This window comes from Actinacidiphila epipremni, from assembly GCF_012034175.1.
In the GTDB taxonomy this organism is placed as follows: Bacteria; Actinomycetota; Actinomycetes; order Streptomycetales; family Streptomycetaceae; genus Actinacidiphila; species Actinacidiphila epipremni.
Genome location: NZ_JAATEJ010000019.1, coordinates 1 through 179610, shown reverse-complemented (window position 1 = coordinate 179610; position 179610 = coordinate 1). Strand labels below are relative to the sequence as shown.

The 179610-nt window shown below is 72.7% G+C and carries 155 protein-coding genes and 3 pseudogenes; 92 read left to right on the top strand and 66 right to left on the bottom strand.

The features are described from left to right. Positions 1–170: 170 nt before the first annotated feature. Positions 171–542 carry an antibiotic biosynthesis monooxygenase gene (locus HCN08_RS22645; RefSeq protein WP_167985024.1) on the bottom strand — a complete coding sequence of 124 codons (372 nt, stop codon included), beginning with the start codon at positions 540–542 and terminating at the stop codon, positions 171–173. A 170-nt stretch (positions 543–712) separates the two neighbouring features. Between HCN08_RS22645 and HCN08_RS22640 the strand changes: the two genes are divergently transcribed. From HCN08_RS22640 to HCN08_RS36265, 3 genes are all read left to right on the top strand, one after another. Further along, positions 713–1327: a TetR/AcrR family transcriptional regulator gene (locus HCN08_RS22640; protein WP_167985023.1), complete on the top strand. Its 615-nt coding sequence runs from the start codon at positions 713–715 to the stop codon at positions 1325–1327. 19 nt (positions 1328–1346) lie between these two features. Continuing rightward, positions 1347–2417: a LacI family DNA-binding transcriptional regulator gene (locus HCN08_RS22635; RefSeq protein ID WP_167985022.1), complete on the top strand. Its 1071-nt coding sequence runs from the start codon at positions 1347–1349 to the stop codon at positions 2415–2417. Between the two features lie 141 nt (positions 2418–2558). Further along, on the top strand, positions 2559–3839 hold the full coding sequence (locus HCN08_RS36265) for an ATP-grasp domain-containing protein (RefSeq protein ID WP_322974617.1): 1281 nt from the start codon (positions 2559–2561) through the stop codon (positions 3837–3839). Positions 3840–3842: 3 nt separating this feature from the next. Here the strand turns inward: HCN08_RS36265 and HCN08_RS22625 are convergent, their stop codons facing one another. Further along, entirely contained in the window at positions 3843–4250 is a 408-nt protein-coding gene (locus HCN08_RS22625) for an ArsR/SmtB family transcription factor (RefSeq protein WP_167985021.1), read from the bottom strand. Between the two features lie 112 nt (positions 4251–4362). Between HCN08_RS22625 and HCN08_RS22620 the strand changes: the two genes are divergently transcribed. Together HCN08_RS22620 and HCN08_RS22615 are read left to right on the top strand one after the other, a co-directional pair. Continuing rightward, positions 4363–5361: a zinc-dependent alcohol dehydrogenase family protein gene (locus tag HCN08_RS22620; protein ID WP_167985020.1), complete on the top strand. Its 999-nt coding sequence runs from the start codon at positions 4363–4365 to the stop codon at positions 5359–5361. 133 nt (positions 5362–5494) lie between these two features. Continuing rightward, a pseudogene (locus HCN08_RS22615) lies at positions 5495–6185 on the top strand (SDR family NAD(P)-dependent oxidoreductase). Positions 6186–6210: 25 nt separating this feature from the next. Here HCN08_RS22615 and HCN08_RS22610 read toward each other — a convergent pair. Further along, positions 6211–6981, bottom strand: a complete 771-nt coding sequence (locus HCN08_RS22610; protein ID WP_206319096.1) for a GntR family transcriptional regulator — start codon at positions 6979–6981, stop codon at positions 6211–6213. 2 nt (positions 6982–6983) lie between these two features. Next, the gene (locus HCN08_RS22605; RefSeq protein WP_167985019.1) at positions 6984–7523 is read right to left on the bottom strand and encodes a UTRA domain-containing protein; all 540 of its coding nucleotides are present in this window, start codon (positions 7521–7523) and stop codon (positions 6984–6986) included. 215 nt (positions 7524–7738) lie between these two features. On the opposite strand from HCN08_RS22605, the gene HCN08_RS22600 reads away from it, so the two are divergent. Beyond that, on the top strand, positions 7739–8188 hold the full coding sequence (locus HCN08_RS22600; protein ID WP_167985018.1) for an ATP-binding protein: 450 nt from the start codon (positions 7739–7741) through the stop codon (positions 8186–8188). A 70-nt stretch (positions 8189–8258) separates the two neighbouring features. On the opposite strand, the gene hemC is transcribed toward HCN08_RS22600, so the two are convergent. The 5 genes from hemC to HCN08_RS22575 form a co-directional block, all read right to left on the bottom strand. Continuing rightward, entirely contained in the window at positions 8259–9203 is a 945-nt protein-coding gene (gene hemC, locus HCN08_RS22595) for a hydroxymethylbilane synthase (protein ID WP_167985017.1), read from the bottom strand. A 75-nt stretch (positions 9204–9278) separates the two neighbouring features. Continuing rightward, on the bottom strand, positions 9279–9503 hold the full coding sequence (locus HCN08_RS22590) for a hypothetical protein (protein ID WP_167985016.1): 225 nt from the start codon (positions 9501–9503) through the stop codon (positions 9279–9281). A 130-nt stretch (positions 9504–9633) separates the two neighbouring features. Continuing rightward, entirely contained in the window at positions 9634–11457 is a 1824-nt protein-coding gene (locus HCN08_RS22585) for an FAD-dependent oxidoreductase (RefSeq protein ID WP_206319095.1), read from the bottom strand. Beyond that, positions 11454–12242: a ferric reductase-like transmembrane domain-containing protein gene (locus HCN08_RS22580; protein WP_167985015.1), complete on the bottom strand. Its 789-nt coding sequence runs from the start codon at positions 12240–12242 to the stop codon at positions 11454–11456. Before HCN08_RS22580 ends, HCN08_RS22585 begins: the two co-directional genes overlap by 4 nt. Positions 12243–12795: 553 nt before the next feature. Further along, on the bottom strand, positions 12796–16296 hold the full coding sequence (locus tag HCN08_RS22575; RefSeq protein ID WP_167985014.1) for a phosphodiester glycosidase family protein: 3501 nt from the start codon (positions 16294–16296) through the stop codon (positions 12796–12798). 550 nt (positions 16297–16846) lie between these two features. Here HCN08_RS22575 and HCN08_RS22570 point away from each other — a divergent pair. Next, positions 16847–17830, top strand: a complete 984-nt coding sequence (locus tag HCN08_RS22570) for an aldo/keto reductase (RefSeq protein ID WP_167985013.1) — start codon at positions 16847–16849, stop codon at positions 17828–17830. An 82-nt stretch (positions 17831–17912) separates the two neighbouring features. Here the strand turns inward: HCN08_RS22570 and HCN08_RS22565 are convergent, their stop codons facing one another. Both HCN08_RS22565 and HCN08_RS22560 read right to left on the bottom strand, forming a co-directional pair. Beyond that, positions 17913–20171 (bottom strand): restriction endonuclease, encoded by a 2259-nt coding sequence (locus tag HCN08_RS22565; RefSeq protein WP_167985012.1) that lies wholly within the window; start codon positions 20169–20171, stop codon positions 17913–17915. A gap of 158 nt (positions 20172–20329) precedes the next feature. Then, positions 20330–21352: an alcohol dehydrogenase gene (locus tag HCN08_RS22560; RefSeq protein WP_167985011.1), complete on the bottom strand. Its 1023-nt coding sequence runs from the start codon at positions 21350–21352 to the stop codon at positions 20330–20332. A gap of 356 nt (positions 21353–21708) precedes the next feature. Between HCN08_RS22560 and HCN08_RS22555 the strand changes: the two genes are divergently transcribed. The 3 genes from HCN08_RS22555 (at position 21709) to HCN08_RS22545 (ending at position 27310) form a co-directional block, all read left to right on the top strand. Continuing rightward, positions 21709–24882, top strand: a complete 3174-nt coding sequence (locus HCN08_RS22555; protein WP_167985010.1) for a glycoside hydrolase family 2 TIM barrel-domain containing protein — start codon at positions 21709–21711, stop codon at positions 24880–24882. A gap of 317 nt (positions 24883–25199) precedes the next feature. Beyond that, positions 25200–26156 (top strand): DUF4232 domain-containing protein, encoded by a 957-nt coding sequence (locus HCN08_RS22550; RefSeq protein WP_167985009.1) that lies wholly within the window; start codon positions 25200–25202, stop codon positions 26154–26156. Positions 26157–26338: 182 nt separating this feature from the next. Next, positions 26339–27310 (top strand): hypothetical protein, encoded by a 972-nt coding sequence (locus HCN08_RS22545; RefSeq protein WP_167985008.1) that lies wholly within the window; start codon positions 26339–26341, stop codon positions 27308–27310. A 24-nt stretch (positions 27311–27334) separates the two neighbouring features. Here HCN08_RS22545 and HCN08_RS22540 read toward each other — a convergent pair whose 3' ends face one another. Further along, on the bottom strand, positions 27335–27841 hold the full coding sequence (locus HCN08_RS22540; RefSeq protein WP_167985007.1) for a DUF4396 domain-containing protein: 507 nt from the start codon (positions 27839–27841) through the stop codon (positions 27335–27337). A gap of 483 nt (positions 27842–28324) precedes the next feature. Between HCN08_RS22540 and HCN08_RS36685 the strand changes: the two genes are divergently transcribed. Beyond that, positions 28325–30124 (top strand): glucuronyl esterase domain-containing protein, encoded by a 1800-nt coding sequence (locus HCN08_RS36685; protein ID WP_322974616.1) that lies wholly within the window; start codon positions 28325–28327, stop codon positions 30122–30124. Between the two features lie 71 nt (positions 30125–30195). On the opposite strand, the gene HCN08_RS22530 is transcribed toward HCN08_RS36685, so the two are convergent. Next, complete coding sequence (locus tag HCN08_RS22530) at positions 30196–30873, bottom strand: TetR/AcrR family transcriptional regulator (RefSeq protein ID WP_167985005.1); 678 nt, start codon at positions 30871–30873, stop codon at positions 30196–30198. Positions 30874–30937: 64 nt separating this feature from the next. Between HCN08_RS22530 and HCN08_RS22525 the strand changes: the two genes are divergently transcribed. The 4 genes and pseudogenes from HCN08_RS22525 to HCN08_RS22510 all read left to right on the top strand — a co-directional run bounded on the left by HCN08_RS22525 (position 30938) and on the right by HCN08_RS22510 (position 34179). Next, positions 30938–31966 (top strand): ATP-binding cassette domain-containing protein, encoded by a 1029-nt coding sequence (locus tag HCN08_RS22525; protein WP_167985004.1) that lies wholly within the window; start codon positions 30938–30940, stop codon positions 31964–31966. Then, positions 31963–32829 (top strand): ABC transporter permease, encoded by an 867-nt coding sequence (locus HCN08_RS22520; protein WP_167985003.1) that lies wholly within the window; start codon positions 31963–31965, stop codon positions 32827–32829. The genes HCN08_RS22525 and HCN08_RS22520 overlap by 4 nt, the downstream gene beginning before the upstream one ends. Before the next feature lie 23 nt (positions 32830–32852). Next, positions 32853–33219: pseudogene (locus HCN08_RS22515) on the top strand (VOC family protein). A gap of 129 nt (positions 33220–33348) precedes the next feature. After that, positions 33349–34179, top strand: a complete 831-nt coding sequence (locus HCN08_RS22510; protein ID WP_167985002.1) for an RNA methyltransferase — start codon at positions 33349–33351, stop codon at positions 34177–34179. Between the two features lie 25 nt (positions 34180–34204). On the opposite strand, the gene HCN08_RS22505 is transcribed toward HCN08_RS22510, so the two are convergent. From HCN08_RS22505 to HCN08_RS22475, 7 genes are all read right to left on the bottom strand, one after another. Beyond that, entirely contained in the window at positions 34205–34597 is a 393-nt protein-coding gene (locus HCN08_RS22505) for a type II toxin-antitoxin system VapC family toxin (protein ID WP_167985001.1), read from the bottom strand. Beyond that, a complete protein-coding gene (locus HCN08_RS22500; protein WP_167985000.1) occupies positions 34594–34872 on the bottom strand; it encodes a hypothetical protein in 279 nt (92 codons plus the stop codon). Before HCN08_RS22500 ends, HCN08_RS22505 begins: the two co-directional genes overlap by 4 nt. A 169-nt stretch (positions 34873–35041) precedes the next feature. Further along, entirely contained in the window at positions 35042–35455 is a 414-nt protein-coding gene (locus HCN08_RS22495; RefSeq protein WP_167984999.1) for a hypothetical protein, read from the bottom strand. Between the two features lie 75 nt (positions 35456–35530). Beyond that, a complete protein-coding gene (locus tag HCN08_RS22490; protein WP_167984998.1) occupies positions 35531–36487 on the bottom strand; it encodes a ribonuclease E domain-containing protein in 957 nt (318 codons plus the stop codon). Between the two features lie 139 nt (positions 36488–36626). Beyond that, positions 36627–37301 (bottom strand): DUF998 domain-containing protein, encoded by a 675-nt coding sequence (locus HCN08_RS22485; protein WP_167984997.1) that lies wholly within the window; start codon positions 37299–37301, stop codon positions 36627–36629. Positions 37302–37360: 59 nt separating this feature from the next. Beyond that, positions 37361–38002, bottom strand: a complete 642-nt coding sequence (locus tag HCN08_RS22480; RefSeq protein ID WP_167984996.1) for an SMI1/KNR4 family protein — start codon at positions 38000–38002, stop codon at positions 37361–37363. 55 nt (positions 38003–38057) lie between these two features. Next, entirely contained in the window at positions 38058–38711 is a 654-nt protein-coding gene (locus HCN08_RS22475) for a hypothetical protein (protein WP_167984995.1), read from the bottom strand. Positions 38712–39129: 418 nt separating this feature from the next. Here HCN08_RS22475 and HCN08_RS36680 point away from each other — a divergent pair, with 418 nt between their 5' ends. From HCN08_RS36680 to HCN08_RS22460, 3 genes are all read left to right on the top strand, one after another. Next, entirely contained in the window at positions 39130–40077 is a 948-nt protein-coding gene (locus tag HCN08_RS36680) for an RICIN domain-containing protein (RefSeq protein WP_167984994.1), read from the top strand. Between the two features lie 385 nt (positions 40078–40462). Beyond that, entirely contained in the window at positions 40463–42628 is a 2166-nt protein-coding gene (locus HCN08_RS22465; protein ID WP_167984993.1) for an MMPL family transporter, read from the top strand. Beyond that, positions 42625–43587: an acyl-ACP desaturase gene (locus HCN08_RS22460; protein ID WP_322974615.1), complete on the top strand. Its 963-nt coding sequence runs from the start codon at positions 42625–42627 to the stop codon at positions 43585–43587. Before HCN08_RS22465 ends, HCN08_RS22460 begins: the two co-directional genes overlap by 4 nt. A 93-nt stretch (positions 43588–43680) precedes the next feature. On the opposite strand, the gene HCN08_RS22455 is transcribed toward HCN08_RS22460, so the two are convergent. Next, a complete protein-coding gene (locus tag HCN08_RS22455) occupies positions 43681–44952 on the bottom strand; it encodes a beta-ketoacyl-[acyl-carrier-protein] synthase family protein (RefSeq protein ID WP_167984992.1) in 1272 nt (423 codons plus the stop codon). A 199-nt stretch (positions 44953–45151) separates the two neighbouring features. Here HCN08_RS22455 and HCN08_RS22450 point away from each other — a divergent pair, with 199 nt between their 5' ends. Then, on the top strand, positions 45152–45850 hold the full coding sequence (locus HCN08_RS22450) for a lysophospholipid acyltransferase family protein (protein WP_167984991.1): 699 nt from the start codon (positions 45152–45154) through the stop codon (positions 45848–45850). Here HCN08_RS22450 and HCN08_RS22445 read toward each other — a convergent pair. Continuing rightward, the gene (locus tag HCN08_RS22445; protein ID WP_206319093.1) at positions 45793–46932 is read right to left on the bottom strand and encodes an esterase/lipase family protein; all 1140 of its coding nucleotides are present in this window, start codon (positions 46930–46932) and stop codon (positions 45793–45795) included. The two genes, HCN08_RS22450 and HCN08_RS22445, sit on opposite strands and share 58 nt — an antisense overlap. A gap of 263 nt (positions 46933–47195) precedes the next feature. On the opposite strand from HCN08_RS22445, the gene HCN08_RS22440 reads away from it, so the two are divergent. The 3 genes from HCN08_RS22440 (at position 47196) to HCN08_RS22430 (ending at position 50576) form a co-directional block, all read left to right on the top strand. Then, entirely contained in the window at positions 47196–48566 is a 1371-nt protein-coding gene (locus tag HCN08_RS22440; RefSeq protein ID WP_167984990.1) for an FAD-binding oxidoreductase, read from the top strand. A 68-nt stretch (positions 48567–48634) separates the two neighbouring features. Continuing rightward, positions 48635–49621 carry an oxygenase MpaB family protein gene (locus tag HCN08_RS22435; protein WP_167984989.1) on the top strand — a complete coding sequence of 329 codons (987 nt, stop codon included), beginning with the start codon at positions 48635–48637 and terminating at the stop codon, positions 49619–49621. Between the two features lie 406 nt (positions 49622–50027). Next, the gene (locus tag HCN08_RS22430) at positions 50028–50576 is read left to right on the top strand and encodes a hypothetical protein (protein ID WP_167984988.1); all 549 of its coding nucleotides are present in this window, start codon (positions 50028–50030) and stop codon (positions 50574–50576) included. 114 nt (positions 50577–50690) lie between these two features. Here HCN08_RS22430 and HCN08_RS22425 read toward each other — a convergent pair whose 3' ends face one another. Next, positions 50691–50930 (bottom strand): hypothetical protein, encoded by a 240-nt coding sequence (locus HCN08_RS22425; RefSeq protein WP_167984987.1) that lies wholly within the window; start codon positions 50928–50930, stop codon positions 50691–50693. A 256-nt stretch (positions 50931–51186) separates the two neighbouring features. Further along, a complete protein-coding gene (locus tag HCN08_RS22420) occupies positions 51187–51876 on the bottom strand; it encodes a TetR/AcrR family transcriptional regulator (protein WP_167984986.1) in 690 nt (229 codons plus the stop codon). 496 nt (positions 51877–52372) lie between these two features. Between HCN08_RS22420 and HCN08_RS22415 the strand changes: the two genes are divergently transcribed. Together HCN08_RS22415 and HCN08_RS22410 are read left to right on the top strand one after the other, a co-directional pair. After that, complete coding sequence (locus tag HCN08_RS22415; RefSeq protein ID WP_167985041.1) at positions 52373–53758, top strand: MFS transporter; 1386 nt, start codon at positions 52373–52375, stop codon at positions 53756–53758. A 219-nt stretch (positions 53759–53977) separates the two neighbouring features. Next, on the top strand, positions 53978–54457 hold the full coding sequence (locus tag HCN08_RS22410; protein WP_167984985.1) for an iron chaperone: 480 nt from the start codon (positions 53978–53980) through the stop codon (positions 54455–54457). Between the two features lie 11 nt (positions 54458–54468). On the opposite strand, the gene HCN08_RS22405 is transcribed toward HCN08_RS22410, so the two are convergent. Then, positions 54469–55044 (bottom strand): DUF4097 family beta strand repeat-containing protein, encoded by a 576-nt coding sequence (locus HCN08_RS22405; protein WP_167984984.1) that lies wholly within the window; start codon positions 55042–55044, stop codon positions 54469–54471. Between the two features lie 1094 nt (positions 55045–56138). Here HCN08_RS22405 and HCN08_RS22400 point away from each other — a divergent pair. From HCN08_RS22400 to HCN08_RS22380, 5 genes are all read left to right on the top strand, one after another. Then, positions 56139–56324: a hypothetical protein gene (locus tag HCN08_RS22400; RefSeq protein WP_167984983.1), complete on the top strand. Its 186-nt coding sequence runs from the start codon at positions 56139–56141 to the stop codon at positions 56322–56324. 17 nt (positions 56325–56341) lie between these two features. Further along, positions 56342–57196 carry a hypothetical protein gene (locus HCN08_RS35615; protein ID WP_240970322.1) on the top strand — a complete coding sequence of 285 codons (855 nt, stop codon included), beginning with the start codon at positions 56342–56344 and terminating at the stop codon, positions 57194–57196. Next, the gene (locus tag HCN08_RS22390) at positions 57193–58230 is read left to right on the top strand and encodes a DUF6895 family protein (RefSeq protein WP_322974614.1); all 1038 of its coding nucleotides are present in this window, start codon (positions 57193–57195) and stop codon (positions 58228–58230) included. Before HCN08_RS35615 ends, HCN08_RS22390 begins: the two co-directional genes overlap by 4 nt. Next, positions 58227–59171 carry a DUF6895 family protein gene (locus tag HCN08_RS22385; RefSeq protein WP_167984982.1) on the top strand — a complete coding sequence of 315 codons (945 nt, stop codon included), beginning with the start codon at positions 58227–58229 and terminating at the stop codon, positions 59169–59171. Before HCN08_RS22390 ends, HCN08_RS22385 begins: the two co-directional genes overlap by 4 nt. A 449-nt stretch (positions 59172–59620) precedes the next feature. Beyond that, positions 59621–60535 carry a serine hydrolase domain-containing protein gene (locus HCN08_RS22380; RefSeq protein ID WP_240970321.1) on the top strand — a complete coding sequence of 305 codons (915 nt, stop codon included), beginning with the start codon at positions 59621–59623 and terminating at the stop codon, positions 60533–60535. A gap of 30 nt (positions 60536–60565) precedes the next feature. Here the strand turns inward: HCN08_RS22380 and HCN08_RS22375 are convergent, their stop codons facing one another. Continuing rightward, complete coding sequence (locus tag HCN08_RS22375) at positions 60566–61783, bottom strand: glutathionylspermidine synthase family protein (protein ID WP_167984981.1); 1218 nt, start codon at positions 61781–61783, stop codon at positions 60566–60568. Positions 61784–61812: 29 nt separating this feature from the next. Further along, complete coding sequence (locus HCN08_RS22370; RefSeq protein ID WP_167984980.1) at positions 61813–62097, bottom strand: hypothetical protein; 285 nt, start codon at positions 62095–62097, stop codon at positions 61813–61815. 402 nt (positions 62098–62499) lie between these two features. On the opposite strand from HCN08_RS22370, the gene HCN08_RS22365 reads away from it, so the two are divergent. The 7 genes and pseudogenes from HCN08_RS22365 to HCN08_RS22335 all read left to right on the top strand — a co-directional run bounded on the left by HCN08_RS22365 (position 62500) and on the right by HCN08_RS22335 (position 67758). Further along, positions 62500–63402, top strand: coding sequence for an isocitrate lyase/PEP mutase family protein (locus HCN08_RS22365; RefSeq protein ID WP_167984979.1), 903 nt, complete (start codon positions 62500–62502; stop codon positions 63400–63402). Positions 63403–63418: 16 nt separating this feature from the next. Beyond that, positions 63419–63856, top strand: coding sequence for a hypothetical protein (locus HCN08_RS34810; RefSeq protein ID WP_206319091.1), 438 nt, complete (start codon positions 63419–63421; stop codon positions 63854–63856). 118 nt (positions 63857–63974) lie between these two features. Continuing rightward, positions 63975–64988 (top strand): bile acid:sodium symporter family protein, encoded by a 1014-nt coding sequence (locus tag HCN08_RS22355; protein ID WP_240970340.1) that lies wholly within the window; start codon positions 63975–63977, stop codon positions 64986–64988. Between the two features lie 99 nt (positions 64989–65087). Next, a pseudogene (locus HCN08_RS35610) lies at positions 65088–65201 on the top strand (PIN domain nuclease); the annotation flags it as partial. Between the two features lie 237 nt (positions 65202–65438). Beyond that, positions 65439–66125 carry a hypothetical protein gene (locus HCN08_RS22345; protein ID WP_167984977.1) on the top strand — a complete coding sequence of 229 codons (687 nt, stop codon included), beginning with the start codon at positions 65439–65441 and terminating at the stop codon, positions 66123–66125. A gap of 38 nt (positions 66126–66163) precedes the next feature. Next, positions 66164–66886, top strand: coding sequence for a SigE family RNA polymerase sigma factor (locus HCN08_RS22340; RefSeq protein ID WP_322974613.1), 723 nt, complete (start codon positions 66164–66166; stop codon positions 66884–66886). Continuing rightward, a complete protein-coding gene (locus HCN08_RS22335; protein ID WP_167984976.1) occupies positions 66883–67758 on the top strand; it encodes a hypothetical protein in 876 nt (291 codons plus the stop codon). The genes HCN08_RS22340 and HCN08_RS22335 overlap by 4 nt, the downstream gene beginning before the upstream one ends. Positions 67759–67773: 15 nt before the next feature. On the opposite strand, the gene HCN08_RS22330 is transcribed toward HCN08_RS22335, so the two are convergent. From HCN08_RS22330 to HCN08_RS22320, 3 genes are all read right to left on the bottom strand, one after another. Further along, entirely contained in the window at positions 67774–69291 is a 1518-nt protein-coding gene (locus HCN08_RS22330) for a PstS family phosphate ABC transporter substrate-binding protein (RefSeq protein ID WP_167984975.1), read from the bottom strand. A gap of 196 nt (positions 69292–69487) precedes the next feature. Beyond that, positions 69488–71161 (bottom strand): esterase-like activity of phytase family protein, encoded by a 1674-nt coding sequence (locus tag HCN08_RS22325; RefSeq protein ID WP_167984974.1) that lies wholly within the window; start codon positions 71159–71161, stop codon positions 69488–69490. A 229-nt stretch (positions 71162–71390) separates the two neighbouring features. Beyond that, positions 71391–72281 (bottom strand): NAD-dependent epimerase/dehydratase family protein, encoded by an 891-nt coding sequence (locus HCN08_RS22320; protein WP_167984973.1) that lies wholly within the window; start codon positions 72279–72281, stop codon positions 71391–71393. A gap of 153 nt (positions 72282–72434) precedes the next feature. On the opposite strand from HCN08_RS22320, the gene HCN08_RS22315 reads away from it, so the two are divergent. Next, positions 72435–73262 carry a helix-turn-helix transcriptional regulator gene (locus HCN08_RS22315; protein WP_167984972.1) on the top strand — a complete coding sequence of 276 codons (828 nt, stop codon included), beginning with the start codon at positions 72435–72437 and terminating at the stop codon, positions 73260–73262. 63 nt (positions 73263–73325) lie between these two features. On the opposite strand, the gene HCN08_RS22310 is transcribed toward HCN08_RS22315, so the two are convergent. After that, positions 73326–73823 (bottom strand): hypothetical protein, encoded by a 498-nt coding sequence (locus HCN08_RS22310; RefSeq protein ID WP_167984893.1) that lies wholly within the window; start codon positions 73821–73823, stop codon positions 73326–73328. Between the two features lie 669 nt (positions 73824–74492). On the opposite strand from HCN08_RS22310, the gene HCN08_RS22305 reads away from it, so the two are divergent. Beyond that, positions 74493–75827 carry a cation:proton antiporter gene (locus tag HCN08_RS22305; RefSeq protein WP_167984971.1) on the top strand — a complete coding sequence of 445 codons (1335 nt, stop codon included), beginning with the start codon at positions 74493–74495 and terminating at the stop codon, positions 75825–75827. 52 nt (positions 75828–75879) lie between these two features. On the opposite strand, the gene HCN08_RS22300 is transcribed toward HCN08_RS22305, so the two are convergent. Next, a complete protein-coding gene (locus HCN08_RS22300; RefSeq protein WP_167984970.1) occupies positions 75880–77010 on the bottom strand; it encodes an aromatic ring-hydroxylating oxygenase subunit alpha in 1131 nt (376 codons plus the stop codon). Between the two features lie 291 nt (positions 77011–77301). Between HCN08_RS22300 and HCN08_RS22295 the strand changes: the two genes are divergently transcribed. From HCN08_RS22295 to HCN08_RS22275, 5 genes are all read left to right on the top strand, one after another. Further along, a complete protein-coding gene (locus tag HCN08_RS22295; RefSeq protein ID WP_167984969.1) occupies positions 77302–78810 on the top strand; it encodes a cryptochrome/photolyase family protein in 1509 nt (502 codons plus the stop codon). Positions 78811–78949: 139 nt separating this feature from the next. Then, positions 78950–79141, top strand: coding sequence for a hypothetical protein (locus HCN08_RS22290; protein ID WP_167984968.1), 192 nt, complete (start codon positions 78950–78952; stop codon positions 79139–79141). Positions 79142–79227: 86 nt separating this feature from the next. Continuing rightward, positions 79228–80346 carry a response regulator gene (locus tag HCN08_RS22285; protein WP_167984967.1) on the top strand — a complete coding sequence of 373 codons (1119 nt, stop codon included), beginning with the start codon at positions 79228–79230 and terminating at the stop codon, positions 80344–80346. A 40-nt stretch (positions 80347–80386) separates the two neighbouring features. Next, complete coding sequence (locus HCN08_RS22280) at positions 80387–80911, top strand: hypothetical protein (protein ID WP_167984966.1); 525 nt, start codon at positions 80387–80389, stop codon at positions 80909–80911. A gap of 62 nt (positions 80912–80973) precedes the next feature. Beyond that, positions 80974–82191, top strand: coding sequence for a TerD family protein (locus HCN08_RS22275; RefSeq protein ID WP_167984965.1), 1218 nt, complete (start codon positions 80974–80976; stop codon positions 82189–82191). A 15-nt stretch (positions 82192–82206) separates the two neighbouring features. Here the strand turns inward: HCN08_RS22275 and HCN08_RS22270 are convergent, their stop codons facing one another. From HCN08_RS22270 to HCN08_RS22260, 3 genes are all read right to left on the bottom strand, one after another. Next, positions 82207–83475, bottom strand: a complete 1269-nt coding sequence (locus HCN08_RS22270) for a phosphatase PAP2 family protein (protein WP_206319106.1) — start codon at positions 83473–83475, stop codon at positions 82207–82209. Between the two features lie 407 nt (positions 83476–83882). Beyond that, positions 83883–85016 carry a glycoside hydrolase family 3 N-terminal domain-containing protein gene (locus HCN08_RS22265; protein WP_167984964.1) on the bottom strand — a complete coding sequence of 378 codons (1134 nt, stop codon included), beginning with the start codon at positions 85014–85016 and terminating at the stop codon, positions 83883–83885. Between the two features lie 125 nt (positions 85017–85141). After that, entirely contained in the window at positions 85142–85990 is an 849-nt protein-coding gene (locus tag HCN08_RS22260) for a lysozyme (protein ID WP_167984963.1), read from the bottom strand. A gap of 709 nt (positions 85991–86699) precedes the next feature. Between HCN08_RS22260 and HCN08_RS36675 the strand changes: the two genes are divergently transcribed. The 4 genes from HCN08_RS36675 (at position 86700) to HCN08_RS22240 (ending at position 92582) form a co-directional block, all read left to right on the top strand. After that, entirely contained in the window at positions 86700–88967 is a 2268-nt protein-coding gene (locus tag HCN08_RS36675; protein ID WP_167984962.1) for a discoidin domain-containing protein, read from the top strand. Positions 88968–89162: 195 nt separating this feature from the next. Next, a complete protein-coding gene (locus HCN08_RS22250; protein WP_167984961.1) occupies positions 89163–90863 on the top strand; it encodes a proline--tRNA ligase in 1701 nt (566 codons plus the stop codon). Between the two features lie 199 nt (positions 90864–91062). Next, positions 91063–91737 (top strand): HAD family hydrolase, encoded by a 675-nt coding sequence (locus HCN08_RS22245; RefSeq protein WP_167984960.1) that lies wholly within the window; start codon positions 91063–91065, stop codon positions 91735–91737. After that, complete coding sequence (locus HCN08_RS22240) at positions 91734–92582, top strand: DUF1932 domain-containing protein (protein WP_322974612.1); 849 nt, start codon at positions 91734–91736, stop codon at positions 92580–92582. The genes HCN08_RS22245 and HCN08_RS22240 overlap by 4 nt, the downstream gene beginning before the upstream one ends. Before the next feature lie 30 nt (positions 92583–92612). Here HCN08_RS22240 and HCN08_RS22235 read toward each other — a convergent pair whose 3' ends face one another. Together HCN08_RS22235 and HCN08_RS22230 are read right to left on the bottom strand one after the other, a co-directional pair. Then, a complete protein-coding gene (locus tag HCN08_RS22235; protein WP_167984959.1) occupies positions 92613–93173 on the bottom strand; it encodes a phosphotransferase-like protein in 561 nt (186 codons plus the stop codon). Beyond that, positions 93170–94210 (bottom strand): AAA family ATPase, encoded by a 1041-nt coding sequence (locus HCN08_RS22230; protein ID WP_167984958.1) that lies wholly within the window; start codon positions 94208–94210, stop codon positions 93170–93172. Before HCN08_RS22230 ends, HCN08_RS22235 begins: the two co-directional genes overlap by 4 nt. Positions 94211–94578: 368 nt before the next feature. Here HCN08_RS22230 and HCN08_RS22225 point away from each other — a divergent pair, with 368 nt between their 5' ends. The 8 genes from HCN08_RS22225 (at position 94579) to tyrS (ending at position 102873) form a co-directional block, all read left to right on the top strand. Further along, on the top strand, positions 94579–95580 hold the full coding sequence (locus tag HCN08_RS22225) for an alcohol dehydrogenase catalytic domain-containing protein (RefSeq protein ID WP_167984957.1): 1002 nt from the start codon (positions 94579–94581) through the stop codon (positions 95578–95580). 18 nt (positions 95581–95598) lie between these two features. After that, positions 95599–96750, top strand: coding sequence for a hypothetical protein (locus HCN08_RS22220; protein WP_167984956.1), 1152 nt, complete (start codon positions 95599–95601; stop codon positions 96748–96750). Further along, the gene (locus tag HCN08_RS22215; protein WP_167984955.1) at positions 96744–97640 is read left to right on the top strand and encodes a radical SAM protein; all 897 of its coding nucleotides are present in this window, start codon (positions 96744–96746) and stop codon (positions 97638–97640) included. Before HCN08_RS22220 ends, HCN08_RS22215 begins: the two co-directional genes overlap by 7 nt. Further along, a complete protein-coding gene (locus HCN08_RS22210) occupies positions 97637–98653 on the top strand; it encodes a nucleotidyl transferase family protein (protein WP_167984954.1) in 1017 nt (338 codons plus the stop codon). Before HCN08_RS22215 ends, HCN08_RS22210 begins: the two co-directional genes overlap by 4 nt. Before the next feature lie 14 nt (positions 98654–98667). Further along, positions 98668–99378: a class I SAM-dependent methyltransferase gene (locus tag HCN08_RS22205; protein WP_167984953.1), complete on the top strand. Its 711-nt coding sequence runs from the start codon at positions 98668–98670 to the stop codon at positions 99376–99378. Further along, the gene (locus HCN08_RS22200; RefSeq protein WP_322974611.1) at positions 99375–100463 is read left to right on the top strand and encodes a glycosyltransferase family protein; all 1089 of its coding nucleotides are present in this window, start codon (positions 99375–99377) and stop codon (positions 100461–100463) included. The genes HCN08_RS22205 and HCN08_RS22200 overlap by 4 nt, the downstream gene beginning before the upstream one ends. Then, positions 100460–101353: a glycosyltransferase family 2 protein gene (locus HCN08_RS22195; protein ID WP_167984952.1), complete on the top strand. Its 894-nt coding sequence runs from the start codon at positions 100460–100462 to the stop codon at positions 101351–101353. The genes HCN08_RS22200 and HCN08_RS22195 overlap by 4 nt, the downstream gene beginning before the upstream one ends. Positions 101354–101469: 116 nt before the next feature. Further along, the gene (gene tyrS / locus HCN08_RS22190) at positions 101470–102873 is read left to right on the top strand and encodes a tyrosine--tRNA ligase (protein ID WP_167984951.1); all 1404 of its coding nucleotides are present in this window, start codon (positions 101470–101472) and stop codon (positions 102871–102873) included. A gap of 430 nt (positions 102874–103303) precedes the next feature. Here tyrS and HCN08_RS22185 read toward each other — a convergent pair whose 3' ends face one another. Beyond that, a complete protein-coding gene (locus HCN08_RS22185; protein WP_167984950.1) occupies positions 103304–103459 on the bottom strand; it encodes a hypothetical protein in 156 nt (51 codons plus the stop codon). 312 nt (positions 103460–103771) lie between these two features. Here HCN08_RS22185 and HCN08_RS22180 point away from each other — a divergent pair, with 312 nt between their 5' ends. Beyond that, positions 103772–104482, top strand: coding sequence for a hypothetical protein (locus tag HCN08_RS22180; RefSeq protein WP_240970319.1), 711 nt, complete (start codon positions 103772–103774; stop codon positions 104480–104482). A gap of 27 nt (positions 104483–104509) precedes the next feature. Here HCN08_RS22180 and HCN08_RS22175 read toward each other — a convergent pair whose 3' ends face one another. From HCN08_RS22175 to HCN08_RS22165, 3 genes are all read right to left on the bottom strand, one after another. Next, entirely contained in the window at positions 104510–104713 is a 204-nt protein-coding gene (locus tag HCN08_RS22175; RefSeq protein ID WP_167984948.1) for a hypothetical protein, read from the bottom strand. A 118-nt stretch (positions 104714–104831) separates the two neighbouring features. Further along, on the bottom strand, positions 104832–105422 hold the full coding sequence (locus HCN08_RS22170) for a DUF6879 family protein (protein ID WP_322974610.1): 591 nt from the start codon (positions 105420–105422) through the stop codon (positions 104832–104834). A gap of 161 nt (positions 105423–105583) precedes the next feature. Then, on the bottom strand, positions 105584–106762 hold the full coding sequence (locus HCN08_RS22165) for a helix-turn-helix domain-containing protein (RefSeq protein ID WP_167984947.1): 1179 nt from the start codon (positions 106760–106762) through the stop codon (positions 105584–105586). Positions 106763–106973: 211 nt separating this feature from the next. Between HCN08_RS22165 and HCN08_RS22160 the strand changes: the two genes are divergently transcribed. The 8 genes from HCN08_RS22160 (at position 106974) to HCN08_RS22125 (ending at position 112102) form a co-directional block, all read left to right on the top strand. Then, positions 106974–107207 carry a hypothetical protein gene (locus HCN08_RS22160; RefSeq protein WP_167984946.1) on the top strand — a complete coding sequence of 78 codons (234 nt, stop codon included), beginning with the start codon at positions 106974–106976 and terminating at the stop codon, positions 107205–107207. Continuing rightward, positions 107188–107712, top strand: a complete 525-nt coding sequence (locus tag HCN08_RS22155) for a DUF6879 family protein (protein ID WP_167984945.1) — start codon at positions 107188–107190, stop codon at positions 107710–107712. Before HCN08_RS22160 ends, HCN08_RS22155 begins: the two co-directional genes overlap by 20 nt. 21 nt (positions 107713–107733) lie before the next feature. After that, positions 107734–108582: a helix-turn-helix domain-containing protein gene (locus HCN08_RS22150; protein ID WP_167984944.1), complete on the top strand. Its 849-nt coding sequence runs from the start codon at positions 107734–107736 to the stop codon at positions 108580–108582. Between the two features lie 95 nt (positions 108583–108677). Then, on the top strand, positions 108678–109703 hold the full coding sequence (locus HCN08_RS22145) for a radical SAM protein (RefSeq protein WP_167984943.1): 1026 nt from the start codon (positions 108678–108680) through the stop codon (positions 109701–109703). Then, on the top strand, positions 109700–110338 hold the full coding sequence (locus tag HCN08_RS22140) for a thymidylate kinase (protein WP_322974609.1): 639 nt from the start codon (positions 109700–109702) through the stop codon (positions 110336–110338). The genes HCN08_RS22145 and HCN08_RS22140 overlap by 4 nt, the downstream gene beginning before the upstream one ends. A 19-nt stretch (positions 110339–110357) precedes the next feature. Next, a complete protein-coding gene (locus HCN08_RS22135; protein WP_167984942.1) occupies positions 110358–110837 on the top strand; it encodes a hypothetical protein in 480 nt (159 codons plus the stop codon). Continuing rightward, positions 110834–111625 (top strand): STM4013/SEN3800 family hydrolase, encoded by a 792-nt coding sequence (locus tag HCN08_RS22130; protein ID WP_167984941.1) that lies wholly within the window; start codon positions 110834–110836, stop codon positions 111623–111625. Before HCN08_RS22135 ends, HCN08_RS22130 begins: the two co-directional genes overlap by 4 nt. A 21-nt stretch (positions 111626–111646) precedes the next feature. Next, the gene (locus HCN08_RS22125) at positions 111647–112102 is read left to right on the top strand and encodes an NUDIX hydrolase (protein ID WP_167984940.1); all 456 of its coding nucleotides are present in this window, start codon (positions 111647–111649) and stop codon (positions 112100–112102) included. Between the two features lie 200 nt (positions 112103–112302). Here the strand turns inward: HCN08_RS22125 and HCN08_RS22120 are convergent, their stop codons facing one another. After that, the gene (locus tag HCN08_RS22120) at positions 112303–113205 is read right to left on the bottom strand and encodes an AfsR/SARP family transcriptional regulator (protein WP_167984939.1); all 903 of its coding nucleotides are present in this window, start codon (positions 113203–113205) and stop codon (positions 112303–112305) included. A gap of 595 nt (positions 113206–113800) precedes the next feature. Here HCN08_RS22120 and HCN08_RS22115 point away from each other — a divergent pair. The 3 genes from HCN08_RS22115 (at position 113801) to HCN08_RS22105 (ending at position 116879) form a co-directional block, all read left to right on the top strand. Further along, positions 113801–115360 carry an MFS transporter gene (locus HCN08_RS22115; RefSeq protein WP_167984938.1) on the top strand — a complete coding sequence of 520 codons (1560 nt, stop codon included), beginning with the start codon at positions 113801–113803 and terminating at the stop codon, positions 115358–115360. A gap of 58 nt (positions 115361–115418) precedes the next feature. Continuing rightward, entirely contained in the window at positions 115419–116072 is a 654-nt protein-coding gene (locus HCN08_RS22110; protein WP_167984937.1) for a hemerythrin domain-containing protein, read from the top strand. 102 nt (positions 116073–116174) lie between these two features. After that, a complete protein-coding gene (locus HCN08_RS22105) occupies positions 116175–116879 on the top strand; it encodes a TetR/AcrR family transcriptional regulator (protein WP_167984936.1) in 705 nt (234 codons plus the stop codon). Between the two features lie 220 nt (positions 116880–117099). Here HCN08_RS22105 and HCN08_RS22100 read toward each other — a convergent pair whose 3' ends face one another. Together HCN08_RS22100 and HCN08_RS22095 are read right to left on the bottom strand one after the other, a co-directional pair. After that, positions 117100–117960, bottom strand: coding sequence for an SDR family oxidoreductase (locus HCN08_RS22100; RefSeq protein WP_167984935.1), 861 nt, complete (start codon positions 117958–117960; stop codon positions 117100–117102). A gap of 64 nt (positions 117961–118024) precedes the next feature. Continuing rightward, positions 118025–119665, bottom strand: coding sequence for an FAD-dependent monooxygenase (locus tag HCN08_RS22095; RefSeq protein ID WP_322974608.1), 1641 nt, complete (start codon positions 119663–119665; stop codon positions 118025–118027). 264 nt (positions 119666–119929) lie between these two features. Here HCN08_RS22095 and HCN08_RS22090 point away from each other — a divergent pair, with 264 nt between their 5' ends. The 6 genes from HCN08_RS22090 (at position 119930) to HCN08_RS22065 (ending at position 123721) form a co-directional block, all read left to right on the top strand. After that, entirely contained in the window at positions 119930–120247 is a 318-nt protein-coding gene (locus tag HCN08_RS22090; RefSeq protein ID WP_167984934.1) for an antibiotic biosynthesis monooxygenase family protein, read from the top strand. Next, on the top strand, positions 120244–120729 hold the full coding sequence (locus HCN08_RS22085; RefSeq protein WP_167984933.1) for a nuclear transport factor 2 family protein: 486 nt from the start codon (positions 120244–120246) through the stop codon (positions 120727–120729). Before HCN08_RS22090 ends, HCN08_RS22085 begins: the two co-directional genes overlap by 4 nt. Beyond that, positions 120722–121324, top strand: coding sequence for a nuclear transport factor 2 family protein (locus tag HCN08_RS22080; protein ID WP_206319089.1), 603 nt, complete (start codon positions 120722–120724; stop codon positions 121322–121324). The genes HCN08_RS22085 and HCN08_RS22080 overlap by 8 nt, the downstream gene beginning before the upstream one ends. Further along, entirely contained in the window at positions 121317–121778 is a 462-nt protein-coding gene (locus tag HCN08_RS22075; RefSeq protein ID WP_167984932.1) for a nuclear transport factor 2 family protein, read from the top strand. The genes HCN08_RS22080 and HCN08_RS22075 overlap by 8 nt, the downstream gene beginning before the upstream one ends. Beyond that, positions 121775–122533, top strand: coding sequence for an SDR family NAD(P)-dependent oxidoreductase (locus HCN08_RS22070; protein WP_167984931.1), 759 nt, complete (start codon positions 121775–121777; stop codon positions 122531–122533). The genes HCN08_RS22075 and HCN08_RS22070 overlap by 4 nt, the downstream gene beginning before the upstream one ends. A 123-nt stretch (positions 122534–122656) precedes the next feature. Then, positions 122657–123721, top strand: a complete 1065-nt coding sequence (locus HCN08_RS22065) for an LLM class flavin-dependent oxidoreductase (RefSeq protein ID WP_167984930.1) — start codon at positions 122657–122659, stop codon at positions 123719–123721. Positions 123722–123807: 86 nt separating this feature from the next. Here the strand turns inward: HCN08_RS22065 and HCN08_RS22060 are convergent, their stop codons facing one another. Both HCN08_RS22060 and HCN08_RS22055 read right to left on the bottom strand, forming a co-directional pair. Beyond that, positions 123808–125277: a GMC oxidoreductase gene (locus HCN08_RS22060; protein WP_167984929.1), complete on the bottom strand. Its 1470-nt coding sequence runs from the start codon at positions 125275–125277 to the stop codon at positions 123808–123810. Between the two features lie 103 nt (positions 125278–125380). Further along, positions 125381–126436, bottom strand: coding sequence for a phosphotransferase family protein (locus HCN08_RS22055; RefSeq protein ID WP_167984928.1), 1056 nt, complete (start codon positions 126434–126436; stop codon positions 125381–125383). A 305-nt stretch (positions 126437–126741) separates the two neighbouring features. Here HCN08_RS22055 and HCN08_RS22050 point away from each other — a divergent pair, with 305 nt between their 5' ends. The 3 genes from HCN08_RS22050 to HCN08_RS22040 all read left to right on the top strand — a co-directional run bounded on the left by HCN08_RS22050 (position 126742) and on the right by HCN08_RS22040 (position 129206). Continuing rightward, on the top strand, positions 126742–127296 hold the full coding sequence (locus HCN08_RS22050; protein WP_206319088.1) for a flavin reductase family protein: 555 nt from the start codon (positions 126742–126744) through the stop codon (positions 127294–127296). Further along, positions 127293–128126, top strand: coding sequence for an SDR family NAD(P)-dependent oxidoreductase (locus HCN08_RS22045; RefSeq protein WP_167984927.1), 834 nt, complete (start codon positions 127293–127295; stop codon positions 128124–128126). Before HCN08_RS22050 ends, HCN08_RS22045 begins: the two co-directional genes overlap by 4 nt. Positions 128127–128249: 123 nt before the next feature. Next, positions 128250–129206 carry an aromatase/cyclase gene (locus HCN08_RS22040; protein WP_167984926.1) on the top strand — a complete coding sequence of 319 codons (957 nt, stop codon included), beginning with the start codon at positions 128250–128252 and terminating at the stop codon, positions 129204–129206. A 72-nt stretch (positions 129207–129278) separates the two neighbouring features. Here the strand turns inward: HCN08_RS22040 and HCN08_RS22035 are convergent, their stop codons facing one another. From HCN08_RS22035 to HCN08_RS22005, 7 genes are all read right to left on the bottom strand, one after another. Further along, positions 129279–130247, bottom strand: coding sequence for an MBL fold metallo-hydrolase (locus HCN08_RS22035; protein ID WP_167984925.1), 969 nt, complete (start codon positions 130245–130247; stop codon positions 129279–129281). Between the two features lie 134 nt (positions 130248–130381). Then, positions 130382–131302 carry a zinc-binding dehydrogenase gene (locus HCN08_RS22030; protein WP_167984924.1) on the bottom strand — a complete coding sequence of 307 codons (921 nt, stop codon included), beginning with the start codon at positions 131300–131302 and terminating at the stop codon, positions 130382–130384. A gap of 16 nt (positions 131303–131318) precedes the next feature. Beyond that, positions 131319–131579, bottom strand: coding sequence for an acyl carrier protein (locus HCN08_RS22025; protein WP_167984923.1), 261 nt, complete (start codon positions 131577–131579; stop codon positions 131319–131321). Positions 131580–131683: 104 nt separating this feature from the next. Beyond that, positions 131684–132949, bottom strand: a complete 1266-nt coding sequence (locus tag HCN08_RS22020; RefSeq protein WP_167984922.1) for a ketosynthase chain-length factor — start codon at positions 132947–132949, stop codon at positions 131684–131686. Further along, positions 132946–134247 carry a beta-ketoacyl-[acyl-carrier-protein] synthase family protein gene (locus tag HCN08_RS22015; RefSeq protein WP_167984921.1) on the bottom strand — a complete coding sequence of 434 codons (1302 nt, stop codon included), beginning with the start codon at positions 134245–134247 and terminating at the stop codon, positions 132946–132948. Before HCN08_RS22015 ends, HCN08_RS22020 begins: the two co-directional genes overlap by 4 nt. Positions 134248–134481: 234 nt before the next feature. Further along, complete coding sequence (locus HCN08_RS22010) at positions 134482–135249, bottom strand: SDR family NAD(P)-dependent oxidoreductase (protein WP_206319087.1); 768 nt, start codon at positions 135247–135249, stop codon at positions 134482–134484. A gap of 284 nt (positions 135250–135533) precedes the next feature. Then, positions 135534–137033 carry an MFS transporter gene (locus tag HCN08_RS22005; RefSeq protein ID WP_240970318.1) on the bottom strand — a complete coding sequence of 500 codons (1500 nt, stop codon included), beginning with the start codon at positions 137031–137033 and terminating at the stop codon, positions 135534–135536. A gap of 1146 nt (positions 137034–138179) precedes the next feature. On the opposite strand from HCN08_RS22005, the gene HCN08_RS22000 reads away from it, so the two are divergent. The 3 genes from HCN08_RS22000 to HCN08_RS21990 are packed head-to-tail and all read left to right on the top strand — an operon-like array spanning position 138180 to position 142357. Further along, on the top strand, positions 138180–139223 hold the full coding sequence (locus HCN08_RS22000; RefSeq protein ID WP_322974607.1) for a DNA cytosine methyltransferase: 1044 nt from the start codon (positions 138180–138182) through the stop codon (positions 139221–139223). Next, the gene (locus HCN08_RS21995; protein WP_167984919.1) at positions 139204–141159 is read left to right on the top strand and encodes an ATP-binding protein; all 1956 of its coding nucleotides are present in this window, start codon (positions 139204–139206) and stop codon (positions 141157–141159) included. Before HCN08_RS22000 ends, HCN08_RS21995 begins: the two co-directional genes overlap by 20 nt. Continuing rightward, positions 141152–142357: a PP_RS20740 family protein gene (locus HCN08_RS21990; protein ID WP_167984918.1), complete on the top strand. Its 1206-nt coding sequence runs from the start codon at positions 141152–141154 to the stop codon at positions 142355–142357. The genes HCN08_RS21995 and HCN08_RS21990 overlap by 8 nt, the downstream gene beginning before the upstream one ends. A gap of 62 nt (positions 142358–142419) precedes the next feature. Here the strand turns inward: HCN08_RS21990 and HCN08_RS21985 are convergent, their stop codons facing one another. Both HCN08_RS21985 and HCN08_RS21980 read right to left on the bottom strand, forming a co-directional pair. Then, the gene (locus HCN08_RS21985; protein ID WP_167984917.1) at positions 142420–142839 is read right to left on the bottom strand and encodes a very short patch repair endonuclease; all 420 of its coding nucleotides are present in this window, start codon (positions 142837–142839) and stop codon (positions 142420–142422) included. Positions 142840–143056: 217 nt separating this feature from the next. Continuing rightward, positions 143057–143797 carry a Zn-binding domain-containing protein gene (locus HCN08_RS21980; RefSeq protein WP_322974606.1) on the bottom strand — a complete coding sequence of 247 codons (741 nt, stop codon included), beginning with the start codon at positions 143795–143797 and terminating at the stop codon, positions 143057–143059. Between the two features lie 87 nt (positions 143798–143884). On the opposite strand from HCN08_RS21980, the gene HCN08_RS21975 reads away from it, so the two are divergent. Then, positions 143885–144696 (top strand): IS5 family transposase gene (locus HCN08_RS21975; RefSeq protein ID WP_407648853.1). Its coding sequence is split into 2 segments (ribosomal slippage): positions 143885–144236 and positions 144236–144696, totalling 813 coding nucleotides; the frame shifts between segments, so codons are not numbered across the junction. A gap of 382 nt (positions 144697–145078) precedes the next feature. Here HCN08_RS21975 and HCN08_RS21970 read toward each other — a convergent pair. Continuing rightward, a complete protein-coding gene (locus tag HCN08_RS21970) occupies positions 145079–145447 on the bottom strand; it encodes an immunity 51 family protein (protein ID WP_167984915.1) in 369 nt (122 codons plus the stop codon). A 118-nt stretch (positions 145448–145565) separates the two neighbouring features. Between HCN08_RS21970 and HCN08_RS21965 the strand changes: the two genes are divergently transcribed. Continuing rightward, positions 145566–146231: a nitroreductase gene (locus tag HCN08_RS21965; protein WP_167984914.1), complete on the top strand. Its 666-nt coding sequence runs from the start codon at positions 145566–145568 to the stop codon at positions 146229–146231. A 31-nt stretch (positions 146232–146262) separates the two neighbouring features. On the opposite strand, the gene fabF is transcribed toward HCN08_RS21965, so the two are convergent. The 6 genes from fabF to HCN08_RS21935 all read right to left on the bottom strand — a co-directional run bounded on the left by fabF (position 146263) and on the right by HCN08_RS21935 (position 156949). Next, positions 146263–147498 carry a beta-ketoacyl-ACP synthase II gene (fabF, locus tag HCN08_RS21960; RefSeq protein WP_167984913.1) on the bottom strand — a complete coding sequence of 412 codons (1236 nt, stop codon included), beginning with the start codon at positions 147496–147498 and terminating at the stop codon, positions 146263–146265. Continuing rightward, positions 147495–147788, bottom strand: coding sequence for an acyl carrier protein (locus HCN08_RS21955; protein ID WP_322974605.1), 294 nt, complete (start codon positions 147786–147788; stop codon positions 147495–147497). Before HCN08_RS21955 ends, fabF begins: the two co-directional genes overlap by 4 nt. Before the next feature lie 11 nt (positions 147789–147799). Next, positions 147800–150331, bottom strand: a complete 2532-nt coding sequence (locus HCN08_RS21950; RefSeq protein ID WP_167984911.1) for an aminotransferase class III-fold pyridoxal phosphate-dependent enzyme — start codon at positions 150329–150331, stop codon at positions 147800–147802. After that, positions 150328–152808: a hypothetical protein gene (locus HCN08_RS21945; protein WP_167984910.1), complete on the bottom strand. Its 2481-nt coding sequence runs from the start codon at positions 152806–152808 to the stop codon at positions 150328–150330. Before HCN08_RS21945 ends, HCN08_RS21950 begins: the two co-directional genes overlap by 4 nt. Positions 152809–153148: 340 nt before the next feature. Next, on the bottom strand, positions 153149–155395 hold the full coding sequence (locus HCN08_RS21940; RefSeq protein ID WP_167984909.1) for an MMPL family transporter: 2247 nt from the start codon (positions 155393–155395) through the stop codon (positions 153149–153151). A 969-nt stretch (positions 155396–156364) separates the two neighbouring features. Then, complete coding sequence (locus HCN08_RS21935) at positions 156365–156949, bottom strand: TetR/AcrR family transcriptional regulator (protein ID WP_167984908.1); 585 nt, start codon at positions 156947–156949, stop codon at positions 156365–156367. A gap of 106 nt (positions 156950–157055) precedes the next feature. On the opposite strand from HCN08_RS21935, the gene HCN08_RS36260 reads away from it, so the two are divergent. From HCN08_RS36260 to HCN08_RS21890, 9 genes are all read left to right on the top strand, one after another. Further along, the gene (locus HCN08_RS36260) at positions 157056–158945 is read left to right on the top strand and encodes a PP2C family protein-serine/threonine phosphatase (RefSeq protein WP_167984907.1); all 1890 of its coding nucleotides are present in this window, start codon (positions 157056–157058) and stop codon (positions 158943–158945) included. 99 nt (positions 158946–159044) lie between these two features. Next, on the top strand, positions 159045–159482 hold the full coding sequence (locus tag HCN08_RS21925) for a hypothetical protein (protein ID WP_167984906.1): 438 nt from the start codon (positions 159045–159047) through the stop codon (positions 159480–159482). Between the two features lie 41 nt (positions 159483–159523). Beyond that, complete coding sequence (locus tag HCN08_RS21920) at positions 159524–161233, top strand: hypothetical protein (RefSeq protein WP_167984905.1); 1710 nt, start codon at positions 159524–159526, stop codon at positions 161231–161233. Beyond that, positions 161233–163884 (top strand): tetratricopeptide repeat protein, encoded by a 2652-nt coding sequence (locus HCN08_RS21915; RefSeq protein WP_167984904.1) that lies wholly within the window; start codon positions 161233–161235, stop codon positions 163882–163884. The genes HCN08_RS21920 and HCN08_RS21915 overlap by 1 nt, the downstream gene beginning before the upstream one ends. A 29-nt stretch (positions 163885–163913) precedes the next feature. Continuing rightward, positions 163914–164873: a 2-hydroxyacid dehydrogenase gene (locus HCN08_RS21910; protein ID WP_167984903.1), complete on the top strand. Its 960-nt coding sequence runs from the start codon at positions 163914–163916 to the stop codon at positions 164871–164873. Positions 164874–164900: 27 nt separating this feature from the next. After that, on the top strand, positions 164901–165917 hold the full coding sequence (locus HCN08_RS21905) for an FAD-dependent oxidoreductase (RefSeq protein WP_167984902.1): 1017 nt from the start codon (positions 164901–164903) through the stop codon (positions 165915–165917). Further along, entirely contained in the window at positions 165896–166843 is a 948-nt protein-coding gene (locus HCN08_RS21900; RefSeq protein WP_167984901.1) for a hypothetical protein, read from the top strand. Before HCN08_RS21905 ends, HCN08_RS21900 begins: the two co-directional genes overlap by 22 nt. Further along, positions 166840–167763 (top strand): hypothetical protein, encoded by a 924-nt coding sequence (locus HCN08_RS21895; RefSeq protein ID WP_167984900.1) that lies wholly within the window; start codon positions 166840–166842, stop codon positions 167761–167763. Before HCN08_RS21900 ends, HCN08_RS21895 begins: the two co-directional genes overlap by 4 nt. Before the next feature lie 367 nt (positions 167764–168130). After that, positions 168131–172156 (top strand): glycoside hydrolase family 3 C-terminal domain-containing protein, encoded by a 4026-nt coding sequence (locus tag HCN08_RS21890; protein ID WP_206319085.1) that lies wholly within the window; start codon positions 168131–168133, stop codon positions 172154–172156. Positions 172157–172243: 87 nt separating this feature from the next. Here the strand turns inward: HCN08_RS21890 and HCN08_RS21885 are convergent, their stop codons facing one another. The 3 genes from HCN08_RS21885 to HCN08_RS21875 form a co-directional block, all read right to left on the bottom strand. Next, positions 172244–172708 (bottom strand): NUDIX domain-containing protein, encoded by a 465-nt coding sequence (locus tag HCN08_RS21885; RefSeq protein ID WP_167984899.1) that lies wholly within the window; start codon positions 172706–172708, stop codon positions 172244–172246. A 79-nt stretch (positions 172709–172787) separates the two neighbouring features. Beyond that, positions 172788–174854, bottom strand: coding sequence for a phosphocholine-specific phospholipase C (locus HCN08_RS21880; protein ID WP_167984898.1), 2067 nt, complete (start codon positions 174852–174854; stop codon positions 172788–172790). A gap of 211 nt (positions 174855–175065) precedes the next feature. Continuing rightward, positions 175066–176139 (bottom strand): alkene reductase, encoded by a 1074-nt coding sequence (locus HCN08_RS21875; protein WP_167984897.1) that lies wholly within the window; start codon positions 176137–176139, stop codon positions 175066–175068. A gap of 132 nt (positions 176140–176271) precedes the next feature. Here HCN08_RS21875 and HCN08_RS21870 point away from each other — a divergent pair, with 132 nt between their 5' ends. Together HCN08_RS21870 and HCN08_RS36670 are read left to right on the top strand one after the other, a co-directional pair. Then, positions 176272–176649: a MerR family transcriptional regulator gene (locus HCN08_RS21870; RefSeq protein ID WP_167984896.1), complete on the top strand. Its 378-nt coding sequence runs from the start codon at positions 176272–176274 to the stop codon at positions 176647–176649. A 234-nt stretch (positions 176650–176883) separates the two neighbouring features. Further along, positions 176884–177702: a helix-turn-helix transcriptional regulator gene (locus HCN08_RS36670; protein ID WP_167984895.1), complete on the top strand. Its 819-nt coding sequence runs from the start codon at positions 176884–176886 to the stop codon at positions 177700–177702. Here the strand turns inward: HCN08_RS36670 and HCN08_RS21860 are convergent. Then, the gene (locus HCN08_RS21860; RefSeq protein ID WP_167984894.1) at positions 177631–178956 is read right to left on the bottom strand and encodes an MFS transporter; all 1326 of its coding nucleotides are present in this window, start codon (positions 178954–178956) and stop codon (positions 177631–177633) included. The genes HCN08_RS36670 and HCN08_RS21860 overlap by 72 nt on opposite strands. Positions 178957–179610 lie beyond the last annotated feature (654 nt).

Genomic DNA, 179610 nt, shown 5'->3' with positions numbered 1-179610 from the left:
CGGCACGCTCGCGGACCTGAGGACGCGCACGACACCGCCGCACCTCCCACAGCGGCGGTGACAGCAAGACCGGCGGCGCGGCAGCCCTCCCTGACTGCCGCGCCGCCCATCCTTTTCCGGCGCGTAGGCGCGTAGGCGCGTACGGGCGCCGGACGCCGTTACGCCGTACGTCAGCGCACGAAAGCGACCGCCGGCACGGTGGCGCGCACCGCCCGTGCGCCGCGCTCGGCGTTGGCCTCCAGGGCCTTGGACATGGCCGGCCCGGGCTCGCCGTAGACCTCCACGCGCAGCGTCTCGGCCAGCGCGACGCCCTGGGCGATGAGCGGGCCCGCCACCTGCATGTGCTGCTCGCCCGAGGCCGCGTCGCGGTGCACCTGGACGAGGGTCAGCTCGGTGCCCTCCTCGTCGTAGTAGGCGTAGTGGGCGAGCAGGCCCTCGTTGGCGGAGATCGTCTCGGTGTACTTGGCCAGGAGCGCGTCGAGCTCGTCGCGGCGGGTGGGGTCGACCCGGTGGGCGGTGAGGTAGATGAAGGGGCTGTTCATCGTCAACTCCCTGTGTTTTTGCGGGCTGTTGCTGCGGGCTGTGCGCGCGGGGCGGACCCGCGGGGGAGCGCGGGCCGCGCCGCCGGACGCGAAGTCATACATGGCTGTTCGACTTGCTTCGACGGTAACATAACTCGAACACGGCTGTTTGAGATCGGAGCCCGCCCGACATGTCCCCGCCCGCCACGACCCCGCCCCGCCGGGCCGACGCCCGCCGCAATGTCGCCGCGATCCTGGACGCCGCGCAGGAGTGCCTGATCCGGGACCCCGAGGCGACCGTGGCGCAGATCGCGCAGGCGGCCGGGGTCGGCCGGGTCACCCTCTACGGGCACTTTGCGACCCGCACCGAGCTGGTCGACGCGGTCTTCGAGCGGGTCACCGCGCAGGCCGACACGATGCTCGCCGCGACCGACGTCTCCGGCGACCCGATGGCGGCGCTGGCCCGGCTGGTCACCGCCAACTGGCAGGTCGTGCACCGCTTCCGGGCGGTCCTGGCCGCGGCGGAACGCGAACTGCCGCCCGCGCGCGTGCGCGGCCACAACGACCGGCACCTGCGCCGGCTCACCGCCCTGCTGGCGCGCGGCCGGGCCGAGGGCGCGTTCCGCACCGACCTGCCCGAGCAGTGGCTCGCCACCACCGCCTACACCCTCATGCACGCCGCGGCCCACGAGTGCGCGGCCGGCCGGCTCGATCCCGTCGGGGCCGGGGTCGCCCTCACCGCGACCCTCACCGCCGCCTTCGCCCCACCGCCGCCGCCGGGGGCGCCCGGTGGGCACGGCACATAGCCGGACTCCGTAGCATGGAATGGTGACAGGCCCGACATCCCGCGCCCGGCAAAAAGAGGGCGCAACCAGCCAGCCGGCATCCCGCGGCACCGCCACGCTCGCGGAGATCGCCCGGCAGGCGGGGGTCTCGGCGCCGACCGTGTCGAAGGTGCTCAACGGGCGCGCCCATGTCGCGCCGGCCACCCGCGACAAGGTCGAGGCGCTGCTGCGCAACCACGGCTACCGGCGCCGGCGCGGTATCGCCCGGCCCCGGCCCTCCGGGCTGCTGGAGCTGGTCTTCCACGAGCTCATCAGCATGTGGGCGACCGAGATCATCCGCGGCGCGGAGAACGTGGCGCGGCAGGAGGGGCTCACGCTCGTGCTGTCCGAGGTCGCCGGGCGCGAGGAGATGGGCCAGCCGTGGGTGGACGGGGTGCTCACCCGCGATCCGGCGGGCGTCATCCTGGTGATGTCCGACCTCACCGCGGCGCAGCGCGACCTGCTGGTCAGCCGGGACGTGCCGTTCGTGGTGATGGACCCGGCCGGCTACCCGGCCGACGACGTGCCGTCCATCGGCACCACCAACTACCAGGGCGGCTACTCCGCGACCCGGCATCTGCTGGAGCTGGGCCACCGCAGGATCGCCGTCATCGGCGGCCCGGAGAGCGTGCTGTGCAGCCGGGCCCGTATCGACGGCTACCGGGCCGCGCTGGAGACCGGCGGGGTCGCGTGCGAGGACCGCTTCGTGCGGCACGGCACGTTCCAGACCGAGGCCGGGCACCGGATCGCCCGGGATCTGCTGGCCGGCCCCGACCGGCCCACCGCGATCTTCGCCGGCAACGACGTGCAGGCGATGGGCGTCTACCAGGCCGCGCGCGAACTCGGCCTGCGCATCCCGGAGGACGTGAGCGTCGTCGGCTTCGACGACCTGTCCGTGTCGTCGTGGATGGGCCCGCCGCTGACGACGGTCCGGCAGCCGCTGGTCGACATGGCGGAGGCGGCGGCCCGGGTGGTGCTGGACCTCGGCCGCGGGGTGGACCCGGGCATGCGGCGGGTGGAGCTCGCGACGAACCTCGTCGTACGGGACAGCACGGCGCCGCCGCCGGCGTAGGGCGGTACGGGCTGCGGCTCGCGCGGGCGGTCGCATACGGGCGTAAAACGGTCAGCTTCCGCGCATTGCGGCGACAGGTGTCCGCTCATGCGAAACCTGGCCGTCATGGAACGGGGCTAAGATCCGCTCACCCCCCTTGGAATGATCGGCCTCCCATGTGAGGAGCCCCCCATAGCACTTCGGATATGGCTCAGCAGCGCAGGTGTGGCGTCCGCTCAGGTGATGCGGATGCTGCGGGACAATCCGGACGCCGTCGGCGTCCGGGTCTACGGAACCAATGTCGACCGGGACGCGCCCGCGCTGGGCGCCTGTGACGTCGCCGAAGTCGAGCCGCGGCATGTCGGCGACGCCGAATACGCCGACTTCGCCCTCGACTTCTGCCGCAGGCACGGCGTGGACGTGCTCATCCCGCCACGGCGGCTGGCCGCACTCGCCGGCCGCGCCGCCGACTTCGCCGAGGCCGGCACGCATCTGATGTGCTCGCCGCCCGCCGCCATATCCGTCCTGACCTCCAAGACCCGTACGTACGAGGCCGCGCGGGCGGCGGGTGTGCCGGTGCCGCCGTGGCGGTCGGTGCGGGACGCCGGCGGATTCCTCGCCGCGGTCGAGGAGTTGACGGCGGACGGCGAGCGGGTGTGCTTCAAGCCCGCGGGCGAGTTCTCGGCGTTCGGCTTCCGGGTGCTGGACGACCGCCCGTTGCGGATCCGGGACCTGCTCGCGCCGCCGGTGCCGGTGGTCTCGGTCGGGGCGGTCGCCGAGGCGCTGGAGCGGGCGGCGGACGCGGGCGAGACCGTACCGGAATTCCTCGTCATGCCGTATCTGGAGGGCCCGGAGATCAGCGTCGACTGCCTGTCGGCGCCCGGTGGTTCGGTGCTGGCCGCGGTCGCGCGGGCCAAACAGGGCCGCTACCGGCTGCTGTTGGACGATCCGGAGCCGGCGGCGATCGCGGCGCGGCTGGTCGGGCACTTCGGGCTGGCGTATCTGTCGAACGTCCAACTGCGGCACCGGGCCGGCCGTCCGGTGCTGCTGGAGGCCAATCCGCGGCCCTCGGCGGGGATTTTCCAGACCGCGTTCACCGGGGTGAACCTGCCCTGGGCGGCGGTACGGCTGCTGGTGCGGGGCGAGCCCGGTGCGCTGCCCGAGCCGCGGCTCGGCGGGCGGGTCGCGGTGACGGAGTCCGCGGCGCTGGTGGGCGCGGCTTCGGCGCCGCCGGGTGCCGCCGCATCGGGGCCGAGCCTGACGCCGGTGGACGGCGGGCGGGCGGCGGCGCGGGTGGGGCAGGTGCCGGCGCACGTGCCGGCGCAGGTCGCGGCGGTGGGGCTGCCGGCGGTGGGGCTGCCCGGGGTGCCGATTCCGGCGGTGGGGCTGCCGGCGGTGCCGCTTCCGGCGGTGCTGCGGGAAGAGGCCGCGGCGACGGGGTGAGGCTCAGCGCGGGGCCGCCGTCGGTGCGTTGCCGCCGGTGGCGGCCTGTTCCGCGCTGATCAGCGCGCCGAGCAGGCCGGGGAAGACCGCCTCGACGTCGGCGCGGCGCAGGGAGTTCATCCGCGACGTGCCCACGTAGTGCTGCCGGATGAGCCCGGCCTCGCGCAGCACGTTGAAGTGGTGCGTGGCCGTGGATTTGCTGACCGGCAGGTCGAAGCCGCCGCACGCGATGTCCCGGCCGGAGTCGGCCAGTTGCGTGACGATGCTGCGCCGGACCGGGTCCACGAGGGCGTCCAGCAGCTGCTGCAGGGCGACGGTGCGCACGTCCGGGTGCGGCGGTATGCGGTCGGACCTCTCGGTGTGGTCGGGCCGGTCAGGGCTGTCGGTGGGCGTCGTGGCGCGGGGCGTCATGCGTCCCATTGTACGACGCTCATCAAAACTTGACGCCGGTCGTACTTTGGGGTTTCAGTGGGTCCCGCGCGAAGTTCGACGCCAACCGAACAACGAAGACGGGACGGACGCGATGACCAGGACGGTGCTCTTCCACGAGTACGGCGGCCCCGAGGTGCTGCGGATCGAGGACGTGGAGACGGCCGCACCGGGCCGCGGGGAGGTGCTGGTCAAGGTCGAGGCGATCGGCCTCAACCGGGCGGAGGCGCTGTTCCGCAGCGGGCTCTACATCGAGCAGGCCCGCAGCTTCCCCGCGCGGCTCGGCACGGAGGCCGCCGGCGTCGTCGAGGAGGTCGGCCCGGACGTGGCCGGCCTCGCGCCCGGCGACCCGGTCAGCGTCATCCCGGCCTTCTCGCCCAACGACTACGGCGTCTACGCCGACCGGGCCGTCGTCCCCGCGGCGGCGGTGCTGCGCCGGCCCGAGGGCGTCGGGGCGGTGGCGGGCGCGGCGGTGTGGATGCCGTACCTGACCGCGTACGGCGCGCTCGTGGAGGTCGGCGGGATGCGGCCGGGCGACACGGTGCTCGTCAACGCCGCGTCCAGCAGCGTGGGCGTGGCCGCGCTGCATGTCGCCGCCCGGCTCGGCGCGACGGCCGTCGCGCTGACCCGCACCGACGCCAAGCGCGAGGCGCTGCTGAAGGAGGGGGCGGCGCATGTCGTGGCGACCTCGACGCAGGACGTGACGCAGGCGGTGCGCGAGATCACCGGCGGGGCGGGCGTCAACGTCGTGCTCGACGCCGTCGCCGGCCCGGGCGTGCGCGAACTCACCGCGCTCACCGCGCCGGACGGCATCCACCTCGTCCACGGCTTCCTCAGCGGCGAGCCCACGCCCTTCCCGCACCTCGACCTCGGCATGCCCGCGGTCGCCCTGCGCACGTACCTCGTCCACGAGATCACCACCCACCCCGAACGCCTGCGCCGCGCCGCCGCGTTCATCTCCGCCGGCCTGCGCTCCGGCGACTTCCGCGCGACGGTGGACCGTACGTTCGACCTCGGCGAGGTGGTCGCGGCGCACCGCTACCTGGACGACGAGACGCGGGTGGGCAAGACGGTGCTGACCGTTTCCCGCTGAGGACGCGCAGGCGTCCTGCAACCGCCGTACGGCCGCCTCCCGTTCGCCCTCGCCGGGCGGCGCCGAAGCGGTCACGCCCCACGATGCGTAAAGAAGTGGCCGCCCGCCGCGCCGCCGGGGGAAGCTCGACGGCATGACGACCACCTTGATCACCGGGGCCAACAAGGGGCTCGGCCGTGAGACCGCCCGCCGCCTCGTCGCCGCGGGCCACACCGTCTACGTCGGGGCGCGCGACCCGGAGCGGGGCGCGGCAGCCGCGGACGCGCTCGGCGCCCGCTTCGTGCAGCTCGACGTGACCGACGACGCGTCCGTGGCCGCCGCGGTGGCCGCCGTCGAGGCCGGCGGCGGCCTGGACGTCCTGGTCAACAACGCCGGCATCGAGGTGCGTTCACCGCAGGGCACCATCATCGGCGCGGCCGACCTGACCGCCGGCGTGACCCGCGAGGTGTTCGAGACCAACGTCTTCGGCCTGGTCCGGGTGACCCACGCCTTCCTCCCCCTCCTCGACCGCTCCCCGGCCCCCGTCATGGTCAACATCAGCAGCGGCACCGCCTCCCTCACCCGCGCCGGCAAGTCCTACCCGGGCGCCGCCTACTCCGCCTCCAAAACCGCGGTCAACATGCTCACCGTCCAATACGCCAAGGCCTTCCCCCGCATGCGCATCAACGCGGTCGAACCCGGCTACACCGCGACCGACCTCAACCAGCACGAGGGCACGCAATCCGTCGAGCAGGGCGCGGACATCATCGTCCGCATGTCCCAACTCCCCCCCCGACGGCCCCACCGGCGGTTACTTCGACGCCACCGGCCCCGTCCCCTGGTAGCCCCCCCGACCCGCGCGCCGCGCGGTCATGAGCCGAACTCGTAACGCAGCTCGTACAGATGCCCCGCCTTGGCCATGACGCTCGCCTCGACGGCCCGCCGGCCGTCGCTGCGGACGACCCGCAGGGTGCGCAGGACGGGCAGGTCACCGGGGAGCCGCAGCAGTTCGTACTCCTCCTGGGTGGGGACCCGGGCGGAGACCCGGTCGACGGTGTGGCGGGGCGGGAAGCCGAGCTCGGCGAGCAGGGCGGGGGTGCCGCCGCGGATTTTCCGGGGTTCGGCGAGGGCGGTGCCGCGCGCGATGTCGGCGGGGTAGAAGGAGCGCACCAGCTCGGCCGGTTCACCGTCGTAGGAGAGCAACTGGCGCCGCAGGAAGGCGGTTCCGGTCGGGGCGAGGTCGAAGGCGGCGGCGATTTCCGCCGGTGGGCGGACCTCGGCGACCTCCAGGAGGTCGATGCTGCCCTGCCGGCCCCTGGCGGCGGCGTCGGTCAGCCACGGGTACGGTTCGCCGGGTGCGGCGGGCCGGCCGAAGTCCGCCGGGCGGACGGTTTCCTGCCGGTGCTCGCGCACGGTGACCGCGGCCCCGGCCCGCCCGACGACCAGGCGCTCGTCCTTGAGCAGGTGCAACGCCTTCTGCACGGTGGCGTTGGACGCCTCGAACCGGTCCTTCAGCCGCTGCGTCGAGGGCAGGGCCTCGCCCGGGGTGAGGTCGCCGGACAGGATCTCGTCGCGCAGGTCCGCGGCGATACGTGCGTGGAGCGGGCGGCGGTCGGCGGCCGTTTCCTCGGCTCTGGGCATGGTCAGTCGATCCTCATGTCGTAGCGGAGGCGTTGGCCGGTGGCGGGGAAGACCGAGAGGTCGACCTGGAAGGGGCGGGTGGTGTCCGCGGTGACGCGGGTCAGGCACAGCACCGGTGCGCCCTCGGCGAGTTCGAGGGCGGCGCGTTCCTCGGGCCCGGCGAGGCGGGCGTGGACCTCCTCGCGGACGTGCCGGGGTGCGTGGCCCATCGAGGCGAGCAGCGTCACCGCGCCGCCGGGGATCCTCGCCGTGCCGGCCAGCCGCGTGCCGCGCGCGATGTCCGCCGGGTAGTACGTGTCGGTCAGCTCGACGGGCGCCCCGTCCAGCAGCATCACCCGCCGCCGCACGACGACCACCTCCCCGCCCCGCACCCGGAGCCCCGCCGCGACCTCCTCCGGCGCGGCCACTTCCCCCGCATACGTGACCCGCTGCGTCCCCCGCCGCCCGCGCCGCCCCGCCTCCTCCGCCCACGCGTCCCGCTCCCCCGCCCGCCGCGGCACGACATACGGCAGCGCGGTACTCGTCCACTCCCCGCTGCTCATCGCCGCTTCCCTCCGTGATCGCACCTGTGGCCCAAGCTTGCTGCTTTACACGGTAAGCGATCAGCTTCCAGTTGCCACCTTGCTGCTGTTCGCGAAAAGCGATACGCTCGCCATGATCGCACGTTGCGCCCGAGGGCGCCAACGCTGATGCTTCGGAGGAGCTTCGACATGTGTGAGTACGACTCCTGTCCGCTGGGACGGCGGGCGGTGGTCCGGTGACCGGGCAACAGCCGGGGCCGACCGGCGGGCAGCCGCCCGCCGTCGTCGTCCGGACGTGGCCGAACGGCCCCCGATCCGTGGGCCGGGCGCGCCGCCTGCTGCTCAGCAGCCTCGCGGAGTGGGAGTTGGCCCACCTCGCGGACGGCGCGGCGCTGGTCCTGTCGGAACTGGTCACCAACAGCGTTCGGCACGCGCGGGTGCCCCGCGGGCGCGTCATCGAGACCCGTTTCGAGCGCACCGACCACGGCGTACGGATCGAGGTCCATGACGCCGGCGAAGGAATGCCCGAGGTCCGCACGGCCGCCCCCGACGAGGAGTACGGGCGCGGACTTGCGCTGGTGGACGCGATCACCGCCGGGCGCTGGGGAGTCGGCGACCGGGGCGGCGTCGGCAAGCTCGTGTGGGCCGAGTGCGCGGGCAGTTGCGCCGACGGCACCGGCCGGTAGACGCAACCGCCCGGGCGCCTCGACGTGGGCGGCTCGCGGTGCGTCCGGTGCCTTCCCCCGGCCCGCTGGCTCAGCCGGCTCCCAAGTCGGCGCGGGCCGCGGCAAGGATCGTGTGGGCGCCCTGGGCGATGAGGTCGGTGGCCAGGGTGGTGCCGAGGGATTCGGGGGTGGTGGTCGGGGTGGGGGTGGTCCGGGTGGCGGTGAGTTGGGTGGTGCCGTCGAGGGAGGTGATCTGGGCGGAGAGGGTGAGGGTGCCGGTGGGGAGGAGGGTGGCGTGGGCCGCGACGGGGACGTTGCAGCCGCCGTGGAGGGCGGCGAGCAGGGAGCGTTCGGCGCGGACGGCGGCGTCCGCGGCGGGGTCGGCGGTGGTGGCCAGGACGGCGCGCAGGGGGGCCGAGGCGGCGTCGGTGCGGACCTGGATGCCGAGGGCGCCCTGGCCGGGGCTCGGCGGGAAGCGGTCGAGGGGGAGCAGTTCGCCGATCGCGTGCTCCAGGCCCAGGCGGCGCAGGCCCGCCGCCGCGAGCACCACGGCGTCAAGTCCGTGCGTTTCGAGCATCCTCAGGCGGGGCGGGACGTTGCCGCGGATCGGGACGACGTCCAGGTCGGGGCGTACCGCGCGGAGTTGCGCCGCCCGGCGGGGTGCGCCCGTGCCGACCCGGGCGCCCTTGCGCAGGCTCGCGAGGGTCGCCCCGCACAGCGCGTCGTGGACGTCCTCCCGGCCGGGCGGGGGCAGCAGCGTCAGGCCCGGCGGGTTCGCGGTGGGCAGGTCCTTGAGCGAGTGGACGACCACGTCGACCTCGCCGCGCGCCAGCGCCGCCTCCTGCTCGCTGCTGAACCCCGAACCGCCCGCGGCGGACCGCGACATCACCGTGAGCCGGTCCCGGTCGCCGCTCTCCACGATCACCCGCCGGGTGAACTCCGCCGCCGGGACCCGCTCCCGTACCGCCCGCAGATACCCCCGCACCTGCGCCCGGGCGAGAGCGCTCCCCCGTGAGCCGACCACATACGCAGCCATCCCAACTCCCCACGCTCGACGGAACGTCATCAGCGTAGGACGCTGCGTGCGCTGCTCATGCAGACAGCCGGTCGGCTACCGGACGCCCGCCGGCGAGGCCGCCGCCGGGGGGTTCGGGGGGTGCGGTGGGTGGCTCGGGGGCATCGGCGGTGCGGTGAGCAGGACGTGGGCGTAGGCGGCCATCGCCGCGCCGGTCACGACGAGGATGACGAGCCAGCGGATGTGCAGGCGGGCGGGGAGGCTGAGCGTCCAGGGGATGACGCCGCCGGAGGGTGGGCGACGCGCCCGCGCCCGGCTCATCGGGGCGACCTCGCAATGGGGTGGGCGGACTCTTCGCGGGGGCCCGGCGCATGGCGGGCCGGCCCGGGCGGGGAGCTCAACCGACCCTGGCGCGACAGGCGTTCGTGGGGGGCCGGCGTGAAGAGGGGACTCATCGGCGTCTCCTGGGAGTGCGGCGGGGGAGGGAGTGGCCGATCTGGTCGCGGTAGGGGAGGAGTTCGAGGGGCATGTCGAAGGCGACCGCGGCGACGACCTGGGGGCCGTACGGCGTGGGGCGGGTGTAGCGGGCGACGAAGCGCTCGGAGCGCAGGGTGCCCTCGACGACCTCGACGTCCTTGCCGAGCGCGGGGATGCCGGCCGCCTGGATGCGGGTGCCGTGCTGCTCGGACCAGAAGCGCGGCACCGGCGCGAAACGGGCCGCGCGTGCCGGGCCGCGCAGCAGCGCGTCCGCCGCGTGCTGGCCCATCTCGACGGCGTGGATGAGGTGTTCGACCCGGCGCGGCCTGGCGTCGAAGCGCGGGTTGGGCCAGCGCGCGACATCCCCGGCCGCCACGATGTGCGGCATCGTCCGGCCCCATTCGTCCACCGCATGGCAGGTCGGCCCGCACAACACCCCGTCGCCGACGTCGAGTCCGCTGCCGCGCAGCCATTCCGTACGCGGCGAGCTGCCGAGCCCGAGCACGACGAAGTCGCAGTCCAGCCGCTGCCCGTCGGACAACCGCAGCCGCAGCGTGTCGCCGTGGTCCTGCCAGTCGGTGATCTCCGTCCCGAGCCGTACGTCCACGCCCGCCCGCCGCTGGATCGCCCCGACCACCGCGCCGACCTGACCGCCGAGCACCCGCCGCAGCAGCGGCGCGCTGTGCACGACGAGCGTGACGTCCATGCCGTGGTCGCGTGCCGTGCAGGCCAGCTCGCAGCCGATGAAGCCGCCGCCGAGGATCACCACATGGTGGGCCCGGGCCGTGTGCATCGCGCGCTGCACCGCCGCGGCGTCCCGCAGGGTGCGGATCGTCCGGACCCGGTCGCTGAACAGCGGTGCCTCCGGGAGGCGTTTGGCGTCCACGCCGGTCGCGATGACGAGCCCGTCGAACGGCAGCCGCTCGCCGCCGCGCAGTTCGAGCGCAGAGCCGTGCACGTCGAGGCCGGTGACGCGGGTGTCCAGCAGCCAGTGCGCGTCCAGGCCCTCGTCGGCCCGGAAGAGCAGCTGCTCCTCGGCGAGTTCGCCGGCCAGGTACTGCTTGGACAGCGGCGGCCGGCTGTACGGCAGGTACGGCTCCTCGCCGACGATCACCAACTCGCCGTCGAAGCCGCGCTCGCGCAGCCGCGTCGCCGCGCTGAGCCCGGCGAGTCCACCGCCGGCCACGGCGATCCGCCGCCGCCCGGCACGTGCCGCGGCGCCGCTGCGCAGCGGTCGCGCCGGCCGCCGCTCCCCGATACCGGAGCCGCCGGCGCCGCCGGGCCCTGCGCCGCCCCGGATCGACACCGCCTGCATGGGGCAGCACCGCACCGCCTGCCGCGCCTGCGCAGCGAATTCGGCCGGCACGGACCGCGTGTAGTGCAACGAGCCGCCCTCGGAGATCCGGAAGACCTCCGGCGCCTCCTGCTGGCAGATGCCGTAGATGTGGCAGCGGTTGTTGTCGACGCTGATCCGTACCGGCTCGTCCTCGGGCACGAGCGCCGGCCGCGGCAGGTCGAAGGAGTCCGCCGGGATCGTCTCCGGGACGGGAGCGGGAACGGGCGCGGGGACGGGGGCAGGAGCGGGAGCCGGCGCCGGAGCCACCGCCGTGGACCGCAGCTCGACCGGACGCCCGCCCACCGCCGCCGGCACATACGCCTGCGTCCCCGGATACGCCCCGGGCCCCGGCCCGTACGGCTGCGGCACGGTCGGCGCGGGCGCGTACTGCTGCTGCGGCGGCCCCGGCGCATACCGCGGCGGATACGGCCCCGGCCCCGGCGCCGCAGGCACCCGCGTCATCGCGCCCCCTCCGTCCCGCCCGCCGGGAACGCCCGTTGCCGCAGCCGGGAGCGCGACGGCAGCGCCCGGATCAGGAACGCCAGCAGGATCGTTCCGGCACCGGCGGCCACCCCCACCGCCACCAGGTCAAGGTGCCGCGGCTCCGGATGCACCAGGAAGATGTGCAGCCAGATCAACCCGAAGCAGACGTACGCCAGTTGGTGGAAGCGCAGCCAGCGGTGGTAGCCGAGCCGGCGCTGGAGCCACACCGAGCAGGCCACCGCGATCGCCAACTCCGTTCCCAGGATGCCCAGTCCGACCGGCACCCGCTGCACACCGCCGGTGAAGGGCACCGCGAGCTGCGTCCAGCCGATGCGCCACACCGGCTGGTAGACGAAGGTCAGCCCGTGGATGCCGCCGAAGATCATCGCCGACAGCGCGAGCGTCATGTGCGCCCCGTAGAACGTCGCCCGGTTGACCGCCCGTTGCATGAACCGCAGCCGCAGCACGACCCCGAGCACGACCGTCGCGACCATCAGCGCGTACGCGACGAGCGCCGCGAGCCGGGCGATCTTGTGCGAACCGGTGTCGTACGGCACGTGCTTGTCGTACGCGTCCAGCGGCGAGCCGGGTATCGGTGCCTGCCCCGGGGCCGCGGCGACCGCGTGCGGGGCGAGGACGAGGGCGAGAACGAGGCCGAGGACGAGGGCGGCGGCGCAGAGACCGCCGGCCAGCAGCAGGGTGAGGGCCGGCGTCGTGACGAGCGCGGCCCGTCGTCGTCCGGTCGGCACCGCCACGTCGGTCATGGTGTGCGCTCCTTGCTCGGAGGAGACCCGCGAATGGGCCCGGCGCCGGGCCCCATTCGGCCGCGACCGTGCCCCGGTACGCCTTTCCCGGGGAAAAGGCGCGAAAGTCCCGCACCGCGGATTTCCCGCCCGGATTACCGGGCGGCGGTCCGCTGGGCGCAGACGTTACACCACCGCATAGGCCGGTGGCGGCTTTTCCTGGCACGGGATCCGGCGCGGAAATACCGGTAAATCCGGCTTTGCAGCCGCTCCGTGCACCGTCTCCCGCTGCCTCCCGCCGCCGCGAAAAGGAAGCCGTATTGATCGATCGAAAGCTTTCGTCGCTGTCCGTACCCGATCGCTCGCGGGCCCGGATTATCCGCATGTCCTGACAACGGAACAAAAGCGGCTGCTTCGCCGCGTAAGGCGAATTGCGTGAATCCCGCGAACGCCGCGGAATGCCCGGAAACGCGTACGCCGTACCGTCCGTGGCGGAACACCGGACGGGACGGCGTACGCCCTCCGCGCGTACGCCCCGATGCGAAGGCGCCGGGCGTACCCGGAACGCCGGGCCTCAGCCCAGCGCCACCTGCGCCGACGCGGTCAGGCCGCCCGCGGCGACCGTCACCGTGACCCGGCCCTTGCGCACCGCGGTCAGCTCGCCCGTGGTGAGGTCGAGCACCGCCAGCGTGTCGTGCCGCCGGCGGGCGGCCTTGACCTCGGCGGCGGAGCCGGCGACGACCAGGCCGCGGCTGCCGGTCCATGTCACGCTCGCCGGGAAGCGCAACGGGAAGCGCAGCCCGAACTCGCTGGTGACCCCGGTCGCCGTGACGGCCTCCGCAGCGCCGACCGCGACCCGGGTGGGCGCCGCGATGTCGATGCCGTCGATGAGCGGGCGGCTCTCGGCCCGGAGCCAGTCGCGGGTCTCCGGACTGGGCTGCCCCGCGCGGATCCGGGCCGGCCGGGAGTCCACCGCGACATGCATCCAGCCGAAGAAGCCGCCCTGGTCGGGCGAGGAGTACGGCGTCTTGCCGACCGCCGGCGTCGTGACGTCCAGGACACCGTCGGTGCGGCTCACCGACGCGGTGTGGGCGTGGCCGGTGAAGAGCGCGACGGGCTTGCCGGACTGCTCGCGGAAGTCGGCGAGCCACTGCTGGAGCAGGCCCGCCTCCAGCTGGTCGGACAGCTGCGAGGCGCCCGCGCCCGAGGGGTCGGTGAGCGGGTGGTGGAAGGACACGACGACGCCCGTCACCGAGCGGTCCTTCGCCGCCTTCGCCAACTCCGCCTGGAGCAGCGGCACCTGGCCCCAGTCGGAGGTGCGCATGTCGCCGGTGTGCGAGTCGAGCAGGATGAACCGGACGCCCTTGTGGTCCAGCACCTGCTTGTTGGGGCGGCCGGTCGCCGCCAGGAACGTGTCGAGGCCGCCGGTCGCCGACAGGCCCGCCTCGTGGTTGCCGGGCGTCCAGTAGACGGGCAGCCCGGCCGGGACGTGGTCGCGCAGCAGCCCGTTCGCCAGGTCGAAGTCGGCCTGCGTGTTGTTGTCGACGAAGTCGCCGTTGATGAGCACGAAGTCCGGCTTGCTCGCGACGACTTCGCCGAGCGCCGCGACCGCCTGCCGCCCCGAGAAGGAGTCCAGGCCGGCCGCCGCGCTGATGTGCAGGTCGGACAGCACCGCGAACGTCCAGCGGTGGCCCGGCAGTTCGCCCTGCTCCAGCACGTACGGGTCGGGCTGCGGCGGCTCGGCCTGGTCGGGCTGCTGGCCGACCTGCGCGGCCAGGCCGTCGAAGAGCAGCACGCCGGCGTTCTTGTTGGTCTGCGAGGTCTCCGCGATGTAGACCCGCAGCAGCGTGACCGGGTCGGAGAAGCCCGCCGGGATGTCGCCGACGACCCGCCGCCAGCCCGTCCAGTCCACGACGGTGGCGAAGGTGAAGGGCACATTGGTGGTGCCGTTGGAGGAGATCATGGCCCGCAGCCAGTGGCCTTTGCCGTCGCCGTTGACCCACAGCGCGAGCTTCTTCGTGCCCACCGGCAGCGTGATCGGCCCCGGCCCGGCGACCGCGTAGGCGGCCGACGTGCTGGACTGGCCCGTGAAGTCGTACGTCAGTTGCAGCGCGTGGTTGCCGGCCGCGGCCCCCGGGCGGTCCTCGGCGGCGACCACCGCGACCTGCGCCGTGCCCCGCGCGGCGAGCGCCGTCCACGTCTCGCCCGGCTCGAACTCGGCCAGCGGGACATCGACCAGGCCCACCGAGACCGGCAGCTTCGCGCGCACGCCCTGCACGGTCGCGGTGACCGTCGCCGACCGGCCGCCCGCGTCCGCCGCGCCCGTCACCGTCAGCGAGCCGCCCACAACGGCCACCGCCAGCACGGACTTGTCGTAGTCGAGGGTGACGTCGCGCGGGGCGACCGGTGCGTCGAAGCCGTCGGCGTCGAAACCGGTCAGCGCGACGGTCGCGCTCGCGCCCGGGTCGATCGTGACGGCCCGCTGCGTGAAGGCCAGCTTGTGCAACTCGCCCAGCACCCGCAGCTCGTGCTCACCGTCCGCCGCGCCCGCCCGGGCCCGCAGCACCCCCGCGCCCGGGCGCCGGGCGCGGAAGACCCCGCCGCTGACCGAACCCAGCGAGCCCGGCTCGGCGTTCCAGCCGACCCGGTGCCCCGCGGTCGCCGCCGGGCCCCACGCCTCGTCGAAGCCGGCCACCGCGACATCCACGGTCAGGCCCGGCACGACCCGGCCGGCCTGCGGGCGCACGTCCAGGCCGCGCAACTGCCCGGAGCCGGGGCGGCCGAACAGCCCCACCGCGTCCGGCACCGGCCGCTCGGCGCCGTCCGAGGGCGTGTTGACCACGCTCACCCCGGAGTCGCCGGCGTGCCGGGCGACGATCTCCGTCGAGCCGCCGCCGTCCAGCATGAACGCCTCGTACGCGCCCAGCCGCGCCATCAGCACGGCCATGTCGTCGAAGCCCAGCCCCGCCGAGAAGTTCGCCGAGCCGTCCACCGCGACCAGCAGCAGCCGGTGCCCGCCCCGCGGCCAGCCCACCGCCGTGCGCGGCTTGGGCGCGTCGTTGCCGGTGCTCGGCGGGAAGTCCACCGGGGTGCCGCCGCGCACCAGCACCTCGCCGCTGCCGAGCGCCATCTTCAGCGCGCCCGGCGCGTCCGTGCTCGGCGCGAAGTCGACGGTGACGGCGTCCCCGGGCCTCGCCCCCGCGAGCTGCCCGGCCGCCGCCCCGCGGCCGAGGACGACAACACCGTCCGCCGGCACCGGAGTCGAGGTGAGGGCGGCGTTGACGGCGGTCACCTTCCCGCCGCTCACGACGAGTTCGGTGTACGGGCCCGCGCCGGTGAGCAGCGTGCGGTCGGCCGTACCCCACAGCGGGGTGTAGACGGCGACGCTGTCGGCGGGCACGGCAGGGGAGTTGAGGGCGGCCAGCGGGCGCGCGGTCCCGGCGACCGTGACCGTACCGGAGATGACCAGGTCGGCGAGCCGCGCCACCCGGTCCGCGCCGACCGCGACGACCGTGGAGTGCTGCGAAGTGCCCTTGCGCAGCTGCCCGTTCTGGATCTCCGGGCCTTCGGCGGCGAAGGTCTCGGTGATGTCGAAGTAGTCGCCGTTGACGGCCGCGAGCGCGTGCGCGCCGTCCGCCGCGCCCTTGAGGGTGCGGGCCTCGCTGACGTGGCCGGCGACGAGGTCCACCGACACCGAGGAGTCGCCGAGGTCGGCGTTGAGGACGTGGGCGCGCAGCCAGCCGGTGCGGCCGAACAGGTCGAAGGAGGTCAGGGCGATGCCCGGGGCGACGGGCCGGTCCACCCGGTCGGCGACGACCGACTCGCCGTCCACGGCCAGGTCGTAGACCGGCGGTCGGAAGCGCGCCGGCGCCGTACCGTGGCCGTCGGGCCCGCCGGTGCGGCTCCCGGCCGAGGGGGACGCCGCCGACGCCGGGGTGCCGGTGGCGACGCCGCCCGCGGTGATGCCGGCCGCGACGGCGCCGACGATCAGCCCGCGCCGGGTCACCCGTGCGTCGCGCGCGAGGGTGCCCGTACCGTCGTCCGCGGCCGGGCCGTTGTCCGTATTCATACTCATGCTCGTGTCCGTGCCCATGTCCATGGCCGACGACGCTAGGGCCTGTTTTAAAAGTCCCGTCTGCCCGGAGGGGCTGGGCACGCACGCTTGCTGCGTTGTCGGTCGTCGGCGCAGCCCTCCCCCTGCCTTCGGCGGGAGGTACCCCCAGCGCTCTCCTCCCTCCGCCTTGCAATCGCACGCACCCAGCCCCTCCGGCCCCCGCCCTTACGGGCGGGACGACGCTACTTTTAAAACAGGCCCTAGGGGGTGTGCCCCACCCGGGATCGGACGTCGAGGTGAACACCTGGCGGCGCGGGGGTGCCCTGCCGCCCGGCGCGGCGACATCACGGCACGTCAGACGCCCGCGGCGGGCGGCCGTACGGCAAGCGGCGGCGTCACACGGCGGGCGCGGGCGGCCGGGGCGACGGGGGCGGGAATCGGCCCTTCTCGCGTGTCGGCATGCGGCGGGCGGCCGGCCGCGCCGAGACTGGCCGGGCGGGGCCGCGCGGGAAAGATCCGCGGCAGCCGGCCCCGCGCAGTGATCCACGCACCCCAGGAAAGGTGAACCGGCGTGCGCTACCGCACCCTTGGCGACGGCGGCCCCACGGTCTCCACCGTCGGATTCGGCGCCATGACGCTCGCACCGAACGTCTACGGCGACCTGACGGAGGACGAGGCCACCGCGGCGCTGACCGCGGCCGTCGAGGCCGGCATCACGTTCGTCGACACCGCCGACATCTACGGCAACGGCTACAGCGAGACCCTCATCGGCCGGGTCCTCGGCAGCCGGCGCGACGAGATCGTGCTGGCCACCAAGTTCGGCGGCAACACCGACGCGAGCGGTGTGCTGCAGCCCGGCATGGGCCGGCCCGACTACATCCGCGGCGCGCTGGAGGCGAGCCTGAAGCGGCTCGGCACCGACCGCGTCGACGTCTACTACCTGCACCGCCTCGACCCCACCACCCCGATCGAGGACACCGTCGGCGCGCTCGCCGAGCATGTCGCGGCCGGCACCGTCGGCGGCATCGGCCTGTCGGAGGTCTCCCCCGCGACGCTGCGCCGCGCGCACGCGGTGCACCCGGTCAGGGCCGTCCAGACCGAGTTCTCGCTGCTCCAGCGCGACCCCGAGGACGGCATCCTGCCCACCTGCGCGGAGCTCGGCGTCGCCTTCGTCGCGTACAGCCCGCTCGGCCGCGGCATCATCGGCGGCTCGGTCCGCTCCCCGGAGGACTTCGGCAGCTACGACTGGCGGCGCACCAACCCGCGCTTCCAGGGCGACAACCTCACCCACAACGTCTCGCTCGCCGACGCGGTCGCCACGCTCGCCGCCGACCACGACGTGACGCCCGCGCAGCTCGCCCTCGCGTGGCTGCTGCACCGCGGCGCCCTGCCCATCCCCGGCACCCGCAGCCCGGACAACGCCCGGGCGAACGCCGGCGCCGCCGACCTCGACCTGCCCCCGCAGGTCTTCGCCACCCTCGAAGCGCTCATCCCGCCGGGCTCGGCCTCCGGCCCGCAGGGCGACGAGTCCTACCTCGCGGGCCTCGACCGCTGATCCCTGCGCACCCCTGGGCGGGCGCTCGTGCCCGCCCAGGCACGGCTCACGTGGCGTGCCTCGCTCACGTGCCTCACGTCGCTCACGTCGCGTCGATGCCGAAGTCGCGGATGAGGGCTTCGAGGCCGTCCAGGTAGCCCTTGCCACCGGCGACGAAGTCCCAGTCTCCGGAGGCGCGGCGGCGGAAGGAGCCGAGGACGAGCGCCGTCTCGTGGGGGCGGCCCTCGGAGACGGCCAGCGAGCCCAGTTCACCGCGGTCGGCGTCCAGCAGGCGCAAGGTGGCGTTGGTGAAGGCGGTCAGGTCGGTGTGCGCGGTCGCGGCGGTGGGGTCGAGGGCCGCGGCCAGGACGAGCCGGTCGGCGCGGGCCGGCAGGGCGTCGAAGGCGACCCGCAGCGCGGCCCGGTCGGGCGGCGGGGCCGGGATCGAGGCGACCGTGCCGTCCGGGGTGCGGGGGTTGTTGTAGAAGACGAAGTGCTCGTCGCTGAGGGCCGTCGTGCCCCGGCACACCAGCGCGCACACGTCGAGCGGGACGTCACCGGACCAGCGCAGCGCCAGCACATTGTGCTCGGCGGGCTCGGCGACCTCCTCCGGGGCGTCGTAGCCGCGGCGCCGGGCGGCGGAGCGGCGGTCGGCCGCGCGGTCCCGGCGGGGCGCGCGGGATGCGGCGGTGGCGGGGGCGGCGGGGCCCGCGGGGCCGCCGGCGCCCGAAGCGGCCGGGCCCGGAGCCGCCGGGCTCGCGGGGGACGCCGCCGCGGGCTCCTCGCCCGTGCCGAGCCGGCCGCTCAGGCCGTGCGCGTGCAGCAGCTCCACCAGCTGCTCACCGGAGACCAGTTCGAGCGGCTTGCCGTGCGCGAAGGTGTGGGCGGTCGGCCCGAAGCGCGAGGTCGTGACGAGCACGCCCTTGTTCGCGCCGGTGTGCTGCACGGTGCCGAACAGGTCGCGTACGGCGGTCGGCGGCACGGTGTGCCGGTAGCGCTTGACCTGCACGACGATCGTGCCGCCGGTGATGGGCGTGGGGTCGAGCGCGTCGACGTCCACGCCGCCGTCGCCGGAGCGCTGCGTGGTGACGGCCTGCATGCCCATCGCCCGGAAGAGGTCGGCGACCAGCGTCTCGAAGACCAGCGGGTCCATCGTGAAGAGGTCCGGCTCCTCCTCGTCGTCGCCGCGCGAGACCACCGAGGAGCCGCCGCCCCCGACGTCCTCCGGCAGCCGCCCGGGACGTATCGCGGACGACGCGGAGGGGCTGTCGGGGCGGGTGGCCAGCTGGCCGCGCAGGCCGTCGACGAGGCAGTCCACCGCGCTGACCCGGGCCAGCTGGAGCCGGTCGAAGTCCTCGCGCAGCGCCGTGACCGAGGCCAGGAAGACCCGGGAGCGCTGCCCCGTCGCCGGGTCGTGGCCGTCCACGAAGCCGCTGAGGGCGACCGACGACAGCGCGCCGGTCTCGTCCGCGGCGAACAGGTCGCGCAGCGCGAGCAGTACGCACTGGGCCAGCAGGTCGCGGTAGAGGGCGCGGCGCTGGGTGACCGGGCGCGCGGACTCCTTGAAGCGGTCCACCGACGGCAGGTAGCGCACGTTCTTCGCGTCCGGCACGACGTCGTACGCCGGCAGCTCCCACGTCAGCACCAGCTGCCGCGCGCCAGGGTCGTACGCGGCGGAGACCTGCCGCGGCAGGTCGGCGGGCCACGCGGTGGAGGCGTAGAGGGCGGCGGAGAAATACTCGACGACCGCCTGCGCCTCGCCGCGCCGCAGCGCCGAAGTGACGTCGGCGATACCGGCGTTGTGCCGGCGTATCTCGGTGAGCTGGGCCGCGGCCCACTGGTCGTACTGCCGCCGGTAGCCGGCGAGGTGCTGCTGGCGCTGCGCCTCGGCCTGCTGCGCGGCGTTCAGGTCGTGCGCGTAGCGTGCCTGCGCCTCCTGTTGGGCGCGCCGCGCGCCGCCCCAACCGCCCTGCTGGGCGGGCTGGTAGTTGCGGGGGTCGGGCATCCGTACGGGTTGGGCGAGCGGGCCGGGGTCGAACGGCTGGAGCTGCTCGGAGCGGGCGAGCCGCGCGGTGCCGAAGGCGGGGGCGCGGCAGCCGGTGGCCAGCAGCGAGCCCAACTCCGCGACGCGGGCCTCGATCTCGGTGGTGCGCCGGTCGGCCTCGGCCTCCTGGAGCCGGCGGTATTCGGCGGTACGTTCCCGGTCCCGGCGCGACACCTCCTGCTCGTACGCCCGCTGCTGCCGCTCCCGCTCGCGCTGCTGCCGTGACTGCTCCCGCGCCTGCGCCTCCCGCTGCCGCTGCTGCTGGCGCTGCGCCTCGGCCCACACTGCCAGCGGCCCGCTGGTGGAGCGACGACTCATCCGGTGACTGCCCTCCCCGATCGACACCACCCCGAACGCCCTCCGGAGCAGCCCCCGTCGACCGACCCCCACCAAGGCCGACGGCACATATGTCCGATCCTAGGCCCGGTGTACGCCCTTCGCCCCCGCCTTGGCGTCCAACCTGTCGCGCGGGGGCGTCAGTTCGGCTGGAGGACCATGCGGAAGCGGGCCTTGCCGGAGAGCATCCGCTGGTACGCCGCGTCGACGTCGTCCAGCGGGACCGTCTCGATCATCGGGCGGATGCCGTGCAGGGCACTGAAGTTGAGGGTGTCCTCGACGTCCTGGGACGTGCCCGAGGGGTGGCCGCGGATGACCCGGGCGGACATGATCACCTGGTTGGGGGCGATGCCCAGCGGGTCGTCGGTCGCGCCGATGACGACGAGCTCGCCGCGCTGATCGAGGCCCTCGACGACGGAGGTGATCGCCTGCGAGCTGCCGACCGTGGCCAGCACGACCTTCGCGCCGCCGAGCGCGTGCAGTGCCTGCGCGGCGTCGGTGGCGGCGCTGTCGATGTAGTGGTGGGCGCCGAGCTGCTTGGCGAAGTCCGCCTTGTCGGCGCCGCGGGCGATCGCGACCGTCTCGAAGCCCATCGCCGCGGCGTACCGCACCCCGAGGTGGCCGAGCCCGCCGATGCCGAGGACGGCCACGAGGTCGCCGGGCCGCGCGGAGCTGCGGCGCAGGCCGTTGTACGTGGTGACGCCCGCGCAGCCCAGCGGTGCCGCGTCGGCGGCGGACAGCCCGTCGGGGATGTGGGCCAGCGCGTCGACCGGTGCGACGACGGACTCCGCGAAGCCGCCCTCGTACGCCCAGCCGGGCACCTTGAGGTTCACGCAGGTGATGTAGTCGCCGCGGCGGCAGGGCGTGCAGTGCATGCAGCTGCCGCCGAACCAGCCGACCTCGACCCGGTCGCCGGCCTTCCAGCCGCGCTCGGCGGCGCCCTCGCCCAGTTCCTCGATGCGCCCGGCGATCTCGTGGCCGGGGACGAGCGGGAAGGAGACCCCGGGGAGCGCGCCCGCGATGAAGCCGGCGTCGCTGTGGCACACGCCGCACGCGTCGACCGCGATCCGTACGTGCCCGGGGGCCGGCGCCGTCACCTCGCGCTCGGCCATCTCGAACGGCGCGTTCGCGCTGGGGACTTGGACGACACGATAGGTGGCCATCTCGACCTCCGCACACTGTGTGCTGGCAGCTGACAGGGGGGTTGTCGGGGCGCCCGGGCGGCGAAGGCGGCCGGGTGGCGGGGGCGGCCGGGCGTGAGCGGCCCCGGGGCGGCCCGTCCCTCCATGACAGCACGTCCCGCCGGGCCCCGCGCGTCGGCCGCCGACCGCCGGGCCTCCACCCCCGGGGCCGTACGGAGGACCGACCTCCGGAAAGCGCGGCACGACTCTTGACCCCCGCCGGTCGCGTCCTGCAAGAATCCGTGAGGCATTGGTGGATTCTGTTCGTTGCTGATCAATTGTGGTGGGTGAGTTGTACTCACCCTCCGTCACGCACGCCTTCCAGGAGAGTGGTCGCAGTGCCGGTCAACCGCAGGTCGTTCCTGGTCACCGGAGCAGCGGGAGCCGCCGTCCCGGCTCTTCCCGGGCTCGTCGGCCCCGCACGAGCGAACACCGCCGGGGACGGCGCCGCCGTCCCCGGTCACACCCCCGCACACACCCCCGCCTTCGACCCCGCCGCCCGGACCGTCGACCTCTCCGACGGCTGGCGCTTCGTCCTGGTCAACCCGGCCGGCGTCACCGACCCCACCGGCGCCTACGCCGACGCCGCCGACCCCGGCTACGACGACTCCCGCTGGCGGGCCGTCGCCGTCCCGCACGACTGGAGCATCGAGCTCACCCCGACCACCGACAACAACACCTCCGGCGGCACCGGCTTCCTGCCCGGCGGCCTCGGCTGGTACCGCAGGTCCTTCACGCTGCCGCGCGGCACCGCCGGCCGCCGGGTGTCGGTCGAGTTCGACGGCGTCTACATGGACAGCTCCGTCTACTGCAACGGCACGCTCGTCGGCGCCCACCCGTACGGCTACACCGGCTTCGCCTTCGACCTCACCGACCTGCTGCACACCGACGGCCGCACCCCCAACGTGCTCGCCGTGCAGGTGCGCAACCAACTCCCCAGCAGCCGCTGGTACTCCGGCAGCGGCATCTACCGGCACGCCCGGCTGGTCGTCACCGACCCCGTGCACCTCGCCCGCTGGGGCACCTACGTCACCACGCCCGGCCTCGCCGACGCCCTCGCCAGCCGCGCGCAACACGCCACCGTCCGGGCCGAGATCACCGGCGTCAACGAGTCCGGCAGCCCGCGCACCGCGACCGTCGTGGCGACCGTCCGCGACCCCAAGGGCCGCGAAGTCGCCCGTACGTCGGCGCCGTTGGCCCTGCCGACCGCCGAACCGGCCACCGCGGTCGTCGAGTTGACCGTCACCCGCCCGCAGCTGTGGTCCTTCGCCGAGGCCCACCTCTACACGCTGGAGACGGAACTGCGCCTCGACGGGCGGACGGTGGACGCCTACCCCACCACCTTCGGCTTCCGGCACGTCACGATCGACCCCGACCAGGGCCTCAGCCTCAACGGCGAGCACGCCAAGCTCCAGGGCGTCGACCTGCACCACGACCAGGGCGCCCTCGGCTCCGCCATCAACCGCGACGCGCTGCTGCGGCAGATGACGATCATGAAGTCCATGGGCGTCAACGCCTTCCGCACCTCGCACAACCCGCCCTCGCCGGAGATGATCAGCGTCTGCGAGGAGCTGGGCATCGTGATGATGGTCGAGGCGTTCGACTGCTGGCACACCGGCAAGACCACCTACGACTACCACCGCTTCTTCGACGCCGACAGCTCCGCCGACATCGCCGAGATGGTGCGAGCGGCCCGCAACTCGCCCGCCGTCATCATGTGGTCGATCGGCAACGAGATCCCCGACTCCACCAGCACCGCGGGGCTCGACATGGCCCAGCGCCTCATCGACGTCGTGCGCTCGCTGGACGCGACCCGGCCCGTCGTCATCGGCTCCGACAAATACCGCGGCCTGCCCGCGGTCGGCTCCGCCGCCGACCTGATGCTCGCCAAGCTCGACGGCCTGGGCCTGAACTACAACACCGCCGCGTCCGTGGACGCGCTGCACGCCCGCTACCCGCACCTGTTCCTCTTCGAGTCCGAGTCCTCCTCCGAGACCTCCACCCGCGGCGCCTACCAGGAGCCCGAGCACCTCAACACCGGCGAGAACTACACGCCGGGCCGCCGGGAGACCTCCAGCTACGACAACAACCTCGCCTCGTGGACGATCAGCGGCGAGTACGGGCTGAAGAAGGACCGCGACCGGCGGTTCTTCGCCGGGCAGTTCCTGTGGTCCGGCACGGACTACATCGGCGAGCCGACGCCCTACGGCGTCTTCCCGGTCAAGACGTCGTTCTTCGGCGCGGTCGACACGGCGGGCTTCCCGAAGGACATGTACCACCTCTTCCGCAGCCAGTGGACGAGCGAGCCGATGGTGCACCTGGTGCCGATGGACTGGACCGACCACCGGCCCGGCGACGTCGTCGAGGTGTGGGCGTACGCCAACGTCGACACCGTCGAGCTCTACCTCAACGGCCGCTCGCTCGGGGTGCGGCGCTTCGACAGCAAGAAGACGGTGGACGGGCGCGGGTACCTGGAGACGACCGAGGCGACGGGCGACGACCGTACGGTCACCGGCGGCCCGTACCCCGGCAGTTACACCAGCCCCAACGGCAGCGCGGGCAAGCTGCACCTGACGTGGAAAGTGCCCTTCGCGGCCGGCGAGTTGAAGGCCGTCGCACGGCGGGGCGGGCGGACGGTGGCGACCGACGTGCTGCGGACGGCCGGCGCGCCGCACGCGGTCCGGCTGGTCGCCGACCGCGACTGCCTGCCCGCGGACGGGCGTTCGCTGGTCTACGTCACCGCCGAGGTGATCGACGCGCGGGGCGTCGTCGTGCCCGGCGCGGACGACCTGCTGACCTTCGACGTACGCGGCGGGTCGCTGGCGGGCGTCGACAACGGGCGTCAGGAGAGCGCCGAGCGCTACCAGGCCACGACCCGGACCGCCTTCCACGGCAAGGCACTTGCCATCGTCCGGGCCGGTACGAAGCCGGGCCGGCTCACCGTCACGGCGACCGCGCACGGGCTGCACGCCGGCTCGGTGACGGTGCGGACCGCGCACGCGGACTCCGCCGTGACCACCGCGCCGGTCCGGCTCGCGCCCGGGCCCGCCCCCGAGGCGCCGAACTACCCGGTGGCCGACGCCAGTTACTCCGGCGCCGGCAACACCCTGCCGGCCGCGATGCTGGACGGCGACCCGGCGACGGGCTGGTCCAACGCCTTCCGCAAGGCCGCGACCGCGCTGCTGCCGCAGTTCCAGGGCGCGCGGGCCGAGGACTGGGTGTCCGTGACATGGGACAAGCCGCGCGACATCGCGTCGGTGGCGCTGTCCTTCACGGTGGACGGCACGCATTCGCTGCCCGCGCAGGTGGCGGTGTCGTACTGGGACGGCGACCGGTTCGTGCCGGTGCGGCGCCAGACGGTGAGCTGGGGCGCGGCGTCGGGCGACCCGACGGTCGTCGCCTTCACGCCGGTGCACACGGCCCGGATCCGGGTGGACCTGAAGAGCGCGAAGCCGGGGGAGGTGGACGGGGCGCAGCGGATCACGGAGCTGACGGTGGCGGGGGCGGCGTAGGGCTTCCGGGGACGGGCTTCGGGCCCGGGGCCCGGGCCTTCGGGATCGGGACACGGGGCGCGCGGCTCGGCGCGGGCGTCGGCCTCGGGGCTTGGGCCTTCGGGGGCTCGCGGCCCCTCGGCCTTGCGGGTCGGGGGCTTTCCGGGCCTCGGGGCCCAACAGACGTGGCGGGGGCGGCTTTTGTGGGGGCCGTCCCCGTCGCATGTCCGGGTCGCGAGGTGTCCAGGCAGGTCAACGATGCCGCGGTGACACGACTGTTGCCGGAATTGTGGGCTCCGTCACAGGAGGCCGGCGGACCCGTCCGGTTGGGTGGCCGTATGCGAACGTCCCCTCCCGGCCCGTCCGGCTGCCGCTCCTCCGCCCGGCCCGGCGCCACGCGCCGGCTCGCCCCCGTCGCAGGTCCCGTGCTCGCCGGGACCGCGGCCGTCCTGCTGCTCGCCGGATGCGGGACGCAGACCGCCGCCACCGCCGGGGCCAGGACGTCGCCCGAGGCGGCGTGCGTCGTCCCCGGCGACCCGGTGCACGACGCCGGGCCGGACGCGCAGGACGTCCGGATCACCTCGCTCACCGGCGGCCACGCCGGCTGCGGCGGCACCGCGCCGGACGCCCCGCTGCGGGTCGGCTTCACCGTCGCCAACCACGGCACCACCCCCATGACGTACGCCATCACCTTCACCCTCTTCAACGACGGCGGCGCCTGGGGCACGGTGCAGGGCGAGGTCGCCGACGTCGCGCCCGGCGGCACGGGCCGGGCGGTGGTCGACGCGGGGGCCCAGCCGCGTATCGACCAGGTCCGGGTCGCGAAGGCCCGCAGCGTCCCCGCCGCCGAGGCCCCGGCCGCCGTCGGCCCCTGCCCACCGTCCGGCGTCCGGCTCACCGCGACCGAGGAGAGCGCGGCGATGGGCCTGCGGGTCCGCGGCCTGCGCCTCACCAACTGCTCCGACCGCCCGTACCGCCTCGACGGCTTCCCGCGCGTCGAGCTGTTCGACGAGGACCACGACGCCGTGACGGGCGTCGCCATCGCGCAGGGCAGCGGCGGCATCTCGACCGGCACGGGCTTCGACGACCCGGTCCGCGCGCTCACCCTCGCGCCGGGCCAGAGCGCGACCTCGGGCCTGCTGTGGCGCAACACGGTCACGGACGGCACGCCGGTGAACGCGCCCTACGCGCGGATCTACGCCAAGCCGGGTGCCGCGCCGGTGATGGTGACCCCCGAGTTGGACCTCGGCACGACGGGCAAGCTCGGGGTGGGCCCCTGGCGCAAGGCCACGTGAGCGGGGCCCGCGCAGGTGTCGGACCCGTCACCCGGACGGCGTACGGCGAGCACGCCGGGTGAACCCCCCGGGGGTATCGTGGCCGCACGGTCCCGAGGCGAGGGGGGTACGGCGTGGGCGCACGACGGCAGGCGGCAGGAGGCGGGCCGGGCCCGCGCGACGTCGGGCGTCACCCCGGCGCCATGACGTCCACCTGCCGCCGTACGGTCGCCCTGGTCGTCACCGCCGCCGCCGTGCTCGCCGCGGCCCTCACCGCGTGCGGCTCCGACGGCCGTACGGCTCCCGCGATGGCCGGGATGCCGCACCGCGACGGCACGCACTCCGCCGCTCCCGCGACCCCCGGCGCCCACAGCATGCCCGGCATGCCCGCGGCCGGCGTCCCCGGCGACGGCCTGTCCGACACCGCGGCCGGCTACCGCATGACCTCGCCCGGCGCCCAGGCCATGCCGGGCGTACCGATGCCGTACCGCTTCACCATCACCGGCCCGGGCGGCGCCCCCGTCACCGACTTCGCCGTCGAGCAGACGCAGCGCCTGCACTTCTACGCCATCCGCTCCGACCTCACCGGCTTCCGGCACCTCCACCCGTCGATGGCCCCGGACGGCACCTGGACGGCGCAACTGCCGGCGCTCTCGCCGGGTACGTGGCGGCTCTACGCGTCCTTCACGCCCGCGGTGAGCACGGTCACCGGCGCCGGCCCGGCCGCGGGCACGGGTATGGGCGCCGCCGCCCAGGACCTCGTCCTCAGCCGCACCCTCACCGTCCCCGGCGCCGTCCACGCGACGCCGCTTCCCCGGCCGGCGCCGAGCACGGCCGTCGACGGCTACACCGTCACCGTCAAGGGCGCGCTCAGCGCGGGTACGGCCGGCCCGCTCACCGTGGACGTCACGCGCGGCGGGGCGCCCGTCACCGACCTGGAGCCGTACCTCGGGGCGTACGCCCACCTGACCGCCTTCCACGCCGGCGACCAGGCCCTCGCGCACCTCCACCCGCTGGACGAGGCGGCCACGGACGCCGGTGAGGACCCGCACGGCGGGCCCGAACTCGCCTTCCACGCCGAGCTGTCGAAGCCGGGTGACTGGCGGCTCTTCCTGCAGTTCAAGGCGGGCGGCGCGCTGCACACCGCGGCGCTCACCCTGCGCGTGGCGGGGTGAGCGCCGGCTCCGTACGACGCCCCGTCAGTGGTGGCCGTGGACGACGGCGTGGCCCTTGCCGCGGCCGATCATCCAGCGGTTGACCGGCGTGGTGAGGACGAACGCGGCGGCGAGCGAGAAGGCCAGCGAGCCCCAGAACAGGCCGTCGCCGAGCCCGGCGTCGAGCGCGCCGGGCACGCCGACCATGACGGTGTTGTCGATCAGCTCCATGACGGCGATCGAGACGGTGTCCGCGGCGAGCGCGATCCGCACCGCCTGCCGTACGGGCACGCCGGCGCGCAGGACGCCGCGCATGGTGAGGGCGTAGCCGAAGGCGAAGGCCAGGACGACGGAGATCACGACGGTCGGCGCGTTGCCGAGGCCGGCCGCCGTGCCGATGACCATGCCGAGGACTTCGCCGATGGCGCAGCCGGTGAGGCAGTGGAGGGTCGCCTGGACGGCGGTGCGCCAGGTCGCGCGCGGGCCGGCGTGGGCGTGGTCGTGGTCGGCGTGGTCGGCGTGCCGGGGGTGCTCGTGACCGGAGTGGTCCATGGCGTGCGCTCCTTCGTGAGCGGTGCTGAGCCCTGCGTACCGCACACAACGATATACCCCCTAGGGGTATTCCGATCCAGGGAGACCCGCCTCGCCGGCCGGCTGCGGCGTTCCGAAACTTGCGGCAATCGTGCCGACACATGGCCGGATTCTTTTCCTCCGGTAAAGTCGCAGCTCAGCGCGCCAAGGCTGGCCGATTCCCGTCGCCCTGGGCGCCCCTGACGCCGCCCTACCCGCCGGTACCGATGCGAAAGCGGCCAACCTGAACCCTCGACGTTCGGCATATTGCCTACCGTTTTCCGCGTATCTACCATGGGAGCGCTTCCAAGATCCACGCTCGGCCCCAGGAATCCGCCGTCGCCTCCCCCACCGCGCACGCGTCGTGCGCGGCGACGTCGCGCGGGCCGGGTCCGGCGGGTTCCCCCCACCACCGGAGGTCTCCCCATGCGCTTCTCCCGACACCGGCCCAGAGCCTGGGCGGTCGTGACGTTCGCGGCCGTCGCCGGCCTGGCGAGCGCCGCGCTCGTCCCGCAGGCGGGCGCCGCGGCCACGGCCCGTACCACCGCCGCGTCGGCTGCCGCCGCCTCGCCGGCCCTCATCGCGTCGTCCGTCGAGGACGAGGGCGCCGGTTGCGCCGTCGGGTCGAACAACCCGGCGTCCAACTCCCTGCTCCCCGACCCCTTCACGCGGCTGGACGGCACGCGCATCAGCACGGTCGCCGACTGGACGTGCCGCCGCGAGGAGATCAAGCAGCGCGCCGAGGCCACCGTCTACGGCAAGAAGCCGGCCAAGCCCGCGACGGTCACCGGCACGGTGACGAGCAGCAGCATCACCGTCAACGTCTCGGACCAGGGCCGCAGTTCGAGCTTCTCGGCGAGCGTGAGCCTGCCCAGCGGCAGCGGCCCGTTCCCCGCGGTCATCGTGCTCGGCGGCCTCGGCGCCGACACCGCGACGATCAAGGCGGCCGGCGCCGCGATCATCAACTTCGACCCGACGACGGTCGGCAAGGAGGGCACCCCGCGCACCAACAAGCAGGGCGCCTTCTACAGCATCTACGGCTCCAACAGCACCACCGGCCTGCTCATGGCCTGGTCGTGGGGCGTCAGCCGGATCGTCGACGTCATCCAGCAGTCCGGCGGCAACGTCCTCAAGGCCGACGCCACCGGCGTGACCGGCTGCTCCCGTTACGGCAAGGGCGCGTTCGTGGCCGGCGCGTTCGACCAGCGCATCGCCCTGACGATGCCGATCGAGTCCGGCTCCGGCGGCACCGACGCCTTCCGCAGCATCCCGCAGGAGAGCGGATCGCAGCCGCTGAGCAGCGCGTACAGCGAACAGCCCTGGCTCGGCGACGCGTTCGGCTCCTACACCGGCAACCCGGCGGGGCTGCCCGTGGACACCCACGAGATCGTCGGCATGATCGCCCCGCGCGGCGCGCTCATCATGGAGAACCCGCACGTCGACTGGCTCGGCGCCAAGTCCGGCAGCGTGGCCGCGCTCGGCGGCGCGGAGGTCTACAAGGCGCTCGGCGCCGGCAGCAACATCTCCTACTGGTCGGATGTCGCCGACGGCACGCACTGCGCGGTCCGCCCCGAGTGGAAGGCCCCGCTCCAGCAGAGCATCCAGAAGTTCCTGCTGGGCACGGGCAATCCGCCGAACGTCTTCCGCATCGCCTCCTCCAAGGCCGGCAACCTCTCCCAGTGGCGCAACTGGACGACGCCGACGCTGACGTCGGGCGGCACGTCGGGCGGTACGACGACGGGCACGTCGACCGGGACCAGCACGGGTACGTCGAGCGGTACGAGCAGCGGTACGAGCAGCGGCACTTCGACCGGTACGAGCACCGGTACGTCGAGCGGTACGAGCACCGGCACCAGCACCGGGACGTCGACGGGTACGAGCACGGGCACGTCCACCGGTACGAGCACCGGCACCTCGACCGGGACCTCCACCGGCAGCACCGGCGGTACGCCGCCGCCGAGTTCGGGCTGCTCGGCGACGCTCACCCTGGTGAGCAGTTGGGGCGGCGGCTACCAGGCCGAGGTGAGCGTCAAGAACAACGGCACCGCGGCGGTGAGCAGTTGGAAGGTCGGCCTGACGCTGCCGTCCGGCCAGTCGATCAGCAACATCTGGAACGGCACCGCCTCCGCCACCAGCGGCGCGCTGACCGTCTCCAACGCCGCCTACAACGGCACCGTCCCGGCGGCCGGTTCCACCACCTTCGGCTTCACCGCCAACGCCCCGACCTCCGCCACCCCCACCAACCTGACCTGCACGGCCTCCTGATCCGCTGACCCTCCGATCCGCCTCCCCCCCACAACCACCGTCCCGCCCCCACTGCGAGGGGGGCGGGACGGTCATTTCTCCGCCGCGCAGAGCCGCAGGGCGGTGGCCAGGCAGAGCGATTCCGCCTCTGCCGCGGAGAGTTGGCCCGTGGTGCTGCGGGCCGCGGCGGTGTGCTGGAGGGCGAAGACCGCGGCGGCGAGCCAGCCGGCGGGCAGGGCGGGAGTGAAGTCGCCGGTCTGCTGGCCGCGTTGGATGAGGCGTTCCAGGCGGAGGGGGACGACGTCGTGCGGGTCGGGGGTGGGGCGGGGGATGCGGGTGGCGGCGGGGCTGAAGAGCGCCGGGTAGCGGTCGAGGAAGCGCCAGCCGGCGGCGAGGAAGCGGGTGAGGGCGACGGTGGGCGGGGCGGTGTCGAGGTCCGCCTCGTCGAGGAGGGTGTCGTATTCGGCCGCCGCGCTCTGGACCAGGCCGGTGAGCAGGGCGTCGCGGGAGGGGAAGTGCGCGTAGACGGTCTGGCGGCTCACGCCGGCCGCCGCCGCGATGTCCTCCATGCCTGCGTCGGGGCGCTCGCCGAGGACGGTACGGGCCGCGCCGAGGATCGCGTCGATGCTGCGCCGGGCGTCGGACCGGCGGCGCCGGCGGGGGGCGGGGGCGGAATCCGCCGCGGGCTCCGGGGCGGGCCCGGAGGCGGGCTCCGGGGCCGGCTCCGGAGCGGGTTCTGGGCCGGGCGCGGGCGTGGGCGAGTCGGGCATACCTGGACCGTATGCCCTCCACTGTAACCTTGACAACTTGTGAGAGTTGTTTAACTCTTACGTCATGTCAAAGAACAGCGCCGGTGGCGACCACCCGGCGATCGAGGCGCACGCCCTGGTCAAGCGCTACGGCGCGCACCGGGCCCTGGACGGGATCGACCTCACGATCCGGCGCGGCCAGGTCTTCGGCTTCCTCGGCCCCAACGGCGCCGGCAAGACCACCACCATCCGCGTCCTGGCCACCCTCACCCGCCCCGACGCCGGCACCGCCCGCGTGCTCGGCCACGACGTGCGCACCGAAGCGGACGCGATCCGTACGAAGGTGGCCGTGACCGGCCAGTTCGCCTCGCTCGACGAGGACCTGACCGGCTACGAGAACCTCACCGTCCTCGGCCGGCTGCACGGCCTGTCCCGCGCGGCCTGCAAGGAGCGCGCCGACGCCCTGCTCGCCGCCTTCGACCTCACCGGCGCGGCAGCCAGGCCCGTCGGCGGCTACTCCGGCGGCATGCGGCGCCGGCTCGACATCGGCGCGAGCCTGGTCACCACGCCCGACCTGCTCTTCCTCGACGAGCCGACCACCGGCCTCGACCCGCGCAGCCGCAGCCAGGTGTGGGAGCTGGTCCGCCGGGTCGCCGCCGCCGGCACCACCGTGCTGCTCACGACGCAGTATCTGGAGGAGGCCGACCAGCTCGCCGAGCGCATCGCCGTCATCGACGGCGGCCGGATCGTCGCCGAGGGCACGAGCGCGCAGCTCAAAGCCCGGGTCGGCGCGGGCACCCTGCACGTACGGCTGGCGGACGGCACGCAGCGCGCGCGGGCGCACCGGATCCTGGCCGACGCGCTGGACGGTACGGTCCGGGCCGCCGCGGATCCGCTCGCGCTGACGATGCCGCTGCCCGGCGGTTCCGACCCGGCGCAGGCGGCCCGCGCCGCCGGCCGCGCGATGACCCGGCTGGCGGAGGAGGGCATCGGCATCGCCGACCTCTCCCTCGGCCGGCCCACCCTCGACGAGGTCTTCCTCGCCCTGACCGGCGGGCCCGGGGCCCGCACCACCCGCGACGACACCGCGACCCGCGAGGAGCGCCCCGTATGAGCACCCCCGCCACCCCCGCCACCGCCTCCCTCAGCACCGACCCGCTCGGCCCCCTCGACACCCTCGACGCCCTGCTGGCCGCCGGCCGCACCGCCCGGCACCGCGCCGGCCCGCTCGTCGCCGCCGGGACCTTCGGGCGGCGCGCCCTGCTCAAGATCAAGCACGACCCCAAGCAGCTCGTGGACTCCGCGGCGATCCCGATCCTGTTCACCGTGCTGTTCACCTACCTCTTCGGCGGCGCCATCAGCGGCTCCACCGGCGACTACCTCACGAGCCTGCTGCCCGGCGTGCTGAGCATGAGCATCGCCATCGTCACGATGTACGGCGGCGCGCGGCTCGCCCAGGACGTCCGCACCGGCGCGTTCGACCGCTTGCGCGGACTGCCCGTGTGGCGCGGCGCGTTCGTCGTCGGCGGCCTGCTCAGCGACGCGGCCCGCTACGTGTTCGCGTCCGCGATCGTCGTGGGCCTGGGCCTCGCGATCGGCTACCGCCCGGCCGGCGGCGCCCCCGGCGTCCTCGCCGCGGTGGCCCTCGTCATCGCCTTCGGCCTCGCCCTGTCGCTGCTGTGGGCGGCGGTCGCGCTGGTCGTCAAGGACCCGGCGGTCGTGATCAGCGTCGCCAACGCCGCGCTCATCCCGCTGTCCTTCGCGAGCAACATCTTCGTCCAGCCCGCGACGATGCCCGGCTGGCTCCAGACCGTCGTGCGCGTCAACCCCCTCTCCCACGTGGCCACCGCCGCCCGCGCCCTGATGAACTCCACCGGCCCGGTCGCCGGCCCCGTCACCTGGTCCCTCGCCGCCACCGCCGCCCTCACCCTGCTCTGCGGCCCCCTCACCCTCCGCCTCTACGCCCGGCGCGACTGAGCGCCGTCCGCGACAATGGGCGCATGCTGAAAGTCGGTTCTGTGGTGCTGGGAGTCTCGGACGTGCGGCGCGCGGCGCAGTTCTGGACGCAAGCCCTGGGATACGTCCCGCGCGAGGAGATCGAGGACGACTGGGCGGTGCTGGTCCCCGCCGAAGGCCCCGGCGTCCAGGTCGCCCTCAACCGCAGCGAGACCCCGGTCCAGCCCCACCCCCGCGTCCACCTCGACCTCTACGCCGGCGACGCGGCCGACCAGGCCGCCGAAGTCACCCGCCTCCTCACCCTCGGCGCCCACCGCGTCCCCTGGGACCTCTACCCCCCCCGACCCCGACTTCATCGTCCTCGCCGACCCGGACGCCAACCGCTTCTGCGTCATCGACACCTCGCGCTGAGGCCCGCTTCCACCCGGCTTTCCGCCGGGCGGAGTTCGGGGCTGTTCCACGGGCCTGGTGACGGCTCACCGCCTCGCCCGACACGGTCCGTGTAACGTGCGGGGCGGCGGGCGTTCGGCAAGAGAGCAGGTGGCGGTGCAGCGGATCACGAGTCGGAACGCCCGGTTCCAGCAGTTGCAGACCCTCCTCGGGAACCGCACCAAGCGCGGGCGGGCCCGGGAGTTCCTCGTACAGGGCGTGCGGCCCATCTCGATGGCCGTCGAACACGGCTGGGCCGTACGGTCGTTGCTCTACGACGCCGCGCGGCCGTTGTCGCGCTGGGCGGAGGACCTGCTGCGCACGGCGGGCGCCGAACGCGTCGCCATGGCACCGGAGTTGCTCGCGGAGCTGAGCGAGAAGGCGGACGGGGCGGCCGAGGTGATCGCGGTCGTGGAGATGCCGCCCGACGACCTCGCGCGGATCGCCGCGCACGACGCCTTCCTCGGGCTGGTCTTCGACCGGCCCACGCAGCCCGGCAACATCGGCAGCATCGTCCGCTCCGCCGACGCCTTCGGCGCCGACGGCCTCATCGTGACCGGCCACGCGGCCGACCCGTACGACCCCAAGTCGGTCCGCGCCTCGACCGGTTCCTTCTTCGCCCTGCCCGTCGTGCGCACCCCCTCGCACCACGAGGTCATGGACTGGGTGGCCGGGCAGCGCGCACAAGGCTGCCCGATCGCCGTCGTCGGCACGGACGAGCACGGCGACGCCGAGGTCTCCGCGTTCGACCTCACCCAGCCCGTCCTCCTCCTCATCGGCAACGAGACCGCCGGCCTGAGCACCGCCTGGCGCGACAACTGCGACCACCTCCTGCGCATCCCCATGACCGGCTCCGCCAGCTCCCTCAACGCCTCCAACGCCGCATCCGTCATCCTCTACGAAGCCCACCGCCAACGCCTGTCCCACCCCCGCACGGCCTGACCGGTGAGTTTGCCGCGGCTCTGCGTCAGACCTTGATCACGCGGACGGCCGGGCCGGCCAGCATCACCAGGTCTTCGGGGTCCGAGGTGAGGACGGTCACCGGCAAGGGCGAGGCCAGGGCAGTGGCGGCCACGATTGCGTCGAGAGCGTATTTGTGGCCGTGCAAGCCGGCTGCGGCAAGCAACTTGCTGGCATGACGGGCGACGGCCTCCGTCGGCGGGACGACGTTGACACGGGAGACGGCGTAGTCGAAGCGTGCCTGGTTGGTCCTCGGGTCGCGGGCTTCGACCAGGGTCACGGAGCTGGTGACGACACGGACGTCCTCCGCCTCGGCCGCTGCCAACCATTCGATGAGGTCGGGCGCGCGCAGGACGAGCTTGGACAAGCCTTCGCAATCCAGGACGAGCGTACCGTTCACGCAGCGTCCGCCGCTCCTGGCGCCTCGTTGCGCAGCAACGCCCGCTTGGCCTCGACCGCTGTCTGGTCGACCGGTCCGTGCTCGCGCTCCGCGTCCTCGATGAGTTCGCGCAGCCGGTCACGTTCGAGTTGGCGCTGGATGAGGGCTTCGAGGTACGCGGACATACCGCGTTTGCCGGTGCGTGCCTTGAGGGCGGCGATCGTGCCCTCATGGAGGGATACGGAGACCGGTCGGACCGGACCTTCGCCCGGGGCGGGATCGGGAGCTGGGGGCATGATGTCAGTTTAACAAAACTCTTAACAATGAAAAGCTCGGGCGCTGATACCCCGAGGAGCCAGGTCGGGGCCCAGCGCAGTCACCGGGTCTTCGGTGCCAGGGCACGGCTGAGGTGGCCATGCCCCCCCAGGAGCTTCGCCCGACATCCTCCAACCCCTGTGGGGCGCGTCAGTCCAGCGGGGCGGCGGCCATGTCGACGGCGATGCGGTGCGGGTTGGAGGGCCAGTAGCGGACCAGGACCGTCCAGCCGGGCTCGGGGAGGTCGTCGGTGGGGAAGACGGCCGTCGTGTAGGTCGCGAGGTCGGTGCCGTCGGGGAGCGGGAGGATGAGGGAGAGGTCGGCGCGGATCGCCTCGCCGCCGGCGATGACGCGCTGGGAGGTGATCTCGTCGATGACCGCGGTCGCCGTGACGCCGAAGCGCAGCACCTGGCGGCGTCTGAGGGCGGCGACCGCGTAGCCGAGGGCGCAGAACGCCAGCGCCGAGCCGATCAGGACGACGGCGACGGCGACCGTGCCGCCGCCGATCGGCCCGTGCGCGACATACCGGACATGGCTGGTCTTCGCCATCGTGATGGCGCTCATCGCACTCCCCCCTCGGGCGTGTCCCCTGCTGTTGCAGGGGCACCGGATCCGGTCCGGTGCCCCTGCCGCCGTCGATCAGGTGGAGGCGGTGTCGGAGCCGCCGAGGCTGCTCCTGACCGTGATCGACCGCGGGTTGTCCAGCCACTGGTGCTGGGCCTCGTACGTGCCGCCGCCCTTGTTCGCCAGCGGGAACATCAGGCTGTCGGAGGCCGTGAGGTAGACGCTCAGGATCGCGTCCGGGTTGCTGCCGGTCGCGCTGACCTTCAGCAGGCCCTTTTTCCACTCGGCCTTGGTGATGGTCACGGTGTCCGTGGTCGGCGGCGCCGTGGCCGGAGTGATGGTGAGCGTACCGGAGGCGCTGCCGCCGTCCGCGGTCGCGGTGACCGTGACGATCCGGGTGGTGCTCACCGCCGAGGTGGTCACCGGGAAGGGCGTGGTGTCGGAGCCGGTGGTCGCCAGGACCGACTCCGGTACGGCCAGCACGGCGGGGTCGCTGCTGACCAGGTGGATCAGTCCGGTGTCGCTGTCGGCGGCGGCCGACAGCTTCACCTTGCCGGTGACCGGGCTGCCGCCGCCGACCGTCGCGGGGGTGAACGTCACCGCGGTCGCGACGGGCCCGGACGGCGCCGGGTTGCTGTTCAGGCACGGGATGGCGGTGACGCCGCCGGCGGTCGCGTACACGCACGCGAACTCGCCGGGCCCGTGGAAGGCGAGGGTCGTGACGGTGAAGGTGGCGCTGCCGGCGCCGGCCGGCACGGTCACCGTGGCCGGGACGGTCAGGACGGACGTGTCGGTGCTCTCCAGCGTGACGACCGTGTCGGTGTCCACCGGGCCGACCAGGATGACCGTCCCGGTGGCGGGCTCGCCGCCGGTCACGGTGTGCGGGGAGATCGCCGCGTCCGCCAGGACGCCGGCGTCGCTCGCGGACGCGGCGGGAAGCGCGGCGGCGAAGCCGGCGACCATGGCCGCGAGGGCCGCGATGGTCAGCCGCAGCCGCCGGTGGGAACGCCGTAAGCCGCCTGCGTTGCGCATTGTGGGCACTGGTACCTCCAGGTCGGGCCGCGCGTGCGCGGCACCCGCAGGCCCCCACCGGGATCGGCGGGGGCGCCACGCAGCAATACGTACCGGCCCGGGAGGTAGTTCAACCGTCACGTACTTTTCTCGCGGGTCGTCAGGTGCTCTTCTCGGAGGTGTCGTCGTGCGGCGCGGGCAGTGGTGAGCCGGCCACGGGCGGGCCGGCGGTGCGCGGCCCGACCGCCGGCGGCGGATGGCGCAGGCAGGAGATGACGACCACGACCGGCCACAGCGCGGTCGCCGCCGTCAGGACCCGCTCGGCGACCCCCGCCGGGCCGTGCCGCTGGTTCTCCACCACGAACCACGCCGCGCCCAGCACCATCAGCGACGTCACCACCCACGACGGCAGCGGGCGCAGCCCCCACGGCGCCGCGTGCACCGCCCGCCGCCGGGCCGCCAGCACCGGCCATGCCGCCAGCAGCGCGAAGCCGACCGTCACGACCGACCCGTGCGAGAGCGACCCGCCCGTCGCGGGCGCCGGGAACAGCGCCAGCAGCATCGCCGAGATCCCGCCCCCGCCGAGCGCCAGCCGCCCGGCGAGCCGGGCCGCCCGCAGCCCGCACGCCGTCGCCAGATGGCACGCCCCGAGCGCGACCAGCGTCGCGGTGAACGCCCAGTACGCGGCCCGGTTGTCGGCGGCGAGCACGCTGATCGTCTGCTTCACGGGGTTGTAGTCCGGCCCCTCCACGACCGCCGCGGTGGCGGACCCGCCGAGCAGCAGCACCGGTGCGCACCCCGACGAGACCACGGCCCACCACGTGACATGTCCCATCGCAGCACCATAAAACGCTCATACGCTCATCCCCCCGCGTCACACGCGGGGGGACGGGGTTACCCGGGCGTGAGGCCCGCCGCGGCCAGCCGGGACTCCGCGTCCGGCCACGGGCGGGGCATGAGCTCGTCGGGCAGGTCCGCCTCCTCGTCGTACCAGCCGGTGCCGGCGAGCCATGCCTCCAGCCAGGCCGCGAGGCCCGGCGCGTCCTCGAACCAGCAGCCGGCCCAGGAGCCGCCGGAGTACGGGTTGGGCTCGAAGAGCAGGACCCGGCCCTCGGGGGTCGTGCAGTCGACGGCCGCGTACATGCCGCAGCCCCACGTCAGGAGCGGGACGACGCCGGCCGGCCAGGAGGGGTGGTCCGGGTCGGCGGCGGACTCGGCGCGCTGCTGCTCGTAGCCGGCGACGACGCTCTCGCCCGGGCCGTCGAGGAGCGGGAGCAGGTGGTATTCGGGGCCGAAGCCGCCGTCCGCGACCTCGCGGTAGAGGCGGGCCAGGAGCGCGGGGAGCGGGAAGCCGAGCCGCGCCTCGGCCCGTACGAGCACGTCGGCGGCGGCGGGGGCGGGCAGCCGCGGGCGGTCGGCGGCGGCGCGGGCGGCGACACGGCGCAGGAGGTCGCCGGGGTCAGGGTGGGTGACGGTGTCGGCGGCGTCGTGCGCGGCGGGGGCGGCGGGGGCGTGCGCGGGGGCGGAATCGGTCATGGGGTGATCGTGGCAGGCGCCACCGACAGGGGCCGTACGACCGGGGGCCGCCGGGTCAGGCGACCTCGCGGAGGATCGGGGTGAGCCAGGCCCGGTAGGCCGCCGGGTCGGCGCGCAGGGCGCGGCTGACCAGCAGGTGGTGCGGGCTCGGGCGCCAGCCGACGGGCGCGGCGAGCGGCAGCTGGGTGATCGTCAGGTCGAAGGCGCGGGCCTTGCGGCCGAGCTCGGCCTCGACGGTACGGACCAGGGCGCTCTCGGTGCCGACGGGCACGGGCGGCGACCAGTCGTCGGTCCGGTACGCGCCGGCGCGCGGCCGGCCCGCGGCGTCCCGCTCGCCGTGCGGGGTCGGCTCGGGGCGGCGGTCGTCACGGGCGGCGGAGGCCCAGCGGGCGGCGTCGGGCATGCAGGCGCGGACCAGGGCGTCGAGTTCGGCGCCGTCGCCGAAGCGGGCGTCGGGGCTGAAGAAGCCGCGCTCCGGGCCTTCCTGGCGGGCCAGTTCGCGGTCCCACCAGGCGGCCCACTGCTGCGCGGCGGCGGGCACGGCGAGCGCGACCAGGTCCGCGCGCAGCTCGACGGGCGGGTCCAGCGCGGGCAGGTCCACCGCGGCGGGCGGGCGCAGCCCGGCGGCCTCCCGCACGTACAGGCCGATGTACAGCCCGAACGGGGACGAGACGCTCAGCCGCCAACTCGGCTGCCCGGTATGCCGCACACCACCCATCCTTCCCCCGGTCCCGCCCCTGGGCCATCGCCTTTTCGGCCAGCCGGCGCGTGCGGCGGGCGGTGCGCGGTGCTCGGCGGGTCGGGCCGTCCTGCAGTGGGGGGCCGAATTCGGCCCTGAGCGATGACGGTGGCGGACGAATGAATTCCGCCCCGTCATCCGGACAATCCGGTCGGCCCGCCCGCCGCCGGTGCCAATTCGCTCGCCATAAGCCCTGGTCGGCGGCACATCGCACTGCTACGCTCCGCACGGAATTCGAACGCGAGGGGTGTGCCGGGGAATTCGTACGGCGGCGTGTTTCGGAATTCCGCATTCTCCTGCACCTTGCCCGCGTATGCGTTTCCCGGGGGGATCCGTGACATACCGCCGCGCGTTCGGTCTGCTCAGAGCCGGCGGCCGGCCGGCCGCCGTGACCGTGAGGTCCGTCAAGCGGGCCGCGCGTGCGGCCCTGGTCGCCGTCGCGCTGGCCGGCGCGGTGCTGGGCGTCGCGGCGCCCGGTGCGGTCGCCGCCGGGCCAGCCGCGGCGCCGGCGCTGAGCGCGACGAACGGGGACATCGCCCGCTCCGAGATGCTCGCCCGGGCGCAGCAGTGGGTCGCCGAGGGCGTGCCGTACAGCCAGAGCGCGTTCTGGACGGACTCCAACGGCAGCTACCGGCAGGACTGTTCGGGCTTCGTGTCGATGGCCTGGCACCTGGGCAGCAGCCGCACCACGTACACGCTGCCGGACGTCGCCGCCAAGCTGAGCAGCCTCGACGTGCTCCAGCCCGGCGACATGATCGACACCAACTCCGCCATGGAGCACGTCGTGCTCTTCAAGGCGTGGACCGACTCCTCCCACACCACCGCGACCGTGCTGGAGGAGGCGCATTCGGGCACGAACACCCGCCAGGCGCAGTACGCCCGCAGCTACCTGACCGCGAACGGCTTCACGCCCTACCGCTACGACCACGCCCTGGACCGCCCGCAGTACGCCAACGCCAAGAGCGGGCTGTGCCTTTCGGTGTCCGGCGGCGGCTCGCTCGACGACGGCGGGGCCGTCATCCAGTGGACCTGCAACGGCGGCCCCGAGCAGCAGTGGAAGTGGCTGGACGGGCGGCTGGTGAACGCCAAGAGCGGCAAGTGCCTGTCGGTCGCGGGCGGCGGCTCGGCGGCGGACGGCGCGGCCGTCGTCCAGTGGGCGTGCAACAGCGGGCCCGAGCAGCAGTGGACGTACCACGCGCACACCGGCGAGTGGACGAACGGCAACGGCAAGTACCTGTCGGTCTCCGGCCACGGCAGCACCGACCCGGGGGCCGCGGTCATCCAGTGGTCGCAGAGCAACGGCCCCGAGCAGCGCTGGTCGGCCGCCGCGGCCTGATCTCCCCACCGTTCACGCTCCGTTACGGCCCCGGGGCGGGCTTCCGGCCCGTCCGGGGCGCGTACGGCCCGCTTCCGCCGCCCCCGCTGCATCCTGCGCGGCGGGGGCGTACGGCCTTTGCGCACAGCCGAGTTGGCGTGCCCGGCCGGCTTCCGCCTCCGCCGAACGGATGAGGCTGCACCGGCGCGCACGCCGGGGCGCGACAAAGCGCGCGCGCTCCGATAGGACGTTGTCACGTGTGTACGTTCCGTGACCACGTGGGTGGTCCCCGATGACCGAGGTTCGCGCAAGTGACCGTCCGAGGCCGGCCCCGGCGCCGGCTTCGGCTCAAGCTCCGACTCCGGCCCCGCCTCCGACAACACCGCCACGCCCTCAACGCCCGGGCGTGGCCGCCCGGTTGGCGGCCCTGACCTGCCGCAGGCCGTGGCGTACGGTGCTGGTCGCCGTGCTGCTCGCGGCGGTGGCCGCCGCCGGCTCCTACGACCTCGGGCAGCGGCTGTCGCTCGGGGGTTACATCGCCGACTCCGGCGAGGCCGCGCACGCCGACCGCTGGCTGGCCGGCCACTTCGCCGCCGGCGAGCCCCAACTGGTCTTCCTGGCCCGCGCGGAGGGCGGCGTGGACGCGCCGGCCGCCGTCGCCGAGGGCCGCCGTGTCGCCGCGCAGATCGCCGCCGCACCGGACGTGACGGCCGTCCACGCGTACTGGAACTCCCCTGCGCCCGCCTTGCGTTCGCGCGACGGGCGGGCCGCGCTGCTGACCGTACGGCTGCGCGGGGACGACACGTCGTCGACGTACGCCTCCCAGCGGGTGGTCGCCGCCTTCGCCGGGCGGCACGGGCCGCTCGACCTCACCCCGACCGGGTCGGGCCCGGCCCGTACCGAGATCGTCACGCAGACCAGGGCGGATGTCTCCCGGGCCGAATTCCTCGGCGGGCCACTGACGTTGGCGATCCTGGTGGCCGCGCTCGGCTCGCTCGTGGCGGGGCTGCTGCCGGTCGCGGTCGGCGGGTTCGCGGTCGCCGGGACGCTGCTGGTGCTGCGGCTGTACGCCGCCCTCTCGCCGGTGTCGATCCTCACGATGAACCTGACCACCTCGCTCGGCTTCGGCCTGGCCGTCGACTACTGCCTGCTGATCGTCAGCCGCTACCGCGAGGAGTGCCTGCCGGGCCGGCCGCGGCAGGAGGCGGTGGCCGCGGCGGTGCGCACCGCCGGGCGGACGGTGCTCTTCTCCGCGCTGACCGTGGCCTCGTGCGCGGCGGCGCTGCTGCTCGCGCCGCTGTACTTCCTGTCGTCGATGGCGGTCGCCGTCATCGCCGTGACGGTGCTCGCGGCGCTCGCCGCGGTCGGGCTGCTGCCCGCGCTGCTGCTGCTGGCCGGCGGGCAGCTGGACCGCTTCGACCCCTTCGCGCCGCTGCGCCGCCGGTTCGCCGCGCGCTTCGGCAGCCCCTGGCACCGCCTCGCGCACACCGTGATGCGCCGCCCCGCGGTGTGGCTCGCGGCGGTGTGCGCGCTGCTGGGCGCGCTCGCGCTGCCCGCGCTCGGGGCGCACATGACCCTCAGCGACGAGCGGGTGCTGCCGCCGCACTCGCCCGTGCAGACCGCCGCCCGGCAGATCGACGCGGCCTTCGACGCGCCCGCCCTGCACCCCGTACGCGTCGCCTTCCCCCGCGCCCGGCCGCATGACGCGGCGGTCGCCGGCTACCTGGCGCACGCCTCGCAACTGCCCGGTGTCGCCCGGGTCGCCGGACCGACCGGCCTGGTCGAGCACGGCCGGGTCGTGGACCCGGCGCCCGGCGCCGAACACACCGGCCCGGCGGGCACGTTCGCGGAGGTCGTCCCGACGGGCGCGTACGACAGCGGCCAAGTGCAGGCCCTGGTGCGCGCGTTGCGGGCGGACGCCCCTGGACCGCAGGTGCTGGTCGGCGGGACCGCCGCGAGCCTCACCGACACCGAGCAGGCCGTCACCGGCAGGCTCCCGTGGGTGCTCGGCATCGTCGCGGCCTGCATGGCGCTGTTCCTCTTCCTGTTCACCGGCAGCCTCGTCGTCCCGCTCAAGGCGCTCGCGATGTCGGCGCTCGGCCTCGCCGCCACGCTCGGCTTCCTGGTGCTGGTCTTCCAACAGGGCCATCTGCGCGGCCTGTTCGGGGAGGCCACGGTCGACGGCCGGCTGGAGATCTCCACACCGGTGCTGGCCGCCGTCATCGTCTTCGTCCTGACCGTCGACTACGAGGTCTTCCTGCTCTCGCGCGTCCAGGAGGAATACCGCGCCTGCGGCGACATCCGGGCCGCGGTCGCGCACGGACTGCGCGGCACCGGCGGCCTGTTGACGTCGGCCGCGCTGGTGCTGGCGGTGCTGATGGCGATGATGGCCGCCTCGCAGGTGCAGGTGACCAAGCTCTTCGGCGTCGGCGTCGCCTTCGCGCTGGTCCTCGACGCGGTGGTGGTGCGGGCGCTGCTGGTGCCCGCCGTGATGAAGCTCGCCGGCCGGGCCAACTGGTGGGCGCCCAAAGCCCTTTCGCGGCTGCACGCACGGCTCGGGGTGCGGGCGTGAGGCGCGCCTCCGCGGCCGGCGCGGACCGGCTCGCCGTACGGGTGCTGCACGAGCTGGAGCCCGTCGTCGAGGACAACCTCAACCGGCATCTGGTGCTCGCCCGCGAGTGGTTCCCGCACGCGTACGTGCCCTGGTCGCGCGGCGAGGACTACGACGGGCCGCTCGGCGGCCGGGCCTGGGAGCCCGCCGACTCCACGCTGCCCGAGGTCGCCCGCACCGCGCTGGTGGTCAACCTGCTCACCGAGGACAACCTCCCCAGCTACCACCGCCAGATCGCCACCCTCTTCGGCCGCGACGGCGCCTGGGGCACCTGGGTCCACCGCTGGACCGCCGAGGAGGCCCGGCACGGCACCGCCATCCGCGACTACCTGCTCGCGACCCGCGGCGTCGACCCGTACGACCTGGAGCGCTCCCGGATGGCGCACATGAGCCAGGGCTACGCCTCCCCGCACGAGGACGACCCGCTGCACGCCATCGCGTACGTCGCCCTCCAGGAGCTCGCCACCCGCATCTCGCACCGCAACACCGGGCGGATCAGCGGCGAGCCGGTGTGCGAGGCGCTGCTCGCGCGGATCGCGGCGGACGAGAACCTGCACATGGTCTTCTACCGCAACCTGCTGGCCGCGCTGCTGGAGATCGCCCCGGACGAGGCGATGCGCGCCCTGCGCGACGTCATCGCCGACTTCCGCATGCCCGGGCACGGCATCCCCAACTTCGCCCGCAGATCACGGGAGTTGGCGCTGGCCGGCGTGTACGACCCGCGCATCCACCACGACGAGGTGCTGCTGCCGCTGCTCCGCCACGTCGGGGCCCTCACCACCCCCGGCCTGTCCGGCGAGGGCGCCCGCGCCCAGCAGGAGATCGCCGGCCTGATGGCCCGGCTCGACACCACCGCCCGCCGCTTCGTCGCCCGCCGCGAGGAGCACGAGTGCCGCCGGCTGGTGAGAGCGGGGGCCTGAACGGCGGGATAGCCGCGGGGAAAGCGGCGGGAAAGCCGCAGGAAAGAGGGCGCGCGGCCCGGAGCCGCGCGCCCGCCCCCGTCGTAAGCGGCCTTAGGCCGTGCGGAAGGTCAGCACCACGTTGTGGCCGCCGAAGCCGAAGGAGTTGCTGAGGGCGAGCAGCGGGCCGGTCAGGGGGAGGGGGCGGGGCTTGTCGCGGATGAGGTCGAGGCCGGCGTCGAGGGCGGCGGGGTCGGGGGTGTCGAGGTTGACCGTGGGCGGGGCGGTGCGCTCGTGGAGGGCCAGGACGGTCGCGATGGCCTGGACGGCGCCCGCCGCGCCCAGCATGTGGCCGGTCATCGACTTGGTCGCCGCGATCCCGGCGTGCCGCACCCGGCGGCCCAGGACCGCCGCGAGGGCCAGCGCCTCGGCGCGGTCGCCGACCGGCGTGGAGGTGGCGTGCGCGCTGACGTGCACCACGTCGGCGGCGTCGGCGCCCGCGTCGGCCAGCGCCGCCGTCAGGGCCTCGACCACGCCCCGCCCGGTCGGCTCGGGCTGCGCCAGGTGGTGGCTGTCGGCGGACCCGCCGTGCCCGGCGAGCTCGGCGTAGACCCGCGCCCCGCGCCGCTCGGCGTGCGCGGCCGACTCCAGGACCAGCACGCCGGCGCCCTCGCCGAGCACGAAGCCGTCCCGCTCGGCGTCGAACGGCCGTGAGGCCAGGGCCGGTTCGTCGTTGCGCCGGCTCATCGCCAGCATGTTGCCGAAGCCCGCGAAGGCCAGCGGGTGGATGACCGCCTCGCAGCCGCCCGCCACCACCACGTCGGCGCGGCCCCAGCGGATCAGGTCGCAGCCCCACGCGATCGCCTCCGCGCCGCTCGCGCACGCGCTGACCGCCGCGTGGGAGCCGCCGCGCGCGCCCACCTCCATGCCGACCCGCGCGCTCGCCGCGTTCGGCATGAGCTTGGGGATCGTCAGCGGCGACACCGCCCGCGCCCCGCCCGCGACCATCGCGTCCCAACTGCCCAGCAGCGTGTGCCAGCCGCCCACCGCGGAGCTGACCACGGTGGCCAGCCGCCGCGGCTCGACCCCGCCGCCGGGACCCGCTGGCCCGCCGAACCCCGCGTCCGCCCACGCCTCGCGCGCCGCGACCAGCGCGAACTGGCTCGTACGGTCCAGCCGCCGCGCCTCCACCCGGGTCAGGACGCCCTGCGGCTCGACCGCCGCGACCGCGGCGATCCGCACCGGCAGCTCCCGCGCCCACGCGTCCGGCAACGCCCGTACGCCCACCGTCCCGTCCAGCAGCGACCGCCAGAACGCGGTGGTGTCGCCGCCGACCGGGGTCGTCGCACCGAGCCCGGTCACGACGACACGGTTACCTGCGGCCACGGATGCCTCCTCGTGCGGGTCGCCCGCCGGTTGCGCGGCCCGGACGGCCGCCGCGCGTGCGTCAACGCACGCCGGTTCAAGTCAACTGCACGGACCAGCCGGCGACCGGCGTTGACGCCTGTGGCATACGCGTGAATTCCGCGCCCGCGGCCGGGCGTCGGGACATGCCCCGGCACGCGCACCGGTAGACGAAGTCGCCATGGCCTTCCTCTACGACACCTTCCGGCTGCTCGGCTCCCGCCCGCTGCGGGCCCTGTGGGACCTCGACATCCAGGGCGCCCACCACATCCCCCGGCACTCCGCGGCGATCGTCGCCGCCAACCACCTGTCCGTATGCGACGAGTATTTCCTGATGTCCGCGGTGCCGCGCCGGATGACCTTCTGGGCGAAGGAGGAGTATTTCGACGGTACGGGCGCGCGCGGCGCCGGCATGCGGCTGCTGATGCGCGGCCTCGGCGCGATCCCGGTCCAACGCGCCGGTGGCCGCGAGGCGTTGGCGGCGCTCGCGGCGGCGCTGCCGGTGCTGGAGGGCGGCGGCCTGGTGTGCATCTACCCCGAGGGCACCCGCTCGCCCGACGGCCGCCTCTACCGCGGCCGTACCGGCGCCGCGCACCTGGCGATCGCCGCGCGCGTGCCCGTCGTCCCGGTCGGCATCACCGGCACCGACCGCGTCCAGCCGATCGGCCGCCGGCTCCCGGCGTGGCGCCGCGGCGAGGTCACGATCCGCTTCGGCGCCCCGCTCACCCCGCCCGCCCCCGACGCGGCCGGCTCGCCGCTGCGCACCGCGCTGGGCTTCACCGCGGCGGTCATGGAGTCCGTCCGCGAACTGAGCGGCCTGCCCTACGCCGGTACGTTCGCGCCGCCGCGGCCCAGGACGGCCGTGCCCGCGGCCTCCTGAGCCGGCCCGGCGGGGGCGCCCAACTCCGCGGTGATCAGCGGGAAGACGTCACGTGCGGCGTCCTTGCCGACGAAGACGTCCTGGTGGCCGTACCCCTCGACGATGTGCAGCCGGTGCCCGCGGCCCGGCTGCCGCGCCGTGAAGTGCTCGTAGGAGCGGACCTGGCTCACCGGGTCGAAGCATGCGTTGGCGGCGCCGGTCAGGAAGACCATGCGCGCGTCGCTGCGTACGTCCGCGGCGCCGAAATCCGCCGGCAGCAGCGGGTTTCCGGTGACGGAGACCAGCCGCCCGGCCCGTACGCACGCCGACATCTGCCGGAAGAAGTCCACCGGGCACCAGCCGAACTCGCCGCCCAGCCAGGTGTGCGTGGCCTCGTCCAGGTTCTCGTGCCGCCACAGCGTGGGGTGCCCGGCGCCGAACATGAAACTGGCCATACGGCACACGCCGTTGCCGCACTCGCGGTGCAGCACGCCGGCCGCCGCGCACGTCAGCGCCGGGACCAGGCCGCGACGCGAGTTGGCCCACTGGGCGTCGACGTAGCTGCTGACGGCCCCGAACAGCGGGGTGAGCAGCCGGAGTTTGCGGGCGGCGGGGCGCGGCACGACCGGGTGCAGCGACACCGCGGTGGAGACGAACGTCTCGACCTGCGGCACGAGCCCGGCGATCAGCGCCATCACGAAGCTCGTCGCGCCCTGGCAGTGCGCGACGACCGCCAGCCGGTCCGCGCCGGTGCGCCGCAGCACCTCGGCGACCGCCGCCGGGTGGTCGTACGCGGCGGCGTCGTCCAGCGTCCAGCGCGTCCGCGGCCGGTCCACCGCGGCCCGCCAGCTCTCCAGCCACACGTCGAACCCGGCGGCGAGCAGCGCGTCCACGACCGTCCGCGCGGTGGGCGGCCGGAAGCTCGCCGCCCGCACCCCGGCGCCGTGCACCAGCAGCACCGGGCCGCGCGTCGGGGCCTCGGGCCCGCGGACGTTCAGCAGCCGGCACCAGGTGCCGTCGCCCGCCCGGAACGGCACGACGTGCTCGCCGCCGGCGGCCCCCCGCGTATCGCCCGAAGCCATGTCGCCGTGCTGTGCGCCCACTTGATCGTCCTGTCGTACTGGTAGTGGCTGTATCCGTCTGTATCCGTCTATATCCGTCCGCTCACGGACGGCCTGCGGCGGACGATACCGACCGAATATCGGGAATGTGGCTGGCAGTTGAGTGAATTGCCCGGAAGCGGAGTGGTGGATTCCGGGTGACGCGATCATGTGCGGTTGACTGACCGGGACTTACCCTCCGACCGCCGGTGGCGGGGTGTTCCCGCCGCCCGCGCGCGTCCGACCTCCCCGGGAGCCCCGCACACATGAGCACGCTGATCACCGACGGCAGCCGGACGTACGCCGCCGAGGCCGCCGCGCTGGTACGCCCGCGCGACGCCGGCGAGGTCGCCGACGCGCTGGCCCGGGCGCGGCGCTCGGGCACCCCGGTGTGCGTCCGCGGCGGCGGCTACAACCAGGGCGGCCTGGGCCTGGCCGAGGGCGCCGTGCAGATCGGCACCGGCGGCCTGGACCGCATCCTCGACATCGACGTCGCCGCCCGCACCGCCCGCGTCCAGGCCGGCGTCACCTGGGACCGGCTGCGCGAGGCCCTCGACCCGCTCGGCCTGTCGCCGCGCGTGACGCAGAGCTACGGCGTCTTCACCGTCGGCGGCTCGGTCGGCATCAACGCGCACGGCCGCAACATCGACACCGGCGTGCTCGCCGCCACCGTCGTCTCGCTGCGGGTCATGCTCGCCGACGGCGGGATCGTCGACGCCGACCGCACACGCGACCCCGACGTCTTCCGCCTCGTCCTCGGCGGACTCGGCCTGGTCGGCGTCCTGCTGGACGTCACGATCGAGCTCACCGAGAACCACGAATACCGCAAGTCGCGGGTCGCGGTGATGCCGACCGGCGAATACCCGCGCGTGCTGCGGGAGGTCACCGCCGACCCCGGGATCCACTTCCACTACGCGCGGCTCGCCGTCACCCCCTCCGAGCTGTGGGACAAGCTGCTGTGCGTCGACTACCGGCTCACCCCCGGCGGCAACTCCCGCGAACCCGTGCGCAGCGAACCGCTCGGCCGCGCCGACCTGCTCAAGCAGCGCGGGCTCTTCCTCGGCTGCACCTACAGCGCGTGGATGCGCGAACGGCGCTTCGGCTGGGAGGTGCAGCACCGGGCCCGGATGGAGACGGTGCGGCGCAACAACGTCGCCAAGGAGTCCATCCAGGCGCTCAGCATCCCGCGCCGGCGGTCCGGCTACTGGCTCCAGGAGTTCTTCCTGCCCGTCGAGAACCTCACCGCCTTCCTCGACGCCGGCCGGGCGGTGCTGCGCGCGGCGGACTTCCAACTCCTCAACACCACACTGCGGTTCGTGCCGCGCAACACCGACGCCTTCCTGTCGTACGCGACCGGCGACCGGGTCGCGGCCGTCGTCTACTTCCGGCAGCCGCTGAAGGACGCGGCGATCGCCCGCACGGTGCAGGTGATGCGGCGGCTGCTGGACGAGGCGCTGGCGCTCGGCGGGACGTACTACCTGAGCTACCACCGGTACGCGACCGCCGGGCAGCTGCTGCGGGCGTACCCGCGGATCGAGGACTTCTTCCGCTACAAGCACAAGCTCGACCCGGACGGGCTGTTCCGCAACCAGTTCGCCGAGCAGTACGCCGAGCTGGACCCCGAACGGGCCTTCTGAGCCCGGCGCTTGCTCCCGCCGACCCTGTGCCGACCCTCGAAACCGCCCGTGCCCGGAGGCACTTCACCATGCCCTTGACCACCGCCCCCGACGATGACGACGACGGTGCCGCCGTGCGGCGCGGCGCCCTGCGCGCCCTGGACCAGGGCCTGTTCGGGCCCGGATCGGTGAGCTGGAAGGTGTGGGCGGCGCCCACCGCCCTCATCGGCTTCCAGCGCGCGATCGTCCTGGAGCACCTGGACCCGCTGCTCGCCGCGGCAGCCGCCGACAGCGGCGGGATGTACCGCAACCCGCACGGCCGCTTCGACCAGACCTTCGGCTACCTGCTCACGATCGCCCTCGGCGACTCCCGCACCGCCGTCCGCACGGCGCAGGCGGTGACCCGCATCCACACCCGGGTCACCGGAACCGACCCGGTCACCGGCCGCCGCTACAGCGCCAACCACCCGGGCACGCAGCTGTGGGTCCACGTCGTCGCCTGGCACTCGATGCTGCGCGCGTACGAGGACTTCGGTCCCGGGCGGCTCGACGAGGCCGAGGAGCGGCGCTACTGGGCCGAGTGCGCGACCGCCGCGGAGCTCCAGACCTGCGGGCCCGCCGGCGTCCCCCGCTCCCGGGAGGAGGCCGCCGGCTACTTCGCCCGGCTGCGCCCGGCCCTGTGCACGTCCGAGCGCGCCAACGACGGCATGCGGTACCTGCTGTGGCCGCCGCTGCGCGCGGTCGGCGCCCGCCTGTGGGCCGTCTCCCGGGTGACCGCGGCGCTCACCCTCACCACGATGCCGGACTTCTTCTGGCGCACCACCGGCTTCCCCCGCCCCCGCCTCACCCACGCCGCCGTCCGCGCCTGCCGCCCCCTGCTGCGCCTCACGATGCGGCTGGCCGCCCACCCCGCCCCCGCCACCGCCCTGACCTCGGCGATCGCCCCGACCTGCGGCCACATCCTGCGCGCCCACCACGCCGCCCGACCGCCGCTGCACCCGGCCACCTTGACCCCGGCCGAGGCCAGGAAGCGCTACGGCGCCCCTCGCACCCGCGAGCCGGCGGCGGTGTCCTGAGCGGAACTGCGGACCGCCGCGTACGCGTCACCTTCCCCGTACGGGCCGCACGGCCGCCCTTGCCCGGGCGGCCGGGGCGCCGTCCTGTCCGTGCCGCGGCGTTCGAGGGGGTCGCCGCGGCGCGGCAGGCGCGCTGCGGGCCCGCGTGCCCCGAAGGGCACCGATTTACGCCCGAATTGCCCCCACATCGCGGTTGCTTTACTCAACCGTACGCGTAAGCGATTACGGCGGCCATTCCCGCGCATCCGTCCAGCCGACTGACGTCCCATGCGTTTCTGGGGTAGCGCCACGACTCATTCGGAACCGCCGCACACAGCTCGCCGCAAAATGCTGACGTGAGACACGTCAGGCGATAGTCTCAGCCGCCCACCTGCAATTGTCCATAAGCACAGGGAGACATCACGCCATGACGTACGAGGTGCCGCCGCCCCCCGGACCGCCGGCCACGCCGCCGAAAGCGGGCGGCCGGCCCGGGGGCTCGTTCGACCCCGCATCCGTCAATCGCCTCGACTGGGCGATTCTCGGTATCGGGCTCATCGTGTTCATCTTCTCGTTCTTCAGCTACTACACGCTGGATTACAGCAGCATCGGCCTGCCCTTCAGCAAGAGCTACGGCGCCTGGCACTGGGACGGCGGGCTGTTCCTCGCGTGGTTCGCGATGGCCTTCAGCGTCGTGGCCGCCGGGATCCTCGCCCTGAGCATCTTCGCGCCGACGGTCTCGCTGCCGGCGGCCCCGCGGGTGCTGACCCTGCTGGCCTTCGGGGTCAGCTTCGTCCTCTACGTCATCGCGATCTTCGCGCACGACGACTTCGGCGACGTCCTCAGCCACGGCTTCAGCTTCTGGCTGAGCCTGGTCCTGGCCGGCGTCGGCACGGTGCTCGCGCTCATGCGGGCCCAGCAGACCAACACCGCACTGCCGGGTCCGCTGGCCGGCCTGCCGCGCGTCGGCAACTGACCTCCCCCCGCACGCCGGGCCGTCTGCCCCCCAACTCCCCGGGGCAGGCGGCCCGACGCGTTTCCCGGCTACCGGCTACCGGCTAGCTGTGGCTACCGGTTGCCGGCTACCGGGTCAGTGCATCCAGAGCAGGTAGAGGTTGTTGGTGCCGTACTCGCAGATGTAGACCGGGCCGTGGATGGGCGCGTTGGCCTGGGCGGCGGCGACGCAGCTGTCGTACGTCGGGTAGTAGCCCATGAACATGAAGCCGCTGCCGGGCGGCGGGGACGCCTGGGCGGTCGCGGTGGCGATACCGAGGGCGAGGACCGCGCCGGCGGCGGCGGTGGCCGCCCGGGTCAGGAACCTGGTGCGCATGTGGATCACAACTCCTTTCCGCGGCAGGCGGAAGCGCCCGCCGAGTGGGCAGGGTGTGGTGCAGGGGGAACGCGCGCGCGGGATCAAGGGTGCCGGGTGGCGGCCGGGTACTCAATAGGTCCAGACCAATTGGTGAGCGTGAGGCGTCTGGGGCGGTCGGCGACCGCTCAACTTCACCTCTGCGCGGGGGAGTTGGACGGGCCCGTGCGCGCATGCGGGTAGGCCCGTCCGAAGTGCGCCCGCTCCGGGTGGGAGTTCAGCCGCCGCCGAGCGGGGCGGTGGGCCCGGCGCCGGCGAGCAGGCCGTCGACGAAGACGCGCAGGCCGTGCGGATACGTGTCGCGTACGGCCAGTTCGTGCCAGCGCCGCCCCACTGCCGCCAGGTGCGGGACCTGCGCGGCGTCGAACTCCCAGCGGAACTGCGGCAGATCGCCCTCCGCCTCGCGGCGCCGGGTGCGGGCGCGCACCAGGATCTCGCCCACGGTGTAGTACCAGACGCTGCGGAAGAGGTCGACGCCCTGCTCCTGGGTGCAGCCGAGGTCGGCGGCGCCGGAGAGGATCGCGTCGACCATCCACAGCGCGGACTCGTCCAGCAGGCCGACGAAGCCGTCCGTGGTGAGGACCTCCGCGGCCCAGGGCCAGCCGGCGAGCGCGTCGTGCATCGCGGTCGCGGCGAGCACGATGCGCTCGCGCGGGTCGGCGGGCATCGGCGGGCGCTCCAGCTGCTCGACGTGGTGGTTGAGCAGCTGGACGAGCAGGTCCTCCTTGTCGCGGATGTGGTGGTAGAGCGTCGTCGCCCCCACGCCGGTCTCGGCGGCCAGCCGCCGGATGGTGAGCTTCTCCCATCCGTCCCGGTCGATGAGCCGGCGGGCCGAGCTGAGGATCTCCGCCCGCGAGGTGCGCGGCGGCCGACCGGTGCGTTTCCCTGCGGGGGCGGTGGGTGGCATCCCCCCATCATGCCCCGCGCCCCCCGCCCACGAGCCGCGGCCCGCGCCGCGGGGCGACCAGCAGGGGCGCGGGGAGCGGCGTGGCCAGCTGTAGGTGTGGCCGGCCGTATGCGGCCCGCGGGTCGCCACCGTCCGGAAGGGGCTGTCCGGTCCGATCCGGACCACCGGCCGGGGCGGGCCGCCCTGCGGCGCAGTCGTAGGCGCCCCTGCGGCCGGGCGTGCTTCTGGCCTGCGCGGATGCGCATACGGCTGGGCGGTGCTACTTTCGGAACATGTTCCTAAAGGCGAGTGCGGCACGGTCACGCCGAGAACGGAGAGCACGATGAGCACACGAAGCCCTGCGGGCGGCAGCCCGCGGAACGACGGCTCCGCGGCCGGGGGCGCGGCCGAATTCGGCGCGGGCGCGGGCGCGGGCGGCGGCGGTGACGGCGTCGGGGCCGGTGGCGCCGGCGGGCGGGCCGGGGTCACGCTCGCCGTGGTCGCCGTCGTGCAGTTCATGGTGTCGCTGGACGTCTCCGTCGTGAACGTCGGGCTCCCGCGGATCGCCTCCGGCCTCGGCTTCGACGCCGCCGGGCTGACCTGGGTCATCCACGCGTACGCCCTCACCTTCGGCGGGCTGCTGCTGCTCGGCGGCAAGGCGGCCGACGCCTTCGGCCGCAAGCGGGTGCTCACCCTCGGGCTCGTCCTCTTCGCGCTGGCCTCGCTCGCGGGCGGCCTCGCACAGGAGCCCGGCGAGCTGATCGCCGCCCGGGCCGTCCAGGGCGTGGGAGCCGCCACCCTCGCCCCCGCCGCCCTCGCGCTGCTCACCGCCACCTTCCCCGGCGGGCGCGAGCGCGTGCGGGCCTTCGGCGTGTGGAGCGCGACGAACGCGGCCGGCGGCGCGCTCGGTGTCGTCATCGGCGGGCTGCTCACGCAGTACGCGAGCTGGCGCTGGGTGATGTTCGTCAACGTACCCATGGCCGCCCTCGCGCTCGCGCTGGCCTGGCGCGGGGTCGCCGGCGACACCGCCGGCAGCCGGCGCGGCGGCCGGCCCGACGCGCTCGGCGCGGTCCTGGCCACCGGCGGCATGACCCTGCTGGTCTACGGCGTCGTCCGCACCGACCAGCACGGCTGGACCTCCGTGCAGACGCTTCTCACCCTCGCGGTCGCCGTCGCGCTGCTCGTCGCCTTCGTCGCCGTCGAGCGCGGCACCCGCCGCGAACCCCTCATCCGCCTGGGCCTGTTCGCCAACCGCTCGGTCTCCGGCGCCAACGGCTTCAACCTGCTGGTGGGCGCGGCCATGACGCCGGCCTTCTACTTCGTCTCGCTCTACCTCCAGCGCGTCATCGGGGAGGGCCCGGCGATGACCGGTGCGATGTTCCTGCCCTTCACCTTCGCGCTGATCGCCGGCTCCGTCCTCGCCGTCAAGCTCGGCTACCGCTATCCGCCGCGCGGGCTGCTCATCGCCGGCGGGCTGCTCACCGCGGTGGGCCTGGCCTGGTTCGGGCAGATCAGCGCGGGCGGCTCCTTCGCCGCCGACGTCCTGGGCCCGTCGCTGGTCGCCGGCACCGGCTTCGGCCTGTGCCTCGGCCCGGTGGTCTCCACCGCGACCGCCGGCGTCGCCCCGCACGAGGCCGGCACCGCCTCGGGCCTGCTCAACAGCTCGCGCCAGGTGGGCGGTTCGCTCGGCCTCGCCGCCCTCGGCACCGCCGCGGCCCACCGCACCGGCGACCACCTCACGCTCGCGTCCGCCAACTCCGGTTACGCCCTGGGCCTGACCCTCGGCGCGGCCCTGCTGCTCGGGGCGATCGTCATCGCCGCGACCGTACTGCCGCGCCGCCTCCCGCCGGCCCAGGCCGCGACCCCCGCCGGGGACCGCGACCTGACCCCCGCGCTGGACTGACGCCCTGCCGACTCCCCCGCCGGCGCACCGCGTTCCCGCCTCCCGCCGGCCCGTGGCCCCCGGCGCGGAGGCACGCGGTGGCCGCCGGCGGGGGTCCACGCCGGGGGAGCGCCCGCGACGCAGCCGGTCGGTTTTCGAGAAGCCGCCGCCGCGGGCGCTCCCTAGCATGGGTCCCACCCCGGGCGGCGGACGGCCGCCGGGCCGGAGAGGACCACCGCGATGCAGGCCAGCAGCAAGAACACGTCGGGCGGCGGCGCGTCGTACGACGGCTTCACCGAGGACGAGCGCGCCGCGATGAAGGACCGCGCGAAGGAGCTCAAGGCGGAGGGGGCCGCGCGGCGCGGCTCCAAGGCGGGCAAGGGCGCCGACACCGAGGCGGAGGTGCTCGCGAAGATCGCCGAGCTCCCGGAGGCCGACCGCGTCCTCGCCGCCCGCGTGCACGCGCTCGTCCGCGCCGCCGCACCCGGGCTGACGCCGAAGCTCTGGTACGGCATGCCCGCGTATGCGCGCGACGGCAAGGTCGTGTGCCACTTCCAGAGCGCGCACAAGTTCAAGACCCGGTACGCCACGCTCGGCTTCAGCGACCAGGCCCGTATCGACGAGGGCACGATGTGGCCCACCGCGTACGCCCTGACGGCGGATCTGACGGCGGCCGACGAGGAGCGCATCACGGCGCTGGTGCGGCAGGCGGTGAGCTGACCGCCGCTCCGTCAGGCGTTCTGCAGCGCCAGGGAGCCCGAGGTGACGGTCACGGCGACATGGTGCGAGGCGGCGTCGTCGCGCGGGACCTGCACCTGGACGTCGGCGGACGTGGCGTTCGTGCTGACCGCGTAGCCGCCGTCGACCTGCGGCAGCCGTACGGCCACGGACGCGGAGGTCGCGTGCAGGTCGAGGTCGCCCGGCGCGGCGGAGAACCCGAGGTCGGCGCTGCCCGACGTGAGGGTGACGTCCGCGTGCGCCGGGTGCAGCGCGTGCGTCGTGAGCCGCAGTGACGAGCCGGTGAGGCTCACCTCGTCCCCGCCGAGCCCGTCCACGTCCGCCTCCCCCGAGGTCTGCCGCAGCCGCAGGCCGGTGTGCTCGGGGACGACCAGCACGAGGTCGCCGTCGCATGGCTGCGGGGCGCCGCCTTCGTCGGCGCAGCTCACCGTGAGGGTGCCGCCCCTGCCCTGACCACCGCCGGCCCGCACGAGCGCGGGCCGGCCGTCAGCCCGCTGAAAGCTCCCGCTGACCTCGCGGGCGCCCGGCTCCGCGGTGACCCGCACCCGCCCCGACACCCCGTCGAGCACGACGCTCCCGGCATCCCCACCACGAAAGGTGCTTCCCCCGCGAAGCCGCGAACCGCCGCCGACCCCATGCCCGTACGCCCACCCCCCACCATCCCCGCCCACCCCAAGCCCAACCCCAACCGCGAGCACCAAAACGGCCACCCCCACCAGCCCCACCCGCAACCCCCCACCCACCGCGCGACCTTCCACGCCATCCGCCACCGGACCCGCGCTGGGAGCATGCCCCGGCGGGGCGGGCGCGCCGTCCGGCGCCTCGCCCGACGCGGGGCCCGCGGACCGGCCGCCGGACCGGTCGCCGGGCCGGGGGGCATGGCTTTCATCTGCTGCCTCCATGACGGGCATCCTGCCCGCGACCCACCAACCCACACGCCCCCGCCCCCCGCCGGCCAGCCGCCCGACAAGGGCGGCAGGGACCGGACCCCCACCCACCTCAGCTCCGACCGGCGGCCAGAGGCCCGACGCGAGGGGAGGAGATCGGGCCCCCACCCACCCCCACCCCCACCAGCGGCCAGAGGTCCGACAAGGGCGGCAGGGACCGGACCCCCACCCACCTCAGCTCCGACGGGCGGTCAGAGGCCCGACGAGAGCGGCAGGAACCTTGGCCCCACCCACCCGAGCCCCCACCGGCGGCCAGAGGCCCGACAAGGGCGGCAGGGACCGGACCCCCACCCACCCGGACCCCCACCGGGGGCCAGAGGCACGGGGCGAGCGGCAGGGACCGGGCCCACCCACCCCCACCCCCACCCCCCACCGGCGGTCAGAGGTTCGGCGCGAGCGGGAGGGGCTGGTTCGGGGGGTGCCCCCGCAGGACTGCGCACGACAAGAGGTCACCGGAGACGCAGCGAGGTCGATGTGCGCAGTCCGAGGAGGTACCCCCCGAAGCGGCCCCGACCCCACCACCACCCCCCGAACGGCACCCGCACGCCACCCCGCACAGAGCCCGACCCCCACGCCCCGACCCCCCTCCGAGCAGAGACTACCGCCCGCGTTCCCGCAGCTCAGCGCACCGCCCCGACCGATCACCCCGTCCGGTTTGCGGGCATATGCCCGAGATGCCATTCTGAAGATCCACCCGAAACGAAGGAGATGGTTCCATGGCTACGGAGCTGACAGCCCCCGTCGAGACGGCCCTCGCCGTCGAGGTCGAAGGACTGCTGGATTCCGCAGAACCTGAAGGCATCTACCGAGACACCCGCGAGTGCGGCGGCGGCCTGCTCCTCGCAGGGCTCCTGCTCATCTCGCCCCCGACGCCCCGTCCGACGAAGACGGACGCCCGCTGACGGCTTAGGGGAGAGCATTGGTCGAGCAGGCGCAGGAGAACTCACCCCTGAGCGCTGCGGTGGCCGATGTCGCCAACGGAGTCGCCCTCGCCCTTGACGGCGGGGGCGGCTCCTACGCGCTGTCGGCCCTTCTCGCACAGGACGACCGGGTCGCGCTCGCCGCGATCCGGGTACTGGGCGCGGACGTCCTCGCGCCCTACGCACTGGGCCGCGCCGCGGGTGGCGGCCCGGACGGGCAGAGCGCCGGCGGCCCGGACGGGCAGCTCGTCCGCCGGGCGCTCGCCGCGTACCCGCCGGGCGCGGACGCCTCCGACGTGTCGCGCTGGAGCTACCAGGGGCTCGCCGAGGCGACCCGGGCCTTCCTCCCCGATGAGGGGACGTCCGGGTACTCCGGTACGGAACCCGCCGGCGGCGGCGCGAACCCCGCGGACGGACAGCCGTACGCGGACCGCTTTTCGTACTCACTCTCACCGGAAAACGCCGGCCCCGCGGGCTCCCCGAACCCCGCGAACCCCGCCAGCCCCGCAGGCTCCGCAGCCGACGCCTGGCTGCGCGACGCCCCCTGGCCAAAACTCTCGCACCGGGCCTCCCAGCTCGCCGCCCTCGCGCTCCCCGGCCTCGCCCCCGCGCTGGCCGCCGGGCTCGCCGCCCGGACGGAGGATCTGGCCAGGGGTTTCGTCCGGGCGGTGCGGCGGCGCGACTGGTTGCAGGCCGCGGGCGTCGGGCGCTGGCTGGTGCGCGCGCCCGACGTACCCGACAGCCTCGGCCTGGAAGCGGGCATGGTGTACGTGCGGCGGATGAGCGGCGGCGACCCGCGGGTCGCGCTGCACGCGCTGGCCGCCCGGCGCTTCCCCGGCGGCGGGTCCCGGTGAGCCGCGGGCGCTCCGCGGGGTCCCGCGCGGCCCCGCCCGCCGACACCGCGCTGCTCGACGACGTCGCCGCCGGCGCCCTGCGGTGGCTCGACGCGATGCGGCCCCACTTCCGCCTCCCGGCCGACGTCACGACCGACGCCGACCCCAACCTCACCCTCAAACCCCTGGGCGAACTGGCCGAGTTGGCGCAGGTCATCCACACCCTGCACCCGCTCGCACCGCTACGGGACGCCGCCGCCGAGCTGTTCGCGTTCGCGTGGAAGGAGACCCGCGACGGCGAGCTCTTCGCGGAGCTGGTGCGCGGCGAGCCCGTCGCCACGTATCCGGTCGAGCTGTACGGGGTGTTCGCCCGGGTCGGGCTACGGCACCCGGGAGCCGAGGAGTTGATCGAGGCGACGACCGCCCTGCGCCGCTGGCGGGTCGCCCGCGAGGACCACACCCGCACCCTCGGCGTCCTCAACGCCGAACTGCGCATCGGCCTGCCGCCGCACGCCGACGCCGCGGACGTCCTCGCGCACACCGGCCTCGGCATGCGCTCCGAGCCGTGGGCGCTGGACCGCAAGGCCGCGTACGGCATCACGCACGACGTCTTCCACCTCACCGACTGGGGCCGCGCCCCGGGCCGGCTGCCCGACCGGCTCGCGGACTACCTGCGGCTGTGGCTGCCGGCGTGGACGGTGAGTTGGGCGGAGGAGCGGCTGTGGGACCTGGTGGGGGAGTTCCTCGCGGTCGCCGCGTGCCTGCCGGGCGCGCCCTACGACGCCGCGGGGTGGGCGGAGTTCGCGGCGGCGCGCGGCGCGGGGGACGCGGTGCCGGAGTCCGGCGAACCGCCCGGGCCCGATGCGACGCCGGGGGAGCGGTTCACCGCGTGCTACCACTCCACGCTGGTGGCCGCGTTCGCCGCGACGCTGGCCAGGGCGGCGGTGGGGCGCTCGGGGGCCGGCGGCCCGGCGCCGACGAGCATTGCGGGTGCCGCCCGCGGGGGCGGCCCGGCCGCCATGACGACCCTCACCGGAAGCGAGAAGAGCCCGTGACCGCCGCACCCTCCCCAACAACCCCCGCGCCCCCCGCCCTTCTGCACGCCGTCGGCGACCGCGCGCTGGCCTGGCTGGACGCCCACCGCGAGCACTTCCGGCTCACCGAGGAGGACCGCGCGACCGGCCGCGGCATCGTCGAACGCCTCAAGCCCGTGGGTGAGTTGGCGATCAACATGCGGGTGCTGGCGCGCGAGGGCGTGGCCGGCTCCCGGCAACACGACGCGTCCGTACGGCTGCTGGACCACGCCTGGCGCGACCTCCTCGACGGCGGCAACCTGCTCGCCGAACTCCAGCGCCAAGAGCCCATGTCGCCGGTGCCGTTGGAGATCTACGCGAGCCTCCACGAGCTGGGCCACCGGCACCCGGGCCTGGAGGAGGCGATCGACCTCGCGCGGATGACCCGGAGTTGGCAGGCCCTGGAGATGATGCCCAACCGGCGGCTCGGCGTCCTCAACGCCGAACGCAAGATCGGCCTTGTCCCCAGCGGCGACCCCGAGCAGGCGCTCGCGGCGACCTGGCTCGGGCGGATGCCCGAACCCTGGACGGTGCAGCTGCACATGGCGTACGACATCACGCACACCGTCTTCCACCTCACCGACTGGGGCGCGGCCCCCGACCGCATCCCGCCGGCCCTCGCGGACTACCTCACCGCCTACCTCCCGGCGTGGCTCGCCGACTGGTCCGAGCTCCACCACTGGGACCTGGTCGGCGAGTTGCTGGTCGTCGACGCATGCCTGCCGCGCCCCACCCTCGACGCCGACCTCTGGACCCGCTACGCCGCCGCGCAATCCCCCACCGGCGCGATGCCCGTCCAGGGCGCGATGCCCACGGGCTCCCCGTCCGACGTCTTCGACCAGGTCCACCACCCCACCCTGGTCGCCACCTTCGCCTCCGCGATGGCCACCTCCCGCGCCCTCACCGCAGACCTCCCCACATGACCCCCACCCCTGACGCCGCCCTGCCCCGCCTCCTCACCACCGCCGTCTCCCGCGTCCGTGCCCCGGACGTGGTGCTGGCGGTAAGCCGCGCCGGCACGAGGACCTACGCCTCGGGCGGTACGGTCCCGCTCGGGGTGGGGCAGGGGCCCGGCGCTTGCTCCGAGCCCGGGCCTGCGGTGGGCTCGTACGCTCCCGGGCCCGCGGCTGCGGGCGGCGCGGGTTCGAACATGGGTGGGCAGGCGCCCGGCGGTTGCTCCGAGTACGGGCCCGCGGCTGCGGGCGGCGCGGGCCCGCTCGGGGACGGACCGGCACCCGGCGCTTGCTCCGAGTACGGCCCCGGGGGATACGTCCCCGGTGGCGGGCTCCCGGTCGGCGCCGGTCCCCGCGGGGCCGGGCCCGCGCCCGGCTCACCTCCCGGGGGCCGGCCGGCGACCGCCGCCCACCCCGACTTGGAACGGCCGCACCACACCCCCAAACGCGAGGAGTTGGCCTACGGGCTCGGCTCGCTCACGAAGACGTTCACCGTCCTGCTTCTCGCGGACCTCGCCCGGGCCGGGGCCCTCGGGCTCGACGATCCGCTCGCCGCGCATCTGCCCGGCGTGCGGCTGCCGCCCGGCAACGCCCGGCGGATCACCCTGCGCCATCTGGCCACGCACACCTCGGGGTTGCCGCGGGTCCCGCGGGATCTGCTCGCCGGCGCGGTGCTGCGCCCGTACCGCAACGCCTATGCCGGCTACACCCGCGAGCGCCTGCTCGCCGCCCTCGCCGGCGCCCGCTTGCGCCATGCGCCCGGCACCCGCTGGCACTACTCCAACCTCGGCCTGGCCCTGCTCGGCCCCGCCCTGGAACACGCCGCCGGCGCCCCCTACGCCGACCTCCTCACCGCCCGCGTCCTGCGCCCCCTCGCCCTGACCTCCACCACCCTCGGCCCGGGCCCGCACCCCCTCGCCCCGGCCCACCGCGGCGACGGCCGCACCCCGCTGCCCCCGGCCGAGATGTCCGCCTTCGCCCCGGCCGGCGGCCTGTTCACCACCCCGGCCGACCTGCTGACGTACGCCGAGGCCCTGCTCACCCCACCCCCGAGCAGCCCCCTCGCCCCCGCCCTCGCCGACGTCCGGATCCCCCAACTCCGCCGCCGCACCCCCGGCCACCGCGCCGAGATCCACACCCTCACCTGGTACCAGCACCCCACCCCCGCCGGCCCCCTCCTCTTCCACGCGGGCGCCACCTTCGGCCAGCAGTCCTTCCTCGGCCTCCACCCCCCGACCCGCACCGCCGTCGCCGCCTTCGCCACCCGCCACGACCGCACCACCGCGGTCGTCCGCACGGCCTACACCCTCCTCCACACCCTCATCGCCCGCTGACCTCACGGCCGTTGCGGCCCGCCGTCCGGCTCACTCCACGATGTGCGGAACGAAGCGTGCGTAGCCGTCCGTGACGAGGGTGGAGGATTCGCGGATGCCGAGGCCGGCCGGTTCGCCGGCGATGACCCAGGCGCCGAGGACGGTGTGGTGGGTGGCGAAGGTGGGGAGGGGGGCGAGTTGCTGGTAGCAGTGGCGGTCGTGCGGGGGTGGGGGAGGGGGCGGTGGTGGGGTCGGGGACGGGGGGTGGACGGTGATGCCGGCGCCCTCGCGGCCGAGGAGGGGTTTGGCGACGTAGCCGGTGGTGGTGGCGAGGTCGCGGGGGGAGTCGAGGTAGGCGGGCAGGAGGTTGGGGTGGCCGGGGTTGAGCTCCCAGAGGACGGCCAGCAGCGCCTTGTTGGACAGCAGCATCTTCCACGCGGGCTCGATCCAGCACGTCGTGCCGGTGCCGCCGCCGTTGTCTAGGGTGTCGAGGACCTGCGGGCCGAACGGGTCGGTGGCCAGCCACTCCCACGGGTAGAGCTTGAAGCACGTGCGGATGAAGCCGAGCCGGGTGTCGACGAAGCGGCCGGCCAGGCTGTCCCAGCCGATGTCCTCGACCGGCAGCGCGACCGTGGGCAGGCCCGCCTGCTCCGCGGTCTCGCGCAGGTAGGCGACGGTCATCAGGTCCTCGCCGGCCTCGTCGGTCTCGGTGTGCGCGAAGTGCACCGGGCCGGGCGGCAGCAGGCGGGCCTGGTCGCGCCAGGCGTCGACGAGGCGTTCGTGCAGGGAGTTCCACTGGTCGGCGTCGGGGAAGCGGTCCTCCATCCAGAACCACTGCGCGCTCGCCGCCTCGACCAGCGAGGTCGGGGTGTCCGCGTTGTACTCCAGCAGCTTGACCGCGCCCGGGTCGCCGCCCGGCCCGGCGCCCCCGCCGTACCGCAGGTCGAACCGGCCGTAGAGGGAGGGGAGTTCGGCGCGCCGCCGCCAGGACTCGGCGACGAGGCCGGCCAACCGGCGGTCGGTGATGCCGAGTTCGGCGAAGCGGTCGTGCGCGACGATGTGCTCGGCGGCCTCCAGGCACAGCCGGTGCAGCTCGGCGACGACGTCCTCCAGCGCCTCGATCTCGTCGAGGGCGAAGGAGTAGTACGCGCTCTCGTCCCAGTACGGGCGCAGGCTGCCGTCCGGATGCCGGGTGAGCGGGTAGACGACGCCCTGCTCCTCGACGATCCGCTGCCAGTCCGCGCGCGGTGCGATGACGTGCCGCCGCATCGCGGCATCCCCTCCCCCTGGCGCCCACGTCAGCCGTGAACGCCCTCCTCGTGGCCGCCTATGCCGCCCCGGCTGACCCCCGACTTCTCGAAACTCCCGCCGTACGCCTTGCCGTTGTGGACCGAGCCGCCGTAGTAGTAGCGGCCGGGCCCGCTGTCGTGGCAGTCCTTGTCGGGCAGTTGCTTGTACGTCGTCGGGTCGACGCACCGCTTGTCCGGGTCGGAGGAGCACGCGACCAGGCTCGCCGCGAGCAGCCCCACCCCTCCCAGCACCACCGACGCCGACCGAAGACTCCGCTGACGTGACGCAGGCATGGTGAAACCCCCCGGTTGTTCTGCCGTTCACTCCCCAGCATCCTTGCACCCGCCGCGCCGCCTGCCACCCCCGGGGACGTGACCCGCGTACGCGCGGCGTGCGCGGCGCGCGCGCCGCCGTTCCCGTACGCCCGGAAAGGCCGGCGAATTCCTGCGTGCGCCGGCGGTTTCCGCCCGCGTTTCCGACCATCCCAATTGTGATGATCGGAAGCGGTCCACTTCCCGTGCCGGCTAATAGCCCGATAGGGCTGGTAATGCGCCGGGGAGTTGGCACACCGGCCAAAAATCGGCAAAGCTGGGCAAAGATTTCGGCATAAGCATATGCCGTACGTCCATGCCTTGCGCATGCCATCAGCAGGTACCGACCGACCGGGTACGACCCGGTACCACCAGGGAGAACGCGTGCAGTACGGAACCGCCCTGCGGAACGAGATCGCGTCCGCCGGCACCACCCCGCTCATCGGGGTCTACGACATGTATTCCGCCTCGATCGCCGCCCGGCACTACAACGGATTCTTCGTCTCCGGATTCGGCTTCGCCGCGTCCTACTACGGCCTGCCCGACATCGGCTTCATCGCCTGGCCGGACATGGTCGCCTTTGCGGAGCGGCTGCGGACGGCATTCCCCGCGCACCACCTGCTGGTCGACATCGACGACGGATACGTCGACCCGGAGGTGGCCTGCCACGTCGTGCAGCGGCTGGAGCGGTCCGGGGCGTCCGGCGTGATTCTGGAGGACCAGAAGCGACCGCGGCGCTGCGGGCACGCCGACGGCAAGCTCACGCTGCCGCTGGAGGAGTACCTGGAGAAGCTGGAGCTGGTGCTCGCCAGCCGCCGGGACCTGCTCGTGGTCGCCCGTACGGATGCCACGGAGGACGACGAAATCCTGCGCAGGGCCGAGGCGTTGGCGCGCACCGAGGCGGATGTCGTGCTCGTCGACGGGGTGCGCAGCGTCGAGTGGGTCCACCGCATCCGCGAGGTCATCGGCGACAAGCCGCTGCTCTTCAACCAGATCGGCGGCGGCAAGTCGCCGCGGCTGTCGCTCACGGAGCTGACCGCGCTCGGCGTGGACGTCGCCATCTACAGCACGCCGTGCCTGTTCGCGGCGCACACCGCGATCGAGGACGCGCTGGTGGGCCTGAAGGCGGCGGACGGCCGGCTGCCGGAGGTGCGCGGCGCCGGCGCGGTGGGCGTGGCCGCCTCCACGCAGCTGCTGGAGCGCAATATCAGCCGCCACCACCCGCTGCCCCCGCCGTCCGTCCCGCACACCGCCCCCGCGCCGGCCCGCCGCCCGGTCGGCGTCTGAGCGGCCGGGGCCACGGATGGGCTTCCGTTACGGGAGCGGCCACCGGCGTGCGGCCGTACGCAGGGCGGGCGTCGTCGCGGCGCTCGCGGCGGGGGTGCTCGTGGGCGGCGGAAGCGTACGGGTGGCGCTCGCGGCGCCGTGCTGCGACGGTGCGCCGGCCGGCTCGCAGGAGCCCGCCGACCTGGACGAGGAGCCGGAGCTGCCGGCGCCCTCGCACGGGTCGAACCACGGGCTCCTGATCATCGACAACTCCAACGCCGACTCCTGGCTCGAAGTCGACCGGACCCTCAACACGCTGCTGGACAGCCAGGGCACGGCGGGCAGCGACCACGACGGCGACGGCGACGACGGCAACAACGGCCACGACGGCAGCAACGGCGACGACGGCAGCGGCCACGGCAGCAACGGCCGCGACGTCGACACCGCCGCCGTCCCGCGCGAAGGAGCCCCCTGACATGCCCGCCCTACGCCTGCGCCGCCCCGGCGCCCCACCCCGTACGCCCGGGCACGAAGCACCGCCCGGCACCGGCACCGGCATCGCGCGCACCGCACCCCGCCCGTACCGCCGTGCCCTGCGCGGCCTCGCGCGCATCGCCGACCCCTACGTCCTCGCCCTCGCCGGCACCGTCGCGCTCGCCGCGGCGGTACCGGCCGAGGGCGGGGCGGCGGTGGCGGCGGGCCGCATCGCGGACGTCGCGATCGGCCTGCTCTTCTTCCTCTACGGCAGCCGGCTCTCGGCCCGCGAGGCGCTGGCCGGCCTGCGCGGCTGGCGGCTGCACCTGCTGATCCTCGCGGCCACCTTCGTGCTCTTCCCGCTGCTCGGCCTCGCGGTGGGCGCCGCCGCGTCGTCCCTGCTGACCCCGCAGCTCAGCACCGGCCTGCTCTTCCTCTGCGTCGTGCCGTCCACCGTCCAGTCGTCGATCGCCTTCACCTCCACCGCCCGCGGCAACGTCGCCGCGGCGATCTGCGCGGGCACGTACTCCAGCCTGCTCGGCATGCTGCTCACCCCGCTGCTCGCCGGCGGGCTCATCGGCCAGGCCGTCCGCTTCTCGGCGGCGGGCCTGGCCGCGCTCGGCCTGCAACTCGTCGCGCCCTTCCTGGCCGGACAGCTCCTGCGCCGCTGGACGCACGGCTTCATCGGCCGGCACAAACGCGTGCTGGGCCGGCTGGACCGGCTGTCCATCCTGCTGGTCGTCTACACCGCGTTCAGCAAGGGCATGGCCGAGGGCATCTGGCGCCAGGTCACCGCCCCGCGCCTGGGCGCGCTGCTGCTGCTCGAAGCGGTGATGCTCGCGCTGGCCCTCACCGCCACCTCGACCGCCGCCCGCCGCCTCGGCTTCCCCGCGGAGGACCGCATCGCCGTCGTCTTCTGCGGCTCGAAGAAGAGCCTGGCCACCGGCCTCCCCATGGCCGCCGCCCTCTTCGGCCCCCGCGCGGGCCTGGCGATCCTCCCCCTGATGCTCTTCCACCAACTGCAACTCGCCGTCTGCGCCGTCCTCGCCACCCACTGGTCCCACCGCAACCGTCCCCGGCAACATAGCCCCGGTGCCCCACCGGGGAGCGACGCAGCTCCCGGCCTGGTGTGACGCAGAGCACCAGCAGCATGGTGCTCTGCATGGCGAATAAGAGGGTGACGGTGACGACCCCCGAGGATCTCCTCGACGGGATCCGCGCCGAGGCGGCCGGCGACCGCGGAACTCCAGGGGCTGACCCTCCTGCACCGCGACCGGGGCTTCGAGTGCGTCGCCGCCGTCACCGGTCAGCCCCTCCAGCGGTACGGCCCCGAGGCGGGGAAATAGCGGCAGAGTGCCCGCCGGTGCGAGGCGGTCACCGCGACTGAGGCCGACCGGGACGCGCCGGTGTGTGCCTCCGCCTCGGCCCGGTGTGGAAAAAAGCGCCGGGGCCGTGCAACCCCCCATCGTCGTACGGGAGTACCTACGGGCGGACGTCCGGTCGGTACTGGAGCGCGCGGCGAGGTCGCGCGGTGAACGGAGGAGGGGTCGTACATGCGTGGGACGTATGTGAGGAGGGCGGTCGTGGCGGGAGCCGTCGCGGCCGTCGTGGGGGGCGTGTCGTTCGGGGCGTCGGCGTTCGCCGAGGGGGGTACGGCGGCGCACAACGCGCCCGCGCAGAAGGCGAAGCCGGCCGCCGCGAAGCCCGCCGTCAAGCCCGGCGCCGAGCCCGGCGCGCAGTCGGCCAAGGACACCGCGCCGAAGGTCGTACGGCAGCTCATCGCCAAGGGCACGGTGGACGGCCAGAAGTGGTCCGTCACCCAGGAGTTCTACGCCACCTTCCCGGCCGGCTACGAGGTCCCGGCGCCGCCGCCCGGGCTGCCCGGCGGCGCCTCGGACGCCACCTCGCTGCTGTGCCAGCGGATGGTCGTCAATGGTGTGCGCATCGACCACCAGGGCGGCCCCTGGTCGGACTGCCAGCCGGTGAACGGCGCGCACGACCCCGGCGCCAGCGGGGAGGAAGGGCTGTGGGGCCTGCACGACAAGGGCACCACCGGCGCCCGGCTGTTCGTCGCCAACCCGGCAGGTGATGTCGCGTACGGCGTCGTCACCCTCTCCGACGGCACGCGGCTGACCGCCCGCCGGGTGAGCGTGCCGACGACGGACTACGGCACCTGGGCCGTCGCGATCCCTGACGGCAGGACGATCGCCACCGTCGACGCGTACGACGCGCACCACCACCGCGTCAGCCACGAGACCGACTGGCGCTGACGGGCGACCGGCCCCGCGAGGGAGGGGACACGCGTTCCGTGCGGCGACCCGAAGGACCGGCGTCCGGTGCCGAATCCGGCGCCGGTCCCGACGCCGGCGTGCTCGGCGCCGCTCACCCGTCCCCTCCCTCCGGCAACGGCCGCCCCCGCAAGGGGGGTTCGGGCAGCGGCGGCGCCGCCGACGACGCGGACGCCGACTTCAGCCGCTTCGTCGCCGGCCGCTGGCGCGCCCTGACGCACACCGCCTACCTGCTCACCGGCGATTTCCACGAAGCGGAGGACCTGGTGCAGGCCACGCTGGTGAAGGTCTACCCGCACTGGCGCCGGGTGCGGCCGGACACCGCCGAGCAGTACGTGCGGCGGGCGCTGGTCAACACCAACCGCAGCCGGCACCGCCGCCGCCGGGTCGTCCACCTGCTGCTGCCCGCCCTGCCGGACCACTCCGCCGTCGAGCACGGCGCGGGCGGACCCGGTGGGGCGGGCGCGGGGGAGCGGGACGCGCTGGTGCGGGCGCTCGCCGAACTGCCCGAGCGGCAGCGGGCGGTGGTGGTGCTGCGCTACTGGGAGGACCTGTCGGCCGAGGAGGTCGCGGCGACGCTGCGCTGCTCCGTCGGCACCGTCAAGAGCCAGGCGTCCCGCGCGCTGGCCAAGCTGCGCAGGAGCCCGGCCCTCGCCGACCACGTCCCCGCGCCCCACGCGGCGCCGCACCTGCGTACCGTCGGTGCGGAAAGCCGCGGCTACGGGACGGGAGGCACCGGATGACCAGCCCCCCCAGCGGCCCCCGCAGCGGCCCCCCGAGCGGCCCCCGGGACGGCCACGGAAACGCCCCCCGGGACGGCCACGGAAACGCTCCCCGGGACGGCCACGAAAACGCGCCCCGGAACGCCCCCCGGACCCCCCCGCCGGCCCGCACCGCCACCCCCCAGGACGACATCGCCGCCCGCCTGCACACCGCCCTCGCCCGTACCCTCGCCGCCCGCGACACCTCCCCCGCCCCCGTCGACCGCATCCTCGCCGCCGGCCGGGTCCGGCGGGCCCGGCGCCGTACCGCCGCCGTCGCCGCGTCGGCCGCGTGCGTCCTGGCGGTGGGCCTGGCCGCGTGGCTGCCGCGCCTGGACGCCCGTACGGCCCCCGAGCCGGTACGTTCCCGGCCGCCGGTGACCGCAACGCCCCGGCCGTCGCAGGACTCCCTGGTCACCGCCCGGATCGCGCACGGCACGGTGGACGGCACCGCATGGTCGGTCACCCTCGAATACCGCCCGGGAATGCACCTGTTGTGCCAGCGGATGCTCATCGGCACCGAGCGCGTGGACAGTTCGGGCGGCCCGTGGTCGGACTGCCAGACGGTGCGCGGCGCGTACGACCCCGCCATGTCCGGCGAGGAGGGGCTGTGGGGGCTGTCCGGCAAGGGCACCGAGGGGCTGCGGCTCTTCGTCGCCAACTGCACGCCGGACGTGGCCTCCGGGGCCGTCACCCTCACCGACGGCACCCGCCTGACCGCCCCTACCGTCACCGTGCCCGGCACCGGCTACCGGGCGTGGGCGGTGGCGATCCCGGACCACCGCACCATCGCCTCCGTCGACCAGTACGACGCCGGGCAGATGCCGGTCAGCCACGAGACGCAGTGGCGCTGAGCGCGCCCGCCGGCCTCAACTCCCGCAGCGCGCGGCCACGTCCGGCGCGTAGCAGGGCGGGTAGCCGCCGCCGGCCATCACGTCCTGGCCCTCCCCGCGCAGCGCGAAGTCAAGGAAGCTCGCGGTGAGCGAGCCCGCGCGCGGCACCCCGTACGTATAGGCGTGCTCGATCTCGGTGAAGGGGTACGCGGGGTCCGCGCTGCCCTCGGTCCCGGGTGCGTGGCCGTCGATGCTGAGGACGCGCACGCCCTTGGACGTGGCGGCTGCCCTCGCCTCGCCGTAGCCGATGGCGCCGGGCACGGCCGCGACGGTCCGCAACACCTCGGCGGTGCTGTCGAGTTCGCAGCGGATGACCTTGTCGGAGGGGGAGTTGCGGGTGCGGCAGTCGCGTGAGGTGAAGGCGGGCTCGCCGTGGTCGTCGAGTATGCGGCGGCGGAAGATGTCGCGGGTGCCGGAGTCGGCGCTGCGGCTGACCAGCTTGATGTCGAGGTCCGGGCCGCCGAGTTGCCGCCAGTCGGTGATATCGCCGCTGTAGACGCGGCGGATGTCGGGGCCGGACAGGCCCGTGACGGGCACGTCGTCGTTGACGACGAGCGCGAAGGTGATGACGGCGGCCCGGTGGTCGGTCAGGCCCGGGTAACTCCCGTCCGGCTTGGGCCCGTCGGACATCGCCACGACCGCCGGCGCGTCCGCGCCCTTCCGCAACGCGTCGCCGGTTTCCGACAGTTGGCGTACGCCCTGCTCGCTTCCGCGCGCCTGCACGGTGATCGTGGCGTCCGGGCAGTCCGCCTCGTACGCCTTGGCGATCGCGGTCATGGCGGGCGCGAACGCGGTGGAGCCGGTGACCTTCAGCTCGCCGGTCGCGCAGCCGCGCGGCTGCGGGGTCTTCTCGCCGGCGACGATGATGGCGGCGAGCACGGTGACGCACACCGTCAGCAGCACGGTGATGACGCGCGCCGGGCGGCTGAAGGACGGCGGCTTCTCGTCCATCGGCACCGAGCGGTTGGGCTTGACCCGGCCGCCGGAGATGCCACCGGTGATCTCCACCCGGGAGTTGACCGGGCCGCCGGTGAGGCGGATGAGCAGCTTGTAGTGCTCGCCGGGGTTGAGCGGCACCCGCGGCAGGTACACCCGGTTGCCGTCGTGCCGTACGCCCGTGACGTCGTGGCCCAGCCGGAAGTGGTCGATCAGGGTGCTCGGGTCGGGCTGGGTGACCGCCGCGCTCTGCACCTGCCGGCCGGCGAACTGCACGGTCAGGCCGCGCTGCGGGTCGGGGTCGGTGTAGTCGCCGGTGCGGATGTCCTCGGCGCCGTCGTTCTCGATCCGCAGCAGCACCAGCGTCGCGTCGGGGGTGCGCGGAAGGGCGTTGAAGAGCTCGTTGTCGCCGTCGACGGCGATGTCCATCTGGACGCGGTAGCCGATGCTCTTGCCGCGCACCAGCCGCTCGTACCAGACCACCCCGATCGACACGAGCACACCGACCAGCGCGGTCGCGACGGCCACGACGTTGTCGGCGCTCAGGAAGTCCCCCACGGTCGCCCCGCCTCCCCCGGATGTGCGACGGCTCGGTCACCCTAGGCGGGCGGCGCGGGCACGGGGCCGGCTTCGCGAGCCGGTCACCGGATGTGCATCCGGCGTTCGCCGTGAGCAGCCGGAAGCCTTTGGGCCCAAAAGATCGGGCCCGCCCACCCGTTGGGGGTGGACGGGCCCGGCGGGTCCGCGGGGCGGGTCAGCGGACGTGGATCGTGACCGTGACGGTCTTCAGGACCGCGGGGAGCTTGGTCGTGTCGACCTTCAGGATCTCGCCGGTGTCGGTCTGCCCGGTCGCCGGGAGGGTCTTCTGGTGGACGGTCCAGGTGCCGTCGGGGTCCACGGCGATGGTGTCGATGCCGAAGTCGTCGTCGTTGGACAGGTAGAGGGTGCGGCCGGCGTCCGCCGTCGCGACGCCCTCGACCTTGTCGTGCCCGAAGAACGTCCCGCTCGGGTCGAGTTGGCTCACCAGCGCGCCGACGTCCACCGACGCCTGCTTCTGCGCGACGTTCACGCCGGCCTTCGTCAGCGCGGCGAGCGCCGCGTTGGTGCCGGCCGTACCGACGTACGCCTCGGGCGACTTGCCGCCGATCGTCAGCCCGGAGACGTCCGTGGCGCCGTTGATGTCGACCGCGTAGAGCGTCTTCTTCGCGAACGGCGCGAAGTTGCCGTCCCGCTCGTCGACCAGGAACTTGGTGCTGGACAGCGCGGTGATCTCGCTGTTGGCGTCACCGGTGGTGGCCGGGTCGTCCAGCAGGTAGAGGTACTGCTTGGTCTTGTACGTGCGCAGGTCGATGGCGATGATGCGCGCCGGGGCGACCTTGGACGCCTTCGTGCTGCCGAGGTCGGGCTGCTGGAGCGCGGACTGCATGACGCCGACCAGCGTCGTGCCGTCGGGGGTGACCGTCAGGCCCTCCATGCCCTTGTTCGTCAGCCGGTTGGCGAGCTCGGCGGGCAGGTGGCCGACGACCTTGTGCGCGGCGTTGTCCTGGCTGTCCTTGTACGGGGTCAGCCGGCCCAGCTCGTAGCCGTTCGCGTCGAAGTGCGTGACGTAGGGCCCGTATTCGTCCGAGACCCAGAACGTACCGTCGCGCAGCGCGACCAGGCCCTCGGAGTCGTAGCCGTACGCGGAGCGCTGCACCGGCACCGGGGTGCCGCCGTTCGCGTTCGTGGCGTCGACGTCGTCGATGACCTCCTTGGTGTCGTGCGGCGGCAGGCCGGTGTACTTGACGCCGCCCTTGCTCTTGGGGCCCTTGAGGGTGACGGTCCTGACCAGCTCCGCCTTGCCGCCGACGAGCCGGAACTCGCCTATCTGCGGGGTGAAATCGAGCTTCATCTCCGACTTGTTGCCGTCGGGGGCGTCGGCGTTGGGCCCGCGGTCGGTGAGCCCGTAGAAGTAGCCGGACCGGCCGGGAACGGGCGCGAGCGAGGAGCCGTAGCCCTCGCCGGACAGCTCGGTGGTGGTGCCGTTCGGCCCCCGCACCTTGCCGAGCGGCGCCAGCGGCGAGCCGTTGGCCTGCGTGTCCTTGAACAGCTGCACGGCGTCGGTGGTGGTGTACGTGAAGGTGTCCGTGCCCTTGAAGCCGGGCTTGGCCCGGTACGAGAACGTGCCGTCCGCGTTGACCGTCACCGTGCCGTTGGCCGGGTCGGTGTGCCGTACGACCGCGGTCGCGCCGGAGTCGTTGCGCAGGACGTTGCCGGACACGGTGCCGTGCCCGGAGAAGGAGTCGGCGTTGGCACGGAAGTCGTGCGTGGGGGCCGACAGCCAGCCGTTGGCCTGGGCCACGGCGGTACCCGCGCCCGCCACGGCGACCGCGGCACCGATCGCCACGGCGATCCGTGCGCTCTTACGAGAGAAGGGTCCTGAAGACATACCCCTGAACCTGGCGTTCCACGATGAACTCCGCACCGACCCGTGGTGAACGGGCGGTTGAATGGGAGGCGGCGCTTCGGTCGTTCCCGGGCGGTGCGCAGGGCTGTTGTGCCTGGTGGTCGGGGCGTGGCCGCTGGGACGGGGGCGGTCGCGTCGCCCGCCGCGCCGCCGGGGGAGTTCGCGCGGGCGGGCGCCCTACGCGCACGAGCCGGCGCGGATTCCAGCGGCCCTACGCGTACGAGCCGGCGCGCAACTCGGCGAGCAGCGGCGGGCGTACCGCCCTCCAGCCGAGGGTGCGCTCCGCGCGGGAGGGGTCGAGCACGGTCTCGCGGGTGAGCACGCCGGCGAGCGGCCCGAGTGCCCGCGCGGCCTGCTCCGGGGTGAGGGAGAGCGCCCGGGCGCCGGTGAGGTCGGCGACCGCCGCCGCGATCTCCCGCATCGAACTCGCCTCGCGCGAGGCCGCGTTGACGACCAGGCCGCTCTCCGCGCGGGCCAGCGCGGCGACATACAGATTGGCGAGGTCGTCGACATGCACGGAGCTCCAGAGGTTGCCGCCGTCCCCGACGTACGGGACGGTGCCGCGCTCGCGCGCGCCGGCGATCATGCCCCGCAGCAGCGCGGACCCGCCCCGCCCGTACACCAGCGCCGCCCGCACCACGGTGACCGCCGGCCCCTCGGCGGCCAGCACCTGCCGCTCGCCGAGCACCTTGTACGGCTGTGGCGACCGCTCGGGCGTGACGGGGGTGTCCTCGCCGACGCTCGCCTTGACGGCACGGGCCTCGGCGTCCGGGTAGACCAGGCCCGTACTGGTGTAGACGAAGGGCCGGCCAGGCGCGAGGCCGGCCAGCAGCGCGGCCAGGGCCGGCTCCTCCACCGCGCGCATCGCCGGGTCGGTGAAGTCGACCGCCGCGTGCACGACCGCGTCCGCCTCCGCGGCGGCGGCCCGCAGCGTCCCTGCGTCGGCGAGGCTCCCCGCCAGGGGCTCCGCGCCCCGCGCGGCCACCCGCTCCCGGGCCGCCTCGGAGCGGGCCAGCGCGCTCACCTTCGCGCCCGAGGCGAGGAAGCGCTCGATGAGCGCGCCGCCGAGGTAGCCGCTGCCGCCGGTCAGGAAAATCCGCATCGTCCGCATCCCTGCTGGTCGAGGGCCGCGCCGCCGGGGTGCGGCGGCGTCCGTGCCCACTACCAGCCTTCGGCGCCGCCCGGTCGGTATCCAGGGACCGCCGGTCCATGGCTGCGGGCCGCGCCGGGGCGCCTTGCGACGTAGCCTCGCGGTATGGACAAGCACGCCCTCGCGGCCTTCCTGCGCGGCCGGCGGGAGCAGATCCGCCCCGAGGACGCCGGGCTGCCGCGCGGCCCGCGGCGCCGCACGCCGGGGCTGCGCCGCGAGGAGGTCGCCGCGCTCGCGCACATCTCGACCGACCACTACACCCGGCTGGAGCAGGCCCGCGGCCGGCACCCCTCGCGCCAGGTCCTGCAGTCCCTCGCCCGCGCCCTGCGGTTGTCCGACCAGGAGCGCGCCCACCTCTTCGCCCTCGCCGACGCCGCACCGCCCGGCCGGGACCGCCACCCGGCCCGCGACGTCGCCCCCACCACCGCGGCGCTGCTCGACCGCCTCACCGACACGCCCGCGATGGTCGTCGACGCGACCTGCCGCGTCATCGCCTGGAACCCCCTGGCGGCAGCCCTCTTCCCGGACTTCACCGCCCTGCGGTCCGCCGACCGCAACCTCCTGCGCCGGATCTTCCTCCACCCCGGCACGATCCCCACGTCCGACCCGGAGCGCTTCCGCACCACCGCCGTCACCTATCTGCGCCTGGCCGCGACCCGCTACCCCGACGACGCCGAACTCCACGCCCTCGTCGCCGAACTCCGCGCCGCGAGCCCCGACTTCGCGACCCTCTGGTCCACCCAGCGCCTCCAGCTCACCCACCACGCCCGGCAGACCTTCCACCACCCCACCCTCGGCGCCCTCGACCTCGACTTCGACACCCTCACGATCCCCGACCGCGACCACCACCTCCTCCTCTTCACCACCACCCCCGACTCCCCCTCCGCCCACCTCCTCCCCCTCCTGAAGTCCCTGACGTTCGACCCGGCGTGATTTCGGAATCCGGAATCCGCCACGGTGTCCACACCCTGTGGACGCGGGCCGTCATGGGGCGGCTCAGTAGCCCCAGTGCGGCTTGCCCGACTTCATGCGGCAGGTGATGCTGCGGCCGTTGGCGTCGGTGGTCGTCTTGCCGAGGTCGGCGTTGCGGCAGAACTGGCCGGCCTTGTAGCAGTTGCCGGCGGCGGACTTGATGCTGCATGTCTTCGGCGCGGGCTTGGGCTTGGGCTTCGGCTTGGCGGTCGTGTGGTGCGGCGCCGGGGTCGTGGTGTGGTGGACCGCGGGGGCCGGGGCCTTGGTGTGGGTCGGCTTCGGGGCGGGCGGTGCGGTGGTGGGCGGCGCGGTCGTCGTCGGGGTCGCGGGCGGGGTCGTCGGCGGGGTGGTGGTCGGCGGGGTGGGGGATGGGCTCGGGGGTGTGTCGGTCGTCGTGGTGGCGGCGGGTGTCGTGGTGGAGATACGGGGGGCCGCCGTGTCGGAGGTGCCCGGGCCGCAGGCCGTCAGGACGGCTGCCGCGAGCCCGGCGACCAGTGCGCTTGCTATGCGTGTGCGATTCATGGCGCGCACGCTATGCACTGCCTGTGCGCGCCCGTACCCGAACGAACCAACCTACGGCGCCTGTAGCCGACGTCCGTAGACAAAATGACCCCGGGTGATCATCACCTCGGGGCGGCAGTGACATGGGCAGCCACCAGGGGTTTGTGTGGCGCGGGTGACCGGCTCCGGAAGCCCGTAAAAGGTGCGGGGGGACGGGAAATCCGCAGAACGCCGGAAATGCAGGCGCATACGAAGGCGTCACGCAAAGCGGTGCAGCCCCGCGAAATCCCCAGGTAATTCGGCGCCGTTCCGTTTCAAACCGGGAAACCGGAAAACTTCCCGTTCCCCTGACGTTACGGGACCTGCGGCAGTGCCCTGACCTGCGATCTCGCCCCGCCGGGCGTATGGCAGCTACGACCGTTGCCGTCCGTCGAAGTGCGTAAATGACGGGGGCGACGCCTTCCGTAGACGTCGCTTAATCCACTTATTACACTCGTCCGGTTCTCTCAGTTCGAGAGCGCAACTGACCGGATCCCGGCGGCGGAGCCCTGCGCACCCCCCGGCATAAGCGCACGAGCGCATGAGCGCACGCACGCAATTCCGCAACTCCAGGCTTGCCCCGTGTCCTTCCCGCGCCGGAGCGCCCGCCCCCCCCGGGCATCCGGCACACACCCTCGGAGGAGACCCCAGATGACGGACCTCGCCCTGAAGTCCCTGGCGCCGCACGCCGACTTACAGGTCGCCACGATGATGGCGGGCATCGCCTTCGTCCTGCTGGTCGGCCTCGCGCTCGGCAGCCTCGCCCCGCGGTTCCGCCAACCCGCCGTCATCGGCGAGGTGCTGGCCGGTATCGCGCTCGGGCCGAGCCTGCTCGGGCAGTTCCCCGGCGACCTCACGCACAAGCTCTTCCCGATGGAGTCCAGACCGCTGCTCAACGCGGTCTCCCAAGTCGGGCTCGTGCTCTTCATGTTCATGGTGGGCTGGGAGTTCGAGAAGCGGATGCTCCGCCCGCACCGCGGCCTGGCCGCGGCGGTCTCGACGTCGTCCGTCGCGTGCGCCTTCGGGCTCGGCGTCCTCGTCGCGCTCTTCCTCTACCCGCACCACGACACGGTGGCCGGGCACCACATCGGCTTCCTGACCTTCTCGATGTTCATGGGCGCCGCGATGTCCGTGACCGCCTTCCCGGTGCTCGCCCGCATCATCACCGACAGCCGGATCGGCCACACCCGGGTCGGCACGCTGTCGCTGGCCAGCGCAGCCGTGGACGACATCCTCGCGTGGTGCATGCTCGCGTACGTCTCCGCGCTGGTGACCTCCGGCAGCGGGCGCGACCTCGCGCAGGTGCTGGTGCTCAGCGCCTGCTACGTGGCGCTGATGTTCCTGGCGGTCCGGCCGCTGATGTCCCGGGTGATCGCCTTCCTGGCCGGGCGCGGCCAGTGGAAGGGCCTGCTGGTGCTGCTCGCGTCGGGCGTGTTCCTGTCGGCGTACGCCACGACGTGGATCGGCATCCACAGCATCTTCGGCGCGTTCCTCTTCGGCTTCATCATGCCGCGGGAGCCCGCGCGCGAGCTGGTGGAGAACCTGCGCAAGCCGCTGGACAACATCAGCACCGTGCTGATGCCGGTCTTCTTCATCATCACCGGCCTCGGCGTGGACATCAACGGCCTCGGCGGCCGGCAGTACGTGGAGCTGCTGGCGATCGTGGCGGTGGCCTGCCTCGGCAAGCTGGCCGGCGCGATGGTGCCGGCGCGGATCTACGGGCTGTCGTGGGTGGAGTCGCGGGCGCTCGGCCTGCTGATGAACACCCGCGGGCTCACCGAGCTCATCATCTTGAACACCGCGGTCCAACTCGGCGTCCTGGACACGCAGATGTTCACGATGATGGTGATCATGGCGCTGGTCACGACGGCGCTGGCCGGCCCGCTGCTGCCCAAGAGCAGTGTGCTGGTGGCCGGCAGCACGGTGCCGATCGCCACGCGCAAGCCGTCCGACGACGAGTCGGCGGGCTCCCGGGTCGGCGCCTGAGTGGAAGCCGGTTCAGGGGCGCCGGGCGGGGCTCCGGGAGCCCGAGGCAGCCTCAGGGCGCGGGGCAGGCCGCGGTGCCGCACGGTGCCGCGGCGGCCAGCGGCACGCCGTTCGCGCGCAGCACGGCGCGGACGTCCAGGATGAGCGGGAAGACCTCGTGGTTGCGGTCCTCGCCCTGCTCGTCCCACGCGGCCTGCTCCGCCTCCACCGCCGTACGGTCCTCGGCGAAGACCCGCTCGGTGAAGCGCCGGATGAGCGGCCACGCCAGGTGCAGGGCGCCCGGCAGCCGCGGCTTCTCGATCATGAGCAGGCCGAAGACGTGGCAGCTGCGCTGCTCGGCGTCGACGGGCACGTACGCGGCCCACAGCGAGAAGGCGGGGTGGTCCGCCTTCTCCGGCACGAGGTCGAGGGTCTGGTACGGATACTCCGTGCGGATCGTCATGACGTCGGCGGTGGCGCCGCCGATGCCCTCGCCGGACAGGATGCCGGCGCCGGCGTTGCGCTTGCCGCCGGCGTGCGTGAACAGGTAGCGGGCCTCCACCTTGGCGGCGCCGGTGTCGTAACCGAGCAGCTCCGGGCGGAGCTTGCCGACGACGCCGCGGTGCAGGAACTGGTGGTTCATGTCGAGCAGGTTCTCGTGCAGGAAGGAGTAGTGGCAGCGCACCGTCCGCGAGAAGGTCATCGTCCGGTGCCGGGGCGAGTGGTACGCCGGCAGGTCCGGCAGCGCGGTGACGGCCGCCTTCGCCGGGTCGCCGGGGAAGACGAAGACCATGCCGTACGCCTCCCGCACCGGGTACGCGCGCACCCCGCGCGGCGGGCGGCCGACGCCCTTGGGCAGGTACGGGATCTGCGAGATGCGGCCGTTGCCGCGGTACGCCCACGCGTGGTAGCAGCAGCGCAGCGTGTCGCCCTCGACGACGCCCATGCTCAGCGGCACCTGCCGGTGCGCGCACCGGTCCTCCAGCGCGAACACCTCGCCGCTCTCCCCGCGGTACAGCGCGATCCGCTCGCCGCCGAACACCGCCTTGTACGCGGCCTTGCGCCGCACCTGCGAGGACAGCGCGACCGGGTACCAGTAGTCCGGGTTCGCCCCGACCCGCCGCAGATCCCGCTCCACCTGCCCCACCACGCCCGACGCCACCCCGACCCCGGTCGCGTCCTCCGGAGACTGCGTCTCGGTCATCGGTCCTCCCTCGACTCACGGCCCTGTCCCCTCCACCCTGTCCCCACCCCCCACCCCTGTCCCCCGCAGCACACCCGTCCGAGTGCCCCACCCCCTCCCCGGCCCTACGCTCCCCGGATGGAGCAACGCGCACGAGCAGTAGGAGCCGTCCTCGGCTCCGCGGTGTGGGCGCTGCGGGCGACCGGGGCGGCCGAGGCCGGGCGGGTGCTGCGGCGGGGGAGCTTGCGGGGTTGGTGGAGGCGGCGGGCGGGGGTGGGAGGGGCGTGGGAGGGTGAGGGGGGAGGTGGTGGTGTGGGCCGGCGGGTGCATTGGGTGTTCGGGGATCAGCTCGGGCCGCACTTCGTGGACCCGCGGCGTGGCGGGCCGGACCGGGACGCGCCGGTCGTGATGGTCGAGGCGCGGGGGGTGTTCGCGCGGCGGCGGTTCCATCGGGCCAAGGCGCATCTGGTGCTCTCGGCGATGCGGCACCGGGCGGCGGAGCTGGGGGACCGGGTCACGTATGTGCGGACGGAGACGTATCGCGAGGGGCTGGAGCGGGCCGTGCCGCGCGGGCGGCTCACCGTCTTCCCGCCGACGTCGCGGGCCGCCGAGCGGCTGGTCGCCCGGCTCGGCAGGGTCGACGTCCTGCCCGAGCGCGGGCATCTGCTCACCCGGGAGGACTTCCGCGCCTGGGCCGGCGAAGGCGACGCGGGCGCCCTGCGCATGGAGGGCTTCTACCGCCACACCCGGCACCGCCTCGGCCTGCTCATGGACGGCGGCGAACCGTACGGCGGCAGCTGGAACCTCGACCACGACAACCGCGAGCCGCCGCCCGGCGACCGCGCCACCCTGGACCTCGGCACGCCCTGGTGCCCGCGCGAGGACGCCATCGACGACGAGGTCCGGCGCGACCTGGACCGCTGGGAGCGCGAGGGCGCGGTCCGCTTCGTCGGCCGGGACGGCCCCCGCGCCTTCCCCGCCACCCGCCGCGAAGCCCTCGCCGCCCTGCGCCACTTCCTGCGGCACCGGCTGCCCGCCTTCGGGCCGTACGAGGACGCGATGCTCGCCGCCGACCCCGTCATGAGCCACAGCCGGCTGTCCGCCCCGCTCAACCTCGGCCTGCTGCACCCGGACGAGTGCGTACGCCGGGCCGAGAAGGCGCTGCGCGCCGGGGACGCGCCCCTGAACAGCGTCGAGGGCTTTGTCCGGCAGATCGCCGGCTGGCGCGAATACGTCTGGCACCTCTACTGGCACTTCGGCGAGGACTACCGCAAGAGCAACGCGCTGGACCAACGCGCCCCGCTCCCCGACTGGTTCACCGAGCTCGACGCCGACGCGGTCACCGCGCGCTGCCTTTCCACCGTGCTCGCCCAGGTCCGCGACACCGGCTGGACGCACCACATCCCGCGCCTGATGGTCCTCGGCAGCCGCGCCCTCCAGGACGGCTGGGACCCGGCGGCGCTCACCGACTGGTTCCACCGCTGCTTCGTCGACGGCTACGACTGGGTGATGCTGCCCAACGTCGTCGGCATGTCGCAGTACGCGGACGGCGGCCGGATGACCACCAAGCCGTACACGTCGGGCGGCGCGTACATCAACCGGATGAGCGACTTCTGCGGACCGTGCGCCTACCGCCCCACCGACCGCACCGGCCCGCACGCCTGCCCCTACACCGCCGGCTACTGGACCTTCCTGCACCGGCACCGCGACCGCCTCGCGCACAACCCCCGCACCGCGCGGGCCGTCCGCGGGCTGGACCGGCTCGACGACCTGCCCGACACCCTCGCGCAGGCCCGCGCCCGGGGCCGACGGGCGCCCTGAGCACGGGTGTTGCCCGAGTGCTGCCGGGCGGCCGTTGCGGTACGGCAACGGTGTTGCGTACGGGCAGGCTTGAGGGGCGCCGGCGGAGCAGCCGCGGCGGTCACCACGCGGCGGACCCCGCCGCGCAGAGAGGGCACCCGTGCGTAATCCGTTGCTGTCGGTCAGGGCCGCGCTCGTCCTGACGCTGTCCTTGCTCACCGGCGTCGGCGCCGGGATCATCTCCGCGGTGGGCGGCACGCCCCTGCCGCAGTGCGTCCTGTACGGCGCCGGCGCCTTCGGCCTCGCCGTCCCCTTCTTCGACCGCCTCATCGGCGCAACCGGCCCCGAGTGACGCCGCCCGCACCCCATGCTTGACGTACAGTCCGCAACCGGACGCAAGGAGCCGGACGCAAGGAGCCGGAGCAAGGAGGTGGCCCGATGGGCGAGTTACGGCCGCTGGCCGACGACCTGGACGACGACTGCCGGCGCTTCGCCCAGGCCCTGCGCACCCTGTTCGCCGGACTCGGCGTGTCCGTACGCCGGTACGCCGCCCGGCGCTACCGCGACGCCGGCACCGTCTCGCGCTATCTGAGCGGCGCGCGTGTCCCGCCCTGGGAGTTCGTCGTGGACCTCTTCGCCGACCTCGCCACCGACCACGGCGCCCCCGCGACATCCCTCACCCTGGACCACGTCAAGGAGTTGCACCGCAGCGCCGTCCAGGCCGTCGCGCCGGCCCGCGGCGGGGTGGAGGTCCTGGAGCAGCAACTCGCCGACGCCGACCGGGAAGCACGCCGGGCCACCGCCCAGGAGGACCTGCTCGGCGACGCGTTGCTGGACCGCCAGCACCGCATCGCCGACCTCGAAGTACGCCTCAACCTGCTGGAATCGGCCTGGGCCGCCGAGCGCGAGCGCACCGCCGCCCCTCCGCCGCCCGAGGCGCCGGAGAGCGTGGACGGCCTGCGCGCCGAGCGCCGCCGGCTGGAGGAGCAAGTACGGTCCCTGGAGGCCGACTTGGAGGAGGCCCGGCTGCGGGTGCTGCTCGCCGAGTCCCGCTGCGACATCCTGGAGCGCCAACTCGCCATCGCCGAGGGCCCCTTGCCCGGCCTCCCGGCGCCCGACAGCGCCCCGCCGGGCGCCGAATCCCCGCCCGGAGCCGAACCCCGGGCCCGTATCCTCGCCGTGGACGACATCCCGGCCAACCTGCTCGCCCTGGAAGCGGTGTTGTCCGGCCTCGGCCACGAGATCGTCACCGCCGACTCCGGCGAGGCCGCCCTGCGCGCCCTGCTCGACGGCACCGGCTTCGCCGTCATCCTCCTCGACGTCCAGATGCCCGACATGGACGGCTACGAGACCGCCCTGCACATCAAGCGCCGCCCGCGCACCCGCAACATCCCGATCATCTTCCTCACCGCGATGGACCAGGACCCCTCCCACATGTTCCGCGGCTACACCGCCGGCGCCGTCGACTACCTCGTCAAGCCCTTCGACCCGCGCGTCATCCGCGCCAAGGTCGAGGCGTTCGCCCAGCTCTACCTGGAGGCCCGCGCGCCCTCGTAGCAAAGCGGTGGTGTCGGAGCCGGCGGTTAGGGTGCGCGGCATGCGTTCACTGACGGCGGCCCTCGCCGAAAACCCCGAGGCCGCGCAATTCCTGGACTGGCCCGGCGACTTCGACCTCTCCCGCACGGAGCACGTCGAGGAGGTGCACCTCGCCTCCGGGCAGCCGCTGGAGAGCTTCGCGGGCGACGGCGCCGGCGGCACGTACTTCTTCTGCGGCGACGGCGGCGAGGAACGCCCCGTCCTCTACGCGGACTCCGAGGGCGGCGCCGCCCTCGTCGCCATCGGCCTGCCCGAGCTGCTGCGGCTGCTGCTGGTCGCCCCGTGGTGGCGGGACTGCCGTGCGTTCACGGCGCAGGAGAGCGCCGAACTCGCCGCGGAATACCTGGCGGACGACCCCGACCTGATCGCCCGCCGCGACCGCGCCGCCGCCCGACTCGGCCTCACCCTGCCCACCGAGGCCGAGGCCCTGGCCCGCCTGCGCCATGTCGCCACCCACGAGGGCCGGGACGTCGAGCTGGTCTTCACCCCGGAGGGGAGCGCGTACCGGCCGCTGATCGAAAGCTGACTTCGCCGGACGGAACCGGGCCCGGGGGACCACGATGTACCCCACCACCCGAAAGGCGACGCATGACCACCACCCTCGCCAAAGGCGGCAACACCACCCTGCCCGACGCGACATGCCGGGTCACGCTCGGCGTGCCGGGGGCGGGTATCGACGTCTCGGCCGTGCTGCTCGGGCCGGACGGGTCGGTGCGCGGGGACGAGGACCTCGTCTTCTACAACCACCCCGCGCAGGACGGCGTCTCGGTCGACGGCCGGACCGTCCTCGCCTCGCTCGCCGCGGTGCCCGCGTCGGTCGACCGGATCGCGGTCGTCGCCAGCGTGGACCCGGACCTCGGGGTGACGCACTTCGACGCCGGCACGACGCCGCGGGCGGTCGTCGAGTGCGGCGGGGCGCGGATCGACTTCGTGCCGCCGCCGCTGGTGCACCGGGAGACCGTCGCGCTGCTCGTCGAGCTCTACCGGCGGGCGGGGGCGTGGAAGGTCCGGGCGGTGGGGCAGGGCTGGGACACCGGGCTCGCGGGGCTCGCGGCGGACTTCGGCATCGTCGTCGACGACCCGGGCCCGGCCCCCGCGCCGGCCCCCGCGCCGGCCCCCGCGCCGGCCCCCGCCCCCTGGGAGCCGCCCACCCCGCCCCCGTACGCCCCGCAGCGGCCGAAGCCGCTCGGCCGGGTCGCCCTCACCAAGGCCGGGCACGCCACGATCGACATGCGCAAGGAGGACCCGGACCTCGTCGTCACCGCCTCCCTGGAGTGGGACGGCGGCAGCCGGGCCCGCCGCGAGGCCGGCGCCGACCTCGACCTCTACGCCCTCTACGTGCCGCGGCACCGCGTGACGCCGCCGGGCCGGCGCCCGGTCCGCACGGACGACGTCGTCTACTACCGCGAGCTCGGCTCCCTCACCGCGCCCCCGTACATCGCCCTCGACGGCGACTCGCAGGTGCCCGGCCGCGAGACGATCACCATCCGCCGTCCCGACCTCCAGGGCTACGTACTGCTGTGCGCGTACAGCGCGGTCGAGAACGGCACCGGCTCCTTCCGCTCGTACGGCGCCCACGCCGTCGTCACCGACGGGCGCGGCTCGACCGTCACCGCGCCGCTGTTCAGCAACCGCAATCTCTCCTACTGGGTCGCCATCGCGCTCATCGACTTCACCGCGCCCGGCGGCGCCACGATCCGGCACGTCGAGAAATACAGCGGCAACCACATCGAGGCCCGCCCCACGCTCTACTCCAACGGCAACTTCCGGATGAGCACCGGCAAGGTCGAGTTCAAGACGATGTGAGGGCGCGGCCCGGGCTCACGCCAGCGCGGGCTGCGGCTCCGGCTGCGGCGCGGGCGCGGTGTCCGGCTCCCACAGCTGCGTCGTGCGGACGTACAGCGCGATCACCGACACCAGCGCGAAGGTCAGCAGCGGGCCGGACGTCCACGGGTGCTCGGCCATCTCCAGCGGCAGCCAGCGGTAGGCGGCGAGCAGCGCGGCGAAGACCGCCGTGCCGTACGCCACGAGCTGGACGCCCGAGGCGTCCCACCCGCGGTCGTACGCCCGCAGCGCGCCCTCGATCGTGAGCGAGAAGACCGCGCCGGCGATGAGGTCCACGCCGTAGTGGTAGCCGAAGCCGAGGGTCGCGGCGAGCGTGGCGACCAGCCAGAAGGCGCCGGCGTAGCGCAGGGCGCGCGGGCCCTTGCGGGAGTGGACGAAGATCGCGGTGGCCCACGCGGTGTGCAGGCTCGGCATGCAGTTGCGCGGCGTGACCTGGTCGAAGTCCATCGCGTGCGGCGCGGTGACCGCGGGCATCGTGTGCGGCCACATGTCGGCGACGGCCCAGTGCCCGCCGTCCGGCCCGTACGCGAAGACCGGGCCGACGGTCGGGAAGAGCATGTAGACCGCCGGGCCGATCATGCCGATGACCAGGAACGTACGCACCAGGTGGTGGCGCGGGAAGCGGCGCTCGGTCGCGACGTGGCGCAACTGGTAGACGGCGACGGCGACCGCGGCGACGGCGAGCTGGATGTAGACGTAGTCGAGCAGGTGCGTGCCGACCGGGCCGGTCGCGTGCAGGACCCGGCCCGCGACCCAGGAGGGGTCGCCGAGCGCGCGGTCGGCGGTCGCCGCGTACTGGTCGAGCACGGTGGGGCGGGCCTTGGACGTGATGAGCAGCCATGTGTCGCCGACCTTGCGGCCGGTCACCAGGAGCAGGCCCAGCCCGACGCCCTTGAGCAGCAGCGCCCGCTCGTTGCCGGTGCGGCGGGTGAGGGCCAGGCCCGCGACGCCGAGGATCACCCACAGGGCCCCGTTGCCGAACGTCGGGCCCGCGCCGGCCGCCCAGCGCACGAGCAGGAACACGGCGTCGATGCCGACGGCGGCGCCGAGCGCGTACAGCCGCTGCCGCCAGGTGAGCACCACCATCATCAGGCCCATGCTCGCGTAGAGCAGGAAGCCCGACTTGGGCGCCAGGACCACCTCGCGCCACTGGCTGGTGATCGGCCCGGGCACGTCGTAGCGGTGCGCGGCGATCTGCAGCGCCACGAGGAAGCCGAGCGTGAGCACTCCGGCCGCGACCCACAGCGCCGTCCGCCCGCTCCTCGCGGGGCGGTCGTCGGCGCTCGGTGGGCCGCCGCGACGTATTCGGGCGGATATGGCGGAGGGTATGGATATCAAGGGCGTGGGTGCGATGCGGCTCGGCGGTGGGTGAACGTGCAGTGGACGGTGGTGGGCGGTTACTGGACAGAGGTTCGAACATAGTAACGGCACAGTTTCGGCGAGCTTTCGGGGGGTACGCGGCGGCGCCCCCGCGCCGGGGTACGGCGGGGGGCGCGGGGGCGTACGGGCAGCGGCGTACGGGCGTACGGGCGTGGGGCCGGGGGCGTACGACGCGGGTCGTACGGGCGGTCGCGGGCGGGCGTACGGCCGGGGGTGTACGGCCGGGGTCGTACGGGGCGCTGCTCCGGGGCGTACGGGCGTCGGGCCCGGGGTCAGAACAGGCGGCTGCGCAACGCGGCGATCCGGGAGGTCGAGGCGGCGAAGGCCGTCGCGTCGAGCTTGCCGCTCTGGAGCGCGGCGGCCAGCGAGGAGACGATCGCCTGGCCCTGCGCGATGTCGCCGGACGCGTCGAGGATGAGGTCCATGCCGGCCGCGGCGGCGGTCACCGCGTTCTGCGCCGGCGTGCCGAGCGCGCTCAGCGCGCCCGCCCCGATCGCGTCGGTGATCGTCACACCGGTGTAGGTGAAGCGGTCGCGCAGCTCGCTCTGCACGACGGTCGGCGAGAGCCCCGCCGGGTGCGCCGCGTCGAGCTGGGAGTAGACCGCCCAGGACACCATCACCAGCTCCACGCCCGCCGTGATCGCTGCGGTGTACGGGATCTCGTCGACGTGGCGCAGCTGCGAGAGCGTCGCGCCCAGCGTGACCGCCCGCAGGTCGGTGTTCTGCGACGCGCTCGCCGAGCCCAGCCCCGGGAAGTGCTTCGCGGCGGAGGCGACCCCGGTGGCCCGCTGGGCGGCGATGAACGCCTGGCCGCAGACGGACACGACCTCCGGGTCGGTGCTGAAGGAGCGCTGGTACTGGTCCTCGAAGTCGCCGGCGGTGCGGTAGACGTCGAGGACGGGCGCGAGGTTGACGTTCATGCCGACGCTGCGCAGCAGGTTGCCGGCCCCGGTGCCGGCGCTCGCCGCGGCGCCGGCCGGGTCGGCGGAGGCGCCGATCTGCTTGGCGGACTGCACGGGCGCGCCGGGCAGCCGGCGTATCTGGCCGCCCTCCTGGTCGGTCATGAGCAGCAGCGGCGCGGGCTCGGGGCTCGCCTGGTTGGCCTGCCGCAGCTGTGCGACGGCGGCGGTGATCTGGCTGAGGCTGCTGATGTTGTCGCCGAAGAAGATGACGCCGGCGGCCTGGCCCGCGCTGATCTGGTTGAGCAGGCTCTGCGGCACGGTCGTGCCGGAGTAGGAGAAGATCACCCGCCGGCCGGCCTGCTGCTGCGGGGTGAGCGCGGGGTGCCAGACGGGGGCGGGGTCCTCGTGCGCCGGACCGTGCTTCAGCCCGAGCCGCCCGGCCGCGATGCCCGTCCCGGCGGCCAGGACGCTGCGACGGGTGGGGAAGGGGCCGGTTCCGGTCATGGGGGGTGCCTCCTCGGGGCGTACGCGGATGCGGGGCGTTTGGGACCGGCGGGGTCGGTGCCGTACGAGGTGGTGCCGTGCGGGGCGCGGGCCGGCGCCCCGCACGGCGGGAGCGGGACGGCGGCTCAGCCGTTGGCGAGCGCCTGGACGCGGCTGAAGTCGCCGTTGAAGGCGTCCTGGTCGCCGGGGAAGATGCCGCTGTCGGCATACTGCCAGATCGTCTGGTAGGGCCAGTGGTACGGCATCGGGCCGGGGCTGCCGTTGTAGTTGGCGAGCGCCAGCGGGTTGGTGGAGGAGAAGTCACCGGTGTTGCCGGTGCACTGGCTCCACCAGCTCGTCGCGGTGTAGATCGTCACCCAGCGGGTCGTCTTCGCGTGGTATTCGTTGCTGAACGACAGGATCCAGTTGACCATCGCGGACGCCGAAAGCCCGTAGCAGGTGGCCCCGTACGGATTCCACTCGATGTCGAGCATGCCGGGCAGCGTCTTGCCGTCCTTGGACCAGCCGCCGCCGTGCGCGAGGAAGTAGTCCGCCTGGGCCGCGCCCGACGAGGTGTTGGGCGTCGCGAAGTGGTAAGCCCCGCGGATCAGGCCGGCGTTGTAGGAGCCGTTGTACTGCTGCGTGAAGTACGGGTTGGTGTACGACGTGGACTCCGTCGCCTTGATGTACGCGAAGCGGCCACCGTTGGCGGCGACCGAGGCCCAGTTGACGTTGCCCTGGTAGCCGCTGACGTCCAGCCCGGGCGTGCCGGCGACGTTGGGCGTCACGACCGTGTGGCCGCCGGGCGCGGCGGCCTGGTGCTTGGCGATCTGCGAGCCGGCCCAGTCGAGTTCGGGGTGCGTGATGCTGTTCTTCGCGGTCGTGGGGCCGTCGGCCGCGGCGGCCGGGAGCGCGGTCGCCCCGAGAGCGACGCAGGCCAGCGCCGCGCCGGCCGCCAGGGCGGCGCGCTTCCTGACAAGTCCATGCCAATTCATGAGATCATCCTCCGGCGGGAAGCGCGATACGGGCGCGGGTGGTGGTGGGGGTGTGACGGCGTCGTCCAGGCCAGAGTGAAGGAAACTTCCTTCGCGCACAAGGCAGTTGAAAGAAACTGCCAGCAACGGGCGAGTGGCGTTCCGGGCACGTCGGTTTAAAGGCCGAAAATGTACCTGCACATGACATCGACGAATCGTCTGCGCGTGCCTACGATGCGCGGAAATACTCCCCCCACATATGGCACCGGCTCCGTACGCGGCACGGCCCGACATCGCTCTTCGCTACGTCGGCACTTGGCTCTTCCCGCACGGCGGTTCCTCCGCGCGCCTGAACGTCGGCGCGCCTGAACGTCAGCACCACTGCGCGTCGGCACGCCTGAACGTCAGTGTTCCTGAACGTCAGCACGCCTGAACATCGGCGTACCTGAACGTCGGCACAACCGCATGTCCGCACACCTGCACGTCGGCGCACTTGAACGTCAGCACGCCTGAACGTCAGCATGCCTGAACGTCAGTGCACCTGAACGTCTGTACGCCTGAACGTCTGCACGTCCGCACTTCCGCACCGTTGCGCGTACGCCGCGGTGTCCGTGGGGCTCCTCTCGCGAGAAGGTGAGGCGCAGTCATGCCACTTGAGGGTCCTTCCGCACCAACGCACAGACGGCTCACACGCAGACGGCTCCGCCGTATCGGCGCGGCCGTCGCCACCGTGGTCGCCACGCTGCTGGCGAGCCTGCTCATCCCGTCGGGCTCGGCGGCGGGTTCGGCGAGTCCGGCGCCGCTGACCGCGCAGCAGTGGCACAGCGCGATCGCGCAGCTCGCCACGCCGGCCAAGGGCTGCTACACGGCGTCGTATCCGGCGCTGGCCTGGCAGAGCACGGCCTGCACGACAGCGCCGGCCAAGCCGTTCGCACCGGCGGCGGCGCTCGCGCCCACCGGAGCCGCAGCCGCCGCCGGGGCCGCGGCCAGCCCGCACCTGCCTGCCGTCGCCGCGGCGCCGGGCGCCGGCTCCGGTTCCGCTTCCGGCGGCACGCCGTACGTCGTCGGCAACGGCATCGACTACTCCGCCGGCGTCTCCGGCGTGCTGAACGGCGCCACCGGCTCCTTCCCCACCGTCTCGGGCGTGACGAGCGAGACCGGCGGCGGCGTCGCCAACTCGTACTCGCTGCAGCTCAACAGCGCGCCCTTCTCCAGCCCGGTGTGCGCCGGGCACCCGGGGTGCCAGGGCTGGGAGCAGTTCATCTTCTCCAACCCCGGCTCCGGGGCGAGCTCTTCGTTCATCCAGTTCTGGATCCTGAACTACGCGGCCACCTGCCCGGCCGGCTGGTGGACGTACTCGGTCCACTGCTACAAGAACGGCCCGGCCGTCGCCGTGCCGTCGCAGCCGATCGGCAACCTCGCGAGCCTGAGCCTGTCCGGCAACGTGACGAGCGCGCTGGACACCGTGGTGATGTCGACCGGCGGCGGCAGCGTGAGCGCGTCCACGGCGGACAGCACGCTGAGCCTGGCGGCGGCGTGGAATGCGGTGGAGTTCATGATCGGCGGGAACGGCGGCGGTTCGCAGGCCACCTTCAACCCCGGCTCGACGCTCACCGTCCGTACCGTGACCCACAACGGCACGACGAACGCGCCGACATGCATCACGCAGGGCTACACCGGCGAGACCAACAACCTCAACCTCGTCGGCTCGCCCGCCTACGGTGTGGGCGCGTCACCGTCGTTGCAGAGCGTGCAGTCCAACGTCCTGACGACACCCGCCTCTTGCGCCTCGGCGCAGGGCACCGGTGACACGCACCTGCAGACGTTCGGAGGCACGTACTACGACTTCCAGGCGGAGGGCGCCTTCACGCTCGCGCGCTCCTCGACGATGACGGTGCAGTCCAACCAGGTCTCGGGCGCCCCGCTGGGCTGGCCGGGCGCGGCCGTCAACAGCGGTGTGGCCACGCAGATGGGCGCGGACACCGTCGCGGTGTGCGCCTCGCGCGGCCTGGTCGTCAACGGCTCGGCCGCCTCGCTCGACCCGGGCGGCACGATCAGCCTGCCGTCCGGCGACCGGATCACGCGCTCGGGCAGCCAGTACGTCGTGACCGACCCGCAGGGCGACAGCATGTCCGCGACCCTCAACCCCGGTTACGTGGACGTCCACGTCGGCCTCGGCTCGTACCCGCAGCCGGTGGTCGGCCTGCTCGCCAACGCCCCCGGCACGACCGACGCGTTGCGCACCAGCACCGGCCTGGTCCTGCCCATCCCGGTGGACCTCAGCACGCTCTACGGCGTCTACGGCGACAGCTGGCGCGTCCCGGACGGCCAGTCGCTGGTGGCGGTGTGCGGGGACAAGACGCAGAACTCCGACCCGAAGGCGGCCTTCTGGGCCGACCAGCTGCCGAAGGCCGTGTTCGACAAGGCAGTTGCGCTGTGCCAGAAGGACGGCGTGAAGGACGCCACGCTGCTGGAGGCGTGCACGCTCGACGTGGGCGTGCTCGGCGAGGGCGGCGCGACGGAGTTCATCGGCGAACAGCCGCCGGTGGACGTGGCGTTCAGCGAGGACACGGCCGGCGAGACGGTCTCCGTCCCACTGCCCACGGGCGTCAAGTCCCGTTTCCTGCGGCTGACGTTCAGCGCCAACAGCACGCAATCCGGTGCGCAGCTCGGTGAGTTCGGCGCGTACGACCCGACCGGCCGCGACGTGGCCCTCGGCGCCCGCGCGACGGCGACCAGCGAGGACGCGGGCCTGCCGGCGGCCAACGCGGTGGACGGCGTCCCGGCGACGTACTGGCAGAGCAAACCCGGGGCCTGGCCTGCGATCCTGACCGTGGACCTCGGCGCGTCCTCCCCGCTCTCCACCCTCGGCCTCACCCTCCCGCCCGGCTGGCCCCCACGCACCCAGACCCTCGCGGTCCAGTCCTCGGCGGACGGCACCAACTGGACCAACCTGACCGGCCCGGCCACGTACACCTGGGGCGCCCCACCGAAGTAGCCCCCGAGGCCCGGTAGTTCCCGTGGCCCCCGTGTGCGCGCCAGGCAACCCCTCGCCGTGCACGGGGGCCTTCCGGGTCAGGGGCCTCCCGGGTCAGGGGCCTCCCGGGTCCGGTAAAACGGCGCGATCCGGGCGGGGCCGCGCCGCTAAACTGCGGGGCTCCCTGGTCTTCCCGAGAGGACGGTCCCCGGTCCCATGCGCTGGTCCCAGCTGTACGTGCCCACCCTCCGGGAGGACCCGGCGGACGCGGATGCGGTCAGTCACCGCCTGCTGGTGCGAGGGGGGTTCATCCGGCAGCTCATGGCCGGCCACTACTCGCTGCTGCCGCTGGCGGTGCGGGTGCGGGCGAAGATCATGGACGTCATCCGGGAGGAGATGACCGCGATCGGCGCGCAGGAGTTCGTGCTGCCCGCCCTGCACCCGGCGGAGATCTGGCAGCGCAGCGGGCGTTGGGAGGTCATGGGCGAGGAGATGTTCCGGCTCAGGGACCGCAAGGGGGCGGATCTGGCGCTCGGGATGACGCACGAGGAGATCTTCACCGTGCTGTCGCAGGAGTTGCGCTCCTACCGCGACCTGCCGCAGATGTGGTTCCAGTTCCAGACGAAGTTCCGGGACGAGGCTCGGCCGAAGAGCGGGCTGCTGCGGGTGCGCGAGTTCACGATGAAGGACTCGTACAGCTTCGACGCGGACGAGGAAGCGCTCGACCGCTCCTTCGCGTTGCACCGGGCCGCGTACGAACGGATCTTCGCGCGGCTGGGGTTGCCGGCGCTCGCGGTGCAGGCGTCCAGCGGGAGCATGGGCGGCAGCGCGTCGGTGGAGTTCATGAGCCCGTCGCAGGCCGGCGAGGACCTGGTCGTACGCTGCCCCGGCTGCGGTTACGCCGCCAACACCGAGAAGGCCGCGTCCGCGCTGCCCACGGTCGAGGACGGCCCCGGCCTGGCCGCGCCGGAGCGCTTCGACACCCCGGACGCCCGTACGATCGACGAACTCGCCCGCCTGCACGGTGTGCCCGCGTCGCGGCAGATCAAGACGCTGGTCTACGTCGTCGACGACGCGTTGACGCTCATCCTGATGCGCGGCGACCACGCCCTGGTCGAGCAGAAGCTCGCCGACACCCTCGCGGCGACGGCCCTGCGGCCCGCGACGCCGGAGGAGATCAGGGCGGCGCTCGGCGCCTCGCCCGGCAGCCTCGGCGCGGTCGGCGTCAGCAATTTGCTCATCCTCGCGGACGAATCCCTGCGGGGCCGCACCGACATGACGACCGGCGCGAACGCCGACGGCGTCCACCTGCGCGGCGTGAGCGTCGCCCGCGACATCGAGGTGGACCGCTGGGCGGACCTGCGCGAGGTCACCGCCGGCGAGCCCTGCGTCCAGTGCGGTACGGCGCTGGAGGTCGTCGTCACGATCGAGGTGGGCCACATCTTCAAGCTCGGCCGCAAGTACACCCAGACGCTGGGCGTCTCCGTCCTCGGCCCCGAGGGCCGCCCCATCGTCCCCGTCATGGGCAGCTACGGCATCGGCGTCGAACGCGCCCTGGCCTCCGTCGTGGAGACCCACCACGACGACAAGGGCATCATCTGGCCCGCCGCCATCGCCCCCTTCGAGGCCACCCTCACCGTCCTCGGCACCGACACCCCCGTGACGTCCGCCGCCGAATCCCTCTACCGCGACCTCCGCGCCGCCCGCGTCGACACCCTCCTCGACGACCGCGACGAACGCCCCGGCGTGAAGTTCCGCGACGCCGAACTGATCGGCATCCCCTACCGCATCACGATCGGCGCCCGCGGCCTCACCACCGGCACCGTCGAGATCACGACCCGCGCCACGGGCGAGACCGAGTCCGTACCGGTGACACAGGCCGCGGACCACGTCCGCAAACTCCTGACGACGGCGTGAGGCGTCAACGGCCGCCGGGCGCCGCGCGCTGCCGAGGAGTGAGGGAACGGCCCGGCCGTCGCCTGCTTGGTCCACGCGGCCTTCGCAGCAAGGGATGCCGGGCGCACGGGCTATTCGGAGAGCGGCCTGCCCGTACGACCGCTTGGCCGGTGCTCCGATGAGCGGAGCCGTCTGTATTGCGCAAGTCATAATGCAGGGCATGCGACCCCCGCTCGTCCTCTTCGACCTCGACAACACGCTCGTGGACCGGCAGGGCACGCTTGCCAGTTGGGTCGCGGGGTTCGTGGCTCGGCACGGTCTGGGTGAGGTGGAGTACGAGTACGTCTTGGGCTTGGTCCGTGAGCGTACGTACCCCGCCACGTTCGAGGCGATCCGTGCTCGCTGTGACCTGTCCGCGCCCGCCTCCGAGTTGTGGGACACGTACTGCCGTGACATCGCCGCCATGGTGTCGTGCCCCGCCGAGGTCCTCGACGGTCTGGACGAACTGCGTGCCGCCGGCTGGCGGGTGGGCGTGGCGACCAATGGTATGGCGGACATCCAGTGGGCCAAGCTCAGGGCCACCCGTATCGTCGACCATGTGGACGGTGCCTACGTTTCCGGGGAGGGCGAGGTGCGCAAGCCGGAAGCCGGGCACTTCGCGCTGGCGGCGCAGCGGTGCGGAACCGCGCTGTCCGATGGCGGATGGATGGTCGGCGACAATCCGGTCAACGACGTCGGCGGCGGTCGTGCGGCCGGCCTGCACACCATCTGGATTGCGCACGGCCGCCGCCCCTGGGACCCGTCCGCGCCGGCCCCGGACCATACGGTGTCCTGCGCCCGGGCGGCCGTTGACCTTCTCTTGCCGGGAGTAAGCCGGCTGCGGGGACGGACGTGACGGCGACCGTCGGACTGCTGCACCCCGGCAGCATGGGCGCGGCGGTCGGCGCCCAACTGCATGCCCGTGGCCACGTCGTGCTGTGGTGCCCGGACGGCCGCAGCGCGGCGACCCGCGAGCGGGCGGACGGCGCCGGTTTTGAACCCGCCGGGCTGGCCGAACTCGTCTTCCGCTCCGATGTCGTGCTATCTCTGTGCCCGCCGGCCGCTGCCGAGCAGACCGCCGCTGATGTGGCTGCGGTCGTAGCCGGCGCGACTGCGATCTACGTGGAGGCCAACGCCGTCTCCCCCTTGCGGATGTCAGGCATTGCCGAATGCCTGGCTCCGATGCCGGTGGTGGACGCCGCGGTGGTCGGATCGCCGCCGACGGGCGGCAAGACGCCGATGCTGTACCTGGCCGGTGCCGGCGAACAGACCGACCAAATCGTTGAGCTCTTCGCGGGGACCGAAGTCCGGACGCAGGTCCTCGGGGAGAACCTTGGCGCTGCCTCCGCGTTGAAGCTCGCGTACACCAGCTACCAGAAGGTCTCCCGCGTGCTTGCAGCCGTAGCGTACGGGGCGGCCGACGCGTACGGCGTCGGGGACGAGTTGCTGGCGATCGCGGCCCAGCGCACTCGCAGCTATCTCGTCGAAACCGACTACATCCCCAAGACCGCGACCCGTGCCTGGCGCTGGGGCCCGGAGATCGGGGAGGCGGCCTCCCTGGTCGCCGACGTCGGGCTGCCCGACTTGCTCATGCACGCGGCTGCCGCGACGCTCGCCCGCTGGGACGACTGCAAAGACACTCAGCTGGACATCACCGAAGCACTGGAGGCCCTGCGGCGGGAGCCGGACGCCCCGAGGTGAGCCCCGTCTCGCCCACAACGGTTCTGGCCGTTATGAGCGAGGTACCGCCGCGCGTACGACGGTGTCAATCCGCTTCGCTGCCTCAGCAGGCGCCGTCGTATCCGTGTCCACGCGCAGCTCCCACCGAGCGTGCGGATGGGCGGCGAGGTCGGCCTGTGTGGCGTCCCACGCGGCCAGCCGCGCCACGGTGTCCGCGTCACCCCGCTGACGTGACCGTTCGGCCGTGGATTGCCTGGAGCACCACAGCAGGACACATGCCCAGCGGGCAGGGAAGCCGTCGCCGACCACCTGCACGCCTGCCATCTGCCCGAGGTGTACGACCGGGATCCCTCCGCCCCCGGTGACCTCTTCCAGGCCAGGCCGGTCCACGACGTAGACGTTGCCGTACCGCTCGTTGCGGTAGATGACGTCGTCGTGTGCTTCCAGGTCGGCAAGCTGCTCCGGCGTGCCCATCCGATAGCCCGAGGTCTTCCCGCCCCCGACCTTCAGCCGGGTGAAGGGAACGTACCGCCCGTCCAGAGCCACGAGGGCCGCCGTGATCGTGTCCTTGCCTGCCGCCGGCGGACCGTACAGCAGAACGCCCGGTCTCACGGGAACACCGTCCCGAAGACCTGGCGTACCTGATCCGTGAGGGAGATTGCCGCACCGAGCCGGTTGTCGACCACCAAGTGAGGAACGACGGGCTTCAGTTCGAGGTCGAGTCCTGCGGCGTACGCCTCCCAGTTCTGGAGTTTCCAGCTGTCCCGGGCGGCGGACCGGAAGCTGACGTGCTCATGCATCGTGTCGAGGTCGCACTGAACCCAGACCACAACGACGGTGACGCCGCGCGCTTCGCAGCGATTGATCAGGCGCCGCATCCACCGGTGGTCGGTGGCCTCGGCGACGAACGGCGCGGTGAGGACGGTGCTGATCGCGCAGTCGATGTTCGCGTACGCGGTCTCCAACAGGCACTGGTACTCCAGTGGGCGGACCTGCTGCCGGTAGATGTCGGTGTGCCGGTCGTTGGGGTCGCTGTCGAGTTCCACGAGGAGGCGTTCGACGAGTGGTCGCGTGATCGGGTCCTTGTCGAGGACGGGCCAGCCGGTGAGCTGGGATATGAAGCGGGAGAACTCCGACTTCCCGCTTCCCGCGTAGCCTCCGACCATCATCAGCGTCGGCCTGTTCGGGTCGCCGCCGGTGTGACGTCGTTTCCAGGCGTCGAGGATCCGTTGCTGCACACCCAGTCCGTCCATGTCCCGTGTTGCGGGCGTGAGTTGGAGAAGGGCGCGTTCCACGGCCAGTACGTGGGAGCCGTCGTGCGGCTCGCTCGATGCCGTGAACGAGAGCTTCGTGGCCTCGTCCGGCAGCGCGTGGCGAAATCCGAGCTCGGGCTCGGTCGCGCGGTACATCAGGCAGTAGGCGCGCCGATAGTGCGGTCCGGGGTAGACCTCGCCCTGCTCGTGCTGCCAGAGCGTCTGGAAGTTGGCCGCCGGCACGGTCAGTCCGGCGGTTCGGGCCACCTCTCGGAGACGCTCACCCGCGCCCTCCAGCGTCAGACCGTGGGCTTCACGCTGCCGCCTCAACTTGTCCGGGCGCCAGCCCGGGCGACTCTTCCCCGCCACGCCTACCGCCTGCCCATCAATGGTCATGATCGGGAGCCTAAGCAAGCCTCTCATGAACCCATGTGTAAGCCGATGTTGAAGGCGTGGTTGGCCGGCCATGCCCTTGTGATGAGGAGCTTCGGCAACTGCTCGTGATACTCCGCGGCCTCCCGAACCGCTGTGATGGTTCGCACTGACGCGGCCCTTGCTGATCGCGTCGGTGCCCAGTTGCCCGTACCGGATCGGAAGGGGGGATTCACGGTGGCCGCCGGCTGCGACGCCTCCCCCGACATCGCCGAGGCGTGGGGGCGAAGCAAGCCGGCACCGTATTTCGACGCCGCCGTGTTCAGCTGGTCCGGCACCGCGATCCCCGGGGTGGAGGCCCTTCCGTCCTTGTTGAGCAGTTGGAGAGACCGGTGAACGCCCCCTACGGATGGTCGGTCTCGAAGGGCGTCCTCGGCTGGGCCCCTGCGCCCGTCGGCGTACACGCGGTGCGCGGCACGGCGCACGTTGCGGTGCACTACACGGGCGTCTGCGGAAGTGACGTCGCGAAGCTCAGCCATCCCTGGCAGGGGCAGTTGCCGGAGCCGTGGTACCCCGGTCACGAGATCGTCGGGATCGACAGGGAGACCGGCGGCTGGGTCGCCGTCGATCCGCTGGTTCCCTGCCGCTCGTGCCGGTACTGCGAGCGCGGGCAGGTGCACTTCTGCCCGGAACTGCGACGCGTCGGATGGGACCTGCCCGGGGGTCTCGCCCACGCCGTGAGGGTGCCCCGGGACAACGTCGTCCCGCTGCCCGCGCTCCACGATCCGGCGCACGGCGTCCTTGCCGATCCTATGGCTGTGGCCCTGCACGGCGTCCGCTGCGGCCTCCCGGCAGCCACCGGGCGGCTCGGCATCATCGGCGGCGGCGTCCTCGGGGTCTGCACGGCAATATGCGCTGCGGACGCGGGATGGGACGTCCACATGCTCATCAGAAAGCCCTGCCAGTTACACCAATTGAGCTACGTGCTCCCCTCACACATCAGCCTCCATACCGGTGAGCTGCCACGATGCGACGCCGTCGTGGACGCCGCGTCCGGTGGTAGCGACGCCCCCGTACGCCAGGCGCTGAAGGCCGTCCGTGACGGGGGAACCGTTCTCGTGCAGAACGCCTACGCGCCCCAGGTGGTGCTCTCCGTCGCCCTGCGGGAGATCTTCCGGCGCTCGATCACTCTGCGCGGCTCCTTCTCGTACTGCCGCGCGGACGGCCACGACGACTTCACGGACGCCGTCGGCATCGTCGCAAAAGGCGGCGACTGGGCCGCCCTCATGACCCGGGACCGCTTCCCTCTCGGCGATCTCCCGCAGGGGCTGAGGGCACTGAAGAGCGGTGCCCGGCATCGCCCGTTCAAGCTCCTCCTCACGTCCCACACCTGATGGAAAGGAGGCGACACCGTGTCGACGACAGCACCCTTGCTGGTCCACAAGATCAATTCTCCTGACGAGATCGCACCGGAAATCGTCCGCGACGGCATCGCGCACATCCTTGCGTTACCGGAGAGCCACGCCCGGGACGCGATGCTGGCCAGCGTCCTCACCGGTCTGCTGATCCGGGGGCCGCGGCTGACGGAGGTGGAGTCGGCGGTCCTGGCGGCGACCGCCCTGGACCGACCCGGCTGGGACTTTCACCAGCCCCCCGCCGGCACGCGGTTCGTCGGCTACACCGGCAGCGGGAAGAAGTCCTTCAAGACGATCAACCTGAGCACGGCCGCCGCGCTGGTAGCGGCGGCCGGAGGAGCGCACATCGCGAAGCTCGGGTCGCGCAGCGCGTCGTCAAAGACCGGATCGCGCGACTTCATCGACCTGGTGGGAGCGCCGTGCGACGCCGTGCCGCATCAGGAGATGGTCGACATCACCGCGCAGATCGGCTTCGGGTTTTTCTCCATCGAGAACCGCATACCGGAGTTCGACCGCCGTTACGGAGGCCGGTTCCACGCCGTACACGCCCTCAGCCTGGCGCTTCCGGCCCTCCTCAGCCCGGTCTCCTGCCCCGCCTACGTCTACGGTCTGGCGCACCCCGCGGTCACCGTTTCCGCTCGGCTGCTGTCCCGGCTCGGCCTGCTGGACGTGACCGTCGTCAACTCCAGTACGGGCCGGACGGTCCAGGCCGATGAGCTGCTCCCGGGAAGCACCGTACGGGCCTGCCGTATCAGCGCCGGCGCCGAGAACGTGCCCTTCCAGAACGAGGTGCACAACCGCGCAGCCGCGATGCCGCTGGACCTGGCCTCGGTCACCCAGCACGAGGAGCCCCGGGAGAACGTCGCTGCCGCGGTTCGCGTACTGGCCGGCCAGGACACCGGTCGGGCGCGCGACGCCGTCGCCCTCAACGCGGCCCTGCTGTTGGTGATCTCCGAAGCGGCCCCCACCATTCAGACCGCCATCAGCGAGGCTCTCGCCATCATCGAAGCGGGCGCGGGCCTGGACACGCTCAAGAAGTTCGTACGGCTCACCGGTGGTGACCTGCACCAACTCCGCTCGCTCCGCCGCCCCACCTTGCGGTCGCCGCTCCACGCCGCCTCCGGGGCCAAGGAGCCGACATCATGCTGACGCACGACGAACTCCCCATCGTCCACCTCGTCCTCAACACCGACTGCAACGCCTGGGACTTGGCACCGACCAGCACGTCCCCGGGCGTGTGCCGCTTCTGCTACCGCGAGCGCAACAAGGTCAGCACGGACGCGGACACCGTCCGTCGTGCCATCGACCGCCTCCGTTCGGAGTCCGAGGCCCACCGGTGCGTCTTCACCGGCGGCGACCCCGTGATGCCGTACGACAACCACCTGGAGGCGGCTCTCCGGCACGCCACCGAGGCGGGCTTCGAGACCAACCTCCACACCAACGGGCTGCTCCTGAGCGAACGCTTTGCCGGCATCCGTGACCACGTGACCGTGTACTCCCTGGCGGTCGACGGCCCGGACTCCAGGACCGCCGACTGGTTCCGAGGTCAGGGTTACTTCGAACGCTTCCTGTCCAACGTCGACTTCCTCGCAGCGGACCAGCGGCGGCTCGCGTTCAACACCTTCACCACAGCCGTGTCCGTGAAGGAACTGCCGCGCCTGGCGCTGCTCATCGCCGAAGTGTCCCGGCGAACCGAGGTCGAGTACTGGCTGATCTCCCAGTACCGCCCCGTGGGCCGCGCGAGCACCCGCAAGGCGGGGATCTACGGCTTCGGTAGACGGGACTTCGTCCGAGCCGTGGACAACCTGCACGCCGACATCAACGACATGACCATCTACGCCCAGCCGACACGTGCCCCGGAGGACCCGTATCCGTTCCGCGTCTGGGTCCTCGCCGACGGCACGGTCACGGCGGACCTCGGCAGCGTCGCGGCACCTCGAAACGCCGTGCTCGGCAACCTGCTCGTCGACGGGTTCGAGCCGCTGGTCCGCCGGGCTTTCGCCCTTCGTGAGCAGACGCATCGGGAAGGAACCGCATGAAGTTCGACACCGCGTACTACGACAGTGTGATCGACCAGCACCGCTACGAGCGGCTGGGACTCGGCGCCATCGACTTCGGGCTTGCGGGGATGAGCCCCGACGATCTGCGCACGAAGTGGATGTGCCACACCGGAGCCGGCAACTTCGCGGAGGCAGTGGCCATGGGCGAGCCGGCCACGGTCACCACCGGCGTCGGCCTCGGCGGACCGCCCCACGCCGGCACCCTCTTCCAGCTGCTGCGCGCGGTCAAGCTGCAGCAGTGCGGGCTCAACGTCCAGATCGTGCTGGGTGACCTGGATTCCTACAATGCCCGCCGTACGCCCCTGGACTCGGTGCGGCAGCTCGCCGACCGGTACGAGGAGTTCGTCCTCCGGCTGGGGTTCGACGCCGACTGCGGGGTCCTGCGGAGGCAGGAGGGCGAGACCGACGTCATGGCCACCGCGTTCCTGCTGTCGCGCCACCTGGACGACGCCGACTTCCAGTGGGCGGAGGAAGACCTGGCCGGCCTTTACCGCAACCACGGTGTCTTCGACCACCTCAACTACGGGATGAAGCAGGCCACGCTGCTCATGGCCGCGGACTTCGTCCACCTCCTCCTTCAGGGTCACCACGTCCTCGTGTCCCTGGGGGTCGACGAGCACAAGTACGTCGCCCTCGCCCGACGCGGAGCGGAACGCTGGGGCCTGCCCTCGGAACATCTGTCCGGCATCTACACCAAGATGATCCCCGGCCTCGGCGGCCTCCCCAAGATGAGCAAGAGCATTCCCGGCTCAGGCATCGACGCCTCCCTGCCCGGCGAGGACATCCGAGCCCTGCTGGGTGCCGACGCCGACACTGCTCCCTCCGAAGACGGCTCGGCACTTCTCCAGATGTACGCGTGCCTGCCCGAGGTGGACGGCCCGGCGTACGACCGGGCGGCGGCTGCGCGCCGCGCCAGGAGCCCCGAATGGCTGGCCATACGTGAGCAACTGGTCGAGCGGATTCTCTCGCTGTTCTCCCACTGGCCGAAGTGAACAGGGAGCTTCTCATGCACGCGGACACCGCGGCCTTCCACCAGCCCATTGGCGGCCCCGAGACGTACTTCATCAGGAACGGCTACCGCAGTCGAAAGGAGGTGGAGTACTTCATCGACGAGACGGACGACACCGTGACCTGGCAGCCCGACGTATACCCGTACGCCGCCACGCGGGCCAAGGAACTCGGCCGCGACGTCGTGATCGACATCGGCTGCGGACGGGCCGGCAAGCTGGCATCGCTGGCTTACGGATACCCGGACTGGACGTTCATCGGCGTCGACTTCGGTGACAACTTCGTGTGGTGCCGCGACAACCACCCCTTCGGCGAGTGGATCGAGGTCGACCTGGAATCGGCCGAGCGACTGCCGATCGACGCCTCCCTTGTGCGTCGTTCGATCGTGATCTGCTCCGACGTCGTGGAGCACTTGCTTGACCCGGCTCCGGTCCTGTCACTGGTCCACGGCCTCCTCGTGGAGGGAGGCGCGGTCGCCGTACTGTCCACGCCTGCCCGAGAGTGCCGCAGCGGATACAGCGCTCCTGGCCCGCCCCGCAACCCCAGCCACGTCCGGGAGTGGGCGAGCGACGAGTTCCAGGCACTGCTGACCGCCTCGGGATTCGAGATCCGTTACGCAGGGCTGACGCGGAGCGACGACGCTTCCAACGGCCTGTCCACCCAGTTGCTTCTCGTCGGTGCCGAAGAGACGCACAGGGGCCGGCAGTGACGCGGAAGCCCCGACCCAAGGCACTGCGTGTCGTCCACCTCCCGGCGCGTACCCCGTACGCCTGGAAGCTGCGCAGCCGCGACTTCCGCATCCTGAACGGCACCGAGATCGCTGGCGGCGACATGGTGCCGGCAGCGGTCGACGCGACCTGGCTCCTCGATCACCGACCCTTTACATGGCTCGATGTGCTTCATCTGCACCACGTCGACTTCGAGGATCTGGCCACCTTGGAGCGCCTGCTCGACGCCTGCTTGCGCGAGGGGGTCAACGTCGTCTTCACCGCTCACGACACGCGGCCCATGGTCGGCAGCGCCGAGGACTTCACCGCGCGGCTTCGGATGCTCCACTCGGCCGACGTGGGCTGGGTCTGCCTCACCACAGGCTCCGCCACCAAGCTGACCGGAATCCTCGGCGCCCGCCCCGACGCGGTCGTCGTTCCGCACGGGTACGTCGCGGCGCCGGAGACCCTTGCCGGCCTGGAGCGCGAGCCGAGCGCTTCGCCCCGGTATCTGATGTACGGGGCCTCCCGTGCCAGCCGCGACCAGTTGTCCACCATGGCCAACTGGAGCTTGGGCGTGATCGACCCCGACAGCACCCTCCACGTCCTTCTGCGCGCGTTCAGCCCCGCCGACTTCATCGAGGGTGGCCGTGCCCCGCTCCTTCTGGAGACGGCCGGGCGCGACCCCCGCATACGCCTGGCCATGCGCCCGTATCCCACGGACGAGGAAGTGGTCAGAGCCGGCCTTGCATCGGACGCGCTGATACTCCCGTATCTCTGGGGCAGCCACTCGGGACAGCTGGAGTTGGCCTTCGACTTGAACCTCCTGCCGGTCTGCTCCCTCACCGGGCACGTGCACGAGCAGTACGAACGGCACCGGGGGCTCGTCGAAGAACCCGAATGGTTCGACTGGTCGCAGGGGCACCCCAACCTCTTCGGCGAGAAATTCCTGAGCGCCCTTGAGGAGGCTGCGGATCGGCTCGGCTCCGGGGTCCGCCGCCTGGACCACGAGTTCCTCGAATACAGGGCCTACGAACATCAGGAGATCCTGGAACAGTACGGCCGCGTGTATGGGGGTGACCGGTGAGTGCCCCACCGCGCATTTCGTGCGTCATCCTCTGCCACAACTACGGCCGGTATCTCGACCAGGCCATAACAAGCTGCATGGAACAGGAGCCCGGAAACTTCACCCTCCAGGAAATCATCGTCATCGACGACGGCTCCAACGACGAAACCGAAGAGGTGTGCCTGCGCCACAAGGGGAACGTCAAGGTCATCCGGAGACAACGGCAGGGATTCGCGCAGACCTTGACGGACGCCTTTCTCCTCAGCACCGGCGACTGGGTGGCTTTGCTCGATGCCGACGACTGGTTCCACCCTTCGAAGCTGCGTACGTGCGCTGAGGCGATGGCGGGCGGGGCGCTGTTCATCGAACACCGGGAGAACGTCGTCGACTCCGACGGAAATCCGATGGTGAAGGAGCCGCACCCCGGCGGGAACACCAGCACGTTGGTCGTTCATCGCGAGGCCGCCCGCAGCCTGCTGCCTGCGGCCAACGAGATCTTCTTCCATGCTTTACGTGAAGCCGGCCACGGAATCGTGCTCTCCACCCCCTCGACTTTCTACCGTGTCCACCCGAGCAGCATGACCGACCGCAGCACGCCAGGCGTGTCACAGGACTACCGGGCGGAAGTCTGCGCTGCCCTCGCCGACTGTCTCCAGGAAATGCGTGGGGATCCCCCCGGCTGGGCGACCGGTTGCCGCCTCCGAAGGATTTCCCTGCATTTCCGCACAATCGCTCTCGGCCATCAGATCGAATCCGCCGTGCAGCGAGGTCGGCGTGTGCCCGCGATACTTCTGATTCCGAGAATACTCATCAGTGCTCTCCGTGCTCGGGATTCAATAGCACCGTGGTTCCGGTCTCTTTCCAGCGTGATCACGGGACGGCCGATCGTGCGGCTGAGCGCGAGGCAATGACGGTAGCCCCGGCAGTGATCAATTCGGCGATGAGCAGTAGGCGGCGATGATAAAATCGCCCCTTCCAGCCCCCTACTGGTCAGGCCAGTTGTCCGACCCAGGAGCGTATAGGCGCTATGAGCCGTTTGAGTGAGTCCGTCACCCGTGTCATGCACATCCTCGATGGAGCGGACCTGGGCGCGGACTATACGGTCGCGCAGCTGCTCGGCGAGACAACAGTACGGCGGTCTCTGGATCTGTCCGACCTCTCCCCGCAGGAGCAGGCGGCTCTGGTCGAGAGCCGCGCGATCAACTTGATCCCCTCGGCAGCGGTCCTGGCCGAGAAAATCGAAGCAGCGCACGCGGCGGGACGGCCGTTCGTCGTGAAGTACGGCATCGACCCGACCTCGCCCGACGTCCACCTCGGCCACGCGGTGCCGATCATCATCGCCAGCCGTTTCCAGCGGATGGGCCACCACGTCGTCTTCATCATCGGCGACGTCACAGCAAAGATCGGCGACCCGTCGGGCCGCTCCTCGGAACGGCCACCGCTCACCGACGAGGACATCGCCCGCAACCTCAGCGGCTACCAGCAGCAGGTCACGCCGTTCATCGACTTCGAGCGTGCCGACCTGCGTTTCAACGGCGAGTGGCTGAACAAGGTCACCCTGCCGGAACTCGTCGGTGTGCTGGCCCGGGTGCCGGTGTCCATGTCGCTCCAGCGTGAGGACTTCCGGACTCGGCTCGCCGAGGGGCACGGCCTGTCCGTCGCCGAGTTCGTGTACTCCGTCGTCATGGCGTGGGACTCGGTCGCCATCGACGCCGACGTCGAACTCGGCGGTGTGGACCAATTGCTGAATCTCCAGATGTGCCGCAAGGTCATGGAGATCTCGGACCAGGCCGCCGAGGTCGTCATCACCACCCCGCTCATCGAGGGCACCGACGGGAGCGGCACCAAGATGAGCAAGAGCAAAGGCAACTACGTCGGACTTTCGGCATCGCCCGATGACGTCTACGGCCGCCTGATGTCCATCCCCGACCACCTCACCCAGCCTTACCTCCAACTGCTCACCGAGTGGACGGACGACGAGATCCGCGTCGTCACCAAGCGCCTGGAGGAGGGGACCGCGCACCCGATGGCGGTCAAGCGGATCCTCGCCGGTGAGGTCGTGGCCGCCCTCCACGGCCTGGACGCCGCCGCGGCAGCCCGCGCGGAGTTCACAGCGCGCTTCTCCAAGCGCTCCTTCGGCGACGCCCAGAACATCCCCGTCGTCTCGCTGAAGGACCATGCCGAAGACGCACTTGGGGTGCTGATCAGCCGCACCCTGGGCTTCGCCTCCAGCGTCTCCGCTGTTCGGCGTGTGGCGCAGCAGAACGGGCTTCGCCTCATCGTCGAAGCAGGGGGAGACCAGCAGACCACTCAGCTCACCGAGGCTTCCGTACAGCAGACACTCGGCGACATCGTGGGTGAGGCCGGGCCCCTCGCCGGCGCCGAGTTGTACCTCAAGGTGGGCCGGAAGGTCACCCGTATCGACGCATGACCTGGCCCAGCGTGGACCGTTTCGCGACTCGCCGCAGACGTGTCTCCCGGGGCACCGGCAGCGCCCGTTGGACTGACCGCCACGACGACGTCGGCTCGGGGCAGCGAAGAAGAGCGGAACGGCTCTGCCCTGGTGAACATGGCAGAGCCCCAACGCCCCGCTCATTCAATGGGCTTCGGGACCTGGCCCGAGGTCGCCGACGCCGTCCACGGCCTGCTCGGCGCGGCGCCCCGCCGGCCTCCACGGCGTGACGCCGTGGTGACCGGCGGTCCGACGTCGAACCGAGCAACAAGGACGCTCCGGAAGGGGTCCCTCAGGGCGTCTTCGGGGCGCTCGGCTCCTCCGTCTCGAAGGAGTGCGACCCCGGGTACGCGGCGAACTGGACACAGGCGGCGCCGTGTTCGGAGCGGACCGGGCAGTCCGGGCGGAGCTAAACGGTGTCCGGCTCGGTGCCGTCCTGCCAGCGGGTCCAGAGGGCGCCCGAGCCCGGGTCGGCGAAGTGGTCGTAGACGACGGCATGGTGCTCGCCGCCTTCGTGGAGGGCGTCCGCGCCGGGGAGTTCGGTGCCGTCTGACCGCGGGCCCATGCGTGCCGCCCCGGAGCGGCGGGAGCTGCGCGGCGACCGGGAACGATCAGAAGTGGTCGATCATGGGCGAGGAGCGTGATACGTTCTGTCACGAACGGTCACGCAAAAGTGACCCCGGCAGCGCGCCAACGCTCCGGGGCCTGGCACAAGGAGTCAACGCTCCCCATGCAGATCCATCGTATCCGCCACACGCGCGGTTTCACCGTCATGCCGAACACAGCCCTGCAAGACCGGCGACTTTCGTACACCGCGCGCGGCCTCTTGGCCGATTTGCTCTCCCGGCCGGACGGCTGGCGGGAGGATCTGCGGCGGATGGCCGACAGCAGTCCGCAGGGGCGGATGGCCGTGGCGAAGGCGCTGCGGGAGCTGACGGCGTTCGGGTATTACCGGGTCGACCGGGTGCGGCAGGCGGACGGCACGATCGTCAGCCAGGCGCATGTGTACGACACTCCGTACGCGTCGGCGCAGGTCGCGCCGGGGGCCGGGATGCCGGGTCCCGGTGGGCCGGGGGCCGAGAACCCGGGAAGCAACCCCGTAAAGAACCTGGAGAAAGAACCCACCCTCCCCCGGCAGCGGGCGGCGCCACCGCCCGGGCCGCCGGACGCGGCGAGGGCGGAGGCCGCGGCGTTGCTTTGCCGGGTGACGGCGCCGGAGCCGCGGCTGCGGCTCGGGGCGCGGGAGGCGGTGACGCTCGCGCCGCTGGTCGTGCCCTGGCTGGAACGCGGCCTGGGCGCCCGCGACCTCTCGCACGCGCTGCTCGCGGGCCTGCCCGAACGCGTCCACAGCGCCTCGGCGCTGCTCCGCGACCGCCTCACTCGTAAGCTGCCCCCGCCGCCCGAGGCCCCACCACCGCCGAGCCCCCGCCGCTACGAGTGCGCAGCCTGCGCGCGCCCGATCCCGTACGAGGGCCACTGCCGCCCCTGCGCAAACCCCGCACCCCCCGAGGTGCCCCCCGACCGCACCCGCACGGCAACCCGAGGCCGCGCCCTGGTCCGAGCAGCACTGGCCGGCGCGATGCCCTGACCGGGCGGCGCCCGGGGAGCCGGTACGTCAGCCGGTCACGAACATCCGCACCGCCGGTACGGACCTCCGGCCGCCGCACCGCGGGCACACCACCGCGCTACCGCCGCGCGAGGCGGGCAGCCGCGTCTCGCCGGTCCCGCCGCACCGCGAGCACTCGGCCCGTGGCCCGGCCGCCTGCCGCTGCCGCAGCGCCGCGATGACTTCAGCCCGCGCGGGGTTGATCCACTCCATGACCGCCTCCTCCCGAGCACCCTACGCGCACGGCCCCGTACTCGTCGTCGCCGCTGCCGAGGGGCGGGCCCGCCCGCCCGCCGTCGCCGGAGAAGTGAGGCGCCCGGCACGGCATGCCTCAGCCCAGAGGCCCGCTACGGGCCGCCCCGCCCCGGGCCACGACCGCCGGATGCCCATCCCGCATGGCATCCGGCAGTACGACCTCGTACGCGTCGTGCGGGACGGCCCGCTGCCACACCTGCTCGAACGCTGCCGCGTGCCGGCCGACCACGGCGGGGTCGTCGCACAGCTCCTTGCCGGTCCACTCCCCGTCGCCGGAGAAGTGGTGGACGCGCATGAGGCGCCCGTCGAAGATCCACAGGTCGGTGCCGGGCAGGAGCAGGTCCCACGCCCGGTGGCGGGGCAGCCAGCGGACCTCCTCGCCGGCTTCGACGTTGGCGCGGGTCTGCTGGTGCTCCCAGCGGATGTAGTCGGTGACCGGCTCGGACACCACCCTGGCCCGGCGCACCGCGACGCCGCGGGCGACGGCGTCGGCGATGTCCTGGTGGAAGGGGCGCCACCACGAGGAGCGGTCGTCCCAGTCGACCCGCGTCCCCTTCTGCCACGCCTCGAACCGGGGGTTGCTGTAGTACGCGTCCCGCATCTCCAGGTGGACGGCCGAGTGCCGTGCGCCGGCGAGGAGTTCAGCGAACTCCGGGATCGAGTTCATCGAGCGCCTTCCTGATGATCGGGATCATGCGGGCCGGGTCCTGGTGACCGTCCCGCCGGGTAGGGCGGGGTGTGCCCGGATGCCTAGGTCGGTGACCTGGGCCTCGGGAGTCCGACATGGGCGTGCCTGATCGCTCCGTGCCGGCGGCTGCTCGCGGCCGGCTACGAAGTAAGCCCCGCGCGTTCAGCCATGGCCACAAGGTCGGGGCGGGCGCGTTGGTGGAGGATGAAGAGGACGCGGAGGACTTCGCGGCTCATCGGGTGGATCTCTGCCATCTGCGGCGACACCTTGAACGCGGCCTTCAGCGCCTCCTCCGCTCCCGCTGCGTCTTTCAGGGCCAGGCGGGCGCGGGCGACGTCGATGTAGAGGCGGCCGAGGCGGTTGGGCTTGAGGCCTGTGGGAGGCTGGTCGATCAGGGGCGTGGACATGGTCACCGCCTTGTCGGGCTGGTCCAGCTCGACGTGGGCGGCCAGTTCGTAGAGGGCGGTGTTGCCCTCGCCGAAGGTCAGGTTGTGCATCAGCACGTCGCCGTCGAGTTGGGCGGCCAAGCCCTTGGCGTGGCGCAGGTGCGTCTCGGTGGCGTGGCGGTCGCGGTTGCGGGAGGCGAGGACGACTCCGCGTAGGTGCAACGAGCCGAGGACGACCACGGACTCCGGGCTGTCCGCGCGGGCGCTCTCGTACTGGCTGATCGCGCGCTCGACGATCGCCATGCCGTCGCCGTAGGCGCCTGCGCTCTGGTACGTGCCTGCCTCGTTCCAGGCCGCGGTCGCTTCCGCGCCCGGATTCCAGGTCCGCTGGGCGGCCCACTGCTGGCGGGCGACGATGATGTCGGCCAGGTCGGGCTGTACGAAGCGGTGCGTCACGCTGTAGGCGCAGCCGTAGAGGTCGGCGAGTTGTCCCCAAGCCGGGGAGTCACCGCCGGCGTCGAGTGCGGTCGCGGTCGCCTGACCGAGGAGGGTCGGCAGCTCCCGGAGCAGTTCGAGATACCGCGTCTCGGATCGCAGCCGAGCCGCAAGCCGCAGCCGCTCGGCCAGCACCTCGGGGGCGGGTGTGTCCTCCCTGGGCAGGGTGTGCCGGCGAACGGCGTCACGTAGGTCGTTGAGCAGGTCGGCCTGCTCGGTGAGGCCGAGGAAGGGCTGGCCGTAGATCCGTGCGGTGGAGACGCGTAGGGGCTTGGCGATGGCGGCCACCACGGAAGGCGTCGCCGGGCGGTCGCCGGTCTCGATCTTGCTCAGATAGGAGATGGAGATGCCGGACAGGCGGGCCAGTTTCGCCTGGCCCATCCCGCGGGCCTTGCGCAGTACGGCGATGTTCTCCCCGGCGGCCGGTGTGCTGTCCATGAACCCACTGTTCCAGGCCAGGGCGTCCCGCTACCGGGTTGTGCGGCTCTTGTGCGAACTGATCTCACCGGCAAGGGATTTCACTGAACGTCAAAGGCATGTGACGCCACGTGAGGGAGCGTTGCGGGGCGATGCCGTTGGCCGCCGCACCGGCTGGTTCTCGGCGCGGCTTGCGCAAGCGACTGCAACTGGCTCGACATTGGAGGACAGCATGGCGCTACGGTTCGTCGGGAAGGACCCGGAGTCGGGGGACCACGGCTCCCCGGCCGTCTGGGTCGACGAGGACTCCAAGGATCTGCTGTTCCAGGGCGTCAAGGTCGACCGCCGGACGGAGGCGACCTGCAACCGGGATGTCGCGATGCCCTCCTACGAGGGGATCGTGCGTGTGCCGAAGCGGATGATCCCGCTTCTCAGGGAGGCGCTTGATGTCGCAGAGCTTGAGTAGCTTCGCGGACCTGCTCCGTGCTGTCGAGCGGTCAGCGGTTCACCTGGAGCTGCGCGACGCCTACGACATGGGGAACGAGACGGCCGGATTCGAGGCATGGAAGCGGGGCCACCGCCTTGACCCGGCCGACCGCGCTTCGTGGTGGCGTCCTTGGCTCGACCTCGTGCAGGAGGTGACCTCGAAGGGCGTGCGGATCCAGCGCGCCCGTGTGGTCACGGAGCCCCCCAGCGAGTACATCCGCTACGAGCACTCGTTCACCTTCACCAACGTGGCCGCGGGCGAGGAGGTGCGCTGGCTGCCCAGGAGCAGCGCGGTGGAAATCGCCCTCCCGCAGCACGACTTCTGGCTCTTCGACCGTCGCCTCGTGCAGTTCAATATCTTCGACGAGGCCGGCCGCTGGATCCGGACCGACCAGACCGAGGAGCCGGCGGCGGTCGCCGGCTGCGTCCAAGCATTCGACGGTGTGTGGGACCGTGCCATCCCGCACGAGAAGTTCAGTCTCTGACGGCGGACGATCAGTCGGCTCATGGCCACGTCGCCTCTCTCCTCGGCCCGGGCTGCCCGCGCCAAGATCGCCGAGCGCCTGAAACAGGCGATGCTCGATGCCGGCCTGTCGGGGTTGGAGTTGGCTGATCGCTGCGGTTGGCACAAGTCGAAGTCGTCGCGTATCGCCCGCGGTATCACGCCGCCCTCGGACGACGACATTCGTGCCTGGTGCGACGCGTGCGGTGTGCCCGAGCTGGCGGCCGATCTCATCGCGGCGTCGAGGACCGCCGATTCGATGTACGTCGAGTGGCGCCAGCTCCACCGGGACGGCCTGCGGCAGGTCCATGCGAAGACCACGCCGCTGTACCAGCGCACCCGCACCTTCCGCGTCTACGCCTCCAACCTCGTGCCCGGCATGCTGCAGACCGCCGAGTACGCCACAGGGTTGCTGCGGTCGATCACGACCTTCCAAGGCACACCCGATGACGTCGAGCGGGCGGTCGAGGCTCGGCTGGCCCGCTCCCGTGTCGTCTTCGAGGGCGATCACGGCTTCGCGCTGCTGCTCGAAGAGGCGGTGCTCTACTACCGGGTCTGCGACGACGAGGCCATGGCCGCCCAACTCCGGGCGCTGCTCTCACTCATGGTCAGGCCCAACGTCTCCCTCGGCATCATCCCGTTCGAGGCCAGACGCACGGTGTGGCCGCTGGAGGCGTTCTACGCCTTCGACGAGGACATGGTGGCCGTCGAGACCCTCACGGCGGAGATCAACGTCAGCAGCCCTGGCGAGATCCGGACGTACCTGCGGGCCTTCCATCAGCTCTCCCGGCACGCCCTGCGCGGGGCCGCTGCCCGCAGCCGCATCACGCGCGCCCTCGACACTCTCGGTTGAAATCGTGCAACCGCGTGCAACTGCGTGGACCCGCAACTGCTGCTGTTCCTAGCGTCGTTGGTGCCGATTCTCGCCTCTTCGGGAGGAAGTCCGCCATGGTCGCTCCACCCATCTCCTTACCGGCGTCCGGCGTCGACTGGACCGCACTGCACAACTTCGCCGCCCTGCGCGGCCAGCTCCGCGTCTCCTTCACTCCGCGCTGCAACATCGCGTGCTGGTTCTGCCACAACGAGGGTGACGTGCCGCCGCCGCTGACCCGGCACGACCGTTCCCGGCAGCCGCGGCCCCGGCAGCTCGATGCCAGCGCCTACCTCGCCGTCATCGGCTCCCTCATGGACGCCGGCCTGAAGCGCGTGTACTTCACCGGTGGCGAGCCGCTGACGTCACCGATCGCCCGGCAGGTCCTGGAGGGCTTGGCCGAGCCCGGCCCGGACGCCTCCTACACGCTGATCACCAACGGCACCAGGATCCGTACCCACCGCTCGTGGCTGGCCAGGACGCACCTGGACAAGGTGAAAGTGTCCCTGCACTACTTCTCGGACGCTTCGCTGCGGGCCATCGCAGGGACGCGTATCGGGATCGGCACGGTGCTGGACGGCATCGAGGCCGCCCGCGAGACCTTCGAGCGGGTCGAGCTGAACACCCTGTTGCAGCGGGAGAACGCCCACGAGGTCCGCCAGATCCTTGACTTCGCCCTGGAGCGGCGGCTTCCCGTGCAGTTCATCGAGCTGGTCGGCACCGACTTCAACGTGGGCAGAGCCGCCTCGGCAGTACCGGCCGACGAGATCGTCGGGCATCTGCGCACCCTCACCAGCGACGAGCACATCGAGGTCGCGGGAGTCGGCCAGGGCCGCAGGGTCTTCCGTATCGACGGCATCGAGATCGATGTCATCCACCGCGACCTCGGCCGCCACCACGTCGGCCAGTGCGGTACCTGCCCCGTACGGTCCCGGTGCGTAGAGGGCTTCTGGGCACTGCGGGTCGACCACGGCGGCGGCATACAGCCCTGCCTGCTGCGCGACGACCTCCGTGTCGAAGTGAACGACCTGGTCGACGACCCCGCCCGGCTCGCCCGGACGGTTGTTGGGCACGTCGCGGCTTTCACGGAGGGGACGCTGTGAGCCTGCCTTCTCCGTACCGGCCTCTGCCCTTCGACGGGCCGCAGCACCCGTTCATCGTCCTCGAAGGCGTCTCCGGCACAGGAAAATCCACCCTTGCCCGGGCCTTGGCCGAGCGGCTGGGCGGCGCGACATCGCTGCACACCCTCCCCACGCCCCACACCGGGTGGTCGGCACTGATCAACGAGCGCTTGCGTGCGCTGCCGCAGTTCGCCTTCTACCTGTCCGGGCTGCTCCACGCCGCCGACTTGATCCGGCTCGCGAGGGCGGTCCGTCCCGTCGTCGCCGACCGATACGCCTCCTCGGTGGTGGCATGCCACGCCGCCGTTCACGAGGTCCCCGTCGAGGAGGTCGCCGGCCTTCTCGAACCTTTCCGGCCCTACCTGGAGACACCGACCCGTACCTATTACCTGGGCTGTTCCGAAGCAGCTCTGCGGGGGCGCCTCGCGATCAAGCCCGACGCAAAGCAGGACGACCTCGATCTGCTCGCCGTGCCCGGCCGACTCGCGCGCCTGGTGACCAACTTCCGGTCGGTCCGAGCTGCTGACGCCACCGCCGTCCCTCTCGACATGGACGGCAAGTCCCCAGGCCACCTGGCCGACTGGATCGTCGCCGACCTGGAGGCGCAGAGTGCTTAACCCCATCGACACTTATGCCGTGATCAGGGACGGCGGGGCGGTCGGCCGCTTCCCCGGCCAGATCCACGAGGGCGTTGCATGGTGGCTGGGCGCCAGTTTCGTCGCCCTCACCGCGGCCCCGCAGTTGGGCGTGGGCGGTGACGGCCGACCGGTCACGGCCGAGTTCTTCCGCCGTCTGTGCCGGGGGGCCGTCAACTCCCACCACCACGCCTGCCGTGTCACCGCCATCGACGGCATCGGTGAGGACACCTTCCTTGCCTACGTCCGAAGCCGACGGCCGCTACCTGGCGCCTATCTGGCGGCAACGGACAGCCCGGACGGTACGCACCTCGTCCGGATCCGGCTCTACGACGCCGACGGCCTGCTGCTCCAGGAAGACACCGGACTCGCCGGCCTTCGCCGGATGATCGCCGAGGACCGGGTACCGATCCCCGTCAGCGACAGCGCCCGCGGAACCATCGAGCACCTCGCCCCGGCCACAGCGGAGGCGACCACGTGATCGACGCAGCCGAGATCATCCGTACGCAGACCGGCATCCTGTTCGTCACGCTGGACTCCCTGCGCTACGACACCGCCCGCACCGCCTACGACAACGGGCTGACCCCGCACCTCGCCTCCCTGCTCCCTGAGGGCGGCTGGGAACGACGCCAGACCCCCGGCACCTTCACCCTTCCCGCCCACATCGCCTTCTTCTCCGGCTTCCTGCCCAAGCTGCCCCGGCCCGAGCAGCCGCCCCGGCTGTGGGAGTGCCGACCGCCCGCGTTCAAGACGGTCCCGTCGCAGACCTTCGTCTTCGACGCCCCCAACCTCCTGACGGGTCTCGCCCAGCACGGCTACCGCAGCATCTGCGTCGGCGGCGTCACGTACTTCTCCCGCGAGACACCACTCGGCTCCGTCCTGCCCGACCTGTTCGACGAGGACCACTGGCGCCCCGAGTTCTGCTCACCCGAGCCCGACTCCGCCCGGCACCAGGTGGACCACGCGCTGGAGATCGCCGAGCACCACGACGGCCGGCCCGTGTACCTGTTCGTCAACATCTCGGCCACCCACGTCCCCCACGGCCACTACCTCGGCGACAGCCGCGACACCGCCGCCTCGCAGCAGGCCGCCCTCGGCTACGCCGACGCCCACCTCGCCCGCCTGATCAGCACCCTCACCGTGAAGAAGCGCTGGCTGATCATCCTGTGCGCCGACCACGGCGACGCCTACGGCGAGGACGGCTACCACGGCCGCGGCATCGCCCACCCGGTCGTCATGAACGTGCCGTACGCCGCAATGGTGCGCTGACGCGCACTAGCCTCCGGCGGTATGAGCGAGGTCCCAGTCGTCCGGGACGCGGCCGTCGTCGTGGCCCGGGACGGGGATGGGCTCGTGGCTCTGCTCAGTGCGCACTTTCCGGCGCATCGAGGGGACTTCCTTTTTCTGCCCGGCGGTCGGCGGGAAGCCGGGGAGACGCCCGAGGAGTGCGCGCGGCGGGAGTTGCGGGAGGAGGCGGGGATCACTGCCAGGACGTGGCGACCGCTGGGGTCGTACGCTCTCGGCGTCTGCGTGCCCGCGCGGGTTCATCTGTATGAAGCCCGTGGTCTCACCTGCGGGCCGCAGGAGCTTGCGGCCGGCGAGGAGGGGTTCACGCTCGCGTGGTGGTCGATGGCCGAGGCGCTGCGCGCGGCAGCGCGGGGGCGGTTCCTGCTTCCGGCCGGTCCGCTCGCGCTCTTCCTGGCGGACTGCCGGGGGGAGTTCGGGGTTGGAGGCCCAGGTCGGTGACCTGGGCCTCGGTGGGGAGGGGGCTGCCTGGAGCGGGTGTGGCCTCGTCGGGTGGATCGCCTCGTGGTTGCCGCCGTGTCGCCCGGCGTCGTTGCCGGGGATTCGGCGGCCGGCCCGGTCGCCCCCCGCGGCCGGCGGGGCTTTACCACGGAACGGCGGTGGGCCCCTGGGCCCGTGCCGTCAGGCGTTCGGCGCGGGGGCTACTCGTCCACCGCGCGGGCCGCGAAGGCCGCCAGGTCCGTGACCGGGTAGGTCTGGGCCAGGGTGCGTCTGCCGGTGTGGCCGGTGCGGGTCACCAGGTCGAGGGAGAGCAGCTTCTCGGGCTGGGCGGGCGCGTCGAGGACCGGGTCGCACGCGAGGACCGCCTGGTGCAGGCGGTGCATGCGCGGCGAGGGCTCCAGGCCGAGCTCGTCGTGCAGCACCTTGCGCAGCTGCTGGACGACGCCGAGGGCCTGGATGCGGCGGCCGGAGCGGTAGAGAGCGAGCATGAACTGGGCGTGCAGGTTCTCGTGCGTCGGGTACTGCGTGGTGAGCGCGCTGAGCTCGCCGAGCAGGTCGTGGTGGCGGCCCAGCCGCAGATCGGCGTCGATCCGCTGCTCCTGGACGCTGATCCGGTTCTCCTCCAGGCCGGCCAGGTGGGTGCGCAGGATCGGCCCGGCGATGACGTCGGACAGGGCCGCGCCCTGCCATATGGTGAGGGCCTGGCCGAGCAGCCGGGAGGCGCGGACGTCGTCCTTGCCGAGCGCGGCGCGCCCGTCCCGTACCAGATCGGCGAAGACATTCACGTCGAGTTCATGGCCGTGCACCGCGAGCAGGTAACCCCCGCCGCGGGTCTCCAGGATACGGCGGGCGGCCTGCAGGCTGCCGATGCGCGGGACTTTCTTCAGCAGATGCCGTAATTGGAGAATGTAGGACTGGAGCGTGGAGAGCGCGGTATTCGGCGGGTTGTCCTCCCACAGCTCCTCGATGCAGGTGCTGGTGGACACGACCCGGTTGGCGTTGAGCAGGAGCAGTGCCAGGAGTTGTCGCTGTTTGGGCGCTGTTGGTGCGTAGAACCGGTCCTGCTCGTACACTCCGAGCGGGCCGAGGATGGCGAATTCCATGAAGGCCTGGTACCACCTTTCCAAGTGACGCGTCGTACTGGTAGGGGGTAGTGCGGTCGGAATCACAAACGCGAGCCAAGTCCATCAATTCGGGCACAGCCATCGGGAATTTTATGCGGCCTCGGTGACGACTTCAAGCTTCTCCATGTAAAGCACCCGTCAGGGCATTGAATAGTGCCTTTCCGGAGGCGAATTGTCGTTATGTCAATTCATGGAAAAAGGCACCCCGAGGACTGCGGGAGACCGGTCGACCGTGGGGCGGACGGCGGAAACGCCAGTGTCACAGCCGTGAACTGCGACCACTCTTGTCGGTCGCGATGGGGGCTGGGTCTCAGGCATCTGGAGGCGCCCCTGTGGCGCACGTGGCGCGGGGTGCCGGCGCGAGTCGCGCCGTGGACGGGGCGGCGCGCCGCGCCGAAGGCCGGTGGAACTTGCCGCCGGCGGCAACTGTGGGGCATCCTGTTCCATAGATACGGTACAGGTTGTTTCACAGAAGCGCCCCACCCCGGACACCGCCCGGGATAATCCGGGACAACCCGGCCCCGGGACGACCCCGGACACCCTCACCCCCACGGCTCACCGTCAGGAGCTCGTCGTGACCGATCGAACCGTGCGGCCGGGGGTCATGCCCCTGCCGGACGCCACCGCAAAGGAGCAGCCCTCCCGCAAGGGACTGGCGCTCACCCTGATCGCGCTCGCGCAGATGATGGTCGTCCTCGACGTCTCCGTCGTGAACGTGGCCCTGCCCTCCATCCAGGGAGCGCTGGACTTCTCCGCCTCCAACCTGGAATGGGTCGTCAACGCCTACGCCCTCACCTTCGGCGGCCTGCTGCTGCTCGGCGGCCGGATCGCCGACAAGTACGGCCAGCGCCGTACGTTCATGGCCGGCGCCGCGCTGCTGACCGCCGCCTCGCTGTTCGGCGGCCTCGCGCAGAACCAGGGCTGGCTGCTGGGCGCCCGCGCCGCCCAGGGCGTGGCCGGCGCGCTCATCGCGCCCGCCGCGCTCGCCCTGCTCACCAGCACCTTCGCCGAGGGCGCCGAGCGCAACCGGGCCATGGGCGTCTACGGCGCCGTCTCCGGCGTCGGCGGCGCGCTCGGCAACGTCCTCGGCGGGGTCTTCACCGACGAGCTGAGCTGGCGCTGGGTGCTGTTCATCAACGTGCCGATCGGCGCCTTCGTGCTGCTCGCCGCGACCCGCGCCTTCCGCGAGTCCCGCCCGGCCGGCGGCCGGCTCGACCTGCCCGGCGCGCTGTCGGTCACCGCGGGCATGTCGCTCATCGTCTACGGCCTGATCAACGCCGCCTCGCACTCCTGGGGCAGCACCGCCACCGTTGTGCCGCTCGCGGTCGGCGGCGCGCTGCTGGTCGCCTTCCTCGTCATCGAGGCCAGGTCCGCGACGCCGCTGATGCCGCTGCGGATCTTCAGCAACGCCAACCGCTCCAGCTCCTTCGCGATCATGTTCGCGATCGGCACGTCGCTGATCGTGCTGTTCTACTTCCTCACCCTCTTCATCCAGATCGTGCTGCGCTTCAGCCCGCTCAAGACCGGCTTCGCCTTCCTGGCGTTCGCCGTCGGCACCGCGGTCTTCGCGACCCTCAGCAGCAGCGTGGTCGGCCGGGTCGGGCCGCGCCCGCTGCTGACGGTGGGCACGCTGCTGTCGGCCGGCGGCATGTTCTGGCTGTCGGCCATCGACGCCGACAGCGGTTACGCCGGCTCGCTGCTCGGCCCGCTGGTCATCGTCGGCAGCGGCATCGGGCTGTGCTTCGTGCCGCTCACCCTCGCCGCGGTCGCCGGCATCAAGGGCGAGCAGGCGGGCATCTCCTCCGCGCTGCTCAACGCCAGCCAGCAGGTGGGCGGCGCGCTGGGCCTGGCCGTGCTCGGCACCGTCGCCGCGACCGCGACCCGGCACCGTATGGAGAAGCTGCTGCCCGGCAGCGGAAGCGGGGGCGGGGCGGGCTCCGGCGGCGGGGCGGCGAACGGCAAGCCCGTCCCGCCGCAGGTGCAGCACGCGATCAACGACTCGCTCGCGCACGGCTACAGCCTCGGCTTCCTGATCGCCGGCTTCGTCCTCGTCGGTGCCGCGATCGTCGCCGCGACGGTCATCCGGGTCTCCGCCGAGGACGCCGCGCGGGCCGACGCCGCCGTCGCGATGTGACGACACCACTGCCCGGCACCTGCCTGGCACCTGCCCGGCACCCCCCTTGGAGGTACTGATGAGCACCGCCACCGAATACGACGCGCGGTCGACGAAGATCGACTTCCTGATGATGTACGCCGCGCACGACGCCTTCCGCCGCGACCTGTCCCGGCTGATCCCCGCGTCCGACCCGCGGATCGGCGACCCGGCCGCCTTCCGGGCCGGCTGGGAGGTCTTCGAGCGCTACCTGACCATCCACCACTCCGCCGAGGACAAGCTGCTGTGGCCGCCGATGCGCGCGAAGGTCGGCGCCGACCCGGAGCGGGTCGCGCTGCTGGACGCCATGGAGGCCGAGCACGCGGTGCTCGACCCGCTCATGGAGTCCGTCGACCGGCAGCTCGCCTCCGGCGACACCTCCCGGCTGCGGGCGACCATGGAGGAGCTGGGCGCGGGCGTCACCGCGCACCTGGAGCACGAGGAGGCGTCCGGGCTGCCGCTCGTCGACGCGGTGCTCACCCAGAAGGACTGGGACGCCTTCGGCAACGAGCAGCGCAAGGCCGTCGGGCTCAAGGGCGGCTCGCACTTCTTCCCCTGGCTGCTGGAGGGCGCGTCGCCGCAGGTGGAGCAGCGGGTGCTGGCGATCGTGCCGCCGCCGGTGCGGTTCCTCTACCGTAGGCAGTGGCGCCCGAAGTACCTGAAGAACTCCCCGTGGGGGCGCACCGCTCGCTGAGGCCCCGGCCGGGCTCCGGGCCGCCGCGCCCGGGGCCCGGGGCCCGGAGCTCGGCCGGCGGTCCGCGCGCGTGGCTGCGGGTGAGATACGGAGGGGAGTGCGATGAGCACGTCTGCGTCTACGTCTGCGTCCGGGGGCGCGTCGGCCTCCGCGGCGTCCGGGGGCGCGTCCGGGGCCGCATCGGCCTCCGCGGCGTCCGCGGCGGCGTCCGGGGCGGCGGCGTCAGGGTCCGCCCCGGCGCGCGGGCCCGACCCGCGGGCGACCCGCAGCAGGGCCGCGGCGCTGGCCGCCGCCGAGGAGCTGCTGGTCGAGCAGGGCTGGTCGGCGGTCACGCATGTCGCGGTGGCCGCCCGCAGCGGCGTCGGGCGTACCACGCTCTACCGGCACTGGCCCGACGCGGCCGGGCTGATCCGGGACGTCATCGCCGAACGGATAGCCGGCGCCCACACCGCCCCGACCGGCGACCTGCGCGCCGACCTTGAGCGGGAGCTGGACGGGATGCGCGCCCTGCTGCACGAGCCGGTCAGCGAGACGGGGCTGCGCGCGGTCATCGAGCGGGCCGGCAGCGACCCGGTCTTCGCCGAGCTGAAGGAAGCGCTCTACCGGGGCGGCTCGCAGGTCTTCCGCGAGGTCGTCGAGGGAGCGAAGGCGCGCGGCGAGCTGCCGGCGGAGCTGGAGACCGACCAGGCCATCGACGAGCTCGCCGGCCCGCTCGTCTACCGCCGGCTGCTGGCGGGCCGCACCTTCGACGGGGAGTACGTCCGCCGTATCGTCGCCGCGTTCCTGGCCGCGCACGCGGTGGGCTGAGCGAGCGCCCGGCGGCGTACACGCCGGGCCCGGCGACCCGGGCGTACCCCGCCGCGAGCCCGGCGGCGTAAAGGCGGGTCCGGCCCCGCGCGCGCCGGCCCGCGTACCCGGCGGCGTACACGCGGACCCCGCCCCGTAGGAGCGCGGCAAGAGGGCCGGTCCTCCGTGCGGGAGAGGGCCGGCCCTCGTACGGGGGGCGCGGGGTCAGGGGAGCGCGGGGTCAGGCGAAGGCCGCCGCGTTCTCCGTCGCCCACTGGCGGAAGGTGCGGCCCGGGCGGCCGAGGGCCTGGGGGATGCCGGGGAAGACCCGGCCGCGGAAGTCGTCGCCGGACTCCAGCACCGTACGCAGCGCCTTCACCACGCCGTCCGCGGTCTGCGCCGAGTAGCGCGCCGCCAGCACCGCATGGTGCTCCTCCAGCGTCATCTGCTCGAAGCGCAGCTCCCGCCCCAGCACCTCGCCCAGCACCGCGACCTGCTCGCGCGTCGTCAGCGCCTCGGGCCCGGTCAGCGAGTAGACCGCGCCCTCATGCCCGTCCGAGGTCAGCGCCCGCACCGCGACGTCCGCGATGTCCTCGGGGGCGACCAGCGCCTCGGGCAGGTCGGCGATCGGGCTGCGTACGACCGAGGCGTCCCGGATGCCGGGCGCCCAGCCCAGCGCGTGCGTCATGAAGCCGTTGGGGCGCAGGATCGTCCAGCCCAACGAGGAGCCGGTCAGGGCCTGTTCGGCCTGCCGGTGCCAGCGGCCGAGCGGGGTGTCGTGCTCCTCGTCGACCTCCTCGACGCCCAGCGTGGACAGCTGCACCACCTGCGTGACGCCCGCCTGCTCCGCCGCGGCCACCAGATTCCCGTCGTGCGTCGCCTTGTTGTGGCCCAGCGACATCAGGAAGACCTTGCGCACCCCGTCGAGCGCGGCCGGCAGCGTCGCCGGGTCGCCGAGGTCGGCGGCGACCACGTCCACGCCCGCGGGCAGCCGCGCCCGGCCCGGATCGCGGGTCAGCGCCCGCACTTTGTGGCCGGCCGCGTGCAGCCGGTCCAGCACCTTCCCGCCGATGTTGCCGGTGGCTCCGGTGACCAGATACATGAACGTCCCTCCTGTCGCTGGGGGTTGAAGCTCGGGGTCGAACGAGTGGCGGGGCAGGGGCAGTTCACGCCGAGGGCCGGTCGAGTACGGCCCGCAGCGCCGCCTCCAACCCGCCTACGCCCTCCGGGCCTTGGGCCCGCCACGCCACGAAGCGGTCCGGGCGGACCAGCGAGGCGCCGCCCGGCGTGACGCCGTACGCCTTCTCCCAGCCGCCGAGCCGGTGCACCGGCAGCTCGATGCCGAGCCGCGCCGCGGCGTCCGCGCCGGCCCGCGCCCACACCTCGCCGTCCGCGCCCGTACCGGCGAGCAGCACGAAGGAGCGGCCGAAGAGCGAGGTCGTGGACGGCACGCCGACCGCGTCCAGCGGTACGTAGGGCGCGCGCGAGCCGGGGCGGCCGGTCGGCGCGGTCGGGTCCTCCAACAGCTCGCCGGCGTCGCCGACTTCACGGACGACGGCGCCACCGGCCGCGTACCGGTAGCCGAAGACCTGCGTGACGGGGTGGATCGGCGCGGCGGCGCCGGTCGCGTCGAGGTCGGGGCCGAGGCGCTCGACGGTGTTGGTGTACTGCTGCTCGGCGATCATCTCCGACACCGGCCGCCGCTCCGGGTCGTGGCTGTCCAGCAGCCCCGGCCCCGCCTGCCCCTTGACGACCATCGCGAGCTTCCACGCCAGGTAGAAGCCGTCCATGACCGCGGTGTTGCCGCCGAGCCCGCCGGGCGCCGGCACCACCTTCGCGGCGTCGCCGATGAGATGGACCCGGCCGTCGCTGAACCGGTCGGCGACCTCGCAGGTGATGGTGGTCTCGCCGGTGCCGACGACCGTCATCGCCAGGTCGGGGACGCCGATGCCGTACCGCACCAGCTCCTCGCACTGCGCGGTCGTCCAACCGGTGTAGTCGGGCTGGTCGTTCGACATGCCGCGGATGTAGCCGTACCGGCCGGGCACGTCGGTGGTGTAGAAGACGCCGGGCACCGGGTCGAGCAGGTGGAAGAGGGCGAACCGGCCGCCGCCGGCGACATTGCCCTCCAGGCCCGAGACCGCCGCGCTCATGTCGGCGTCGAAGAACACCCGGAAGACGTCGCCGAGATGGCCGCGCCCGTGCATGCCGATGCCCAGCGCCTTGCGCACCGGGCTGTGCCTGCCGTCCGCGCCGACCAGGTAACGCGCCCGTACCGTACGGGTGGTGGCGCCGGCGCGGTCGCGCAGCACGGCGGTGACGCCGGCCGCGTCCTGCGTGAAGGACACCAGTTCGGTGCCGAAGCGCAGCCGGGCGCCCAACTCCCGTGCGCGGGCTGCCAGGATCTCCTCGGTGCGCTCCTGGCTGGCCATCGCCCAGTCCTCGGGCGAGACATGGCTCATGGCCATCTCGCCCTCGGTCATGATGCCGCGCAGCACCGGCCCGGAAAGGGTCTTGGCGAGCGCCATGTAGAACTCGCCGGTGCCGCCCGGGGACGCTGCGGTCACCGCGTCGGCGACCCCGCCGATCCGCAGGGCCTCCATGACGTGCGGGTACTGCCCGCGGGCCTTCATCACCACCGACGTGCCGGGGTGCTTCTCCACCAGCAGCGGCCGTACGCCGTACAGGCCGAGGAACAGCGCGGTGGTCAGGCCCGACAGGCCACCGCCGACGACCAGGACCGGCACCTCTTCGACTTCCTCCGCCTCACCAGGCGTCACGTCACGGGCTTCCTGCGGATCCGACACGGCGGCTCCTCCCAGGGGTCGCGGGCGGCTTGGGTGTGCCGCCAGCTTGGCCAGGGCTTCTGGTGCTGCGGTCGGGCCGCGGTGCCGTGCCGCCCGCTTCCCGGTCGCGGCCCGCTGGCCGGCCGCCCCTTCCCCGGCCCCTGCCGCCTCTCACCGCCGCCCCACCTGCCCGCCAGCGGGCCGTACGAGGGTGGGTGCCGCACCGCGCACGACCGTCCGAAGGACCGTCCCTTCAGCCCACGCCACAAAAGCCAAGGAGCCGACGTGTTCGTCTTCGTCAACAAGCTGACGCTCACCGGCGCGGCCGAGGACCTGGAGCGGATCTACGCCGACGTCGCCGAGTTCATGCGCACCCGGCCCGGCCTGATCCGGTACCAGCTCGTCCGTTCCCAGAACGACCCCGGCGTCTACTTCAACGTCGCCGAGTGGGAGACCCAGGAGACCTTCGACCAGGCCCTCGCCGAGCCGGAGTTCCGCCGCCGGCTCAAGGCGCTGGGCACCGTGATCAAGGGAGAGCCGCACATGAGCGACATCGTCGAGCAGGGCGTCGCCGAGACCGAGACCGCCGGGGGTGTGCGATGACGCAGGCCGCTCCCGCGCCCGCGACGCAGGCCGTCCCCGGGACCCAGGCCGTTCCGGCGACCGCGGCGCCGGTCGACGCGCAGACGTACGCCGAGATCGTCCAGTTCTACTCGCACCACATGCAGCTGCTCGACAACGCCGAGGCCGAGGAGTGGGCCGACGGCTTCACCGAGGACGGCGTCTTCGCGCAGAACGTCAAGCCGGAGCCGACCCGCGGCCGGGACACCATCGCCGCGTCCATGCGCCGCGGCGTGGACCGGCTGAAGAACCGCAACGTGGTGCGCCGGCACTGGCTCAGCATGGTCGTCGCCGACCAGGTCGACCCCGGCACCGTACGCACCCGCTACTACGCGGTGGTCTTCGAGACGCCGGTCGGCGGCAAGGCGTCGGTGTACCTGAGCACGACCGGCGCGGACACCCTCGTACGCGAGGACGGCCGCTGGCGGATCAAGTACCGCGAGATCAACCACGACGGTGCCTGACGGCGGCACCCGCGCGGCCCCGTACGCCGGTACGGCACCGGTCCCGTACGTGGACGGCGCGCTCTACGGCGACATCGAGCGGTTCTACGCCCGGCAGGTGCAGCTCCTCGGCGAGGGCGACCTCGACCGGTGGGCGGCGACCTTCACCGAGGACGCGGTCTTCGCGCAGGAGGCGCAGGCCGGCCGGGTGTGGACGGGCAACGCGCCCTCCGAGCGGCGCGGGCGGGCGGCGATCGTGGCCGCCGCCCGCGGCGCGGTGGCCGCCCGCCGGGAGGCCGCGGCCGTGCGCCGCTACCTCATCGGCATGCTCCGCGTCGAGCCGGCCGCCGGCGGCAGCCTGCGCACCACCTACCGGGCGGTGCTGCTCCAGACGCCCAAGGGCGGGGTGCCCGAGGTCTACCTGAGCACCACCGGGCGGGACGTGCTGGTCCGCCAGGACGGCGCCTGGCGGGTACGGCACCGCGTCAACTCCCACGACAACGCGCCCGCGGCCGGCCCGGGCGCGACCACCGCTACCTCCGCGACCCGTACGACCCCTACGACCCGTACGACCCGTACGACCCCTACGTTCCGGAAGGACGACGACGATGGCTGACCTGACCCGCGAGCGGGTGGACGCCGCCTACGCGGCCCTGATGACCGGCGACAAGAGCAAGATCCTCGAATACTGGGACGAGAACCTGCGCTTCGAGATGCCCGGCCACCACCAGTTCTCCGGCTGGTACGTGGGTCTCGACGACTACCTGACGAAGATGGGCAAGCTCGGCGAGGCCCACGGCGGCCGGTTCGCCGCGACCACCAAGCACGTGCTGATCCTGCCCGAGGCGGGCATCTCCATCGACGTCTACGAGCTCGACGGCTACCGGCCCGGCGCGGCCGAGGGCACCATCTCGCCCTACGACCGGCTCCAGGTGCAGGGCGTGCACATGCTGCGCTGGGAGAACGGCCGGGTCGTCGAGGGCCGCAGCGCGCTGTTCGGCGACGGCGTGACCCGCGGCAACCTGTGGTGGTCGCCGGTCGACGACGCCGGCGAGCGCACCGAGCTGTGAGCGGCGACGCCCTGCGGGACCGTACGGTCGTCGTGACGGGCGGCGGCACCGGCATCGGCCGGGCCACCGCCCTGGCGTTCGCCGCCGAGGGCGCGCGGGTGCTGGTCGTCGGCCGCAGCGGCGGCCGGCTCGCCGAGACCGCCGCCCTGCACCCGGCGATCGCCGCCCACACCGACGACATCACCGCACCCGGCGCCCCGGACCGGATCGTCGAGGCCGCCGCACGCGAACTGGGCGGCCTGGACGTGCTGGTGAACAACGCGGTCACCATGCGCTCGGCGCCGCTCGGCCGGATCGAGGAGGACGGCACCCGGGCGCAGGTCGAGACCAACCTGCTGGCCCCGCTGTTCCTCACCCAGCGGGCGCTGCCGCTGCTGGAGGCCGCCAAGGGCCTGGTGATCAACGTGACGACGGCCGGCAACCAGCGCGGCTGGCCCGGCCATTCGGTGTACGGCGCGACCAAGGCCGGCCTGGACTTCCTCACCCGCACCTGGGCGCTGGAGCTGGCGCCGCGCGGCATCCGGGTCGCCGGGGTCTCGCCCGGCCCGGTGGAGACGCCGATCGCCGAGCACGCGGGGCTGGACGCGGCGGCCGTCGCCGTACTGCGCGACCGGCAGCGGTCCCGGGTGCCGCTCGGGCGGGTGGGCCGGCCGGAGGAAGTGGCGTGGTGGCTGGTCAACCTCGCCCGTCCGGAGGCGTCCTTCGCGACCGGCCTGATCGTCGCGGTGGACGGCGGCGCCGGCGTCGTCTTCTGACCCCAGCGACCCCCGCGACCCCCGCGACCCCGGACCCACCGCGACCCCGCGACCCGGCGCCCCCGCGTCCCCCCGCCCCGCCTCAGACTGCGCCCGCCCTACGACGTGCCCAGGGAGCAACGCATGGAATTCGGCATCAACTTCTTCCCCACCGTCGGCCCGGACGACAAGCCGGCCGGCACGTACTTCGAGGAGGCCCTGCGGCTGGCCGAACTGGCCGAGGACCTCGGATACGACCACGTCAAGACCGTCGAGCACTACTTCTTCAGCTACGGCGGCTACAGCCCCGACCCGGTGACCTTCCTGGCCGCCGTCGCCGCCAGGACGCAGCGCGTGAAGCTGGTGACCGGCGCGGTGATCCCGGCCTTCACCCATCCGCTCAAGCTCGCCGGCAAGCTCGCGATGCTGGACAACATCTCCAAGGGCCGGCTCCAGGTCGGCTTCGGACGGGCCTTCCTGCCCGACGAGTTCGACGCCTTCGAGCTGTCGATGGACGAGAGCCGGCCGCGGTTCGCCGAGGGCCTGCGGGCCTGCCGGCGGCTGTGGGCCGAGGAGGACGTCGTCTGGGACGGGCAATATTACACATTCGGCCCGGTGACGCTGCTGCCGCGCCCGTACCAGCGCCCGCACCCGCCGATCCTGGTCGCCTCCGCGATCACGCCGTCCTCCTGCGAGCAGGCCGGGCGCGACGGCCACGGGCTGCTGCTCGTGCCGTCGATCTCCAAGCGCGAGAAGGTCCAGGAGATGCTCACGCTCTACCGCAAGGCGTACGCCGACGCCGGCCACCCGCCGGGCGGCGACGAGGTCCACATGAGCTACAACTGCTACCTCAGCGAGGACGCCGCCGAGGCCCGTGCCAAGGGCAAGCTCTACTCGCAGCGCACCAACGCCACCATGATCGAGGCGGTCGCGGCCTGGGGCGAGCGGCGCAGCGAGGGCTACGCGGGCTACGAGCAGATCGTGGACCGCATCTCCAAGGCCGACTTCGACCGCTCGCTGTCCGAGAACAAGGTCCTGGTCGGCACGCCGGCCGAGGTCACCGAGCGGCTGCGGACGATCCGCGAGTGGTACGGCGAGGTCACCGTGAGCCTCCAGATCATCTCGGGCAACCCGCCGTACGAGGAGTCCGAGCGCTCGATGCGGCTGTTCGCCGAGCAGGTCCTGCCGCACTTCCGCACCCCCGCGTAACCCGCGGCACGTACGGAGCAGCGCATACGGAGCGGCCCCCGGCTTGCACGAGCCGGGGGCCGCTCCCTCGTACACGGGCGCCGGGCTCAGCCGGCGACCCGGGCGACCATGCCGGCGACCGTACGGGCGGCGACCGCGGCGACGGTGAGGGCCGGCGGGACGCCGCCGGAGGAGCCGTGCAGCAGCGAGCTGTCGACGACGTAGAGGCCCGGGTGGCCGTGGACCTGCCCGTCGTGCCCGGTGACCAGGCCCAGCGGGACGCCGCCGACGACGTTGCCGCCGGTGGTGCCGACCCGGGCGAAGGCGGTGCTGGAGCCGGGGTTGGCGGCGTCGAGCCGGTCGAGGGTGTCCTGCACGGCCTTGGCCATGACGGTGACCCGCGGGTCGTCCACCGGCCAGCTCAGCACGACGTCGTCCTTCTTCTCGTCGAAGCGGAAGCTGCCGAGCGCGGGGGAGGGGCAGGCGCCGATCGTGGTGATCCAGCCCTCGCCCGCCGGCGCGTCCACCCAGGGGAAGTTGAGCAGCGAGACCGGGGCGTGCGGGTTGGTCTCCCAGTCGCGGACCAGGATCGCGCAGGGGCCGCCCTGCGTGGGGTTGTTCTCCGGCATGCCGGTACGGGCGGTGATGACCTCGCTGTTGCCGACCCTGGTGCCGAGCGCCCCGTCCAGGTCCGGCAGCGCGCCGGCCGCCCGGGCGCGCATGAGCAGCCGGGTGGTGCCGAGGGTGCCGGCGGCCAGCACCAGGGTGCGGGTGCGGACCTCGTGCCGCTCCAGGACGGTGCCGCGCTCGTCGATCCGCTCGTACGCGACCGCGTAACCGCCGCTGCCGTCGGGCCGGACGGACGTCACGACGCTGAGCGGGCGCACCTCGACCCGGCCGGTGGCCTCGGCGCGGGCGAGGATCGTGACGTCCACGCTGCGCTGGGCGCCGCTGTTGACGCCGAAGAGGTTGAGCCCGGCGACCTCGGCGGCGACCCGGCGGCCGGCCATCTCCTCGCGCACCACGTCCCAGTCCACGGCGAGGTCGACCAGGCTGTACGGGATGCCGGCCCGGTCCAGCTGCTCGGCGAAGGAGCGGGCCGAGCGGTAGAACTCCGAGGCGTAGACGTCCTGCGGGATGGGGCTGCACCCGATGAGGTCGCGGGCCTCGCGGTACCAGCGGGTGGTCATCTCGGTGTGGTCCAGGACGTCGCCGAACGCCTGCCGGAAGAGCGCGGGCGACGGCTCGACCATGGTGGCGTTGCTGAGCAGGGACGCGCCGCCGACGCCGGCCGCCGCGATCATCGTCAGGCCGTCGCCGTCCAGCGACTCCAGGACGCCGGTGTAGACGTCGAGGGTCTTGTCGGTCAGCGGCGAGCGCTCGCTCAGCCAGGCGGCGCGGCCGTCGAGGTCCCGCTGGGTGGCGAAGGTGTCGCCCTGCGCGGTGACGGGCCAGCGCCGGCCGCGCTCCAGCACGAGGGTGCGCACACCTGCCTCGGCGAGCCGGAGCGCGGCGATGGCGCCCGCGTATCCGGTGCCGACGACGAGCGCGTCGGTGCGGTGCTGCTGGTCTTCCACGGGTCGGCCTCCAGGTTTTCGGGTGGGACGGACGGGTGGTGCTGCGGTTCTCAGCCTGCACGCACGTCGCGTACGGGCGGGGCGGGTTGGGGTTGCGGCCGGCTCAGTGCGCGTGCAGGGCGCGGGCCAGCAGCCCGGCGGCGTTGCGGGCCAGCGGCACGTCGGCCTCGGACGCGACGATGCCGTGCTCGACGATGAGCCGGCCCACGCGGCCCGCGATGAGGGCGAACCGGAAGCCGGCGAACAGCTCGTACCAGCCGATGTGCGGGGCGACATGGCGTCCGGTGCCGGCCTCGTAGCGGCGTACGGTGGCGGCCTTGGCGGGCAGGCCGGGAAGGCGGGTCGCGCCGACGCCCTCGCTCAGGTGCCGGTCGAACCACAGGTACCAGCCGAGGTCGGCCTCGCCGGGGCCGAGGAAGGCCATCTCCCAGTCCAGGACGGCGGCGGCCCGGGTGCCGGTGAACAGGACGTTGCCGAGCCGCGCGTCGCCCCACACCAGCTGCGACTGCGCTGCCTGCGGGGGGAGTCGGTCGCGCAGGAAGGCCAGGGCTTCGAGGGCGATGGGGGTGCCGGGTCCGGCGAAGTGGTCCAGGTGGCTTTCGTAGAAGTCGAGTTGGGCGGTCAGCCCGGCCGGTGCGCCGAGGTCGCCGAGGCCGAGGGCCGCCGGGTCGAGGGCGTGCAGCCGGCGCAGCACGTCCACGCCGCTCCACCACACCGCCGCCTGCCCGTCCGGCGGCAGGTCGTGCAGTTGGCCGGCGCGGTGGTACGAGGGCAGGTCGGTGGGCACCCAGCCGGTGACGTGCTCCATGGCGTAGAAAGGCGCGCCCAGCAGGCTGGGGTCGGCCTCGTAGCCGAGGACGGCGGGCACGGGTACGTCGGTGCCGGCGAGCGCGGCGAGGATGCGGTATTCGTCGGCCAGGTGCGAGACCGGCATGACCCGGAAGTGCACCGGGCCGACCCGCACCACCAGCCGCCGGTACCGGGGCCGGCCCTGCTCGGCCCACTCGGCGTCCACGAGCAGGCTCTCGTGCGAGAAGCCGAGCCCCTCGGGCAGCCGTACGGCGAGCGTGAGGTCGGTGGCGTCCGGCAGCCGGTCGGCGAGCCAGCCGGTGAGGCGTTTACGGGTGAGGTCGGGGTCGCGTTGCTGGGGTACGGCCATGGGCCGGCTCCTCGGTCTCGTCGGTCGGCGGGGACGGGCCCGCGGGTGTCCCGGGCGCACCGGTGATCGTCGCCCAGCGCGCTGGGGGCCCGCTGGGGGCGGGGTGAGCCGTACGTCACGGCCGGCAGGGTGAGCCGCCCGTACGGCCGCCACGTCCTTCTGCGCCGGGGGCCGCCCGGCGTGGCGTACGGCTCCGGTGGGGCTTCACCGCACGCCCACCGGGGCCCCAAGCGGGGCTGCCAGCATCGGCGTCGAGGCACGTCGAGGCACCTCGAAGTACCCAACCCGCAGGCAGGAGGCCGCAGATGGGCATGGCACCACCCGTCGGCACCCATGTGGAGCCGCAGGTCTTCCGGCAGGTGCTCGGCCATGTGCCGACCACCGTCACGGTCGTGACCGCGAGCACCGCGGACGGGCCCGCGGGCCTGGTCGTCGGGTCGTTCGTGTCGGTGTCGCTGGAGCCGCCGCTGGTCGGGGTGTTCATCGCCGAGTCCTCGGCGAGCTGGCCGCCGATGAGCGGCACCGGCTCCTTCACCGTCAACGTCCTCGCCCACGACCAGCAGGAGTTGTGCGCCCGGTTCGCCCGCAGCGGCGGCGACAAGTTCGCCGACCTCACGTGGTGGGAGTCGCCGCACGGCAACCCGGTGCTGCCCGGCACGACCGCCTGGCTGGACTGCCTGGTGCAGCAGGTCCAGAAGCTCGGCGACCACTTCTTCGCCGTCGCCGAGGTGGTCGGGCTCGGCGTCGCCGGGTCCGTACCGCCCATGGTCTTCCACCGCGGCGCCCTGCACACCGTCACCGGCCCGGCGCCGGCCACGCCCCGCACACCCCACCCGACCCCCGGAAAGGGACCGTCATGACGACGACCGCGCACCACCCCGCCGGCAGCGACGACACCACCACTGGCGGCGACGGCCGGGTCGCGCTCATCACCGGCGCCACCAGCGGCATCGGCCTGGCCATTGCGCACACCCTCGGCCGCGCCGGCATCAAGGTCTTCCTCACCGCCCGCACCGCCGAGAACGTCGAGTCCACCGTCAAGGCGCTGGACGCCGCGGGCATCACCGCCGACGGCATCGCCGCCGACGTCCGCAAGCCCGAGGGCGTACGGGCCGCCGTCGCGAGCTGCGTGGCGCGCTTCGGGCCGCTGGACATCCTGGTCAACAACGCCGGCCGCAGCGGCGGCGGGGTCACCGCGCAGATCACCGACGAGCTGTGGTTCGACGTCATCGACACCAACCTGCACAGCGTCTTCCGCATGACGCGCGAGGCGCTGACCGCAGGCGGCCTCGGCGGCGACCGGCCCGGCCGGATCGTCAACATCGCCTCCACCGGCGGCAAGCAGGGCGTCGTGCTGGGCGCCCCCTACTCCGCCTCCAAGCACGCGGTGGTCGGCTTCACCAAGGCACTCGGCCTCGAACTCGCCCAGTCCCGCAGCAACATCACCGTCAACGCGGTCTGCCCCGGCTACGTCGAGACGCCCATGGCGGCCCGGGTCCGCGAGGGCTACGCGGCGGCCTGGGACACCACCGCCGACGAGGTGCTGACCCGCTTCAACGCCAAGATCCCGCTGGGCCGTTACTCCACGCCCGAGGAGGTCGCCGGGATGGTCGGCTACCTGGTCTCCGACACCGCCGCCTCGATCACCGCGCAGGCCATCAACGTCTGCGGCGGCCTCGGCAACTACTGAGCCGCGCCCAGGCGTTACCCGGCCCGCGCCAACTCCGCCGGCCCGCGCCAACCCCGCCGGCCCGCGGCCCGCGCCGGCCCGCGTCAACCCCCGCCCGTCACCGCCGACTTCGAGGGACCCTCCATGGCAACCGTCCACCGCATGCAGCACACCGTCACCGTCGGCGCCCCCGCCGACACCGTCTACGGCCTCGTCGCGGACGCCGCGAACTGGCCGCGGGTCTTCCCGCCCTCGGTGCACGTCGAGCAGACCCCGCTCGGCGGCGGCGAGGAGACCCTGAGGATCTGGGCGACCGCCAACGACGAGGTCAAGACCTGGACGTCGCGGCGCCGGCTGGACCCGGCGGCCCGGACCGTCGACTTCCGCCAGGAGGTCTCGCAGCCGCCGGTCGCGAGCATGGGGGGCCGCTGGACCGTCCGCCCGCTGACCGGCACCTCCTGCGAGGTCGTCCTGGACCACGACTTCACCGCGGTCGGCGACACCGCGCAGAACGTGGCCTGGATCGAGCAGGCCGTCGACCGCAACAGCGGCGCGGAGCTGGAGCGTATGCGGGCGACCGCCGAACTGGCCGCGCGCCTGCCGGAGTTGGCGCTCACCTTCGACGACGAGGTCACCATCCAGGGCTCGGCCGCCGACGTCCACGACTTCATCTGGCAGGCGCGCGAGTGGGAGGCGCGGCTGCCGCACGTCAAGCGGGTCGTGCTCACCGAGCCGGGCGAGGGCGTGCAGACGCTGGAGATGGACACCCTCGCCAAGGACGGCTCGCAGCACACCACCAAGTCCGTGCGGGTGAGCTTCCGGCCCGGCCGCATCGTCTACAAGCAGCTGCTGGTGCCGGCGCTGCTGACCGTGCACACCGGCGAGTGGATCCTCCGCGACACCCCGCGGGGCCTGTCGGCGACCTCCCGGCACAGCATCGTCGTCAACCCGGACGCCGTCACCCGCGTGCTCGGCGAGGGCGCCACCGTCGCCGACGCCCGCGACTTCGTCCGCAACGCGCTCGGCGCCAACAGCCTCGCCACGCTGGGCCACGCCAAGCGGTACGCGGAGGAGCGGGCCGGCCTGTCAAAGGTCGGCTGAGCTGCCGCGTGCGTGAACTGGGCGGCGCCTCCCGGGAGTCCGGGGGGCGCCGCCGCTGCTTGTGCGGAGCGTTCAGGCGCGGCAGGTCAGCGGCCGGCCGCCGTTGAAGCGGGCCATCTCCTCGAACACCGGGGCCGAGCGGATCTGGTGGTCCGGCGGGAGGCCCGCGGCCTCGGCGTAGGCGCGGTGCAGATTCGCCACCAGCCGCTCCGGGTCCCGCAGTTCGGCGTACGGCCCCAAGTCCGCGCGGACGGCGGCCTCGTACGGGCTCACGCCCTCCGCGACGCCCCGGGCGGCCAGCTCCCGCACCCAGCGCAGATACGCCTCGGCCTCGTCCAGCGCCTCCGGCCCGGCGACCGGCCCGTGCCCGCCGACCACCACCGTCGGCCCCAGCGCCCGCAGTTGCTCCAGCGCCGCGAGCGAGCCGGCCACCGAGCCGGCCAGCACGAAGGGCGTGCAGCCCGGCAGCACGACGTCGCCGGCGAACAGCACCCGCTGCTCCGGCAGCCACGCCACCGTGTCGCTGGTGGTGTGCGCGATGCCGAGCTCGTACAACTCGACCCGGATGCCGCCGACATGGAGCGTGAGGCGGCCGTCGAAGGTGAGGGTGGGGAGGGTGAGGGGGAGGTCGCCCCAGGGGGTGTCGGGCCATACGTACCGCAGGGCGGTGCCCTTCTCCGTCATGACGTCGCGGGTGCCGGTGGAGGCGACGATCGTGGCGGCGGGCGCGAACAGGGCGTTGCCGAAGTGGTGGTCGCCGTGGTGGTGGGTGGTGACGACGAGTGTCGGCGGGTGCGGGGTGAGCGCGGTGACGGTGTCGCGCAGCAGCCCGGCGCGGTGCTCGGTCGCGGCGGTGTCGATCAGGGCCGTCATGCCGTCGCCGGCGACGATGCCGGCGTTGCCGAGGCACCAGCCGCCGTCGGGCTGGACGAAGGCGTGCACGCCGGGCGCGAGGGCCTGGACGTACGGGGGTTCGAGGTCGGGTGTGGGTGCGGGTTCGGGCGGCGCGGCCACGTCGGGGCGGGGCGGGGATGAGGTCATGCGTCCACCGTCGCCGCCGCCGCTGGGAGGACGTTCGTGCGGCGCTTGGACCGCGCCGGGGCCCGTACCCGCGAAAAGCCGCCGCCCCGCTCGGCGTCGAGCGGGGCGGCGGCCTGTCCGCAACGGCGCGCAGGTCAGAGCGCGAGGACCAGCTTGCCGTTGACCTGCCGGTCCTGGAGCCGGGCGAAGGCCGGGGCCGGGTCGGTCCAGTCGGCCACCAGGGCGACCTGCGGGTCGAGTTGCTGCCCGTCGGCCAGCCGGACCAGCGTCGCCAGGTCGCGGCCGACGTCGCGGCGGGTGATCTCGTCGAAGAGGAAGAGGTAGTGCAGGCTCACCCCCGGGCGGGCCCGGCCCCAGTCCACCGGGAGCCGCAGCTCGGCGCGGGCGGTGTTGCCGAAGCACACCACCGTGCCGCCGGGCGCGACCGCCTGGAAGCCCTGCGTCAGCACCTCGCCGCCGCAGCTGTCCAGCAGCACGTCGACCGGCTCGGTGCCGCCGGCCCCGTACAGGTCGATGACGTCCGCGCCCAGCAGGTGCAGCCCCTCGGTGCGGGCGGGCGAGCCCACCCACGCGATGACCCGCGCCCCGGCCTGCGCGGCGAGCTGCACCGCGGCCCGCCCGACCCCGCCGGCCGCGCCGGTGACCAGCACCGTACGGCCCAGCAGCGTCCCCGCCCGGCGCAGCGCGTACAGCGCGGTCAGCCCCGCCACCGGCAGGGCCGCGGCGGCGGCCCACTCCAGGGAGTCCGGGAGCACCGCGAGCCGCCCGGTGTCGAGCGCGACCCGCTCGGCCCAGCCGTCCCGGTCGGCGAGCCCCAGCACCCGGGTGCCGGCCGGCGGCCCGCTGCCGTCCGCCGCGGCGGCGACCACCGTCCCGGCGACGTCCCAGCCGAGCCGGGAGCCCGGCGGGAGCTGCCCGATCACGGACAGCTCCCCGCGGTTGACCGCGACCGCCGCGACCTCCACGAGCGCCTGCCCGGGCAGCGGCACCGGCTCGGCGACCGAGTCCAGCCGCAGGCCGGCGTCCTCGCCGGCCGCTGTCACAAGAGCTTTCACGGTGTCCCCTCCGCTTTCAGGCGGCCTGGGCGAGCAGCCCGTTGACGAGGTCCAGCAGCGCCTGGGGCGTCTCGGCGGTCTGCGCGACGTCGTCGTCGAGGCTGATGTCGTAGGCGAGTTCGACCATACTGGTCACCTCCAGCATGGCCAGCGAGTCGTAGCCGAGGTCGGCGAACGGGGTGTCCACCGCGTCCCCGTCCAGCCGCGGCGCGCCGGCGCCCTCGCCGCCCGCCTTGGCCAGCATGTCCTTGAGCTCGTCGAGCGTGATCCGGGCCATGTGATGTGCCCCTCCTCCGAAGCGAGTTCTTCCATCGGTACGTACGGACGCGGTGGTCCGTTCAGCCCTGAGCTACCGTCAACTCGGGTTGTGCGGCGGCTCGTTCACCCCGCCGTACGCAGCACCAGCGCCGCCGTGAAGCCGCCCGTGCCGCGGGCCAGCACCAGGGCGCTGGTCAGCGGCGTCTCGCGGGCGGCCAGGACGAGGTCCAGGTGGGCGGCCGGGCCCGCGGGGTCGGTGACGTGGACGGTCGGCGGGATGACCTGGTCGCGCAGGGCCAGGAACGCCGTCGCCGTGTCCAGTGCGGAGCCGCCCGAGGCGAGCCGGCCGACCATCGTCTTCGGCGCCGTGACCGGCACCGCGCGCGGCCCGAACACCTCGGTGATCGCCGCCGCCTCCGCCGCGTCCAGCTCCGGCAGCCCCGCCGCGTCGGCGAACACCACGCCGATGTCGCCGGGTTCGAGCCCGGCGTCCGCGAGCGCCTGCCGGACGACCCGCGGCAGCGCGGGCGGCCGGCCGGTGTGCGGGGCCGGGTCGATGCCGGAGGAGTAGCCGGCGATCTCCCCGTAGATCTGCGCCGCGCCCCGGGCCCGCGCGGCGGCCTCCTCCTCCACGATGATGATCGCGCCGCCCTCGCCGGGCACCCAGCCGGCGGCGCCCGTGTCGAAGGGCAGATACGCCCGCGCCGGATCCTCGCCCGTGCTGACCTGCCCGCCGGACAGATACGCCACCCACCCCCACGGCGAGAGCGCCCCGTCCACCCCGCCGGTCACCACGAACGGCGTGCCCTTGCGGATGTGCCGGCGCGCCTGCCCCGCCGCGTCCAGGCCGCCCGCCTGCTCCGAGACCAGCACACCGCTGGGCCCGCGCATGCCGTGCCGGATGGAGATCTGGCCGGTGTTGACGGCGTAGAACCACGCGAAGGACTGGTAGGCGCTGACGTGCTTGCCGCCCCGGCTCCACAGCTTCTCCAGCTCGCGGTGCCCGAACTCGAAGCCGCCGAAGGCGTTCGCGGTCACCACGCTCATCCCGAACTCCTCCAGCGCCGCCGGGTCGGCGCCCGCGTCCGCCAGCGCCCAGCCGGTCGCGGCGAGCGCGAGCCGGGTCATGTGGTCGGTCTGCGGCATGAGCCGGCCGGGGATGTGCGCGGCCGGGTCAAACCCGCTGACCTCGCCGGCGAGCCGGCACGGGTAGCCGGACGGGTCAAAGCGGGTGATGCGGCCGATGCCGGACTCGCCGCGCAGCGTCGCCCGCCAGTAGTCCTCGATGCCGCAGCCGTTGGGCGCGGCGACCCCGAGGCCGGTCACCACGGCGGTCGCGGTCGTGCCGGGCGCGGACGCGGGGGCCGATTGCGTACGGGTCGCGTTCATGCCGGCCGCCGGTCGGGGCGGGCCAGCACCATCGCGCTCTGGAAGCCGCCGAAGCCGCTGCCGACGCTCAGCACCGCGTCGGTGCGGTGCTCGCGCGCGGTGAGCGGCACGTAGTCGAGGTCGCACTCGGGGTCGGGCTCGTGCAGGTTCGCCGTGGGCGGCACGACGCCGTTGTCCATCGCCAGCGCGCACGCGGCGATCTCGATCGAGCCGACCGCGCCGAGCGAGTGCCCGATCATCGACTTGATGGAGCTCATCGGCGTGCGGTACGCGTGCTGCCCCAGCACCCGCTTGACGGCCGCGGTCTCGTGCCGGTCGTTCTGCTTGGTGCCCGAGCCGTGCGCGTTGACGTAGTCGATCTGCTCGCCGTTCAGCCGCGCCTCGGCGAGCGCGACCCGGATCGCCTCGGCCATCTCCCGGCCGTCCGGGCGCAGTCCGGTCATGTGGTAGGCGTTGCAGCGGGTCGCGAAGCCGGCGATCTCGGCGTAGACGCGGGCGCCGCGGGCCCGCGCGTGCGACAGCTCCTCCAGCACGAACATCGCGCAGCCCTCGCCGAGCACGAAGCCGTCGCGGCTGCGGTCGAAGGGCCGGGAGGCGTGCTCGGGGTCGTCGTTGCGGGAGGTCGTGGCCTTGATCGCGTCGAAGCAGGCCACGGTGATGGGGGAGATCGGCGCGTCGGTCGCGCCGGCGATCATCACGTCCGCCGAGCCGTCCCGGATCAGCTCGGCGGCGTGCCCGACCGAGTCCAGGCCCGAGGTGCAGCCCGCCGAGACCACCACGGCCGGCCCCTCCGCCCCCACCTCGCGCGCCACCTCGGCGGCGAAGGAGGACGGCACGAACCAGTCGTAGAGGTGCCGGGAGCCGTACGCGTGGTCCACCAGCCAGGACTGCCCGGCGTCGCTGACCACCGCGTACTCCCGGTCCAGGCTCATCGTCGCGCCGACCGCGCTGCCGACGGTGACGCCGGTACGGTACGGGTCGGGCGCGTCGAGGCCGCTGTCCCTGACGGCCTCGCGGGTGGCGACCACGGCGAACTGCGCCGCCCGGTCCAGCCGCCGGATCTGCTGCTGCCCGAGCCCTTCGGCGGCCGGGTCGAAGTCGACCTCGCCGGCCACCCGGGACCGGAACGGCGAGGCGTCGAAGAGGGTGATGCCGCGGGTCGCGGTGCGCCCCGAGGTGAGGGTGTCCCAGAAGACCTTGGTGCCGACTCCGCCGGGGGCGATCACCCCGATGCCGGTGATGACCACCCGGCGTCCCGGCGCGGGCCGGGCTGCGTCGGTCCTTGCCTTGTCCGTCATTCCGCTGACCTTCCACTGCTGGTGGCTGTCGGGGATGCGTGCGGTGTGCGCGGTGCTTGTCAATGAGCGTGTGAGACGGGGATGGAGCGGGACTGGTGGCGCGGGCCAACCCCGCTCAACACGCCGTCCGGCGGGGGGTGGGGTGGGTTGTGGGGCGGGGCCGGGGGCCGCGTGCGGCGGGGTTTGGGATCGGGCTCGGGGCGGGGCTCGGGGTGGCGCCCGGGCCCGGGGCGATCACCAGCTCAGGCCGCCGTTGACCTCCAGGACGTGGCCGTTGACGTAACCCGACTCGTCCGAGGCCAGGAAGATGGCAGCCTGCGCGACCTCGGCGGCGTCGCCGGCCCGCCCGACCGAGATCTTCGCGCCGTAATGGCTCCACAGCCGCTCGTTCGCGGCGAGCGCCCGGCCCATGCCCTCGTCGATGAAGCCGGGGCTCAGGCAGTTGGCGGTGATGCCGCGCGGGCCCAGCTCCACCGCGGCCACCCGGGTGAACGCCTCGATGCCCGCCTTGGACGCCGCGTACGAGGCGGAGCCGCGCGCGACCCGGGTGGCCAGCGCGGACGACATCGTCAGGACCCGGCCGCCGCCGTCCTTCTCCAGGTACGGCACGGCCTCGCGCACCGACCGGAACGTACCGTTGAGGTTGGTGTCGACGACCTCCTCCCACGCCTGCGGCTCCAGGTCCGCGCTCGGCCCGGGCCGGCTGACCCCGGCGTTGGCGACCAGCACGTCCAGCCGCCCGTACGCCTCGTACACCGCCCGCATCAGCCCCCGCACGGACCCGCTGTCCCGCACGTCCGCCCGCTGGAAGGCCAGCTCCCCCTCCCCGAGCCCCGGCAACCGGCCCCCGGCTGCCGCGTCCCGCCCCGCGCACACGACGCGGCAGCCCTCCTTGACGTATGCCTCGGCGATCGCTCGCCCCAAGCCCTTCGCACCACCGGTGACGATGGCGACCTTCCCGACGAGCCGCACGGTGTCCTCCTGGGGGTCCGCGGGCTCCATCCGAACCCGCATCCGCTGAACGGGACCCTCACGCTACGAAGCACCGTCCCAGCCCTGGTCGACGCGGGCTGGGAGCGCACTGGGCTCTTGCGCGGCGCGAGCTGATCGTCAGCGGGGCTGAGCATCGGCGGGGCTCACGAGTGCCCAGGGCTGACGGTCCGCGGCGGCTGACCGTCAGCCGGGCTGACGATTTGCCTGAGCTGATCGTCCGCCTAGACTCACCGTCAGCCGGGCTGAGCATCGGCCGAGCTGACCCTTCGCGCGCGCTGATCGTCAGCCGTGGCTCAGGACCCCGCGGGGGCCGGTTGCGGGGTGGGCGTGGGGGCCGGGGTGTCCTGGTGGGGGGTCAGGGGGCCGCCGCGGAGCAGGGTGCCGCAGATCAGCGCGCCGGCGAGGTAGATGCCGGCGCACCACCAGAACACCGTGGTGTAGCTGTGCACCGCCGCGGCCTGGAGCAGCGCCGGCGTCGGGCGGCCGTGCGCGTGCCCGGCGACGTAATGCGTGCTCGCGCTCGCCGCGATCGTGTTGAGCAGCGCCGTGCCGATCGAACCCCCCAGCTGCTGCCCGGTGTTGATGCTCGCCGAGGCGACACCCGCGTCGTGCGGCGCGACGCCGAACGTCCCCGTCGCCGCGACCATGCCGAAGATGAGCCCACTGCCCGCGCCGACCAGCGCGAGCGGCCCGAGCAGCGCCGAGGCGTACTCCGCGTGCGTGCCGATGCGGGTCAGCCACACCATGCCGGCGCCGTTGAGCAGCATCCCGGCCACGACCATCGGCCGCGGCCCGAAGCGCGGCAGCAGCCGGGTGTTCCCGGCGGTCGCCATGACGCCGCTGCACACCACCATCGGCAGCATCGCCACCCCCGACCGGACGGCCGAATACCCGAGGGTGACCTGCATGTAGTAGACGAGGAAAAGGAAGACGCCGAAGGTCGCCGCGCCCATCATCAGGACGGTGAGGTACGCCCCGCCCCGGCTGCGGTCCAGGACGACGCGCGGCGGCAGCAGCGGGTGCGCGGTGCGCCCCTGCCACCACGCGAAGAGCACCAGCAGCGCGCCGCCGCCCGCGAGGAAGCCCCACGCGGAGGGGGTGTGCCAGCTGTGCGAGGCGGCGTTGGAGAAGCCGTAGACCAGGCAGAACATCCCGCCCGACACGGCGACGACACCGGGTACGTCCAGCCGCCCGGCCTTCGTCCGCTGCTGCCGGCCCACCAGCACCGCGCCGCCGGCGATCGCGACGGCCGCGAACCCGGTGTTGATGTACATGCACCAGCGCCACGACAGGTACGTGGTCAGCGCCCCGCCCAGCAGCAGCCCCAGCCCGCCGCCGGCCGCCGCGACCGCCCCGTACACGCCGAACGCCTTCGCGCGCTCCTTCGGGTCCCGGAACGTCGTCGCCAGCAGCGACAGCGCGGACGGCGCGAGCAGCGCCCCGAAGACCCCCTGGCACGCCCGCGCGCTCACCAGCATCGTGAAGTTCACCGCGGCCCCGCCCACCGCCGAGGCCGCCGCGAACCCGGCGAGCCCGGTGAGGAAGGTGACCTTGCGCCCGACCAGGTCCGCCAGCCGCCCGCAGAAGAGCAGCAGGCTGCCGAACGACAGCGCGTACGCCGTCACGACCCACTGCCGGTCGGTGCTGCTGAAGTCCAGCGCGCGCTGCGCGGACGGCAGCGCGAGGTTCATGACGGTGAGGTCGAGGACGACCATGAGCTGGGCGACGGCGATGACCCCCAGGATCCACCACCGCCGGGGATCGGCCCCGGTCCCCGCATCGTATGCGGCCATGCTGCGCTCTCCTTGTCTCGCGGTCACGCGAGCCCCCCGCCCAGGAGCAGCCACCCACCCCCTACGGACGTCGCGTCACACCCAAGACGCCCGCGCCCCCACGAGATGTGACACCACCCCCCTGTGACGCCCCCCACCGCGCCACCGCTACTTCTTCCGCCGCCGCAGGTTCGGCGGATCGATGAACACCCACATCGTGGCGACCCAGAAGGCGATCACGACCAGCGAAAACCCGATAGTCTCCAGCGCCCGCACACCCACCACCTCCTCACCGCCCCCACCCACCGTCTCACGCCCCCACCCCACCCGCACCTCACAACTTGTGCGACATCGACTGGGTCGTCAACAACGCTACGTTGTAGGCTCCACAGCGCTTTGAACAGGGAAAGCACAGTCAATGTGGTATCGGCGAAACATCTGCCGCAGCCGACGCTGGACGGATGTGGTCCGTGAAATAGAGGGCTATAAAAGGGCAGGAACCAAAGGGGGCGGAGCAAGAGATGAAGCGTGCGCTGGGTTCGCCGCAGAGGTGCGCCCCGACGACGGCGACGCGGTGGCTCTGGGCGGCGACCTGAAGAAGCCGCCGGAAGGCGCCGCACCCGAGACCCTCACCTTTGGGGTCGGTCGGTGCCGTACACGCAGGGGGGTACGGCGCAGGGTCTCGGCGGCGGAGCCACCCCACACGTATAAGTGTGCTTCGGTTGTTCGCCCGTCTCGCTGTCGAACTAGACGGCTAAATAGCCACTACGAGCGTGGTCATACTCGTTCGTACGCTCACCAGCGACAACGACGCCTGCGTGGCCTAGCACATCTCAGACAAGCGAAGCGGGACAGCTGCGCGTGGCCAGGGTGCAGACCTCCCTCTGATCTGCAAGGTCTCACACGCTCCGCTCTAGTGCTCCCTGGAGTAGTCGGCTACGCCCTGGCTTTTGGAGATCATCAGATTTCCAACAAGTGCAGGTCACGAGCCAGTACGCTGTCGTAGACTACAGCGGCTGTTACACACGGCTGAAGCTAGGAATTGGCGTGTTTTAGCAACAGATGTCCCACTTGCCCGGATATGATGCGCGCGTCGGGGTGTCCCTGGCTCAAGCAGGAAGGTAGTCCTGGCTAAGAGCACACACCTCTGGGTGTGTACATGACGAGGTGAGGTCAGTGGTGTTGCCGAAGATCGTTAGCTTGTTCTCCGGCGCTGGCGGGCTCGACCTTGGATACCAAGAGGCGGGATTCTCTCTTTCGTTTGCGGTTGACAGTTCTGAGTGGGCCATCAAAACGCACCAGCGGAACTTCAGAGACACCAGGTCAGTGGCAGCAGATCTGAACGCTTTGCAGCCGGTCGGCGTACTTAACCTCCTCGCGGAGATATTGGCTGACGGTGAGCCGATCGGGGTGATTGGCGGACCACCATGCCAGGGTTTCTCAAGAGCTAATCCTGCAGCCCTTGCAACTGATCCGCGAAATAGACTTCCTATTCTTTATCTAGAAATTGTCGAAGAACTGCAGAAGCGATATGATGTACAGTTCGTGCTTTTTGAAAACGTTCTTGGAATCAAAGACGTAAAGCACGAGGTTACATTTGCCGGGATCCTTTCGAAATTCCGAGAGTTGGGGCTTAATGAAAGCGTGGACGAATACTGCGCTTTGGATTTTGGGGTACCACAGAATCGTAGGCGTGTAATTATCTCAGCGTTCAAATCTGCCGAAGCTGGGAAGAATTTTTCGCCACGTAAGACGATTGGCGCTAATCTTCATGTAAGGGATGCCATCTATGGCCTCCCGGACCCAGCTTATTTTAGCCGGGGTCTAGACGCTGGAGATATTCCGCATCATCCGAACCATTGGACGATGCGCCCACTCTCTCGTCGTTTTCAGCGGCCTAATGATGCGCAGGGTGCCACCAGAAGCTTTCGACGGCTAGATTGGGATAAACCCAGCCCTACCGTTGCATATGGGCACCGTGAAATTCACGTTCATCCTGATGGACATAGGCGTCTGAGTATTTTTGAAGCAATGATGCTCCAAGGATTTCCAGCAAGCTTTGTAATCGAAGGATCACTATCGGCGCAAGTCGAACAAGTATCAAACGCCGTGCCGCCGCCACTCGCTCGAGCACTAGGCAACGCAACTGCTAAAGCGCTCGACGCCGCTGAGAGGGAGATTAGGAGCGGCAATGAGTTCACTGCGAAATGAGAGAGACCGGGCGTTTGCTAATCAGCTCCGCGACGCAAAGAGCCAGTCCGACTCCATTGAATCAGTACTGACAACTAACGATCGTGTTATTGCTCGGGTGACAGATGGTATCTATCGGCAGCCCGGATCAGCCATAAGAGAACTTATTGCAAATGCTTATGACGCAGACGCAACATGGGTTTCCGTAAAAACGGATGCGCCCAAATTCAGCCGCATCACTATCGAAGACAACGGCACTGGTATGACACCTGAGGCAGTTGTCCACTTGCTTCACAATATTGGTGGAAGCGCCAAGCGCACGGAACAGGGTCAGGAACTCGGCATCACCTCAGGAACAGATCCAACCACAAGCCCCAAGGGCCGAACGCTCATTGGAAAGCTTGGCATTGGAATTTTCTCCGTTTCTCAGCTGACACATAGCTTCCAGATCATCACCAAAACACAGGGCGACGGATATCGTACAGTCGTACTCGTAAACCTGCGCCAGTTCTCCGATGGCCCAGCAAGCTCTGACGGTGGGGAATTCCAAGCAGGGCGTTATCAGGTCTGGCGGGAGCCCACAGATGATGTCGACGTGCATGGAACGACGATTGCGCTAACTGCGATTCGTCCGCAGACTAGGGACAGTCTCCGAAGCGAGCAAATGTGGGGTGCAATTAGCACTACCATTGAAAGCAGCGCACAGGAGAAGTCTCTCTCTAGTGTGCCGATGTATCATATTGGTCACCTCGATGCCCAGGATCTCCACGTTGATGACCAGAAAAGAAGGCTGAGAAACCTCCCCTGGGACGAAGGGGACACCGGTGAAGCGGCATTTTCGAAGATGGTCTCAAGCGTCTGGGCGGCAGTACAGGGGCAGACAACAGTGAAGCTCGCCCACATCTTCGACGCCTACCTCCAAATGCTTTGGAATCTCGCACTGGCACTTCCCCTACCATACGTCGAAAAGAACGTCCTCGATGAGACTGTTGCCGATGAGTGGGCGTATTTTTACAGGCTTGCTAACAATTCCAAAGGGTCCGCCCGTCCAATTAGTAACGAGCAAGCCGACATTACTTTGCGGGAGGCTGCCGGCATGCCTCCCGCCGTAGAATCTCAGGCGGATTTTAAGGTTACTGTAGATGGCGTGCAGCTTAGTCGCCCTATCCGTTTTCGCAATCTACCGATGACTCAGCATGTTCTGAAGAAACCGATGGTTTTTGTTGGATCGCTGCGTGAGGAGTTCAAAGGATTTGATAGGGATGTCAGCGCCGGGCCGCTTGAGTTTGAAGGCTACCTATTCTGGACCCCTAAGGTTGCCCCTACCGAACACCAAGGTGTTTTGGTACGTATCCATGGAGCAAGTGGTACCCTTTTTGACTCTACGTTTTTCAATTATCAAGTCGCGGAGTTGACCCGGCTTCGGCAGATTACTTGTGAGATCTTTGTCAAGCAAGGGCTCGAAGCGGCGCTCAACATCGACCGTGAAAGCTTTAATACGGCTCACCCGCATACCGTGGTGCTCACCCGGTGGGTCCACAATGCTCTGCGGCAACTCGCTACAGCGCAGAAGCGGCAAGCTCAACAGCTTCGCCAAGAAGCCCGGTCGTCAACGAAGCTTGGCATAGAAGGCCGTATCGGTCGCATCGTGGACTCTGCTAACGCAGTGCGAACGGATGGCGAAGGCGTAATCCCAGATATCCAATTTTCTCGCCAAGGTCAAGAGAAACGTTCGTCGAGCGCCGTACGTATCGTTCAGTCTTTCGATCTTGATCGGATTGTCCGGGAAATCCCAGGCGCATCTGCAAAATCGCCGGATCCTGACAACCTGCGTAAATTGGAGGCCATCACTAAGGTGCTGTCTGTTTACGGGGTACTCGAGCAACTATCCCCCAAGGAGCAGGACAACCTTCTCGGCTCTATTCTCGGTATCCTGGAAGTTGAAAACCTTGGCTGAAGAGATGGACGCACCGTTGGGAGCAGACGAGCCAGACGAGCAGGATGACCTTCGCAATATCCTGGGCGACGGGCCGGTACCTTTTCCAACCAAAGCGGAACGTGAATTCCAGCCATGGCATCGGCCCCGGAAGCAGTACGTGCGCAGGATGCAGTGGAGCCGGGAAATCAATATCCTTGCACGTGATCTCAAGCTCCAGCGAGGCCAGCTGCGTTATCTCACGCTGCCTGGCAACGATCTCCTGGATATTCGGCACATCGTCGAAGCCGTTTGCGCCCGGAACAACATGGAGCTACGTTATCTAGGTTTTAATAATGCTGCAAACCCAGCAAGTTCCGCGCAATCCGAACTCAATTCTGCGCAATTCTCCGTAAATAGACTCGAGTGTATTAATTCGGAATCTCAGGTAGTCCCAGGCGACTTTCGGATGGTGGCTAGCCATCGATCGCAGCCTTATCAAAGGATTCGCCAGGAAGGACCGTTCCACGCGATTAATATTGACTTGTGTGGGGGTTTTGCAGGCAAAGAGAAGGCGCTTGGGATACCTAACTACTTTGCGGCGCTGCAGGTCCTACTACAGAATCAAGAAAGAACTAACGAAGATTTCCTATTGTTCATCACCACGCGCATGGACGATGATAATATCGAAGAAGAAACGAAGAGAAAGCTAACACGGATTGTAGAGGAAATAAGTGATACGTGCTCGGGATACTCGGAAGAACTTTCCACGCTATGGGGACTGCCACATGTCGAGCTAGGTCAAAAAATATCAGAGGTGGCTACGACCGCAGAATTGTTTATGCTTGGTCTGACTCAGTGGATTATCTCCTGTGGCGTACGGACAGGCCTTAAAGCTTCGGTCCGTAGTTTTATGACCTACCGCACAGGTACTCGCCCGGGTGAAGACGACATCGTCTCGCTAGCGATCCGGTTTAAGCCAGATCCTATTGTGCGTGAAGATCCTCATGGGCTTACACAAATTCCAGCAGAGCAAGTGCCAGAGTTTGTTAAAGAGTGTGAGCAGTCGTTCAGAGTCCCGCGCCGCGTTCATGATCGAGTCCGTGTTGATGACGTAATCCGAGAGCAAGCAGATGAGTTCGAGGTGTGCATTTCGGAGTCATCTTCGCTTCTTGGATCTGCCGGCTACGACGTGAGCGCGTATCGCAACTGGGCGGTTCGTCAGGAGCGCATCGGATGATAGGGATTTGTGGACAAAATATCTCAAATTTCTAGGCTCGGCTTTATATTTCTGGCCCGACTTTAATGAGCACGCACGGATGATGCGATCTTTTTGCAAACTTCCATGGCATCCTCGTGGGCCCAGAATCGTAGCACCAGCCACCCGTTTGTGCGTAGAAGGAAATTTGTCTCAGTGTCGCGTTCGTGATTTCTGGCCAGTTTCGGGTTCCAGTAATCAGAATTCACGGTCACTGGGTGACCGTGCTCAGGGCAATTATGCCAAAAGCACCCGTCTATAAATATGGCGATTCTCTGCCGAGTGAAGACAATGTCGGCGCGCCTCCGGATACTTGGCAGAGGAGCGTAGTGGACCCGATAGCGGAAGCCCTGAGCGTGGAGTAGCTTCCGTACAGCTAGCTCAGGCCCGGTGTCGCGAGCACGGTTCGCCTGCATGTTTCTGCGCCGTCCTGGAGATGACGCCCATGACTTCTTGTCGCTCATGGGCTTAGCTTACTCGATTTATTCGGCCGTACCAGCCTTCCTGTCACCAACAGCCGATCAGCTCTATTGCTGCGCCGATTTATGACGACTCGTTGCGCGACAGCGGTGAAAATCGAGCGATCTGGCTGCCGAAGATAGAGTGGCATTTTGTGCCTCACAGGACGGCTGCGCTGCTCGTTGCAGCTTCGGAGCCTGCAGCGAGCAACTTCGCTAGCCCTTACGCGCCGTCGAAATCGGCGAGCATGGCGGACACCCGTGCCGGGGCTTTATCGAGAAGGAAGTCGTCAACGAAGACCATGTCGCAAACGCCTCGGGTATTTGCCGCGACGGCGTCGCGTACAATGCTGATGCGCGGCGAGGACATCGCGGCGTCGGCCGCCTCGAACGGGCCCTTGGCAGCGACCCAGACTCGCTCCTCGAAGAGGACCGCGGGGCCGGTACCGCCCAGGTCGTCCCAAAACTCCACATCTCCGGGCGGAATGTTGGACGCCCAGTCTCGGAGCAATTCCGCGGATTGGCGGCCGTGCTGGTTGCTGGTATCGTCCGTAGCTCGAAGAATGCTTAGGAGCTCGCCTGCCAGCCGCCAGTCCAGGAGACTGTGGTACGCCATGTTCGTATAGTCGCGTAGGCATTGGTAGCAAGACCCACGGCAGTCGCGGCCGTGGGCGCCGTCCGCGAATTCGGCCAGCATCCTAGAGGTAGTCGTCATGAGTTGGTCGAAAACACCCCGGTCGGCGAGGTGCGTGCAATAGCCAGCACCGTTGTCCAAGGTGTCGGAAAGAAAAGCGAAGGTACGCGCCTTGCTGCTTCCGGTGCCGGTACCGTGGATGCCAGACGCGATCTCGTTGGGCTGTACCTGCAGGAGCGAACCCGCAGCCGCGCGAAGGAGAGCAGCCAGCGAGTACCAGGCCGCCCGTCTGCCTGAGCGGTCATCGGGGAAGCCGGTACTCTGTGGCACAGAGGTGAGGTTTACAACGGCTAACACAATGAGGTGGATCGGTCCTGGTGGGCGTGTCTGGCCTATGAGTTGGGCGTTGGGCAGGTTGTGGGTGCCTCGCCGTGGATCGTGTCGGATGAGCTGTGGGGGCGGATCGAGCCGCTGCTGCCGAGGAGGGAGCGGCGTTTCCGTTACCCGGGCCGCAGACCGGTGCCAGACCGTGAGGTGCTGTGCGGGATCCTGTTCGTGCTCCGCACCGGGATCCAGTGGGAGCACCTGCCGCAGGAGCTCGGGTTCGGATCAGGGATGACGTGCTGGCGGCGGCTTCGGGATTGGAACGAGGCCGGCGTGTGGCAGCGTCTGCACGAAGTGCTGCTTGCTGAACTGAACGCAGCCGCCCGGCTGGACTGGTCGAGAGCGGTGGTCGACTCGTCCCACGTCAGGGCGTCAAAAGGGGGCTCCACACGGGCCCCTCGCCGGTCGACCGGGGCCAGCCGGGCTCGAAACACCACCTGGTCACCGACGGCCACGGCACACCGCTGGCCGTCATCCTCACCGGCGGGAACCGCAACGACGTCACCCAGCTCCTGCCGCTGATCGACGCGATCCCGGCCACTCGCGGCCGGCGCGGGCACCCCCGCCGGAAACCGGACTCGCTGTTCGCCGACCGCGGCTACGACCACGACATCTACCGCGACCAGGTCCGCGCCCGCCGCATCGCGCCTGCCATCGCCCGCCGCGGAACAAGGCACGGCACCGGCCCGGGCACCTACCGCTGGGTCGTCGAGCGCACCTTCGCCTGGCTCCACGGCTTCAAACGACTCCGCATCCGCTGGGAGCGCAGAGCCGACATCCACGAAGCCTTCCTCAAACTCGCCTGCTGCCTGATCACCCTGCGACAGATCAACTCATTGTGTTAGCCGTTGTTACTCTCCAACACTCGTTGGAGTCAACGGTGGCCATTGAGGACCGTTCGAGGGAAAGCGCAGGCCAAAACAGTCAGCGCGGTGCAGATCGACTCGACGCCGGCGCAGCGGTCACGCTGCTTGTCGATGAGCGTCACAAGCAAAGATGTGGCCGGTCGTCACACCGTCCGTGATGTAGAGCGTCTCGTTGGCGGTCTGTGTCGCCACTCCTGGAGCAGATCCTTCGCACTCTTGGCCCCATAACCGCGCCCCGGATGAGGCCCTCGGAAATCGGGGGCGGTGGCCCCTCCCATCGGCACGTCCGTATGCCGGGGAACAGCCTCCTCGTGGTGAGTGCCGAAATGCAAGGACAGAGTCCGGGTGGGGATGAGGGAAGTCAGTCGAACCAGTCGGGGTCGCCGGTGGTGATGAGGGTGTGGAGGAGGGTGCGGTCGTGCCAGGCGGCGTGGAGGAGGGTGCCGAGGGATTGGAGTGCTGCGGGGTCCTCGCCGTAGGCGACGAACATGCCGGCCTCGGGGTCGAAGGACACGCGGTCCTCCAGTTCGGGCGCGCGGGAGCGTATCGCCGAGCGGGCCACGCCCGCCCAGCCGTAGCCGTTGCCGTACTGGCCGCAGGACTCGAAGACGTCGAGGAGGCCGACCATGTGGTCGTCGCTGAGCAGCAGGCAGTAGTGGCCGGGCTTGTGGTCGTACTCGAAGAACGTCAGCGGCTCCAGGGAGGCGGAGCCGGCGGGGGAGTCGGTCATGCGGTGACGCTAGCGGGCGGCACCGACAGCCGTGCCGCGGTCCGTCCGGGCCCGGCGGGCTCCGCGCGCCCTCTGCGCCCGGAGTGAGCGTCTCCACCGCCGTGTACGTTCAACCGGCATGGATGTGTACGAGGCTGTGGACAGCCGCCGGGCCGTACGGGCGTTCAGCGACAAGCCGGTCGGCAGGGACGTGCTCGAACGCGTGCTGGGTGCGGCGGCCCGGGCCCCGTCCAGCGGCAACCTCCAGCCGTGGCGGCTGTACGTCGTGACCGGCGAGCCGCTGGCCGAGCTGAAGCGGCGCGCGGTCGGCAGGGCCCGGGCGGGGGATCCGGGCGACGCCCGGCAGTATCCGATGTACCCGGACGAGCTCGTCCCCCCGTACCTCGACCGCTTCACCGCCGCCGCGGCCCAGCGCTACGCCGCGCTGGGCATCGAGCGCGACGACCCCGACCGGCCCCGCAGGATCGCCACCGTGAACGCCGAGGCGTTCGGCGCGCCGGTCGTCCTGTTCTGCTACCTCGACCGGACCATGGGCCCCGGCCAGTGGGCCGACGCGGGGATGTACCTGCAGACGGTCATGCTGCTGCTGAGGGCGGAGGGCCTGCACAGCTGCCCGCAGGTGATGTGGACCATGTACCGCGAGACGGTCGGCAGAACCGTCGCCGCCGGCGACGAACTCACCCTGCTGTGCGGCCTGTCCGTGGGCTACGAACTGCCCGGCGCCCCCCGGCCCCGCACCGCCCGCGCGGCCCTGGCGGAAACCGTGAGCTTCATAGGCACATGACCCGCCCCGCAAGCCGCCCGCGAAGCCCCCCTCACACCGTCGTGAACGCCAGCACCACGTTGTGGCCGCCGAAGGCGAAGGAGTTGGAGAGGACGGCGGTCACCGGGACCTCCTGCGGGTCGGCCCCCACCAGGGCGAGCGGGACGGACGGGTCCGGGTCGTCGAGGTTCAGGGTCGGCGGGACGACCTGGTGGACCAGGGACTGCACGCAGGCCACCGCCTCGATCGCGCCGGACGCGCCGAGCGCGTGGCCCGTCATGGACTTGGTCGCCGACACCGGGACGGAGCCCGCCGCCGGGCCCAACGCCGCCTGGAGGGCGAGCGCTTCGGCGGCGTCGTTGAACTGCGTGCCCGTGCCGTGCGCGTTGACGTACGAGACGTCCTCCGGCGAAAGGCCCGCGGAGCGCAGCGCGTTGGTGAGCGCGCGCCGCGCACCCGCGCCCTCGGGGTGCGGCGCGGTGATGTGGTGGGCGTCGCACGAGCGGCCGTAGCCGCGCAGTTCGGCCAGCACCGTCGCCCCGCGCGCGGCGGCGTGCTCGGCGGACTCCAGGACGAGGACGGCCGCGCCCTCCGCGAGGACGAAGCCGTCCCGGTCGGCGGCGAAGGGCCGCGACGCCAGCTCCGGCGCGTCGTTGCGGCGCGACAGCGCGCCCATCCGCGCGAAGCCGGCGACCGTCAGCGGGTTGACCGCCGCCTCCGTACCGCCGGCCAGCACCACGTCCGCCTCACCGCACACGATCATCTGGTACGCGGCCACCAGCGCGTCCGCCCCCGACGCGCACGCCGTGGAGACCGCCGAGCACGGCCCGGTCAGGCCCAGGTCGACGGCGATCCTCGCGGCCGGCGCGTTGCTCATCGCCATCGGGATGAAGCGCGCCCCGAGCCGCCCGGGCCCGGACGCGATGAGGGTGCGCGTGTTGGCCTCCCACGTCTCCAGGCCGCCCGCGCCCGTCCCGACCACGACCCCGCACCGCTCCGGCGCCTCCGCCGCCAGGTCCAGCCCGCTGTCGGCGAGCGCGAGCGTCGCCGCGGCCCGCGCCAGCAGCGTGCACCGGTCGGCGGCCAGCGCCTCCCGCCGGCTCGGGGCGAGTTCGGCCGGCAGCTCCACCTCGCCGGCGATCCGCGAGGACAGCCCCGAGGCGTCGAAGCGCGTGATGGGCCCGACCCCGCTGACGCCCTTGAGCTGCGCCTGGTGGAAGTCCGCCGCGCCGACGCCGATCGTGGTCACGGGACCGAGCCCGGTGACCACGACACGCGTCCCGCTCATGCCCCGACCTCCTGGGCCTCCTCGGCGGCGACACCGCGCGCGAGCAGGAAGTCGGCGACGTCGCCGATCGTGGCGAGCGAGGACAGCGTGTCGTCGGGGGAGTCCAGCGGCTCGCCCAGCTCCTCCTCGACGACGGTGAGCAGCTCGACCATGTCGAGCGAGTCCATGCCGAGGTCCTCCTTGAAGCGGGCCTCGGGCACGACCTCCTCGGGCAGCAGCCCGAGCCGGTCGACGAGCACGTCGGCGATGCGGTTGCGCAGCAGGTCCGCGGGGGTGGCGTCGGTTGTCACAGGTGTGGTCCTCACGAGTGGGCGGGGCGGGGAGTACGGGCGGTGCGGGCCGCGAGGCCCGCGTGCAGGCCCAGTTCGCGGCATACGGCGTCGGTCGCGGCCACGAACCGGTCGGCTTCGGCGCGGTCCAGGACGAGCGGCGGCTGGATGCGCAGCATGCGGCCGTGGTTGGCGGTGACGAAGGTGAGGATGCGGTGGTCGCGGGCGAGCGCGTGCACGAACCGCAGGCACATCAGGTCGCCGAGGGTGGCCTCAAGTGTGCGGCCGGCGTGCCGGATCGCGTCGGTCACGTCGTCGGGCATCCAGTCGACCAGCGCGTGCAGATCGCCCGGCAGCCGGGTCAGCAGCTCGTCGGCGAGCGAGCGGGCCGCGCCGGAGAAGTCGCCGTCGAACTCGATCGCGTTCATCAGCCCGACCCCGCGCACCTCGCGGATGAAGTCGTAGCGCCCGGCGACCTCTTGCAGCCCGGCCCGCAGATGCGCGCCCAACTCCGCGGCCCGCGCGGGCAGTTTCTCCGCCTCCAGCGCGTCGAGCGTCGCAAGCCCGGCCGCCGCCGCGAAGTTGCCGCCGCCGAAGGTGGACGAGTGCAGCATCGCCCGGTTGCTGCTGCCGTACGCCTGGTCCCACAGCTCCGCGCGCGACAGCGTGACGGCGATCGGCACCAGGCCGCCCGACAGCGACTTGGCCACGCACAGCACGTCCGGCTCAAGCCCGTCGTGCTCGGCGGCGAACATCGCGCCGGTGCGGCCGAGTCCGGTCTGGATCTCGTCCAGCACGAAGGCCGCCCCGGCCCGCCGGCACAACTCCTGTGCCGCGCGCAGGTATCCGGGCGGCGGCAGCACCACCCCGCCTTCCCCCTGCACCGGTTCGACGACGAAGGCCGCCGCCCCGTCGATCACCGCGGCCAGCGCGGCCACGTCGCCGTAGGGGACCTCGACGCAGTCGGGCAGCAGCGGGCCGAAGCCGGCCCGGTGCGAGTCCCGGCCGGTGACGGACAGCGCGCCGAGCGTCTTGCCGTGGTAGCTGTTGGCCGTGTAGACCAGCCGCCGCCGGCCCGTACCGGCACGGGCCAGCTTGAGCGCCGCCTCGACCGCCTCCGCACCGGAGTTGCTGAAGAAGGCCCGCTCCAGGCCGGGCGGCGCGACCTCGCACAGCCGCTCGGCGAGCTCCGCGGTCTGCGCGGGCATCGACACGTACTGCACGAAGGTCGGCGCGCCGCCGTCCAGGAACGTGCGCAAAGCGCCGGTCACCGCGGGGTGGTTGTGGCCGAGGTTGAGGCAGCCGTAGCCGGCGACGAAGTCCAGGTAGTCCGTGCCGTCCTCGGTGGTCAGGGTGCAGCCGCGGGCCGAGGTGAAGACCCGGTCCATGTGGTGGGCGGCGAACAGCTTGGCCATGGGCGGGTTGACGTGCTCCCGGAAGCGCCATTTCGTCGCCGCGGTCACGTCCTGCGCGCCTGCCCGGGCCGTACGCGAAGGGGCGTGGTGCACGGCCAGCCGCGCGATCTCCTCCTCGGCGAGCGGCCGGCCGAAGGACGCCAACGGCGAGGGCACGAAGCCGTGTTGCCCGGCCAGCGCACCCAACTCCCGCACCACGCCGATGTCCAGGTCGCGCCCCAGCGAGCACGACGCGGCCCGCCCCTCCAACGCGAGCACCATCGTCTCGGCCAGGCACCCGTTGAGCTGCTGGCTCGGCCCCGGCACGGACCCGTCGCCGAAAGCCACGTCGTCCCTCGCCGTGACGAGCCCGCCGTCGACGACCAGCACGTCCCGCCCGGCCGGCGGCGGCGCGGCCACGTCCCGCGGCAGCGCCACGTCCACGACCACCGAACCCGGGTGCAGCCGCGCGGTGTCCACGACCCCGCCCGTGGACGACGCCGTGACGTACAGCCGCGGCCCGTCGTAGCACTCGGCGATGTCGTCGTGCAGCACCACCCGGGCCCGCTGCTCGGGCGCCAGGTGCCGCAGCAGCGCCTCCGGCGCCCGGTTGCCGCGCCGGGCCACCAGGTCCAGCGGGAAGCCGTCGTCGAGCAGCAGCCGCGTCACCGCCAGGCCGATGGAGCCCGGGTAGCCGACGACCACGACCCGGGTGCTCTCCACCGGCAGGTCCAGCAGCCGCACGCAGGTGAGCAGCGCCTGGTGGGCGGCGTACGTGGTCAGGGAGTTGCCGCTCGTGACGGGCATGCCGGTGTGCTCGGCCGTCCACAGCCCGCGGTCGCCGACGATGGACGTCGCCCCGCCGAGCCCCACGATGTCCGCGCCCGCCTCCCGCAGCGCCAGCACCTCCGCGGCCACGACCTCCTTCGCCGTCCCCGGCAGCCGCAGCAACTCCCCTGCGGTGTACGGCAGATAGCGGACGTCGCCGGTGGCGTACGCGCCGGTCGCCGAGGTCACCGACGACAGCAGCGGCAGCCGCACGTGGTGCCGCGGGGCGTCCTCGCGGACGGTGCCGAGCTGGTCCTCCAGCAGCCGGCTGACCAGGTCCATGCCGCGGACCTGGTTGCGGTGGCCGGCGCTGATCGGGTGGGCCAGGAAACCGAATTTCACCGTGTGCTCCCAGGGCGCGGGGTGGTGCGGGCGGCGGCGGGGCGGGGGCGCGGGCCCATCGCGAGCGCCAGGTCGGACAGTTCGTCGCGCTGCCAGCCGAGCGAGGACAGCAGGCTCAGCCCGTCGCCCTCGTTGTTGTGCGCGAGCAGCACGTCGTAGAGGTTGACGGTGGAGGGCCGGGTGAGCTGGTCGCGCAGCGCGTCGCCGTCCACGTCGGTGAGCCGGCGGCGGCTGACGGTGACGGGCCCGAAGGACTGCTCGCGCTCGTCGTCGAGCAGGTGCAGCACCCGGGTCTGCCGGGCCGAGGCGGCGCCGGCCCGGCCCTCGCGGTAGGTGCGGATGACCGAGTGGCCGCCGTCGACCAGCCGGAAGACGCTGACGTTCCCGGCCGGGCGGCGCCCGTCCAGGCAGATGTGCTCGACCAGCGTCGGCACCATGTCGGGCACCAGCGCGGCGGCCCCGTCCCCGACGAAGGCCAGCACATTGTCCTGCCGGGTCAGCGCCAGCGCGGGCACCGCCATCAGCGCGTCGCCCATCAGCGCCCTGCCGTACCAGCCGGAGAAACCGGGGCCGGTACGCGGCAGGTTGCGGATCGCGGACAGTCCGCCGCGGCCGACGTCGAAGACACCGGTGTACGTGTAGCCGTGCGCGGTGATCAGGTCGTCCAGGACGGCGGCGAGGCGGTGGAAGAAGTAGTTGGGGCTCATCGGCGCGACCGGCAGCAGGTGCACGACGTCCGACGGGCTGTCCGCGGTGGCGGCGATCGCGGCACGCCGGGCCGCGCGCAACTCCTCGGGTACGGCGAGGCGTTGGCGTACCGCGCGGAGGAAGGCGGTGCCGTCGGCGTGGACGGGGTGGTCGGTGAAGGGCGCCAGGTGCGCGGCCTCCCGGGTGACCTGCACGATGCGCAGCATCCGCTTCAGGGTGCGCGGTGCGAAGGGCGTCGCGGCCTCGGGGATGCGGCTGTTGAGGAAGAACAGCGCCTGCCGGTCGCGGTGCCGTAGCCGGCTGCCCTCGTGCAGGAAGGCGTGGACGCGCGCGGAGTAGCCGTACATGCCGAGCGTGCCCAGGTACTCCTCGACGCGGCGGCCCTCGTGGTGGCCGGCGACGGTGCCGGGGCGGGTGAGCGAGTCGGCCAGCGCAATACCGGCCTCGGCGGCGATGTCGTAAACCAGGCCGCGCTGTTCGGCGTCGAGGGCGCCGCACTGCCAAAGGACATGCGTGGGGCCGTCGTTGACGAGGTCCATGACGGGGGCGAGGGCGTCCTCGGTGACCTCCGTGAGCGGTGCCCGCGCGGGCTCGGGCTGCTGCTGCCCGGCCGGCGCGGGCACGCGTAACACCTCGGGCGTGGCCAGCAGCACCACCGGGCCGCGGTGCTCGCCGTACGCGGCGAACGCGGCGGCCAGGTCGTCGGCGAGGCGGGCGGGGTCGTCGAGGTAGAAGCAGGGCAGCCGGCGGGCTCGCAGCACCTCGCGGGAGTCCTCGGCGGCGTGCACGGTGCCCTGGAAGGGGAACCAGGCGCCGCTCGGGGAGTCGGCGCAGACGATGAAGCCGCGGGCCCGGGCCTCGCGCAGATTGGCCAGGGTGCCGCGGAACTCGTCGACCATGCCGCTGGTCGCCACGATCAGCGCGGGCGCCCCGTCCACCTGCCAGCGCGCCAACGCCCCGCAGGCCAGGCTGTGTTCGCTGGGCCCGCGCAGCACCGGGCTGCCGGACGCCGCGGCCAGCTCCTCCAGGTCGCCGATGAGCCCGCTGACGGCCGACCCGGTGTAGTAGTGCAGCCCCCAGCTGCCGCGGGCCTCCCCGTCGAGGAAGCCGGCGAGCGCGGCGGCCAGCGCCGAGGCCGTCGTACGGGAGGCGGCGCGCAACGCGGCGGCGCCCTGGCGCAGTTGGAGGACGTCGGTGAGGCAGCACACGGCGTCGCCGGCCAGCACCCATGCCTGCTCGGGCAGTACGCGGTGGGTGAAGGGCGAGGCCACGTGCACGGTGTCCGGCCCGGCCGCCTCGTAGACCACCACGGAGTAGCCGGACGGCTCGAAGGCCGCCGCGCCGGCCACGTCGCTGCGCAACTGCTCCAGCGCCGCGTCGAGTTCGCGGTCCAGCGGCGCCGCGCTCACCCCGGCCGCCGCGGCGTCGATCAGCACCAGCGCCAGCACCGGCCGCTCCCCGTCCGGGAGTTGCGGCAGCCGGCCCAGAGCGTGGCCGAGGTCGGTGAGCGAGTCGGCCCGCACCAGCCGGAAGGCGGCGCCGGGCAGCACCGCGTCCAGGAACCGGCGGGAGCGGGCGAGCACCTGCCCGTAGGCCGGCTCGTCGAACGACCCCTCCCGCACCGGGACTTCACCGCAGTCCAGCCGGCGCCCCGAGTCCCCGGCGAGATCCCGCAGCGCCGTCGCGACCGCCTGGTGGAACCACGGCCGCTTCCCCACCACCGCCACCATGAAGGGCGCGGGGCCCTCCGCTTCCACGTCCGTGCTCAACACCGGTTCCCCATGCGTGCGTTCCCGTCGCCTCGTCCGCGTCCCCGAAATGGTCGTTCAAGGGCGAAGTATGTGCCGACCGCACTGCACAGGTTCTGCACGGCGTCTATACGTCTACTGGAGCCGTTCGCGGCGGTAGCGGAAGGCGGGTCAAGGGGAGGTAAAGCCCGTTCAACGGGTGTCTCCGCGCGCGGAGCGGAACCGCCCGGGAAGGCCGCGCGGACCCGTCCGTACGGGCAACGCAAGCCCGCCCGTAGGGGCCCCTTATATGCCCGGAGGGCCCCGCGGCGCCGCCCGTGCGGACGGTCCTGCGGGACCCTCCGGGGCCACCGCCCGAGGCTCAGTCGGTCAGCCCGATCCGCTGGTGCAGCCGGCGCAGCGGCCCCGGCGCCCACCAGTTGTGCCGGCCCAGCAGCCGCATGAGCGCCGGCACGAGCAGCCCGCGCACCAGCGTGGCGTCCACGATCACCGCCAACGCCAGCCCCGCGCCCAGCAGTTTGAGGATGCTCAGCTGCGAGGTCGCCAGCGCGCCCAGCACCGTCGCGACGACCAGCGCCGCCGCGGTGATCAGCCGCCCGGTGCGCTCAAGTCCGAAGGCGACCGCCCGCGTCGTGTCCCCGGTGGCCAGGTACTCCTCCCGGATGCGCGACAGCAGGAACACGCTGTAGTCCATGGACAGCCCGAAGGCCACGCAGAACATCAGGATCGGCACGGTCACTTCGAGCCGCCCGGTGCTCACGAAGTCGCCCACGAGCCACTTGAGATGGCCGTCCTGGAAGACGTAGACCATCGCCCCGAAGGACGCCGTCAGGCTCAGGATGTTGAGCACGAGCTGCTTGAGCGGGATGACGACGCTGCCGGAGAACAGGAAGAGCAGCACCAGCATGCTCGCGGCGATCACGCCGCCCGCCCACGGCAGCCGGTCGGCCAGCACGTCCTTGGTGTCCACCTGGCTCGCCGCCGCACCCCCCACCAGCGCCGCCCCCGGCGCCTGCACCGCCCGTACCGCCCGCACATGCCGCTCGCCCGCCGCCGAGGACGGGTCCACGTCCGAGAGCACCGACAGCCACGTCCCGGCCCCCCGCGGCGCCACGTACCCGTCCGCCGCGGGCGCCACCTGCCGCCCGCCGGCGAAGCTGCCCGCGGCGGAGTCCACCCGCACGGTGTGCGGCACCCGCGAGAGCCGCTCGGCGTACGCCGTGAGCGACGCCCCCTGCGCGGCGGCGTCCACATCGGGCAGCACCACCACGTCCGGCGCGGTCTGCGCCGAACGGAACTGCGTACGCAGCACGTCGGCGGCGACCTGCGCGTCGCTGTGCCGCGGCAGCACCCGGTCGTCCATCAGCGCGAACCGGGCCTGGAGGAACGGCAGCGCGAGCGCCACCAGCACCACCGCGACCACCCCGCCGACGGCCACCGGCCGCCGCATCACCACCATCGCCGTACGGTGCCACACCCCCTGCTCCGGCCCGCGCGCCCCCGGCAGCCGGCGGCGCAGCGGCGCGAAGACGTCCCAGCGGTCGATCCGCCGCCCGATGACGGCCAGCATCGGCGGCAGCACGACCAGGGCGGCCACCGCGGCGAGGATCACCACCAGCACACCCGCGTACGCCAGCGAGCGCAGGAAGTACAGCGGGAAGACCAGCAGCGCCGCGAGCGACAGCGCGACCGTCAGCGCGGAGAACAGCACGGTACGCCCGGCGGTCCGGACGGCCGCCGCGACCGCCTCCGTCACGTCCCGGCCCGCGGCCAGCTCCTCGCGGTAGCGGCTGATGAGGAACAGGCTGTAGTCCACGGCCAGTCCGAAGCCCAGCGCGGTCGTGATGTTGAGCGCGAAGACCGACACCGACGTCACCTGCGCGAGCCCGGCGAGCATCGCGTACGTCACCAGGACCGCGACGACGCCGACCAGCACCGGCAGCAGCGCAGCCAGCAGCGAGCCGAACGCGGCGAGCAGGATCAGCAGCGTCAGCGGCGCCGCCAGCAGCTCGGCCCGCGTGAGGTCCTTCGAACTCTGGTCGTCCGCCTCGGAGTTGACCTGCGAGAGCCCTGTCACCCGGACGTTCAGCGGCCCGTGCCGGCCCTCCAGCACCGGCGTGAGGTCATGCGCCCGGTGGTAGGCGGCGTCCTCGTCACCGGCGAGCTTGACCAGCACCAGCGCGGTGTCGCCGTCCCCGGACCGCAGCGTGGCGTCCCCGGTGGACCAGAACGACCGTGCGTAGACGACGCCTTGGGCCTTCGCGGCCTGCTCCGTCAACGCCTCCCCGGCCCGTACGGCCGCGGCGTCCGACACCCCGGCGTCCGTATGCGCGACGAGGATCAGGTCGGGCGCCCCGGCATGGAACCGCTGCGCCAGCACCTGGTCCGCACTGACGGACTGCGCCGACTGCGGGGTGTACCCGCCGCTGGACAGCATGCCCTCCACACCCCCGCCGGCGACCGCCGCAATGACGGCGACCAACGCCACGACCAGCAGCGCCACCCGCCGCCGCCCGACCAGTAAGCGCGCCACCCGCGCCAGCCGCCCGGTGACGGCCACCGCCCGGTCACCCGTATCGGGCGGCGGAACCTGAGCTGTTGCGGACATGGGGAATCCTCCCGTGAGGGCGTCGTCAGGCTGCCTGGTCACACCACGGCCCATCCCCCGAACCGGACGAGCCGCCCCCCGATTGTGGCGTACAACTCCGCCCCCCCACCACATCCACCCCCGGCGGTTCCCCCACCACCACCCAGGCGCACCCCCCCACCCCACAGCCGGCCAGAGCCCCGACGAGAACGGCAGGGCCCGGCCCCGCCCACCCGAGCTCCCGCCGGCGGCCAGAGGCCCGACAAGGGCGGCAGGGATCGGGCCCCCACCCACCCGCACCCCCACCGGCGGCCAGAGGCCCGACGAGAACGGCAGGGCCCGGCCCTCCGCCGCACCCCCACCGCCGGTCAGCCGCCCGACAAGGGCGGTAGGGACCGGCCCCCACCCACCCGAGCCCCCACCGGCGGTCAGAGGCCCGACAAGGGCGGCAGGGACCGGACCCCCACCCACCCGTACCCCCACCGGCGGTCAGAGGCCCGGCGATAGCGGCATGGCCCGGACCCCACCCACCCCCGCCCCCACCGGCGGTCAGAGGCACGGGGCGAGCGGCAGGGACCGGGCCCACCCACCCCCACCCCGACCCCCCACCGGCGGTCAGAGGTGCGACGAGAGCGGGAGGGGCTGGTTCGGGGGGTGCCCCCGCAGGACTGCGCACGACAAGAGGTCACCGGAGACGCAGCGAGGTCATGGTGCGCAGTCCGAGGAGGTACCCCCCGAAGCGGCCCCGACCCCACCACCCCGGGGAGCGGCCCCGACCCCCACCGCCACCCCCGGACCAGACCACCGCTCAGGCCGGCCCGCCCCGGTGACCAGGACGGACGAGCCGGCGAAGCGTGCGGACATGAAGAACCCTCCAATACCAGACCGACCGTTCCACAAAAACAGCCCCCACAAGCCCCACCCAGGCCAACCACACCCCCCCCGCACCCTCCCGACGCCCCCGCACCCCCCGCACAGGCGCCCGCGCGCCTAGTCCAGCAGCGCCAGCGCCTGCTCGGCGGCGTCCCGCACCACCCCCGGGTCACCGGCGGCCTTGCCGACGACCCGCAGCCCCTGCATCAGCACCAGCAGCATCCGCGCAAGCGCCCGCGGATCGCGGTCCGCCGCCAGCTCACCCTGCGCGTGCGCGCGGACCAGCGCCGACCGCAGCAGCGTCTCGACCAGGCCCCAGCTCGCCTCGACCCGCCGGGCCGCCGCCGCGTCGCGCGCCCCCAGCTCGGCGGCGGTGTTCGTGACGAAGCACCCTTTGCGCCGCCGCTCCTCACCGCTCGCCTCCGCCGCGAACCGCCGCACCACCGCCCGTACGGCCGGCAGCGCCGGCCCCGGCTGGGACAGCTCCCCGAGCAGGCTCGCGTCGCGGCTCTCGCTGTACCGGTCCAGCGCCTTGAGATACAGCTCGTGCTTGTTGCCGAACGTGGCGTAGATGCTGGCCCGCCCGACCCCGAGGTGCGCCACGAGGTCCGCCACCGACGTCGCCTCGTACCCGCGCCGCCAGAACAGCTCCAGGGCTGACTGCAGCGCGGCGTCCGGGTCGAACTCCTTGGTCCTGGCCATGCCCGCACCCTAGGGCAATAACAAACCGACCGGTCAATAATCGCCGGGGCCCGGCGCCCGGCGCCGCAAAGGGAGTATCAGCCGCATATCCGGGCATAGTCCCGTCATGCTCGGGCACGAGCCTCCGGCCTCCTCCTCCGGGGAAGGCGGAGTCCACGAAGCGGTCGACGTCCTCGCGGTGCTGGGCGGCGACCTGAGCGTCGCCGTGTGGAGCACCACCGCCGAGCGCCTGTGGGGCCTCACGGCGCGGGAGGCGCTGCACCGCCCCGTCGGCGAACTGCTGGCCGGCGGCACGTCCGCCTGCCACCTGGCCCCGGACGCCGCCGCGGAACTGAAGGCGCAGGCAACGGCAGAGGCCCAGCCCCAGCCCCCGCAACCCCCAGGCGGCCGGCAACAACCCGCACCGGAACCCCCGGACACCCCGCAACCCACCTCGCAACCCGCGGGCGGCGCGCCCCCCACCCCGCAACCCCCCGGCGCCCCCTTCACCGGCGGCCCCTGGTCCGGCCGCGTGCGGATCCGCTGTCGCGGCGGCCGGGAGGCCACCGTGGAACTGCGGGTCACCCCACTGCCCACCGCCGGCGAGGCGGCATGGCTCATGTGGCGTCCCGACGACGCCCGGGAGCGGGGCCGGCAGCACCTGCTCAGCGAGGCCGAGAGCCGGATCGGCACGAACCTTGACCCGATGGAGACCGCCCAGGAGCTGGCCGAGACCACGGTGCCCAACCTCGCCGACTACGTCACGATCGACCTCGCGGAGGCCGTGCCGCTGGGCAGCGTCCCGCTCGGCCACCTGCGGTCCACGGACGTCAGCATCCCCGGCTTCTACCGCGCCGGCGTCGCCTCCATCCACCCCGACCTGCGCGAATCCCTGTGGGGCCGCGGGACGCCGGTCTTCGTGCCGCCGCGGTCGCCCTTCACCGCGGTGCTGGACAGCCGCAGGTCGCACTTCGAGCCGGTCCTGGACACCTCGCCCGGCACCTGGCTGGACAACGACCCGGACCGGGCCCGGGTCATCCACGCCACCGGCATGCACTCCCTGATGATCGTCCCGCTCCAGGCGCGCGGGGCGATGCTGGGGGTCGCCGTCTTCGTCAGGACCGAGAACGCGACCCCCTTCACCCGCGCGGACCTGGAGCTCGCCGAGGATCTGGCGGCCCGCGCCTCGCTGAGCCTGGACAACGCCCTGCGCTACACGCGTGAGCGCATGGCCGCCCTCGCGCTCCAGCAGGACCTGCTGCCGCACCGCCTGTCCGGCGGCAGCGCGCTCGACGTCGCCTTCCGCTACCTGCCCGCGGACACGCACGCCGGCGTCGGGGGCGACTGGTTCGACGTGATCCCGCTGTCCCGCGACCGGGTAGCCCTGGTCGTCGGGGACGTGGTGGGCCACGGCATCAACGCCGCGGCGACGATGGGCCGGCTGCGCACCATGGTCCGCACCCTCGCGAAGCTGGAGGTGCCGCCCGACCGCCTGCTCGCCCTGGTCGACGAACTCGCCGTCGACCTCACCCCGGAGCCCTCCGGCGAGGTCGGCCCCATGCCACCGGTCGTCGGAGCGACCTGCGTCTACGGCGTGTACGACCCGGCGACCCGCCACTGGACCCTGGCCAGCGCCGGCCACCCGCCCCCGGCAATCGTCGCCCCACCCACGCCCCCGCAAAACGCGACCCCAGCCACCTCCCGGTCCACATCCCCGCCCACCCCCTCCGTCACCTTCGCCGACCTGCCGCCGGGCGCCCCGATCGGCGTGGGCCTGGCGTCCTTCACCTCGATCGACGTGGAGCTGGCCGAGGGCAGCGTGATCGCCCTCTACAGCGACGGCCTGATCGAGACCCGCGGCGGCGACCTCGACGAGGGCATGGAACGCCTGCGCGCCGCCCTCGCCCACCCCTTCCGCACCCTCGACGACCTCTGCGCCACCGTCGTCCGCACCCAGCTCTCCGGCGCCCCGACCGACGACGACACCGCCCTCCTCCTGGCCAGAACCCTGCCCTGACGCCTGGTCAGAACCGATCGGGGGGAATTCGGCGATTTCATGGAGACATTCGGTGCACTCCGCCATACTGGCGCCAGCGCTGACGATCTGGGGGGACACGTGGACGGCTTGTACAGCGCGTTGAGCGCCGCCCTCGAAGGGATAAGAAACCAGTCCTTCAGGTTCCTGCTGGGCGGATTGATCCTGCTCACCGTCGCGTTCGTCACGCTGGCCGGCGCGGGCCCCGAGGCGGACATCCCTTTTTACGTTCTCGTCGGTGCATCGGTGCTCCTGCTGCTCGCCGGACTCTACGGGCGGATCTCCCCCTCCGGCGCGCCCGGACCGAACAGGACAAGGAACCCCGAAATGCCGAATGATCGTTCCGAGCTCACCCGGACGCTCGAAGAGGCGCGCCGCACTCTGCACTTCCTGGAGGTCAAGGCCGCCGGCATACCTGCCTCCGAGCGCACGATCTCGCTGAGCCGCGATCTGGAACAGCAACGCGTTCTCGTGGGTGAGTTGGAGACACAGTTGAACGATCTTCCCGCGGAGGCGTGAGGCAGCGGGACATTCGGACACCGGACGGGGGGTGGTGAGCAATGCCGGGCGGCGACCGATCAGCCCTGGAGACGGAACTCGCCGAACTACGCGTGACGATCACGGCACTCCGGCAGAAGCTCGCCGCCGCGCCACGCAGCGAGCAGTCGGTGTCCGATCGCGCCGACATGATCCGCCTGAGGGAAGCCGAATCGGCGCTCCTGCTGCAGATTTCCGCGCTCGACCGCGTCGAAGTGCAGGAACGGCTCGCTCCCACGGTCAGGTTCATCAACCGCGAGCATGAACTCGAACAGCTCATGCGGCCTACCTGCCCGCAATACGTGGTTCTCGAAGCGCCCGCGGGTTACGGGAAGACATTCCTGTTACGGGAGTACCAACGCCGGCTCAACACCACGCAGGATTCCGGCCTGTGCCTGCTTGCGTCCGTCCCCCTGCTCCCCGGCACCGGCACCGGCGCCGGGGACGCAGACGGTGGCGGTGGCGGTGACGGCGCCGAGGACATGCCGGAGACGCACTTCGTCGGGCCGAACGACATCATCGTCAGCCGCGGCCGGCTGGGCGACCCCAAGCTGGTCGGGGACATCGTCGCGCACGCCGCCGGCCCCGGGCGTACCGCCCTCACCCTGCTCTTCGACGCCATGGAACAGCTGGTGACGGCCGAGAACGCGCAGTTCTTCTGGGACGGCACGGTGCTCGCGCTGGAACGCCGGCTGGCCGAAGTCGTCGAGTTACGCGTGGTGTTCAGCGGACGCAAGGTGCAGTCCACCTGGCAGGGATCGGTACGCCACCGGCTGCACCGCCTGGTGCTGGAGCCGTTCGACACCCGGGCGGTCATGGAGTCGGTGCAGTCCGCGTCACGCGACGGCATGGGGCGGGTGCTGCGCAATGAGCACCTCCACCACATGGCCACCAAGATCGTGCAGTTGAGCGGCGGACATCCGAAGGTCATCTCGGGAATAGTGGCCGACTTCGCGGCCTACGGCTTCGCGCTCGACCTCGACCCGCGTTCCGACACCTACGCCTTCAGCCCGCGGGCCGCCGCGGAGTTGGCGGAAAGCCATGTTGCCCCGGCGCTGGACGAGATCTACTCACGCGTGCCGGACGAGGCGGCATTCGCCATGCGGTCCCTCAGTGTCTTCCGGGGCTTCAACGCCAACGTGATCAGCATGCTGATCCGCGAGAACCTGATCCGGTGGGACGGCGCCCCGGTCGAGCTGCTGGGCATATTGTCCCGGCAGACCTGGTTGATCTCGCCGCCCAGCGGTGCGTATCCGATGTACCGTGACGCTATTGTGCGGCTGCTGTCCGCGAGCATGATGCGGCTCACCGAACCCGAGCGCTATCTGCGCCTGACGCAATATGCCGCCCGCCTTTTCCGGGGCTGGGTGCTCGGTGTCGGTCCCGAGGGGCAGGAGCTGCCGCAAAAGCCGATGGACCAGCTGCAGATCTTCTTCGCCGTGGAAGCGCTCTACCACCGGCTCGACACCTGTCGCGTCAGTCCGGAGGAAGGCGATCTCCCCACGGCCCTCGCCGGTCTCACCAGGGAACTGGTTGCGCAGTTCCGCTGCACATTCGGTGAACCAGCCGAGTTACGGGCGCAGTTCCACGAAATTCTGCAGAACGACCGCGAGTTCTGGGCTATCCTGACCGAAGTGGGTGGAGATGCCGCCGTTGACGCGTACGCGCGGCACGTGCAGGCCATCCGCTCACTTCCGGCGGACGAGCCCGCGCCACGGGAAGGTACGGATTAATGGCTCGTGAGCTCACCTTCGTCGGTCGGGACGCCGAGTTGGCCCAGTTAAGGGAATGGGCGACCACCGGATCGCACACCAGGATCGTCGCGATCGAGGCGATCGGCGGCATGGGGAAGACCCGCCTTTTGCGGGAGTTGGCCGCCGAGATCGCCGGCGGGCCGGAAACCGACCGCACCACCTGCACCTTCCTCGACCTGGCGTCGAACCGCTACCGCCTGCCGCTGACGCTGGAGACCGACATCCTGCGCGGCATGGGCGCGGACGACGGCGAGTACCGGCGGGCCAGGGACCGCTACATCGCCTCGCAGCGGGACGGGACAAGTTCCGAGACCGTCCGCAGCCTGCTCGACGTCGCCGAGCAGACCTTCGGCCGGCTGTTCGCCGACCGTACCCGGGGCGGACGCGCGGTCGTCCTTGTCGACACCGTCGACTCGCCGGCGTCCCGTTCGGCGGTCTTCCGCCGCTTCCTGGAGCGGACGGTGCCGCGGCTGCGCAATGTCACCGTCGTCCTCGCCGGCCGGGACGCGTTCACCGCGCTCTCGGAGGTCGACCCCGCCGTCGAATGCCGCTCCTTCCCGCTGCAGCCGCTGGAGGCCGAGGCATCCGCCCGCTTCTTCGACGGCCTGGGCCTGGCCGCCGACCAGTTGGCCGCGCTGTCCCTGCTGTCCGGCGGCCGGCCGATCCTGCTGGGGCTGGCGGCCCAGTGGCTGGAGTACGACATCCCGCTGCCGGAACTGGACACCGGCCCCTCCCACGAGGTGGTCGACGACGGCGGCCCGCGCATCGCGGAGATCCGCGACCGCTTCCGCGGCAGCCTCGTCAAGGCGGTGCTGCAGCTCAGCGAGCCCATCGACACCCACGTCCTGCGCATGGCCCACTTCCCGCACCGCTACACCGCCGCGATGGTCGGCCACCTCGGCGGCGAGGCACCCGAGGTGGCCGCGCGGCAACTGGCCGAACTGAACGGCCTGTTCTTCGTCAAGCAGATCCCCGGCTACGGCTACGTCCTGCACGACGAGATGCGTGACCTCATCAACGGCTACGTGTGGCCCTTCGTCGACTCGGTGGGCCTGGAGCGGGCCGATCTCGACAGCAGGATCATCGCCTGGTACGACGAGCAGGTCGCGGCGGCCCCCGCCGACGGCAGCCGGGCGGCGCTGTGGATGCTGCACGCCGAACGGGCCTTCTACCGGCTGCGCGGCGACCGCGTCGGCGGCTTCGCCGCGCTGATCGCGCAGATCGACACCGCGCTGGAGTCGGGCAACATCGACTTCGCCGGCCTGCTGATCGAGCAGACCCGGGAGCTGATCGCCTCCCTCGACTCCGACTCCCGCACCCAGGCGATCCTGCTGCGGGCCCGGTGGTTCCGGCTCACCGGCCGGCGTAAGGCGGCCCGCGCGCTGCTGCGGCAGATCGAGGAGAGCGACGACGGGGCTGCCGGCGTGCGGGTGGAGGCGCTGTGCCTGCTGGCCACGCTGCTCTACGAGGACGGCGAGGCACCCCTGGCCCGCCCGGTCGTCCGCCGGGCCAGGGACATCGCCGGGCAGATCGACTCCGAGCGGCTGACGCTGTTCGCGGAGACCGTGGACGGCGAGGTGCTGCACGCCACCGGGCTGGTCCGCGAGTCCGCCGACCTGCTGTCGACCTGCGCCCCCAAGCTCGAAGAGCGCGGTGAGACGGCGCTGGCCGCCCGGGCCTACGACCGGCTCGCGTGGGCCACCAGCATCCTGGGCGCCCACGACGAGGCGGTGGGCCACGCCCGCAAGGCGGTGGCCCTGCGCAGCGCGCTCGGCAGCCCGCTGGACGTCGCGGTCAGCATGCACACGACCGCCGCCGTCATGCGCGACGGCTCGCAGTTCGAGTCGGCCATCGAGCACTACGAGCGGGCGCTGGCCCGCTTCGTCGAACTCGGCGACTTCCACTGGGAGGCCGCCGTCTTCATGGAGCGCGGCCTGTGCCGGCTGCTGCAGTACGAGGTCGCGCACTACGGCCGCACCGGCGGCCCGGCGAGCGGCTACCTGCCGATCCTGGACCTCGCCCACGCCGACCTCCAGCGCAGCGTCGAGCTGTGCCGTACGTACAACCGGCAGCTGCTGCCCAAGGCCGTGCACGAACTCGGGCACGTCTTCTGGGAGCGCGGTGACACGACGGCCACGATCGAGCTGTGGCGGGAGAGCCTGGGCATCTCCCGGTCGGCCGAGGATCTCCGCTACATCCTGGAGAACGAGGTCGGGATGTGCGAACTCGACATCGAGGCCCGCGACTTCCCTGCTGCCCTGGCCTGCCGGGCCCGGATAGCCGGCTATTACGACCGGACGAAGGACAGCCATGCGCTGCTGTGGAGCCGGCTGCTGAAACTGGAGGCGGAGGCGCATTTCGGCCTGGGCAACACCGAGGAGGCCATGGCGCGTTACGCCGTTTCGCTGCCGGGTCTCGCGGTGCACGGCGGCTGGGGCCGCTACCTGCTGGAATTCGAACTCGCGTCCCTCGACCGGAATATTCGCTCGCTGCCGCAGGCGGAAAGCGCCCGCTGGGCCAATACGCTGTTCACGCAGTGGAGTTCGCCGGAACGCCTGAGTGACCACGCGGCGATTCCCGCCGAACGGATGACGCAGTTGCTCGACACCGTGCGCTGGGCCGAACGCTGAGCGCTGGACAGCAGAAAGGAAGTGACATCGTGAGCCGTCGCATCGTCGTGCTGGACGAGGTGGAACTCGACAAGGGAAGCATCGACCGCCTGAGCGCCGCCGGGGAGGTGACCTGGTACCACGACAACCCGCAGGGCGAGGACGAGATCGTCGCCCGGCTCGCCGGCGCGGAGATCGCCGTCCTCGGCTGGACCAGCGTGGCCGACTCGGTGCTCGCCCGGCTCCCCGACCTGCGGTTCATCGCGGTCTGGGCGACCGGTTACGACTACGTGGACGTCGCCGCAGCCGCCAAGCGCGGTATCCCCGTCTCCAACATCCCCTCCTACGCCGGCAGCGCGGTCTCCGAACTCGCCCTCGGCCTGATGCTCAGCGTCAACCGGGACATCCTGCGGGCCGACGACCACGTCCGCAAGGGCGGTTACTCCTGGAAGGGCTTCCGCGCCCGGGAGTTGCGCGGCAGCACCCTCGGCGTCGTCGGCGTCGGCGACATCGGCGGCCAACTGGCCCGCGCGGGAAGGGCGCTGGGCATGAACGTGCTCGCCCACGCGCGCCGGACGGACCCCGAGCGCGCCGCGGAACTGGGCGTGACCTTCGTCGGGCTGCCCGAACTGCTCGCGGCCAGCGACTTCGTGTCGCTGCACGTACCGCTGTCCGACCAGACCCGCGGCCTGATCGGCGCCGAGGAACTGCGGACGATGAAGAAGACCGCGGTGCTGATCAACACCACCCGGGCGGCCGTCGTCGACCAGGCCGCGCTCGTGGCCGCGCTCGCCGGCGGTGAGATCGCGGGCGCCGGACTCGACGAGATCGCCGTGCCGGACCCGGCGGTCCTGGCACTGCCCAATGTCGTCCTCACCCCGCATATCGGCTTCAACACCGATGAGGCGGTCGTGCGCAAGGGCGATGTGTGCGTCTCCAACGTCGAGGCGTATCTGCGGGGCGCGCCGGTGAACGTCGTCAACGCACAGTGGCTCGGCGGACGGGGCTGAGCCCGGGGGTCGAACGATCGGGGGGGAATGATGGACTTCACGGTGATAGGGCATGGCGTCATCGGCCTGACCAGCGCATCCATGCTGGCGGGCCGTGGCCACAGCGTCGAGGTCGTCGCCGACCGGCCGTGGGACGCGACGGCGTCGAGCGCCGCGTGCGCCGTATGGCTGCCGATATTCGTGGCCGGCGGCGACGGCCCGGCGGGGGACCGGGCGGCGCAGCGGGTGCGGCGGTGGGCGGCGCAGACCTACGGCGCCTTCCGGCGGATGGCGGCGCAGGACCGGGGGATCAGGCCGGTGGACCTGATCAGATTCGGGGCGTCGGACGCCGACCGCCCCGCCGTCGGGGAATTCGCCGGCGAATTGCGCACCTACCATCTGCCGCATCTCCCGGAGGACATGCGGTACGCCTGGCGGTTTCCGTCGTTCGTCATCGAGATGGACGTCTATTTGCGGAGTCTGGACGCGGAGATCACCGCCCGCGGCGGCCGGATCCGTACCGGAGTCCATTTCACGTCCCTGGACGACGCGGTCGGTCGATCCGCCGGGCGCGTGGTGCTGAACTGCACGGGGCTGGGCTCCGCGGACCTGTGCAAGGACACCGGATTCCGCCCGGTCAAAGGAGTGGTGCTCTCCCACCGGCAGGACCGGCTCGACGCGATCTTGTCCACCGGGAGTTACGTGCTGGCGCCGCGTTCGGACCGTATCGCGCTCGGTGCCGGCTACTTCACCGACTACGCAACCGAGGAGCCCACGCCGAAGGAGATCGACACGATCCTCGCCTTCCATGAACGGTGGCGGGAACTGGATCTGTCGGCACTGGAGTTGACCGTTCCCGAGCTGAGCGCGGACCGGATCACCGCGGCGGTCGGCGGGCTGCGGCCCATCCGGCTGGGCGGGGTCCGCCTCGAAGCCGAGGAGGTCGGCGGCCGGACGGTCGTCCACGACTACGGCCACGGGGGAGCGGGCGTGACCCTGTCCTGGGGTGCCGCCCACGAGGCGGTCGAGACGGCCGTCGCGGCATGGGAGAGGACGAGGCCGTGAACGTCCCGCACGCGGCGATACTGCTGCCCTCCGGCAATCCGACCTGCATCCTTCCCGCGCCGTTCTACGACGCGCCGGCCGCGTTCTTCCAGCGGCTGCTGCCCCGGCTGGGCGTCGAACAGGTCGGCGTCGTCACCCCCAGGCTGCACCTCACCCCGCCCGCGGACCCCGGCCACCCCGCCGGGACACCCGCGCGGACGACCTTCCCGGCCCTGCGGATGATGGGCGGGGAGTTGAGCGTCAACGGGCTCGCCTCGGCCTTCTTCGCCATCTACCGCTGGTACGAGCGCCGGCCCCGCTTCTCCTTCGCCTGCGACATCGCGGGCGATGTGCTGATGGTCAGCGGTGCCGCGTCGCACGGCCCGGGCGAGGACCGCACCGACGTGAGCCTGCGCTTCGGCGCCTTCCCGTTCGAGACGACCCGGACGGCGGCGGGCGACGGATCCCGGGTGCGGGTGGTGGCGCTGCCCGGCATCACCCACGTCCTGGTCGACGACCCGACCGGCGAGCCGGCGCCCGCCCGGGTGCGGGAACTCGTCGACCGGTTCGCCGCCGGCAGCCCGACCGCCGCCCTCGGCGTCATCTTCGTCCGCCGCACACCCCCGGACGTCCGGATCGTCCCGTACGTCTACGTCCGCGCGCTCGACGTGCTGACCCGGGAGACCAGTTGCGGCAGCGCCGCGGTCGCGCTGGCCCTGGACGCCTGGCGGCGGTCGGGGCGGCGGGTGACGAGCATGGGGGTCGTGCAGCCCTCCGGCGCCCGGGTCCACGTCCGGGTCACCCGGGGGCAGGACGCGGGCCCGGCCGTGGAGTTCACCACGGGCGTGCGGTGGCTGCAGGACGTGCCGTTCGCGCCGGCCGTCGAACCGGACGTGAGCGGCGCCCAGTTCCCCCTGGCGGTGCCCGGAGCCCGGCAGACCGGATGAGCCGGGCCGGCGCCGGCGCGACCGCCCCGCCGCACCGGCGCCATGCGGCGGCGGGGTATCTGGTGGGCGCGGGCGCCTGCTTTGGGCTGCTGTCGTTCCTGGTCAACCCGCTTGCCGCGGCCGGCGTTCCGGTGCCCGCGCAGGTGCTGCTGCGGGTCGCGGTGGCCGCGGGGCTCTTCCAGTGGCGCGCCGCGTACGGCGCTGGCAGCGGCGGCCGGCGGCTGGTGTGGCTGAACGCGGCATGCCTGGTGGCCGCCTTCTGGACCTTCGCGCAGGCGCTCGCGCTGGGGGTGTCCCCGACGGTCGCCACCGCGCTGGTCTACCTCTACCCGGTCTGGTACACGCTCCTGACGTCCCTGCGGCAGTGGCGGGACAGCCTGGGGATCCGCTCCGGGGCGGCGATCGCCGTGGGCGTCCTCGGGGCGGTGCTGACCACGCAGTTCTGGCGGTCCACCGGGTCCGGCGGCAGATGGTGGCTCGGTGTGGGCCTCGCCCTCGCCAACGGGCTGCTGCTGGCGCTGACCACGCTGATCGCCCGCCGGTCGGCGGCGGCCTTCCCCGACACCTGGCAGTTCGCCCGCCGCTCCTTCGAGGCCGCGCTGCTGATGTGCCTGGTGGCAGCCGCGGTCGTGGTGCTCGTGCACCCGTCGCTCGTGGTGCCGCAGCCCGACCGGCTGCGCCCTGCCGCGCTGCTGCTGGTACCCGCCGCCGGGATCGTCTGCACGGCCGCCCCGTACCTGCTCCTCTACGTGGGCGCCGCCCGGTCCCGTTCGGCCACGGACGGGACGTGGCTGCTGTCCGAGCCGCTGGTCGTCGCCGCCGTCGCGGTGTGGCGGCAGCCGGGCTCCCTGGACCCGGGGGTCGTGGCGGGCGCGGGATGCATCGTGCTGGCCGCGCTGGTGCTGCTGACCGGGGACTGAGCCGGCGCGGCGGGCGTGCAGGTTCTGCCGGTTTTGGGCAGAAGGGGCGGTGCGGGTGTCCCTCCGCACGCCGGGCGGGGGGAGCCCTGCCGTAAACGGCGCGACCTGCCGCCGCGTGCGGGATTCCCTTTGTCAGTCGACTTTTCCGCCGCTTCCCACCATTCCCTTCCGCCCCTGTCGACGCCTTGACTTCTGCTCATACCAAGCTGAACAGTGGCGGGGCGACTTTCCCATCCGTTCGGTGGGCGGCCGTCTCCCGGGGCTTTGGGCCGGACGGGGGACAACGATGTCAGGCGGGCCGCCCGCGCAAGTGCTCGTGCGCTTCCCGTGAACTGCCCCTGTGGCGCGTGACGTGAAGGAGACGACTGTGCGCTCCCGAAGACTCAGGAAATCAGCCGGACGACTGCTGGCCGCCGCGGTCGCGGCGACCGTGGTGGCCGGGGTGCCGGCCGTGGCGCAGGCGAGCCCGCGGGGGGCGGGTCACTCCGCGGCCTCGCCGCCGGTCTACCTCGACACGCACTACTCGTTCGCCGAGCGCGCCGCCGACCTCGTCGCGCGGATGACGCTGCCGGAGAAGGTGGCGCAGCTCCAGACCAACAACGCGCCCGCGATACCGCGGCTGGGCGTGCAGCGGTACACGTACTGGAGCGAGGGCCAGCACGGCATCAACCGGCTCGGCGCGGACACCGCGGCCGGCAGCCAGGGCGAGCTGAACCCGGCGGCGACCAGCTTCCCGGTGAACTTCGCGGCCACCATGTCCTGGGACCCGCAGTTGACGTACCAGGAGACCACCGCGATCTCCGACGAGGCGCGCGGCTTCCTGGACAAGTCCCTGTTCGGCACCGGGCAGAACAACCTCGGCCCGTCCGCGTCCGACTACGGCGACCTCACCTTCTGGGCGCCGACGGTCAACATGGACCGCGACCCGCGCTGGGGGCGCACCAACGAGTCGTTCGGCGAGGACACCTACCTCGCCTCCACGATGGCCGGCGCGTTCGTGAACGGCTACCAGGGCCGGACGATCGACGGCCGGCAGACGACGCCGTATCTGAAGGTCGCCGCGACCGCGAAGCACTACGCGCTCAACAACGACGAGAACGCCCGCCATACGCAGAGCGCGAACACCACCGACGCCAACATCCGCGACTACTACACCAAGCAGTTCGCGAGCCTGGTGCAGGACGCGCACGTCTCCGGAGTGATGACGGCCTACAACGCGGTCAACGGCACCCCGGCGCCCGCGAACACGTACACCGTCGGCGAACTGCTCCAGGCCACCTACGGCTTCGGCGGCTACACCACCTCCGACTGCGGCGCGGTCGGCGACGTCTACTCCTCCGGCGCGCACGACTGGGCGCCCCCGGGGTGGACGACCAACGGCACGACGTGGACGCAGGAAGCGACCGGCAAGCAGGTCCCGGCGGCGGCCGGCGGGCAGGCGTACGCGCTGCGGGCCGGCACCCAGCTCAACTGCGCCGGCGGGGAGTTGACCACCGCCAACATCGACGCGGCCATCTCGCTCGGCCTGTTGACGCCCGGCGTCATCGACGGGGCGCTCACCAAGCTCTTCACCGTCCGCATGCAGACAGGTGAGTTCGACCCCGCCAGCAAGGTCGCCTACACGAAGATCACCAAGGCGCAGATCGAGTCGCCCGCCCACCAGGCGCTCGCGGCGAAGGTCGCGGCCCAGGACCTGGTGCTGCTGCAGAACGACGACGTCAAGGGCACCTCGGCGCCGCTGCTGCCGGCGAACCCGGCCAAGCTCCGCAGCGTCGTGATCCTCGGCAACCTCGCCAACACCACGACGCTCGGCGGCTATTCGGGCCGACCGACGCTCACCGTCAACGCCGTGCAGGGCATCACCGCGGCCGTCCACGCGGCCGACCCCGCCGCCACGGTGACCTTCGACGCGTGCGGCACCTCCACCGGCGCGACCACGCCCGCCGCCTGCTCGGCCGCCACGCAGGCCGCGGCCAGGACCGCCGACCTGGTGCTGGTGGTGGTCGGCTCCGACATGGGCGTCGCCGACGAGGGCACCGACCGCTCCGCGCTCGCCCTGCCCGGCAACTACGACTCGCTCATCAGCCAGGCCGCCGCCCTCGGCAACCCGCGCACCGCGCTGGTCATGCAGGCCGACGGGCCGTACGACATCCGGGCCGCGCAGCAGGACTTCCCCGCGATCGTCTTCTCCGGCTACAACGGCGAGAGCCAGGGCACCGCGCTCGCCCAGGTCCTCTTCGGGCAGCAGAACCCGTCCGGGCACCTGGACTTCACGTGGTTCACCGACACCTCGCAGCTGCCCTCGATGGACTCCTACGGCCTCACGCCCTCCGAGACCGGCGGACTGGGCCGCACGTACATGTACTTCACCGACACGCCCACCTACCCCTTCGGATACGGCCTGTCCTACGCCCGCTTCGCCTACTCCCACGTACGGGTCGGACCCGGCGCGGTGTCCGCGGACGGCACGGTGAAGGTGAGCTTCGACGTCACCAACACCGGCAAGACCGCCGGCGCCACCGTTGCCCAGCTCTACGCGGCACGCCAATTCACCGTGCCCGGCGTGGAGTTGCCCCAGCAGCAGCTCGCGGGCTTCCAGAAGACCGCGGTCCTCAAGCCCGGCCGCACCCAGCACATCACCTTGTCGGTCAAGGTCGCCGACCTCAGCCGCTGGGACGAGAGCAGGCTCAAGCAGGTCGTGGACGACGGCACTTACCGATTCCGCGTCGGCCCCGACTCCGCGACCGCCGTCGGCTCCGGCACCGTACGCGTGCACGGCGCGATCACGCCGAAGGTGCGGTCGGTCACCGTCCAGCCGCCGCAGGTGGTCTTCGCGCCCGGCGGCACCCTGGACCTCACCGGCACCAACCCCTTCCTCGCCCCGGACACCGACCCGGTGCTGGAGCAGCCGCACGCCGCCGCCGACCACATCGTCGAAGCGGCGAACAACGACCAGTCGTTCGCCGACCTGCGCCGCGCCCACGTCACCTACCGCAGCACCGACCCGCGGGTCGCCACCGTCAGCCGCACCGGCGTGGTCACCGCGCGCGCCCCCGGCGCCGCGACCATCGAGGTCACCGTCGACGGCGTGACGGGCACGGCCCCGATCGTCGTGCAGAACCCGTTCGGCCTCCAGGCCGCCGGCATCGTCAAGCCCGGCACCACCGTCACCGCGACCGCGAGCTACACCAACACCGGCGCGCAGCCCGTCCGCGGCCTCACCCTCGGCCTGACCGCCCCCGACGGCTGGGCGGCGAAGGCCACTTCACCGGTCACGATCCGCACGGTCGCGCCCGGCAGGAAGGTCACCGCCACCTGGAGCGTCACCGTCCCGGCCAACGCGAGCCCCGGCACCAAGGCGGAGTTGGACGCCACCGCGGCCTTCACCGGCGCCGCCGGCGTCTACAGCCAGGCCGCGGTCAGCCCGCTCACCGTGACCTCGGGCGCGACCCCCGAGCAGGTCACCCCGGTCGTCACCGGCACAGAACCGGCGGCCGGCACGCTCAAGGTCCAGCTGCACAACCCGTCCGACACCCCGACCACCGTCACCGGCGTGCAGTGGAAGCTCGGCAGCCGGACCGGCACCCAGCCGGTCAGCGCGACCATCGCCCCGCAGGACTCGGCCACGGTGGACGTGCCGGTGCCCGGCATCACCTTCGCCACGCCCTACTCCTTCACCGTCACCGGCGTCATCGCCGGCGACCGCGCCTCGGAGTCCTTCTCCGGGCACGTCACCTTCCTGCCGGTGGTCAACAAGAGCCTGGGCGACGACTGGACGCTCGCCGACGTCTCCGACGGCCCCGCCGTCGACCTGTCCACCTCCGCGGACGGCACCTGGTCCACCCTCGACGGCTCCCAGCCGTACGGCGGCGACCCGGACCTGTCCGGCAAGGTGTGGCTGGACTGGGACGCCGCCCACCTCTACCTGACGGCGGACCTCACCGACGACGTCTTCTCCGAGCCGGCCACCGGCGCCGACATCTGGCAGGGCGACTGCCTGCAGTTCGCCGCGACCTCCGGCGTCCCCGGCTCGTCGGCCGCGCCGTCCACCGCCTCGGTCGACGGCCACTACGAATACGGCGCCGCCCTCACCTCCCTCGGCGAGCAGCTCTACCGCTGGACCGCGCCGACCGAGGGCAGCGGCCAGGTCACGAACGCGGTCGTGCACGTGACCCGCGACGAGGCCGCCCACACCACCCTCTACCGGCTGGCCATCCCCTGGAGCGACCTCACCTCGGTCCAGCCGACCGCGAACACCGTCTTCTCCTTCGCCCTGGACGACAACGACAAGGACAACGGCGTCCGCAAGGGCTATACGCAGTGGGGCGACGGCATCGGCTCCAGCAAGGACGTCGCCGGCTTCAACATGGCGCAGCTGATGCCCGCGAGCTGACGCCCGCGAATCCCGCGAATCCCGCGATTCCCGCAACGCCGGCAGAGCCCGCCCCGCCCCGGACACCCCGGGCGCGGGGCGGGCCCGTCACAGCAGCTCGGCCAGCCGGTCCAGGAACGCCGTCTGCGCCGTGACCACGACCTCGCGGGCCGCCGCGAGGCCGAACCACGCCGCCCGGTCCAGCTCGGGGAACTCCGCGGTGCGGCCCGAGCCGCGCGGCCACTCCATCGTGAAGGTGCCCGGCACCATCAGCGCCGGGTCGAGGTCGCCCTCGACGGCCCACACCGTCACGTGCTTGCCGCCCGACTGCACCACCTCGCCCAGCGGCAGCGCCGCGCCCTCGGGCGCGGGCAGGCCCAGCTCCTCGCGGAACTCCCGCCGGGCGGCGTCCCAGGCCCGCTCACCGGCCCCGTACTCGCCCTTCGGCACCGTCCACGCCCCGGCGTCCTTGCGGGCCCAGAACGGCCCGCCCATGTGGCCGAGCAGCACCTCCGCCCCGGCGGCGGTGCGGCGGAAGAGGAGCAGGCCCGCGCTGCGTCTGATCTCAGCCATGGGGCCAAGTCTGGCAGTGCGGGCCCGGAAAGCGGTGCGGTCAGCGGCGCTGTGAGCGGCGCGGTCAGCCGCGGCGCCGTCAGCCGGTCGTCAGCGTCGCCGGGTCGCTCGTGCCCGGCGCGCCGGTCTCCACGTGGCCGGCGAAGCGCCGTACGTAGGCCGAGTCGGCGCTGGAGGTCACGGTGACGTCGTACCAGCGGTTGCCGGCCGGCACGCCCCAGCCGGTGACGGTGCGCGAGCCGCCCGCCGCGACGGTGTACGTGTAGTGCTGCGTGGGCGCGTACGCGTCGGTCGCGGTGAAGGTGACCGAGCCGGTGCCGGGGTTGCTGAAGACCAGCGTGACGTGGCCGGTGGCGGCGTCGTGCCGGGCGGTGACCTCGGGGCCGACCTTGCCCGCGGTGCCGGCCATCCGGCGCAGGAAGCCGTTCGGGCCCTGGACGGAGAAGTCGTAGCGGGCCGAGGCGGCGGGCATCGCCCACGTGTCGGCGAGCGTCTTGCCCGCCTCGACGGTGTACGGCCACGGGCCGTCGGTGCGCACCGCCGAGGTGACCAGGAAGGACGCCCCGGCCGCCCCGAAGTTGCCGAAGGTGAACTGCATGCGCCCGCTCACCGGCTTGGTGTCGGCGGCCAGGTCGTACGGCAGCGGCCGGGCACTGCGCAGCCCGGGCTCCTGCCGGGGTACGGCGCCGGTCGCGGGTGGCTCGGGGATGTAACTGCCGGGGTTGGTGTGGTTGGGCGGGGCGTAGCCGCCGGTGCCGGGGAGCGCGGGCGCGGCGGCGTTGCTACGGGTGAAGTCGAAGGCGGAGGTGAGGTCGCCGCACACCGCCCGGCGCCAGGGCGAGACGTTCGGGTCGTGCACGCCGAAGCGCTTCTCGATGAACTGCACGATCGAGGTGTGGTCGAAGGTCTGCGAGCACACCCAGCCGCCGGTGCTCCACGGCGAGAGCACCAGCATGGGCACCCGCGGGCCCAGCCCGTAGGGGCCTGCGGCGTATCCGGACAGGCCGCCGGTGTAGAGGTCGGCGGTGACGTCGGCGGTGGACAGGCCGCGCGCGGCGGAGGCGGGCGGGAAGGGCGGCACGACGTGGTCGAAGAAGCCGTCGTTCTCGTCGTAGGTGAGGAAGACCGCGGTACGGCTCCACACGTCGGGGTCGGCGGTGAGCGCGTCCAGCACCTGCGAGACGTACCAGGCGCCGTAGTTCGCGGGCCAGTTGGGGTGCTCGCAGAAGGCCTCGGGGGCGGCGATCCAGGAGACCTGGGGGAGCGCGCCGGCCAGCACGTCGGCCCGCAGCCGGTCGAAGTAGCCCTCGCCGCCCTTGGCCTGGGTGCCGGTGCGGGCCTTGTCGTAGAGCGGGCTGCCGGGCTTGGCGTTGCGGTACTGGTTGAAGTAGAGCAGCGAGTTGTCGCCGTAGTTGCCGATGAAGGCGTCGCTGGTCCAGCCCCAACTCCCGGCCGCGTCGAGGCCGGTGCCGGTGTCCTGGTAGACCTTCCAGGACACGCCCGCCTTCTCCAGGATCTCCGGCAGCGTCGTCCAGCCGTAGCCGGCCTCCTCGTTGCCGAGCACCGGGCCGCCCGCCTTGCCGTCGTTGCCGGCGAAACCGGTGAACATGTAGTAGCGGTTGGGGTCGGTGGAGCTGAGCATCGAGCAGTGGTAGGCGTCGCAGATGGTGAAGGCGTCGGCGAGCGCGTAGTGGAAGGGGATGTCCTCGCGGGTGAGGTAGGCCATCGTGGTCGTGGTCTTCGCGGGGATCCAGCGGTCGTAGTTCCCGCCGTTGAACGCCTGGTGGGTGCCGGACCAGCTGTGGTCGAGGTCCTGGATGAACTGCAGGCCCAGGTTGTCGGCGTCCGGCCGGAAGGGCAGCGTCTCGCGCCCGGCCGAACTCGCCTGGTGGAAGACCGACTTGCCGCTCGGCAGGGTCGCCGGGCGCGGGTCGCCGAAGCCGCGGACGCCGCGCAGGGTGCCGAAGTAGTGGTCGAAGGAGCGGTTCTCCTGCATCAGGACGACGACGTGCTCGATGTCCTGGAGGGTGCCCGTCCCCGCGGCGGCCGGGATCGCGGCGGCTCTCGCGACCCCTCCGGTGAGCACGGACGCGGCGGCACCGGCGCCCGCGAGCTGCAGGAACCTTCGGCGATCGACGTTGACCATGGGTGGTTCTCCTGACGTCCGGTGGGGGCGGCCCGGGCGGCGGACGTGGCCGCGCGGGGTGCGCGCCGGGGAGCGGGAGGGCGTCCGTCGTGACGTGCACATGCTGATGACGGCCCGCTCATCGTGTCAATGCCGCATGAACGCTCCCGTACGGCGGCCCGTCCCGCGGCCGTCGCCGAGCCGACGCCCGGCGGACGGACCGCTCCCGAGGTCAGGCCGCGTACTGATGCGCCGGATACGTCAGGTAGCCGGCGTCGCCGCCGCCGTACAGCGTGGACTCGTCGACCGGCGCGATCGGCGCGCCGGTGCGCAGCCGCTCGACCAGGTCGGGGTTGGACAGGAAGGCCCGGCCGAAGCTGACCAGGTCCGCGCCGAGGCCGAGCCAGTGGTCCGCGGCGGCGCGGTCCGTCTGCTTGGGGCCCATCGGCAGCGTCGGATTCACGATGTACGTGCCCGGCCACGCGCGGCGCAGCGCCAGCAGCGTCGGCTCGTCCGCGGTGGCCTCGACGTGCACGTACGCCAGGTCCAGCGCGGCGAGTTCGGCCAGCAGCGCGGTGTAGAGCTCCGGCACGTCGTCCTCCCGTACGCCCCAGAACGTGCCGCCCGGCGAGAGCCGGATGCCGGTGCGGTCCGGGCCGATCGCGTCGGCGGTCGCGGCGGCGGCCTCCACCGCGAAGCGGATCCGGCCGGCGATCGTACCGCCGTAGCCGTCGGTGCGCAGGTTCGCGTTGGAGGAGAGGAACTGGGAGATCAAGTAGCCGTTGGCGCCGTGCAGTTCGACGCCGTCGAAGCCGGCCGCCACGCCGAGCCGGGCGGCCTGCGCGTACGACCCGGCGTGCCCGGCGATCTCGTGCGTCTCCAACGCGCGCGGTACGGGGGCGGGTTGCGGTCCGGTGGGGGTGAAGACCTCGCCGGTCGCGGGTACGGCGGAGGGGCCGACCGGCCGGTGGCCGGTGGTGTCGGGGTGCGAGACGCGTCCGCCGTGCATCAACTGGGCAAAGATACGGCCGCCGTTGGCGTGCACGGCGTCGGTCACCTGGCGCCAGGAGTCGGCCTGCTCCTGCGTGTGCAGCCCGGGCGTGGCGGGGTTGGACTGGCCGATCAGGCTCGGCTGCACGCCCTCGGTCACGATCAGCCCGGCCGTGGCGCGCTGGGCGTAGTACGTCGCCATGGACGCGGTCGCCAGGCCGTCGGCGGTGGCGCGGGCCCGGGTCATCGGGGCCATCACGACGCGGTTCGGCAGCGTGAGAGCGCCGAGCCGGTAGCCGCTGAGCAGTGTCGTCATCTGGGGGGACTCCTTGCCTTCCGGCGCCCGGATCTCGGGGCCGGCTGCTACGCTAAAACCTCACATCCATGTCAGAGGCAAGCCCGCCGCGGGTGACGCGGACCACACACCGCCGGGCGGAAGGGCAGTGCGATGCGCATCGGGGAGCTCGCGCGGCGCAGCGGCGTCAGCGTCAGGTCGCTGCGCTACTACGAGGAGCAGGGCCTGCTCACCAGCGAGCGCAGCCCCAGCGGTCAGCGTCACTACGCCGAGGGCGACGTCGAGCGCGTGCTGTTCCTCCAGCGCCTCTACACCGCCGGCCTGTCCAGCCGCACCATCCACGAGCTGCTCCCGTGCGTGGACTCCCCGAGCCTGGAGAACTCCCGCGCCGCCCTGGAACGCATGGCCCAGGAACGCGAGAAGCTCTCCGCCCACATCGCCGAACTCCTCCACACCCGCGACCTGCTCGACGCCGCGATGGCCGCGGCCCGGCGCGGCAAGGAGTGCCTGGAGGAACACGAAGCCGCGTAGCGCTCCGCGGGGCGACGCGGCCCGGCCCGCAGCCAGGCGCCGCAGCACAGCTCGCCCTGAGACCTGCCGGCAGCTCGGCGTACACCCTGCGGCACGACCCGTGGGGCAGCGTGCGGAAGAACCTGCCGGCGAGGCCCCCGGTGCGGCCCGGCGGGCAGCCCGCGGCGCCGGCGGCGGAATAGTGCTCGCCGTGCGGGCGCTTGGTGGAGCATGACCGTGGTGGAGGGAGCGGGCGTGCCCCGGGGCGGTGGCGGCGGGGCGGCGTGGGACATGATCGCCGTCGTGCTGCGCCGGCTCGGCCCCCGGGAGCGGCTCGACGGCGTGGACGGGGTGCCGGTGTGGGTGCTGGTCCTGGACGGCGAGGTCCGGCTGGAGGCCGCCGGGCGGGCGCACACGCTGGTCGCAGGCGACGCCTTCCACGCCGACGGCCGCACCCCCTGCCGGCTCGTCGCGCTCACCGCCGCCCAGGTCGCGGTGGGCACCCTGCGGGCGGTGCCGCCGCGCCAAGAGCCGCTGATCGTACGGGACTTCGCGAGCGGCAACCGCGGCATCGTCGAGCTGGTACGGATGTGCCCGCTCGACCCGCGCCGCGAGCAGCCGCTCTTCGCCGCCAGCTACGGCGGGCTCATCCAGTCCGCGATGCTGCGCACCCTCGACGAGGACGCCCGCCGCGGCCCCGACCCGCGGCTCACCGCCCTCGTCTCGGTGCTCGACGCGCACCCCGGGCGGCCCTGGACGGTGGAGAGCATGGCCCGGGTCGCGCACCTGTCCCGCTCCTCGCTCGGCGAGCGCTTCCGCCGCGACCTCGGCCGCAGCCCCGCGCAGGTGCTGCGCGAGGTCCGGATGCGGCACGCCCGCGCGCTGCTGGCCGGCACCGACAAGCCCGTCGAGCAGATCGCCTTCACCGTCGGGTACGGTTCCGCCGCCGCCTTCAGCCGCGCCTTCTCCGCCTACCACGGCAGCTCCCCGCAGGGCTGGCGCTCACGCCCGCCGGCCGTGCAGTGCGGCGAACCCGGCGCCCGCGGCGAGGGCCGCGACCGCGCCGACCAGTAGCGCCGCCCGCACCCCGCCGCCGTCCACCACGGCCCCGCCGACCGCGGAGCCGGCGGTGATGGACACCTGGAACGCCGTCACCTGCAACGACAGCGCCGACTCCACCCGGGTCGGCTCGGCGCGGGTCACCCACAGCTGCGTCGCGACCGGCACCATGTTGAAGCCGAAGCCCCACAGCACGATCGCCCCCGTCGCCACCGGCAGCCCGCCCGCCGTCGCCAGCAGCACCAGGCTCACCGCCAGCAGCCCCGGCCCGGCCACCACCGCGACGGCCAGCCGCCGGGCCAGCGCCCCGGCCGCGAGGTTGCCCGCGAGCCCGCCCACACCCCAGCCGAGCAGCAGCCACACCGTGCCGCCGTCGGTGACCCGCTCGATCGCGATCCGGATGTACGGGTATGCGGCGAAGTTGCCGAAGGCCACCAGCGCGATGCAGCCCACCCCGGCCATCAGCCGCCGGTTCGCCAGCGCCTGCCGCAGCATGCCGAGCCCCGCCCCCGGGTGCGCCGGCACCGGCGGCAGCGTCACCGTCACCGCGACCACCGCGAGCGCGCTCAGGCCCGCCGCCGACCAGAACACCGGCCGCCACCCCACCGCGTCGCCCAGCACCGAGGACAGCGGCACCCCGATGATGGTCGCCGCGCTCACGCCCAGCGCCAGGCTCGTGGACACCACGTGGTCGCGCCCCGGCGTCGCATGCGTGCCCGCCCCCAGCGCGAACGACCAGAAGCCCGCGATGGCCACGCCCAGCAGCAGCCGGCCCAGCAGCAGTACGGCGAAGTCCGGCGCGAGCGCCACCACCGCGTTGGAGGCCACCGCGACGACCAGCAGCCCGATCAGCACGGTCCGCCGGTCGGCGCGCGGCAGCACGACGGCGATCGTCGGCGCGGTCACCGCCCCCGCGACGGCCGTCGTCGCGACCGCGAGCCCCGCCGTGCCCTCGCTGACACCCACGTCCGACGCCATGGCCGGCAGCACGCTCGCCGGCAGGAACTCGGCGGCCACGAGCGTCGCGATGCCGAGCGTGAGCGCGGCAACCGGCGCCCAGGAGGGCTTGGCGCCCTTGCCGCCGGGAGCCGCGCGGGGGGCGTCCGCGGAGGAGCCGTCCGCGCGGAGGCTGTCCGCGGGGGAGCCGTCCGCCGGGGAGCCGCCTGCTTGGGGGCCGTCCGCCGGGGAGCCGGCTGCGACGGGGGCGTCCGTGACAGCGCCGCCGGGGGCGTCCGGCGGGCTCCCGGTCACATAGTCCTCAGAGTTCATGCGCCCAGTCTCCGGGCCGCGCCCCGCCCCGCCTTGACCGTGCGGCCGTACCTCTTGATACCGACGCCGGACCCGCCGACGCCGAGTACGCCGGACCCGGACCTGCCGGACCCGCGCCCGCCGGACCTGCCGGATGCGCCGGACCCGCCGGTCCGGTGGCCCGCGTCCGCCGGACGCCCCGGACGCCCCCGGACCCGGCGCCGGTCCGGCCGCCCGCGCCGGCCGCTCCCGACCCGCCCGCCGGCACCCGCACGACCCCCGGCCGGCCACCCGCGGGACCTGGGACGGTGGACGTAAGGGCTTGACAGAAGACGCCGTCCGGCACGTACGTTCATCCTGCACGGTCAGTACGCGTCACGCGGTCCGGTCCGCCCGGAGCCGCGCAGCAGCGCCCGGGGCATCGTGCCCGGGCCGATCGGAGTCGTCGTGAAGGGATCGCGCGCCGTGACGGCCGGGGCCGCCGTCCTGCGGCCCGGCCGGACGAAGCGCCGGCACGTCGATCTGTGCCGCACCCACACCACGCTCTGTCGCTGACGCCCCGCCGTCCCTGACGGCCCCCGCTCCCGCCTTCCCGCGCACCGCCGCGCCCTGACGCGCGCCCGCGCGCCCCGCGGCGGCCGGCCGCCCCCCCCCCCCCCCCCCCCCCCCGCCCCC

Coding starts and splice junctions, on each gene's coding strand:
- HCN08_RS22645 (WP_167985024.1), bottom strand. CDS start 542: ATGAACAGCCCCTTCATCTACCTCACCGCCCACCGGGTCGACCCCACC.
- HCN08_RS22640 (WP_167985023.1), top strand. CDS start 713: ATGTCCCCGCCCGCCACGACCCCGCCCCGCCGGGCCGACGCCCGCCGC.
- HCN08_RS22635 (WP_167985022.1), top strand. CDS start 1,347: ATGGTGACAGGCCCGACATCCCGCGCCCGGCAAAAAGAGGGCGCAACC.
- HCN08_RS36265 (WP_322974617.1), top strand. CDS start 2,559: ATGATCGGCCTCCCATGTGAGGAGCCCCCCATAGCACTTCGGATATGG.
- HCN08_RS22625 (WP_167985021.1), bottom strand. CDS start 4,250: ATGACGCCCCGCGCCACGACGCCCACCGACAGCCCTGACCGGCCCGAC.
- HCN08_RS22620 (WP_167985020.1), top strand. CDS start 4,363: ATGACCAGGACGGTGCTCTTCCACGAGTACGGCGGCCCCGAGGTGCTG.
- HCN08_RS22610 (WP_206319096.1), bottom strand. CDS start 6,981: ATGCCCAGAGCCGAGGAAACGGCCGCCGACCGCCGCCCGCTCCACGCA.
- HCN08_RS22605 (WP_167985019.1), bottom strand. CDS start 7,523: ATGAGCAGCGGGGAGTGGACGAGTACCGCGCTGCCGTATGTCGTGCCG.
- hemC (WP_167985017.1), bottom strand. CDS start 9,203: ATGGCTGCGTATGTGGTCGGCTCACGGGGGAGCGCTCTCGCCCGGGCG.
- HCN08_RS22590 (WP_167985016.1), bottom strand. CDS start 9,503: ATGAGCCGGGCGCGGGCGCGTCGCCCACCCTCCGGCGGCGTCATCCCC.
- HCN08_RS22585 (WP_206319095.1), bottom strand. CDS start 11,457: ATGACGCGGGTGCCTGCGGCGCCGGGGCCGGGGCCGTATCCGCCGCGG.
- HCN08_RS22580 (WP_167985015.1), bottom strand. CDS start 12,242: ATGACCGACGTGGCGGTGCCGACCGGACGACGACGGGCCGCGCTCGTC.
- HCN08_RS22575 (WP_167985014.1), bottom strand. CDS start 16,296: ATGAGTATGAATACGGACAACGGCCCGGCCGCGGACGACGGTACGGGC.
- HCN08_RS22565 (WP_167985012.1), bottom strand. CDS start 20,171: ATGAGTCGTCGCTCCACCAGCGGGCCGCTGGCAGTGTGGGCCGAGGCG.
- HCN08_RS22560 (WP_167985011.1), bottom strand. CDS start 21,352: ATGGCCACCTATCGTGTCGTCCAAGTCCCCAGCGCGAACGCGCCGTTC.
- HCN08_RS22550 (WP_167985009.1), top strand. CDS start 25,200: ATGCGAACGTCCCCTCCCGGCCCGTCCGGCTGCCGCTCCTCCGCCCGG.
- HCN08_RS22545 (WP_167985008.1), top strand. CDS start 26,339: ATGACGTCCACCTGCCGCCGTACGGTCGCCCTGGTCGTCACCGCCGCC.
- HCN08_RS22540 (WP_167985007.1), bottom strand. CDS start 27,841: ATGGACCACTCCGGTCACGAGCACCCCCGGCACGCCGACCACGCCGAC.
- HCN08_RS22530 (WP_167985005.1), bottom strand. CDS start 30,873: ATGCCCGACTCGCCCACGCCCGCGCCCGGCCCAGAACCCGCTCCGGAG.
- HCN08_RS22525 (WP_167985004.1), top strand. CDS start 30,938: ATGTCAAAGAACAGCGCCGGTGGCGACCACCCGGCGATCGAGGCGCAC.
- HCN08_RS22520 (WP_167985003.1), top strand. CDS start 31,963: ATGAGCACCCCCGCCACCCCCGCCACCGCCTCCCTCAGCACCGACCCG.
- HCN08_RS22500 (WP_167985000.1), bottom strand. CDS start 34,872: ATGCCCCCAGCTCCCGATCCCGCCCCGGGCGAAGGTCCGGTCCGACCG.
- HCN08_RS22495 (WP_167984999.1), bottom strand. CDS start 35,455: ATGAGCGCCATCACGATGGCGAAGACCAGCCATGTCCGGTATGTCGCG.
- HCN08_RS22490 (WP_167984998.1), bottom strand. CDS start 36,487: ATGCGCAACGCAGGCGGCTTACGGCGTTCCCACCGGCGGCTGCGGCTG.
- HCN08_RS22485 (WP_167984997.1), bottom strand. CDS start 37,301: ATGGGACATGTCACGTGGTGGGCCGTGGTCTCGTCGGGGTGCGCACCG.
- HCN08_RS22480 (WP_167984996.1), bottom strand. CDS start 38,002: ATGACCGATTCCGCCCCCGCGCACGCCCCCGCCGCCCCCGCCGCGCAC.
- HCN08_RS22450 (WP_167984991.1), top strand. CDS start 45,152: ATGGCCTTCCTCTACGACACCTTCCGGCTGCTCGGCTCCCGCCCGCTG.
- HCN08_RS22440 (WP_167984990.1), top strand. CDS start 47,196: ATGAGCACGCTGATCACCGACGGCAGCCGGACGTACGCCGCCGAGGCC.
- HCN08_RS22435 (WP_167984989.1), top strand. CDS start 48,635: ATGCCCTTGACCACCGCCCCCGACGATGACGACGACGGTGCCGCCGTG.
- HCN08_RS22430 (WP_167984988.1), top strand. CDS start 50,028: ATGACGTACGAGGTGCCGCCGCCCCCCGGACCGCCGGCCACGCCGCCG.
- HCN08_RS22425 (WP_167984987.1), bottom strand. CDS start 50,930: ATGCGCACCAGGTTCCTGACCCGGGCGGCCACCGCCGCCGCCGGCGCG.
- HCN08_RS22420 (WP_167984986.1), bottom strand. CDS start 51,876: ATGCCACCCACCGCCCCCGCAGGGAAACGCACCGGTCGGCCGCCGCGC.
- HCN08_RS22415 (WP_167985041.1), top strand. CDS start 52,373: ATGGTGTCGCTGGACGTCTCCGTCGTGAACGTCGGGCTCCCGCGGATC.
- HCN08_RS22410 (WP_167984985.1), top strand. CDS start 53,978: ATGCAGGCCAGCAGCAAGAACACGTCGGGCGGCGGCGCGTCGTACGAC.
- HCN08_RS22400 (WP_167984983.1), top strand. CDS start 56,139: ATGGCTACGGAGCTGACAGCCCCCGTCGAGACGGCCCTCGCCGTCGAG.
- HCN08_RS22375 (WP_167984981.1), bottom strand. CDS start 61,783: ATGCGGCGGCACGTCATCGCACCGCGCGCGGACTGGCAGCGGATCGTC.
- HCN08_RS22370 (WP_167984980.1), bottom strand. CDS start 62,097: ATGCCTGCGTCACGTCAGCGGAGTCTTCGGTCGGCGTCGGTGGTGCTG.
- HCN08_RS34810 (WP_206319091.1), top strand. CDS start 63,419: ATGGGCTTCCGTTACGGGAGCGGCCACCGGCGTGCGGCCGTACGCAGG.
- HCN08_RS22335 (WP_167984976.1), top strand. CDS start 66,883: ATGACCAGCCCCCCCAGCGGCCCCCGCAGCGGCCCCCCGAGCGGCCCC.
- HCN08_RS22325 (WP_167984974.1), bottom strand. CDS start 71,161: ATGTCTTCAGGACCCTTCTCTCGTAAGAGCGCACGGATCGCCGTGGCG.
- HCN08_RS22320 (WP_167984973.1), bottom strand. CDS start 72,281: ATGCGGATTTTCCTGACCGGCGGCAGCGGCTACCTCGGCGGCGCGCTC.
- HCN08_RS22315 (WP_167984972.1), top strand. CDS start 72,435: ATGGACAAGCACGCCCTCGCGGCCTTCCTGCGCGGCCGGCGGGAGCAG.
- HCN08_RS22310 (WP_167984893.1), bottom strand. CDS start 73,823: ATGAATCGCACACGCATAGCAAGCGCACTGGTCGCCGGGCTCGCGGCA.
- HCN08_RS22305 (WP_167984971.1), top strand. CDS start 74,493: ATGACGGACCTCGCCCTGAAGTCCCTGGCGCCGCACGCCGACTTACAG.
- HCN08_RS22300 (WP_167984970.1), bottom strand. CDS start 77,010: ATGACCGAGACGCAGTCTCCGGAGGACGCGACCGGGGTCGGGGTGGCG.
- HCN08_RS22285 (WP_167984967.1), top strand. CDS start 79,228: ATGGGCGAGTTACGGCCGCTGGCCGACGACCTGGACGACGACTGCCGG.
- HCN08_RS22280 (WP_167984966.1), top strand. CDS start 80,387: ATGCGTTCACTGACGGCGGCCCTCGCCGAAAACCCCGAGGCCGCGCAA.
- HCN08_RS22275 (WP_167984965.1), top strand. CDS start 80,974: ATGACCACCACCCTCGCCAAAGGCGGCAACACCACCCTGCCCGACGCG.
- HCN08_RS22265 (WP_167984964.1), bottom strand. CDS start 85,016: ATGACCGGAACCGGCCCCTTCCCCACCCGTCGCAGCGTCCTGGCCGCC.
- HCN08_RS22260 (WP_167984963.1), bottom strand. CDS start 85,990: ATGAATTGGCATGGACTTGTCAGGAAGCGCGCCGCCCTGGCGGCCGGC.
- HCN08_RS22250 (WP_167984961.1), top strand. CDS start 89,163: ATGCGCTGGTCCCAGCTGTACGTGCCCACCCTCCGGGAGGACCCGGCG.
- HCN08_RS22245 (WP_167984960.1), top strand. CDS start 91,063: ATGCGACCCCCGCTCGTCCTCTTCGACCTCGACAACACGCTCGTGGAC.
- HCN08_RS22230 (WP_167984958.1), bottom strand. CDS start 94,210: ATGACCATTGATGGGCAGGCGGTAGGCGTGGCGGGGAAGAGTCGCCCG.
- HCN08_RS22215 (WP_167984955.1), top strand. CDS start 96,744: ATGCTGACGCACGACGAACTCCCCATCGTCCACCTCGTCCTCAACACC.
- HCN08_RS22210 (WP_167984954.1), top strand. CDS start 97,637: ATGAAGTTCGACACCGCGTACTACGACAGTGTGATCGACCAGCACCGC.
- HCN08_RS22205 (WP_167984953.1), top strand. CDS start 98,668: ATGCACGCGGACACCGCGGCCTTCCACCAGCCCATTGGCGGCCCCGAG.
- tyrS (WP_167984951.1), top strand. CDS start 101,470: ATGAGCCGTTTGAGTGAGTCCGTCACCCGTGTCATGCACATCCTCGAT.
- HCN08_RS22185 (WP_167984950.1), bottom strand. CDS start 103,459: ATGGGCCCGCGGTCAGACGGCACCGAACTCCCCGGCGCGGACGCCCTC.
- HCN08_RS22180 (WP_240970319.1), top strand. CDS start 103,772: ATGGCCGACAGCAGTCCGCAGGGGCGGATGGCCGTGGCGAAGGCGCTG.
- HCN08_RS22175 (WP_167984948.1), bottom strand. CDS start 104,713: ATGGAGTGGATCAACCCCGCGCGGGCTGAAGTCATCGCGGCGCTGCGG.
- HCN08_RS22170 (WP_322974610.1), bottom strand. CDS start 105,422: ATGAACTCGATCCCGGAGTTCGCTGAACTCCTCGCCGGCGCACGGCAC.
- HCN08_RS22165 (WP_167984947.1), bottom strand. CDS start 106,762: ATGGACAGCACACCGGCCGCCGGGGAGAACATCGCCGTACTGCGCAAG.
- HCN08_RS22160 (WP_167984946.1), top strand. CDS start 106,974: ATGGCGCTACGGTTCGTCGGGAAGGACCCGGAGTCGGGGGACCACGGC.
- HCN08_RS22155 (WP_167984945.1), top strand. CDS start 107,188: ATGTCGCAGAGCTTGAGTAGCTTCGCGGACCTGCTCCGTGCTGTCGAG.
- HCN08_RS22150 (WP_167984944.1), top strand. CDS start 107,734: ATGGCCACGTCGCCTCTCTCCTCGGCCCGGGCTGCCCGCGCCAAGATC.
- HCN08_RS22145 (WP_167984943.1), top strand. CDS start 108,678: ATGGTCGCTCCACCCATCTCCTTACCGGCGTCCGGCGTCGACTGGACC.
- HCN08_RS22125 (WP_167984940.1), top strand. CDS start 111,647: ATGAGCGAGGTCCCAGTCGTCCGGGACGCGGCCGTCGTCGTGGCCCGG.
- HCN08_RS22120 (WP_167984939.1), bottom strand. CDS start 113,205: ATGGAATTCGCCATCCTCGGCCCGCTCGGAGTGTACGAGCAGGACCGG.
- HCN08_RS22110 (WP_167984937.1), top strand. CDS start 115,419: ATGAGCACCGCCACCGAATACGACGCGCGGTCGACGAAGATCGACTTC.
- HCN08_RS22105 (WP_167984936.1), top strand. CDS start 116,175: ATGAGCACGTCTGCGTCTACGTCTGCGTCCGGGGGCGCGTCGGCCTCC.
- HCN08_RS22100 (WP_167984935.1), bottom strand. CDS start 117,960: ATGTATCTGGTCACCGGAGCCACCGGCAACATCGGCGGGAAGGTGCTG.
- HCN08_RS22085 (WP_167984933.1), top strand. CDS start 120,244: ATGACGCAGGCCGCTCCCGCGCCCGCGACGCAGGCCGTCCCCGGGACC.
- HCN08_RS22075 (WP_167984932.1), top strand. CDS start 121,317: ATGGCTGACCTGACCCGCGAGCGGGTGGACGCCGCCTACGCGGCCCTG.
- HCN08_RS22065 (WP_167984930.1), top strand. CDS start 122,657: ATGGAATTCGGCATCAACTTCTTCCCCACCGTCGGCCCGGACGACAAG.
- HCN08_RS22055 (WP_167984928.1), bottom strand. CDS start 126,436: ATGGCCGTACCCCAGCAACGCGACCCCGACCTCACCCGTAAACGCCTC.
- HCN08_RS22050 (WP_206319088.1), top strand. CDS start 126,742: ATGGGCATGGCACCACCCGTCGGCACCCATGTGGAGCCGCAGGTCTTC.
- HCN08_RS22045 (WP_167984927.1), top strand. CDS start 127,293: ATGACGACGACCGCGCACCACCCCGCCGGCAGCGACGACACCACCACT.
- HCN08_RS22040 (WP_167984926.1), top strand. CDS start 128,250: ATGGCAACCGTCCACCGCATGCAGCACACCGTCACCGTCGGCGCCCCC.
- HCN08_RS22035 (WP_167984925.1), bottom strand. CDS start 130,247: ATGACCTCATCCCCGCCCCGCCCCGACGTGGCCGCGCCGCCCGAACCC.
- HCN08_RS22025 (WP_167984923.1), bottom strand. CDS start 131,579: ATGGCCCGGATCACGCTCGACGAGCTCAAGGACATGCTGGCCAAGGCG.
- HCN08_RS22020 (WP_167984922.1), bottom strand. CDS start 132,949: ATGAACGCGACCCGTACGCAATCGGCCCCCGCGTCCGCGCCCGGCACG.
- HCN08_RS22015 (WP_167984921.1), bottom strand. CDS start 134,247: ATGACGGACAAGGCAAGGACCGACGCAGCCCGGCCCGCGCCGGGACGC.
- HCN08_RS22010 (WP_206319087.1), bottom strand. CDS start 135,249: ATGGAGCCCGCGGACCCCCAGGAGGACACCGTGCGGCTCGTCGGGAAG.
- HCN08_RS22005 (WP_240970318.1), bottom strand. CDS start 137,033: ATGGCCGCATACGATGCGGGGACCGGGGCCGATCCCCGGCGGTGGTGG.
- HCN08_RS21995 (WP_167984919.1), top strand. CDS start 139,204: ATGAGTTCACTGCGAAATGAGAGAGACCGGGCGTTTGCTAATCAGCTC.
- HCN08_RS21985 (WP_167984917.1), bottom strand. CDS start 142,839: ATGAGCGACAAGAAGTCATGGGCGTCATCTCCAGGACGGCGCAGAAAC.
- HCN08_RS21970 (WP_167984915.1), bottom strand. CDS start 145,447: ATGACCGACTCCCCCGCCGGCTCCGCCTCCCTGGAGCCGCTGACGTTC.
- HCN08_RS21965 (WP_167984914.1), top strand. CDS start 145,566: ATGGATGTGTACGAGGCTGTGGACAGCCGCCGGGCCGTACGGGCGTTC.
- fabF (WP_167984913.1), bottom strand. CDS start 147,498: ATGAGCGGGACGCGTGTCGTGGTCACCGGGCTCGGTCCCGTGACCACG.
- HCN08_RS21940 (WP_167984909.1), bottom strand. CDS start 155,395: ATGTCCGCAACAGCTCAGGTTCCGCCGCCCGATACGGGTGACCGGGCG.
- HCN08_RS21935 (WP_167984908.1), bottom strand. CDS start 156,949: ATGGCCAGGACCAAGGAGTTCGACCCGGACGCCGCGCTGCAGTCAGCC.
- HCN08_RS36260 (WP_167984907.1), top strand. CDS start 157,056: ATGCTCGGGCACGAGCCTCCGGCCTCCTCCTCCGGGGAAGGCGGAGTC.
- HCN08_RS21920 (WP_167984905.1), top strand. CDS start 159,524: ATGCCGGGCGGCGACCGATCAGCCCTGGAGACGGAACTCGCCGAACTA.
- HCN08_RS21915 (WP_167984904.1), top strand. CDS start 161,233: ATGGCTCGTGAGCTCACCTTCGTCGGTCGGGACGCCGAGTTGGCCCAG.
- HCN08_RS21905 (WP_167984902.1), top strand. CDS start 164,901: ATGATGGACTTCACGGTGATAGGGCATGGCGTCATCGGCCTGACCAGC.
- HCN08_RS21900 (WP_167984901.1), top strand. CDS start 165,896: ATGGGAGAGGACGAGGCCGTGAACGTCCCGCACGCGGCGATACTGCTG.
- HCN08_RS21895 (WP_167984900.1), top strand. CDS start 166,840: ATGAGCCGGGCCGGCGCCGGCGCGACCGCCCCGCCGCACCGGCGCCAT.
- HCN08_RS21885 (WP_167984899.1), bottom strand. CDS start 172,708: ATGGCTGAGATCAGACGCAGCGCGGGCCTGCTCCTCTTCCGCCGCACC.
- HCN08_RS21880 (WP_167984898.1), bottom strand. CDS start 174,854: ATGGTCAACGTCGATCGCCGAAGGTTCCTGCAGCTCGCGGGCGCCGGT.
- HCN08_RS21875 (WP_167984897.1), bottom strand. CDS start 176,139: ATGACGACACTGCTCAGCGGCTACCGGCTCGGCGCTCTCACGCTGCCG.
- HCN08_RS21870 (WP_167984896.1), top strand. CDS start 176,272: ATGCGCATCGGGGAGCTCGCGCGGCGCAGCGGCGTCAGCGTCAGGTCG.
- HCN08_RS21860 (WP_167984894.1), bottom strand. CDS start 178,956: ATGAACTCTGAGGACTATGTGACCGGGAGCCCGCCGGACGCCCCCGGC.